Annotated in this window: 172 protein-coding genes and 2 pseudogenes; 82 read left to right on the top strand and 92 right to left on the bottom strand. The window is 73.8% G+C overall.

Annotated features, from left to right (window positions below; all coding sequences use genetic code 11):
- Nucleotides 1-595 precede the first annotated feature (595 nt).
- Complete coding sequence (locus tag FHX81_RS36835) at nucleotides 596-1,135, bottom strand: hypothetical protein (RefSeq protein WP_141983089.1); 540 nt, start codon at nucleotides 1,133-1,135, stop codon at nucleotides 596-598.
- Between the two features lie 415 nt (nucleotides 1,136-1,550).
- Here FHX81_RS36835 and FHX81_RS36830 point away from each other — a divergent pair, with 415 nt between their 5' ends.
- The 12 genes from FHX81_RS36830 to FHX81_RS36775 all read left to right on the top strand — a co-directional run bounded on the left by FHX81_RS36830 (nucleotide 1,551) and on the right by FHX81_RS36775 (nucleotide 11,077).
- Complete coding sequence (locus FHX81_RS36830; protein ID WP_141983088.1) at nucleotides 1,551-1,904, top strand: hypothetical protein; 354 nt, start codon at nucleotides 1,551-1,553, stop codon at nucleotides 1,902-1,904.
- A 35-nt stretch (nucleotides 1,905-1,939) separates the two neighbouring features.
- A complete protein-coding gene (locus FHX81_RS36825; protein WP_141983087.1) occupies nucleotides 1,940-2,365 on the top strand; it encodes a phage tail protein in 426 nt (141 codons plus the stop codon).
- Between the two features lie 13 nt (nucleotides 2,366-2,378).
- Nucleotides 2,379-3,080 carry a CIS tube protein gene (locus FHX81_RS36820; RefSeq protein ID WP_141983086.1) on the top strand — a complete coding sequence of 234 codons (702 nt, stop codon included), beginning with the start codon at nucleotides 2,379-2,381 and terminating at the stop codon, nucleotides 3,078-3,080.
- Nucleotides 3,077-4,852, top strand: a complete 1,776-nt coding sequence (locus FHX81_RS36815; protein ID WP_141983085.1) for a VgrG-related protein — start codon at nucleotides 3,077-3,079, stop codon at nucleotides 4,850-4,852. Before FHX81_RS36820 ends, FHX81_RS36815 begins: the two co-directional genes overlap by 4 nt.
- A 25-nt stretch (nucleotides 4,853-4,877) precedes the next feature.
- Nucleotides 4,878-5,183: a PAAR domain-containing protein gene (locus FHX81_RS36810; RefSeq protein ID WP_141983084.1), complete on the top strand. Its 306-nt coding sequence runs from the start codon at nucleotides 4,878-4,880 to the stop codon at nucleotides 5,181-5,183.
- Nucleotides 5,183-5,590 carry a GPW/gp25 family protein gene (locus tag FHX81_RS36805; protein ID WP_141983083.1) on the top strand — a complete coding sequence of 136 codons (408 nt, stop codon included), beginning with the start codon at nucleotides 5,183-5,185 and terminating at the stop codon, nucleotides 5,588-5,590. Before FHX81_RS36810 ends, FHX81_RS36805 begins: the two co-directional genes overlap by 1 nt.
- The gene (locus tag FHX81_RS36800) at nucleotides 5,590-7,524 is read left to right on the top strand and encodes a putative baseplate assembly protein (protein ID WP_141983082.1); all 1,935 of its coding nucleotides are present in this window, start codon (nucleotides 5,590-5,592) and stop codon (nucleotides 7,522-7,524) included. The genes FHX81_RS36805 and FHX81_RS36800 overlap by 1 nt, the downstream gene beginning before the upstream one ends.
- Nucleotides 7,521-8,069: a phage tail protein gene (locus FHX81_RS36795; protein WP_141983081.1), complete on the top strand. Its 549-nt coding sequence runs from the start codon at nucleotides 7,521-7,523 to the stop codon at nucleotides 8,067-8,069. Before FHX81_RS36800 ends, FHX81_RS36795 begins: the two co-directional genes overlap by 4 nt.
- Nucleotide 8,070: 1 nt before the next feature.
- A complete protein-coding gene (locus tag FHX81_RS36790) occupies nucleotides 8,071-8,958 on the top strand; it encodes a zinc ribbon domain-containing protein (protein ID WP_141983080.1) in 888 nt (295 codons plus the stop codon).
- Between the two features lie 31 nt (nucleotides 8,959-8,989).
- Nucleotides 8,990-10,081, top strand: a complete 1,092-nt coding sequence (locus tag FHX81_RS36785; RefSeq protein WP_141983079.1) for an NAD-dependent epimerase/dehydratase family protein — start codon at nucleotides 8,990-8,992, stop codon at nucleotides 10,079-10,081.
- 170 nt (nucleotides 10,082-10,251) lie between these two features.
- Nucleotides 10,252-10,872, top strand: coding sequence for a helix-turn-helix transcriptional regulator (locus FHX81_RS36780; protein ID WP_141983078.1), 621 nt, complete (start codon nucleotides 10,252-10,254; stop codon nucleotides 10,870-10,872).
- 1 nt (nucleotide 10,873) lies between these two features.
- Nucleotides 10,874-11,077, top strand: coding sequence for a hypothetical protein (locus FHX81_RS36775; RefSeq protein WP_141983077.1), 204 nt, complete (start codon nucleotides 10,874-10,876; stop codon nucleotides 11,075-11,077).
- A gap of 202 nt (nucleotides 11,078-11,279) precedes the next feature.
- Here FHX81_RS36775 and FHX81_RS36770 read toward each other — a convergent pair whose 3' ends face one another.
- The 5 genes from FHX81_RS36770 to FHX81_RS36750 form a co-directional block, all read right to left on the bottom strand.
- Nucleotides 11,280-14,729 carry an ATP-binding protein gene (locus FHX81_RS36770; protein WP_141983076.1) on the bottom strand — a complete coding sequence of 1,150 codons (3,450 nt, stop codon included), beginning with the start codon at nucleotides 14,727-14,729 and terminating at the stop codon, nucleotides 11,280-11,282.
- 135 nt (nucleotides 14,730-14,864) lie between these two features.
- Nucleotides 14,865-18,272 (bottom strand): ATP-binding protein, encoded by a 3,408-nt coding sequence (locus FHX81_RS36765; protein WP_141983075.1) that lies wholly within the window; start codon nucleotides 18,270-18,272, stop codon nucleotides 14,865-14,867.
- A 466-nt stretch (nucleotides 18,273-18,738) separates the two neighbouring features.
- A complete protein-coding gene (gene fxsT, locus FHX81_RS36760) occupies nucleotides 18,739-20,970 on the bottom strand; it encodes an FxSxx-COOH system tetratricopeptide repeat protein (protein ID WP_141983074.1) in 2,232 nt (743 codons plus the stop codon).
- A gap of 328 nt (nucleotides 20,971-21,298) precedes the next feature.
- Entirely contained in the window at nucleotides 21,299-22,660 is a 1,362-nt protein-coding gene (locus tag FHX81_RS36755) for a permease prefix domain 1-containing protein (RefSeq protein ID WP_141983073.1), read from the bottom strand.
- Nucleotides 22,657-23,025, bottom strand: coding sequence for a PadR family transcriptional regulator (locus tag FHX81_RS36750; RefSeq protein ID WP_141983072.1), 369 nt, complete (start codon nucleotides 23,023-23,025; stop codon nucleotides 22,657-22,659). Before FHX81_RS36750 ends, FHX81_RS36755 begins: the two co-directional genes overlap by 4 nt.
- Before the next feature lie 211 nt (nucleotides 23,026-23,236).
- On the opposite strand from FHX81_RS36750, the gene FHX81_RS36745 reads away from it, so the two are divergent.
- A complete protein-coding gene (locus FHX81_RS36745) occupies nucleotides 23,237-23,884 on the top strand; it encodes a response regulator transcription factor (protein WP_141984333.1) in 648 nt (215 codons plus the stop codon).
- Entirely contained in the window at nucleotides 23,881-25,152 is a 1,272-nt protein-coding gene (locus FHX81_RS36740; protein ID WP_141983071.1) for a sensor histidine kinase, read from the top strand. The genes FHX81_RS36745 and FHX81_RS36740 overlap by 4 nt, the downstream gene beginning before the upstream one ends.
- 143 nt (nucleotides 25,153-25,295) lie before the next feature.
- Here FHX81_RS36740 and FHX81_RS36735 read toward each other — a convergent pair whose 3' ends face one another.
- Nucleotides 25,296-26,792 carry an aromatic amino acid ammonia-lyase gene (locus tag FHX81_RS36735; RefSeq protein WP_211363665.1) on the bottom strand — a complete coding sequence of 499 codons (1,497 nt, stop codon included), beginning with the start codon at nucleotides 26,790-26,792 and terminating at the stop codon, nucleotides 25,296-25,298.
- A 63-nt stretch (nucleotides 26,793-26,855) separates the two neighbouring features.
- On the opposite strand from FHX81_RS36735, the gene FHX81_RS36730 reads away from it, so the two are divergent.
- From FHX81_RS36730 to FHX81_RS36705, 6 genes are read left to right on the top strand one after another with little or no spacing between them, the layout of a single operon-like run.
- Nucleotides 26,856-28,406, top strand: a complete 1,551-nt coding sequence (locus tag FHX81_RS36730; RefSeq protein ID WP_141983070.1) for an FAD-dependent oxidoreductase — start codon at nucleotides 26,856-26,858, stop codon at nucleotides 28,404-28,406.
- Nucleotides 28,393-29,841 (top strand): class I adenylate-forming enzyme family protein, encoded by a 1,449-nt coding sequence (locus tag FHX81_RS36725; RefSeq protein ID WP_211363664.1) that lies wholly within the window; start codon nucleotides 28,393-28,395, stop codon nucleotides 29,839-29,841. The genes FHX81_RS36730 and FHX81_RS36725 overlap by 14 nt, the downstream gene beginning before the upstream one ends.
- 12 nt (nucleotides 29,842-29,853) lie before the next feature.
- Nucleotides 29,854-31,431: an NAD(P)-binding domain-containing protein gene (locus tag FHX81_RS36720; RefSeq protein WP_141983069.1), complete on the top strand. Its 1,578-nt coding sequence runs from the start codon at nucleotides 29,854-29,856 to the stop codon at nucleotides 31,429-31,431.
- Nucleotides 31,428-32,507: an alpha-hydroxy acid oxidase gene (locus FHX81_RS36715; RefSeq protein ID WP_141983068.1), complete on the top strand. Its 1,080-nt coding sequence runs from the start codon at nucleotides 31,428-31,430 to the stop codon at nucleotides 32,505-32,507. The genes FHX81_RS36720 and FHX81_RS36715 overlap by 4 nt, the downstream gene beginning before the upstream one ends.
- A complete protein-coding gene (locus FHX81_RS36710) occupies nucleotides 32,498-33,883 on the top strand; it encodes a cytochrome P450 (RefSeq protein WP_141983067.1) in 1,386 nt (461 codons plus the stop codon). Before FHX81_RS36715 ends, FHX81_RS36710 begins: the two co-directional genes overlap by 10 nt.
- Complete coding sequence (locus tag FHX81_RS36705) at nucleotides 33,880-35,166, top strand: cation:proton antiporter (protein ID WP_141983066.1); 1,287 nt, start codon at nucleotides 33,880-33,882, stop codon at nucleotides 35,164-35,166. Before FHX81_RS36710 ends, FHX81_RS36705 begins: the two co-directional genes overlap by 4 nt.
- Nucleotides 35,167-35,186: 20 nt before the next feature.
- Here the strand turns inward: FHX81_RS36705 and folE are convergent, their stop codons facing one another.
- Entirely contained in the window at nucleotides 35,187-35,756 is a 570-nt protein-coding gene (folE, locus tag FHX81_RS36700) for a GTP cyclohydrolase I FolE (protein WP_141984330.1), read from the bottom strand.
- Nucleotides 35,757-35,818: 62 nt separating this feature from the next.
- The gene (locus tag FHX81_RS36695; RefSeq protein WP_141983065.1) at nucleotides 35,819-36,256 is read right to left on the bottom strand and encodes a hypothetical protein; all 438 of its coding nucleotides are present in this window, start codon (nucleotides 36,254-36,256) and stop codon (nucleotides 35,819-35,821) included.
- An 82-nt stretch (nucleotides 36,257-36,338) separates the two neighbouring features.
- On the opposite strand from FHX81_RS36695, the gene FHX81_RS36690 reads away from it, so the two are divergent.
- From FHX81_RS36690 to FHX81_RS36665, 6 genes are all read left to right on the top strand, one after another.
- Nucleotides 36,339-37,046: a helix-turn-helix transcriptional regulator gene (locus tag FHX81_RS36690; RefSeq protein ID WP_141983064.1), complete on the top strand. Its 708-nt coding sequence runs from the start codon at nucleotides 36,339-36,341 to the stop codon at nucleotides 37,044-37,046.
- Between the two features lie 128 nt (nucleotides 37,047-37,174).
- Entirely contained in the window at nucleotides 37,175-38,218 is a 1,044-nt protein-coding gene (locus FHX81_RS36685; protein ID WP_141983063.1) for a sigma-70 family RNA polymerase sigma factor, read from the top strand.
- Between the two features lie 62 nt (nucleotides 38,219-38,280).
- Nucleotides 38,281-38,838, top strand: a complete 558-nt coding sequence (locus FHX81_RS36680; RefSeq protein WP_141983062.1) for a PadR family transcriptional regulator — start codon at nucleotides 38,281-38,283, stop codon at nucleotides 38,836-38,838.
- A complete protein-coding gene (locus FHX81_RS36675) occupies nucleotides 38,835-39,449 on the top strand; it encodes a GyrI-like domain-containing protein (RefSeq protein WP_141983061.1) in 615 nt (204 codons plus the stop codon). Before FHX81_RS36680 ends, FHX81_RS36675 begins: the two co-directional genes overlap by 4 nt.
- 277 nt (nucleotides 39,450-39,726) lie before the next feature.
- Nucleotides 39,727-41,097 carry a glutamate decarboxylase gene (gad, locus tag FHX81_RS36670; protein WP_141983060.1) on the top strand — a complete coding sequence of 457 codons (1,371 nt, stop codon included), beginning with the start codon at nucleotides 39,727-39,729 and terminating at the stop codon, nucleotides 41,095-41,097.
- A 4-nt stretch (nucleotides 41,098-41,101) separates the two neighbouring features.
- On the top strand, nucleotides 41,102-42,280 hold the full coding sequence (locus FHX81_RS36665; RefSeq protein WP_141983059.1) for a cytochrome P450: 1,179 nt from the start codon (nucleotides 41,102-41,104) through the stop codon (nucleotides 42,278-42,280).
- A gap of 32 nt (nucleotides 42,281-42,312) precedes the next feature.
- Here the strand turns inward: FHX81_RS36665 and FHX81_RS36660 are convergent, their stop codons facing one another.
- Nucleotides 42,313-43,071: a class I SAM-dependent methyltransferase gene (locus FHX81_RS36660; RefSeq protein WP_141983058.1), complete on the bottom strand. Its 759-nt coding sequence runs from the start codon at nucleotides 43,069-43,071 to the stop codon at nucleotides 42,313-42,315.
- 98 nt (nucleotides 43,072-43,169) lie between these two features.
- On the opposite strand from FHX81_RS36660, the gene FHX81_RS36655 reads away from it, so the two are divergent.
- Nucleotides 43,170-44,534: a caspase family protein gene (locus FHX81_RS36655; protein ID WP_141983057.1), complete on the top strand. Its 1,365-nt coding sequence runs from the start codon at nucleotides 43,170-43,172 to the stop codon at nucleotides 44,532-44,534.
- On the opposite strand, the gene FHX81_RS36650 is transcribed toward FHX81_RS36655, so the two are convergent.
- The 4 genes from FHX81_RS36650 to FHX81_RS40970 form a co-directional block, all read right to left on the bottom strand.
- Entirely contained in the window at nucleotides 44,434-46,578 is a 2,145-nt protein-coding gene (locus FHX81_RS36650) for a hypothetical protein (protein ID WP_141983056.1), read from the bottom strand. The two genes, FHX81_RS36655 and FHX81_RS36650, sit on opposite strands and share 101 nt — an antisense overlap.
- Before the next feature lie 63 nt (nucleotides 46,579-46,641).
- On the bottom strand, nucleotides 46,642-47,274 hold the full coding sequence (locus FHX81_RS36645; protein WP_141983055.1) for a GNAT family N-acetyltransferase: 633 nt from the start codon (nucleotides 47,272-47,274) through the stop codon (nucleotides 46,642-46,644).
- 216 nt (nucleotides 47,275-47,490) lie between these two features.
- On the bottom strand, nucleotides 47,491-50,691 hold the full coding sequence (locus FHX81_RS36640) for a CHAT domain-containing protein (RefSeq protein ID WP_170232304.1): 3,201 nt from the start codon (nucleotides 50,689-50,691) through the stop codon (nucleotides 47,491-47,493).
- Nucleotides 50,688-50,885 carry a hypothetical protein gene (locus FHX81_RS40970; RefSeq protein ID WP_170232303.1) on the bottom strand — a complete coding sequence of 66 codons (198 nt, stop codon included), beginning with the start codon at nucleotides 50,883-50,885 and terminating at the stop codon, nucleotides 50,688-50,690. Before FHX81_RS40970 ends, FHX81_RS36640 begins: the two co-directional genes overlap by 4 nt.
- Before the next feature lie 109 nt (nucleotides 50,886-50,994).
- Here FHX81_RS40970 and FHX81_RS36635 point away from each other — a divergent pair, with 109 nt between their 5' ends.
- From FHX81_RS36635 to FHX81_RS42400, 6 genes are read left to right on the top strand one after another with little or no spacing between them, the layout of a single operon-like run.
- The gene (locus FHX81_RS36635) at nucleotides 50,995-52,257 is read left to right on the top strand and encodes an ATP-binding protein (RefSeq protein ID WP_141983053.1); all 1,263 of its coding nucleotides are present in this window, start codon (nucleotides 50,995-50,997) and stop codon (nucleotides 52,255-52,257) included.
- Nucleotides 52,254-52,652, top strand: a complete 399-nt coding sequence (locus tag FHX81_RS36630) for a roadblock/LC7 domain-containing protein (protein ID WP_141983052.1) — start codon at nucleotides 52,254-52,256, stop codon at nucleotides 52,650-52,652. The genes FHX81_RS36635 and FHX81_RS36630 overlap by 4 nt, the downstream gene beginning before the upstream one ends.
- A complete protein-coding gene (locus FHX81_RS36625; protein WP_141983051.1) occupies nucleotides 52,649-53,002 on the top strand; it encodes a DUF742 domain-containing protein in 354 nt (117 codons plus the stop codon). Before FHX81_RS36630 ends, FHX81_RS36625 begins: the two co-directional genes overlap by 4 nt.
- Entirely contained in the window at nucleotides 52,980-53,606 is a 627-nt protein-coding gene (locus FHX81_RS36620) for a GTP-binding protein (RefSeq protein ID WP_141983050.1), read from the top strand. Before FHX81_RS36625 ends, FHX81_RS36620 begins: the two co-directional genes overlap by 23 nt.
- 47 nt (nucleotides 53,607-53,653) lie before the next feature.
- The gene (locus FHX81_RS42405; RefSeq protein WP_246108147.1) at nucleotides 53,654-54,979 is read left to right on the top strand and encodes a cytochrome P450; all 1,326 of its coding nucleotides are present in this window, start codon (nucleotides 53,654-53,656) and stop codon (nucleotides 54,977-54,979) included.
- Nucleotides 54,916-56,076 carry a cytochrome P450 family protein gene (locus FHX81_RS42400; protein WP_425473903.1) on the top strand — a complete coding sequence of 387 codons (1,161 nt, stop codon included), beginning with the start codon at nucleotides 54,916-54,918 and terminating at the stop codon, nucleotides 56,074-56,076. Before FHX81_RS42405 ends, FHX81_RS42400 begins: the two co-directional genes overlap by 64 nt.
- A gap of 45 nt (nucleotides 56,077-56,121) precedes the next feature.
- Here the strand turns inward: FHX81_RS42400 and FHX81_RS36610 are convergent, their stop codons facing one another.
- The 3 genes from FHX81_RS36610 to FHX81_RS41505 all read right to left on the bottom strand — a co-directional run bounded on the left by FHX81_RS36610 (nucleotide 56,122) and on the right by FHX81_RS41505 (nucleotide 59,233).
- A complete protein-coding gene (locus FHX81_RS36610) occupies nucleotides 56,122-56,652 on the bottom strand; it encodes an SMI1/KNR4 family protein (protein WP_141983049.1) in 531 nt (176 codons plus the stop codon).
- A gap of 369 nt (nucleotides 56,653-57,021) precedes the next feature.
- Entirely contained in the window at nucleotides 57,022-58,842 is a 1,821-nt protein-coding gene (htpG, locus tag FHX81_RS36605; protein WP_246108341.1) for a molecular chaperone HtpG, read from the bottom strand.
- A gap of 220 nt (nucleotides 58,843-59,062) precedes the next feature.
- Nucleotides 59,063-59,233: a hypothetical protein gene (locus tag FHX81_RS41505; RefSeq protein WP_211363663.1), complete on the bottom strand. Its 171-nt coding sequence runs from the start codon at nucleotides 59,231-59,233 to the stop codon at nucleotides 59,063-59,065.
- Nucleotides 59,234-59,244: 11 nt separating this feature from the next.
- On the opposite strand from FHX81_RS41505, the gene FHX81_RS40965 reads away from it, so the two are divergent.
- Both FHX81_RS40965 and FHX81_RS36595 read left to right on the top strand, forming a co-directional pair.
- Nucleotides 59,245-59,556: a hypothetical protein gene (locus tag FHX81_RS40965; RefSeq protein WP_170231860.1), complete on the top strand. Its 312-nt coding sequence runs from the start codon at nucleotides 59,245-59,247 to the stop codon at nucleotides 59,554-59,556.
- 32 nt (nucleotides 59,557-59,588) lie between these two features.
- Nucleotides 59,589-60,176 carry a nitroreductase family protein gene (locus FHX81_RS36595; RefSeq protein ID WP_141984328.1) on the top strand — a complete coding sequence of 196 codons (588 nt, stop codon included), beginning with the start codon at nucleotides 59,589-59,591 and terminating at the stop codon, nucleotides 60,174-60,176.
- A gap of 49 nt (nucleotides 60,177-60,225) precedes the next feature.
- Here the strand turns inward: FHX81_RS36595 and FHX81_RS36590 are convergent, their stop codons facing one another.
- From FHX81_RS36590 to FHX81_RS36575, 4 genes are all read right to left on the bottom strand, one after another.
- Nucleotides 60,226-60,657, bottom strand: a complete 432-nt coding sequence (locus FHX81_RS36590) for a PPOX class F420-dependent oxidoreductase (protein WP_141983047.1) — start codon at nucleotides 60,655-60,657, stop codon at nucleotides 60,226-60,228.
- 73 nt (nucleotides 60,658-60,730) lie between these two features.
- A complete protein-coding gene (locus tag FHX81_RS36585) occupies nucleotides 60,731-61,834 on the bottom strand; it encodes a HEAT repeat domain-containing protein (protein ID WP_141983046.1) in 1,104 nt (367 codons plus the stop codon).
- Nucleotides 61,835-61,841: 7 nt separating this feature from the next.
- The gene (locus FHX81_RS36580; protein WP_141983045.1) at nucleotides 61,842-63,581 is read right to left on the bottom strand and encodes an ABC transporter permease subunit; all 1,740 of its coding nucleotides are present in this window, start codon (nucleotides 63,579-63,581) and stop codon (nucleotides 61,842-61,844) included.
- Entirely contained in the window at nucleotides 63,578-65,050 is a 1,473-nt protein-coding gene (locus FHX81_RS36575; protein WP_246108145.1) for an ABC transporter substrate-binding protein, read from the bottom strand. Before FHX81_RS36575 ends, FHX81_RS36580 begins: the two co-directional genes overlap by 4 nt.
- A gap of 145 nt (nucleotides 65,051-65,195) precedes the next feature.
- Between FHX81_RS36575 and FHX81_RS36570 the strand changes: the two genes are divergently transcribed.
- Entirely contained in the window at nucleotides 65,196-65,849 is a 654-nt protein-coding gene (locus FHX81_RS36570) for a pentapeptide repeat-containing protein (protein WP_141983044.1), read from the top strand.
- 18 nt (nucleotides 65,850-65,867) lie between these two features.
- Here FHX81_RS36570 and FHX81_RS36565 read toward each other — a convergent pair whose 3' ends face one another.
- The 4 genes from FHX81_RS36565 to FHX81_RS42395 all read right to left on the bottom strand — a co-directional run bounded on the left by FHX81_RS36565 (nucleotide 65,868) and on the right by FHX81_RS42395 (nucleotide 68,769).
- Nucleotides 65,868-66,281 (bottom strand): hypothetical protein, encoded by a 414-nt coding sequence (locus FHX81_RS36565; RefSeq protein ID WP_141983043.1) that lies wholly within the window; start codon nucleotides 66,279-66,281, stop codon nucleotides 65,868-65,870.
- Nucleotides 66,282-66,404: 123 nt separating this feature from the next.
- Complete coding sequence (locus FHX81_RS36560) at nucleotides 66,405-67,769, bottom strand: serine hydrolase domain-containing protein (protein ID WP_141983042.1); 1,365 nt, start codon at nucleotides 67,767-67,769, stop codon at nucleotides 66,405-66,407.
- A gap of 76 nt (nucleotides 67,770-67,845) precedes the next feature.
- Nucleotides 67,846-68,421 carry an LOG family protein gene (locus FHX81_RS36555; protein ID WP_141983041.1) on the bottom strand — a complete coding sequence of 192 codons (576 nt, stop codon included), beginning with the start codon at nucleotides 68,419-68,421 and terminating at the stop codon, nucleotides 67,846-67,848.
- A gap of 96 nt (nucleotides 68,422-68,517) precedes the next feature.
- Nucleotides 68,518-68,769, bottom strand: coding sequence for an SDR family oxidoreductase (locus tag FHX81_RS42395; protein WP_246108144.1), 252 nt, complete (start codon nucleotides 68,767-68,769; stop codon nucleotides 68,518-68,520).
- Nucleotides 68,770-69,165: 396 nt separating this feature from the next.
- On the opposite strand from FHX81_RS42395, the gene FHX81_RS36545 reads away from it, so the two are divergent.
- Nucleotides 69,166-69,642 carry an allene oxide cyclase barrel-like domain-containing protein gene (locus FHX81_RS36545; protein WP_141983039.1) on the top strand — a complete coding sequence of 159 codons (477 nt, stop codon included), beginning with the start codon at nucleotides 69,166-69,168 and terminating at the stop codon, nucleotides 69,640-69,642.
- A 35-nt stretch (nucleotides 69,643-69,677) separates the two neighbouring features.
- Here the strand turns inward: FHX81_RS36545 and FHX81_RS36540 are convergent, their stop codons facing one another.
- Entirely contained in the window at nucleotides 69,678-70,724 is a 1,047-nt protein-coding gene (locus tag FHX81_RS36540) for an ABC transporter substrate-binding protein (RefSeq protein WP_141983038.1), read from the bottom strand.
- 516 nt (nucleotides 70,725-71,240) lie between these two features.
- Between FHX81_RS36540 and FHX81_RS36535 the strand changes: the two genes are divergently transcribed.
- From FHX81_RS36535 to FHX81_RS36525, 4 genes and pseudogenes are all read left to right on the top strand, one after another.
- Nucleotides 71,241-73,235 (top strand): cellulase family glycosylhydrolase, encoded by a 1,995-nt coding sequence (locus tag FHX81_RS36535; RefSeq protein ID WP_246108143.1) that lies wholly within the window; start codon nucleotides 71,241-71,243, stop codon nucleotides 73,233-73,235.
- A 134-nt stretch (nucleotides 73,236-73,369) separates the two neighbouring features.
- Nucleotides 73,370-73,687 carry a hypothetical protein gene (locus FHX81_RS36530; RefSeq protein WP_141983037.1) on the top strand — a complete coding sequence of 106 codons (318 nt, stop codon included), beginning with the start codon at nucleotides 73,370-73,372 and terminating at the stop codon, nucleotides 73,685-73,687.
- A gap of 19 nt (nucleotides 73,688-73,706) precedes the next feature.
- Nucleotides 73,707-73,871 (top strand): annotated as a pseudogene (locus tag FHX81_RS43105) (rhamnogalacturonan lyase family protein); the annotation flags it as partial.
- A 73-nt stretch (nucleotides 73,872-73,944) separates the two neighbouring features.
- Complete coding sequence (locus FHX81_RS36525; RefSeq protein WP_141983036.1) at nucleotides 73,945-74,586, top strand: hypothetical protein; 642 nt, start codon at nucleotides 73,945-73,947, stop codon at nucleotides 74,584-74,586.
- A 5-nt stretch (nucleotides 74,587-74,591) separates the two neighbouring features.
- Here the strand turns inward: FHX81_RS36525 and FHX81_RS36520 are convergent, their stop codons facing one another.
- Nucleotides 74,592-76,901, bottom strand: coding sequence for a glycoside hydrolase family 95 protein (locus tag FHX81_RS36520; protein ID WP_246108142.1), 2,310 nt, complete (start codon nucleotides 76,899-76,901; stop codon nucleotides 74,592-74,594).
- A 206-nt stretch (nucleotides 76,902-77,107) separates the two neighbouring features.
- Between FHX81_RS36520 and FHX81_RS36515 the strand changes: the two genes are divergently transcribed.
- The 3 genes from FHX81_RS36515 to FHX81_RS36505 are packed head-to-tail and all read left to right on the top strand — an operon-like array spanning nucleotide 77,108 to nucleotide 80,684.
- A complete protein-coding gene (locus FHX81_RS36515; RefSeq protein WP_141983035.1) occupies nucleotides 77,108-77,611 on the top strand; it encodes a 2Fe-2S iron-sulfur cluster-binding protein in 504 nt (167 codons plus the stop codon).
- On the top strand, nucleotides 77,608-78,597 hold the full coding sequence (locus FHX81_RS36510) for an FAD binding domain-containing protein (protein WP_141983034.1): 990 nt from the start codon (nucleotides 77,608-77,610) through the stop codon (nucleotides 78,595-78,597). The genes FHX81_RS36515 and FHX81_RS36510 overlap by 4 nt, the downstream gene beginning before the upstream one ends.
- Nucleotides 78,594-80,684: a xanthine dehydrogenase family protein molybdopterin-binding subunit gene (locus FHX81_RS36505; protein WP_141983033.1), complete on the top strand. Its 2,091-nt coding sequence runs from the start codon at nucleotides 78,594-78,596 to the stop codon at nucleotides 80,682-80,684. Before FHX81_RS36510 ends, FHX81_RS36505 begins: the two co-directional genes overlap by 4 nt.
- A gap of 590 nt (nucleotides 80,685-81,274) precedes the next feature.
- Here the strand turns inward: FHX81_RS36505 and FHX81_RS36500 are convergent.
- A complete protein-coding gene (locus FHX81_RS36500; RefSeq protein WP_141983032.1) occupies nucleotides 81,275-82,957 on the bottom strand; it encodes a cholesterol oxidase substrate-binding domain-containing protein in 1,683 nt (560 codons plus the stop codon).
- Between the two features lie 144 nt (nucleotides 82,958-83,101).
- On the opposite strand from FHX81_RS36500, the gene FHX81_RS36495 reads away from it, so the two are divergent.
- Nucleotides 83,102-84,205, top strand: a complete 1,104-nt coding sequence (locus tag FHX81_RS36495) for a serine hydrolase domain-containing protein (protein WP_141983031.1) — start codon at nucleotides 83,102-83,104, stop codon at nucleotides 84,203-84,205.
- Here FHX81_RS36495 and FHX81_RS36490 read toward each other — a convergent pair.
- The 3 genes from FHX81_RS36490 to FHX81_RS36480 form a co-directional block, all read right to left on the bottom strand.
- Complete coding sequence (locus tag FHX81_RS36490) at nucleotides 84,192-85,391, bottom strand: cytochrome P450 family protein (RefSeq protein ID WP_141983030.1); 1,200 nt, start codon at nucleotides 85,389-85,391, stop codon at nucleotides 84,192-84,194. The two genes, FHX81_RS36495 and FHX81_RS36490, sit on opposite strands and share 14 nt — an antisense overlap.
- 384 nt (nucleotides 85,392-85,775) lie before the next feature.
- The gene (locus FHX81_RS36485; protein WP_170232302.1) at nucleotides 85,776-86,519 is read right to left on the bottom strand and encodes a carbonic anhydrase family protein; all 744 of its coding nucleotides are present in this window, start codon (nucleotides 86,517-86,519) and stop codon (nucleotides 85,776-85,778) included.
- 179 nt (nucleotides 86,520-86,698) lie between these two features.
- A complete protein-coding gene (locus FHX81_RS36480; protein WP_141983028.1) occupies nucleotides 86,699-88,009 on the bottom strand; it encodes an MFS transporter in 1,311 nt (436 codons plus the stop codon).
- 164 nt (nucleotides 88,010-88,173) lie between these two features.
- Here FHX81_RS36480 and FHX81_RS36475 point away from each other — a divergent pair, with 164 nt between their 5' ends.
- The gene (locus FHX81_RS36475) at nucleotides 88,174-88,467 is read left to right on the top strand and encodes a DUF3040 domain-containing protein (protein ID WP_141983027.1); all 294 of its coding nucleotides are present in this window, start codon (nucleotides 88,174-88,176) and stop codon (nucleotides 88,465-88,467) included.
- Between the two features lie 123 nt (nucleotides 88,468-88,590).
- A complete protein-coding gene (locus tag FHX81_RS36470) occupies nucleotides 88,591-89,823 on the top strand; it encodes a WXG100 family type VII secretion target (RefSeq protein WP_141983026.1) in 1,233 nt (410 codons plus the stop codon).
- A gap of 18 nt (nucleotides 89,824-89,841) precedes the next feature.
- Here FHX81_RS36470 and FHX81_RS36465 read toward each other — a convergent pair.
- A protein-coding gene (locus tag FHX81_RS36465) for an IS5 family transposase (protein ID WP_425473864.1) occupies nucleotides 89,842-90,707 on the bottom strand; the annotation gives its coding sequence in 2 pieces (ribosomal slippage) (nucleotides 89,842-90,336 and nucleotides 90,339-90,707; 864 coding nt in all).
- A gap of 107 nt (nucleotides 90,708-90,814) precedes the next feature.
- Here FHX81_RS36465 and FHX81_RS36460 point away from each other — a divergent pair.
- The 3 genes from FHX81_RS36460 to FHX81_RS43100 all read left to right on the top strand — a co-directional run bounded on the left by FHX81_RS36460 (nucleotide 90,815) and on the right by FHX81_RS43100 (nucleotide 94,485).
- Nucleotides 90,815-92,074, top strand: a complete 1,260-nt coding sequence (locus FHX81_RS36460; protein WP_425473873.1) for an IS701 family transposase — start codon at nucleotides 90,815-90,817, stop codon at nucleotides 92,072-92,074.
- A gap of 202 nt (nucleotides 92,075-92,276) precedes the next feature.
- Nucleotides 92,277-94,010 carry a hypothetical protein gene (locus tag FHX81_RS36455; RefSeq protein ID WP_141983025.1) on the top strand — a complete coding sequence of 578 codons (1,734 nt, stop codon included), beginning with the start codon at nucleotides 92,277-92,279 and terminating at the stop codon, nucleotides 94,008-94,010.
- Between the two features lie 127 nt (nucleotides 94,011-94,137).
- Complete coding sequence (locus tag FHX81_RS43100) at nucleotides 94,138-94,485, top strand: MFS transporter (protein WP_425473863.1); 348 nt, start codon at nucleotides 94,138-94,140, stop codon at nucleotides 94,483-94,485.
- Between the two features lie 228 nt (nucleotides 94,486-94,713).
- On the opposite strand, the gene FHX81_RS43095 is transcribed toward FHX81_RS43100, so the two are convergent.
- From FHX81_RS43095 to FHX81_RS36440, 3 genes are all read right to left on the bottom strand, one after another.
- Nucleotides 94,714-95,001 (bottom strand): hypothetical protein, encoded by a 288-nt coding sequence (locus FHX81_RS43095; RefSeq protein WP_425473862.1) that lies wholly within the window; start codon nucleotides 94,999-95,001, stop codon nucleotides 94,714-94,716.
- Between the two features lie 48 nt (nucleotides 95,002-95,049).
- Nucleotides 95,050-96,285, bottom strand: coding sequence for an MFS transporter (locus FHX81_RS36445; protein ID WP_170232301.1), 1,236 nt, complete (start codon nucleotides 96,283-96,285; stop codon nucleotides 95,050-95,052).
- 97 nt (nucleotides 96,286-96,382) lie between these two features.
- A complete protein-coding gene (locus FHX81_RS36440; RefSeq protein ID WP_141983023.1) occupies nucleotides 96,383-97,252 on the bottom strand; it encodes a universal stress protein in 870 nt (289 codons plus the stop codon).
- Nucleotides 97,253-97,381: 129 nt separating this feature from the next.
- Between FHX81_RS36440 and FHX81_RS36435 the strand changes: the two genes are divergently transcribed.
- Entirely contained in the window at nucleotides 97,382-98,380 is a 999-nt protein-coding gene (locus FHX81_RS36435; RefSeq protein WP_170232300.1) for a serine/threonine-protein kinase, read from the top strand.
- Nucleotides 98,381-99,257: 877 nt separating this feature from the next.
- Here FHX81_RS36435 and FHX81_RS36430 read toward each other — a convergent pair.
- A complete protein-coding gene (locus tag FHX81_RS36430; RefSeq protein WP_141983021.1) occupies nucleotides 99,258-99,752 on the bottom strand; it encodes a MarR family winged helix-turn-helix transcriptional regulator in 495 nt (164 codons plus the stop codon).
- 90 nt (nucleotides 99,753-99,842) lie between these two features.
- Between FHX81_RS36430 and FHX81_RS36425 the strand changes: the two genes are divergently transcribed.
- Together FHX81_RS36425 and FHX81_RS36420 are read left to right on the top strand one after the other, a co-directional pair.
- Nucleotides 99,843-100,388, top strand: coding sequence for a YceI family protein (locus FHX81_RS36425; protein WP_141983020.1), 546 nt, complete (start codon nucleotides 99,843-99,845; stop codon nucleotides 100,386-100,388).
- A 346-nt stretch (nucleotides 100,389-100,734) separates the two neighbouring features.
- Nucleotides 100,735-101,235, top strand: a complete 501-nt coding sequence (locus tag FHX81_RS36420; protein ID WP_141983019.1) for an ATP-binding protein — start codon at nucleotides 100,735-100,737, stop codon at nucleotides 101,233-101,235.
- A 43-nt stretch (nucleotides 101,236-101,278) separates the two neighbouring features.
- Here FHX81_RS36420 and FHX81_RS36415 read toward each other — a convergent pair whose 3' ends face one another.
- A complete protein-coding gene (locus FHX81_RS36415) occupies nucleotides 101,279-102,124 on the bottom strand; it encodes an EamA family transporter (RefSeq protein ID WP_141983018.1) in 846 nt (281 codons plus the stop codon).
- A gap of 215 nt (nucleotides 102,125-102,339) precedes the next feature.
- Between FHX81_RS36415 and FHX81_RS36410 the strand changes: the two genes are divergently transcribed.
- The 8 genes and pseudogenes from FHX81_RS36410 (at nucleotide 102,340) to FHX81_RS36375 (ending at nucleotide 133,819) form a co-directional block, all read left to right on the top strand.
- On the top strand, nucleotides 102,340-102,954 hold the full coding sequence (locus FHX81_RS36410) for a GTP pyrophosphokinase (protein WP_141983017.1): 615 nt from the start codon (nucleotides 102,340-102,342) through the stop codon (nucleotides 102,952-102,954).
- 532 nt (nucleotides 102,955-103,486) lie between these two features.
- Nucleotides 103,487-104,755 (top strand): serine hydrolase domain-containing protein, encoded by a 1,269-nt coding sequence (locus FHX81_RS36405; protein WP_141983016.1) that lies wholly within the window; start codon nucleotides 103,487-103,489, stop codon nucleotides 104,753-104,755.
- Between the two features lie 82 nt (nucleotides 104,756-104,837).
- A pseudogene (locus tag FHX81_RS36400) lies at nucleotides 104,838-112,493 on the top strand (amino acid adenylation domain-containing protein); the annotation flags it as partial.
- 6 nt (nucleotides 112,494-112,499) lie between these two features.
- Nucleotides 112,500-131,198, top strand: coding sequence for a non-ribosomal peptide synthase/polyketide synthase (locus FHX81_RS36395; RefSeq protein WP_141983014.1), 18,699 nt, complete (start codon nucleotides 112,500-112,502; stop codon nucleotides 131,196-131,198).
- On the top strand, nucleotides 131,195-132,412 hold the full coding sequence (locus tag FHX81_RS36390; protein ID WP_141983013.1) for an MFS transporter: 1,218 nt from the start codon (nucleotides 131,195-131,197) through the stop codon (nucleotides 132,410-132,412). Before FHX81_RS36395 ends, FHX81_RS36390 begins: the two co-directional genes overlap by 4 nt.
- Nucleotides 132,409-132,600, top strand: a complete 192-nt coding sequence (locus FHX81_RS36385; RefSeq protein ID WP_053721198.1) for an MbtH family protein — start codon at nucleotides 132,409-132,411, stop codon at nucleotides 132,598-132,600. Before FHX81_RS36390 ends, FHX81_RS36385 begins: the two co-directional genes overlap by 4 nt.
- A gap of 91 nt (nucleotides 132,601-132,691) precedes the next feature.
- On the top strand, nucleotides 132,692-133,333 hold the full coding sequence (locus FHX81_RS36380) for a class I SAM-dependent methyltransferase (RefSeq protein WP_141983012.1): 642 nt from the start codon (nucleotides 132,692-132,694) through the stop codon (nucleotides 133,331-133,333).
- A 12-nt stretch (nucleotides 133,334-133,345) separates the two neighbouring features.
- Nucleotides 133,346-133,819, top strand: coding sequence for a GNAT family N-acetyltransferase (locus tag FHX81_RS36375; RefSeq protein WP_141983011.1), 474 nt, complete (start codon nucleotides 133,346-133,348; stop codon nucleotides 133,817-133,819).
- Between the two features lie 9 nt (nucleotides 133,820-133,828).
- Here FHX81_RS36375 and FHX81_RS40960 read toward each other — a convergent pair whose 3' ends face one another.
- From FHX81_RS40960 to FHX81_RS36360, 3 genes are all read right to left on the bottom strand, one after another.
- Nucleotides 133,829-134,596, bottom strand: coding sequence for a hypothetical protein (locus tag FHX81_RS40960; RefSeq protein WP_170232298.1), 768 nt, complete (start codon nucleotides 134,594-134,596; stop codon nucleotides 133,829-133,831).
- Nucleotides 134,597-135,039: 443 nt separating this feature from the next.
- The gene (locus tag FHX81_RS36365) at nucleotides 135,040-135,531 is read right to left on the bottom strand and encodes a metallophosphoesterase family protein (RefSeq protein WP_141983010.1); all 492 of its coding nucleotides are present in this window, start codon (nucleotides 135,529-135,531) and stop codon (nucleotides 135,040-135,042) included.
- 25 nt (nucleotides 135,532-135,556) lie between these two features.
- Nucleotides 135,557-135,799, bottom strand: coding sequence for an acyl carrier protein (locus FHX81_RS36360; RefSeq protein WP_141983009.1), 243 nt, complete (start codon nucleotides 135,797-135,799; stop codon nucleotides 135,557-135,559).
- A 177-nt stretch (nucleotides 135,800-135,976) separates the two neighbouring features.
- On the opposite strand from FHX81_RS36360, the gene FHX81_RS36355 reads away from it, so the two are divergent.
- A complete protein-coding gene (locus FHX81_RS36355; protein WP_141983008.1) occupies nucleotides 135,977-137,146 on the top strand; it encodes a glycosyltransferase in 1,170 nt (389 codons plus the stop codon).
- Between the two features lie 213 nt (nucleotides 137,147-137,359).
- Here the strand turns inward: FHX81_RS36355 and FHX81_RS36350 are convergent, their stop codons facing one another.
- Complete coding sequence (locus FHX81_RS36350) at nucleotides 137,360-137,767, bottom strand: DUF6292 family protein (protein ID WP_141983007.1); 408 nt, start codon at nucleotides 137,765-137,767, stop codon at nucleotides 137,360-137,362.
- Nucleotides 137,768-137,777: 10 nt separating this feature from the next.
- Entirely contained in the window at nucleotides 137,778-138,221 is a 444-nt protein-coding gene (locus tag FHX81_RS36345) for a DUF4383 domain-containing protein (RefSeq protein WP_141983006.1), read from the bottom strand.
- A 35-nt stretch (nucleotides 138,222-138,256) separates the two neighbouring features.
- Between FHX81_RS36345 and FHX81_RS42390 the strand changes: the two genes are divergently transcribed.
- Nucleotides 138,257-138,610, top strand: coding sequence for a hypothetical protein (locus FHX81_RS42390; RefSeq protein ID WP_141983005.1), 354 nt, complete (start codon nucleotides 138,257-138,259; stop codon nucleotides 138,608-138,610).
- Between the two features lie 98 nt (nucleotides 138,611-138,708).
- Nucleotides 138,709-140,685 (top strand): FAD-dependent oxidoreductase, encoded by a 1,977-nt coding sequence (locus FHX81_RS42735; RefSeq protein WP_141983004.1) that lies wholly within the window; start codon nucleotides 138,709-138,711, stop codon nucleotides 140,683-140,685.
- Here the strand turns inward: FHX81_RS42735 and FHX81_RS36330 are convergent.
- Together FHX81_RS36330 and FHX81_RS36325 are read right to left on the bottom strand one after the other, a co-directional pair.
- On the bottom strand, nucleotides 140,676-141,830 hold the full coding sequence (locus tag FHX81_RS36330; protein ID WP_141983003.1) for a M23 family metallopeptidase: 1,155 nt from the start codon (nucleotides 141,828-141,830) through the stop codon (nucleotides 140,676-140,678). The two genes, FHX81_RS42735 and FHX81_RS36330, sit on opposite strands and share 10 nt — an antisense overlap.
- Nucleotides 141,831-141,918: 88 nt before the next feature.
- The gene (locus tag FHX81_RS36325) at nucleotides 141,919-142,476 is read right to left on the bottom strand and encodes an ArsR/SmtB family transcription factor (protein ID WP_141983002.1); all 558 of its coding nucleotides are present in this window, start codon (nucleotides 142,474-142,476) and stop codon (nucleotides 141,919-141,921) included.
- Between the two features lie 96 nt (nucleotides 142,477-142,572).
- Between FHX81_RS36325 and FHX81_RS36320 the strand changes: the two genes are divergently transcribed.
- Nucleotides 142,573-144,381 (top strand): S9 family peptidase, encoded by a 1,809-nt coding sequence (locus FHX81_RS36320; protein ID WP_141983001.1) that lies wholly within the window; start codon nucleotides 142,573-142,575, stop codon nucleotides 144,379-144,381.
- A 434-nt stretch (nucleotides 144,382-144,815) separates the two neighbouring features.
- Here the strand turns inward: FHX81_RS36320 and FHX81_RS36315 are convergent, their stop codons facing one another.
- From FHX81_RS36315 to FHX81_RS36305, 3 genes are all read right to left on the bottom strand, one after another.
- The gene (locus FHX81_RS36315; RefSeq protein WP_141983000.1) at nucleotides 144,816-145,817 is read right to left on the bottom strand and encodes a YdcF family protein; all 1,002 of its coding nucleotides are present in this window, start codon (nucleotides 145,815-145,817) and stop codon (nucleotides 144,816-144,818) included.
- 56 nt (nucleotides 145,818-145,873) lie between these two features.
- Nucleotides 145,874-147,109 carry a DUF4032 domain-containing protein gene (locus tag FHX81_RS36310; RefSeq protein ID WP_141982999.1) on the bottom strand — a complete coding sequence of 412 codons (1,236 nt, stop codon included), beginning with the start codon at nucleotides 147,107-147,109 and terminating at the stop codon, nucleotides 145,874-145,876.
- Nucleotides 147,110-147,246: 137 nt separating this feature from the next.
- Nucleotides 147,247-147,945 carry a Clp protease N-terminal domain-containing protein gene (locus FHX81_RS36305; protein ID WP_141982998.1) on the bottom strand — a complete coding sequence of 233 codons (699 nt, stop codon included), beginning with the start codon at nucleotides 147,943-147,945 and terminating at the stop codon, nucleotides 147,247-147,249.
- 158 nt (nucleotides 147,946-148,103) lie between these two features.
- On the opposite strand from FHX81_RS36305, the gene FHX81_RS36300 reads away from it, so the two are divergent.
- Together FHX81_RS36300 and FHX81_RS36295 are read left to right on the top strand one after the other, a co-directional pair.
- The gene (locus FHX81_RS36300; protein WP_141982997.1) at nucleotides 148,104-148,607 is read left to right on the top strand and encodes a SigE family RNA polymerase sigma factor; all 504 of its coding nucleotides are present in this window, start codon (nucleotides 148,104-148,106) and stop codon (nucleotides 148,605-148,607) included.
- A complete protein-coding gene (locus tag FHX81_RS36295) occupies nucleotides 148,604-149,686 on the top strand; it encodes an LCP family protein (protein WP_141982996.1) in 1,083 nt (360 codons plus the stop codon). Before FHX81_RS36300 ends, FHX81_RS36295 begins: the two co-directional genes overlap by 4 nt.
- Here the strand turns inward: FHX81_RS36295 and FHX81_RS36290 are convergent, their stop codons facing one another.
- The 10 genes from FHX81_RS36290 to sbnB form a co-directional block, all read right to left on the bottom strand.
- On the bottom strand, nucleotides 149,687-150,280 hold the full coding sequence (locus FHX81_RS36290) for a hypothetical protein (protein WP_141982995.1): 594 nt from the start codon (nucleotides 150,278-150,280) through the stop codon (nucleotides 149,687-149,689). It abuts the gene before it with no gap.
- An 83-nt stretch (nucleotides 150,281-150,363) separates the two neighbouring features.
- On the bottom strand, nucleotides 150,364-150,873 hold the full coding sequence (locus FHX81_RS36285; protein WP_211363660.1) for a flavin reductase family protein: 510 nt from the start codon (nucleotides 150,871-150,873) through the stop codon (nucleotides 150,364-150,366).
- Nucleotides 150,870-152,126: a cation:proton antiporter gene (locus FHX81_RS36280; protein WP_141982994.1), complete on the bottom strand. Its 1,257-nt coding sequence runs from the start codon at nucleotides 152,124-152,126 to the stop codon at nucleotides 150,870-150,872. The genes FHX81_RS36285 and FHX81_RS36280 overlap by 4 nt, the downstream gene beginning before the upstream one ends.
- 111 nt (nucleotides 152,127-152,237) lie before the next feature.
- The gene (locus tag FHX81_RS36275; RefSeq protein WP_141982993.1) at nucleotides 152,238-153,182 is read right to left on the bottom strand and encodes an ATP-binding cassette domain-containing protein; all 945 of its coding nucleotides are present in this window, start codon (nucleotides 153,180-153,182) and stop codon (nucleotides 152,238-152,240) included.
- Complete coding sequence (locus FHX81_RS36270) at nucleotides 153,182-153,406, bottom strand: MbtH family protein (protein ID WP_141982992.1); 225 nt, start codon at nucleotides 153,404-153,406, stop codon at nucleotides 153,182-153,184. Before FHX81_RS36270 ends, FHX81_RS36275 begins: the two co-directional genes overlap by 1 nt.
- A gap of 130 nt (nucleotides 153,407-153,536) precedes the next feature.
- Nucleotides 153,537-154,742: a cytochrome P450 gene (locus tag FHX81_RS36265; RefSeq protein ID WP_141982991.1), complete on the bottom strand. Its 1,206-nt coding sequence runs from the start codon at nucleotides 154,740-154,742 to the stop codon at nucleotides 153,537-153,539.
- 17 nt (nucleotides 154,743-154,759) lie between these two features.
- Entirely contained in the window at nucleotides 154,760-155,575 is an 816-nt protein-coding gene (locus FHX81_RS36260; protein WP_141982990.1) for an ABC transporter permease, read from the bottom strand.
- Complete coding sequence (locus FHX81_RS36255) at nucleotides 155,572-170,430, bottom strand: non-ribosomal peptide synthetase (RefSeq protein WP_141982989.1); 14,859 nt, start codon at nucleotides 170,428-170,430, stop codon at nucleotides 155,572-155,574. The genes FHX81_RS36260 and FHX81_RS36255 overlap by 4 nt, the downstream gene beginning before the upstream one ends.
- On the bottom strand, nucleotides 170,427-171,428 hold the full coding sequence (sbnA, locus tag FHX81_RS36250; RefSeq protein WP_141982988.1) for a 2,3-diaminopropionate biosynthesis protein SbnA: 1,002 nt from the start codon (nucleotides 171,426-171,428) through the stop codon (nucleotides 170,427-170,429). The genes FHX81_RS36255 and sbnA overlap by 4 nt, the downstream gene beginning before the upstream one ends.
- Before the next feature lie 36 nt (nucleotides 171,429-171,464).
- Nucleotides 171,465-172,487: a 2,3-diaminopropionate biosynthesis protein SbnB gene (gene sbnB, locus FHX81_RS36245; protein WP_141982987.1), complete on the bottom strand. Its 1,023-nt coding sequence runs from the start codon at nucleotides 172,485-172,487 to the stop codon at nucleotides 171,465-171,467.
- A 258-nt stretch (nucleotides 172,488-172,745) separates the two neighbouring features.
- Between sbnB and FHX81_RS36240 the strand changes: the two genes are divergently transcribed.
- The 3 genes from FHX81_RS36240 to FHX81_RS36230 all read left to right on the top strand — a co-directional run bounded on the left by FHX81_RS36240 (nucleotide 172,746) and on the right by FHX81_RS36230 (nucleotide 175,974).
- Nucleotides 172,746-174,338, top strand: a complete 1,593-nt coding sequence (locus FHX81_RS36240) for a tryptophan halogenase family protein (RefSeq protein ID WP_141982986.1) — start codon at nucleotides 172,746-172,748, stop codon at nucleotides 174,336-174,338.
- 97 nt (nucleotides 174,339-174,435) lie between these two features.
- Complete coding sequence (locus FHX81_RS36235) at nucleotides 174,436-175,350, top strand: Gfo/Idh/MocA family protein (RefSeq protein ID WP_170232297.1); 915 nt, start codon at nucleotides 174,436-174,438, stop codon at nucleotides 175,348-175,350.
- Between the two features lie 42 nt (nucleotides 175,351-175,392).
- Nucleotides 175,393-175,974, top strand: coding sequence for a P-loop NTPase family protein (locus FHX81_RS36230; RefSeq protein WP_141982984.1), 582 nt, complete (start codon nucleotides 175,393-175,395; stop codon nucleotides 175,972-175,974).
- Here FHX81_RS36230 and FHX81_RS36225 read toward each other — a convergent pair.
- From FHX81_RS36225 to FHX81_RS36190, 8 genes are all read right to left on the bottom strand, one after another.
- Nucleotides 175,916-177,103: an acyl-CoA dehydrogenase family protein gene (locus FHX81_RS36225; RefSeq protein ID WP_141982983.1), complete on the bottom strand. Its 1,188-nt coding sequence runs from the start codon at nucleotides 177,101-177,103 to the stop codon at nucleotides 175,916-175,918. The two genes, FHX81_RS36230 and FHX81_RS36225, sit on opposite strands and share 59 nt — an antisense overlap.
- On the bottom strand, nucleotides 177,100-178,044 hold the full coding sequence (locus FHX81_RS36220; protein ID WP_211363659.1) for a hypothetical protein: 945 nt from the start codon (nucleotides 178,042-178,044) through the stop codon (nucleotides 177,100-177,102). The genes FHX81_RS36225 and FHX81_RS36220 overlap by 4 nt, the downstream gene beginning before the upstream one ends.
- On the bottom strand, nucleotides 178,041-178,880 hold the full coding sequence (locus tag FHX81_RS36215) for a beta-ketoacyl-[acyl-carrier-protein] synthase family protein (RefSeq protein WP_141982982.1): 840 nt from the start codon (nucleotides 178,878-178,880) through the stop codon (nucleotides 178,041-178,043). Before FHX81_RS36215 ends, FHX81_RS36220 begins: the two co-directional genes overlap by 4 nt.
- A 2-nt stretch (nucleotides 178,881-178,882) precedes the next feature.
- A complete protein-coding gene (locus FHX81_RS36210) occupies nucleotides 178,883-179,155 on the bottom strand; it encodes an acyl carrier protein (protein WP_123742182.1) in 273 nt (90 codons plus the stop codon).
- Complete coding sequence (locus FHX81_RS36205; protein ID WP_141982981.1) at nucleotides 179,152-180,453, bottom strand: type III PLP-dependent enzyme; 1,302 nt, start codon at nucleotides 180,451-180,453, stop codon at nucleotides 179,152-179,154. Before FHX81_RS36205 ends, FHX81_RS36210 begins: the two co-directional genes overlap by 4 nt.
- Nucleotides 180,450-181,808 (bottom strand): preATP grasp domain-containing protein, encoded by a 1,359-nt coding sequence (locus FHX81_RS36200; RefSeq protein ID WP_141982980.1) that lies wholly within the window; start codon nucleotides 181,806-181,808, stop codon nucleotides 180,450-180,452. Before FHX81_RS36200 ends, FHX81_RS36205 begins: the two co-directional genes overlap by 4 nt.
- Nucleotide 181,809: 1 nt before the next feature.
- Complete coding sequence (locus FHX81_RS36195) at nucleotides 181,810-182,736, bottom strand: 3-oxoacyl-[acyl-carrier-protein] synthase III C-terminal domain-containing protein (RefSeq protein WP_141982979.1); 927 nt, start codon at nucleotides 182,734-182,736, stop codon at nucleotides 181,810-181,812.
- A gap of 324 nt (nucleotides 182,737-183,060) precedes the next feature.
- Nucleotides 183,061-184,095 (bottom strand): LysR family transcriptional regulator, encoded by a 1,035-nt coding sequence (locus FHX81_RS36190; RefSeq protein ID WP_141982978.1) that lies wholly within the window; start codon nucleotides 184,093-184,095, stop codon nucleotides 183,061-183,063.
- Between the two features lie 373 nt (nucleotides 184,096-184,468).
- Here FHX81_RS36190 and FHX81_RS36185 point away from each other — a divergent pair, with 373 nt between their 5' ends.
- Entirely contained in the window at nucleotides 184,469-185,260 is a 792-nt protein-coding gene (locus tag FHX81_RS36185) for an ABC transporter ATP-binding protein (protein WP_246108141.1), read from the top strand.
- A complete protein-coding gene (locus FHX81_RS36180) occupies nucleotides 185,260-187,698 on the top strand; it encodes an FtsX-like permease family protein (RefSeq protein WP_141982976.1) in 2,439 nt (812 codons plus the stop codon). Before FHX81_RS36185 ends, FHX81_RS36180 begins: the two co-directional genes overlap by 1 nt.
- Before the next feature lie 18 nt (nucleotides 187,699-187,716).
- Here FHX81_RS36180 and FHX81_RS36175 read toward each other — a convergent pair whose 3' ends face one another.
- Nucleotides 187,717-188,703, bottom strand: coding sequence for a Gfo/Idh/MocA family protein (locus FHX81_RS36175; protein ID WP_211363658.1), 987 nt, complete (start codon nucleotides 188,701-188,703; stop codon nucleotides 187,717-187,719).
- Nucleotides 188,704-189,099: 396 nt separating this feature from the next.
- Between FHX81_RS36175 and FHX81_RS36170 the strand changes: the two genes are divergently transcribed.
- A complete protein-coding gene (locus FHX81_RS36170) occupies nucleotides 189,100-192,198 on the top strand; it encodes an ATP-binding protein (RefSeq protein WP_141982975.1) in 3,099 nt (1,032 codons plus the stop codon).
- A gap of 100 nt (nucleotides 192,199-192,298) precedes the next feature.
- On the opposite strand, the gene FHX81_RS36165 is transcribed toward FHX81_RS36170, so the two are convergent.
- The 12 genes from FHX81_RS36165 to FHX81_RS36110 form a co-directional block, all read right to left on the bottom strand.
- Entirely contained in the window at nucleotides 192,299-192,997 is a 699-nt protein-coding gene (locus FHX81_RS36165; RefSeq protein ID WP_141982974.1) for a 2-hydroxychromene-2-carboxylate isomerase, read from the bottom strand.
- A gap of 1 nt (nucleotide 192,998) precedes the next feature.
- The gene (gene fabG, locus FHX81_RS36160) at nucleotides 192,999-193,733 is read right to left on the bottom strand and encodes a 3-oxoacyl-[acyl-carrier-protein] reductase (protein ID WP_141982973.1); all 735 of its coding nucleotides are present in this window, start codon (nucleotides 193,731-193,733) and stop codon (nucleotides 192,999-193,001) included.
- Nucleotides 193,730-194,182 carry a 3-hydroxyacyl-ACP dehydratase FabZ family protein gene (locus FHX81_RS36155; protein WP_141982972.1) on the bottom strand — a complete coding sequence of 151 codons (453 nt, stop codon included), beginning with the start codon at nucleotides 194,180-194,182 and terminating at the stop codon, nucleotides 193,730-193,732. Before FHX81_RS36155 ends, fabG begins: the two co-directional genes overlap by 4 nt.
- Nucleotides 194,179-194,463, bottom strand: a complete 285-nt coding sequence (locus FHX81_RS36150) for an ApeI family dehydratase (protein WP_141982971.1) — start codon at nucleotides 194,461-194,463, stop codon at nucleotides 194,179-194,181. Before FHX81_RS36150 ends, FHX81_RS36155 begins: the two co-directional genes overlap by 4 nt.
- Nucleotides 194,460-195,494: a beta-ketoacyl synthase N-terminal-like domain-containing protein gene (locus FHX81_RS36145; protein WP_211363657.1), complete on the bottom strand. Its 1,035-nt coding sequence runs from the start codon at nucleotides 195,492-195,494 to the stop codon at nucleotides 194,460-194,462. Before FHX81_RS36145 ends, FHX81_RS36150 begins: the two co-directional genes overlap by 4 nt.
- Nucleotides 195,491-196,453, bottom strand: a complete 963-nt coding sequence (locus tag FHX81_RS36140) for a thioesterase family protein (RefSeq protein ID WP_141982970.1) — start codon at nucleotides 196,451-196,453, stop codon at nucleotides 195,491-195,493. Before FHX81_RS36140 ends, FHX81_RS36145 begins: the two co-directional genes overlap by 4 nt.
- Nucleotides 196,450-197,154, bottom strand: coding sequence for an alpha/beta fold hydrolase (locus FHX81_RS36135; protein ID WP_141982969.1), 705 nt, complete (start codon nucleotides 197,152-197,154; stop codon nucleotides 196,450-196,452). The genes FHX81_RS36140 and FHX81_RS36135 overlap by 4 nt, the downstream gene beginning before the upstream one ends.
- Entirely contained in the window at nucleotides 197,154-198,386 is a 1,233-nt protein-coding gene (locus tag FHX81_RS36130; protein ID WP_141982968.1) for a beta-ketoacyl-[acyl-carrier-protein] synthase family protein, read from the bottom strand. The genes FHX81_RS36135 and FHX81_RS36130 overlap by 1 nt, the downstream gene beginning before the upstream one ends.
- Before the next feature lie 47 nt (nucleotides 198,387-198,433).
- Nucleotides 198,434-198,697 (bottom strand): acyl carrier protein, encoded by a 264-nt coding sequence (locus FHX81_RS36125; RefSeq protein WP_053716681.1) that lies wholly within the window; start codon nucleotides 198,695-198,697, stop codon nucleotides 198,434-198,436.
- Between the two features lie 101 nt (nucleotides 198,698-198,798).
- Nucleotides 198,799-199,563, bottom strand: coding sequence for an AfsR/SARP family transcriptional regulator (locus FHX81_RS36120; protein WP_141982967.1), 765 nt, complete (start codon nucleotides 199,561-199,563; stop codon nucleotides 198,799-198,801).
- Nucleotides 199,564-199,571: 8 nt separating this feature from the next.
- A complete protein-coding gene (locus tag FHX81_RS36115) occupies nucleotides 199,572-200,279 on the bottom strand; it encodes an AfsR/SARP family transcriptional regulator (RefSeq protein WP_246108140.1) in 708 nt (235 codons plus the stop codon).
- 299 nt (nucleotides 200,280-200,578) lie between these two features.
- Nucleotides 200,579-200,935, bottom strand: a complete 357-nt coding sequence (locus FHX81_RS36110; RefSeq protein ID WP_211363656.1) for an Lsr2 dimerization domain-containing protein — start codon at nucleotides 200,933-200,935, stop codon at nucleotides 200,579-200,581.
- 517 nt (nucleotides 200,936-201,452) lie between these two features.
- Between FHX81_RS36110 and FHX81_RS36105 the strand changes: the two genes are divergently transcribed.
- Complete coding sequence (locus FHX81_RS36105) at nucleotides 201,453-203,138, top strand: DEAD/DEAH box helicase (RefSeq protein WP_141982964.1); 1,686 nt, start codon at nucleotides 201,453-201,455, stop codon at nucleotides 203,136-203,138.
- Nucleotides 203,139-203,699: 561 nt separating this feature from the next.
- Here the strand turns inward: FHX81_RS36105 and FHX81_RS36095 are convergent.
- Nucleotides 203,700-204,980, bottom strand: a complete 1,281-nt coding sequence (locus FHX81_RS36095; protein WP_141982963.1) for a carboxylesterase family protein — start codon at nucleotides 204,978-204,980, stop codon at nucleotides 203,700-203,702.
- A 19-nt stretch (nucleotides 204,981-204,999) separates the two neighbouring features.
- Here FHX81_RS36095 and FHX81_RS36090 point away from each other — a divergent pair, with 19 nt between their 5' ends.
- The 3 genes from FHX81_RS36090 to FHX81_RS36080 are packed head-to-tail and all read left to right on the top strand — an operon-like array spanning nucleotide 205,000 to nucleotide 207,984.
- Nucleotides 205,000-206,430, top strand: a complete 1,431-nt coding sequence (locus tag FHX81_RS36090) for a pyridoxal phosphate-dependent decarboxylase family protein (protein ID WP_141982962.1) — start codon at nucleotides 205,000-205,002, stop codon at nucleotides 206,428-206,430.
- A gap of 34 nt (nucleotides 206,431-206,464) precedes the next feature.
- The gene (locus FHX81_RS36085) at nucleotides 206,465-207,409 is read left to right on the top strand and encodes a P1 family peptidase (protein WP_141982961.1); all 945 of its coding nucleotides are present in this window, start codon (nucleotides 206,465-206,467) and stop codon (nucleotides 207,407-207,409) included.
- A gap of 11 nt (nucleotides 207,410-207,420) precedes the next feature.
- Entirely contained in the window at nucleotides 207,421-207,984 is a 564-nt protein-coding gene (locus tag FHX81_RS36080; protein ID WP_246108139.1) for a DUF4865 family protein, read from the top strand.
- On the opposite strand, the gene FHX81_RS36075 is transcribed toward FHX81_RS36080, so the two are convergent.
- From FHX81_RS36075 to FHX81_RS36060, 4 genes are all read right to left on the bottom strand, one after another.
- Entirely contained in the window at nucleotides 207,962-211,240 is a 3,279-nt protein-coding gene (locus tag FHX81_RS36075; RefSeq protein WP_141982959.1) for a tetratricopeptide repeat protein, read from the bottom strand. The two genes, FHX81_RS36080 and FHX81_RS36075, sit on opposite strands and share 23 nt — an antisense overlap.
- A 115-nt stretch (nucleotides 211,241-211,355) precedes the next feature.
- Entirely contained in the window at nucleotides 211,356-212,681 is a 1,326-nt protein-coding gene (locus tag FHX81_RS36070; protein WP_141982958.1) for a GGDEF domain-containing protein, read from the bottom strand.
- Nucleotides 212,682-213,051: 370 nt separating this feature from the next.
- Entirely contained in the window at nucleotides 213,052-214,206 is a 1,155-nt protein-coding gene (locus FHX81_RS36065; protein ID WP_170232296.1) for an MFS transporter, read from the bottom strand.
- Nucleotides 214,207-214,208: 2 nt separating this feature from the next.
- Nucleotides 214,209-215,405 (bottom strand): MFS transporter, encoded by a 1,197-nt coding sequence (locus FHX81_RS36060; RefSeq protein ID WP_211363655.1) that lies wholly within the window; start codon nucleotides 215,403-215,405, stop codon nucleotides 214,209-214,211.
- Between the two features lie 97 nt (nucleotides 215,406-215,502).
- On the opposite strand from FHX81_RS36060, the gene FHX81_RS36055 reads away from it, so the two are divergent.
- The gene (locus FHX81_RS36055; protein WP_281291768.1) at nucleotides 215,503-216,447 is read left to right on the top strand and encodes an RNA polymerase subunit sigma-70; all 945 of its coding nucleotides are present in this window, start codon (nucleotides 215,503-215,505) and stop codon (nucleotides 216,445-216,447) included.
- 209 nt (nucleotides 216,448-216,656) lie between these two features.
- Here FHX81_RS36055 and FHX81_RS36050 read toward each other — a convergent pair whose 3' ends face one another.
- Both FHX81_RS36050 and FHX81_RS36045 read right to left on the bottom strand, forming a co-directional pair.
- Entirely contained in the window at nucleotides 216,657-217,283 is a 627-nt protein-coding gene (locus FHX81_RS36050; protein WP_141982955.1) for a DJ-1/PfpI family protein, read from the bottom strand.
- Between the two features lie 12 nt (nucleotides 217,284-217,295).
- A complete protein-coding gene (locus tag FHX81_RS36045; RefSeq protein ID WP_141982954.1) occupies nucleotides 217,296-218,288 on the bottom strand; it encodes a GlxA family transcriptional regulator in 993 nt (330 codons plus the stop codon).
- Nucleotides 218,289-218,368: 80 nt separating this feature from the next.
- Between FHX81_RS36045 and FHX81_RS36040 the strand changes: the two genes are divergently transcribed.
- Complete coding sequence (locus FHX81_RS36040) at nucleotides 218,369-219,118, top strand: aminotransferase class IV (protein WP_141982953.1); 750 nt, start codon at nucleotides 218,369-218,371, stop codon at nucleotides 219,116-219,118.
- Nucleotides 219,119-219,162: 44 nt separating this feature from the next.
- Entirely contained in the window at nucleotides 219,163-220,047 is an 885-nt protein-coding gene (locus tag FHX81_RS36035; RefSeq protein ID WP_141982952.1) for a hypothetical protein, read from the top strand.
- Here FHX81_RS36035 and FHX81_RS36030 read toward each other — a convergent pair whose 3' ends face one another.
- Together FHX81_RS36030 and FHX81_RS36025 are read right to left on the bottom strand one after the other, a co-directional pair.
- Entirely contained in the window at nucleotides 220,048-220,497 is a 450-nt protein-coding gene (locus tag FHX81_RS36030) for an Lrp/AsnC family transcriptional regulator (RefSeq protein ID WP_211363654.1), read from the bottom strand.
- The gene (locus tag FHX81_RS36025; RefSeq protein ID WP_141982951.1) at nucleotides 220,494-221,621 is read right to left on the bottom strand and encodes a M24 family metallopeptidase; all 1,128 of its coding nucleotides are present in this window, start codon (nucleotides 221,619-221,621) and stop codon (nucleotides 220,494-220,496) included. Before FHX81_RS36025 ends, FHX81_RS36030 begins: the two co-directional genes overlap by 4 nt.
- 405 nt (nucleotides 221,622-222,026) lie before the next feature.
- Between FHX81_RS36025 and FHX81_RS36020 the strand changes: the two genes are divergently transcribed.
- Nucleotides 222,027-222,968 carry a 5'-3' exonuclease gene (locus FHX81_RS36020; RefSeq protein ID WP_141984317.1) on the top strand — a complete coding sequence of 314 codons (942 nt, stop codon included), beginning with the start codon at nucleotides 222,027-222,029 and terminating at the stop codon, nucleotides 222,966-222,968.
- 380 nt (nucleotides 222,969-223,348) lie between these two features.
- On the opposite strand, the gene FHX81_RS36015 is transcribed toward FHX81_RS36020, so the two are convergent.
- From FHX81_RS36015 to FHX81_RS36005, 3 genes are all read right to left on the bottom strand, one after another.
- On the bottom strand, nucleotides 223,349-224,560 hold the full coding sequence (locus FHX81_RS36015) for a GNAT family N-acetyltransferase (RefSeq protein WP_170232295.1): 1,212 nt from the start codon (nucleotides 224,558-224,560) through the stop codon (nucleotides 223,349-223,351).
- Between the two features lie 114 nt (nucleotides 224,561-224,674).
- Nucleotides 224,675-225,358: a DUF4333 domain-containing protein gene (locus FHX81_RS36010; RefSeq protein ID WP_141982949.1), complete on the bottom strand. Its 684-nt coding sequence runs from the start codon at nucleotides 225,356-225,358 to the stop codon at nucleotides 224,675-224,677.
- A 132-nt stretch (nucleotides 225,359-225,490) separates the two neighbouring features.
- Nucleotides 225,491-228,256 (bottom strand): DEAD/DEAH box helicase, encoded by a 2,766-nt coding sequence (locus FHX81_RS36005; RefSeq protein WP_141982948.1) that lies wholly within the window; start codon nucleotides 228,254-228,256, stop codon nucleotides 225,491-225,493.
- A gap of 128 nt (nucleotides 228,257-228,384) precedes the next feature.
- Here FHX81_RS36005 and FHX81_RS36000 point away from each other — a divergent pair, with 128 nt between their 5' ends.
- A complete protein-coding gene (locus FHX81_RS36000) occupies nucleotides 228,385-228,870 on the top strand; it encodes a hypothetical protein (RefSeq protein ID WP_141982947.1) in 486 nt (161 codons plus the stop codon).
- On the opposite strand, the gene FHX81_RS35995 is transcribed toward FHX81_RS36000, so the two are convergent.
- Nucleotides 228,854-229,738 (bottom strand): diacylglycerol/lipid kinase family protein, encoded by an 885-nt coding sequence (locus tag FHX81_RS35995; RefSeq protein ID WP_141982946.1) that lies wholly within the window; start codon nucleotides 229,736-229,738, stop codon nucleotides 228,854-228,856. The two genes, FHX81_RS36000 and FHX81_RS35995, sit on opposite strands and share 17 nt — an antisense overlap.
- Before the next feature lie 38 nt (nucleotides 229,739-229,776).
- Nucleotides 229,777-230,679 (bottom strand): twin-arginine translocase subunit TatC, encoded by a 903-nt coding sequence (gene tatC / locus FHX81_RS35990; RefSeq protein ID WP_141984316.1) that lies wholly within the window; start codon nucleotides 230,677-230,679, stop codon nucleotides 229,777-229,779.
- Between the last annotated feature and the right edge of the window lie 7 nt (nucleotides 230,680-230,686).

Below are 230,686 nucleotides of genomic sequence, written 5' to 3'. Positions count from 1 at the left end.
GGTCGGCAGCCACAGCGGTGCCGGAGGCCGATCCCCGGGCAGCGACCACGCCCGTACCGGCGGTCGTTCAGCGGTCGGCAACCACAGCGGTGCCGGAGGCCGATCAGCGGACAGCGGCCACGACCGTGCCGGTGCTCGGTCGGCAGTTGGCGGCCACGCCGGAACCGACGGGCGGTCACCAGGCAGCGGCCATACCGGAGGCCGGTCACCAGGCAGCAGCCACAGCGGTACCGGACACCGGTCGTCAGGAAGCGGCTACAGAGGTACCGGCGGTCGTTCAGCGGGCAGCGGCCACAGCGATACCGGTGGTCGGTCGGCAATCAGCGGCCACGGCAGTACCGGAGGCCGGTCAGCGGGCAGCGGCCACAGCGGTTCCGGAGGCCGGTCAGCAGGCAGCGGCCACAGCGGTTCCGGTGGTCGGTCAGCAGGCAGCGGCGACAGCGGTACCGGAGGCCGGACACCAGGCAATGCCCTCGGCGGAACCGGCGGTCGTTCAGCGAGCGGCGGTAGCGGCGGCACCAGTGGTCCGTCGGCAGGCAGCGGGTACGGCAGTGCCGGCGGGCGGTCACCAGGCGGCAGCGGTGCCGGCGGTCGTTCAACGGTCGACCGCCGTGCCGATCCGGCCGGTGACCGAACAGCCGGTGGGCACCTCGGTGCCGCCGGTCGCCCGGCAGCCGGAGCCGGCACCGGTGGTCGCCACGTTGTCGGCGGCCGACCCGACGTTGCCGGTGGTCGGGAGGTCGATGGGAACGCAGCAGCCGGAGGCCGACCCGGTGCCGGCCGTCGAGGGGCAACCGGTGGTCGCCCAACGGTCGGTGGACACGTCGAGGCCGCCGGTTGCGGAGCAGCCGGCGGTCACCCCGGCGGCGGTCGGCCGGCAGCCGACGGGGCCAGTGGTCGCGCAGCGGTCGGTGGATACGCCGGGGGCGGCGGTCGCGGAGTCGTCAGCGGCCGGCCCGGTGCCGGTGGTGGTGCGGAGGGAGGCGGCCGGTCCGGTGCCCGTGCGGACCCTCGGCGCGCCGTTGACCGTGGCACGGCGGGAGGTGACGCCGTTGCGGCCGGTCGCCGTCGCGAGACCGCTGAACGCACCGGTGGTGCGGCGCCGGGCCGTGCCGGACACGGCACTCCAGCCCACAGCACCCGAGCCTCCGCACGACGTCCCGAAGAGCACCAACAGCCAAGGGAACGTCCCGCGTGTCCCACGGTCGGGACCGCTCCTGGGTGAACCACTCGCGCAGTTGCCGGCCACGGCCGTGATGCAGCGCGGGTCGACCGGACCCGTTCACGGTGCAGCCGACACCGTCCAGCGAAAGCCCAGGCCAGGACCACCGCCGCGCGAGCCGCTCACCCCACCCGCCCACACCGCACCGCAGTCCGCCGAGCAGCCGGATCTGCCGGTCGTCCCCCTGTCGCGCCCGCCCGTCCAACGCACCACCACCGCTCCTCTCATCCCTCAACGGCCACTGGTCTCCCCCACCACCACCGACCCCACTCCCACCACATCCCGAGCGGTTCCGGTCCGGTGGACGTCATCGGAAAGCGGAACCGACGTGCAGCGCGCTGTGGCTCGCCCGACGCCCCCGGTGGACCCGCCCGACGCGACGTCCGACCGGCCGATCGCCCCGGCCTACCCGCCGGTCGTGGTCGCGCCACCGGCACCCGTGCAGCGGACCCCGGCCCCGACCCAGATCACGACCCGACCCACCACCGCCCAACGAGCCCCGAACCACTCGACGAAGTCCAAGCAGCGCGGGAACACCGGCAAGCCCAAGCCACCCCAACCGGATCGCACCGACCTGGACGACCTCGCCCGTCGGCTGCTCGAACCGGTCGGCCGGCTCCTGCGCGCCGAGCTGCGCCAAGGCCGCGAACGCGCCGGCCTGCTGCACGACCGCCGCCGCTGACCGGCCACGTCCGGGCACACCACCAGGAGGAACCGATGTCCGACACGCTCTTCGCGACCAGCGTCTTCTTCCGGCTCTCGATAGCGGGCAACGACCTCGGCGCGTTCCACACCTGTGACGGCATGGGTGCGGAGATGGAGGTGGAGCAGTTCACCGAGGGCGGCAACAACGGGTTCGCCTGGCAGCTCCCGTCGCGGATCACGTGGTCCAACATCACGCTGACCCGGCCGGTCACGGCGGACACCGCCAAGGTCGTCAAGTGGCTCAACGAGGTCATCAAGAGGGTCGAGCGCAAGGACGGCGAGATCGTCGCCCTCACCCCCGACGGCGAGCGGATCGCGGGGTGGCAGGTGCAGGGCATCGTCCCGGTGCGGTGGCAGGGCCCGTCGTTCGACCCGTCGAGCTCCCAGGCCGCCGTGGAGACGTTGGAGATCGCCCACGAAGGCATCGACGCTTCCTGAGAGGAGGACCGCCATGGCGCGCAAGACCAGCCTCACCCGCGCCCAGCTCGTGATCATGGAGCCGCCGGCGCAGGCGGGCGCGAAGCCGGGGGCCCGGTTGGCCTCGGTGAAGTTCCAGTTCAACCCGAACGCGCTGGCGCTGACCAAGAACACCGAGTGGCGGCGCAACCCGTCGCGCATGGCGGGTGAGACGTCGACGCCGGAGTTCCTCGGCAGCGGGCCGCGCAGCCTGTCGGTGGACGTGTTCCTCGACGCCACGGCCACGCACGACAACTCGGTGGAGACCGGGGTGGAGCAGTTGCTCCTGGCCTGCGTGCCCACCAAGAAGAGCCTGGCCGCGAACAAGCCCGCGAGCCCGTGGGTGCGGTTCGAGTGGGGCACCTCGAAGACGACGTCGTTCGACGGCGTGATGACGAACCTGTCGGTGGACTACTCGCTGTTCGACGTGGACGGGCGGCCGCTGCGGGCCACGTGCTCGCTGTCGATCGAGGAGGCGGGTGACGACACGCCCGGCCAGAACCCGACGTCCGGGTCGCGGGAGGCGCGCCGGGTGCACCGGGTGGTGGCCGGTGACAGCCTGCCGCAGCTCGCGTGGCGCGAGTACGGCGACGCGACCGCCTGGCGGGTGATCGCCGAGGCGAACGACATCGACGACCCGATGCTGCTGGTGCCGGGCGCGGAGCTGCTGGTGCCCGCGGTGGAGGAGGTCCGGTGACGGGGGCGGTCGGCAAGTCGTTCCGGTCGTTCGCGGCCGACCCGGTCGTCAAGGCCGGTTCGCTGGCGAAGACCTGGGAGACGCGGCTGGTGAGCTGCGTGGTGGACGAGAACGTCGGGCTGCCCGACGTCGCCGTGCTGACCTACCGGGACGGCGACAACGAGCTGCTGAGGTCGGCGGACATCACGATCGGCACACCGCTGACGGTGTCCGTGGTGGCGGTCGAGTCCAAGGCGCAGGAGCAGTTGTTCGGCGGCGAGGTCACCGCGCTGGAGAAGGACAGCGACTCGACCGGGTCGTTCACCGTCATCCGGGCGATGAGCATGGCGCACCGGCTGTTCCGCGGTCGGCGGGTGGAGGCGTTCTGCAACCTCACGGCCGCCGAGGTGGTGCGCAAGGTCGCCCGGAACGCCGGGTTGACCGTCGGCCGCGTCCAGGTCTCGTCCGTCACGTACGCGCAGATCAGCCAGGCGGGTACGTCGGACTGGGACTTCCTGCAACGGCTGGCCCAGGAGCACGGCGTGTCCGTGCAGGTGGACGACACGGGCAAGCTGGAGCTGCTCAAGCCCGAGCCCGCGGCGGGCGCGCCGGGTGCGGGCACGCCCAGCCCGCTGGTGCTGCGGCACGGCGACCTGCTGTCCCTGCGCGCCTCCCTGACCAGCTCCGACCGGGTGGACAACGTCGAGGTGCGGGCGTGGGACGTGGTGACCAAGAAGGCGCTGGTCGCGGTCGAGCCCGCGGTGCGCAGCACGACCGTGGTGCCGGAGCTCAAACCTCCGGTCGCGGGGAAGCCCGCCACGATGCTGGTCGCGGACACGCCGTACGCGACCCGGGCCGAGACCGACGTCGTCGCGCAGTCGCTGGCCGCCGCGGTCAGCGCCGGGTACGCCGAGGTGGAGGCGGTCGTCAAGGGCCACCCGAAGCTGCGCGCGGGCGTGCCGATCTCGGTGACCAACGCCGGCAAGGCGTTCAACGGCGTCTACACCGCCACCTCGGTGCGGCACGTGCTGGACCCGCACGAGGGCTACCGCAGCACGGTCACGGTGAGCGGTTCGCCGGACCGGTCGCTGGCCGGGTTGGCCCTCGGCGGCACCGCGGCCGCCCGCACGCCGCGGATGCCGGGCCTGGCCACCGGGATCGTCACCGACATCCGTGAACCCGGCGCCGGCCAGCGCGGCTGGGTCCGGCTGAAGTTCCCGTGGCTGGACGACGTGTACGTCACCGACTGGGTCCGCACCGTGCAGTGGGGCGGCATCAACGGCGGCGGTGTGTTCAGCCCGGAGGTCAACGACGAGGTGCTGGTCGGCTTCGAGCAGGGCAGCCTCGACCGCCCGTACGTGATCGGCGGGCTGTACAACGGCGTCGACCGGCCGTCGCCGCACGACGTGCCGCTGGTGGACCCCACGAAGGGCGGGGTGAACCGCCGGTCGCTGGTGTCCCGCTCGGGCAACCGGCTCGAACTGCTGGACAGCCCCACGACGGCCGGCGTGCGCTTGCAGACCGGCGACAAGCGCGTGGACATCACGATGGACGAGAAGACCGGGAGCGTGGCCATCGAGGTCCGCACGCCGCAGGGCGCGCAGGTCCTCGGCTCCATCAGCATGACGCCCAGGGGGATCACGGTCGACGCGAGGAACGGCGACCTGGTGCTGAAGGGCCACACCGTGTCGGTCGAGGCCCGGACGTCGGTGTCCGTGCACGGCGCCACCGAGGCGTCCGTGGACGGCGGCGTCAAAGCCGTGCTCAAGGGCCGGATCGTCGAGATCAACTGACCCCACCACACCGAGGGAGACCAGCATGCCCCCCGCTGCCCGGCTGGGTGACAAGACGTCGCACGGCGGCTCCATCGGCACGCCGCCCGCCGCGGTGGCCGCCGCGGTGGCCACCGTCCTGATCGAGGGCAAGCCCGCCGCGGTGGGCGGCAGCCTGCACGTGTGCGTCGTGCCGAAGGACGCCGTCATGGGGCCGTTGAACGTCGTCAAGCCCCGCGTCGGCGGCCAGGTGCGCATCGGCGGGGTCGTCGCGGCCCGGGTCGGCGACACCACCACCTGCAACGCCAACGTCCTCAGCGGGGCGCTGACCGTCCACATCGGAGGCTTGTGATGAGCGGGAGCTTCATCGGGCGCGGCTGGGGCTTCCCGCTGCGCACCGGGCCCACCGGCGGCATCGGCATGGTCGACCGCGAGCAGGAGATCACCGAGGCGATCCGGCTCGTGCTGGGCACCGCGCCGGGTGAGCGGCCGATGCGCCCGGAGTTCGGCTGCGGCATCCACGAGCACGTGTTCGCGGCGGCCGACGACACCACGGCGGGCCACGTCGCCCGCGAGGTGCGGGCCGCGCTGGACCGGTGGGAACCGCGGATCGAGGTCGACGACGTGGTGGTGGCGTTCGACGCGGTCGAGGTCGGCACGCTCTACATCGACGTGCGCTACACCATCCGGTCCACCAACGACCGGCGCAACCTGGTCTTCCCCTTCTACACCATCCCGGACGAAGGGAGCGCGGAGTAGTGGCACTGCCCGCACCCAACCTGGACGACCGGCGGTTCCAGCAGCTCGTGGACGAGGCCAAGCGGTACGTCCAGCAGAGCTGTCCGGAGTGGACGGACCACAACGTGTCCGACCCCGGCGTCACGCTCATCGAGACGTTCGCGCAGATGGTGGACCAGCTCGTCTACCGGCTCAACCGGGTGCCCGAGCGCAACCACCTGGCGTTCCTCGACCTGTTGGGCATCACGCTGTTCCCGCCCACGGCCGCGTGCGCCGACGTCACGTTCCGGCTGTCCGCGCCCCAGCCGCAGGCGGTCGTGCTGCCCGTCGGCACCGAGGTCGCCACGGCCCGCACGGACAACACCGAGGCGGTCGTGTTCGCCACGACCGACGAGCTGGCCGTGGTGCCGTGCTCGGTGGGCCGGCTGGTGACGCGGGCCGCGTCGGGCGAGCACGCCGACCGCACCCGGGACCTGGAGGCGGGCCAGGACGTGCGCTGCTTCCAGGCCGCGCCCACGCCCGGTGACGCGACGCTGTTCGGGCTGACGGCCGCGGTGCCGCGCTGCGTGGTCGTGCTGCGGCTGGACAGCCGGGTGGAGGGCATCGGCGTGGACCCCCGGCAGCCGCCGCTGGTGTGGGAGGCGTGGACCGGGCAGGACTGGTCGCCGTGCGAGGTGGACGAGGACAGCACCGGCGGGTTGAACCGGCCCGGTGACGTGGTGCTGCACGTGCCCGCCGGGCACACCGAGTCCGCGGTGGCGGGCCACCGGGCGGGCTGGGTGCGCTGCCGGGTCACCGAGCCGGTGCGGGAGCAGCCGTTCTACTCGGAGTCGCCGACCGTGCGCCGGGCCGAGGCGTTCACCATCGGCGGCACGACCGCCGCCGAGCACGCCGAGACCGAGCACGACGTGCTGCTGGGCGAGACGGCGGGCGTGCCGGGCCAGCGGTTCACCGTGCCGCGCTCCCCCGTGCTGCTGGACGGCGACCCGGTGGTGGTGCGGGTGTCGGCGGGCGACGGGTGGCAGGACTGGGCCGTGGTGGACCACTTCGGCGCGTCGGGGCCGGACGACCGGCACGTCGTGCTGGACGCGGTGCGCGGCGAGTTCCAGTTCCCGCCCGCGGTGCGCGAGGCCGACGGGACGTTGCGCCGGTACGGCGCGGTGCCGCCCAAGGGCTCGGTGGTGCAGGTGCCCCGGTACCGGACGGGCGGCGGTCGGGCGGGCAACGTGGCACGCGGCACGATCTCGGTGCTGCGCAGCTCCGTGCCGTACGTGGCGTCGGTGCGGAACCGGGAGGCCGCGCGCGGCGGCGTCGACGGTGAGACGGTGGCCGAGGCGAAGGTGCGCGCGCCGCACCAGCTACGGGTGCAGGAGCGGGCCGTGACGGCCGAGGACCACGAGCACATCGCCAGGCTGGCCGCGCCGTCGCTGGCCCGGGTGCGGTGCCTGCCCGACGGGCCCGGCGCGGCGCGGGTGCTGGTGGTGCCCGACGCCGTCGCCGACCAGGGCGGCCGGCTGCGGTTCGAGCAGCTGGTGCCGACCGGGGAGGTGGTGGCGGCGGTGGCCGAACGGTTGGACGAGCGGCGGCTGCTCGGCACCCGGTTGGTCGTGGAGCCGCCGCGCTACCAGGGCGTCACGGTGGTCGCGCGGGTGGCCGCGCCGGGCGCGGAGGGCAACCGGGTGCGGGAGGACGCGTTGGACGCGCTCTACCGCCACCTCGACCCGCTGCGCGGCGGCACGGACGGCACCGGGTGGGAGTTCGGCCGCCCGGTCCAGTACGGCGAGGTGTTCGCGGTGCTCCAGGGCGTGGCCGGGGTGCGGCTGGTGGAGGAGATCCGGCTGTTCCCGGCCGACCCCATCACCGGTGTCCGGGGCGGGCCGGTGGACCGGGTCGAGGTGGCGGCCAACGCGCTGGTGTTCTCCTACCAGCACCAGATCGTGGTGGTGGGGTCGTGAGCCGCGCCGCGCTGCCCGAGCTGCCCAGCCGGTACCCGCTGGGCGCGATGCTGCCCGCCCTGTACGCGGCGGACGACTTCGCGCAGCGGTTCACCTCGGGGCTGGACGCGGTGCTGTCCGCGATCCTGTCCACGTTGGACAACCTGCCGGAGTACTTCGACGCCGACCTCACGCCCGCGGACTTCGTGGCGTGGCTGTCGTCCTGGGTGGCGGCGCACGCCGATCCCGCGTGGCCGGAGCCGTTGCGCCGCGAGGCGGTGCGCCGGGCCGTCGAGCTGCACCGGCTGCGCGGCACCGCGCGCGGCCTCGTGGCGCGGCTGGAGCTGTGCCTGGGGGTGCGGGCCGAGGTGGTCGACGGTCCGGGAGTGGCGTGGTCCACCCGGCCCGGCGCCGCCCTGCCCGGCCGGTCGGACGTCGTCGTGGTGCGGGTGCGGCCGGGCCGGTCCGGCGCGGTGGACCGGGCGCGGGTGGTGGCACTGGTCGAGGCGGCGTGCCCGCTGCACGTCAGGTGCGCCGTCGAAGTGCTGCCGGGGGACGGGGACTGACATGCGCCTGTGCACGCAGTGCGGCGCGCCGATGCGTGACGCCGATGACTTCTGCGGCAACTGCGGCACCTACCTGGGGTGGGCCGCGGACCCGTCGCCGCGGCCGGACGAGCCCGGTCCCGAGGGGCGGCCGGGCCCGGTGCCACCGGGTCGGCCGGAGGCGCGACGGCCGCTGCCGAGCGCGGTGGACGACGAGGTCGTGGTCGGCCCGCCGTGCCCGGCCTGTGGCGTGGCGAACCCGCCGGGACGGCGGTTCTGCCGGCGTTGCGCCACGCCGTTGACGCCCGGCGCGAACGGTGCGATCGGGCGGGCACGGCGGCGGTGGCCGCGGTGGCACGGCGACACCTCGCGCTGGCTGCGCAGGCTCACCGCGCTGCTCGCGGTCCTGGTGCTGCTCGTGCTCGCGATCCTGTTCTACCCGGCGGCCCTGGCGCTGGTCGAAGACGTGCGCGACAAGACGTCCACGCCGGTCGCGGTCGGCCCGAGCAGCAGCACCGCCACCGCCGAGGTGCCCGGCCACCCCGCCGCGGCGGCCGTGGACGGCCTGTCGAACCGGTACTGGGGGGCGAACGCCGTGGGCGACGCGGTCGAGTTCGGCTTCGCGTCACCGTTCCGGCTGCTGTCGGTGGTGGTGCACACCGGTGCGGGCGTGGAGGAGCGGGCGTTCACCGGGCAGGCGCGGGTCGCCGCGCTGGACATGGTGCTCACCACCGCCGACGGGACCAGCCGCACCGTGCCGCTGCCCCTGGCCGACCGGGTCGGCCCGCAGCGCGTCGACACGGCGGTGAGCGGTGTCGTGCGCGTGCGGCTGGTCGTGCGGGCCGTCGCCGGGCAGGGGCCGGGACGGCACATCGCGTTGGGCGAGGTGGAGTTCTTCCGCCGACCCTGAGTGTCCACAGCAGACAGAACGGGAGCGGCACATGGACGTGGTAGTGGTCACCGGATCGGCCGGTCTGGTCGGGGGCGAGGCCGTGCGGGCGTTCGCTTCGAGGTTCGACCTCGTCGTCGGGGTGGACAACGGGATGCGGCGCGACTTCTTCGGCCCCGCGGGTTCCGTCGCGGACAACCTGGCCGCGGTCGAGCGCATCCCCAACTACCGGCACCACCGGGTGGACGTGCGCGACCACGGCGCGCTCGCCGCCGTGATCGGCGAGTACGGCACCGACGTGCGGCTGGTCGTGCACACGGCCGGGCAGCCCAGCGACGAGTGGGCCACCGGGCAGCCCCTGGTCGACCTGGGCGTGAACGCGGTCGGCACGATGAACCTGCTGGAAGCGGTCCGGCGGCACGGCCCCGAGGCGGTGGTCGTGCTGACGTCCACCACCAAGGTGTACGGCGACGCGCCGGACGCGCTGCCGCTGGTCGAGACGGCGACGAGGTGGGAGATCGACCCCGCGCACCCGTACCACGAGCACGGCATCGACGAGTCGTTGCGGGCGGACGGCGGGCGGCGGACGTTCTTCGGGGTGTCGAAGCTGGCCGCCGACCTCGCCGCGCAGTCGTACGCCGGGCTGCTGGGGCTGCGGGTCGGCGTGTTCCGGTGCGGCAGCGTGACGGGCGCGGGGCACGCGGGCGTGGAGCTGGACGGCTTCCTGTCGCACCTGGTGCGCAGCGCCGTGCGCGGTGCGGCGTTCCCGGTGATCGGGCACGGGGGCAAGCAGGTGCGCGACGTGCTCGACGCGCGTGACCTCGTGGAGATGTTCTGGCACTACTACCTCGACCCCCGACCCGGCGAGGTGTACCTCGCCGGTGGGGGGCGGGAGCGCAGCGCGTCGATCCTGGAGCTGATCGCCCGGTACGAGTACCTGACCGGCCACGAGGTGCCGTTCGAGTACGTGCCCGAGCACCGGTTCGCGGACGTGCGGTGCTGGATCACCGACACCCGCAAGTTCCGCCGCGACTACGTCGACTGGCGGCCCGCGCACGACCTGGACGACATCGTGCGGTCGGTGCACGAGCGGTGGGTGGAGGTGGAGCGGTTCGGGCTGGACGGCTTCCCGGTGAACCCTTGACCGGCGGGCGTCGCGCGGTGGACAGTGCGGTGGACGGTTCGAGGGCGTTCTTCACGACGGTCTTCATCGCGTCCAGCGGGCGTGAAGAATCCTTGTAGAGGCGTTTCAGACCGCGTGAAGCCGCGGCTCGCAGACTCGGTGGTGCAAGCCCGAGACTGTGGGAGGCAGCGGTGGAGCGAGTCCGGGTCGTCGTCCAGGCGGCGGATCACCTGAGCATGACGGGTCTGATCACCTATTTCGGTTCGAGGCCCGACGTCGAGCTGCTGGAGGGCACGCCGCACGCCAGGCCCGACGTGGTCGTCATGGCGGTCAACCGGCTGGGCCCCGACGTCGTGGCCCGCCTGCGCCGCGCCGCCGCGCACGTCGGCGCGCCGGTGGTGCTGATCGTGGACGAGGTCGGCGAGTCCGACGTGCTGACGGCGGTGGAGTGCCGGATCGTGGCGATCCTGCCGCGGGCCGGGGTGAGTGAGCAGGTGGTGCTGCGCAGCGTCCTGTCGGCGGCGGCGGGTGGGGGCGTGATGCCGCCGGTGATGGTGGCGGAGCTGCTGCGGCACGTGCGGCGGTTGCAGGAGCAGGTGCTGGCCCCGGAGGGCGGGCCGGACCGGCTGTCCGCACGGGAGGCGAGCGTGCTGCGGTTGATGGCGGACGGGTTGGACACGGCCGAGATCGCGGGGCGGTTGGCGTACTCGGAGCGGACGATCAAGAACGTGTTCTACGGGATCACCGCGCGGCTGAACTTGCGCAACCGGCCGCACGCGGTCGCTTATGCGCTTCGGAAGGGGATGATCTGAGATGATCGAGCCGACGACGGTGGTCCGCCAGGACCGGGCCGCCCTGCGCCGGGTGGTCGACCTGGCACTGCGAGGCATCCGAGCCAAGGCCCACCCACCCCACGCGGGGGCCAGGGGTCAGCACGACGCGCGGTGGGTGATGTCCTCGGCCGGCGTGATCGACGCTCCGGCGGTCCACTGGGAGCACCAGCCCGCCCAGCCGTGACCATCGGCCGACGGAGATCACCCGAACGTGGCGCAGGCTTCGGGACCGTGCGACGGGGTGGCAGGGGTGCGGGTTCGCGAGCCGACCGCGAAGGGTCTCGCGAACGGCTCGCGCGCACCCGAACTGCCGACACTTGGCCCGCGCACGTCGTCAGGTCCGCGCTCACCGGGATCCAGCGGGTCCGGGTTCAACGGGTCCGGGTTCAACGGGTCCGGGGCACGCCCCGCGGATCGGCGACCCGGGCAGCGGTACGGCGGATGTCCCAGTGAGCGCCGAAGCCCCGGTACAGGGTGGTGGCCTCTTCGGCGACGGTGGTGGCGTCGCGCGGCCGGCCTTGGGCCGCCAGCAGCACGGCCTGGTCCTCCAGGGTCTGCGCCAGCTCGAACGTCCGCCCCACGGCCCGGTAGTGGCTGATGACCGGCACCAGGCCCTCCGGGTCCGACGCCAGCACGCTCCGGCACCGCCGGGCCGCCGCCGCGGCACGGGCCGCCTTGGTTTCTCTGGCCGCCTCGGCCTCGCACGCCTCGACGGCCTCACGCGCGGTGGTCGGGTCGTCGCACGCCAGGGCTTGCCGGACCAGTTCGGGGAGCCACTGGTGGCGCAGCATCATGTCCGCGTAGCGGGTGTCGAGGATCGCGCCCAGCACTTCCACCGCGCCTTCGTGATCACCCTCGCGGGCCGCCGCCATCGCCTGGGCCCCGATCAGGAAGTCGCAGTTCTCCCGGTACGCCTCGGTCACCAGCGGCAGGGTCAGGCCGGTGGTCAGGTGGTGGTCCAGGCGGGCGCCGTCGTCCCGGTGCGCGGCGATCAGCGCGACCACCCCGTGCAGCAGCACGGGCCCGCCCTCCCGCAGGCCGAACCCGGTGAACTCCGGGTCGGCCACGACCGCCTCCAACCGGGCCACGGCCTCGTCCCACCCGCCCAGCCAGAACTGGTGCACGGCGGCGGCCAGGTGCAGGCCCGCGACCGGGGTGCCGCGACCGGCCAGTTCGAACGCGTCGCGCAGCGCCGCCGTCGCGTCGTCCAGCCGGTCCAGGCACTGCAGCGTGAAGATGCGGTTGTCCAGCAGCAACAGCCGCAGATCGGTCAGGAGCACGTCGGTGCCGACCACGTCGAGCGCCTGGTCGAGGTAGGCCACGGCCCGCGGGTAGTCCCGGCGCACCGCCTCGACCTGCCACAGCACCTCCAGCGCCTGCCCGATGGCGAACGGGTCGGCGGCCCGCTCCCCCGCCTCGATCGCGGCCCGCGCGCTGGCCTCGGCGCCGTCCAGCTCACCGACACCCGCCCGCTGCACCAGCGCCAGCAACGACAGCAACCGGGCCCGCCACATGTCCGACAGCACCGGATCGGCCAGCGCCTCCCGCGACGCCGCCACCGCCTCCTCGGCCCGCGCGCCCCGGTAGGGCATGTACGCCAGCGTCCACCGCACCTCGGCGATCAGGTCCGGCGACCGCAACCGCGGCAACGCCCGGCGCGCGTGCTCCTCGGCCTCCGCGTCACGCCCGATCCGGAACAGCGCGCTGCTCAGGTGCGCCATCAACGTCGCGTCGCGCTCGTCGCGCGCCACCGACGACCCCAGGCACCGCTGCAGCAGCTCGACGGCCACCAACGGCGCGCGGTACACGAGCGCGGGTCCTTGGTCGACCAGCCAGTCGACGACCCACGGGCCGACGTCGCCGGACGCGGCCAGCAGTTGCTCGGCCACGTGGTCCACGGGCGCGCCGGACGCCGCGAGCGCTTGCGCGGCCTGCTGGTGCAGTGCGGTGCGCAGCGCGGTGGGCGTCCCCTCGTACAGCGCCTGGCGGATGAGCGGGTGCCGGAACGCCATGCGGGGTCCGGCGTCGCGCAGCACGCCCGCGGCGATGGCTTCCTCCAGCCGTGCGGCGAGGTCGAACACGGGTGTGCCGAGCACGACGGACAGGTCGCCCACCGCGAACTCGCCGCCGAGCAGGGCCGACCAGCGCAGCACTTCGCGGGTGGGGTCGGACAGGAAGTCGAGCCGGCCGGTCACCGCGGACACCAGCGACAGCGGCACGCGGTCCAGGGCGTGCACGGTGACGTCGGCGACCCCGGTGTCGACCTCGACGACCCGTTCGCGGACCAGGGCGTCGGCGACCTCGCGCACGTAGAGCGGGTTGCCGCCGGCGCGGGCGGCGATGCGGCGCAGGCCCGGTCCGGGCGAGGCGCCCACGAGGCGTCCGACCAGGCCCGCCACTTCGGTGTCGGCCAGGGGCGCGAGGTCGAGCACGGCGCCGCCGCCCGACTCGACGTCGCGGCGCAGCCGGGCGACCTCGGCCCGGTACGGCACCGGGCGGGCCGCGCCGACGAGCAGCAGCGGCAGTCGCCGGGCCGCGGTGGTGAGCCGGTGCCAGACCTGGGTGCTGGTCTCGTCGGACCACTGGAGGTCGTCCAGCGCGAACACCAGCGGCCCGTCCGCGCACAGCTGTTCCACCAGCGCCACCAGGCGGTCGACGGCGCCGAACACGGGGTCGGAGTCGGCGAAGATGGACCCGGCGGGTCGTTCCTGGCGCAACGCGCGCGCGGTCGCCGCCCGCCTGGGGTCCGGCGAGTGGGTGTCGACGGCCAGGCAGTCCAGGACGAGTCGCAGCGGGAAGCGGCTGCCCAGTTCGTCGGCCACCGCGTGGGCGATCCGGTGGCCGGCGCGGGCGGCCTGTTCGAGCAGCGCGGTGACGAGCGCCGACTTGCCGATGCCCATCTCGCCTTCGATCCACAGCAGCCGGCCCGTGCCGGTGGTGACGTCGTCGACGGCCCGGCGCACGGCGGCCAGCTCCACGTCCCGCCCGACCAGCTCGGTGTCCCGGCCGGGTTCGGCGTCGCGGGCCGGTGGGCCGGTCCGCGCGGTGACGACCGGTTCGCGGCCGGTGGCGGGTTCCGGGTCCGTGCCGCTGAGGATGTGCTCGTGGGCGGCCCGCAAGCGTCGTCCCGGTTCGACTTCCAGCTCCGCCACCAGGACCCGGCGGGCGTCGCGGAACACCTCCAGCGCCTCCGCGCTGCGCCCGGACCGGTGCAGGGCCAGCATCAGCAGCTCGCGCGGCCGTTCCCGCAACGGCTCCTCGGCGACGAGGGCGGCGAGCTCGGCCACGACCTCGGCGTGCGCGCCGGACGCCAGCGCGGCCTCGGCGCTGAGCTCCCGGGCGGTGGTGTGGGCCTCGCCGAGCCTGCGCCGCTGCGCGTCGGCGAACGGGCCGGTGAGCCCGGTCAGCGCCTCGCCGCGCCACAGCGACAGCGCCTCGTCCAGGGAGCGGCGGGCGGCGGCGGGGTCGCCGTCGGCGAGCAGGCGGCGGGCCCGGTCGCGCAACGCCTCGAACCCGGCGACGTCCAGGCCGCCGTCCACCAGCAGCCGGTAGCCGGAGCCGACGGACACCAGCACGCGGGACGGTGTGCCGCGCGACCGGTCCGGTTCCAGGGCTTTGCGCAGCGTGGAGACGTAGGTGTGGACGCTGCCCTCGGCGGTCGGTGGCGCGTCGCCGCCCCAGACCCCCGCGACCAGCTCGTCCCGGCCCACGCCGCCGGACCGCAGCGCGAGCATGGCGAACAGCGCGCGCGGGCGCGAGGAGCCCAGGTCCACCTCTCGCTCGCCCACCCAGGCGCGCACCGTGCCCAGCAGCTCGACCCGCAACCCGCCCGTCATCCCGCGCTCCGCCTCTCGTCCGACGCCCCGCCCGTGCACCACGCGACCCCGCCCCTCACCGCACCGATCCTCACCGCACCGACCGTCACCGCTCCGACCGTCACCGCACCGGCCGGCCACCGCCCCGACCGAACCTCACCGACCACCGGCCCACCCGAAGCCAGCTCCCCCACCCCGCATCCGGGCCCGCGCCCGGCGCACGTCGTGCACCGCTCCCAGGCGCTCGTAGCCGGCCACCGCCTCGTGGAACGCCGCCTCGCCCGCCTCCCGGTCGCCGCGCGCCACCAGCAGCACCGCCGCGTCCTCCAACGCCTGCGCCAGCTCCACCGGCCGCCCCACGAGCCGGTAGCGGGCCACCGCGTCGAGCACCGGTCCGGGGTCGTGCTCGACCAGTCCGCGGCACCGGGCGTGCGCGGCGGACGCCCGGGCCGGCACGCTTTCCGCCGCGGCTTCCTCGGCGCACCCGGCCAACGCCCGCGCCGCCACGTCCGACCGCCCGGCGAGCAGGGCGAGCCGCGCCAGGTCGGGCAGCCACTGGTGCCGCAGCACCAGGTGGCCGGGCGGTGGCGCGAGCAGCGGTTCCAGGACGGCGAACACCTCGTCGGGGCGTCCGGCGGCCTCGGCCAACACCGCCCGCGCGGCCAGCAGGAAGTCGCCGTGCTCCCGGTCGGACGGGGTGATGGGCGGCAGCTCGGCCGCCGCGCGCAGGTGCTCCTCGGCTTGCGGGGTCCGGCCGCGGCGGGCGGCGACCAGCGCGGCCACGCCGTGCAGGAGCAGCACCGGTCCCCGTTCGCGCAGCGCGAGGGCGGCGGCGCGGTCCGGGTCGTCGCGCAGCGCGTCGGCCTCGGCCGCCGCGCGGTCCCACCGGCCGCGCCAGTAGTGCTGCACGGCGGTGGCGGCGTGCGGGCCGGGGCCGGTCAGGTCGCGGGCGGCGCGCAGCACGTCCTCGGCCTCGTCCAGGCGGTCCAGGTTCTGCAGCGTGAACGCCCTGTTGTCCAGCAGCGCCGGTCTCAGCTCGCCGCGGTCGGGGCCCCACGAGACCAGGTCGAGCGCGTGATCGACCTGCCGCAGCGCTTCTTCGTGGTCCCGGCGGACCGTGCCGACCTGCCACAGCCCTTGCCGCGCGTGGGCGGCGGCGACGTCGTCGCGCGCGTCCTCGCCGCGGCGCAACGCGCGGCGCGCGGTCGCCTCGGCCGCGTCGACGTCCCCGAGGCCGTCGCGCTGCACCACGGCCAGCAGCGACTCCAGGCGGGCCCGCCACACCGGCGGCACGGTGTCGTCGCGCACCGCCGCGCGCAAGGCGGCCACGGCGTCGGTCGCCTGGCCGTCCCGATACTGGGCGTGGGCCAGGAGCCAGCGCATCCCGGCGGCCCGGTCGGGGTCGCGGGTGCGGGCCAGCACGTACCTCGCCGCGGCGTGCGGCCGGCGGCCGAGCCGGAACAGCAGCCGGGCCAGCAGGGCGGCCAGCCGTTCCCGGTGCTCGGCGTCCACTGCGGACTCGGAGACGACGGCGTCGAGCAGGCCGATGGCCCGGTCCGGTGCGGCGCGGGCGAGGGACGCGGCGTGCTCGACCAGCCAGTCGGCGGCCCACTCGTCCACCGCGCCGGGTGCGGCGGCCAGCTGGTCGACGACCAGGTCGACCGGTGCGCCGGCGGCGGCGAGCGCGCCCGCGGCCTGGCGGTGCAGCGCGGACCGGACGCCGGCGGGCACGGACCGGTAGAGCGCGTCGCGGACCACCGGGTGCCGGAACCTCAGCCGCGGTCCGCGGTCGTCCAGCACCCCGGCGGACGTCGCCTCCTCGACGGCGGCGACGAGGTCGGACGACGTGCGGCCCAACGCGGTCGCGGCGTCCCCGAGCGCGAACTCGCCGCCCAGCAACGCCGCCGAGCGCAGCACGTCCGAGGTGGCCGGGGACAGGAAGCCGAGCCGGCGCGTGAGCACCGACACCAGCGAGAAGGGGAGTTCCCGGTCGACGCACGGCGCGATCTCGGCCAGGCCGTCGACCACCCGCACGGCGTCCTCGCGCATCAAGGCGTCGACCACGTCCTTGGTGTAGAGGGGGTTCCCGGCGGCCAGGTCGACCAGGCCGCGCAGGGTGCGGCCGGGTGGCCGGCCCAGGAGGCCGATCAGCATCTGCGTGACCGACTCGTCGGACAGCGGTCGGAGGTCGAGCGCGTGACCGCCGGAGCCGGTGACCGCGCGGCGCACCTGCTCCACGTCGGCCCGCCGCGGCACCGGCCGGGCGGCGGCGACCAGGAGCAGCGGCGACCGGCGCACGACCCGCAGGAGGCGGTGCCACAGCAGCACGCTCGCCTCGTCCACCCAGTGCAGGTCGTCCACCACGATCACCAGCGGTGTCCCCGCGGCCAGCTCGTGGATCAGGCCGAGCAGCCGTTCGATCACCACCGGCACCGGGTCGCCGGACCCGTCGGCCGGGCCGCGCAACGCCTGCGCCAACGCGACCCGGCGCGGGTCGTCGGACGACTCGGTGACGTCGAGGCAGTCGAGCAGCACCCGCAGCGGCGTGCGCGGCCCGAACTCGTCGCCCGCCGCCCACGCCACCCGGCAGCCGGCGTCGACCGCGCCGGACAGCCCGGTGGCCAGCAGGGCGGACTTGCCGATGCCGGGCTCGCCACCCACCCACACCGCGCCGCCGCGACCGGCCACCAGGTCCGCCACGGCGGCGCGCAGCACATCGACCTCGTCGTCGCGGCCAACGAACACGGCGGGCCGGATCATCGGCGACGCGGCGACCCGCGGCGCGGGGACGTCGTCGGCCTTGTCCTCCAGCACCGCCCGGTGCGCCTGCCTGAGCGCGGCACCGGGCTCCATGCCCAGTTCCTCCACCAGCACGCGCCGCGCGTCGTGGTAGACCTCCAGCGCCTCGGCCTGCCGCCCGGCCCGGTGCAGCGCGGTGATCAGCAGGGCGCGCAGCCCTTCGCGCACCGGGTGCTCCCGCGTGAGGGCCGCGAGGTCGGCGATCACGTCCTCGTGCCGGCCGACGGTCAGCGCCAGCTCCGCCCGGCGTTCCGCGGTGGCCAGCCGCAGCTCGTGCAGCCGGGACCGCTGCGTGCGCGCGAACGGCCCGGACACCCCGGACAGCGCCTCGCCGCGCCACAGCGCGTGCGCCTGGTCCAGTTCGGCCAGCGCCAGCGCCGGGTCGCGGTCGGCCAGCTCGCGGGCCCGTTCCCGGTGGCGTTCGAACCGGTGCACGTCCACGCCGTCCACCGGCACCCGCAGGCAGTAGCCGGACCCGGCGGAGGTGAGCACCACGCCGGTGGACCGCTTGCGCCGGTCCGGTTCCAGCGCCTGGCGCAGGCCGGAGACGTAGGTGTGCAGGCCGGCGGCGGCCGTCGCGGGCGGCGAGTCGCCCCAGACGCCGTCGATCAGCTCGTCCTTCGACACGGTCTGGCCGACCCGCAGGGCGAGCAGGGCGAACACCGCGCGGCGACGTGCGGTGCCGAGGTCGACCTCCACCCCGTTGCGCCACGCCCGGACCGCGCCCAGCAGTTCCACCCGGACGGGGACGGGGTCACTCGTCACCGCGTCCGCCCGCGGCGGCCGGAATGCGTCGCCATTCGCGTGATTCCGGGTGAATGCGGGTCCGGTTCGCTCGCGGAGTGGTCGCGGGGAGCGCGTGGAGTCGTCACATCAGGAACGCACGTCCGCCGGCGGGGAAAAAGTTCACCATGCGAGACGCATTCCACCGGACGGGGAATGGAGTCCGCCGCGCCTTCGACCGCCGACATCGGACCACCAACCCCCTAATCCCTCCTGACCTGCGGACATCTGCCGACTCAGTGGACGGGCACGATCTCCATCCCCCAACATAACCACAGCGGCCTTCCCGAGGCGCCGGCCCGTGACGGTGAACACCGGGAAACCCGGTCGGGTCCGTCCGAGTTCCGCCGCGGGCCCTGTGCGCCAATGCGCGGACGTCGGAGCAATCGAATGGTCCACCTGGCCGAATTGCCGACCGCGCCGCTTCCGCCGCGTCTTTCGCAACATTTCAGGGGTGACTGATCGCGCGGCGCGCGCCGGCCAGGTTGTTCCGGTAGGACACCGTGTCCGGGTGGTCGGGTCCGAGGACGCGTTCGCAGCCGGCGACCGCGGCCTCGTACAGCGGGATCGCCCGTCGCGCGTCACCCGCGGACCAGTGGGTGGAGGCGAGGTTGTTGAGGGAGGCCAGGGTGTCCGGGTGGTCCGGCCCCAGCACCCGCCCGCGGTCGGCGAGGACTTTCTCGTGCAGTCGGATCGCCCGCCGCAAGCGGCCGGCCGACCGGTACGCGGTGGCGAGGTTGTTGAGGGCGACCAACGTGTCCGGGTGGTCCGGCCCGAGCACCCGCTCGCAGTCGGCTCGCACGGCTTCGAACAGGGTGATCGCGCGCTCGACGTCCCCCGCGGCCCGGTAGGCGCCGGCGAGGTCGACGCGGGCGGTCAACGTGCCCGGGTGGTGCGGCCCCAGCACCCGCAGGCAATCGGCGAGCGCCGCTTCGTACATCGGGATCGCGCGCGCCAGGTCGCCCGCGGCGTGGTGGGCGCCGGCGAGGTTGTTGCGGATCGTCAACGTGTTCGGGTGGTCCGGGCCCAGCAGCCGGCGGGCGTCGGCGAGGTTGGTCTCGTGCAGCGCGATCGCGCGGTCCAGGCCACCGGTGCCGCGGTGGACGTAGGCGACGTTGTTGCGGACGGTCAGCGTGTCCGGGTGGTCCGGGCCCAGCACGCGCTCGGTGTCGGCGAGGTTGGCTTCGTGCAGCCGGACGGCCTGCCGGTGGTCCCCCGCGGACCAGTGCGCGTAGGCCAGGTTGTTGCGGTACCTCAAGGTGCGCGGGTCGTCCGGCCCCAGTGCGCGTTCGGCGCTGCGGACGGCACGCGTGAGGTGCGCGACGGCGCTGGTCACGTCGCCGCGGGCAGTCAGGTACTTGCCGAACTCGTGCAGCAGCGCGCAGGTGTCGGCGGTGTCCGTGTCGTGGGTGGCGCGGTCGAGCAAGGCGCGGGCGTGCGGCAGGAGCACGTGGTAGTGGGACCAGTCGTCGGGGAGCCCGGGGTTCAGGTCGAGGACGGCGGCGTGCAGGGCGGCGGCGGCGGTGTCCCGGGCCACGTCGATCGACCGGGCCCGCCGGTGGGGGTCGTGCGGGTCGGGTGTGCGGGTGATGGTCTGGACGAGCCGGTGCACGGTCACGGTCGTGCCGGTGAGGGTGATCATGCTGTGCGCGGCCAGCCTGCCCAGCGCGTCCACCAGGTCCGGTTCGTCGGCGAGGCCGGCGAGCAGCGTGCGCGGCACCGCCTCGGGCGCCCACCACGCCAGCACCCGCAGCACGTGCCCGGCCAGGGGCGTGTCGGCGAGCCGGTCGAGGGTGACGCGCCAGACGCGGGCCGCGGTGCGCCGCTCGTCACCGCCCTCCGCGGTCGCGGAGAACATCCGCGCCGGGTACCGGGCGAGCAGGTCGAGGTAGGTGGCCGGGGTGACGCGGGCTTGGGCGAGGTAGGCGGCGGCCTGCTCGACGGCCAGCGGCAGCCACCCCAGTTCCGCGCACAGCGCGTCGGCGTCGGCGAGGTCGGCGTCGGGCCACTCCGCCCGCACCAACCCGGTCAGCAGCCGCACCGCCTCCGCCGGGTGCAGCGCGTCCAGCACCACGGTCTCGACGCCGCGCCAGCCCCGGCCGAGGCGGGACGTGATCAGCACCGTCCCGGTCCGCACCCGGGACAGCAGCCCGGCGGCGTCCGCGGGCGCGGTGAGGTTGTCCAGCACCAGCAGCCACTCGTCGTGGGTGGCCAGCCAGCGGGTGCCCAGCTCGACCCGCTCCTCCGGCGGCAGCCCCGCCGTCTCCGGCGCCACGGCCGCCGCCAGCCCCGCCAGCCCGGCGTCCAACGCCGCCGGCGAGTCGGCCGTCACCCACCACACGAACCCGAACGCCTCGGCGTGCGACGCGGCGAACCGGGCGGCCAGCGTGCTCTTCCCGACCCCGCCCAGCCCGTGCACCGCCACCACGGCGGCCCGGCCGGACCCGGCGACGGCCTCGGCGAGGCGTGCCAGCTCCCGGTCGCGGCCCACGAACAGGCCCGGCACGACCGGGATCCGGCCCGCGGACCGCGGCGCCGACACCGACTCCATCGCGGGCACGGCACGCCGCCGCGTCACGTGGACGGTGAGGTCCCGGCCCGCTTGCAGGACGTTCGCCCCGTCGGACGCCACCGCGGTCTGCTCCACCGGGCCGCGCGGGTCGTCATCACTGGAATCCACGCGGACACCGTGACCACACCGCGCGTCGGAGCGCAACGCACAACTGCGGGTCTCACCGGTGCCGGTCGCCGCACTCCACGTGCAGTTCCGCGCCCGTCCCGCGCCCCGTAGCGGCCCGACGCGACCTCGGCGCGGCAGTGCGTGCCGGGTGCCCCGGCGAGGTGGGCCGGGCCGTCCTCGACCGGCGCGCGCACGGACGTGCTCCCGACGTGCGGCGGGAAACCGAGGCGGTGGTGCGGCGGCACGAGGTCGAGCCGGCGGCCGGCCACCAGGCGACCGCGAGGTCCACGGCCGCGGCCCCGTCCACGGACAGCTGAGCGGATTCGCCTCAGAGGTAGCCGAACACCGGCGGGAACACCAGCACGACCACCCACGCCCACACCGCGTACACCGGCAGGTACGCGGTCTGCCAGCGCTCCAGCGCCGTGAACGGCGTGCGGCGGCGCAGCAGGCCCAGCATCAGCCACGCCGACCAGGCCAGGTTCACCAGCAGGATCACGTTCTCGCCCAGCGCCGCCGCCTTGTTCGGCGTGGTGCCGAATCCGGTGATGCGACCGGTGATCTCCCACAGCACCAGCACGTCGATGACCAGCGCGCTGACGACGAGGGCGAGTTGCAGCTTGTCGAACAGGCCGGGCGGCGCGAGCGGGTCGCGGGCCGACGCCGAGTACAGCAGCAGGCCCAGCACCACGACCAGCAGCAGGTCGAACAGGATCAGCGCCTCCCGCTCCACGTCGATCCCGCCGGTGGTGATCGCGAACGTGACCAGGAACGCCAGCAGCACCACCGTGAACAACGGCGTGAACAGGCGCGTCAGCACCGGGGCGATGTTCTCCACCACGCCCTGCTTGACCTCGACCAGCCACCCGGCCACCACCACCGCGGCCGCCGCGCCGCACGGCACCACCCACTGCGCGATCGCCGTCTCCGGTGACACGCCGATCGCCTCGAAGGTCCCGAACACGAACCCGACCAGCACACCGCCGCCCAGCGCGATGAGCACGTAGTAGATGAAGCACTCGCCCGTGAAGCGGATGAAGTCCATCCACCGGCGCGACGAGCGCGGGTCGTCCGACGCGTAGGCCAGGCCGACCGCGAACCACAGCGCGATGGGCAGGTGCAGGCTCGTCAGGACGATCGACTGCGACTCCACCGGCAGCGGGTAGGCGTTGGCGGCCACCGCGCCGAGCGCGAACAACGCCACCAGCACGCCGACCAGCCGGGCCGGCGCGCCACGCCGCCACGCCAGGAACCCCGCGAGCCACGGCAGCACGAGCAGGCCGGCGTTCAGCGGGTAGAAGCCGCTGCCCTCCGCCAGGCTCACGCCGAACAGCTCCGGCGCCCGCACCGACACCGCCGCGCCCAGCGCGCAGGCCACCATCACGGCCAGGTCCCGCCGCGACCGGGCCGCCGGGCCGTCCGATCCGCCGGTCAGCACGAGCTGCTTCCACAGCCGCTCCGAGTGCTCCCGGGCGAACTCGCGGGACAGCTCGTCCAGGCTGCCCATGCGCTTGACCGCCACCAGGAACGCCTCGTCGGCGTGCAGGCCGGCGGCCATCAGGTCGTCCACCGAGCCCCGCAGGTGGTCCTCGAGCTCGTCCACGTCGGCCTGGCGCAGCTCGCGGCGGCGCTGCACGTAGTGGCGCCACTCGGCGAACTGCGCCGTCAGCCCGCCCTGGTCGTCGGTCATGCGAAGCCTCCCAGCGGGAACGTGGCCAGCGGCCGGGGGTCCCCGGGCCAGATCTCCTTCAGCGCGCCCACGACCGCGTCCCACTGGCGGCGCTGCTCGGCCAGCTCGGCCAGCCCGCCGCGGGTGATCCGGTAGTACTTGCGCCGCCGCTCCCCCGCCACCGCGCGCCAGCTCGACTCGACGTGCCCGAGGCGTTCGAGGCGGTGCAGCAACGGGTAGAGCAGCCCCTCGGTCCAGTCCAGCTCGCCGTCGGACAGCTCGTTGATGCGCCGCAGGATGGCGTAGCCGTAGCTGTCCTCCTCGGCCAGGATGCCCAGCACCATCGGCGTCGCCGAAGCGGCCACGAGATCCTTGGCGACCTTCACCGGGCCCTCCCCCGACCACGTACCCTAGATGTGCAAGGCATAGTACTTCTAGGTATCGCGGAGGAGCAAACAGGGCGGAACGCGCCAGTTGGGACGCGGGCGGCGGAAGTCCGATGGGACGGCGCCGCCATCACGTTGACCCCACACCCCGAAGTGGGATTCTGGTCGCGTGCAGGGCAACTCCAGATCCTGGCCGGCCGACTGCTTCCGGTTGTTGCTGGTGGAGGACGACCGCGAGCTCGTGGAGTTGCTCGCCGCCGCGCTGCGCGGCGAGGGGTACACCGTGGACGTCGCGCTGGACGGCCAGCGGGGGCTGCACCTGGCGCTCACCCGCCCCTACGACGTCGTGGTCATCGACCGCGGCCTGCCCGTCCTCGACGGGCTCGACCTGCTGGTGCGGCTGCGGGCGAAGTCCGTGCGGGCGCGGGCGTTGATCCTCACCGCGCTGGGCACCGTCCACGACCGGATCGACGGGCTGGACGCGGGCGCGGACGACTACCTGGTCAAGCCGTTCGACCTGGACGAGCTGAGCGCGCGACTGCGGGCGCTGTGCCGGCGTTCGGCGGAACTGGCGGACGTGCTGCGGATCGGGGCCGGGCACCTCGACGTCGGGCAGCGGGAAGTGGTGCTGCCCGACGGCGGGCGCGTGCCGCTCACCGCGCGGGAGTTCACGCTCCTGCGCGTGCTCGCCAGCTACCCGGACACCGTCCACACGCGTGCTTCGCTGCGGCGCGTGGTGTTCCCGGACTCGTCCGCACCATCCATTGTGGACACCTACGTGTACTACCTGCGCGGCAAGATCGACCGTTCGGTGGTGCACACGGTGCAAGGGCTCGGTTATCGCTTGGGGGCGCTGTGAGTCGTTCATGGGCCGAGGCGGAACGCGCGGTCGTCCGGCGGGCGCGGCTGCGGGTCAGCGTGCTGGTGGCGCTCGCGATCACGCTGCTGGTCGCGTTCGTCGGCGGGATCGCCTACCTCGTGATGTCGCACGCGCAGGAGGCGCAGGCCAAGCGCGAGCTCTGGTACAACGCCACGTTCGGCGCGCCGTCGACGCCACCCGGGTGCACGTGGCTGTTCATCCTGGACGACGGCGAGCTGGACGACGGTCTGCTCCAGACGCCGTTGGGCTTCCCGCTGCACGAGGACATGCACGAGGTGCTGGCGTCGGGCGAAACGATCAAGCGCGACCTGGAGCTCAACGGCACCCGGTACCTCGTGCTGACCCAGCGGGGCGAGGGCGACCGGGTCGCGCAGGCCGTGTTCGACATGCGCTACCAGCTCGCCGACCGGCGGCACCTGCTGCTGGCGTTGGCGATCGCGGAGCTCGGCGGCCTGCTCGCGGCAGCCGTGCTGGGGTTGTGCGTCGGTCGCGGCACGGTCGCGCCGCTGGCGGAGGCGCTGGCCAGGCAGCGGCGGTTCGTCACCGACGCGAGCCACGAGCTGCGGACGCCGATCGCGCGGGCGTACACGCGGGCGCAGGTGCTGGCGCGCCGGGCCAGGGCCGCCGACCTGCCCGACGACCACCGCGACAGCCTCGACCAACTGGCCAGCACGATCCGCGGGCTCGGCGAGGTGGTGGACGACCTGTTGCTGTCGGCGCGGCTGAGCCGGCAGTCGGAGGGGCCGGCCGGTCGGCCGGTGGACCTGGCCTCGGTGGCGGAGGCCGCGGTGGAGACGGAGGAGGACCGGGCGGCCGAACGGCGGATCACGCTGACCGTGGAGCGGCCCGCGGGCCCGCTGGTCGTGGTCGGCGTCGAGACCGCGTTGCGGCGCGCGGTGGACGAGCTGCTGGCGAACGCGGTGCGGCACACGCCGGAAGGCGGCCGGATCGACGTGCGCCTCGGGTCCCGGGACGGACAGGTGGAGCTGACCGTCGCGGACACCGGCGAGGGCTTCGACCAGGTCGAGGCCGCCCGCCTCTTCGACCGCTTCCACCGGGGTCCGGGCGCTCCGGAACGGCGGTTCGGCCTGGGGCTGGCCCTGCTGCGCGAGATCGTGACCGGTCACGGCGGCACGGTGGAGGCTTCGGGCCACCCGGGTGAGGGCGCGCGGTTCACCCTGCGCCTCCCTGCCGCCGCCACCTCGACCACCGTCGCCGACGGCGCACTGACCACCGGCCGCCGGTGACTCACCGGCCACCCACCGCCCGCAGTGGCAACACCGGCGGCCACCGGGCCGACGCCGGCAGGGGGCGGGCCGCGGGACACAGGCAGTCGGGCCGCGGGGCGGCGAGCAGCGGCGGGCGGGGGCACGGGACCGTGGGCAGGCGGTCAGTACCGGCCCGCGGTGACCAGGTCGGCGGCCAGGCGCACGTCGCCGTCCAGCGGCCGGTCGGGGTCGACCGGGGCGATGGCGGCCGACAGGGCGTCGAGCAGCGCGGCGCAGTGGGGTGCGGTCGGGCGGCGGGCGCCCACGTGGACGGCTTGGCGCAGCCCCAGGGCCAGTGAGCCGCACAGCAGCCGCAGCAGGTCGGCCAGGTCGAGGGCGCGCAGCGCGGCCTGCGTGCCGAACGGCACGACGTCCTGGTTGTGCAGGTTCGTCGGCAGGCTCTGGGTGCTCGCGGGCACGGCGGCGCGGCGCAGTTCGGCGACGAACGCGGTCGTGGCCAGTTGCACGCCCTGCAACCCGTGCTGCCGTCCCGGTCCCGCCGCCAGCATCGGCGGCAGACCGGTGTTGCGGACCGGGTCGACCAGCAGGTCGAGCTGGCGTTCCGCGAGGTTGCCGACCGACGCCGTGACCACGGCCAGCAGGTCGGCGGCGTACGCGGCCGGCTGGCCGAAGAAGTTGCCGCCGTGCGCCACGAGGTCGTCGCCGGGGAAGAACAGCGGGTTGTCGCTCACGCCGCCCAGGTCGGCCGCGACCACCCCGTCGACGTAGCGCAACGCGTCCTCCGCCGCACCGAGCAGCTGCGGCGAGCACCGGATGCTGTACGGCTCCTGGAGTGCGCGCGCACCGGTCGGGACCGTGCCCGCCAGCCGGGACCGCATGCGGTCGGCGACGGAGGCCGCGCCCGGGTGGCCGTACGCCGCGATCAGCCGCGGGTCGAGGAACCCCGGATCACCACCCAGGACGTCCACGAGCAGGCACGTCAGGTCCTGCGCCGCCCGGTGCGAAGCGCGCACGCTCGCCAGCGCCAGGGTCAACGCGGCCGTCGTCACCGACGTGCCGTTGACCAGCGCCAACGCGTCCCGCCCGTCGAGGGTGAGCGGCGTGAGCCCGGCACGGCGCAACGCGTCACCCGCGGGCATCCGCTCGCCGTCCAGGTAGGCGTGCCCCCGGCCGCGCAGCGCCTGCGTCGCGTAGGCGAGCGGGATCAGGTCACCGCTCGCGCCGACCGAGCCGTACCGCGGTACCGCCGGCGCGAACGTCGTCGCGAACATCGCCGCCAACCCGTCCACCACGTGCCCGGACACCCCCGACAGCCCTTGGGCGACCGACCACGTCCGCACGAGCAGCGCGGCGCGGACGACGTCGACGGGCAGGTCCGGTCCCTGGCCCGCGCCGAGGTGTGCCAGGGTGTTGTCGCACTGGTCGGCCTCGTCGTCACGGCCCGCGAAGCCGATCAACGCGCCGAACCCGGTCTTCGCGCCGTAGACGGGCCGCTCGTCGTCGGCCAGCACGGTGCGCAGGTACTCGCGGCCCCGGTCGACCCGCTCCCGCGCGGCGGGGCCGACCAGCACGGACAGCGGTGCCGCCGCGCGGACGAGGTGGTCGCCGGTCAACGGCGCGGCCAGGTCCACCGGTGCATCGGTCACGGTCGTCGTCACGGCACCGACGGTAGGCAGCCGATCTCAGAGAGTTCTGAGATCCGGTGCGTAGCTTCCGAGCCCATGGCGCACGACTACCTGATCATCGGGGCCGGACCGGCCGGCCTGCAGCTCGCCGCCCTGCTGGAGCGCGACGGCCGCGACTACGCCGTCCTGGAACGCGGCACCGGGCCGGGCACGTTCTTCACCCGCTACCCCCGGCACCGCACCCTCATCTCCATCAACAAGGTCCACACCGGGCACGCCGACCCGGAACGACGGCTCCGGATGGACTGGAACTCGTTGCTGACCGACGACCCGGAGCTGCTGTTCACCCGCTACAGCGGCCGGTACTTCCCGGCCGCCGACGACCTGGTCCGCTACCTGGCCGACTTCGCCGCCGCCACCGGCGTCCGGGTCCACTACGACACCGAGGTCACCCGGATCTCCCGCGACGGCGACGGGTTCGCCGTGCTCGACGGGAGCGGGCACACCCGGCAGGCCGCACGGGTCGTGATGGCCACCGGGGTGTCGCAGCTCCACGTGCCGCCCATCCCCGGCATCGAGCACGCCGAGCGCTACGACACGTTCGACACCGACCCCGGGTCGTTCACCGACCAGCGGGTGCTGGTGATCGGCAAGGGCAACTCCGGGTTCGAGACCGCCGACGCCCTGGTGGAGCACGCGGCGGTCGTCCACGTGGCCGGGCCGCACTCGGTGCGGTTGGCGTGGCAGACGCACTACGTCGGGCACCTGCGCGCGGTGAACAACAACTTCCTCGACACCTACCAGCTCAAGTCGGGCAACGCCGTCCTCGACGGCACGGTGGAGCTGATCGAGCCCCGCCCCGGCGGCGGGTTCCGCGTCCTGTTCCGCTACGCGCGCACGGTCGAGGCGTTGCGGGAGCTGGCGTACGACCGGATCGTGGCGTGCACCGGGTTCCGGTTCGACGCCTCGGTGTTCGACGAGGGCTGCCGCCCGAAGCTGGTGATCGACGACCGGTTCCCCGAGCAGACGTCCGCGTTCGAGTCGACCACGGTGCCCGGCCTGTACTTCGCGGGCACCGTCACCCAGCAGCGCGACTTCAAGAAGTCCACCAGCGGGTTCATCCACGGCTTCCGCTACGGCGTCCGCGCCCTGCACCGCATCCTCGGCGCCCGCCACCACGGCACGCCGTGGCCGGCGACCGAGCTGGCCGCCTCCCCCGAGGCGATCAGCGACGCGCTGGTGGCCCGGGTGAACCGGTCGTCCGGGCTGTGGCAGCAGTTCGCGGTGATGGGCGACGTGGTGACCGTCTCCGACGGCGTCGCGCGCTACGAGGAGGAGGTGCCGGTCGCGTACCTCGCCGACGGCGGCCTCGGCCCGGCCGAGCACCGGTTCGTCGCCACGCTGGAGTACGGGCCCGACCACGACACCGTGGACCCGTTCGACATCACCGTCCCGCGCGTGGCGGAGAACGACGCCGCCAACGCGCACGACGCGAGCTACCTGCACCCGGTCGTGCGCCACTACCGCGACGGCGTGCTCGCCGGGACCCACCACCTGGCCGAGAACCTGGAGAACGAGTGGGACCTGCCCGCGGTGCACCAGCAGCCGCTGGCCGCGTTCGTGAAGGAGTGCCTTGCCGGCGCGTGACGCCGAGCCGTTCCCGCGCGCGGTGCTCGACGTCCTCGCCACCGCCGCGGACCGGCCGGTGTTCGAACACGGCTCGCGCGCGGTGACCGGCGCGGAGCTGCTCGACCTGGTCGCGCGGATCGCGGCCGGGCTGCGGCGGGCCGGGCTGGGCCCGGGTGACGGGATCGCGCTGCGGCTCGGCGTCACGCCGGAGGCGTTCGCCACGATCCTCGCCGCGCACGCGGTGGGCGGGCGGGTGCTCGGCGTGCGGCCCGGCCTGACCGACGACCAGGTGCGGCACCTGCTCGACCTCGACGTCGCGGCCGTGGTCACCCAGTCGGACGGGTCGGACGGGCTCACCGTCGACGCGCTGAGCCGGACCCGGGCGGCCGGTCCGCCGGTGTGCGCGGGCCGGCCCGGTGACGTGGCCAGGCTGCTGCACACCAGCGGCAGCACGGGCGAGCCCAAGGCGTGCGCCCAGACCTACGCCGCGATGACGGCCGCGTGGACCGCGCGACCGGACGCGTGGCCGCCCGCGATCCGGGAGCTGGCGTCCCGGCTGGACCGCTACCTGGTGTTCGGGACGCTGTCGAGCCAGGTGATGTTCGAGTACGCCGTGCTGGCCCTCACCGCGGGCGGCACGGTGGTCGTCGCCGACCGGCCCGCGCTGCCCGACGCGATCACCCGCCACCGGGCCTCGGCGAGCGTGGTCACGGTGCCGCGGCTGGCGAAGCTCGTCGCCGCGCAGCGCCGCGACCCGGCCGACCTGTCGTCGTTGCGGGCGCTGCTGGTGTCCGGGTCGCCGCTGACCGCCGACCGGCACCGCGAGGCGCTGGACGTGCTCGGACCGGTGGTGTTCCACGGCTACGGCCAGACCGAGACGGGCACCATCTCGCTGGCGACCCCGGCCGACCCGCCCGGCACGGTCGGCGTGCCGCCGGCGTCGGTGCTGGTCGAGGTCCGCGACGCGGACGGCACGCCGGTGCCGGCCGGCGTGGACGGCGAGCTGTTCGTCCGCACCCCGGCCCAGGCGGAGGGGTACTGGGCCGACCCGGAGCGGTCGGCCGAGGTCTTCACCGGCGGCTGGGTGCGCACCCGCGACCTGGGCCGGCTCGACGCCGCCGGCCACCTGACGCTGACCGGGCGGACCCGGGACGTGGTCATCGTCAACGCCACCCCGCACTACGCGGGCCCGATCGAACGCGTCATCGCCGAGCACCCGGACATCGCCGAGGCCTACGTGGTGGCCGTGCCGGACGACGACACCGGTGAGGCGGTGCACGCGTTCGTCGTGCCCGCCGGCGGCCGGTCGCCCGACCCGGCCGCGCTGCGCGAGTGGGTGACCGCCCGGCTGGGCGCGGCGTGCGCGCCGACGCGCGTGACCCCGATCGCCGCGCCGCCGCTCGCGCCCAGCGGCAAGCCGGACAAGCGCCTGCTGTCCCACTCCCCGAAGTAGAGGAGAACTGTCGTGTCCAGCGAGGTTTCCACGGACTGTCTCGTGCTCGGCGCCGGCCCGGCGGGGTTGCAGGCGTCGTACCTGCTCTCCCGCGCCGGTCGGGACCACCTCGTGCTCGAGGCCGGTGACGCGCCCGGCGCGTTCTTCACCCGCTTCCCCCGCCACCGCACCCTGATCTCCATCAACAAGCCCGTCACCGGGTGGGACGACCCGGAGCTGAACCTGCGCACCGACTGGAACTCGCTGCTGTCCGACGACCCGGCGCTGCTGTTCACCGGCTACACGCCCCGCTACTTCCCGCACGCCGACGACCTGCTGCGCTACCTGGGCGACTTCGCCGCGAAGAACGACCTGCCGATCCGCTACGGCACGTCGGTGGTGGAGGTGACCCGGCCGGACGACTTCGTGCTGCGCGACCGGCGCGGCGACACCTACCGGGCACGGCGGCTCATCGTGGCCACCGGGGTGTCCCGGCCGTACGTGCCGCCGATCGACGGGGTGGAGCTGGCCGAGCGGTACGACGAGGTCTCCGTGGACCCGGCCGACTTCACCGGCCGCAAGGTGCTGATCATCGGGCGCGGCAACTCGGCGTTCGAGACCGCCGACAACCTGGTCGAGACCGCGGCGGTCATCCACGTGGTCGGGCCGGGGTCGCTGAAGCTGGCGTGGCAGACGCACTTCGTCGGCCACCTGCGCGCGGTGAACAACAACTTCCTCGACACCTACCAGCTCAAGTCGCAGAACGCGGTGCTGGACGGGCGGGTCGTGGACATCCGGCGCGACGGCGACGGCTACCTCGTGCGGGTGGCGTTCGCGCGCGTCGCGGAACGGGTCAAGGAGATCCGCTACGACCGGGTGATCCTCGCGACGGGCTTCCGGTTCGACGCGTCGATCTTCGCGCCCGACTGCCGGCCGCGGCTGACGATCAACGACCGGTTCCCCGAGCAGACCGCCGCGTGGGAGTCGGTGAACGTGCCCGACCTGTTCTTCGCGGGCACCATCACGCAGGCCCGGGACTTCAAGAAGTCGACCAGCGGGTTCATCCACGGCTTCCGGTACGGGGTGCGGGCGCTGCACCACGTCCTGGAGCACCGCTACCACGGGGTGGCGTGGCCGAGCCGCGACCTCGCGCCCACCCCCGAGGCGGTGACCGACGCCGTCATCGAACGGGTCAACCGCACGTCCGCGTTGTGGCAGCTGTTCGCGTTCATGGCCGACGCCGTGCTGGTCGGACCGGACGGCGCGCTCCGCCTGGTCGAGGAGGTGCCGGTGGACCACCTGCACGAGGCGGTGGCGCGAGGCGACTTCGGCGACGTCGGGTCCTACCTGACCGTGACGCTGGAGTACGGCGCCGACCACGACAAGGTCAACCCGTTCGACATCACCGCGGGCCGGGTGTCCCAGGAGGACACCAGCGGGCTGGACGGCCGCTACCTGCACCCGGTGGTCCGGCACTTCCGCGCCGGAACGCTGCTCGGCGAGCACCACCTCACCGAGAACCTGGAGAACGAGTGGGACAGCGAGGACGTGCACCGGGCGCCGCTGCTGGCGTTCCTGCGCGCCCGGCTCGCCGCGGCGGGTCCGGCGTGAACACCGGGCTCGCCGAGCTGCGCGAGAAGGCCCGCGCGGTGCTCGACCCCGTGCACTACGACTACTACGCGGGCGGTGTCGGCGACGAAGTCGTGCTCGGGGAGAACGAGGCCGCGTTCCGCCGCCTGGCCCTGCTGCCGCGGGTGTTGCGCGGCCGGGCGACCCGGGACCTGACCGTCGACCTGCCCGGCGGCCGGCTGCGCCTGCCGGTGCTGGTCGCGCCGACCGCGTTCCACCGGCTGGCCCACCCGGAGGGCGAGGTGGCCACGGCGCGTGCCGCCGCGGCGGCGGGGACGGTGCTCGTGTCGGGAGTGGCGTCGACGGTGGCGATCGGTGACGTGGTCGCGGCGGCGCGGTCGGTGGACGCGACCGCGTCGGTGTGGTTCCAGCTCTACCCGCAGCCCGACGAGGCCGTGACCGCGTGCCTGGTCGAACGGGCCGAACGCGCGGGCTGCACGGCGCTGGTCGTCACGGTGGACTCGCCGGTGTTCGGCCGGCACCGCCGCGACGCCGAGCACGGCTTCCACGACCTGCCGGCGGGGCTCGCGACGGAGAACATGCGGGACCTCCCCGGCGGCGTGCGGGACATCGTGATGTCACCGGAGGTGTCGTGGGACCACCTGGACCGGCTGCGGGAGACGACGTCGCTGCCGTTGTGGCTCAAGGGGGTGCTCCACCCGCGTGACGCGGTGCTGGCGGTGGAGCACGGGGTCGCCGGAGTCGTGGTGTCCAACCACGGCGGCCGCCAGTCCGACCTCGCGCCCGCCGCGGTGGAGGCGCTGCCCGCGGTGGTCGACGCGGTCGCGGGCCGGGTGCCGGTGGTCCTGGACGGGGGTGTGCGCGGCGGCGGTGACGTCGCCGTGGCGCTCGCGCTCGGCGCGGCGGCCGTCGGCGTCGGCCGGCCCGTGCTGTGGGGGTTGGCCGCGGACGGTGCCGCGGGGGTGGGCCGCGTGCTCGACCTGCTGCGGGACGAGTTCGACCACGTGCTCGCGCTGTGCGGCGGCCGTGACCCGGCCGACCTCACCCGCGACCTCGTCGTCACGCGCGGGAGGGGGGTGTCCGCGCGGTGTGGCTGACCGGGGTGCTCGCCGCCGCGGCGGTGCTGACCGCGCCGAAGTGGCTGCCCGCGCGGGTCGTGGCGCTGCGCGGCAAGGTGTTCGAGAAGGTCAACGGGGACCGCGCGATCACGTTCCCCAACGCCGACGTCGGACCGGACCGGTTCGAGGAGGTCTACGGGCACCCGGCGGCGAACGGCCGCAGCCGGGGCGCGGGCCTGTCGGATTTGTTCTGGTACTGGTTGTCTCCCGGCCCGGAGGTGCACCAGGAGCACCTGGAGGCCGGTCCGCGCTACGACGACGTGGCCCGCACGACCCGCGCGCTGCTGTCCGGGCCGGGCGACGTGCTGTCCGAGGCCGCGGCCCGCTGCACCAATCGGGTGCTCGACGAGGTGGTCACCGGACCGGTCACGCTCGTGCGGCTGCGCGACCTGATGATGCCGGTGTGGGCGGAGTACTTCCACGAGCTGGTGTTCGACGAGCCGTGCCCGCGCGCGGCGCGTGACCTGATCGTGGGCCACGCCGACGACGTGGTGCGGTCGCTGAAGTGCGTCAGCCTGCGGCACCCCGCCCGGCGGGCCCGGTTGACCCGCTACCTGGCCCGGCGCGTCGCGGCGGGCGACGTGCGGCGACCGCTGCCCGCGAGCCTGTCGCCCACCGAGCAGGTGCACTACCTCCAGGGCACGTTCTTCAACACGGCCGTCGTGCAGATGTCCGAGGCCATGGCGCACCTGCTGCTCGCGCTGGCGCAACACCCGCACGTGGCGGCACGGCTCGCGCGCGACGAGCGCTACTTCGCCCACGTGCTGGACGAGACCATGCGGATGTACCCGCTGTTCGGCATCGCGCACCGCATCACCACCGCCGACATCGAGCTGGACGGGCGCACCACGCTGCCCGCCGGGTCGGTGCTGTGCTTCAGCTACCCCGACTACCACGCCACCGGCTCACCGCGGCCGGACGTGTTCGACCCGGACCGCTGGGAGCACCCGGACTCCCGTGCGGCGCACCACATCCCGTTCGGCGTCGCCGCCAACCGGCCGTGCCCGGCGTGGCGGCTGTCCCCGCTGGCGCTGCGCGCGGCGACCCGCGAGGTGCTGCGGCGCGTGACGCCGCACTCGACGGTCACGCACACCCGATCGCTGCCGAGCGGCGGCCCGTGCCTGCTGGTCCGCGCGGGCGAGTCGCCGCGCGGGCTGGGCGCGCTCGGCGCGTTCCTGCGGGTGCGGGACCGGTGGGAGGACGTGTGGCGCAGCGTCGTCCAGCTCGTGCTGGGCACGGTCATGGTCCTGCACGCACACCGGTTGCGCCTGGCCGGGCGCTACTTCGACACGCACGACACCGAGGGCCGTCCGGTGCGGCGCGAGCCGCCTTCCACCCAGGAGATCACCGAGTGAACCAGATCCAGTTCGCGTTGAAGGTGTTCGCCGCGCTCGCGGTCGTGCTGGCCGCGACGACGCTGTGCGGGCGCCTCGCCATGGCGGTCAAGCAGCCCAGGGTGGTCGGCGAGATGGTCGCCGGCGTCCTGCTCGGGCCCGCCCTGCTGGGCGCGGTCGCGCCGGGCGTGCAGGCCCAGGTCTTCCCCGCCGACGTCAAGGACACCCTGTACGTGCTCAGCACGATCGGGTTGACGTTCTACATGTTCCTGGTCGGGTCCTCGCTCGACCACGGCCTGGCCGCCGGGCGGAACATGCGGCGGGCGTCGGCGCTCGCGGTGTCGGGCATCCTGCCGACGTTCGCGCTGGGCGCGGGCGCGGCGGCGCTGTTCTTCGGGTCGCTGAGCCCGGACGGCGCGACCCGGTGGGAGTTCATGCTGTTCGTCGGCGGCGCGCTGTCGATCACCGCGTTCCCCATGCTGGCGCGGATCCTGCAGGAGCGCGGCATCGCGAACACGCCGATCGGCGGCCTCACCCTGGTCGCGGCGGCGATCGACGACGCGGCGGCGTGGGTGATCCTGGCGGTGATCATCGCGGTCGCGGCGGCGGGCAGCCCGTTCGACGCGGCGGGCACGGTGGCGGGCGCGGCGGTGTTCGCGCTGCTGATGCTCACGGTGGGGCGCTCGCTGTTCGCCAAGCTGGGCGCGCGGGTCGAGCGCGAGGGCCGGATGAGCCGCGACGTGATGGCGCTCGTGCTGCTGGTCGTGCTCGTGGCCGGCTGGTTCACCGACTACATCGGCGTGTTCTCGGTGTTCGGCGGGTTCGTCACCGGCTTGGCCATGCCGCAGTCGTCGATCGTGCGGCGGGAGCTGGAGACGCGGCTCACCGACCTGAACTCGATCCTGCTGCTGCCGGTGTTCTTCGCGTTCAGCGGGCTGAACACGCAGGTGTCCGGCTTCGGTGCGGGCGGCGGGCTGTGGTGGCCGCTCGCGGTGATCATGGCGGTGGCGTTCGCCGGGAAGTACCTGGGCTGCGCGGCGGTGGTGCGCGCCCAGGGCTTCTCGTGGCGCTACGCGTCGGCGGTCGGTGGGCTGATGAACGCGCGCGGCCTGATGATCCTGATCTTCATCAACATCGGGCTCGCGCACGGCCTGGTGACACCGGAGCTGTTCGCGATCCTCGTCGCCGTCGCGATCGTGACCACCGCCGCCGCGATGCCGATCTACCGCGCTTCCCTGCCCGAGAGCCTGGAGCGCGGCGCGACCGACCTCGCACCTCCGCCGGTGGCCGCGCGGAAGACCTGAGCGCGGCCGGGACGGGCCGACTACGCCCGGACGCCGGTGAGGGCGAAGAACTCCTGCCGGGTCCGGGCGTCGTCGCGCAACGCGCCGAGCATCGCGGACGTGACCGTGCGCGAGCCGGCCGCCCGCACGCCGCGCAGCGACAGGCACAGGTGCTCGGCCTCCACGACCACGCCGACGCCGCGCGGTGCCAGGTGCTCCAGCAGCCAGCCCGCGACCTGCTTGGTCAGCCGTTCCTGCACCTGCAGGTCGCGGGCGAACAGCTCGACCACGCGGGCGAGCTTCGACAGGCCGAGGATGCGCTCCCCCGGCAGGTAACCCACGTGCGCGACCCCCTGGAACGGCAGCATGTGGTGCTCGCACAGCGACTGCACCGGGATGCCGCGGGCCAGCACCAGCTCGTCGTAACCCTCCTCGTTCGGGAACGTGGTCAGGTCGAACTCGCGCGGGGTCAGCATCTCGGCGTAGGCGTGGGCGACCCGGCGCGGCGTGTCGGCCAGGTGCTCCGACGCCGGGTCCTTGCCCAGCGCGACGAGCAGGTCGGCCACCGCCCGCCGGGCCGCTTCGACGTCCACGCCGGGGCGCCCGTGCACCGGGTGCGGCCGCCGGTGCGAGCCCGCGGGCGGGTCGAACGAGGGTTGGCGCGCGAGGGTGGTCACCGCGCCCGCCCACCGCGGGCCGGGGCGTACCGCACCGCCAGGCGGGCCAGCGCGAGCGCGGCGACGAGCAGGCCGAAGTCGCGCAGCGCCACGTCGTAGTACCCCGGCAGGGTCAGCAGGTCGACGATGATCCCGGCCAGCCACGCCGCGACCAGGGGACCGCCGAACCGGGGCGCCACCGCGACCAGGACGCCCGCGACGACCTCCACCACGCCGACGGCGTACATGGCCTGCTGCGCGGTACCGGGCAGGACGCCGTCGAGCCACGGCGCCAGGTACCTCGGCCAGTCCACGAGCACACCGGCGAACTTGTCGAGCCCGAACAGCACCGGCGCGACCGTGAACACGGTGCGCAGGAGCAGGAACGCCTGGTGGGCGGGGTCGGATCGCAACACGCGACCGGTCGGCGGTACGCCGGACACCTCGGTGGCCATGACTCTCACTCCTTCTATCGACAACTTCGGCTAACCTTAGAAGCCAGGCTCAAATTTCGTCAACAGAAGTAGGTTTTAGAAGATGGGTGACGCCAGCCAGCCCGAGGCGCACATCTCGGCCGTCGCGGCGCTCGACGAGCCGACCCGCCGCCGGCTGTACGACTTCGTGGTGCGCCGACCCGCGCCGGTGAGCCGGGACGAGGCCGCCGAGGCCGTGGGCGCGGCACGCACCACGGTCGCGTTCCACCTCGACCGGCTCGTCGCCGAGGGACTGCTGGAAGTCGTCCACGAGCGCCGCACCGGCCGCACCGGCCCCGGCGCGGGCCGGCCCGCCAAGCTGTACCGGCGCTCCGCCGAGCAGATCGCCGTGTCGCTGCCCGACCGGCGCTACGAACTGGCCGGCCTGCTGCTCGCCGACGCCCTGACCGAGGCCGAGACCTCCGGCGAGCCACCACGCGCCGTGCTGCACCGCCGAGCCCGCGACCTGGGGCGGAACCTCGGCGAGACGGCCCGTGCCGACGCGCCCGCCGATCAGGACGGCGGGCCCGCCGTGGTGGAGGCGCTGGAGAGCTTCGGCTTCGAGCCGCGCGCCACCGGGCCCGGCACGTCCATCGTGCTGGGCAACTGCCCGTTCCACACCCTGGCCCGGCAGCACACCGAGCTCGTCTGCGGCATGAACCTCTGCCTGCTCGACGGCCTGCTCGACGGCCTGGCCGCCACCGACCTGACCGCCCGCCTCGCCCCCTCGGCGGGTCACTGCTGCGTGCGGTTCGACCCGGCCGACCGCTGACCGCTGACCGCTGACCGCTGACCGGCACGATCCCCGGGCGTCGACCACGGCCGGGGCGTCGTCGCCGTGGCGGATACTCGTGGGCGGGCCGACGGCCCACCGGAAGGGCGCGTCGGAGGAGGAGTCACATGTCAGGGAACCCGCCGGCCGCCGACCCCACCGCGTCGTCCCGGGTCGGCCCCCCGGAGCGGGAACTGGTGGCGTCGGCGCGCGCCGGTGACGGCGAGGCGTTCCGCGCGGTGGTCGAGCCGTACCGCCGCGAGTTGCACGTGCACTGCTACCGCATGCTGGGCTCGGTGCAGGACGCCGAGGACGTGGTGCAGGAGACGTTGCTGGCGGCGTGGCGCGGGATCGGCGGGTACGAGGAGCGCGCGTCGGTGCGGACGTGGCTGTACCGGATCGCCACCAACCGCTGCCTCAACGCCTTGCGCGCGGTGTCCCGGCGGGCCCCGGCAGACCAGCCGGACGTCGCGTTCCCCGAGCCGTCGCACCACCGGGCCGAACCGCTGCGGCTGGAGCCCTGCCCCGACGCCCTGCTCGACGACGTCGTCGACCGCGGGCCCGGCCCGGAGGCGCGGTACGAGCAGCGGGAGTCGGTGTCACTGGCCTTCCTGGCCGCGGTGCAGGGGCTGCCCGCGCAGCAGCGGGCCGTGCTGGTGCTGCGCGACGTGCTGCAGTTCCGCGCGGCCGAGGTCGCGGACATGCTGGGCACCACCGAGAACGGCGTCGCCGGCGCCTTGAAGCGGGCGCGGGCGGCGGTGGCGGGCGACCTGCCGGGCCGCGACCGCGCGCCGCTGCCGGGGTCGCCGCGGGAACGGCGGGTCGTGGCCGACTTCACCCGCGCGTTCCAGGCCGGCGACGTGGCCGCGATCGTGGCGATGCTGACCGACGACGTGCGGCTGTCCATGCCGCCGCTGCCCCAGGAGTACCACGGCCCGGACGCCGTCGGGCACTTCCTGGCCTCGGTCGCGCTGCGCGACGACCGGCGGCACGTGCTGGTCCCGACCCGGGCCAACGGGCAGCCCGCGTACGGCCTCTACGTGCGCGATCCCGGGACATCGGTACCGCACCCGCACGGCATGCTCGTGCTGACCCTGGCCGGCGACCGCATCGCCGCCCTGACCCGCTTCCACGACAACGCGCTGCTGCCCGCGTTCGGCCTCGACGCCTGATCGCCCCGCGGTGCCGACCGTCCACGGCGGACGGCCACTTATTCTAGTACTAGAGTAAGTGCATGGACCTGACACCCGCGGAGCTGACCCTCCTCGGCCTGCTGGTGGAGCGGCCCCGGCACGGCTACGAGTTGGAAGAGGTGATCACCGCCCGCGGTTCGCGGGAGTGGACCGAGATCGGGTTCAGCTCCATCTACTACCTGCTGGCCAAGCTGCGCGACCGGGGCCTGGTCGAGGAGGTCGGCGAGCCGAACGCGCGGCGGGGCAGGGCGCGCAAGGTCTTCGGCCCCACGGCGGACGGGCGCCGGGCGTGCGCGCGGGCCGCCGAAGCGGCGGTGGCCGAACTGCGGCCGGTGTTCCCGCCCGTGCTCGTCGGGCTGGCCAACGAACCCGCCATCCCGCCGGACCGGCTGCGCGCCGCGCTCCACCGGCGGGCCGACGCCGTCGCCGCCAAGATCACCGAGCTCCGCGCGGCCGCCGCCGCCCAACCGCACGCGCCCCGCTTCGCCCGCGCGATCTTCGACTTCTCGCTGGCCCAACTGGAAGCCGAACAGCGCTGGCTGTCCGCCTACCGGGCCGAAGTGACCACGACACCCGACCAGGAGGACGGCAGGCCGTGAGCGCCGACCGCTACGACGTCAAGCGGGAGCTCAAGCGGCTCTACGCGCCCAAGAACACCGACTGGGCGCTCGTCGACGTGCCCGAACAGCAGTTCCTCGCCGTCGACGGCCGCGGCGACCCCAACACCAGCCCCGACTACGCCCGCGCCGTCGAGGCGCTCTACACCGTCGCCTACGCGATCAAGTTCACGAGCAAGCGCGCGGGGCGCGACCTCGTCGTGGCGCCGCTGGAAGGGCTGTGGTGGGCCGACGACCCGGAGGTGTTCACCACCCGGGCCAAGGACTCCTGGCACTGGCGGATGCTCATCAGCCAACCCGACTGGATCACCGAGGAGGCCATCGAGGAGGCCAAGCGGGTCGCGTCGGCCAAGAAGGATCTGCCGACCGTCGCCGACGTCCACCGGCACGTCCTGCACGAGGGCACCAGCGCCCAGGTCCTGCACATCGGGCCATACGACGACGAAGGACCGGTGTTGGCCAGGTTGCACGGCGAGTGGCTGCGGACCAACGGCCTGCGGATGACCGGGCCGCACCACGAGGTCTACGTCGGCGACCCGCGCCGGACCGAGCCCGCGAGGCTCCGGACCGTGCTGCGCCAACCCGTCCGGTGACTCCGCGTGCGCCAGCCTGCCGCGCCGAGGTGTCGCCGAAATGACGTAATGCCGCACCGGCGATCTCACGTTCCGCCGCCGAAAACGGCTTCGTGCGCTCGTTCGTGCCGCAATTCCGGGTGATCAGGAGTGCGACTTCGCCCTGCGCGCGGCGGAAATCACGACGCGCTCGACTCGAACAGGTGACACCCACTCCACCTGAACAGGGCTAACCGTTGCCGCGATTCCCGCGATAGACCTCTTGGTGTTCCTCGGCATCCCGCAGAATGAGGTCACCATGAGTTTGCAGCGCGTCATCACCGATGAGCGCGACGTGCAGGTCGCTCCCGTTTTCGCGCAGCGGATCGACGAGGACGTCATCCCCAAGGGCAGGCTGCCGGAGAACCCGATCCCCGCGGGCGTCGCGGCGGGCATCGTGCACTCGCGGCTGCTGCTCGACGGCCGGGCCGCCCTCAACCTGGCCACGTTCTGCACCACGTCCGCCGAACCGGAGCTGGAGCGGATCTACGCCGACACGGCCGCGATCAACCTCATGAACCGCGAGGAGTACCCGGCCAGCTCCGACATCGAGCAGGAGTGCATCAACGCGCTGGCCGGCCTGTGGCACGAGGACGACGGCCGGTTCATCGGCTGTTCCACCAGCGGCAGCTCGGAAGCGGCCATGCTCGCCGGGCTGGCCATGCTGCGCCGCTGGCGCGAGCGCGGCGGCACGGGCACGCCGAACATGGTGTTCGGCGCCCACGTCCACGTCTGCTGGCCGAAGTTCTGCAACTTCTGGGACGTGGAGGCCCGCGTGGTGCCGCTGGAGGAGGGCCGCACGACCCTCGACCCGGAGCTCACCGCCGAGGCGGTGGACGGCAACACGATCGGCGTCGTCGCGGTGCTCGGCAGCACCCAGGACGGGCGCTACGACCCGGTCGCGGAGATCGCCGCCGCGCTCGACGCGGTGGCGGCCGACCGGGGCGTGGACGTGCCGCTGCACGTCGACGCGGCCAGCGGCGGGTTCGTCGCGCCGTTCCTCGACGTGGACGTCGCCTGGGACTTCGCGCTGCCCCGGGTGGTGTCGATCAACGCGTCCGGCCACAAGTTCGGCCTCGTCTACCCGGGGTCGGGGTGGTGCCTGTGGCGCGACCCCGAGTACCTGCCCGAGTCGCTGGTCTTCGACTGCAACGTGCTCGGCGGCCACCACCCGACGTTCACGCTGAACTTCTCCCGGCCGGCGTCCGGCGTGATCGCGCAGTACTACCAGTTCCTGCGCAACGGGATGGCCGGCTACCGGATGATCGCGCAGCGGTGCCAGGAGGTGGCGCGGCACGTCGCCAAGGGCATCGAGGCCGTCGGGCCGTTCGACATCGTCGGTGACGGCGAGGACCTGCCGGTGGTGGCGTTCCGCCTGCGCGACCCGAAGGCCGTCGGCTTCACCGTGTACCACCTGTCCGAGGCGCTCAAGGGCGACGGCTGGCACGTGCCCGCGTACAGCCTGCCACCCAACCTGGAGCACGTGCACGTGCTGCGCGTGGTGTGCCGGCAGGGGTTCACGCTCGACCTCGCGGCGAAGTTCCTGGAGAGCCTGGCCAGGCACACCGAGAAGCTGGGCAGCCACCCGTTCCCGCTGCCCGAGGCGACCGCCCCGTCGTTCACGGACTGACGCCGTGGTCACGATCCGGGAGCTGGAGACCGACCCCTACCCCGCGTACGCGCGGCTGCGCCGGGACGAGCCGGTCGGCTGGGTGCCGGAGGCGCGCCAGTGGCTGGTCACCCGCTGGAGTGACGTCCGCACCGTGCTGACCGACACCGAGCGGTTCACCACGGACCAGCCGTCGTCGCCGCTGCACGCGCTGTGCGGCGGCGCGCCCATGCTGTTCCGGGAGGGGCCGTCGCACCGGGACGTGCGGGAGGCGTTCCGGCACGACTACGACCCCCACCGGGTGACCGACTACGTCGACACCACCGCCCGACCGATCGCGCACCGCGTGGCCGACGACCTCGCCCCGACCGGCGGCGCCGACCTGGCCGCGGACTACTTCGAGCCGGTCACCGCGATCGCCATGGCCGCGCACCTCGGCGCCGGGCCCGAGGGGGCGGACGAGTTGCGGCGGTGGGGGCAGGTGCTCACCGACGTGGCGAACAACTTCGGCCGCGACCCGGCGGTGGACGCCCGGGCGGCCGGGGTGATGGCCGACGACGCGGCGGTGACCGCGCTGGTCGGCAGGCTGCGCGAGCACCCCGACCGGTCGGTGATCTCGCACCTGCTGCACGCCAACCGGCGCGGCCGGGACGCGCGGCCGGACGCCGACGTGCTGCCGGTGCTCAAGCACCTCGGGTTGAGCGTGATCGAGCCGGGGTGGTTGGCGGCCTGGACGCTGGTGGCGTTGTGGTCCGAGCCGGACCAGCTCGCCGCCGTCCGCGCCGACCGGGCGCTGCTCGGCGCGGCGGTGTACGAGGCGTTGCGGTGGAGCGGGCCGGTCGGCGTGCTGGGCAGGCGCACGACCCGGGACGTGACGCTGGGCGGCCGGGACATCCCGGCGGACAGCCAGATCGCCGCCGCCATCGCCTCGGCCAACCGGGACGAGGACGAGTTCACCGACCCCGACCGGTTCGACCTGCACCGCGACGTCCGCACGCACCTGGGCTTCGGCGTCGGCCCGCACGGCTGCCCGGCGCACCCGCTGGTCACCGCCGCGGCGCGGACCGCGCTGGACGTGCTGCTGGAGCGGATGCCCAACGTGCGGCCGGCACCGGGCACGCGGGCCGCACCCCGCGGCTGGAAGCTGCGCCTGACCGGCCCGCTGCACGCCGTGTGGGACGTGGCGGCCCGGAAGGTGTCCTGATCGGTGTGCGCGCGTGCGGCGGTGTTCCGCTCTCAGAGCCGCCGCACGCGCAGCACACCCGTCCACATCGGGAGCGTGAACTCGCCACGTCCGGTCCGGGGGTCGCTCGTGAGGAAGACCCTGATCCGGTCGAGCACCGCCCGCCGGTCGCGGGCGGGCAGGACCAGCACGCCGGCCCGCGTCGCGAGCGTCGACACGAGTGACTCGGCGGTCCGCCGCTGCCCGTGCGGGAACTCGGCGTGCTCCGGCGCGCCGAACCGGGCCGGCGGGCCACCCGGCAGGTGCGGGTCGGCCGTCGCCGCACGCCACCCGGTCACCGTGTCACGCGGCCCGACGACGACGGCCCCGGCGACCCGCCCGAGTTCGGCGACCCACTCGACGTGGTCGTCCAGGACGTTCCACAGGCCGGCCAGGACGCCGCCGGGCGCGAGGACCCTGGCGATCTCCGGTCCCGCGACCGCCATGTCGAACCAGTGCATCGCGTTCCCGGCCACCACGGCGTCCACCGACCCGTCCGGCAGCGGGATCGCCTCGGCGCTGCCCCGCAGCGCGCGGACGGACGGCAGCGCCCGGCGCAGCTCGGTCAGCATGGCCGGGTCCGGTTCGACCGCGACGACGTCGAGCCCCAGTGCCACCAGCGAGGCGGTCAGCTTGCCCGTGCCCGCCCCGAGGTCGAGCACCCGCGGACCGGGCGCGGACGCCACCGCCCACCGCGGCGCCGCTCGTGCGTAGTCCGGCCGGTGCTCGGCATACGCCGCGGCCGCCGTGCCGAACGACTTCCGCTCCTCCATCGCGTTCCCCTTTCCCGATCCGGTCTACCAGGCGGGGACGGGCTGACCGACCGCTTCACGGCGGACGACCGGGCCCGGGGCGGGGCTAGGGTCGCGGTATGGGTGGGGGTGACGCGTCACGCGCGATCCTCGTCGGCTGCGCCCGCTACGCCGCGCTGCCCGACCTCCCGGCGGCCGACCGCGGCGTCCAGGCGTTGCGGTCCGCTTTGATCGGACCCGGGTCGGGTTGGCCGACGTCACGCGTGGCGGTGGTGAGCGATCCGGCTGGGGCCGTGCAGGTGGCGCGGCTGGTGGAAGGGCTGCTCCGGGACGACGCGGACGCCCTGGTCTTCTACTACGTCGGGCACGCGCGGCTGTCCGACGACGGGGACGTGCGGCTCGCCGTGGCCGACAGCGACGCCGACGACGAGTCCACCTGGCTGCGGGCCCGGGACGTGCTGCGAGCGGTCGACGCGCACGCCGCCCGCACGAAGCTGGTCGTGCTGGACCTCTGCTTCGCCGAGATCCCGCCGGACGTGTCCGACGTCGACGAACTGGCCGACCGCGTCGAGCGCGCCACCGGCGGGGCGCTGGTGTTCTGCCTGGCCAGCCGGGAGGGTGTCTACGACGACCGCGCGGGCGGCCTGACCTACCTGGCGCACGCCCTGGTCCGGTCCGCGCGCGACCGGCTCGACCCGGCCGAGGCCGCCCGGGAGGTGGCGCGCCTGGCCCCGCCCGCCGGCCGACTGCGCCCGCTACCGGCCGGCCGTCCCGAACCCGTGCCGCGGAACGAGGACGAGCCGGCCGCGCCGAGACGTCCCGACCCCCGCGAAGACCACGAGCCGGTCACCTTCCGCGTCTCGATCCCCCGTTCGGTCCGCGTGGTCGAGGTGGTGGGCAGGGCGGCGGTCGTGGGGATCGGGCCGTGGTTCGGGCAGGCGCTCGGCGGCAACGGCGTCACGACCGTCCTGTTCACGCTGGTCGCGTGGTCGGTGCTGGGGGCCGAGGTCCACGTGGCCTGGTGGAGGCGGGTGGAGGTCGGCCGGACCGCGCTGGTCCTCGGCCGCGGGCCGGACCTGGCCGCACGCCTGGGGTTCGAGGCGAAACCCCTCTCGGTGGACTGGGCCCGCGCCGGGTTCGAACGGGTGGTCGTCGGGCGGGTTCGCGGGCTGACCCGGGTGACGCTGCACGTGTCGCCGGAAGCCGCCGGGCGGGTGTGGGACGACGTGCCGTTCACCGGGTTCGGCGGCTACCGCCACGGGATCGCCTCGGACCGGGAGCGCGGTTTCGCGTGGCCGCTGGGTGACGTGCACGCCCCGGTCGACGAGGTGGCGTCGGCGTTCCGGGCGGCCGTGCCGGCGGGCGTCGCCGTGGACGTGGTGCTCACCGTCGAGCCGCGCTACCACCGCGCCCGGCGCTGGGTGCTGGTGACGTACCTGCTGGTGTTCGGCGGCGTGCTCGCCGGTCTCGCCTTCGCCGGGTGAGGACCCGCCCCGGCACGGCGGCCAACCGCACCACGACGCACACGGCCCCGTACCCCGCACCGGTGAGCAGGACGACCACCGCGGAGAACGCCAGGCCCGCGGCGAACCCCGCGGGCACGGCCGCGACCCGCACGGCGACCTGCTCCGGCCACGCGGCACGGCCGAGGTCCAGGTCGAACGCCGCCGCCAGCCCCACCACCGCGCCCAGCCCCGCCATCAGGCCCCACATCCGGGTCCACAACTGCCGCCGTGCCACCCGCCACGCGGCCCCGACCCGCCCGGCGCGCAACCCGCCCGCCCGGGCGAACGGGTGCGCCGCGGGCGGTGGGCCGAACCCGGAGTCCTGCGCCACGACCGCCGCCTTCACCGCGTTCAGCACCTGCGCGGTGCGCTCGGCGTGCCCCGGGAAGTCCAACTCCGCCGACCCGGCCCGCAGGGTGGCGAAGTCCGCCGTCACGGTGGTCGCCGCCAGGTCCGGGTAGGCCAGCACGGCCAGGCCGCCCCGGTAGCGGACGTGCGCGGCGCGGTCGGTGAACCACACCCGCGCGTCGCCGAAGTCCGACCGGGAGTCCAGCACGGCGATCACCGGGTCGCCCCCGACCTCGGCGTCACGCAGCCGCAGGTCGGGCGCGACGCGCAAGGTCACCGGGAACGGTCCGGGCAGTGACGCGGGCAGTTCCAGCAGGGCGTCGCGGATCGCGGTGGCGCGATGTTCCAGGAAGGTGTCGGACCGCGCCGCCGCGCGGCTCAGCGCGTAGACCGGCGTGCCGTCCACCCACAGCTGCACGTCGTCACCGACCACGAGCCGCGCCGGCGGTCCGTCGCGGCCGAGCCGGAACGCGTGCCCGGTCCGATGGCCGTCGACCAGCACGACCGGCTGCCCCGTCGTGGCCGGGCGGTACTCGACCACGTGCCGCCGCTGCCCGTCGTCCACCCGCACGACGAAGTCGACGCCCCCGGTGCGGACCCGGTCGGCCCGCCACCGACCGCCGCCGATCCGCACCGGCGGGACCGCGACCGGTGCGGCGACCGGGGCCGCCGGGCGGTGCCGGCGCGGCCACCACCGCGGCCGCGTCCGCCGCCGCACGGTGTCCGCCCACCGCCCCGGCCGTCGCACGCCGGCCCGTTCGTAGACCTCCACCAGCGAGCGCGAGAACACGCTCGCCACCCAGTTGCGCACGCTGCCCGGGGCGTCCCGCCCGTCGAGGTGCCGCAGCCGGGGCGTCCAGTCCGGCTCGAACCAGACGGCCGCCCGCGTGTAGGCGTGCGCGCCCGCCGGGACCGGCGAGGTCCGGGGCCGGAACTCGGGCAGCCCCTTCGGGAACACGTCGCCGGTCGACTCGCGGAAGGACTCGTACTGCGCGGCGTCCCGGCACACGACGACCACCACGCGGTCCGCCGGCACCCCGGCCACCACCCGTTCGGCCTCCCACCGCAGGCTGGGCCCCGGACCGGCGGCCAGCAGCACCAGCCGAGCCCGTTCCAGGCCCGCCAGCACCTGGTCACGCCACGCCTCGTCGGCGGAGAAGTGCCGCGGCGCGCCGGCCGGCGGCAGCACGTCCCCGGGCCGGCCGAGCGCGACCATCCGCCCGAACGGGGCCAGCGCCGCGGCGAGCTGCTCCTCTTCGGTGCGCGTCGTCCCCCAGAGGTCCAGGACGTGCCGGCCGCGTTGCTGCGCGGCGAACCCCTCATCGTCCACAAAGGACCGCAGGAACAGCACCACGTCACCCGACAGCCCGTCCAGCGACGGCAGCACCTCCACCGCGTGCCGCCGCCCGCGCACCACCGCGCGCCGCCCGAGCGCCAGCAGCGCCACGCCGCCGACACCGCACAGGACCGGGCGCAGCGCCGGGTACGGCCCGGACCCGGCACCGCCCTGCGCCACCACCAGCAGCACCAACCCGAGCACGAACGCGGGCCACCCGAACACCCGCAGCAGCACGGCCCGCGCGGGTGACTGCCGCACCCGCGTCGCCGGGCGCGGCGCGGGCCGGTCCCGCAGCTCGACCAAGCGCACCCCCGTCCGCGCCGCGTGCGGTGACACCCCGAACCCGCGATGCTATCGACCCGGACGCCGTCACCGCGCCGGTTCGGGACGCGGTCCGGTTCAGGTCGCGGCGGGCTCCGGGAGGTGCGCCGCGACGACGTCCGAGTCGACCCGCCACCCGAGCGACTCGTACAGGTGACGCCCCTCGGCCGTGCTGACCAGGACCGCGACGTCGGCGCCCAGGTCCGCCGCGTGCGCGCCGATCGTGCTCATCACGTGCCGCCCCAAGCCGAGCCGCCGGTGCGCGCGCGCCGTCTCGACCTGGTCCACCACCGCCGCGCCGCCGTGCACCGCGAACCGGCCCCGCGCGGCCCGGTCACCGCCCGGCGCGTCCACCACCACGTCCGCGAACCCGCGCTCGGGCACGACCCGGCTCCGGTACCCGTCCGGCGCGGACGTCACCACACCGCCCCCGAGCGCGCAGCTCATCAAGAACTCCGGCCCGCCCACCACCCACTCCGGACCGAGCAGCGGCACCACGTCCGCCCGCGGCGCGCAGACCTTCAACCAGGTACCCGGATCGGTGGCCGCCACCACCCGAGCGCGCACCGACGCCGCGCCCGCCAGCACGAACCGCACGCGGTGCCCCGGCGCGCCCACGTCGATCCGGAACCCGTCGGGCTCCGCCACCGGTTCCGGCGCGTCGCGGCACAACGCCCAGCCCCACACCCATTCCCGCACGCGTTCGTCCACGAGACCAGCACCTTAGCCGCGCCGGGCACGCGGACGGGACGTCCCGGTGGCTCGACCGGTGCGCCCGCGGCGCCTCCCGGGTCGGCCACGCCACCGCGCCGGACGGCCCCGCCGACGTGCCGGTCCGCGCGGTGACCACGGCGACGGGCACGCCGTCAAGATCGCCGACACCCTTCGCGCGAACCGGCGACCCCACTGGTCCGACCCGGGTGACCGTCACTCCCCCGACCCCACGCACAGGAACGGCCGGCGCAGCGGGTCGACCGCGACGATCCCCGCCAGCGCCCTCCCCGGCGGCTCGCCCGCGGCCAGGGCGGTGTGCAGCTCCCGCATCACCGCCACCGTGGTCTGCGCGGCGACCCGCGCGACCGCAACCACCACGGTCCGCACCCCGGCGACGAGCAGCCCGTTGGCGAACCCGAGCGCCACCTCCCCCGGCACCCGTTCGCCGGACCCCGGCAGCACGACCAGGTCCGGCGGCTCCTCCAGCTCGCCGAACTCGTGCGCGAGCAGCGCGCCGTCGGCCAGCACGACCCGGGAGAACACGAAGTTCTCCGGCTCGTGCTCCCGTCGCGCCACCAGGTGCAGGAAACGCGCGCCGTCGGCACGTCCGAGCACGGCCCGCACCTCCGGCGCCACGACCTCGGCGCGCGGGTGCAGGTCCGCCAGCTCGGCGAGGTCGGCGCGGTCCGCCGCCATGCCCGGCCCGACCACGAACACGCCCCGGTCCGACGTCCGCGTGCCGTCCCGGCGCCGGGCGGCCGACCACGCGCCGACCGACGGGGCCACCACCAGCGGCCGGCCGTGCAGCGACGGCAGCGCGGACCACGGCACGCCCGCGAGCGGTTCGGCGGGCACCACCACCAGGTCGCGGCCACCGATCAGCCGCAGCAGCGGCCGCACCACGTGCCGGTCCAGCTCCGCCGCCGAGCCGCCGGCCTGCGCCGACGTCAGCCCGACCACCCGGTCGGACAGGTCCACCACCGCCGAGGCCGAGTCCAGGTCCGCCCGCAGCAACCGGGCGTGCTCGATCGCACCGGCCAGGTCCAGGTCCACCACGGACACGCGCCCGTCCACGACGACCGTGGCGATCAGCCGCTCCGACGTCGCCGCGAACCCGACCAGGGCCCGCGCGCCGAGCTGGTCGGCCACCGCGTCGAGCCGCACGCCCCGGTCGCCGCCGGTGAGCCCCTGCCGCTGCGGCCGGAACTGCTCGGCGATCTCGAACACCCCGCCGGGGTCGTGGTCGCGCAGCGCGATCCGCAGCGCCAGGGCGCGCAGGGCGCGTCCGTACACCGTGCTCGCGGGCGCGACGCCGATCCCCGCGGGCCGGCCCTCGGACCGGCCGACCTCCGCGTACCCCTCGGCGGCCAGCGCGATCGCCACCTCCGGCTCGCCGAACTCCTCGATCAGCTCGGCCTCGCACAGCACGTGGAGCAGCCGCTGGTCGGTCGGCGTGCCCAGGGTCGGTGGTGCGACCTGCCCGAGCAGCGCGTCGGCCCGGTCGAGCTGCCCGGCCGCCACCGCCAGCCGCACGCCGAGCAGCCGCGCGTGGTCGGCCTCGTCGCGCATGCCCAGCCCGTCCAGCCGGGCCGCGGTGGACAGCGCCTTGTCGATCATCCGGTTGGGTGAGGCGTTCGGGGCGTCGAGCGCGCTGGTGCACACCGCCGCCAGGTAGGTCAGCGAGCAGAGCGCCGCCGCCTTCGGGTCCTCGCGCTTCTCGAACACCCGCTGCGCGGCGCGGGCCAGCCGGATCGCCCGCGACGGGTCGCCGCACGCCAGCGCGGCGACCGCGGTCAACCGGTCCGCCTCGGCCAGCTCCCCCGTCATGCCCGCCACCCGCAGGTGGTCGCCGAGCAGCGGCAACGACCGCAGGGCGCCGGCGTGCAGCCCGGCCGCGACCTTGGCCTCCTCCTCGTCCAGCCTGATCCGGTACGAGTAGCGGCGCCGGCTCTCCGGGAACACCGGGGCGGCGGCCGCGAAGTGCCGCAGCGCCACGGGCAGGTCACCGGCGGCACGGGTCAGCACACCCAGGTCGTGCGCGAGGTGGCCGACCTCCTCGGCGTCGACACCGCGGCCGCGCGCGTGGTCCAGGACGGCCTCCAGGTTGAGCCGCTCGGTGGCGAACCACGCCCGGTCGGGCTTGAGGCCGCCGGTCGGCGCGGCCACCGCGCGCCGGTGGCTCTGCCTGCCGCCGGTCACCGCCTTCACGGCGTGCGCGGTCAGCCGCCGGTAGTGCTCGAACAGCCGGGCGGACGACCGTTCCGCCTCGGCGGCGGCGAAGTGCTCGGCCGCCAGGTCCCGCGCGTAGGCGGCGAGCAGGTCGTGCGTGCGCAACCGCCCGTCCGCGACCTCCGCCACGAGGTGCACCCGCAGCAGGTCGTCGACCGCCCGCCGCACCTCGGGCGCGGGCAGGTCGGCCAACGCGGCGAGCGCGGGCACGTCGTACTCGCGGCCCGGGTGCAGCCCGAGGAACCGGAACACCAGGCGGCAGCGCTCGTCCAGGGTCTTGAGCGACCACGAGAACACCGTGCGGATGCTGTGGTCGTCGTCCGCCACGCCGAGCAGGCGGCGCTCGTCGGCCAGCTCCTCGGCGATGTCGGCCAGCGGCGTCCGCTCCCGAACCGCCGCGATCTCCGCGGTGATGCCCAGCGCCAGGGGCAGGCTCGCGCAACTGCGCACCAACGCCCTGGCCGCGCCGGGCTCGTCGTCCACCCTCGGCCCGACCGTCGCCCGCAGCAGCCGCAACGCGTCGTCCAGCGGCAGCAGGTCCAGGTCGACGCCGTGCGCGCCGTAGCGCACCCGCAGGGTCGACATGCGGTCCCGGCTGGTGACGACCACGAAGCACGACGGGCCGCCGGGCAGCAGGGGCAGCACCTGGTCGACCCGGCCCGCGTTGTCCAGCACCACGAGCACCCGCCGGTCGGCGAGCAGCGTGCGGTAGCGGGCCGCTCGCTCGCCGCCGTCGCTGGGGATGTCCGAGACGCCCAGGGCGCGCAGGAAGCCGGCCAGCACGTCGTCGGGCGTCAGCGGCGGCTCGCGGTCGTAGCCGCGCAGGTTGACGTAGAGCTGCCCGTCGGGGAACTCGTCGGCCACGCCGTGCGCCCAGTGCACGGCCAGGGCGGTCTTCCCGACCCCCGCCGTGCCGGACACGGCGGAGATCACCACGCCGGACGTGCCGCCGCGCAGCCGGGCGTCCAGCTCGGCGAGCTCGCGCTCGCGGCCGGTGAAGGTGCCGACCGACAGCGGGAGCTGCCGGGGTCGCCGCACGGGCGGGGAGGTGGAGACGTGCACGCCGCCGTGGATGTGCCGCGACTGCACGACGACCTCGCTGGTCCCGGAAACCGCGTTCGAGTGCCCGGCCACGTCGTCCCCGTCCACCACCACGACCTCCGCGACCTCACCGAAGGCGCTCACGGTAGCCGCTCGGCGGACAACGCCGCCGCGATAGGGCGGCGTGATCGCGCGAATTCGCCCGAACGCAATACCGGATCGATCAGCGAATATGCGTTGACCTGCGAATTCCAACCATTCCGCACACCGGTTCCCGGGCCGCCCGCACTGTCCACAGTGGACATATGGTAATGGTTTTCCGCCAACGGTTGCTCCATTGGAGGGAGACTGCGGCAACCACTTGGCGTCCGTCGAAGTACCGTGATAAAGATCAGAGCCCGGCTCGGCGCACCGGCATCCGGCAGCTCGCCCGCACCAGAGGAATTGATGGACCGACAAACACTCGCGGTGGCGTTCTGGTTCTTGCTCGCCATCGTGCTGATCACGCTGTTCCTGCTGGTTCGCCAACAACGGACCACCCGCGCGTTACGGGTGCGGGCCGACCGGGCCGAAGAGCGGGCGCGGGCCCTGGCCGAGGAGGAGCGGCACCTGGTCGAGGCGCGGCTGCCCGCCCTGGCCGAGTCGCTGGGCCACCGGCCCGTCGAGGTGCCCGGTCCGAAGCGTCCGGACGCGGCCGAGGGCCACGAGCAGGTGCTCGCGCTGTTCGCCGACTCCGTCCGGCAGGCCACCGAGCGGGGCGAGCAGTCGGCCCGCGCCACGCTCAAGTCGATGATGCGCGCGGTGCAGAGCCTGTCCAACGAGCAGCAGGTCGCGATCTCGGCCATGCAGGAGCGGCACGACGACCCCGACGTGCTCGCCGGCCTGATGCGCGTCGACCACATGAACTCCCAGCTCAACCGCCGCGCCCAGGCCACCGCGGTGCTCTGCGGCTCCTGGCCCGGTCAGCAGCGGTCGGCCTCGCCGCTGACCGACGTGGTGCGCGGCGCCACCTCCCGCATCCGGGACTACCTGCGGATCAACCTGCCCGCCGAGTCCGACGTCGCGGTGGTCAGCCGCGCGGTCGAGCCGGTCGTGCTGGCCGTGGCGGAACTGCTCGACAACGCCGCCCGGCACTCGCCGCCCAACACCAGCGTCGAGGTCAACTTCCAGCAGGCGCACAACGGCATGGTCGTGATGGTCGACGACGGCGGCGTCGGCATGACCGTCGAGGAGCTCGACCGCGCGGCCCGGCTGCTGGCCGGTCACGGCGCGAGCGACATCAACCGGCTCGGCGACCCGCCGCAGGTCGGTTTCGCGGTCATCGGCGTGCTGGCCGAGCGCTACGGCTTCCGGGTCTCGGTGGACACCCGCTCGCCGTACGGCGGTGTGCGCGCGGTGGTCTTCCTGCCGACGGAGCTGCTCACCCGGGTGAGCAAGCCGACCATGCCCGACAACGCCGTCGCGCTGCCGCCCGAGCAGCGCCGGCCACCGACCGCGGTGGTGGACGACGCCGTGCTGGGTCGCACCCCCGGCGGCCTGCCCCGGAGACGGCGGACGCAGCCCGCCGACCAGGGCGCGCCGCCGTCGGCCGCCCCCGTCCCCACGCCGACCGACCAGCGGATCGCGACCGGGCTGGCCGCCTGGAAGCGCGGGACCGAGTCGGGCCGCGCCACCACGCCGCCCGTCGCTGAAGGGAACACCCAGGCATGAACACTTTGGGTTGGATGCTCGACGACGCCCTGAAGATGCCGGAGACGCGGCACGCCGTCCTGCTGTCGGCCGACGGGCTGCTGATGGCGCACTCCGCCGGCATCGGCCGCGACGACGCCGAACGGCACGCCGCCGCCATGTCGGCGTTGCAGTCGCTGGCCCGGGCCACCGCCGAGTTCTGCGGCCAGACCAGCGCCCAGTGGCGGCAGACGGTCAGCGAGTTCGCCGAGGGCTACGTCTTCCTGGCCGCCGCCGGGCCCGGCGCGTACCTCGCCGTCTCGGCGACCGACCGGGTGGACATGGAGGCGGTCTCGTTCCGCATCCAGGAACTGGTCCAGCGGCTGGGCAAGGAACTCACCAGCCCGCCGCGACAGGGCGCGGGCAGCCCGGCGTGAGCGGCGACAGGCGCCTGCAGGGCCTGGTGCGGCCGTACGTGGTGACCGGCGGTCGCGCCCACGCCAGCCGCAACACCTTCGACGCCGTCACGGTCGTGATCGCCACCCGCGAGCAGGTGTCCGGGTTGTCGCCGGAGAAGAAGCGGCTGATGGAGCTGTGCCGCGGCGGCGCGCTGTCGGTGGCCGAGATCGCCGCGCACCTCTCGCTGCCGATCAGCGTGACCAAGGTGCTGCTGTCCGACCTGGTCGACAGCGGCCACATCGCCACCCACGCCGCGGTGTCGCACACCGCGCGCCCCGACGTGAAGCTGCTGAAGGACGTGCTCGATGGCCTCCGCGCTCGCCTCTGACCGACCGGCCCCGGACCGGCCGGCTCCGCACGGCGTCTACCTGCGCGACACCGTGCGGACGGCGGTGAAACTGTTGATCGTCGGCCCGTTCGCGGTCGGCAAGACCACTTTCGTCGGCACGCTGTCGGAAATCCGCCCGCTGCGCACCGAGGAGACGATGACGCAGGCGGGCGCCCTGGTCGACGACCTGGCCGGCGTCGACGGCAAGAGCACCACCACGGTGGCGCTGGACTTCGGCCGGCTGACGTTGAGCGACGAGCTGGTGCTGTACCTGTTCGGCGCGCCCGGCCAGCAGCGGTTCACCCGGGTCTGGAAGGACATCGCCCACGGCTCGCTGGGCGCGCTCGTGCTGGTCGACACCCGTCGCCTGGAGCAGTCCTTCGAGGTCATGAGCCTGCTGGAGGAGCTGCGCATCCCGTACGCGGTGGCGGTCAACTCCTTCGACGGCGCGCCCGCGTTCCCCGCCGAGGAGCTGCGCGACGCGCTGGACCTGCTGCCCGCGACCCCGCTGATGTCGTGCGACGCCCGTGACGTGACGTCGTCCACGCAGGCGCTCGTCACCCTCGTCGAGTACCTGTTGACCCGCAACCAGGAGACCGAGTGACCTCGCAAGCCGCCCCCGGGCAGGCATGTCCCGCACACCAGGGCCGGATGCCCCTGTACGGCCCCGAGTTCGCCGCCGACCCGGCCGCGACCTACCAGGCCCTGCGCGAGCACGGGCCGGTCGCACCGGTCGAGCTGGCGCCCGGTGTGCCCGCCAGCCTCGTCGTGGGCTACTCGGCCGCGCTGGACGTGCTGCGCAACCCCAGCGCGTTCCCGCGCGACCCGCGGCAGTGGCAGGCGAAGATGCCGCCGGACTGCCCGGTGCTGCCGATGATGATGTACCGGCCCAACTGCCTGTTCACCGACGGCGCCCAGCACGCGCGGCTGCGCGCCGTGGTCACCGACAGCCTCGCCCGGGTCGACGCGAACGCGCTGCGCGCCCACGTCGAGCGGACCGCGGACCGGCTGATCGCGCGGTTCGCCCGCGACGGCGAGGCCGACCTGCTCGGCGCGTACGCGCAGCTGCTGCCGCTGATGATGTTCAACCACCTCTACGGCTGCCCGCCGGAGCTGGGCGACCGGCTGGTGGTCGCCATGCGCGACATCTTCGACCTGGTCGAGCCGGAGAAGGCCAACGCCGAGCTGACCCGGTGCATGCTGGAGCTGGTCGCGCTCAAGCGGCAGCGGCCCGGCCAGGACATGCCGTCGTGGATGATGGCCCACCCCGCCCGGCTGACCGACGAGGAGCTGATCCACCAGCTCATCGTGCTCATGGGCGCGGGCACCGAGCCCGAGAAGAACCTGATCGCCAACGGCATCCGGCTGCTGCTGGCCGACGACCGGTTCGCGGGCACCCTCTCCGGCGGCAGCCTGCCGGTCGAGGAGGCGCTGGACGAGGTGCTGTGGACCGACCCGCCGATGGCGAACTACTCGGCGAGCTACCCGGTCGAGGACACGGACTTCGCCGGGGTCCGGCTGCCCGCCGCCGAACCGGTGGTGATCAGCTTCTCGGCCGCCAACAACGACCCCGCGCTGGCCGGCCAGCAGCGCTCGGGCAACCGCGCCCACCTCGCCTGGAGCGCGGGCGTGCACTCCTGCCCGGCGCAGCAGCCCGCGCGGCTGATCGCGTCGGTGGCCATGGAGAAGATCCTCGACGCCCTGCCCGACATGCGGCTGGCCGTCCCCGTCGACCAGCTGGTCTGGCGACCCGGCCCGTTCCACCGCGCGCTCACCGCGCTCCCCGTGCGTTTCACCCCGGTAGCCGTGCCCGTCCACCCCGACGAGTCACCTGGAGAAACCCGTTGGAACGACCAGCCGACCCCATCGTCCTCGACCCCACCGGCCGTGACGTCCACGCCGAGTCCGCGGCCATCGCCGCCCGCGGTCCGGCGACCCTGGTGGAGCTCCCTGGCCAGGTTGTGGCGTGGTCGGTGACCCGCCAGGACACCCTGCGCGACCTGCTCGGCGATCCGCGGGTCTCCAAGGACGCCCGGCAGCACTGGCCCGAGTACACCAGCGGCCGGATCTCCGCGGACTGGCCCCTGCACCTGTGGGTGTCGGTGCAGAACATGTTCACCGCCTACGGGACCGACCACCGGCGGTTGCGCTCGCTGGTGTCCAAGGCGTTCACGGCCCGCCGCGTGGCGGCGATGAGACCGTGGATCGAGGAGATCGCCCACCGGCTGCTGGACGGGCTCGACGGGCCCGACGCGGCACGGCAGCCGGTGGACCTGCGGGAGCGGTACGCCTACCCGATCCCGATCGAGGTCATCTGCCAGCTGTTCGGCGTGCCCGCGGCGGCGCGGGCGGAGTTGCGGGGCGTCGTCGACGGCGTCTTCGACACCACGATCACCGCCGAGGCGGCCCAGGCGAACGCCGTGCGGCTGTACGGCATCATGCACGAGCTGGTCGCGGCGAAGCGGGAGGACCCCGGTGACGACCTGACCAGCGGCCTGATCGCGGTGCGCGAGGACGACGGCTCGAAGCTGGAGGAGGCCGAGCTGGTCGACACCCTGATCCTGGTGATCTCCGCGGGCTACGAGACCACGGTGAACCTGCTGGACCAGGCGATCACGGCGCTGCTGACCCACCCGGAGCAACTGGCCGCGGTACGGGCGGACACCAGCGGCTGGTCGGACGTGATCGAGGAGACCCTGCGCTGGCAGGCCCCGATCGCGAACCTGCCCCTGCGCTACGCGGTGGAGGACGTCGAGCTCGGCGACGGCGTGGTCATCGCCAAGGGTGACGCGATCCTGGCGGCGTACGCCGCGGCGGGCCGGGACAAGGCGGTCCACGGCGAGACCGCCGACCGGTTCGACATCACCAGGGCCGACAAGACCCACCTGGCGTTCGGGTACGGCGTGCACTACTGCCTGGGTTCCCCGTTGGCGCGCATGGAGGCCGAGATCGCCCTGCCTGCCCTGTTCGCCCGGTTCCCGGAGATGCGCCTGGCCGTGCCGCCGCACGAGCTGGAGCCGAGCCACTCGTTCATCTCCAACGGACACGCGTCCCTGCCGGTGACGCTGAGGTAGCGGTTCGGCCCGGGGGCGCGTCGCGGTGGTGCCGCGCTCCCGGTGTCAGAACGGCTCGAAGGTCCGCTCGGTGTCGGCCAGGTCCCAGCCGAGCACGTTGCGCTCGCTGCGGCTGGTCGCGAGTTCCCGCATCACCGCCGTCATCGACCGCCTGGTCCGGGTCCGGTACGAGCTCCGGCTCAGGTGCACGACGTGCCACTCGTCCGGATCGGCGGTCCACGGCAACCAGCACAGCGACCCGCCCGCGACGTCACCCGCGAAGGGGATCAGGCCTCCCGGCTCGGGGAACGGCGGGTAGCCGCCCTCCTCCTCCCACAGGCTCCGCACACCGATCAGCATCGAGTCGGCGTCGCTCCTGAACGCCGCCGACCATCTCCGGTCCTGCACCGGGTTGAGGATCCGGACCACGTCCCGGAACACCCCGGACGGGAACCGGGACATGAACTCCTTGTAGTCGGCCGGGAGAGCGGTGCCCACCCACCCCTCCACCGCGGCCCAGTCGAGCTCGGGCGAGACCGACCCCGCCCACCCCAACGCACCCGCCGTCCGATCGACGACGTCCTTCGCCCCGGCCATCGCAAAGCCCCCCTCGACGATGGGCGGGACGCTAGCAGCGCCCACCGACAGTCGGAGCGGCCCCGGCTGCGGGTTCCGGACCGCGTGGGCCGGTCGGTCGTGTCGCCCGCGCCGGGGAGTGGGAGCACCCGTTGCCGCACCGCGGCGATGCGGTTGGTCGGCGCAGCCGCGGGCGTGCGCGACGTCGGTCCAGCGGGAGGTCGTGGTCAGCGGGGACGCCGCGCGGTGCGGCCGGGCCACGCGGTTGCCGGACGCCGGGCACGACGTGACGCCGCGGCCGGCGCCTCGGGTGGGTGCAGGACTTCGTCCGGGCGGGCTCCCGGCGGTGACCGGGAGCCCGCCCGGGTCACGACCTCACAGGGTCGGACCTCACAGGGCCCGCTCCAGGTGCTCGGACATCAGCCGGACGAAGCGGGACGGGTCGGGCAGGTCGCCGCCTTCGGCCAGCAGCGCCATGCCGTGCAGCAGTTCGGCCGACTCGGCGAGCGACGCGTCGTCGCCGCCCCGGTCGGCGAACGCCCGGTGCAGGCCCGACACCAGGGCGTGGTCCGGGTTCAGCTCCAGGATCCGCTTGACCGGCGGCAGCTCCTGCCCCATCGCCCGGTACATCTTCTCCAGGGTCGGGGTCAGGTCGTGGGCGTCGCCGACGACGCACGCGGGCGAGGTGGTCAGGCGCGAGGACAGCCGCACCTCCTTGACCTTGTCGGTCAGGGTGGTCGTCATCCACGCCAGGAAGTCGGCGAAGTCCTTCTGCCGCTCCCCGGCCTGCGCCTTCTCCTCCTCCGTCTCCAGGTCGACCTGCCCCTTGGCGATCGACTGGAAGACCTTGTCCTTGAACCCGGGCACCGCGTCGACCCACATCTCGTCGATCGGGTCGGTGAGGATCAGCACCTCGAAGCCCTTGGCCCGCAGCGCTTCCAGGTGCGGCGAGTTCTCCACGGTGGCCCGCGAGTCGCCGGTCATGTAGTAGATGTGCTGCTGGTCGTCCTTCATCCGCTCGACGTACTGCGCGAGCGTGGTCGGCTGCTCCGGGTCGGCCGTGGAGGCGAACGAGGCGATGTCGAGGATGGCGTCGCGGTTGTCGGGGTCGCTGAGCAGGCCCTCCTTGACCGCGGTGCCGAACTCGCGCCAGAACGTCGCGTACGACTCCGGCTTGTCGGCCATCAGGCCCTTGACGGTCGACAGCACCTTCTTCACCAGCCGGCGGCGCACGAGCTGGATCTGGCGGTCCTGCTGGAGCAGTTCGCGCGACACGTTCAGCGAGAGGTCCTGGGCGTCCACCACGCCCTTGACGAACCGGAGGTACTCCGGCATCAGCTCTTCGCAGTCCTCCATGATGAAGACCCGCTTGACGTAGAGCTGCACGCCCCGCTTGCGCTCGCGCAGGAACAGGTCCAGCGGCGCCTGCGACGGGATGAACAGCAGCGCCTGGTACTCGAAGACGCCCTCGCCGTGCATCCGGATGGTCTCGAGCGGTTTGTTCCAGTCGTGGCTGACGTGCCGGTAGAACTCGGCGTACTCGTCCTCGGTGACCTCCGAGGCGGGCCGCGCCCACAGCGCCTTGCGCGAGTTGATCGTGGTCGGCTCGCCGCCGTCCTCCTTCGCCATCCGGATCGGCCAGGTGATGAAGTCGGCGTACCGCTTGACGATCTCGGTGATCTTCGCGGTGGAGGTGTAGTCGGCCAGGTGGTCCTCGGGGTCGGCCGGCTTGAGGTGGAGGGTGACGGAGGTGCCCTGCGGCGCGTCCTCGACGTCCTCGATCGTGTAAGTGCCCTCGCCGGTGGACTCCCACCGGACGCCCTCCGCGCGCGGGTGCCTGGTCACCAGCGTGACCTTGTCGGCGACCATGAACGAGGAGTAGAAGCCGATGCCGAACTGGCCGATGAGGTCCTGCGAGGCGGCGGCGTCCTGGGACTCCTTCAGCTTCTGCAGGAACTCGGCCGTGCCGGACTTCGCGATCGTGCCGATGAGCCCGATCACGTCCTCGCGGGTCATGCCGATGCCGTTGTCGCGGATCGTGAGCGTGCGCGCCCCCCGGTCCACCTCGATGGCGACGTGGAGGTCCGACGTGTCCGCGACCAGGTCCTTGTCGCGGAACGTCTCCAGCCTGAGCTTGTCCAGCGCGTCCGAGGCGTTGGACACCAGCTCGCGCAGGAACGTGTCCTTGTTCGAGTAGACCGAGTGGATCATCAGCCGCAGGAGCTGACGCGCCTCCGACTGGAACTCGAGCGTCTCCACGTTCGTCCTTTCTCTTCCGACCGTTCTCGACCCGTCATCGTATCGAGTGCCGGGCGCGGCGGGCGCACGGCCGAAACCGGTCGATCGGTCGGGGTCGCGATCCCTGTCGTTCACGTCGGATCCCGGCGACGGCGACGGAGGGGGCTGTGCGCACGGCTCACCCACGCACGGCCTACCCGCGCACGCCGCACCTGCCGTGGTCGCCGGGCACGTCGCCGGACGACGTGCGGGTCGCCGACCTCGACGGGCTGCGCGGCCGTGAGGTGGTGGTCACCGAGAAGCCCGACGGGCTGCACGCGCGGTCGCCCGACTCGGCGCACCACCCGTCCCGGTCGTGGGTCAAGGGGCTCCAGGGTGCGGTGGGTCGAGGAGCCCGCCGCCGACCCCGGACCGGCGCCGGACGCCGTGGCCGGCCGCGTCACGCGCGCGTTGTCCGACGTGCTGGACGTGGTGCACGTCGTCGGCCCGGTGCGGGGCCGGGTGCGGGCGCTGCTCGCCGGCCTGGAGGCGGCGGGGACGCCGGACGCGGTGCGGTTCGCGATCGGGTTGGGCCGCCGTCCGGTGTCTGCCGCCGTGCTCGACGATGTGGTTGCCTCGTGGCGGAGCGGGCTGCGCGGTGTCGACGTCGTCCGGGTGGGCGACGGGGACGTGCCGACCCTGCGCTGAGCCCGGTGTCGGTCGAGGAGACGGGGTTTTCCGTGGAGTTCCAGGACGTGGTGCGCCGCCGGCGGATGGTGCGCGAGTTCACCGACGAGCCGGTGCCGGACGAGGCCGTGCGGCGGATCCTGCGCAACGCGCTGCGCGGCCCGTCGGCCGGGTACTCGCAGGGGCAGGCGTTCCTGGTGCTGCGGGGCGAGGAGACGGTCGGGTTCTACGACTCGCTGCGCCACCTGTGGACCTACGACACGGTGAAGACCGCGCCGGTGGTCGTGGTCGCGTTCGCGGTGAAGGACGCCTACCTGGACCGGTACGCCGAGCCGGACAAGGGGTGGACCGACCGCAGCGAGGACCGCTGGCCCGTGCCGTTCTGGTACGTCGACACGGGCATGGCGGTGCTGCTGGTCCTGCAGACCGCGGTGGACGAAGGGCTCGGCGCGGTGTACTTCGGCATCGGCGCGGACGACTTCGGCCCGGTTCGCGAGCGGTACGGCGTGCCCGACAGCCACGTGCCGGTCGGCGCGATCGCGATCGGGCACGGCGCCGGGGACGAGGTCGCGGAAGGCGCGTCACCCCGGTCGCGCGAGCGCCGGCCGTTCGAGGAGGCCGTGCGCTTCGGGCGCTGGTAGGCGAGCGGGCCGTGCGGTTCCCGGGAGGTCCGGGAACCGCACCCGCACATCAGTTCACCTTCTGCCCGTACACCTTCTCGACCTCGATGGTGAGCAGCACCCGCCGGTCGGACACCATCACCGACCGGTACTCCTCCCAGTCGGGGTGCTCGCCCGCGGCGGCGCGGTAGTACTCCACCAGCGCCTCGACCTCCGGCCCGTGCGGGTCGTCGCCGGGACCGGTGATCGTCACCGTCCCCTCGACCGTGGCCCACTCCCAGCCGTCCGCGCTGGTGACCTCCAACGCCACCCGCGGGTCGCGGCGCAGGTTCGCCACCTTGGCCGTCCCCTCGGTGGTCGACACCCGGATGACGCCGGCGTCCCGGTCGTAGGCGGGCATGATCGGGGAGAGCTGCGGCCGGCCGTCGGCCTTGATCGTCGCGAGCACGCCGATCCTGGCCTGCGCGAGCAGCGGGTGCGGGTCGAATCCTGTGTCGGTCATGCCGGCACCAACCCCCGACCGGCGGCCGCGTATTCCGGCTCACCGCCACCCTTCGGGGTGAACTCCCGCCCGGTCAGGCCAGGAGCGCGCGCAGCCCGTCCCGGTCGGAGGGCAGACCGGCGCGGCGGAACCAGAGCACCGGGTTGGACACCCCTTCCCAGCACTCGTCGTTGTCCACGACCGCCGCGAGGAACCGCCGCTGCGCCCCGGTGAGGGCCCGCTCCGGGTCGAAGCCGCCGGGGAACGCCCGGACCAGCAACGGTCCCCAGTCGCGGTCGACGGTGTAGGAGTTGGTCATCCGGGCGACCGCCACCGCGGCGTCGACCACCTCCTCGAACGCGGTGGTGCGCCGCAGCAACGCCTCGACCAGCGCGAACCGGACCCGGCCGTCGAGCTGTGGCGGGTTCTCCGGGAACCACGAGTCCGCGGCACGCGGATCGCGCAGCGCCGACCGGACCTCGTCCAGCGCGGCCCGGTCGCCGTCGAGCGCTTCGCCGAGCGCCGCGCAGGCGCGGACCCCGGGGTGGTCGTCGGCCAGCAACGACGGTGCGACCACGCCCCAGCTCCCGGCGGTCAGCGCGACGCCCGCGCGTTCCACCGGTGTGGCGTGCCGCGCCGCGGCGACCAGGCGACCGGCCAGGGCGCCGCGCCGGTCGGCCAGGTCGGGCGCCGACACCAGGTGGGTCACCGCGCCGATCGCGGCCTGGCGCACGGCGGTGTCACCGTCGTCGAGGAACGGCACGACGCGGGCGTACAGCTCGGGTCGGACGGCCCGGCACGCCTCGACCGCTCGCACCCAGCCGTCGTCCTCCTCGTCGTACTCGTCCTCGTCCTCGTCCTCGTACGCGGCCGAGGCGGCGACGTCGCCCAACCACTCCAGCAGGGAAGCCCGCAGCGGGCGTTCGCGCTCGTCCCACGGAAGGGCGCTCTCGCACCGGATCAGCACGCGCGGGTCGTCCAGGACGCCCGCCACGAACAGGGCGACCGGCGCGGTGGCCGAGCAGATCGTCCCCTGGTGCAGGATCACCGCGTCGAGGTAGGCGAGCACGTCACCGCACACGTCCGCGTCCTCGCTGAGCAGCCCCACCAGGCGTTCCGGGACATCGCCCGCCGAGTCGTAGGCGTGCGAGAGGGAGTCCCAATCGGTGTCTTCGAGGACGGCACGGGGTGAGCGCATGCCGAGATCATGCCGGAGACCTCGGTCGGGACGTGCGGCCCCGGCGGCGGCTGGCGGCCGTGGACAGCGACACCGCCAGCGTCGCCAGGAGCAGCAGCATCGCGGTCGGGGCGAGGGCGGCCCAGGGGGCGCGTTCCAGGTAGGGCAGGGATTCGGCCAGCATCAGGCCCCACTCCGGCGCGGGTGGCGGGGTGCCCAGGCCCAGGAAGCCCAGTGCGGCCAGCGCCAGCGCGATGCCCGGCAGGCGCAGGACGGCGTGCCGGGCGACCGGGCCCGCCACGGCGGGCAGCACGTGCCGGGTCAGCACCCACGTCGGGCCGGCGCCCAGGGCGCGCAGCGCGGCGACGTGCGCGGCCGCGCGGTTCTCCCGCACCAGCGCCGCGGCGTGGGCGGCCAACGGCGGCCAGGAGACCAGGCCCACCGCGACGGACGCGCCCACCGGGCCGGGGCCGGCGGTCGCCGCGACCAGGATGCCCGCGATCACCGGCGGCACGGCGTTGGCGGTCTCCGCGACGCCCTCCGCCAGGCCCGGCAGGAATCCGAGGACCAGCGCCACCGCGAACGAGCACGCGCACACGAGCACCGTGACGGTCAGCGTGGTCGCGGCACCGTGCCCCACCCGGGCCAGGACGTCACGCCCCAGCGCGTCCGTGCCCAGCGGGTGCGCCCAGCTCGGCGGCGAGAGCCGGGCGGCCGGGTGCACCCGCAGCGGGTCGCCGGGCAGCCCCCAGCCGACGAGGACCGCGGGCACGGCCGCGCTGACGGCGACGACCACGCGGTGGGCCCGACCGGCGGGCACCGTCACGGGCGGCGGCGCCGGCAGTGCTGCGGCACGCAGCGCCGGCCCGAGCATCCACCGCCGGGCAACGGCCACGAGCGCACCGCCCACCGAGCCCAGCAGCACGAGGACGAGCACCGACCCCTGCAACAGCGGCAGGTCCTGCGCCTCGGCCGCGCCCAGCGCCGTCCGGCCCAGACCCGGCACGGCGAACACCACCTCGACCGCGACAGCTCCCCCGGTCAACCCCACCGCGACCAGCCCGAACTGCGGCAGCACGGCCGGCAGCGCACGCCGTGCCGCGGCTCGGCCGAGGACGCCCGGAGAACAGCCCCACGACCGCCACAGCGACACCCAGCGCTCCTCGAACACGGCGGGCACCGCGTCGTCCACCAACCGGCCCAGGATGCCGCCCGCCGGCAGGCCCAGCGCCAACGCGGGCAGCACCAGGTGTTGCGGCCCCTGCCAGCCGTACGGCGGGAACCAGCCCAGCCACACCGACAACACCACCAGCAGCACCGTCGCCACCAGGAACTCCGGCAACGCGGCGAGCACGGCCGCCGAAGCGCCGGTGCGCGCACCGGCCGTCCCCCGCGCGCCGCGCACGAACGCCGTCGCCGACAACGCGCAGGCCGACACCAGCGCCACCACCAGCGCCGCGCCCATCAACGCCAACGACACGCCCGACGCGGCCAGCACCGCGGGCAGCACCTCGCCGCCCCCGACCCACGACCGGCCCAGGTCGCCCCGCACCGCGCCGCCCAGCCAGTCGCCGAACAGCGACACCGGCCCGGCGTCCAGGCCCAGCTCGCGGCGGACCGCGCCCAGCGCCTCCGCCGTCGGCTCCTGCTCGGCGGACCGGGCCCGCAGCACCGACAGCGCCGGGTCGCGCCCGGACAGCCACGGCAGCAGCCCGATCACCGCGACGACCGCGGCGAGCCCGCCCGCGCGGGAGACGAGCGCGATCACCGCAGCCGGGTGGCGGACGTGATCAGCGTGCGCTCGCGCGGGTCCTTGGCCGAGTCGACCACCGACGTCGCGTCGCCCTGGATCACGCGTTCGTGCAGCATCGGGATCGCCGCGTCGGTCCGCAGCACGGCCGCCTCGGCGGCCAGGATCGCGGCCCGCCGCTGATCGCCCGCCTCGGTCGCGGCGGCGGCCCGCACGGCCGCGTCCACGTCGCCGTCGCAGAGCCGGGCGAGGTTGAACGAGCCCGCGCAGGTGAAGTCCGACTGCACGTACGCCACCGGGTCGCCCGAGTCCAGCACGGTCGCCCGGGACAGGATGAACGCGTCGAACTTCCCGGCCAGCGCGTCCTGCTCGATGTGCGCGTACTCGCGGACGACCTGCGTCACGGTGAACCCGGCGTCCTCGAGCTGCTGCTGGAGCACGGACGCGACCTCGGGCAGCTCGGCGCGGTCGGAGAACGTGGCCAGCGTGATCGCCGCGCCACCCGGGTCGGTGGCCGGCGCGCGTCCGGTGAGCGGCGTGCGTCCGGCGGCCGCCCACGGCAGCGCGGGCCCGAGCAGCCCTTGCGCGACGTCGGCGCGGCCCTCGTAGACGCCGCGCACGATCTCACCCGCGTCGATCGCCTCCCGTGCGGCGGCCCGCAGGCCCCGGTCCTGGAACGGCCCGGACCGCGTGTTCAGGTACAGGGTGTTGGTGCGCGGCATCGGCACCTCGGTGACGGTGGCCGGGTCGAGCAGGGCGGCCTGCGAGACGGGCACCGCCTCGGCGATGTGCGCCTCCCCGGCGCGGATGGCGGCGGCGCGGGCGGTGCCGTCGGGGACGAACGACACGTCGATGCCGTCGGCGGCGGCCTTCGGACCCCAGTAGCCGTCGTAGCGGTCCAGCGTGGCGGTGGTCGTGCCGTCGACCGCGACCAGCTCGAACGGCCCGGTGCCGGTGCCGACGGGGTCGACCTTGCCGTCCGGGCGGTAGGCGCTCTCGGCGAGGATCGCCAACTGCGGTGACGACAGCCGTTGCGGCACCAGGGGGTCGGGCGTGCCGGTGGTGACGAGGACGGCGTCGCCCCGGGCCGTGGCGGTCAGCTCGACGCCGTCGAGGATGCGTGGCTTGGGCGAGGCGGCGGTGGCGCGGGTGAGGGTGTTCGCGACGGACGCGGCGGTCAGCGCGGTGCCGTCGTGGAACGTGACGCCCCCGCGGACGGTGAACTCCCAGGCGTGGTCGTCCACCCGCCGCCACCCGGTGGCCAGGCCGGGTCGCGCGTTGCCGTCCGCGTCCAGGGTGACCAGCGTCTCCGCGGTGGACCAGCGCGAGAGCTTGAACGCGTCGTCGCTGAACGGGGTCAGGCCGGAGCGCGGCGGTTGCAGCATCGCGAGCTTGATCCGGCCACCGGGCTGCTCCGCGGCCGGTGCGGCGAAGCACCCGGTCAGCGACAGGGCACAGACGGCGATCAAGGTGATGCGGTGGCGCACGGGACACGTCCAAGCGGTCGGTGACAGAGCCCGGCGAACCTAACAAAACGATAATCGTTCCCAGTAGTGGTTGTGGTGACCGCCACCCCGGCCGGGCACGCCGTTGCCCGGCCGGCACCGCCCGACCACCGACTACGATCCGCCCATGCGCGAACCCCGGGCGCTCGCCGACCTGCCCTACGCCGCCTACCTCGAAGACCACGACGGGCGCGACCTGGCGGCGGGCGGCGACTACAACGTCGTCCACATCGCCGACCGGGAGTTCCCGAACGTCCTGGCGGGCAACGCGCGGTTCAGCGAGTCGGCGCTGTCGGGCGTCCGGTTCACCGACGGCTCGCTGCGGCGGGCGCGGTTCACCGACGTGTGGCTGCACGGCGCGCAGGTCATCGGCACCGACCTGGCCGAGTCCGGGTGGCTCGACGCGGAGGTGGTGAACAGCGCGTTCGCCGGGGCGGCGATGTTCGAGGCCGCGCTGAGCCGGGTCACGTTCTCCGGCTGCAAGCTGGTCTCGGTCAACCTGCGCGGCGCCGTGCTGCGCGACGTCGCGTTCGTCGACTGCGTCCTGCGCGACGTGGACTTCTCCGAAGCCGCGCTGACCACGGTCACGTTCCCCGGCTCGACGCTGGTGGACCTCCGGTTCGAGGGCGCGACCCTGAAGAAGGTGGACCTGCGCGAAGCGGCCGAGCTGGGCATCCGGTCCGGCCTCACCTCGTTGCGCGGCGCGACCGTCACACCCACCCAGGCGCTGGACCTCGCGCCCGCGTTCGCCCAGGCGCTCGGCCTCACCGTCAAGGACTGACCACCGCCCGTTCGGCGGTCACTTCTCCTGGTGGTAGAAGCACACCACGCTGCTGATCGCGAAGTTGTCGTACTCGTTGCCCGGCTTGGGGTCCTTGAGCTTGAGCGCCCGCACGCGGAAGGTGTTCTTGCCGTTGTTGAGCAGGTGACCGGCGAAGGCCGTGTGCTGGGAGTACCAGTGGTTCGCGGCTTCCGCCTGCAACTTCGGGTCGGACCAGTGAGTGGCGGTGATGCGCCCGATGTACTGGTCGTTGATCAGGATCTCCGGGTCGTACTCGGACAGGGCGGTGAGCCCCCGGACTCGGAGCGCGATCACCGCCGGCTTGCCCGAGTAGACACCGGACGTGTCGAAGTCAACCGAGAACTCGTGCGCTCCGTCGCCGATGTCGACGAACCCCTTCACGATCACCTCGAAGTCCGCGAGCACGGTCATGTTCTCCCACCTTCCGTCGTGGAGCCCGGTCGAGTGCAGGAGCGACGGATCGGAGCCGTGATACGCCCGGCACGGTCGTTCACCCGATCGTGGGGGCACCCGGAGCACGGGCCGGCCTCCGGCTCAGGTGGCGTCCCGCCGGCTCCTGGGCGCGGCCCGCATGCTGAAGTGCAGGTACGGCGAGCCGTCCGGCAGCGTGTAGAAGACCACCGGCGACCACGGCTCGTGCTCGTTGCGCCGGGCGGCGAACAGGCCCTCCTCCACCGGCACGAGCACCGCCTCGGTCACCGCGTTGATCGCGGCCAGTTCGCCGGTGCTCTCGCCGCGCAGGCGCAGCAGGCCGTCCCGCTCGCTCACCTCGACGTCGTAGCCCTCGCGCACGTACGAGCCGACGTACCGGGAGAGGTCCACCTCGGGCGGCTCGGCGGGCGGCTCGAAGGTGGGCACGACGACGCCCGCGTGCTCGCCCAACAACTCGGCGAACAGCCGCTGGGAGACCTCGGCGGGCACGCCGCCGTTGGTGAGCAGCACGGCCGCCACCCCGGCGCCGGGCACGACCCGCAGGAACGCCTTCTGCCCGACGGTCGCGCCGTCGTGCCCGATGACCGGACCGCCGGGCCAGTCGTAGGTGATCCACCCCAGGCCCCAGCACATCCGCGCCGCGTGGCCCGCGGGCAGCTGCACGAACGGCCGGTGCATCGCGGCCACGTGCTCGGCGGGCAGCACCACCGTGCCGTCCGGCGCCCGGCCCCCGTCGAGGTGCAGGCGGGCGAAGCGGAGGACGTCCGCGGCGGTGGCGTTGATCGTGCCGGCCGGTCCGGCGGAGCGGGCGAGGCCCCACACGGGCGCGGGCACCGGCTCCTCGCCGGGTTCGCCGAGGTGGCCCAACGCCGAGCGGAACCTCAGCACGTCCTCGGGCAGGGTCACGGTGCGGTGCGCGCCGATCGGGTCGAGCAGGCGCTCGCGCAGGGCGACGTCCCACACCTGGCCGGTCAGCACCTCGACGATCCGGCCGAGCACGGTGAACCCGCTGTTGCAGTAGGACATCGTGGCGCCCGGCGGGTGGTTCTGGCCGAGCCCCGCGCACGCCGCGACGTAGGCGGCCACGCAGTCGTCGCCGCGCCCGGTGTCGTGGAAGAAGTCGCCGTCGATGCCGCTGGTGTGCGACAGCAGTTGGCGCGGCGTCACGGTCTTGGTGGCCACCTCGTCGGCCACGGCGAACTCGGGCAGCACGGTGACCACCGGCGCGTCCAGGTCCAGTACGCCCTCGGCGACCAGCTGCATGACCAGCGTGGCGGTGTAGAGCTTGGTGATCGAGCCGATCTGGAACAGCGAGTCGGTGGTGGCCTCGACGCCGGTGCCGCGGTGCAGCACCCCGGTCGCGCACTCGTGCACCTCGCCGTCCACCAGGACGGCCAGTGAGGCGCCGGGCACCAGGTGCTCCTCGCACAGCTCCGAAAGCCTTCGCTGCCAGTGGTTGATGTCCATCGCCGGCTCCCCCCGGGTGGCGCGAAACTTTGCGAAAACAGTTCGCATTGACCCACACCGTACCGATTCCCGTGATCTATGGCAGGGGTTTGTCGTCGGTCCACCGGTAATCCGGGGTCCGGTACTCCCGGATGCGTACGAGCAACCGGTCCAAGTCGTCGTCCACCAGAAGCATGTCCCGGTACGGCGGTTTCAGGAACCCTTCCTCGACCATGTGGTCGACCATCGCGACCAGGTGGCCGAAATAGCCGTCGACGTCCAGCAGCGCCACCGGTTTCGCGTGCAGGCCGAGCTGGGCCCACGTCCACACCTCGAACAGCTCTTCCAGCGTGCCCGCGCCGCCCGGCAGCGCCACGAACGCGTCGGACAGCTCGGCCATCAACGCCTTGCGCTCGTGCATGGACGACACCACGCGCAGTTCCGTGAGATTCCCGTGCGCCACCTCCCAGTCGAGGAGGGCGCGCGGGATCACCCCGATGACCGAACCGCCCGCGGCCAGCGCGCCGTCGGCCAGCGCGCCCATCGTGCCGACCCGGCCGCCGCCGTAGACGACCCCGATGCCCTGTCCGGCCAGCGTGCGGCCGACCCGCCGGGCCGCTTCGACGTGCCGCACCCGTCCGCTGGAGGAACCGCAGAACACGCACACCCGCATGAGCACACGGTAGGTCGACCGCAGCCCGGGGACACCCTCGCTGCGGAGCGGGACGAGCAGGCGTCCCGCTCCGGTTCGGAGGCGGCCGGGAACGGGTCACGCCACGTCGGCGGGTGTGCCGGCGCGGCCGTCGGCGGGGTCGCCGACCAGCTTCCGGCGTCGTTCCTCCGACAGCGTGCCGCCGAAGGACCCGGTCTCCTCGGTGACGCCCGGCGGCACCACGTTGACCGTGGTGCCGCGCCCGCCCGGCGCGAGCGCCAGGTCGGCGGCCCACGCCTCGACCGCCGCCTTCGCCGCGCCGTCGCTGCCCGACCCGCGCCGGGCCGCGATGGAGCCGAGGGTGACCACCCTGCCGTCGTCGGCCGGCCCTCCGGGCGCGAGACCGCGGGGGCCGCGTTGCCGCCCGCGTTGTTCAGCAGCACGTCCACGACCTCCAGCCCCCCGCTTGACCAATTCGGCGCGACCACCTTGCCGATACCGGTCCCGCCACCGGTCACGACCGCTGTTCTCGTCATGCGCGGTCCACATCAACCGAATCAATCGTGGGCGACAGGCTTCCCGGCCCGATCACGGTTCACATTCATGACCCGATTCACAGGTGTGATCAGGCCTCGTTCGAGTGAGGTCAGGTCGCACGGTCGATGCTCATTGTTCAGTCGAACGTGGAGTTGACCGACCGCGTGCACCGGCACCGAACTATGTTCCGACGCCGAAGGCGTTTTCCACCGCACCGGAGGTGTCGTCGTGCAGGTCAACCCGTGGCTGGTCGTCGCGCTCGTGGGCGTTCTCGTGGGAGCGGACCAGGTGCGCGCCGAGGGACCGACCGCCGAGGCGACCGTGGAGGTGCTGACCGCGCGGACGCTGATGTCCGCGCCCGCCGCACCCGCCGTCGGCCTCGGCTTCGTCAGCGGCGGCACCCTGCTCCAGCCCGACGGCACCACCCGGATCGGCGAGGGCTATTCGCACTGCGGCGTGATCGCCGTGTCCGCGGCGGTGCCGCCGGAGGTGACCGCGCACTGCACGTCCGCGTTCCGGCTGCCCGACGGCGAGATCCACTTCTCCGGCCTGCGCCAGTACAAGTCGATCGAGTCCGGCTTCGAGGACACGACCGTGGCGATCACGGGCGGCACCGGCACCTACGCCACCGCGCGCGGCGAGGGCAAGGTGGCGCGGGCGAACTCGCGGGCCGTCGGCTACCGGTTCACCTTCGCGATCAGCTGACCCGGTCGACGGACACCGCCCACCCGCGCGATCAGCTAGTCGACCGCCAGATCACCCGACACCGGCACGAGCGGCGAGCGGCGGTTGTCCACCACGGCGAGCTCCGGGCGCGGGCCGTTGCGCCACTGGCCGCCCGCCAACGGGACGACGGCCACGCCGGGCGCGGGACCGGCGGTCCAGTCGAGCACGCCGGCGATCGTGGCCAACCGGGTGGACGCCAGCACGTCGGCGACCGCGCCCGGCCCGTCCGCCTCGCTCACCGCGTGCACGGCCACCTCGAACAACGCGTGCGCCGGCCCGAGCGGTTGCAGCCACGGGGACCCGGTGGCCCCCTCGTACGCGCGAGCCAGGTCGCGCGGTGTCCGCCCGTCCCGACCGACGTGCTCGTGCGCCGGCGTCCACGACACGATCGTGGCGACCCGGTCCAGGCCGTGCCGGGCCACGCCGAACGGGTAGGTGAGCCACCGCGAGCACGTGACCAGCCGGGGTCGCCGGGCACGGACCACGGCGGCCAGGTCGGCGGCGGTCGCGGCGCCGGTCACCACCTCCAGGTCGCCGACGGCGGGCACGACGCCGCCGGCCTCCCGGTACGGCAGGTCGACCAGGTGGTGCCCGCGCGCGGCGGCGACCGGGGCGAACCAGCGCCGCAGCGCGACACCTTGCGGACCGTCGTTCCACACGCAGCCGACGGTCCGCGCCGGGCCCAGCCGCTCCCAGAGGTCGGCGAACACGGCCGCGATGTCGTCCAGCCCCCAGCAGAAGTGGAACGCCGGGCCCGGTCGCCGACCGGCGTCGAACACCTGCCACGGCAACGTCGTGGACACGCACGGCACGCCGTGCGCGGCGCAGGCGTCCACCACCGCGGGCAGCGTCGCCGTGCCGCCCAGCGTGACCACGACCCGCACGCCCGCCTCCACCAGCGACCGGGTCGCCGCACGGGCGCCCTCGGGCGTCGAACCGCTGTCGCGCACCACCACCTCGGCGGGCCACGGCAGGCCGGTGGCGACGTACTCGAGCGGCGCGCCGAGCGGCGCGAGGCGTCCGGTCGTCGCGAGGACGACGCCGATCCCGGGGCGTGCCACGGCGGCACCCTAGCGACCGCAGCGACGCCACCATCGGGTGATCCCCCGGCCGGTCGGGCACCCCGCCACCGACGGCGTCCGCGATCGACGAAGGGGCTCGTCGACCAACCACCGTCGAATTCATTCGACGGATCCGTCGAACGCCGACCGGGTCCCCCGTCGAATGCGGTCGACTTCCGGGGACGATTTCGAAATGGCCGCGATCGCCGCCCAGTCGATTACCGTCGAAACCCTTGCGTCACCGATCCGTTACCGCCAACATCATGGCGAGGCAGCGCTGGAACACGCCGCCGCGCCCGGTCCGACGGTCGTGGCGTGCGGGTGCGCCGTGCGGCGACCGGCGCATCTGGATTCCCACTGCGGCCGGCCTCGTCGCCCGCGTGCGTTCGGTTCCCACCCCTCCCGCTGCCGCATGCGATTACGAGGAGCGTCATGGCCGATATGCGCGACAAGCTGAGAAAAATCCGTTGGCGGGTTGGCCTGCTGGCCACCGGAATGGCCTCGTTGCTCGCGGGCATGGGTGTTGTCGCGGTGACCGACGCCCAGGCCGCGGCGGGGTGCCGGGTGGCGTACTCGGTGCCCAGCCAGTGGCAGGGCGGCTTCACCGGCAACGTCGCCATCACCAACCTGGGCGACCCGATCACCGGCGGGTGGCGGCTCACGTGGGCGTTCCCGTCCGGCCAGACCGTCAGCCAGGCGTGGAACGCGACCGTGACGGCGTCCGGCGGCCAGGTCACCGCCACCAACGTCGGCTACAACCCGAACATCGCCACCGGCGCGACGGTCTCGTTCGGCTTCAACGGCTCGTGGACGGGTTCGAACACCGCGCCCACGTCGTTCGCGCTCAACGGCGTCACCTGCACCGGTAACACCACGACCACCACGACGACGACCACCACGACCACGACTCCGCCGGCGGGCGACGCCATGGCGAGGGTCGCGGAGATGCAGCCGGGTTGGAACCTGGGCAACTCGCTCGACGCGGTCGGCACCGACGAGACCGCCTGGGGCAACCCGCGGATCACCGAGGCGCTGCTGGACAACGTCCGGGCCCAGGGCTTCAAGAGCATCCGCATCCCGGTCACGTGGAGCGCGCACCAGGGCGGCGCGCCGAGCTACACCATCGACGCGGCCTACCTGGCGCGCGTCAAGGAGGTCGTGGGCTGGGCGCTGGCCGACGGGTTCTACGTGATGATCAACATCCACCACGACTCGTGGCAGTGGATCAACGCCATGCCGACGGACCGGACGACCGTGCTGGCCCGCTACAACGCGGCGTGGACGCAGATCGCCACCGCGTTCCGGGACGCCTCGCCGAAGCTCATGCTGGAGAGCGTCAACGAGCCCCAGTTCGCCAACAGCTCGGGTGACGCGCAGAACGCCCAGCTCCTGCACGAGCTGAACACGTCGTTCCACCGGATCGTGCGCGGCTCGGGCGGCAACAACGCCACCCGCCTGCTGGTGCTGCCGACCCTGCACACGTCGTCGGAGCAGGCGCGAGTGGACGAGCTCGTGGCCACCTTCACCACGCTCAACGACCCGAACCTCATCGCGACGTTCCACTTCTACGGCTACTGGCCGTTCAGCGTGAACGTGGCGGGTGGGACCAAGTTCGACGCCACCGTGCAGAAGGACCTGACCGACTCGTTCGACCGCGTGGCCAACGCGTTCGTGGCGCGCGGCATCCCGGTCATCCTCGGCGAGTACGGACTGCTGGGCTTCGACCGGCACACGGGCACCATCCAGCAGGGCGAGAAGCTGAAGTTCTTCGAGTTCCTGGGCCACTACGCCCGCGCGAAGAAGATCACCACCATGCTGTGGGACAACGGTCAGCACTTCGGCCGCACCTCGTTCCAGTGGAGCGACCCGGAGCTGATCGCGCAGATCAAGTCGAGCTGGACGACCCGGTCCGGCACGGCGTCGTCGGACCAGGTGTTCAGCGCCAAGTCCGCGGCCGTCACCGACAAGGCGCTGACGCTCAACCTGAACGGCACGTCGTTCGTCGGGTTGCGCCACGGCACCGCCGACCTGGTCAACGGCACGGACTACACCGTCAGCGGCGACCAGCTCACCATCAAGGCGGCGACGATCACCCGGTTGAGCGGGTCGCGGGCGTACGGCACGAACGCGACGCTGTCGGCCCGGTTCTCGGCGGGCGTGCCGTGGCGGATCAACCTGGTCACCTACGACACGCCGGTGCTGTCGAACGCGACCGGGACGACGAGCGCGTTCGCCATCCCGACGCAGTTCCGCGGCGACCAGGTGGCCACGATGGAGGCCAAGTACGCGGACGGCAGCAACGCCGGCCCGCACAACTGGACCTCCTTCAAGGAGTTCGACGTCACGTTCGCGCCGGACTACACCGCCGGCACCACCGTGCTGAAGCCGGAGTTCTTCGCCGAGGTCACGGACGGCTCGCGGGTGACGCTCACGTTCCACTACTGGAGCGGGGCCAAGCTGACCTACTACGTCACCAAGTCGGGCACGTCGGTCACGGGCACCACCGCCTGACCCCTCCCGCACGGCCGCCGGCGGCCCGGAGCACCCACGCTCCGGGCCGCCGGTCCGTCCGGGTCACCGGGTGCCGCGCGGTGCGCGTAGTGCTACTCATGCGCCGGGACGGGACCGCCGGTCAGACTGGCCGGGTGAACGACGTGGAGCATCGGAAACGGCCCGGCGCGGCCTTCGCCGGGTTCGTGGTGCCGGCCGTGCTGCTGGTCGCGGTGGTGGCCGCGTACCGGACCGGGTACTTCGCGGACGCGGGCTGGCGCGGCGGGGAGTACGCGTACGCGTTCATCGGGGTCGCGGTCGGCGCGATCGTGCTGGGCAGCGCGCTGAAGTTCCTCCGGCCGCCGTGGAACTCGGTCGGCACCGGCTTCCTGCTGGCGGGCCTGGTCGGCTTCGGGGCCGTCGTGGCGGTCTTCGTGCTGGTCCTCGTCGCCCTCTCGCGGTGGCAGACCTAGTCGGAAGTCGAAGTCGTCGATGTTGCCCGCGTCGAACGTCGTGGGCGGCCTCCACACCACGCGGCTCGGGCACGGTGACGCGCCGCACGTGGGCGACTTCGTGCCGGACCGGGCGGGCCTGGAGGTGTTCGACATCCACGAGAGCGGCACCACCGGGTTCGGCAGGGCCGACGGCCGCGACGCCCGGACCCTCCACCGCTCGATCACTCATCACCACGAGGAGCGGTACGAGGGTCACGGCAGGTGGACGCGGAGCCATGACCCTGTCCAGGGCGGGCGAACGCGACTCCGACGACGTCTACCACGAGGTGCCCCTGGCCGAGGTGGAGCGGTTCACCCGCCGGATCGACGCCGAGCGGCCCGGGGAACCACCTCCGCCGTCGTCACGGGAGAGGTACGAGGACGGCGGCTTCGCGGTGTTCCGGCACGCGGCCGACATGGTCGACCCGCGGTCCGCGGTCGCGGTGGCGGTGGCGGACGAGCTGTCGCCGGACCACCGCTACGCGGTGCCGCCGGCCCGGGTCGAGCGGGAGGGGCCGGCGTGGCAGCCCACCGACCGGCTCGGGCGGCTGGAGCCCGACTGGTGGGTGCAGGAGTTCGGGGAGCGCCGTTCCCGCAGTTCCCGCTACGTCGCCGTGAAGGTGGGGAGAGCGCGCAGGTTCGACGACCAGGTCCACGACTACCAGGCGGTCTTCCGCGACGACGACGTCTACGACCTCGACAACTGCCTCTTCCTGGCCAAGCGCTCGCCCAACCAGGACGAGCTGTGGACGTCGGAGGGCCGGCGGCCGACCTACGACATGCTGCTCGAGTACACCACGCTCCCGATCTTTGACGACGAGTTCCGGCGGCCGGCGGCGCGCCACTGGGACGACCGGACCGCCGGCCCTGGACGCTGAGGCCTTCACCGGGCCGTGGCCACGTAGCGGTGGCCGGCGTGAGCGGTGAAGGTGGTCGAGTCGCCGTCGCGGTGGTGCGGGACCGGCGTGCCCGTCCGGGCGTCGACGAGCCGGAAGTCCCCGCCGAACAGGGTGCCGCGCACGGTGAGGGGGCCGTCCCGGCCGGTGGTCAGGGCGATCTCGCGGGCCGCGCCGTCGGACCACGTCGCGTCGACCGTGACGTCACCGCGGGCACGGAGCCCGGTGTACGACCCGTCGGGCCACTCCCCCGGCAGCGCCGGCAGCACGTGCACCACGCCGTCGTGGCTCTGGAGCAGCATTTCGGCCACGCCGGCGGTCGCGCCGAAGTTGCCGTCGAGCTGGAACGGCGGGTGGGTGTCCCACAGGTTCGGCAGGGTGCTGCCGACGAGCTGCTCGGCCAGCATGCGGTGCGCGTGGTCGCCGTCGAGCAGCCGCGCCCAGAAGTTGATCTTCCAGGCCTTGCTCCACCCGGTGCCGCCGTCGCCCCGCGCGGTGAGCGAGGTCCTCGCGGCGGCGGCGAGTTCCGGTGTCGTGCGCGGGCTGATCCCGGTGCCGGGGAACAGGGCGAACAGGTGCGACACGTGCCGGTGGGTGTTCGCCGGGTCGTCCCGGTCCTCCTTCCACTCCTGGAGCTGGCCCCAGGAGCCGATCCGGGTGCCGGGGTCGATCCGCTCGAGCGCCTGGCGCACCTCGGCGCCGAACGCGGCGTCGCCCACCTCGTCGGCGGTGGCGGCGACGTGGGCGAACAACTGGCGGACGATCTGCTGCGACAGGGCCGCGCCGGCGGAGAAGTCGCCGTGCTCGGGCGAGTAGGAGGGCGTGACGACGAGCGTGCCGTCACGCGGGTCGACCACCAGCGCGTCGAGCCAGAACTCGGCGAGTTCCCTCATCACCGGGTAGGCGCGTTCGCGCAGGAACTCCTCGTCCCGGGTGAACAGGTAGTGCTCGAAGTAGTGGTGCGCCAGCCACGCGCCGGCTTCGGGGAACCAGAACGCGGTCGCCCAGTCGTGCACACCGGTGAAGCCGAACGGGTTGGTCTCGTTGTTGACGACCCAGCCGCGGTTGCCGTGCAGCTCGCGGGCCGTGACGGCGCCCGGTTCGCGCAGGGCGTCCACGAAGTCGAACAGCGGACCGGTGGTCTCGGCGAGGTTCGTCGTCTCGGCGGGCCAGTAGTTCATCTGCAGGTTGATGTTGACGTGGTAGTCGCCGCTCCACGGTGGCGCGACCGAGTCGTTCCACACGCCCTGGAGGTTGGCGGGCAGCGTGCCGGGGCGGGACGAGGCGATCAGCAGGTAGCGGCCGTACTGGAAGTAGAGGGCTTCCAGCGCGCGGCGGAACGGCGGCGGGGCGGTGGGGTAGCCGCGCAGGAGGTCGTCGGTGGGCACGTCCACCAGCTGCGGGCCGATGTCCAGGCGCACGCGGTCGAACAACGCGCGGTGGTCGCGCAGGTGGGCGTCGAGCAGCCGGTGCCAGCCCTGCGCGGAGGCGGCGTCGACGGTCCGCCGGACGCGGTCGTGCGGGTCCGGGCCGCGGTAGGTCGGGTGGTCCGGGGCGTAGTCGGTGCCCGCGGCGAACACCAGCACCACGTTGTCGGCACCGGCCACGGTGATCGTGCCGTCTTCGTGGTCGGTGCGCGTGCCGCCCTCGTTGAGCAGGCGGAGGTGGGATTCGAAGCGCATCCCGTTGTCGTGCAACGTCCCGGTGAGAATGGAACGGCCGCCGTGAGCCGTGCACAGCTGCGTTCGGTTGTCCGGCGCGGTGATCGAGGCGGTGAAGCCGATCCGGCCGGGGCGGTCCGCGGACAGCCGGGCCACGAGCACGCCGTCGACCGCGCTCGCGAAGTACTCCCGCGTGTACCGCGCACCGTCCGCTTCGTACGCCACCGACGCGACCGCGCGGGACAGGTCCAGGTCCCGGCGGTAGGCGGTGACCTCGGCGGGTGGATCGGTGAGCGCCAGGACCAGTTCACCGAACGGCTGGTAAGCGCCGAACCCGCGGCGCGCCTGCCCCAGCGCTGCGGCGACCGTCTCCGGCGCCACCCACCGGTCCCGCTCGACCAGTTGGCGGACGCCGTCGAGCGCCCCCGGCCGCGGGCTGGTCCAGTTGCCGAAGTCGTACCCCTGGGACGACCCGGGCCCGCCGGTCCACAGGGTCTTCTCGTTGAGCCGCACCCGCTCCCGCGCCACCCCGCCGAACACGCCGCCGCCCAGCGCGCCGTTGCCGATGGGCAGCGACCGGGTCTCCCAGTCGTCCGCCGGCTCGTCGTACCAGAGCACGAGCCCTCGCTGATCCACCTCAGCCACCCCAAGACGTCCGATCTATGACCGCGACTTAGCGGTCCGGTTGCCCGGTCTGCGGGTAAGGGTAGTGCATACATCGGATGACCACGACTCCAGGTCGTGTGCCGTCGGCACGCCGCGCCGATGTCCCCTATCCGGTGGATTGGCCCGCCCCGCCGCGGGAAGTCCAAGGGGAACGCCGAGTCGGAGGAGCCGGGACCGTGGACGGTGAGATCGGGCTGCGCGTGGACGGGCGGCGCAGGCGGTTGCTGGTGGACACCAGGACGACCCTGTTGGACGCGCTCCGCGACGGTGTCGGGGCCACCGCGCCCAAGAAGGGGTGTGACCACGGCCAGTGCGGCGCCTGCACGGTCCTGCTGGACGGCCGGCGGGTGATCACCTGCCTGGCGCTCGCCGTGGCGCACGACGGCGCGGACGTCACGACCGCCGAGGGGCTCGCGGACGGCGGGCGGTTGCACCCGGTGCAGGAGGCGTTCCTCGAACGGGACGCCCTGCAGTGCGGTTTCTGCACGCCCGGTCAGGTGTGCTCGGCGGTCGGCGTGCTGGACGAGGTGGCGGCCGGGCACCCGAGCGCGGTCACGGAGGACCTGAACGGGCCGGTGGAGCCGACCGACGCCGAGATCCGCGAGCGGATGAGCGGGAACCTGTGCCGGTGCGGCGCGTACGTCGCCATCGTGGCCGCGGTGCGGGACGGTGCGCGGTGATGCCGTTCGACTACCGGCGCGCGCCCGACCCCGAGGCCGCCGTCGCCGCCGCGACCGGGTCGGCGGAGGTCGCGTTCCTGGCCGGCGGCACGAACCTGGTCGACCACCTGAAGCTCGGCGTCGCCGCGCCCGGGGTCCTGGTCGACATCACCCGGCTGCCGCTGGACACCGTCGACGCGCTGCCGGACGGCGGCCTGCGGATCGGGGCGACCGTGCGCAACGCCGACCTGGCCGCGCACCCCGCGGTCCGGCGGGACTACCCGGTGCTGGCGCGGGCGTTGCTGTCCGGCGCGTCCGGGCAGATCCGCAACCTCGCCACCACCGGCGGGAACCTGCTGCAACGGACCCGGTGCGTGTACTTCCGGGACCCGTCCACGCCGTGCAACAAGCGCGAGCCGGGCACGGGCTGCTCGGCGATCGGCGGCTACACGCGCCACCACGCGATCCTGGGCGCGTCCGCGCACTGCGTGGCCACGCACCCGTCGGACATGGCGGTGGCGATGGCGGCGCTCGACGCGCAGGTGGCCGTGCTCGGCGCGGCGGGGCGGCGGGTGGTCCCGCTGGTCGGGCTGCACCGGTCACCCGGCGACGAGCCGCACCGCGACACCGTGCTGGCACCCGGCGACCTGATCACGTCGGTGGACCTGCCCCCGCCGCCACCGGGCGCCCGCTCGGTGTACCGGAAGGTGCGCGACCGGGCGTCGTTCGCGTTCGCGCTGGTGTCCGTCGCGGCCGTGCTGCGGGTCGAGGGCGGTGTCGTGCGGGACGTGCGGATCGCGTTGGGCGGTGTGGCGCACCGGCCGTGGCGGGCGCGGCGGGCCGAGGACGTCCTGGTCGGCGCGCGGGCCGACGACGAGGTGTTCCGGCGGGCGGTCGACGCGGAGCTGGCGGGTGCCGCGCCGTTGGGGGGCAACCGTTTCAAGGTGCCGCTGACCCGCGAGCTGGTCGTGTCCGCGTTGCGCGGGCTGAGCCGGGAGGAGCGATGACGGGCCTGCCCCCGCGCGTGGTCGGCCGGTCGCCGCGACGGGTCGACGGTCCGGCCAAGGTGACCGGGACCGCGCGGTACGCGGGTGACCAGCACGTGGTGGACCCCGCGCACGTGCACCTGGTGCAAGCCGAAGCCGCCCGGGGCGTGCTGTCCGGAGTGGACGTCGACGCCGCCGTGGCGCTGGACGGCGTGCTCGCCGTCCTGACGCCGGACAGCGCACCGCGCCTGGCGTCCACGGAGGACGCCGAGCTGGCCGCGTTCCAGTCGCACGACGTGGCCTTCCGCGGCCAGGTCGTCGCGGCCGTCGTCGCACGCACCCGGGAGACCGCCCGTGAGGCGGCTGCCCTGGTCCGCGTCACGATCGACCAGCGGCCGCACGACGTGCACCTGAGCGCGGACCGGGACGACCTGTACGCGCCGGAGCAGGTGAACGGGGGCGCGGAGACCGACACCTGGCGGGGAGACCCGGGCACGGCGCTCGCGCACTCGCCGTTCACGCTCGACCAGACCTACACCACCGCCTGGTACAACAACAACCCGATGGAGCCGCACACCACCACGGCCCTGTGGCTGGACGGCGACCTGGTGCTCTACGACTCGACGCAGGGCGTGCACACCACGCGTGCGGCGGCGGCGGAAGTGCTCGGCCTGGCACCGGAACACGTGCACGTGATCTGCCCGCACGTCGGCGGCGGCTTCGGCTCCAAGGGCACACCGCACGTGCACACGATCATCGCCGCGATGGCCGCACGGGCCGTGCCGGGCACACCGGTCAAGCTCGCGCTCACCCGGCAGCAGATGTTCTCCCTGGTCGGCTACCGCACGCCCACCGTCCAGCGGGTCCGCCTGGGCTGCGACGCGGACGGGGTGCTGGCCGCGGTCGCGCTCGACGCGGTCTCGCAGACCTCCCGCGTCAAGGAGTTCGCCGAGCAGACCTGCCTGCCCACCCGGATGATGTACGCCGCGCCGAACCGCCGCACGACCCACCGGCTGGCCGCGTTGGACGTCCCGGTCCCGGCGTGGATGCGGGCGCCCGGCGAGTGCCCCGGCATGTTCGGGCCCGAGGTGGCGGTGGACGAGCTCGCGCACGCGTGCGGCGTCGACCCGGTGGAGTTCCGAATCCGCAACGAGCCGGACGTGGAGCCGGAGTCGGGCAAGCCGTTCTCCAGCCGCAACCTGGTCGCGTGCCTGCGCGAGGGTGCGCGCCGCTTCGGCTGGGCGGACCGCGACCCGACGCCGCGCGCCCGCGAGGAGGCGGGGTGGCTCGTCGGCACGGGCGTGGCGGCGTCGACCTACCCGGTGAGCCGGATGCCGGGGTCGGTCGCCGAGGTCCGCTGGACGGGTCCGGGCCGCTACCTGGTCCGGATCGGCGCGGCCGACCTCGGCACCGGCGCCTGGACGTCCTTGGCGCAGATCGCCGCCGACGCGCTGGGCGTTGACTTCAACGACGTCGAACTGCGCATCGGCGACACCGCGCTGCCCCCGGCGTCGGTGGCGGGCGGGTCGTCCGGCACCACGTCCTGGGGCTCGACGATCGTGGCCGCGGTCGAGGCGTTCCGGGAGGAGTTCGGCGACGACCCCGCCGAGGGTGCGCGGGCCCGTGCCGGGATGCCGGACAACCCGGCGGACGGGACGTACGCGATGCACGCGTTCGGTGCGCAGTTCGCCGAGGTCCGGGTGCACCGGGACACCGGCGAGGTGCGGGTGCCGCGGCTGCTCGGCGTGTTCGCGGTCGGCCGGGTGGTGAACCCGCGCCTGGCCCGCTCGCAGCTCGTGGGCGGCATGACCATGGGGCTGTCCATGGCGCTGCACGAGCACAGCGTCGTGGACGAGCGGTTCGGGCACGTCGTCAACCACGACTTCGCCGAGTACCACATCGCCACCAACGCCGACGTCCCGCACGTGGAGGCGCACTGGGTCGAGGAGCACGACCCGCACACCAACCCCATGGGCACCAAGGGCGTCGGCGAGATCGGCATCGTCGGCACCGCCGCCGCCATCGCCAACGCGGCGCACCACGCGACCGGCGTCCGCGTCCGCGACCTGCCGCTGACGCTGGACCGCTTCCTCGACCCACCGCCCTGAGCGCCCGTTTCCGGGCTACCGCCGTCGGGTGAGCCGGCGGCTGCCGATGCGGGTCATCGACCGACGGACCGCGGCTTCGTGGTGGTGGGGGTAGGCGTTCGTGGTCGCGGACGCAGCGGCGGCGTCCGGTGGTCCAGGCCGACGTCCGCTCCACCACCCGTCTCCTGGGCGGCACGGTGACGTATTGCGGATGGAGGCGTCGGACCATCTCGACCCCGGGCGGAGGGGCGCGGGCCCAGTCGAGCAGGGTGCGGGTGCAGCGCCGGACAGGCTGGTGGGACCGGGCGGGGCGGCACCGCTGCACCACTTGGCGGTCGATCCGGTTCCCACCCGGCACGGCCGCCGCCGTCCCGCCGACCCCCGCGACCATCGAGCCCACCGCGGCGGCGAGCGCAATCCCCCTCCCGATCACCAACGTGTCCTCCCTGTCGACGTCGATGACATCGAGGATGCCCCTCCCGCGCCACCGCGCCATCGGCCTGATGCCGCAGGGACCGGGTGTTCGCCGAGGTGGGACAGAGGGCGCTTCCGACGTGCCGGACGGCGCACCGACGACGTCACCGACCCGGGTCGAGGCCGTCGGCCGGCCGTCAGGGCAGCAGCACGTCCAGGAACGGGTTGCTGAACACCCGGTGCGGGTCGAGGGCGTTCAGGGTGGCGCGGGCGGCGTCCCAGCTCGGGTTCGGGCCCTGGCGGTAGGAATCCGGCACGGTGGAGGTGAGCACGGTGTGGTCGGACCAGGCCGCCTCGTCGGTGTAGGCCCAGCCCTTGGACCACTCGGCCCGGGTGGACGCGTAGGAGCCGGTGTAGTGGGTGAAGAAGAACTGCTCCAGCTCGCGGTAGAACGCCGCCGCGCCGGGGGCGGTCGGGAAGGTCAGCACGTCGAACCACACCGCCACGTCCCACTCGGGGTGGTCCTCGCGCGGCCGCACGGCCGACAGCGCGGGGGTCCGCGCGCCGGGCACGCCGACGTGCGCCGGGTCGTCCAGCCCGCCGACGCGGATCTCCACCTGGCCGGTGACCGGGAACAGCCCTCGGTTCTTGTAGGCCAGCAGCAGGGTCTCGTAGAACGCGGCGAAGTCGCTGACCACGCGCTGCACCTCGGCGCGGCTGGTCAGCACCGCGTAGCCGTTCGCCGTCTCGCGCAGGGTGGTCGGTTTGACGTACAGCAGCAGGTTCTTCGACGCGCCCCACAGGTCGGTGGTGAGCGTGGCGGTCAGCCCGGTCGCCGCGGTCGTGTACTGGAGCTGCCCGAACGTCGGGGTGAGCGCCCACGCGCCGGTGATGAGCAGGTCGGCGAGGTCGGAGACCGGCTCGGGCACGTTGTCGGAGAACACGTAGTTGTACGGCGTGACGACGTGCCGGGAGGTCGGCGGCTTGGTCGGCGCGACGCTCCACGCCTTGAGCCACGGGTGGTCGGTGAAGGCGAACCAGATCGCCTCGACCCGACCGGTCTGGTCGAGGAAGCTCGCGAACGTGCGGGTCGCGCCGCTGCCGGGCGGCGCGAACAGCTCACCGGCCGGGATGTCGACCCGGCTGACGCAGCGCAGGTTCTGGTTGGCGCCGACCCGCAACGTCACCTCGGTCACGAACGCGCGGCCCACGTGCGTCAGCAGCGCGGCGCACTCGGGCTCGTCGCGCTGGAACGTGCGCAGCCGGTACTCGCCGCCGTCCCACACGACCGCGGTCAGCGACAGGATCAGGTTGCTCAGCGAGCCGTAGGTGTGGCCCGGCGGCCGCGTCTCGCCCACCGCGGGGACGGACGTGCCGTGGCCGTTGATCGCGAGCACGCCCCCGACGGTCAAGTCGCCCGGCGCGGGGGTGTTGGTCACGCCCAGTCCCGCGTCCTCCAGGAACGCCAGCAGGGCGTCCATCGACGCGCCGGTCTGCGCCCGCACCGCGCCGGGCAGCACGGTCATCGCCGTGAGGTGCTCGGTGGTGTCGACCAGCACGACGCGGTCCGCGCCGGTGGTGTCGGCGGTGACCGTGAGCGGCGCCCAGCCGTGCCGGAAACCCCGCGGCCGCAACGCGAACCCCTGGCCGTGCGCCCAGTTCGCGAGGAGCACCACGTCGGCCGGGGTGCGCGGCGCGCACGTCCACAGGTCGTCGGTGCGGATCTCCCCCGCCCAGTTCCGGTAGGCCTGCCGGTACAGGTCGATCCCCGCCGGGAACGCGGGCGGCGGGTCGGCCGTCACCTGGCCCGGCAGGAGCGCGCCGACGGGTAACCAGGCGGCGGCTCCGAGGAAGCCGCGGCGGGAGAAGGCGGGGCTCATGACCCGACCCTAAGTCGACCTCGCACGGCATCGCGCGCCGGCGAGGTGAGGTTGCGCCGAACAGCGCAGCCGGGGCGTCCCGGTTGGCGGGGTCGGGCAAGAACGCGGTCGCCGGGCGCCCGCCGCCCGCGTTACGTTCCGTCGGTGGCGGAGATCCGTGGCACGTGCGACGAGCGGTTCGGCAGGGTGCGCGACACGTTCGCGGCGTCGTTGGCGCAGGACGACGTGGGCGCTTCGGTCGCCGTGTACGTCGACGGCGAGCCGGTGGTCGACCTCTGGGGCGGTCACGTCGACGCGACCCGCACCACGCCGTGGGAACGCGACACGATCGTCAACGTCTGGTCCACCACCAAGACGATGGTGGCGTTGTGCGCGCTGATCCTCGCCGACCGGGGCGTGCTCGACCTGGACGCGCCGGTGGCCGACTACTGGCCGGAGTTCGCGGCGGCGGGCAAGGGCGGTGTGCGGGTGCGGCACGTGCTCGGTTACACGGCCGGCCTGCCGACGTGGGCCGAGCCGATCACCGTGCCGGAGCTGTTCGACCGCGAGGGCGTGACGGCGCGGCTCGCCGCGCAGCCCGCCCGGTGGGCGCCGGGCGCGGTCGGCTGCTACCACCCGTTGACGCAGGGCTTCCTGATCGGCGAGGTGGTCCGCCGGGTCACCGGCCGGACCCTGGGCGCGTTCTTCGCCGAGGAGGTGGCCGGGCCGTTGGGCGCGGACTTCCACATCGGCCTGCCGGTCGAGCACGACCACCGCGTGGCGCCGGTGCTCCCGCCCCCGGGCGGTTCGGGCAGTGCCGCGCCGGGGTTGCCGGGCGAGGAGCCCAACCCGGCCATCGTGGTGCAGGACGCGAACCGCGCGGCGTGGCGTCGGGCGGAGATCCCGTCGGCGGGCGGCCACGGCAACGCGCGTTCGGTGGGCCTGGTGCAGTCGGTGCTGGCGTCCGGCGGCGCGGTCGGCGGCGTGCGGCTGCTGTCGGCTGCCGGGTGCCTGCGCGTGCTGGAGGAGCAGTTCCGGGGCGTGGACCACTACCTGGGCGTGCCGATCCGGTACGGCATCGGGTACCGGATCGAGGGGCGGACGTGCTCGTGGGGCGGGTGGGGCGGTTCTGTGGTGGTGGTTGACCTGAACACCCGCATGACGGTGGCGTACGTGATGAACCAGATGCTCGAGCAGGGCGCGTTGGGTGACAACCGCGGCCTCGGGATCGTGCTGGCCGCCTACCACGGGCTGGCTACCGCAGCCTGACCGGGAGCGTGCGGTGGCCGTTGGAGATGAACGAGCGGACCGGTTCCAGCTCGTCGGCGGGCACCGCGAGCGCGAGGGCGGGGAACCGGCCGAACAGCGCGGGCAACGCCACCTCGGCCTCGATGCGGGCCAGTGGCGCGCCCAGGCAGTAGTGCACGCCGTGGCCGAAGGACAGGTGCGTCTTGTCCGCGCGCGTGAGGTCGAACTCCCCCGCCGTGTCGCCGTGCAGGGCGGGGTCGCGGCCGGCGGCGGCGAAGCCCGCGAGGATCGCGTCGCCGCGCCGGATCGTGACGCCGTCCAGGTCCAGGTCCTCGACGGCGTAGCGCAGCGGCAGGTTCGCCACCGGTGCCTGCCACCGCAACGACTCCTCGATCACGTCGGTCCAGGTGCGCTCGCCGGAGGTGACCAGGCGGAGCTGGTCGGGGTGGGTGAGCAGCGCGGTGACGGCCTGGTCGAGCAGGTTGACCGTGGTCTCGTGGCCGGCGGCGATCATCATGATCAGGGTGTCGACGAGTTCCGCCTCGCTCAGCCTGGCGTCGTCCTCGTCGCGGGCGGCGATCAGGCCGCTGGTCAGGTCGTCGCCCGGCGCGACCCGCTTGGCGGCGACCAGGTCGTTCAGGATCTCGTAGAGCCGGCCCTGGTTCGTGATCGCCTCCTCCGGCGTGGTCGTGGTGACGAACAGGCTGTCCACGATCCGGTGCAGCTCGGGCCGGGCGTCGTCGGGCACGCCCATCAGCCGGCAGATGACCTCGATCGGCAGCGGGTAGGCGAACCCGGCGCGCACGTCCACCACGTCCGGTCCGGCGGCGAGCCGGTCGACGAGGTCGGCCACGATCCGCTCCACGTCCGGCCGCAGCGCCTCGGCGCGGCGGGCGGTGAAGCCCTTGGAGATCAACCGGCGCAGCCTGCGGTGCTCGTCGCCGTAGGAGGTGAACATGTTGTGCGCCGCGACCCACAGGTACAGCGGCCAGTCCGGCGAGATGCCCGCGAGGCCGGGCCAGTGCCGGCGGGCGTCCTTGGAGACGCGCGGGTCGGAGAGCAGGCGGCGCAACCGGTCCAGGTCGCCGACCACCCACGCTTCCACCCCGCCCGGCAGCGCCACCCGGGTCGCCGGGCCGCGGGCGCGCAACGCCGCCGCTTCCGCCTGGACGTCCCGACCGGTCGGGTCCAGCACGTGGATCGCCATGCACTCATCGTTACCGCATGATCACGTTGTGTACAAGACCTGTGCAGGTTGCGCCTCGGACGTGTCATCGCGCACAGGGCCCGTGCGGGCGCGGTCGATGCCCTGGGTTCCCGGCGCATGGCACCGGTGTGGACCTCCCCGGGCGATCGGACGCCCGACGGACCGCAGGGCGTCCACCGGAACGCGACCTTCGCGGCCGGAACCAGGCCGCGGGCCGGGGAGCGGGCGACCGCGCGCGCCGTCGACGGAGAGCCGCGCCAGCCGGGAACCCGATCGGCAGAACGCCCGCACCGTGCTGGACCGTTCCGGTCAGGGTCGTCCGGGACAGCGCCGCGCTTCCTCGGTCACCGGCGGGGTGGGTGATCACCCGCCCCACCGGACCGGTCACAGGTGCGGCAGCTCGACGCGGACCGCGCGGCCGTTCAGCGGCTGCACGGGACGCGCGTTGCCCGCGTAGAACGTGCTCCGGAAGCGGGTCACGGTCGCCTGGGTGACCGTCTTCTCGCCCATCAGGAACCACTGCACGCCCTCGGTGAACGGCGCGGTGGTGAGGGAGCCCTGGTAGCGGGCCGTGGCGCGGTTGACCGGCAGCAGCGTGTTCAGGTCGATGTCGGGCAGGTGCACCTCCTCGCCGCACTCGGGCGCGAGGCGTGCCAGCACGGTGTCCACGGTGGACGCGGCACCGACGCGCAGCGGCACGCCGATCACCAGCAGGGCGCCCGCGGCGCTGCGGTGCACCAGGTGCATCTCCAGCGGGTCGGCGCGGCCGGCGAACCGGTGCTCCGACGGCGTGTGGAAGTGGAACTGCACGAGGTCGTAGCGGACGCCCGACAGCGTGACGTGCCCGGCGCCGGGCTCGACCTCGAACTCCTCGGTCTCCTCGTGGTCGCGCGCGGTGCAGCCGTCGGCCGCGGCGGCGTCCTTGCGGACGTAGTGCAGGTCCCCGGCGACGTGGTGGCCGTAGGAGATCTCCAGCCTCGGCAGGCGCGGGTCGACGCGGAGGGCCGACGGCGTGATGTCGATCGGGCTCTGCAGCGGCACCTGCGACTCGGCCGGCGAGGAGCCGGCGGTCAACAACGCGCCGAGGACGACGGGGACGGTCAGGGCGACGAAGCCTTTTCTTGCCACGAGGTGCAGCCCTTCGAAGAGCGGGACCCTGGCAGGGTGACCCGCCGGGGTGGACCCCTCAATTTCACCCGTTCAAGTGTCCCTTCCAAGGACTACAAAGCACCCGAATGGTCCAGACAGGACATAACTGTCTGTGCCCTTGATCACACGTCGTGTCACGGTCCGGGACGAGTCGGCCGTCACCCGCGCTCGCGCGGCTTGGCGCCCAGGGCGAGGGCGAGCAGCGCGCCGCCGACCATGCACGCGCCGACGAGCCACATGCCGGCGCGCTGGGTGCCGGTGAGGTCGCGGAGCCACCCGGTGATGTAGGGGGCGGCGAACCCGCTGGTGTTGCCCAGCGAGTTGATCAACGCGATGCCGCCCGCCGCCGCGGTGCCGGTGAGGAAGGTCGACGGCAGCGCCCAGAACGTCGGCAGCGCGCAGCACACGCCGACCGCGCACACCGTGACCGCGACCATCGCCGCGTAGGGGTTGCCCAGGTAGAGCGCGACCGGGATGGCGCACCCGCCGACGAGCATCGGCAGCGCCACGTGCCACTTGCGCTCGTTCGTGCGGTCGCCGTGACGCGCCCAGAACACCATCACCGCCGCCGCGACGACGTACGGGACGGCGGTCACCAGCCCGGCTTCCAGCACGGAAAGCTTCGTGCCGAACTGCCGGCCGAAGCCCGCGATGATGGTCGGCAGGAAGAACCCCAGCGCGTACAGGCCGTAGGCGATGGCGAAGTACACGAACGCCAGCCCGAGGATGCGCGGGTGGGCCAGCGCCTTGCGCAGCGGCCAGTGGTGCGCGGCCTCCGTGCCGCGGCGCTCGGCTTCGAGCTCGTCGGCGAGCCAGCGGCGCTCGTCCTCGGCGAGCCAGGTGGCCTGTTCCGGCCGGTCGGTCAGGTAGAACCAGGTGACGAACGCGAGCAGGATCGCCGGCACGCCCTCGACCAGGAACATGAACCGCCAGCCGGACAGCCCGAACACGCCGTCGCCGTGCGCGATGAGCAGGCTCGACACGGTGGACCCGATGGCCGAGGAGACGGGGACCGCGGCCATGAACAGCGCGACCGCCTTCGCGCGTTGCGCGGCCGGGAACCAGTAGGTCAGGTAGAGGATGATGCCGGGGAAGAAACCGGCTTCGGCGACACCGAGCAGGAACCGCAGGACCACCAGCGCGGTCGCGTTGGGCACGAAGGCCATCGCCGTGGCCACCACGCCCCACGTGATCATGATGCGGGCCATCCAGCGGCGGGCGCCGAACCGGTGCAGCGCGAGGTTGCTCGGCACCTCGAGGATCAGGTAGCCGAGGAAGAAGATGCCGGAGGCGAACCCGAAGGCGGTCGCGCCGAGCCCGAGCTCGTCGTTCATCCCGTTCGGGCCGGCGAACCCGATGTTGACGCGGTCCAGGTAGTTGACGAAGTACAGCAGGCCCAGGAACGGCAGGATGCGGACGGCGACCTTGGCGAGCACGCGGTCACCCGCGGTGGTTGACCCCTTCGGCATGATCGGATCCAAGTCCCGGCGCGGGCGGCCCGTCAACTCCGCGGCGACCGGCGGGCGCGTTCTCACCGATTGCCGGACGGCTCCGATTTCATAGCGTTCCGGTCTCGTTCGGGTCACACTGGGAAGGCGAGAGCACGGGCACCCGACGCGGAGGTGGAGTGGGCATGGGACTGACGGACCAGGAAGCACGTGCGCTGGCGCAGATCGAGCGGCACCTGAACGACGACGACCCCCGTTTCGTCGCGCGTCTCGCCCGCGCCCGTTCGTGGTTGCGCATCCCGCGGCGGGTGCTGCTCGCGGTGGCGTTGTGCCTGACCTACGCGGTGGGTCTGGTGACGCTGATCGCCGGGGTGACCGCGTCGTCGGCGCTGTGGTCGGTGGTGCTGATCGCGGTGGGCTCCGCGATCACCGCCGCGATCCCGACCGTCGTGGGGGTGCGGGCCTGGCGTCGGCGCTGACCCGCGGGCGCGGAGCCGTGCCGGGGCTTGATCGTTAGCCCAACGTTGGCGCGGCGTTGGCGGCGATCACTTGACTGCGTCGAGTCAGTCGTCCCGGCACGCGCTCCGAGGAAGGTCCGGCTCATGGCAACAGGCGCCCCCGCGCAGACGATGCTCAGGAAAGCCGTGGTCAGGGCTGATGTCGACCAGCGCATCCAGGTGATCGGCCAGGAGGCGCAGGCCGAGCCGGAGTCGGTGGTGGGCCGGCCGACCGGTGGCCGGGTGCCCGCGGACCCGTTCGCGAGCCTGCGGGGTGTGGCGGGGTGGGCGGTCGACCACGTGGCGTTCCTGCGGGAGCCGATCGACCGGTTGGAGAACGACCCGGGGAGCGTGCAGGCGACGGTCGACGCGCTCCGGGCGGCGGCGGAGCGGATGCGGGAGCTGGCGCGGGGGCAGCGGGAGGTGCTGGCGCGACCGGAGGGGTGGACCGGCACGGCCGCGGACGCGTACCGGGCGAGCATGGACAAGCTCGGCGAGGAGCTGGGTTCGCTGGCCGAGGCGGTGGCCGTGAAGGGTGTGGTCGTCGAGAACACCGGTGCGATGGTGCAGGCGTTGCGCGAGGCCGTGCTGCACACGGTGGGGCAGTACTCCGATTCGCTGGTGCCCGGTGCGATCCAGGCTTATGTGTTCGCGCCGGTGACGTTCGGGGCGTCGATCGCGGTGTTCCTGGGGTCGGTGGTGGGGAGCGCGACGCAGCTCGGGTCGAGCATCGCGGCGAAGGTGGACGACTTGAACGCGGCGTTGACGCGTCAGGTGGACCGGGTGAAGCAGCTCGACGGCATTTCCGACGACATCGGGCGGGAGTGGGAGCGGTTCGAGTCCGCCGCGGGCGGGGAGACGGCCGCGATGACGGCGCGCACCGCTTCGAGGCCGCTGGTGCCGGAGCGTGGGACCGAGGCGTTGCGGCCGATGCACGCGCTTGCCCGGGAACACGAGGCGTTGCGGCCGATGCAGGCGACCGCACGGGAATTCGAGGCTGTGCAGCCGACGCGGGCCGTTGCACGGGAATACGAAGCCTTGCAGCCGATGCGGGCTGTCGCGGCGGAACACGAGACCTGGCAACCGATGCGGGTCGCCGCGGAGGAGCCGGTCCAGGCGCGTCACGCCGTCCGCGCCGAGCCGATGGTGCAGGCGATGCGCGTGGAGGCGCCCGTCCACCACGAGGCGCAGCCGATGATGCGCGCCACCGAACCCGTCACCGCGTACCGCCTCGCCGAACACCGGGTCGCCGAACACGGGGTCGCCGAGCCGTTGCAGGCGCGCGCCGTGACCGCCACCCACGAGGCGACCGTCCGCCGGGTCGAGGCGACCGACTAGGCGCTGTCCTGTAATTCGTCATCGCAGCCAGAGGACGATGGCGGCGATGGTGAGTTCGGCCTGGTAGTAGGCGGCTCGTTTGGCGTAGCGGGTGGCCAGGCCGCGGAACTGCTTGAGCCGGTTGAAGCAGCGTTCGACCACGTTGCGCTGTCTGTAGCGCTCGGCGTCGAAAACCGGTGGCCGCCCACCGCGTGAGCCCAGGGCCGCGCGGCGGGCGACCTGGTCCTTGCGTTCCGGACAGGTGAACGCGATGCGACGGGCGCGCAGGGCGAGTCTGGTCGACTTGTGCGAGTAGGCCTTGTCCGCGATGACCACGTCGGGCCGGACGCGCGGGTGGCCGGGGCCGGACCGGGCGACGCGGATGCCGTCCAACAGCGGCAGCAATCGCGGGTTGTCCCCGGCCTGGCCGGGTGTGATCAGGATGCGCATCGGCAGGCCGCGTCCGTCGACCGCGATGTGGATCTTGGTGCTCAGTCCGCCCCGGGACCGCCCGAGGCCTTCCCCGTCGACGGCGAGGGCCTCGACCCCGGCGGTGCATCCCCCTTTTTCCGGGCACCGGCGGCGTGCTGGTGGGCCCGGACGACACTGGAGTCGACACTGATGATCCACTCCAGCTCGCCGACCGAGTCGTCCTTCACGATCACCCGGTCCAGGATGCGCTGCCAGGTGCCGTCCGCGGTCCACAGGCGCAGCCGCTCGTGCGCGGTCTTCCACGGCCCGTAGCGCTCGGGCAGGTCCCGCCACGGAGCGCCGGTACGCAGCTTCCACAGGATCGCGTTGATCACCTGACGGTGATCCCGCCACCTACGCCCACGCCCCGACACCGGTAACAGCGGCTCGATCGCCGCCCACGCACGATCGGTCAGCTCACCACGCCCCACCATGCACCAGAACTACCAGACACCCTGATCACCGGCTTACAGGACACCGCCTAGTAGGGCTTTGTTAGGTCGAGTGATGGGATGTGTGGGCGGTGTGGTTTCCTGCGGTGGTGACGCCGGAGGAGATGGCCGAGGTGCGGCCGGTCATCGAAGGGTTCGCCGCGGAGGTGTTCGGCGGGTTCGCCCGGCGTGACCAGCGCGGCAAGGGTGAGCTGTATCTGCGTGGGCTGCTGTTGGACGGCAGGCGCAAGTCGATGCAGCCCATGGCCGAGCGCCTCGGTGTGGACCATCAGCAGTTGCAGCAGTTCGTCACCACCTCGACCTGGGACCACGTCGAGGTCCGGCGCAGGTTGGCGGTGTGGGCGGCGGGGTTCGTCGACCCGGACGCGTTGGCCGTGGACGACACCGGGTTCCCCAAGGACGGGACCTCCTCGCCCGGGGTGGCGCGGATGTACTGCGGGGCGTTGGGCAAGCGGGGCAACTGCCAGGTCGGGGTCAGCGTGCACGCGGTCACCGACTGGACCTCGGCCGCGGTGGACTGGCGGCTGTTCCTGCCCGAGTCCTGGGACGACACCAAGGCCGACGACGAGCGGACAGCCGCGGAGATCGCCCGCAAGCGGGCCCGCTGCGCGATCCCCGACCAAGTGCGGCACCGGGAGAAGTGGCGCCTGGCCCTGGACATGATCGACGAGCTGCTGGACTGGGGCATGCCGCGGCGGCCGGTGGTGGCCGACTCGGCCTACGGCGACAACACCGCCTTCCGCCAGGGGCTGACCGACCGCGGTCTGACCTACGCGGTGGCGGTCTCGGCCTCCACCAGCCTGCATCCCGGCTCGACGGCCCCGGTCCCGCCGAGCTGGTCGGGCATCGGCCGCCCGCCGACGAAGACGACCTACCCGGACAAGCCCGTCACCGCCAAGACCCTGGTCACCGAAGCCGGGCGTTCGGCGGGGCGGTTCGTGGTCTGGCGCCACGGCTCCCGCAGGAGCGCGGGCAACCCGACCGCGACCATGCGCTCCCGCTTCCTTGCGCTGCGGGTGCGCCCGGCCAACCGCAACATCCCCCGCGCCCCCGACGGCAGCCTGCCCGAATGCTGGCTACTGGCTGAATGGCCCACCGGAGAACCCGAACCCACCGACTACTGGCTGTCCACCCTGCCCGTCGACATCCGCCTGCGCGACCTAGTCAAGCTGGCCAAAATGCGCTGGCGCATCGAACACGACTACCGCGAACTCAAGGACGGCCTCGGCCTGGACCACTTCGAGGGCCGCTCCTGGATCGGCTGGCACCGCCACGTCACGCTGGCCTCGGTCGCGCAGGCAATCTGCACCCGGCTGCGCCGCACCCCAAAAGCCCCTGCGCAGGTCTGACCCTCTACGCCGTCCTGCGCGAACTCCAAGCCTTACTCGCGGCCTGGACAGGCGTCTGCCACACCTGCCGACAACCCGTCCAGGCCACGACCACACCACAGCAACCGCAGGTCAACAGCACCTAACAAAGCCCTACTAGGCCGCGAGCGGTCGTCGAACGCCTCCCTCCTCGTCCATCCCTGCCGTTCCGCGGAGAAACGCCATGGTCACCAACCTGACACCGACCACCATCAGCACGCCGCCTCCCGGCGGCGGCTCGGGCTTCACGATGGACGAGTCCGCGATCGACTCGCTCCAGCAGCAGGCCGAGAACCTGCGCACCGGCTACCAGGAGGTGTCGTCGACGCTGTCCGGCCAGACCCTGGCGGGCAACGCCTTCGGCACCGTCGGGACGTTCGCCGTGGAAGCGTTCAACGCCTCGCACGGCAAGTCGGTCGAGCTGGCGGGCAAGGCCGCCTCGACGTTGGGGCTCGTCGGCGAAGGCCTCAAGGCCACCGCGCGGACCCACCTGGAAGCCGACCGCGCCAACGGCGAGCAGTTCACCTCCTTCGACTCCGCCGAGATCACCGACGGCCCCCAAGGAGCTCCGTCGGGCGGCCCCACCGGCACCCCGGCTCCACAGGGCCCACCGGTCACCCCGACCGAGCAGCTCCCCGGTGCGTCCGGAGGCGGAAACCCCTCCGGGCCCGCGGGTCCGCCGCCGGAGACCTCCGGCACCACCACGGGCCAGAGCAGCACCCCGCCGCCGCCCACCACCCGACCCGCGCCGGTCCCCGACTTCCCGGAAGTCCCCGATCCCCAAGCGGCGACCCCCACCGGCTCCACGAGCGGCGGCGGCTCCGGAACCCCCGGCGGCTCCCCCACCACACCCCCGGCAACCACACCGCCCACCGGCACGACCCCTCCGCCGATGCCACCCATCCCCGAGGCACCGAAAGACCTCTTCAAGCAACCCGGCATCCCCGACCCCGGCACGAGCGGCACGACCCCGCCACCGACCCCGTCCGTCGCCGAAGTGCCCGAGGAGATGTTCGACCAACCCGGCACGCCGGACCTCGGCACGAGCGGCGGGGCGGGCGGCTCGTCCGGCGGCGGCTCCGCGACCTCACCGTCCGCCGGCACGACCCCGCCACCCGCCCCACCGATCCCCGAAGTCCCCAAAGACCTCTTCAAGCAGCCGGGCATCCCCGACCTCGGCACGGGCGGCTCGTCCGGCGGCAGCTCCGCGACCTCACCGTCCGCCGGCACGACCCCGCCACCCACCCCACCGATCCCCGAAGTCCCCAAAGACCTCTTCAAGCAGCCGGGCATGCCGGAGCCCGGCACGGGTCTGCCGTCGACCGGCGGCGAGGCCGACACGCCACCGCGTTCGAACGCCCCCGGTCTCGACCACGATGACCGCAAGCCCGGTGAGTCGGACGATCGCAACCCCACGGGTGAGGCACGTCCCGGCCACGACGTGCCGCGCGAAGTCCGGCACGAGCGTGACGAGCACGGCTTCCCCATCACCTCGGTGGACGGCAAGCCCTGCCTCGACCTGCGCGACCTCCCGGCCGAGGAGGGCGAGCGGTGGCGGGAGAACATCCGCGACATCCTCGCCACCAAGGGCGAGGGGTCCTTCTTCTGGGCCGGCGACACCATCGACACCGAAGGTCGACGCCACAACCTCATGGACCTGGCCGAGTTCATGACGAACCTCGACGGCCGCCCCGGGACGACCGACCGGTCACCGGAACTGTCGGACACCGTCACGGCCGGCCCGGCCCGCAGCGCCAACGGCGACGTCTACGTCCTCCTGGGCCCCAACCGCGCCGACGACGGCCCGGTCGACCTGGCGGACTTCCCGACGCTGCAGGGCAACCCGCGCATCGAGCGGGTGTTCGCGATCGACGCCGTCACCGGCCGCGAAACCCAGGTCCACCCGAAGGTCGTCTGATCGCGCGGGGCGCGGGAGGCCCGTCCTCCCGCGCCCGGGACTCCGTGGTGGCACCATCACGTCACACCGGACCGAGCCGTCGTGATTCCGCCAGACGTGGCACGGCCCCGCCTGGTGGGCTGGGCCCATGATCGGAGCGCAGGGGAACTGGCCCGCCGTCCTCGCCGTGACGGCGGGGATCTTCTCGATCGTGACGACCGAGATCCTGCCGATCGGCCTGCTGACGCCGATCGGCGCGGAGTTCGGCGTCTCGACCGGGACGGCCGGGTTGATGATGACGGCACCGGGGCTGCTGGCCGCCGTCGCCGCGCCGGTGGTGACGGTGGCGACCGGGCGGGTCGACCGGCGGGCGATGGCGTGCGGATCGGTGCTCGTGTTGGCCGTGGCGGACTTCCTCGCGGCGGTGGCGTCCGCGTACTGGGTGGTCGTGGTGTCACGGGTGGTGGTGGGGTTCGTCATCGGGGCGTTCTGGTAGGTCGGGGAGCGGTTGGCGGCACGGCTGGTGCGGCCGGAACGGGCCGGGTTGGCGACGGCCGTGGTCTTCGCGGCCGTGCCGCCGGGGTCGGTGCTGGGTGTGGTGACGGTCGGTGTTGTCGGCCGTGCACGTCACGCGGGCGTCGGTGCTGCGGGACGTGCTGCGCGTCGCCGGTGTCCGGTCAGGGTTGTTGGTCACGTTCCTGGTGGTGCTCGCGCACTTCGGCACCTACACGTACGTCACGGTGTTCCTGCTCGTGTGCGGCGCGGCGGGCGTGGCGACGGCGCTGTTGCCGGTGGTCGGGCGGTGGGACGCGGGCGCGCTCGTGCTGCTGGTGGTGTGGGGGCTCGCATACGGCGCGGTGCCGGTGTGCTCGCAGACGTGGATCGCCTCCGCCGTACCGCGCGCGCCGGAGGCGGCGGCCGTGGTGTTCACGTCGTCGTTCCAGGCGACGCTGTCGATCGGGGCGCTGGTCGGCGGTGTCGTCGTGGACGCGACGTCGACGTCCACCGTCATGCCGTCGGCCGGTGCGGTGGCGGTGCTCGTCTGGTGGTGGCGTGCCGGTCAGAGCGGCACGCGGTCGAAGTCCGGTGACACCAGCGACGCGCGCAGGTGGTCGCGGCGCAGCACGGTCAGGACCGCCATCAGCGTCGCGACCAGCGCGAAGCCCGACGCGACCGTGAGCGCCGCCAGCGGCCCCGCCGCGCTGACGACCGCCCCCGCCACCACGATGCCCACCGCGCCCGAGCACGCGGTGATCGCACCGACGGTGGCGAACACCCGGCCCCGGACCGCGTCGGACGTCCTGGCCTGCACCAGGCCGTTCAGCGTCACGCTCTGCACGGAGCCGCACGCGCCGGCCACCAGCCACGCGACCGCGTTGACCACGAGGTGCGGCAGCTGCGCGGGCGCGGCCAGCGCCAACGCCAGCACCAGGTTGCCACCGGCGAAGGCCAGGACCAGCGCCCGCGGTGTGGTGAACCGGCGGGTCAGGTTCGGGCCGAGCAGCAGGCCGGCGGTCCAGCAGGCGAGCACCGCGCTGTAGGTGAACGGGGTGCCGCCGATCGGGCCGAGCACCAGGAACACCTCGTTGACCAGCGCGATCGCCACCGCCACCCCGACCACGGCCTGCGCGACCACGCGGGCGAGCAGCAACCGGTCGCTGCGCAGCAGCACCCACCCGCTCCACTGGCCGCTCGACGCGGCGCCGACGTCGTCCTGCCGCGGGTCGCGGTCCACCCGCAGCCACAGCACCACCAGCGCCAGGTGGGCGAACGCGCACACCGCGTCCAGCATCACGGCCCACTCGACGCCCGGACCGGCCGCGAGCACGCCGCCGAGCACGATGCCCGCGACGGCCGCGGTGTTCTGCGCCGACGACATCGCCGCGTGCCCGCCCGCCGCGCCGTCCTCCCCGGTCGCGACCGGAACCAGCGCGGACGCGCAGGTGCGCACGACCCCGCCGGCCACGCCCAGCACCGCCACCAGCCCGTACAGCACGGCCGGCCGCTCGTGCCCGAACAGCAGCCCGATCAGCAGCAGCACCTGCGCGAACACCGCCACGCTGAGCAGCAGGCGGTGCGGGAACCGGTCGGCGGCCCACCCGGCGACGGGCGCGCCCAGCACCGCGCCGAGCGCGACGGCCACGAACAACCCGGCCACGGCGAACGCGCCGGAACCGGCCAGCGCGGTGGTGAACCCGATCAGCGTGAGCTGCGCGCCCAGGCCCGCCACGCCGGACCCGACCACCAGCACCGCCAGGTCGCGGTTACCCCGCAGACCGCCGAGCACTGCGACCATTCCGCTCCCCCGCCGCGTCGCCGGTACGGACCGAGGCGTCCACCTCGCGGTGCCGATCATGCCCGAAGATCACCTCGGCCGGCGTGCGCGGCGCGGATCAGTCCGCCGAACGGTCCGGTCGGACGACCACCAGCGGGCACGACGCGTGGTGGACCAGCGCCTGGCTGGTGGAGCCGAGGAGCAGGCCCGCGAAGCCGCCGCGACCCCGACTGCCGACCACGAGGAGCTGAGCGCCGCGCGAGGCGTCGATCAGGGCTTTCGTCGCCCGCTCGCGCACCACCCGCCGGTCGACCACCACGTCCGGGTATTCCTCCTGCCAGCCTGCCAGCCGCTGCGCCAGCAACTGCCGCTGCTGCTCCTCCACCTCGGCCCAGTGCACGCGGACCTTGTCGGCGTAGGGGGTGCCCGCGAGCAACGGCGTCCACGCGAGCAGCGCGGTCAGCGGGGCGCCCCGCACCGACGCCGCCTCGAACGCCTGCCCGATCGCCGCCTCCCCCGCAGGCGAGCCGTCCACGCCGAGCACGACCGGGCCGGTGGCCGGGTACGGGCCGCGGACGACGACCAGCGGGCTCCGGCCGTGCGTGGCCACCGCCACCGCCACCGACCCCACGACCAGGCCGAGGAACCCACCCAACCCCCGCGACCCGAGCACGACCAGCCGGGCACCCTCGGAGGCGGCGATCATCGCGGCGGCAGGTTGGGCGGCCACCACGGACGTGCGCACGTCCGGCACGAGGTCGCGCACGCTCGCCGCCGCCGTCTCCAGCCACTGCCTGCCCTGCTCCTCGAACGCCTCGCGCACCTGGCCGCTGCTCACCACGACGTCCGGGTAGCCCCGCTCGGGCACCAGGTAGGCGTGCACGAGCGCGAGCGGCACGCGGTGCCGCGCGGCTTCCTCCGCCGCCCACCGCACGGCCGTCAGCGCCGACTGCGAACCATCCACTCCGACCACGATCGGGTCACTCATCCCACGTTCCCTCCGGCAGACGTCGGCGACACCCACACCCTCCGTCGCCCCGCGTTCGGCCGCATGTCGACGCACCCTTCCGATGTCGTGCCCCACCACGCGGAACCCGGGCCGGATACGATCCCGGTCGTGGACCCCGCCGACGACCTGCTGGCCTGGGCGCCGCCGCCGCAGCCCGGTCCGAGCGGCGCGGCTGGGCCGGTCACCCTGCCCGGTTACAGCGACTTCCGGCTCGTCGCGCACGGCGGCGAGGGCACCGTGTACCGGGCCACGCAGGTCGGGCTGGGCCGTGACGTCGCGGTGAAGGTGCTGGACGTGACCGACCAGGACACGGTCAGCCGGTTCCACCGCGAGCTGGAGATCACCGTCCGGCTCGGCCGTCAGCACCCGCACATCGTGACCGTGCTGGACACCGGCGTGATCGCGGGCCGGCCGTGCATCGTGATGGAGTACTACGACCTGGGGTCGCTGCACGACCGGTTGCGGCAGCGCGGGCCGTTGCCGGTGCACGAGGTGGTCGCGGCCGGGATCGCGGTGGCCGACGCGCTGGCGTTCGCGCACGGGCAGGGCATCCTGCACCGGGACGTGAAGCCGCAGAACATCCTGGTGCTGCCGACGTCGTACGTGCTGGCCGACTTCGGCATCGCGCGCGGCGCGGACGCGGCGCACACCGCGTCGTTGGGCATGGTGAGCTACCGGCACGCCGCGCCGCAGATGGTCGACGGTCGACCGCCCGCCGCGGCCGACGACCTGTGGTCGTTGGGCTCGACGCTGTTCACCCTGCTGGACGGGCAGCCGCCGTTCGCGTCGGACAACCCCGGCGAGGACACGATGCTCTCCTACCTGGGCCGGGTGCGCGAGGCGTCGCCGCGGTCGTTGCTGCGCCGGGACGTGCCGGTGGAGCTGGTGGCGATCATCCTGCGGTGCCTGCGCAAGGAGCGGGAGGAGCGGTTCCCGGACGCGGCGGCGCTGCGCGCGGCGCTGGCGTCGGTGCCGGCGTCGCACGCCAGGTCCACTGTGGACCCCGATCACACGGTGGCGGTGCGGCGGGAGGCGCCCGAGGGTCGTCCGGAAGCCCCCGAACGCTTCCCGGAGGGTCGCCGCCGAACGTCTTCGTGCTCGTGGTGAGGTCGCGGCCGGTGCCGTCGCGCACCACCACGCCGCCCTCCAACCCGAGCAGCGTCACGCCGCGCTCGTGCGGCACCAACGCCGTGCGGGGACCCGCGCCGGCGACCGCCTTGTTCGACCGCTCCACGAACTCCAGCTCGTCGGCGGACCACTCCAACGCGTGCAGGTTGCCGCCGTGGTCGACCGCCCACAGCACGCCGTCGTCATCCGCCACCACGTCGGCCAGCGGCTGCCCCGCCGACCACGGCGACCCGATGTCGACCAGCGTCACCGGGTCGGCGTTGTGCACCGAGCCCGCGGCGCGGTCGACCACGAACACCATGTCCCCCGCGATGAGCACCTTCGCCGACGGACCGGGGGGCGCCTGGCGGCGACCGGAGGACAGCAGGGTAGCGAGGTCGATCACCGTGATCTGGCCCGTGCGGCGGTCGAGCACGATCAGCTTGTCGTCGGACTGCGCGATCTCCAGCTGCGCGTCCGCGCCGCTGACCTGCAAGCGGGTCTGCGGCTTCCCGGAGCTCGGGTTGACCTGCACGACCTCGCCGCGCTGGTCGTCGTTCAACCACGTGAGGCCGTCGGAGACCTCGACGGCGGTGCGCGAGATGCCGTCGCCGAGAGCGGCGCCGACCAGCAACAAGAGCCCTAACGCGGCGGCGCTGACACTGGCCGACTCACGCCGGCCCGCGCCGATGGCCCGACGCGCGATCCTGCCCGGCTTCGCTCCCACGGCCCGGATGCTAACGGCCCCGCATGACGATTTTGCGACAACCGGTGATCCTGCTCCGCTCGGCGCACGACCGCTGCGCCGGATACGTCCACATCGGACTCGACCTCCCCCGGACGTGGGATGTTCCCCCGTGCGGGCCGAAGGGCGGACCTACAGGTCGGCGAACTCCTCGCGGCGCACCTTCGCGCACTCCGCGGTCAGCCCGGCGTCCACGGCCCGGCTGATCTCCGCCAGCGACCGGAGCTGCTCCGGCGTCAACACGTCGAACAGGTGCTCGCGCACGGCCGTCACATGCCCGGCCGCCGCCTGCCCCAACACCCGGAAACCGACGTCGGTGAGCGCCGCGATGGAACCTCGGCGGTCCGAAGGGCAGGCGCGGCGTTCCACCCAACCCTCCTTCTCCAAGCGGGCCACGGCGTGCGAGAGTCTGGACCGTGACGAGTGGCACACCGACGCCAGCTCACTCATCCGCAGCGCGCGCTCCGGGGCCTCCGAGAGGGCGACCAGGATCTCGTAGTACGCCATGGGCATGCCGGAATCGCGCTGCAACTGCCGGTCCAGGTGCTCGGTGAACTTGGTCACGGCGGTCATGAAGGCACGCCACACCTGCTGCTCTTCGGCGCTCAGCCACCGCACGTCGCTCATGCCCCCATCATACGTCCGTTGTTGAACCTTCAACCAGGATGCGCTATGTTCTGTTGAGAGTTCAACCAGACCAACCGAGAAGGACCATCCATGACCTCGCAGACTGTGCAGATCCCCGGCTACCTCGCGGGCACGTGGGCGATCGACCCGGTGCACTCGGACATCTCCTTCGTGGTCCGCCACCTCGGCGTGTCCAAGGTCCGCGGCCACTTCGGCACCTTCGAGGGCACCATCGTCACCGCCGAGAACCCGCTGGAGTCCACGGTCACCGCGAAGATCGACGCGGGTTCGGTCAACACCCGCAACGACCAGCGCGACGCCCACGTCCGCGGCGAGGACTTCCTGGACGTCGAGAAGTTCCCCGAGCTCACCTTCACCTCCACCGGCGTGCGCGCGCACGGCGAGGGCTTCATCGTCGACGGCGAGCTGACCCTGCACGGCGTGACCAAGGCCGTGGAGCTGGAGCTGGAGATCAACGGCTTCGGCGACGGGTTCGACGGCTCGAAGGTCGTCGGCTTCTCCGCCTCGACCGAGATCAACCGCCGCGACTTCGGCGTGACCGGTGGCCCGGCCGGCGCCGTCGTCGGCGACAAGATCACCATCCTGCTGGAGATCGAGGCCGCCAAGCAGGCCTGACCCCGCTCCACCGAAGGGCCCGCCGAGGATGTCGGCGGGCCCTTCGCGCTGCTCAGAGCCCCTACGCTGCGTAGGTCAAGTCCCTGGCCGGGCGAACCGGGGCCGTCATTCCATTTCGCAGCGGCGTTCGGTAGTTTCGTCCGCGCCGGCGCAACCTGCCTGAACCGCGCACCGTCTCCACCCGTAGTAGGTCGTGAAGCCAGGGTTTTGCTTCGGTCAGCACTGAAGCTGTAGAACTCGATGCGGACACAGTCCGCTCACGGTCGTAGACCGCGTGGGTGACATCGGACGCACTCATGGCACCATCTGGCGCAGCACGCGCCGGACGCAGGCGAGGAGGATCGGTGTGAACGCCCAGACCGAACAGGTCGACGACCTTCGACTCGTCGCGCTGCCCACCGCGGTGAACGTGGCGGACATGTTCGTGCGCTTCTCGCTCGGCGAGTGGCGGCTGCGGGCGATGCAGGACGAGGCCGCGCAGACCGTCCGCCGCCTGGTCGGCGCCGCGGTCGAGGTGGCCGACCGGCGCGCGCCCGGTTTCCTGCTGGTGCGCCTGCGCCTGACCGGCACGTACCTCGTGGTCGAGGTCGAGGGCACCCGGGTGGCGCTGCCGCCGGAGCTGGCCGGGACCCGCGCGGGCCTGGTCGACCTCACCGCGGGCGGCCACCTGGCGTGGTGCGAGCTGGCGCTGCCGTCCGGCATGAACGCCTCCGCCGTGCCGCTGCCGCGCCGCGAACCCCGCCGCTCCCCCGCCGCCGAGGCGCTGGGCGACGAGCCGGACGTGGACCCCGAGGTCATCCAGCGCATCCTCTACGGCCTGGGCGGCGGCGCTCACCAACCCGACTAGGCACCGGTCGGCCGGCGTCCGGTGTGGACGCCGGCCGACCCGGTCACCGCCGGGCGAGCACGACCAGCGCAACCGCCAGCACGGCCATCCCGCACCACGACGCGAACGGCAGCCGTTCGCCCAGCGCGACCACGCCCAGCACCGCCGCCACGGCGGGCTCGGCGAGGGTCAGCGTGGTCGCCGCCGCCGCGCCCGTGTGCCGCAGCCCGCGGGCGAACAGCAGGTAGGCGGCGAACGTGGTGAACACCGCGAGGTGCGCGGTCACCGCCGCCCCGGACGGGCTCGCCACCCACGTGACGCCGAGTGCGAGCAGGACCGGCAGCGTCAGGGCCGACGCGCCGCCGAACACCACGCCCACCACGGCGCGGGACGGGTGCCCGCGGCCGATCAGGTGCGCGCAGACGACCGAGTACACGGCGTACGACAGGCCGGCGACCAGCGCCAACCCCACCCCGGGCAGGTCGACGTGCGCGTCGCCGTCACCGAGCACGAGGGCCGTGCAGCCGACGACCGCGGCCGACGTGGGCAGGGGCCGGGACCGCAGCCCGAGCACGATCGGCGCGGCGGCCAGCGCGACGGTGGTGCCCACCGCCACGCCCGTGCGGGCGACCGCCGGGTAGAACGCGAGCACGTAGCCCGCCACGGTCACGGCGCCGAGCAGCAGCAGCCGCCAGTCGGCGGTCCGCAGCACGGCGCGCGTGCCCCCGGACGTGACGAAGAGCAGGACGCCGCCGACCACGAGGCCCGCCGCGCCGACGGCCGGGGTCGGTGCGGCGGCGGGCGCGAGTGAGCTGACGGTGCCGGTGGTGCCCCACAGGACGCACGCGGCCAGGATCGGCAGCGGTCCGCGGGAGGAACGAGCGCGTGTTTGCACGGCAAGGGTCGACACGGGGTCTCCGTTCGCGAGACGAGGGGAAGAGGACGCGAACGGGCGCACCGCGGGACCGGACCGGACCGCCGCGGCGGTCGGGGTCGGATCAGGCAGGCGTGCAGGAGTGCGTCAGCGGGTGCGCCCGGTCAGGCGCACGGCGGCGGGAGGACCACGTGCCAGTGGGTGTTCACGCCCGGCATCCTAGCGCCGGCACGCCCGGTATCGTGGGGATCATGGACATCGGCGTCGCGGATGACCTGCTGCGGCGGTCCCTCGTGGTCTACAAGTTCGCGGTCGACGAGCTGATGACGAAGCTGCGGATCCTCAGCGAGGAGTTCGACCTCGTCCACCGGCACGACCCGATCGAGCACGTGACGCACCGGGTGAAGCGGCCCGACGCGATCCTGGACAAGCTGCGGCGCAAGGGGCTGCCGGCGGACCTGGCGCTGGCGGCCGAGCACCTGGACGACGTGGCGGGCGTGCGGGTGGTGTGCCCGTTCGTGTCCGATGTGTACCGGGTGCGGGACATGCTGGCCCGGCAGAACGACGTGGAGATCCTGCGCACCAAGGACTACGTGGCCGCGCCGAAGCCCAACGGGTACCGCAGCCTGCACCTGATCGTGCGCATCCCGGTGTTCCTGTCCGACCGCGTGGAGCACGTCAAGGTCGAGGTGCAGCTGCGGACCATCGCGATGGACTTCTGGGCCACGTTGGAGCACAAGCTGTACTACAAGTACGACGACCAGGTGCCCGTCGGGTTCGTCGAGGAGCTGACCGCCACCGCCGCGATCGCGGCCGAGCTGGACGCCCGGATGGAAGCCCTGCACCACGAGGTCCAGCGGGACTAGCCGCCTCCCCCTCCCCGTGCCGCGCGGTGACGCCGCCGTGCCGGCGCGTGCCCGTGCGCGCCCGAACGTTCGACTCGGCGCTCCTGAGCGTGGGACTCACGCGTGCCGAACGCGGGGCTCACGCGTTCTGGAGGTTGGACTCGCGGTTACGGGCGGGTAGCGTCAAACGAGGCCGGCGGACAAAGGTTACGGGCGCCCGGCAAAATCATCGAAATCCCGCCGACCGGACCACGAAGACATTTCATGCTCTCTTCACGGGACAGCCTACGACCGCCCGCAAGGGCGTTGACACGCGACTGCGAATAACCCTCGCGTACTGGGGATCTTTACGAAACGATCCGGTCCAAACCAGCCGATCGAGTGAATCCCGGAAGTCACACTTCTAACACGGGGTTACACTTCCCTCAAAATAGGGAATGCCCATTCGGTGAATGCTCCGTTCGGCGGTCGCGACGATCTCCCGGCGACCGTCAACGTTGGGCCCGCAGCCACGGCCTCATATCCACCGCGGCTCATTCTCAGAGGATCACGCATGGACACCGACCTGATCTCCACTCGATTAGCCGCGCTGACCCGCGGGCACCAGGTGCCCGGTGCGCAGCTCGCCGTGCACCACGCGGGACGCACGTGGACGCACGAGGTGGGCCTGACCGCCGACGCGGCCGTGCCCATCGGCTCGATCACCAAGACGTTCACCGCGACCGTGGCCATGGCCCTGGTCTCCGACGGGGACCTGGAGCTGGACGCGCCGCTGTCCGACCACCTGCCCGGGGTGGCCGACGAGTTGACGCTGCGCCACCTGCTCAGCCACACCGGCGGGCTGCCGTCGGACCCGGAGGACGTGCGCACCACGTCCCTGCGCCACCACGTGCGGCAGGCGCTGCGCGAACTGCACCCGCTGCACGAGCCCGGCGCCGGCTTCTCCTACTCCAACATCGGGTACTGCCTGGTCGGCCACCTCATCGAGGTGAGCACCGGCATGACCTGGGCGGAGGCGGTGGAAGCGGTCCTGCTGCGCCCGCTCGGGGTGCGCGCCAGGTTCACCACGAGCCCGGACACCGACGTGGTCGCGGGCCACGCGGTCAACGCCGCCACGGGGCGGGTCGTGCCGGTGGCGCAGTCGCTGGCCCCGGTCGAGGCGCCCGCCGGCGCCCTGGCCGCGAGCGCGACCGACCTGGTCGCGTTCGGCCGGATGCTCGGCGGCGCCCCGCCGCACCTGATGGGGCCCGACGAGCTGGCCCTGATGCGGGAACCCGTCCGACACGCCGAGCCGTTCGGCATGGCCGACGGCTGGGGCCTGGGGCTGGCGCTGTACCAGCGCGACGGCGTCCGCTGGGTCGGCCACGACGGCACCGCCGACGGCACGTCGTGCCACCTGCGGATCAACCCGGCCGACGGCACCGCGGTCGCCCTGACGACCACCGCGAGCAGCGGCTTCGCGCTGTGGCGCGAGCTCGTGCCCGAATTGGTCGCGGCCGGGCTGCCGGTGGCCGATTACGACGGAATGCGCGGCCTGCACCACCCCATCGCACCGCCGCCGGACTGCACCGGGAGGTTCCGCAACGGCGACGTCGAATACGCCGTGCGGGCCGTGGACCGGGAGCGGCTGGCCCTGACGGTGGACGGCGAGCCGTTCGCGGACCTGTCCCTGTTCGACGGGCTGGTGTTCGCGATGCGCGATTCCGACACCGGCGACACCAACCAGACCGGGCGTTTCCTGCGCGACCCGGGCGACGGCGGGATCAGGTGGATCCAGATCGGCGGTCGACTGGCCCGCAGGCAGGTCGCGAAAATGGCCTGAAAATCACGTTTGAACCTCTGCGGAACGGGTAAGCCGCGCCCCCTGAGCCAGAAAGGCACCTCTCGCGATGACGCACGCCCGCACACTGCCGGAATTGATCGCCGCGCAGGCGCTGCGCAGTCCGGACGCACCCGCGGTGATATCCGCCGACGGTGTGGTCGACCACCGGGAACTCGACGAGCGCGCGAACCGGCTCGCGCACCTTCTCCTCGCCAAGGGGGCGCGGCGGGAGCGGGTCGTGGCGGTCGCCATGCCGCGCTCGGTGGACAACGTGGTGGCCCGGCTCGCGGTGCTCAAGACGGGCGCCGCGTACCTGCCGATCGACCCGGACTACCCGGCCGACCGGATCGCGTTCATGGTCGCCGACGCCGAGCCGCTGCTCGTGCTCGACCACGTGCCGGACGTCGCCGACCGGCCCGGCACCGCGCCGGACGTCGCGATCCACCCGGAGGACCCGGCCTACGTGATCTACACGTCCGGGTCGACCGGCCGGCCGAAGGGCGTGGTGGTGCCGCACCGGGGCTTACCGGCGTTCTCCGCCGCCGAGATCGACCACTTCGACGTGCGCCCCGGCGACCGGGTCCTCCAGTTCTCCTCCCCCAGCTTCGACGCCTCGGTGCTGGAGCTGTGCATGGCCCTGCCCGCGGGCGCGGCGCTCGTCGTGCCACCGCCCGGTCCGCTGCTGGGCGACCAGCTCGCCGAGGTGATCGAGGCGTTCGGCGTCACGCACGCCCTGATCCCGCCGGTCGCGCTGGCGACCATGCCCGACGCGGCGCTGCCCGCGTTCCGCACGCTGATCGTCGGCGGCGACGCGTGCCCGCCGGACCTGGTGGCGAAGTGGGCACCCGGCCGGCGGATGATCAACGCCTACGGCCCCACCGAGTCCACCGTGGTCACGTCGTGGAGCGAGCCGCTGGAGCCCGGCGGCACGCCGCCGATCGGCCGGCCGATCCCCGGCACGGAGGTCCGCGTGCTGGACGGGGACCTGCGGCCGGGCGCCGAGGGCGAGCTGTACGTCACCGGCGTCGGCCTGGCCCGCGGCTACCTGGGCCGGCCGGGGCTGACCGCGCAGCGGTTCGTGGCCGACCCGTTCGGGCCGCCCGGCTCCCGGATGTACCGCACCGGCGACGTGGTGCGCACCCGCGCCGACGGCCACCTGGAGTTCGTCGGCCGCGCCGACCACCAGGTGAAGATCCGCGGCTTCCGGGTCGAGCCCGGCGAGATCGAGTCGGTGCTGCGCGGGCAGCCGGGCGTCGAGCACGCCGTCGTCGTCGCCCGCGGCGAACCGAAGCGGCTCGTCGCTTACGTGGTCGGTGAGACCGCAGGGCTGCGCGAGCGCCTGGCCGGCACGCTGCCCGACTACCTCGTGCCGTCCGCCTTCGTGGCGCTGGAGGCGTTCCCCCTCACGCCCAACGGGAAGCTGGACCGCGACGCGCTGCCCGAGCCGGTGGTCGGCGACGCCGTGCCGGAGGACCACGTCGAGCCGCGCACGCCCGCCGAGCAGCGGGTCGCCGAGGTGTGGTCGGAGGTGCTGGGCGTGCCCCGGGTCGGCGCGCACGACGACTTCTTCGCCCTGGGCGGTGACTCGATCCTGGCCGTGCGGGCGCTGTCGCGGCTGGGCGGCCTGCCGGTGCGCGCGATGTTCGACCACCGCACGGTCGCCGCGCTCGCCGCCGCCCTGCCCGACCGGGACAGCGCGCCGATCCCGCGCGTGCCGCGGGTCACGCCGCTGCCGCTGTCGTCGGCGCAGCGCCGGCTGTTCTCGCTCGACGGCACCGCCGAGCAGAACACCGCCGTGGGTGTCCGGCTGACCGGGCCGCTGGACGTGCCGCGGCTGGAGCGGGCGCTGGACGCGCTGGCCTGCCGGCACGACGCGCTGCGCACCACGTTCGACGTGGTGGGCGACGAGCCGGTGCAGGTCGTCGCGCCGCACGGCACCATCCCGCTGCGCGTCCTGCCCGCCCGCGACGGCGGGCCCGGCGCCGCCGACCTGGGCCTGGACGAGCCGTTCGACCTGCGGCACGGGCCGTTGTCCCGGGCCGTGCTCGGTCCGCTCGGGCCGGACGAGCACCTGCTCGTGCTGGTGCAGCACCACATCGTCACCGACGGCTGGTCGGTGCAGGTGCTGCTGGAGGAGCTGGCCGAGCTGTACGCGGGCGGGCAGCCCGGGGAGCCCGCCGTGCAGTACCCGGACTTCACCGTGTGGGACCGGGCCAGGCCCGAGGGCGACCCGGCGTACTGGCGGGCCCGGCTGGACGGTGTCGAGGCGCTCGACCTGCCCACCGACCGGCCCCGGCCGCCGCTGCGCACGACCTCCGGCGCGGTGCTGCGCCGCCCGCTGCCCGCCGACCTGGTCCGCAGGCTGGCGGGCGTGGGCCGGGCGCACGACGCCACCTTGTTCATGACGCTCACCGCCGCCGTGCAGGTGCTGCTGTCGGCGCGCGCCCGGCAGCGGGACGTCGCGGTCGGCACGGTGAGCTCCGGCCGCGACCGCGCCGACCTGGAACGCGCGGTCGGGTTCTTCGTCCGCACGCTCGTGCTGCGCTCCTGGGTGGACCCGGAGCTGCCGTTCACCGCGTTCCTGGACCAGGTGCGGGACACCGCGCTGGAGGCGTTCGCGCACGACGACGTGCCGTTCGACCGGGTGGTGGAGGAGCTGCGGCCCGACCCGGACCCCGGCCGCACGCCGCTCGTGCAGGCCGTGGTGGCGCTGCACCAGCCGCTGCTGCGCGACCCGGCGTTCGGCGAACTGACCGCCGCCGAGCACGACCTGCCCCGACCGGTGGCCCGGTTCGACCTGGTGGTGGAGTTCTGGCCGCGCGGCGACGACCTGGCGCTGACCGTCGAGTACAACACCGACCTGTTCGACGCGGCCACGATCGAGTCGCTGAGCGACGACCTGGAAGCCCTGCTGCGCCTGGTGGTGGAGGACCCGGACCGCCCGCTGCGCGGCCTGGCGCGGCTCGACTTCGCGCCCGACGACGCGGTGCGGGTCCGCGGGTTCCGGGTCGACCTCGCCGAGGTCGAGCGGGCGATCCGGCGGCACCACGAGGTGACCGACGCGGTCGTCAAGGCCGTCGACCGGCGGCTCGTCGCCTACGTGACGCCCCCGGTGAACGCCGCCGCGCTGCAGGGGTTCCTCGGCCAGGTGCTGCCCGCGCACGCCGTGCCCACGACGGTCGTCGGCCTGGACCACCTCGACCGCGACGCCCTGCCCGAACCGCCCGAGGAACGCACCGAGGTCCGTTACGTGGCACCGCGCACGCCCGTGGAGGCCGTCCTGGCGGACGTGTTCGCCGAGGTGCTGGGCGCGGCCCGGGTGGGTGTGCGGGACAACTTCTTCGCGCTCGGCGGCGACTCGATCCTGGGCATCCAGGTGGTCACCCGCGCCCGCCGCGCGGGGCTCGTGCTGACCTCGCGGGACATCTTCGCGCACCAGACCATCGCCGCCATCGCGCCGCACGTCACCCGTGACCTGCCGCCCGCCGCGGACCAGGGCCCGGTCACCGGCGACGCGCCGCTCACCCCGATCCAGCGCTGGTTCTTCGACAGCCACACCGTGCGGCCCGAGCACTTCGACCAGTCCGTCGTCGTGGACCTCGACGTCGACCTCGACGTGCCCGCGCTGCGCACCGCCCTGGCCGCGCTGGTCGGGCACCACGACGCGCTGCGCGCCCGGTTCGAGGGCGACCGGCAGGTGGTCGGCCCCGTCGCGGACACCGACCCGTCGGCGCTGGAGCACTTCGACCTCGCCCGCGGGCCGCTGCTGCGGGCCGAGGTGCTCGCCGGCGGCTCGGTCCGCCTGACCGCGCACCACCTCGTGGTCGACGGCGTGTCGTGGCGCGTGCTGGTCGAGGACCTGACCACCGCCTACCGCCAGGCTTGTGTCGGGCAGGCCGTCCACCTCGGGCGCAAGACCACGTCGTTCCGCGACTGGGCGACCCGGCTCGCCGACCACGCCCGGCACGGCTTCGACGCCGAGCTCGACCACTGGACGGCGGTGGCCGCCACGCCGACCGACATCCCCGTGGACCGGACCGGCCCGAACACGGTCGGCTCCCAGCGGGAGGTCACCGTGCGGCTCACCGCCCGGGAGACCGACGCGGTGCTGCGCGACGTGCCCGGCGTGTACCGCACGCAGGTCAACGACGTGCTGCTGGCCGCGCTGGGCCGGGTGCTGGCCGACTGGACCGGTCGGCCGCGGGTGCTGGTCGACCTCGAGGGCCACGGCCGGGAGGAGCTGTTCGCCGACGTCGACCTGTCCCGCACGGTCGGCTGGTTCACCACCGTCTTCCCGGTCGCCCTCGACGTGCCCGCCGGTGACTGGGGCACGACGCTGAAGTCGGTGAAGGAGCAGCTGCGGGCCGTGCCGGGACGCGGCATCGGGTACGGCGCGCTGCGGCACCTCGCCCGCACCGCGCCCGCCTGCGACCCCCGGGTGTCGTTCAACTACCTGGGCCGGTTCGACGCCGACCAGCGCGACCTGGAGCTGTCCGCCGACCCGCGCGCGCCCCGGCCGCACCTGCTGGACGTGGTCGGCCAGGTCCGCGGCGACCGGCTGGAGTTCACCTTCCACTACAGCGAGCACGCCCACGACGCGGACACCGTCACGCGCCTGGCCGACGGGTTCACCGCCGCGCTGCGCGGCATCGTGGCCCACTGCGCCGAGCCGGGCGCGGGCGGTCGCACGCCGTCGGACTTCCCGCTGGCCGACCTGGCCCAGGCCGAGGTGGACCGGATCACCGGCGAGGACGCCTACCCGCTCACGCCGATGCAGGCGGGCATGGTGTTCCACGGCCTGGGCGACAAAGGCGTGTACTTCCAGCAGACGACGTTCGTGGTCGACGGCGTCACGGACCCGGCCGCGTTCGCCGCCGCCTGGCAGAGGGTGGTCGACCGGACGCCGGTGCTGCGCAGCAGCGTGCTGTGGGAGGGCGTGCGGCAGCCGTTGCAGGTGGTGCACGAGCACGTCCGCGTGCCGTTCACGTTCCTGGACTGGAGCCACCTCGACGCCGACGTCCGCGCCGTGCGGCTGCGCGAGCTGCTGGCCGAGGACCGGGCCGAGGGCATCGACCTGGCCGTGCCGCCGCTGATGCGGGTCGCCATCGCGCGCCTGTCGCCCACGAGCGTGCAGGTGCTGTGGACGTTCCACCACGTGCTGCTCGACGGCTGGAGCGTCTTCCACGTGCTGTCCGACGTGCTCGGCGCGGGCGAGCCCGAGGAGCGTCGGCCGTTCCGCGACTACGTGGCGTGGCTCGCCGAGCAGGACGAGGCCGCGGCGGAGGCGCACTGGCGGCGCGTGCTGGGCGACTTCGACTCGCCCACGCCGCTGCCCGCCGACCGCCCGGCCGACCACGGCACGTCGTCGCGGCGGATGCCGGTGGAGCTGACCGCCGAGGAGTCCGAGGCGCTGTACGGGTTCGCCCGCCGGCACCGCGTCACGCCGAGCGCGATCGTGCAGGGCGCGTGGGCGCTGCTGCTGGCCCGCTCCAGCGGACGGCGGGACGTGTGCTTCGGCGCGACGGTGTCCGGCCGGCCCGCCGAGCTGCCCGGCGTCGACTCGATCACCGGCATCTTCATCAACACCCTGCCCGTGCGCGTCCGGGTCGACGGCGCCACGCCCGTCGCGGAGTGGCTGCGCGGGGTGCAGGACGCGCAGGTGGAGTCGCGGCGGTTCGAGCACGTGCCGCTCAACGACATCCAGGGCTGGAGCGGCGTCGAGCGCGGCACCGCCCTGTTCGACAGCGTCGTCGTGTTCGAGAACTACCCGGCCGACGTCGCCGAGGGCATGGGCCTGCGCGAGCTGTCGGCGGAAGAGACCACGAGCTTCCCCCTCAGCGCCACCGTCTACCCCGAGGAACGGCTCGGCGTGCTGCTGGGCTACGAGCCCGCGATGTTCGAGCGCGACACCGTGGCCCGGCTCGGTGAACGGCTGCGGCGGCTGCTGGTCGGCCTGGTCGCCGACCCCGACCGGCCGGTGGCCGACGTGCCGTGGCTGTCCGACGCCGAGGTCCGGCAGGTGCTGGTCGACTGGAACGGCACCGCGGTCGGCGAGCCGACCGCCACCATCCCGGAGCTGTTCGCCGCGCAGGCGGCCCGCACGCCCGACGCGGTCGCGGTGACGTGCGAGGGCGCGCACCTGACCTACCGCGAGCTGGACGAGCGGACCAACCGGCTCGCGCACCACCTGGTGGGGCTCGGCGCGGGACCGGAGCGGATCGTCGCCCTGCGGTTCCCGCGCTCGCTGGACCAGGTGGTCGCGGTGCTGGCGGTGCTCAAGTCCGGCGCGGCCTACCTGCCGCTGGACGCCGCCTACCCCGAGGACCGGATCGCGGCCACCGTCGCCGACGCCCGCCCGGTCGCCGTGCTGTCGGAGATCCCCGACCTGACCGGCCTGCCCGCGACCGCGCCGACCACCGCCCCGCGCCCCGACAACGCCGCGTACGTGATCTACACGTCCGGCTCCACCGGCCGGCCCAAGGGGGTGGTGATCCCGCACGGCAACGTGGTGCGGCTGTTCTCGGCCACCGACCACTGGTTCCGGCTCGGCCCCGACGACGTGGTGTCGATGTTCCACAGCTACGCCTTCGACGTCTCGGTGTTCGAGCTGTGGGCGGCCCTGCTGCACGGCGGCCGGCTGGTGGTCGTGCCGCACGCGGTGTCCCGCTCGCCGCGCGACTTCGCCCGGCTGCTCGTCGACGAGGGCGTGACGATCCTGAGCCAGACGCCGTCGGCGTTCTACCAACTCATCCCGGAGAAACCGACGGGGCTGCGACTGCGCTGCGTCATCTTCGCCGGCGAGGCGTTGGAGATGGGCAAGCTGGCGGGCTGGGACGGTCCCGGCGCGTTGATCAACATGTACGGCATCACCGAGACCACCGTGCACGTCACCTACACCGAGGCCGACGGCAGCATCGGCGTGGCCATGCCGGACCTGCGGATCTACGTGCTGGACGAGGACCTCAACCCCGTGCCGCCGCACGTGCCCGGCGAGATGTACGTGGCCGGGCCCGGCCTGGCCCGCGGCTACCTCGACCGGCCCGGCCTGACCGCGTCGCGGTTCGTGGCGAACCCGTTCGGCCCAGCCGGTTCCCGCATGTACCGCAGTGGCGACCTCGCCCGTTGGGAGGACGGCGTGCTGCACTACCTGGGCCGTGCGGACCAGCAGGTGAAGATCCGCGGGTTCCGGGTCGAACTCGGCGAGGTGGAATCGGTCCTCGCCGCGCATCCTGCGGTCGCCCAGGTCGTTGTACTGGCTAACGAACACCGCTTGGTGGCGTACTACGTGCCGGACAAGCCGACTACGGCGACGGAGCTGCGCGACCACACGGCCAAGGTCCTGCCCGACCACATGGTTCCCGCGGCGTTCGTCGCACTGGAAAGCCTGCCGTTGACCGTGAACGGCAAGCTCGACCGCGTCGCGCTCCCCGCGCCCGAGCGCGACGCGGTCACGTCCGGCGAGTACGTCGCGCCCCGGACGGAGACCGAAGAGGCCATCGCGGCCATCTGGGCCGACGTGCTGGACGTCGGCCAGGTCGGCGTGCAGGACAGCTTCTTCACCCTCGGCGGCGACTCGATCCGCAGCCTGCACATCACGTCCCGGACCAAGGCGGCCTTCGGCGTCGACCTGTCACCGCGCGACGTCCTCACCGCGCGCACCGTCTCCGCCCTGGCCGACCTGGTCGAGGAACTGGTGCTCGCGGATCTCGAAGCTCTCGCTGCCGACACGGAGGCGTGACCCGTCATGACCACGTCCAAGAACGACCGCATCTCCGCGTTGCCGGAGCACCTCCGGGAGAAGCTGCGCGCGCGGCTGGCCGGCCGCGCCGCGCCGCGGGCCGACGTGATCCCGCCCGCGCCGCGCGACGAGCCGCTGCCGCTGTCGGCGGGCCAGCAGCGGCTGTGGTTCCTGGCCCAGTTCCAGCCCGGCAGCACCGAGTACACCAGCGCGACCGCGCTGCGGCTCACCGGCGCGCTGGACGTGCCGCGGCTGACCGACGCCGTGCGCGGGCTGGTGCGCCGGCACGAGTCGCTGCGCACCACCTTCGACCAGGTCGACGGCCGCCCGGTGCAGGTCGTGCACGACGACGTCGAGCTCGACCTGGAAGCCGTCGACGACCTGCGCGAGGTGCTGGACGAGCCGTTCGACCTGCGGCGCGGCCCGCTGTTCCGGGCCGCCCTGCGCACCGAGTCCGCCGACGCGCACGTGCTGCTGCTGGCCTCGCACCACATCGTGGTGGACGGCTGGTCGCTCGGCCTGCTGGCGGACGAGCTGGGCGCGCTGTACCGGGGCGAGACCCTGCCCGAGCCCTCGTTGCAGTACGCCGACTACGCCGTCTGGCAGCGCGGCCGGCCGGTGGACACCGGGTTCTGGGTCGACCGGCTGGCCGGCGTCGTGCCGCTGGACCTGCCCACCGACCGGCCGCGGCCCGCGGAGCGCACGTCGGCGGGCGCGACGCACGAGTTCACCGTGCCCGCCCGGCTGGCGGGCGACCTGGCCGAGCTGGCCCGGGTGAACGAGACCACCCTGTTCACCACGCTGGTCGCCGCGTGCCAACTGCTGCTGGCCCGCTACACCGGGCAGGACGACATCGCGGTCGGCACGGTCACCAGCGGGCGCAACCGGCCCGAGCTGGCCGGGCTGGTCGGCTTCCTGGTCGGCACCGTGGTACTGCGGTCCACCGTGGACACCTCGCGGTCGTTCACCGAGTTCCTGGCGGAGGTCAACCGCACCGCGCTGGACGCGTTCGCGCACGACGACGTGCCGTTCGACCGGGTGGTGGAAGCGGTGGGCGCGACCCGCGACCCGAGCCGCACCCCGCTGTTCGACGTGATGGTCGTCCTGCAGAACGCGGGCCGCGCGCTGCCCGAGCTGCCCGGCCTGCGGGTCGAGGAGCACCCGCTCAGCCGCGAGCTGGCCAACTTCGACCTGAGCGTCGACTTCACCCGGACCGACGACGGCCTGCACGGCCTGGTCGAGTACAGCACCGAGCTGTTCGACGCGGCCACGGTCGACCGGATGGCGCGGCACCTGCTCGCGCTGCTGGCGGGCATCACCGCCGACCCGCACCGGGCGATGGCCGAGCTGCCGCTGCTGCTCGGCGACGAGCCCGACGGCCGCGGCCGGGCGCTCGCCGTGCCGGACACCACGTTCCCGGCGCTGTTCGAGGCGCAGGCCCGCCGCACGCCGGACGCGACCGCGCTGGTGTGCGGTGACACCCGGCTCACCTTCGCCGAGGTCGACGCGCGGGCGAACCGGCTCGCGCACCACCTGCTGCGCGAGGGCGTCGGGCCGGAGCAGGTCGTCGCCCTGTCGGTGCCGCGCGGCACCGACTCGGTGGTCGGCATCCTGGGCATCCTGAAGGCGGGCGCGGTGTACCTGCCGGTCGACCCGGGGCTGCCCGAGGCCCGCCGGCGCTACCTGCTGGAGGACTCCGGCGCCGTGCTCGTGCTCGACGCCCCGGTCGACGGCTCGGACCTGCCCGACACGCGGCCGGACGTGGCCCTGCGGTCCGACCTCGCGGCCTACGTCATCTACACCTCCGGCTCGACCGGCAAGCCCAAGGGCGTCGTGGTCGAGCACCGGCAGCTCGTGAACCTCCTGCACAACCACCGGGACGACTTCGCCCGCGAGCACATGAGGGTCGCGGTGTCGGCCGTGTTCTCGTTCGACACGTCGTGGGAGGGCCCGCTGCTCATGGCCGACGGCCACGAGCTGCACGTGCTCACCGACGAGGTGCGGCTGGAGCCCACCGCGCTGGTGCGGTACGTGCGCGAGCACCGGATCGACTTCCTCGACCTCACCCCGTCCTACGTGCGGCAGCTCCTGCCCGTCGGGCTGCTCGACGGCGAGCACCGGCCCCGCGTGCTCATGCTCGGCGGCGAGGCCCTGGGCCCGGCGCTGTGGCGCGAGCTGGCCCAAGCCGACGTGGCCGCGCACAACTTCTACGGGCCGACCGAGACCACGGTGGACGCGCTGTCCTGCCTGGTCGCGGGCGACCGCCCGACGATCGGCCGTCCGCTGGCCAACCTGACCGCCCGGGTGCTGGACGACGACCTGCGGCCGCTGCCGGTGGGCGTGCCCGGTGAGCTGTTCATCGCCGGGCCGCAGGTGGCCCGCGGCTACCTCGGCCGACCCGGTCTGACCGCCGAGCGGTTCCCGGCCGACCCGTTCGGCCGGCCCGGCGAGCGCATGTACCGCACCGGCGACCGGGTGCGGTGGTCCGCCGACGGCACGGTCGAGTACCTGGGCCGCACCGACGACCAGGTCAAGATCCGCGGCTTCCGCATCGAGCCGGGCGAGGTCGAGGCCGCCCTCGCCACCCACCCGGACGTCACCGCGGCCGCTGTCGTCGCCCGCACCGACAACGGGCACACCCGGCTGGTCGCGTACGTGGTGACGACCGGAGCCGCCGACCTGCGGGCGCACCTGCGCGAGACGTTGCCCGACTACGCGATCCCGTCGGCGTTCGTCGAGCTGGACCAGCTGCCGCTGACGCCCAACGGCAAGCTGGACCGGGCCGCGCTGCCCGCGCCGCAGGCGGTCGCCGGCGGCGACTTCGTCGCCCCCCGCACGCCGGTGGAGGCGGAGCTGGCCCGGATCTGGGCCGAGGTGCTGGGGGCCGAGCGGATCGGCGTCGAGGACAACTTCTTCGCCGTGGGCGGCGACTCGATCCTGTCGATCCAGCTGGTGTCCCGGGCCCGCCAGGCCGGGCTGCACCTGACCTCGCGGGACGTGTTCCGGCACCAGACCGTGGCCGAGCTGGCGCTGGTGGTGTCGCGGGCCGACCGGACCGCGGTCGAGCCGGTGTTCACCGGGCCGGCGCCGCTCACGCCGATCCAGCGGTGGTTCTTCACCGAGTACGGCCCGCTGCCGCACTTCACCATGTCGCTGCTGGTCGAGCTGGAGCCCGGGGCGGACGCCGAGGCGTTGCGCGCCGCCGTGCGGACCGTCGTCGGTCACCACGACGCGCTGCGGCTGCGGTTCCGCGAGGTCGACGGGCGGTGGGTCCAGGAGGTCGCGGACACCGTCGCGGACACCGAGGTCGACGTGTTCCGGGTGGCGGCCGACGCCGACGTGGAGGCCGTCGCGCGGGACGCGCAACGCGGCCTGGACCTCGGCGCGGGGCCGGTGCTGCGCGCGGTGTTCCTCCCCGGCGCGCGGCCGAAGCTGCTGCTGACCGTGCACCACCTGGTGATGGACGGCGTGTCGTGGCGGGTCCTGCTCGGTGACCTGGAGCAGGCCTACCGGGGCGAGCCGCTGGAACCGGTCGGCACGTCGTTCACGCAGTGGGCGCACCGGCTGGACGAGCACGTGCGGTCCGGCGCGCTGGACGGCGCGCGGGAGCACTGGGAGTCGCTGCCAGAGCCGGAGGCGCTGCCGGTCGACCGGGACGGCGCGAACACCGCCGGGTCGGCGCGCGTGGTGTCGGTGCGGCTGGACCGGGCGACCACGGACGCGGTGCTGACGGCCGTGCCGCCGGTGTACCGCACGCAGGTCAACGACGTGCTGCTCAGCGCGCTCGGCAAGGCGTTGGCGGAGTGGACCGGGCGGCACGAGGTCGGCGTCACGCTGGAGGGCCACGGCCGCGAGGAACTGCTGCCGGGCGTGGACCTGACCCGCACGGTCGGCTGGTTCACCACGCAGTTCCCGGTGGTGCTGCCGGTCGGCGACGAGTGGGGCCGGACGCTGAAGTCGGTCAAGGAGGCGCTGCGCGCGCTCCCGCACCGCGGGCTGAGCTTCGGGGCGCTGGACGTCGGGAGACCGGGCGGCGGTCCGCTGCCGCAGGTCTCGTTCAACTACCACGGCCGGTTCGACGTGGCCGACGGCGGTTTCTACCGGGCCCGGCGCGACGCGGTCGGCGAGGACGTGCCGCCCGGCGCGCCGCGCACCCACCTGATCGAGGTGACCGGGCTGGTCGAGCGCGGCGAGCTGGAGCTGAGCTGGCAGTACTCCGAGCACGTGCACGACGAGGACACCGTGCGGCGGCTGGCCGAGCGGACGCTGGAGGCGTTGCGGGAGATCGTGGCGCACTGCGCGCGGCCCGGCGTCGGGGGCCGCACGCCGTCGGACTTCCCGCTCGCCCGCCTCACCCAGGAGCAGGTCGACGCGCTCGCCGGGCCGGACGTGGAGGACGTCCTCCCGCTCACGCCGTTGCAGGCCGGCATGGTGTTCCACAGCCTGGTCGAGCCCGGCACGTACGTCGACCGGATGCGGCTGGTGCTCGACGGCGTGCGCGACCCGGAGGCGTTGCGCCAGGCCTGGCAGCGGGTCGTGGACCGCACGCCCGTGCTGCGGTCGAGCGTGGCGTGGGACGGGCTCGCCGAGCCGGTGCAGGTCGTGCACCGGCACGTGGAGCTGCCCGGCGGGCCGGTGGACGCGCCGTTCGACCTCGGTGTCGCACCCCTGCTGCGGGTCGCCGTGACACCGTTGGGCGAGGACCGGGTCGAGCTGGTCTGGTCGTCGCACCACGTGATCCTGGACGGCTGGAGCACCGCGCAGGTGTTCGGCGAGGTGCTGGAGCAGTACCGGGCGATCACCACCGGCACACCCGCCCGGCTGCCCGCGCGGCGGCCGTTCCGCGACTACCTGCGCTGGCTGGCCGAGCAGGACAAGGGCGCGGCCGAGGCGCACTGGCGGACCGTGCTGTCCGACGTGGACGGACCGACACCGCTGCCGTTCGACCGCGCGCCCACGCGGGCGCACCGGTCGGAGGCGTCGGCGTCGGTGAAGTCCTCGCTGGACCTCGGTGACGCCGTGCAGCGCGCCGGCCTGACCGTCAACACGGTCGTGCAGGGCGCGTGGGCGTTGCTGCTGGCCCGCGCGAGCGGCGAGACCGACGTGGTGTTCGGCAGCACGGTGTCCGGCCGCCCGGCCGAGCTGCCCGGTGTCGAGTCGATGATCGGCATGCTGATCAACACCGTGCCGACCCGGGCGGTCGTGGACGGCACGGCCGAGGTGGGCGCGTGGCTGCGCGACTTCCAGGCGGCGCAGAGCGAGTCGCGGCGGTTCGAGCACACGTCGCTGGCCGAGATCCAGTCGTGGGTCGGGACGAGGCTGTTCGACTCCGTCGTGGTGTTCGAGAACTACCCGTACGAGCGGGACGGTGCCGGGCCGCGCGTGGTCGAGGTCGACGCGGTCGACAACACCACGCTGCCGTTGACGTTGAGCGCGTCGGTGACCGACCGGCTCGACCTCGACCTGGCCTACGACCCCGAGCTGTTCGACACCGCCACCGCCGAGCGGCTGGCCGGGTGGCTGCGCGCGCTGGTCCGGGCCATCGCGGCCGACCCGACCACGCGCGTCGCGGACCTGCCGTGGCTGACCGACGCCGAACGGCACCAAGTCCTGTTGGAGTGGAACCGCACCGGGCGGGACGCGCCCCGGGGGCTGTTCCCGGAGGTGTTCGCCGACCAGGCCCGCCGCACGCCGGGTGCGACCGCGCTGGTGTTCCACGACCGCGCCGGCGACCGCACCGCGTACACGTTCGCCGAGCTGGACGCCCGTACGAACCGGCTGGCGCACCACCTGCTCGCCCGCGGCGCGGGCCCGGAGCGCGCGGTCGCCGTCGTGCTGCCCCGCTCGGCCGACCTGGTGGTGGCCGTGCTCGCCGTGCTCAAGGCGGGCGCGGTGTACCTGCCGATCGACCCGGAGCTGCCCGCCGAGCGCATCGACTTCCTGCTGCGCGACGCGAGACCGGCGTCGGTGCTCGACACCGTGCCGGACCTGACCGGGTTGCCGGACACCCCGCCCGAGGTGGCGGTGCGCCCCGAGCAGGCCGCCTACCTGATCCACACGTCCGGGTCGACCGGCACGCCGAAGGGCGTCGTGGTCGAGCACCGGCAACTGGCGAACCTGTACCACGCCAACGAAGCCGCCCTGATGGGCGAACCGACCCGGTTCGCGGTCACCGCCACGTTCTCGTTCGACACGTCGTGGGAAGGCCTGCTGTTCCTGGCCGCGGGCAACGAGCTGCACGTCATCGACGAGGAGCTGCGGCTCGACCCGCCCGCGCTGGTCCGGTACATCACCGAGCACGGCATCGGCACGGTCGACCTCACCCCGTCCTACGCGCGGCAGCTGGTGCGGGCGGGGCTGCTGGAGTCCGGGCTGCGCGTGATCATGCTCGGCGGCGAGGCGGTGGACGCGGCGCTGTGGCGCGAGGTCGCCGCCTCCCCCGTGCGGGGTTTCAACCAGTACGGCCCCACCGAGGTCACGGTCGACGCGGTGGCCACGCCGGTGGTCGGCGACCGGCCGGTCATCGGGCGGCCGCTGGCCAACCTGTCGGCGTACGTGCTCGACGCCGACCTGCGGCCGGTGCCGCCCGGCGTGCCCGGCGAGCTGTTCCTGGGCGGCCCGCAGGTGGCGCGCGGGTACCTGGGCCGGCCCGGCCTGACCGCGCAGCGGTTCCAGGCCGACCCGTTCGGGCCGCCCGGCGCCCGCATGTACCGCACCGGTGACCGCGTGCGGTGGTTGCCCGACGGGACGTTGGAGTACCTGGGCCGGGCCGACGACCAGGTCAAGCTGCGCGGGTTCCGGATCGAGCCCGGCGAGGTCGAAGCGGCCCTGCTGGACGTGCCCGGCGTGCGGGAGTCCGCCGTGGTGGTCCGGGACAACCGGCTGATCGGGTACGTCACCGGCACGCCGGAGACCGACGCCCGGGACGCCCTGGCCCGCGTGCTGCCCGACTACCTGGTGCCGTCGGCCGTCGTCGTGCTCGACGACCTGCCGCTGTCGCCCAGCGGCAAGCTCGACCGGCGGGCGCTGCCCGAGCCCGACCTGACCGGCGGGTTCGTCGCGCCGCGCACCGACGCCGAGCGCGTGGTGGCCGACGTGCTGGCCGACGTCCTCGGGCTGGACCGGGTCGGCGCGCTCGACGACTTCTTCCGCCTCGGCGGCGACTCGATCCTCAGCATCCGCGTGACCTCGCGGTTGCGCGCGGCGTTCGGCGTGCAGTTGTCGCCGCGCGCGGTGTTCGAACACCCCACGGTGTCCGGCCTCGCCTCCGCCATCAGCACCGGGGCGGGTTCCGGCCAGGATGCGGTGGACGCCATCCCGGTGATCCCGCGCGATGGCGTCCACCCTCCGCTCACCCACCCGCAGTCGCCCGCGCAGCGGCGGCTGTGGTTCCTCGACCAGTTCGAGCCCGGCGGCACGGAGTACGTCACGCCCACCGCGCTGCGCCTGCGCGGACCGCTCGACCTGGACGCGCTGCGCCGCGCCCTCGACGGCCTGGTGGCCCGGCACGAGTCGCTGCGCACGACGTTCGACGACGGCGTGCAGCTCGTGCACGCGCCGTACGAGGTGCCGCTCGCGGTCGAGGACAGCGCGTGGGAGGCGGTGCTGCGGGAAGAGGTCGGCACACCGTTCGACCTGCGCGAGGGGCCGCTGCTGCGGACCAGGCTGGTGCGGGTGTCGCCCGACGAGCACGTGCTCGTGCTGACGCTGCACCACATCGTCACCGACGGCTGGTCGACCGGGGTGCTGGCCCGCGACCTCGGCGCGCTGTACGCGGGCGAGGAGCTGCCGCCGCTCGCCGCGCAGTACGTGGACTACACGGCGTGGCTGCCGGAGCCCGAAGTCGGCTACTGGGCCGAGCGCCTGGCCGGCGTGGCGCCGCTGGAGCTGCCGACCGACCGCCCGCGCCCGGCGGTCCGCGGCACGGCGGGCGCGAAGCACGGGTTCACCGTGCCGGCGCCGGTCGCCGAGGCGCTCGCGGCGTTGACCGCCGAGCACGGCGACACGCTGTTCACCACGTTGCTGACGGCCACGAAGGTGCTGCTGGCCCGCTACACCGGGCAGGACGACATCGCGGTCGGCACGGCGGTGTCCGGGCGCGGCCGGGCCGAGCTGGACGACGTGGTCGGCTTGTTCGTCAACACCGTCGTGCTGCGGTCCGCGGTGGACCTGCGGCGCTCGTTCACCGAGGTGCTGGCCGCCGTGCGGGACACCGTGCGGGACGGCTTCGCGCACCAGGACGTGCCGTTCGAGCGGGTGGTGGAGGCGGTCAACCCGGACCGCGACCCGAGCCGCAACCCGGTGTTCGACGCCATGGTGCTGATGCAGAACTTCGGGGCCGACGTGCCCGTCCTGCCCGGACTGGACGTGGCGGAGGTGGGCCTGCCGCTGCTGACCTCGCTGTGCGACGTCACGTTCGAGTTCGGCGAGGAGGACGGCGAGCTGCGCGGCGCGGTCGAGTACAGCACCGACCTGTTCGACGCCGGCACGATCGACCGGATGGCCCGGCACCTGGTCGCCCTGCTGGAGGGCGTCACCGCGGCACCGGACCGGCCGCTGGTCGAGGTGCCGTTGCTGCTGGGCGACGAGCCGGACGGCCACGGCGTGCGGCTGGAGGTCCCGGAGGTCACGTTCGCCGAGGCGTTCGAGGCGCGGGCTCGGCTCACGCCCGACGCGGGCGCGGTGGTGTGCGGCGGCACGCGGCTCACGTTCGCCGAGGCCGACGCGCGGGCCAACCGGCTCGCGCACCACCTGCTGGCACACGGCGCGGGCCCGGAGCGGGTGGTCGCGGTGACGCTGCCGCGCTCGGCCGACTCCGTGGTGGCGATCCTGGCCGTGCACAAGGCGGGCGCGGTGTACCTGCCGGTGGACCGGGACCTGCCGCCCGAGCGGATCGACTTCCTGCTCCGCGACGCCCGCCCGGCGCTGGTGCTGGACGAGGTGCCCGACCTGTCCGCCTGCCTCGGCACGCGACCGGACGTGGTCGTGCGGCCGGACCAGGCCGCCTACGTCATCTACACGTCCGGCTCGACCGGCGTGCCCAAGGGCGTCGTGGTCGAGCACCGGCAACTGACCAACCTGATGCACAACCACCACCGGGCGTTCGAAGGCGAGCCGCCCATGCGGGTCGCGCTGACCGCCGTGTTCTCGTTCGACACGTCGTGGGAAGAGCTGCTGTTCATGGCCGCCGGCCACGAGCTGCACGTGCTGACCGACGACGTCCGGCTCGAGTCGCACGGGCTGGTCGAGCACGTCCGGGAGCACCGGATCGACCTGCTCGACCTGACCCCGTCACACGCCGCGCAGCTCCTCCCGCTCGGGCTGCTCGACGGCGAGCACGCGCCGAGGCACCTGCTGCTCGGCGGCGAAGCGCTGCCGGGGCCGCTGTGGCGGGCCCTGGTCGAGTCCGGGGTCACCGCGCACAACTTCTACGGCCCCACCGAGGTGACGGTGGACGCGGTGTCCACCGTCGTCACCGGCGACCGCCCGCTGATCGGGCGCCCGCTGGGCAACCTCGTCGCGCACGTGCTGGACGAGGACCTGCGGCCGGTGCCGGTCGGCGTGCCGGGTGAGCTGTTCCTCGCCGGCGCGCAGGTGTCCCGCGGCTACCACGACCGCCCGGGGCTGACCGCGCAGCGGTTCCTCCCGGACCCGTTCGGCGAGCCGGGCGCGCGCATGTACCGCACCGGCGACCGCGTGCGGTGGATCGGCGATCGACTGGAGTACCTGGGCCGCAACGACGACCAGGTGAAGATCCGCGGCTTCCGCGTCGAGCTCGGCGAGGTGGAGGCGGCGCTGCTGCGGCACCCGGAGGTGGTGCAGGCCGCCGTGGTGGTCCGCGAGCACCACGGCCACCGGCGGCTCGTCGCCTACACCGTCGGCACGGCCGACGACCTGACCGGCTGGCTCAGGCAGCGGCTGCCCGACTACCTGGTGCCGTCGGCGTTCGTGGCGCTGGAGGCGTTGCCGGTGACGCCGGCGGGCAAGGTGGACCGGCGGGCGCTGCCCGCGCCGACCTTCACCGAGGCCGGGTACGTGGCGCCGGAGCCCGGTGTCGCGGCCGTGCTCGCCGACATCTGGGCCGAGGTGCTCGGCGTCGACCGGGTCGGCGCGCGGGACAACTTCTTCGCCCTGGGCGGCGACTCGATCCTGAGCATGCAGGTCGTGTCGCGGGCGCGGCAGGCCGGGCTGAAGCTCACGTCCAAGGACGTGTTCCTGCGCCAGACCGTCGCCGACCTCGCCCTCGCCGTCACCGACGACACCCCGGCGGCGCACCGGACCGTGACCGGGCCCGCGCCGCTGACCCCCATCCAGCGCTGGTTCTTCGCCGAGCACGGCCCGCTGGCGCACTTCACCATGTCCGTCGTGGTGGAGCTCGGCGACGTCGAGCCGGCCGCGGTGCGCGACGCCGTGCGGGCCGTGGTCGCGCACCACGACGCCCTGCGGCTGCGGTTCACTCAGGTCGACGGCGTCTGGTGGCAGGAGGTGGCGCAGGCGGAGACCGCCGAGGTGTTCCGGGTCGCCTCGGGCGACCTCGCCGCCGAAGCGCACCTGGCCCGCACGAGCCTGGACCTGCGGCACGGCCCGTTGCTGCGCGCGGTGCTGTTCGACGACGGCAGGCTGTTCGTCACCGCCCACCACCTGGTGGTGGACGCGGTGTCGTGGCGGATCGTGCTGGAGGACCTGGAGCACGCGCTCGCCGGCCGCGACCTCGGGCCGAGGAGCACCGCGTTCACCGACTGGGCGCACCGGCTCGACCGGCACGTGCGCGAGGGCCGGTTCGACCACGCCCTGCCGCACTGGGCCGCCGTTCCGGTGGAGGAGCCCGTGCCGACGTCGGCGGGCAGCGCGCGGACGGTGTCGGTGCGGCTGGGCCGCGCCGACACCGACGCCCTGCTGCACGCCGTGCCCGACGCCTACCGCACGCAGGTCAACGACGTGCTGCTGACCGCGCTGACCTCGGCGTTCGCCGGGCGGGCGCTGGTGGCGCTGGAGGGCCACGGCCGGGAGGAGATCCTCGACGGCGTGGACCTGTCCCGCACGGTCGGCTGGTTCACCGCGCAGTTCCCGGTCGCGCTGGAGCTGCCGGGGGACGGCGATTGGGGTGCCGCGCTGAAGTCGGTCAAGGAGCAGTTGCGCGCCATCCCGGACAAGGGGCTGGGCTACGAAGCCCTCAAGTACTCCGACCGCGGCGTCACGGGCGCGTTGCCGCGCGTGTGCTTCAACTACCTGGGCCGGTACGACGACGAAGGCCCCGACGTCGACCACGGCCGTGAGGTGCCCGACGACGCCACCCGGCCGAACCTGCTCGACATCACCGCCGCCGTGTCGGCGGGCGAGCTGGTGCTGGAGTGGGAGTACTCGACCGAGGCGCACGACGAGGTCGCGGTGCGGGCGCTGGCCGACCGGATGACCGACGCGCTGCGCGGGATCGTCGCGTACTGCGCCCGCCCCGACGCCTGGGGCCGCACGCCGTCGGACTTCCCGCTGGCACGGCTCACCGCCGAGCAGGTGGACCGGATCGCCGACCGGGACGTCGAGGACGTCTACCCGCTCACGCCGTTGCAGGCGGGCATGGTGTTCCACAGCCTGATGGACGACGGCACGGCTTACGTCAACCAGGTGCGGGTGCGACTGTCCGGTGTGGACGACCCGGGGCGGTTCGCGCGGGCGTGGCAGCGGGTGGTCGACCGGACGCCCGTCCTGCGCACCGAGGTCGTGTGGGAGGGCTTGGACGAGCCGGTGCAGGTGGTGCGGCGCGGCGTGACCGTGCCGGTGACCTTCGCCGACGTCACCGACGAGCTGGTGGCGGCCGACGCCGCCGCGGGCGTCGACCTGACCACCGCGCCCCTGATGCGGCTGGCGGTCGGGCGCGCGTCGGACACCGAGGTCGACCTGCTGTGGACCTCGCACCACCTGCTGCTCGACGGCTGGAGCACGGCGCAGGTGTTCGGCGAGGTGCTGGCCGAGTACGCGGGCGGCCCGGCCCCGGCGCGGCGGCCGTTCCGCGACTACCTGGCCTGGCTCGCCGAGGTCGACCAGGCGGCCGCGGAGGCCTACTGGCGGGGCGTGGTGTCCGGGTTCGAGACGCCCACCCCGCTGCCGTTCGACCGGCCGCCCGCCGAGGCGCACCGCGCCGAGTCGTCCGCGCAGGTCGTGCTGGACCTGCCCGCCGACCGGCTGGACGCGGTCGCCCGCGCGCACGGCCTCACGGTGAACACGCTGGTGCAGGGCGCGTGGGCGCTGCTGCTGGCCCGCACCTCGGGGCAGCGGGACGTGGTGTTCGGCAGCACGGTGTCCGGCCGCCCGGCCGAGCTGCCCGGCGTCGAGACGATCGTCGGCATGTTCATCAACACCGTGCCCACCAGGGTGTCCGTGGAGTCCGACGCCGAGGTGGTCGACTGGCTGCGCCGGGTGCAGGACTCGCAGACCGAGGCGCGGCAGTACGAGCACGTGTCGTTGGCGCAGGTGCAGAACTGGGCCGGCGGGCGGCTGTTCGACAGCCTGCTGGCGTTCGAGAACTACCCGGTGGAGAAGGACGCGCCGGACGGCGCGCCCGGCATCGGCGAGGTGGACGGCCTGGACACCACGTCGTACCCCCTCGCGGTCCGCGCGCACGTGGACGAGGCGTTGCACGTGGAGCTGACCTACGACCCGCGGCTGTTCGACGCGGGCACGATCGCCACGCTCGGCGACCGGTTGGCCCGGCTGCTCGACGCGATCGGCGCGGACCCCCGCCGGCGGGTGTTCGAGCTGCCGTGGCTGTCCGACGAGGACCGCGACCGGGTGCTGGTGACGTGGAACGGCACGTCGTCCGGCGCGGTGGTCGAGGACACCGTCCCGTCGCTGTTCGCCGCCCAGGCGGCGCGCACGCCGGACGCGGTGGCGGTCACGTGCGGGGGCGGGAGCCTCACCTACCGCGAGCTGGACGAGCGGTCCAACCGGTTGGCGCACCACCTGGTCGCGCGAGGCGCGGGACCGGAGTCGCTGGTGGCGTTGCGGTTCCCGCGCTCGCCGGACCTCGTGGTGGCGGTGCTGGGCGTGCTGAAGGCGGGCGCGGCCTACCTGCCGCTGGACCTGTCGTACCCGGCGGACCGGGTCGCGCACATGATCGAGGACGCCCGGCCCGCGGTGACGCTGGAGGCGCTGCCCGACCTGTCCGGGATGCCGGCGCACGCGCCGGACGTGCCGCTGCGGCCGGAGAACACCGCGTACGTGATCTACACCTCCGGTTCGACGGGCCGCCCCAAGGGCGTCGTGGTGCCGCACTCGAACGTGGTGCGGCTGTTCACCGCGACCGACCACTGGTTCGGCTTCGGGCCGGACGACGTGTGGACGTTGTTCCACAGCTACGCGTTCGACTTCTCGGTGTGGGAGCTGTGGGGCCCGCTGCTGCGCGGCGGCCGGCTGGTCGTGGTGCCGCACGAGGTGTCGCGGTCGCCGCGCGAGTTCGCCCGCCTGGTGGCCGACGAGGGCGTCACGGTGCTCAACCAGACGCCGTCGGCGTTCTACCAGCTGCTGGAGGAGGCGCCCGACCTCGACGTCCGGTACGTGATCTTCGGCGGCGAGGCGCTGGACGTGCGCAAGCTGTCCGCGTGGCGCGGCACCGGCGCGTTGGTCAACATGTACGGGATCACCGAGACCACCGTCCACGTGACGTGGACGCACGCCGACGGCTCGATCGGCGTGCCCATCCCCGACCTGCGCGTCTACGTGCTGGACGACGAGCTGCAACCGGTCGCGCCCGGCGTGGTCGGCGAGATGTTCGTGGCCGGTCCCGGCGTGGCGCGCGGCTACCTCGGCCGGCCCGGCCTGACCGCGCAGCGGTTCCCCGCCGACCCGTTCGGCGCGCCCGGTACGCGGATGTACCGCACCGGCGACCTGGCGCGGTGGGTGGACGGCCGGCTGGAGTACTTCGGCCGCGCGGACCAGCAGGTGAAGATCCGCGGGTTCCGCATCGAGCTGGGCGAGATCGAGGCGGTGCTCGCCGCGCACGACGCCGTGGCGCAGGTCGCGGTGATCGTGCGGGAGGACCGGCTGGTCGCCTACTACGTGCCCGCCGGGGCGGCCGACGCCGCGGGGCTGCGCGAGCACGTCGAGCGGTCGCTGCCCGATTACATGGTGCCGACCGCGTACGTGGCGCTGGAGCGGTTGCCGCTCAACGCCAACGGCAAGCTGGACCGGGCGGCGCTGCCCGCGCCGGAGCGCGAGGCGTCGGCGGCGGGCGGGTTCGTCGCGCCGCGCACCGAGGCCGAACGGCTCGTGGCGCGGGTGTGGGCGGACGTGCTCGGGCTGGCCGAGGTGGGCGCCGAGGACAACTTCTTCACCCTCGGCGGCGACTCGATCTCCAGCATCCGGGTGGTGTCGCGGCTGCGGTCGTCGTTCGACGTCTCGCCGCGCGACCTGTTCGACCACCCGACCGTGGCGGCGCTCGCGGCCCGGCTGTCCGGGTCCTCGCCCGGGGGATCGGACGCCGGGGACGGCGCGATCACGCGGGTCGACGGTGACGGGCCGCTGTCGTTCGCGCAGCAGCGGCTGTGGTTCCTGGACCAGTTCCAGCCCGGCGGCACGGAGTACGTGACGCCGCTGGCCGTGCGGCTGCGCGGCGCGCTGGACGTGCCGCGGCTGGAGCGGGCGCTGACCGCTCTGGTCGAGCGGCACGAGGCGTTGCGGACCACGTTCCCGGCGGTGGACGGGCTGCCGGTGGCGGTGGTGCGGCCGGCCGCGGACGTGGCGCTGCCGGTGGTCGACGCGCTGCCCGTGCCGGAGCCGTTCGACCTGGCCGAGGGTCCGCTGTTCCGGCCGGCGCTGGTGCGGTGCGGCCCCGACGACCACGTGCTGGCGCTGACGATGCACCACATCGTCACCGACGGCTGGTCCGGCGGGGTGCTGATGTCCGACCTGGCCGCGCTGTACGGCGGCGAGGAGCTGCCGCCGCTGCCCATCCGGTACGGCGACTTCGCCGCCTGGCAGCGCGAGCGGCCGCTGGACGCGCAGCTCGAGTACTGGCGCGACCAGCTCGCCGCGGTGCCCGCGCTGGAGCTGCCGACCGACCGGCCCCGGCCGCCCGTGCAGACGACGGCGGGCGCGCAGGCGGAGTTCGCGGTGCCGCCCGCGGTGGCGCGGCGGCTCCGGGAGCTGGCCCGGGCCGTGGACGGCACGCTGTTCATGGCGTTGGTGGCCGCCTGCGAGGTGCTGCTGCACCGGTGGTCCGGGCAGGACGACTTCGCGGTCGGCACGGTGGCGTCCGGGCGGGACCGGCCGGAGACGCAGGACCTGGTCGGGTTCTTCGTCAACACGGTCGCGCTGCGGGCGCGGATCGAGCCGTCGGCGACGTTCCCGGAGTTCCTGGCCCGCACCCGCGCGACCGTGCTGGACGCGTTCGCGCACCAGGACGTGCCGTTCGAGCGGGTGGTCGACGCGGTGCAGCCCGACCGCGACACCAGTCGCACGCCGCTGTTCCAGGCCGTGGTGGCGCTGCAGAACGCGCCGCAGGCGCCGGGCTTCCCCGGCGTGGTCGCGCAGGACGTGGCGCAGCCGACGGTGAGCAGCAGCTTCGACGTGACGCTGGAGTTCACCGAGACCGACGACGGCGGGCTGCACGGGTCGGTCGAGTACAACACCGACCTGTTCGACGCGGGCACGGTCGAGCGGCTGGTCGCGCACCTGGGCGAGCTGCTGGCCGGCATCGCGGCCGACGCCGACCGCCCGCTGTGGGCGCTGCCCGTGCTGCCCGAGGCGGAGCGGGAGCTGCTGGCGGCGTGGGGCGACACCGGACCGGCCGCCACCGGACCCGGGTTCGTGGAGCTGGTGGAGGCGCAGGTCGCGCGCACGCCGGACGCGGTGGCGCTCACCGGCGCGGCGGACGTGACCTACGCCGAGCTGAACGCCCGCGCGAACCGGTTGGCGCACCACCTGGTCGGGCTGGGCGCGGGACCGGAGCGGATCGTCGCGCTGCGGCTGCCCCGCTCGGCCGACCTGCTGGTGGCGGAACTCGCGGTGCTCAAGGCGGGCGCGGCGTTCCTGCCGGTCGACCCGGAGTACCCGGCCGAGCGGATCGCTTTCATGCTCGACGACGCCCGGCCGCTGGTCGTGCTGGACGGCCCGGTGGACGTGTCCGGGCAGCCCGACACGAATCCCGGTGTGGCGGTGCGGCCGGAGCACCCGGCGTACGTGATCTACACGTCCGGGTCGACCGGCCGGCCGAAGGGCGTGGTGGTGTCGCACGCCGGGCTGGCCACGTTCTCGGCGGCCGAGGTCGCGCACTTCGGGGTGTCGCCGGGCGACCGGGTGCTGGAGTTCTCCTCCCCCAGCTTCGACGCCTCGGTGCTGGAGCTGTGCATGGCGTGGCCCGCGGGCGCGGCGCTCGTCGTGCCACCGCCCGGTCCGCTGCTGGGCGACCAGCTCGCCGAGGTGATCGAGGCGTTCGGCGTCACGCACGCCCTGATCCCGCCGGTCGCGCTGGCGACCATGCCCGACGCGGCGCTGCCCGCGTTCCGCACGCTGATCGTCGGCGGCGACGCGTGCTCGGCGGACCTCGTGCGCCGGTGGGCACCCGGCCGGCGGATGATCAACGCCTACGGCCCCACCGAGTCCACCGTGGTCACGTCGTGGAGCGAGCCGCTGGAGCCCGGCGGCACGCCGCCGATCGGCCGGCCGATCCCCGGGACGCGGGTGCACGTGCTCGACGCCGAGCTGCGGCCCGTGCCGATCGGGGTGCCGGGCGAGCTGTACGTCGCCGGTGTCGGCCTGGCCCGCGGCTACCTGGACCGGCCGGGGCTGACCGCGTCGCGGTTCCTGGCCGACCCGTTCGGGCCGGCGGGGTCGCGCATGTACCGCACCGGCGACGTGGTGCGGTGGACCTCGCGGGGTGTGCTGGAGTTCGTCGGCCGGGCCGACGAGCAGGTGAAGATCCGCGGCTTCCGGATCGAGCTCGGCGAGATCGAGACGGCCCTGCTGGCGCACCCCGACGTGCGCGAGGCGGTCGTGGTGGCGCGGGCGGACGCGCGGGGCCACAAGCGGCTCGTCGCCTACGTCGTCGGCGAGGTGGCGAAGCTGCGGGAGTTCCTGGGCGAGTCGCTGCCGGACTACCTGGTGCCGTCGGCGTTCGTGCCGGTGGACGCGCTGCCGATCAGCCCCAACGGCAAGGTGGACCGGGCGCGGCTGCCCGAGCCGGACTTCGGCGCGCTGGTCGGCGCCGGGTACGTCGCGCCGTCCGGACCGGTGCAGGAAGCGCTGGCGGCGGTGTGGGCGGACGTGCTCAACGTGCCGAAGGTCGGCGCGGAGGACAACTTCTTCACCCTCGGCGGCGACTCGATCCTGAGCATGCAGGTCGTGGCGCGGGCGCGGCAGGCCGGGTACCGGTTCGGCACCCGCGACCTGTTCGTGCACCAGACCGTCGCCTCGCTCGCGCCGCACGTCACGGTCGAGGTCGTGTCGACGGCCGACCGGGCGGCGGTGGTGGGCGACGTGCCGCTGACCCCGATCCAGCACTGGTTCCTCACCTCCGGGCGGCGCGGCCCGCACCACTTCAACCAGTCGCACCTGGTGGAGCTGGACCCGGCGGTGGACGTGGCCGCGCTGCGGCGGGCGTTGGGCGTGCTGATGGCGCACCACGACGCCTTGCGGCTGCGGTTCACGCGGGTCGACGGCGGGTGGCGGCAGCACAACGACCCCGTGTCCGACGTCGACGTGCTGACCGTCGTGGACGGCGCGGACCGGTTGGAGGAGGTCGCCGACGAGGTGCACGCCTCGTTCGACCTGGCGACCGGGCCGCTGTTCAAGGCGGTGCTGTTCCGCGCGTCCGGGGACGACCGGCCGCTGCTGCTGCTCGTCGCGCACCACCTGGTGGTCGACGGGGTGTCGTGGCGGATCCTGCTGGACGACCTGGACACCGCGTACCGGGGCGGGGACCTGGGCGCCAAGACCACCTCGTTCCAGGAGTGGTCGCGGCGGCTGGAGGCCCACGTGCTCGGCGGCGCGCTGGACGACGAGGTCGAGCACTGGCGGCAGTCGTTCCCGCCGTTCCCGACGCCGAGCGGCACGCCGGAAGCGGTGACCGTGGAGCTGTCCGAGCCGGACACCGAGGCGTTGCTGCGCGGCGCGCCCGCCGCCTACCGGACCCGGATCAACGACGTGCTGCTGGCCGCGCTGGCGTGGGCGCTGTCCCGGTGGACGGGGTCGCCGCGGGTCGCGGTCGACCTGGAGGGCCACGGGCGCGAGGACGTGCTCGACGTGGACCTCTCCCGGACCGTCGGCTGGTTCACCACCGTGTTCCCGGTGACGCTGGAGGTGCCGGACGGCGGGTGGCGCGACCGGGTGAAGGCGGTGCGGCGGCAGTTGCGGGCCGTGCCGGGCAACGGGTTCGGGTACGGGGCGCTGCGGCAGCACGGCCTGGTGCCCGACGGCGGGCGGCCCGCGGTGTCGTTCAACTACCTGGGCCAGTTCGACATGGGCCCGTCCTCCGGGGGAGCGGACGAGCCGACCGGCCTCTACCGGGCGGTGCGGCCGTCGGTCGGCGCGGACCACGACCCGGCCGACGCCGGCGACCACGCGCTCGACGTGGTCGGCGAGGCCGGGAAGACGTTGGGCTTCACCTTCTACTACCACCCGTCCACGCACCCGGAGGCGGAGGTCGGGGCGGTGGCGGCCGACTTCGCCGCCGCGTTGCGGGCGATCGCCGCGGACTGCCGGGGTGCGCTGTGACGACGTCGTTGGCCCGCAACCGGAACTACACGCTGCTGTGGGGCGGCCAGGCGCTGGCCGAGGTGGGGTTCAGCGCCTCCATGCTGGCCCTGCCGCTGCTGGTGCTGTTCCTGACCGACTCGCCCGTGCTGTCCGGCCTGGTGCTGACCGTGGACGCCACGGCGCAGCTCCTGGTCGGGCTGCCGGCCGGCGCGCTGGTCGACCGGTGGGACCGCCGCCGGATCATGCTGTGCTGCGAGGCCGCCCAGGTGCTCACCCTGGGCGGGCTCGTGGCCGCGGTGCTGGCCGACGCGGTCACCGTCCCGCACGTCATGGCGGTCGCCGCGGTGCTCGGCGTGTGCCGGGCGCTGTTCGAACCGGCCGAGGACGCGTGCCTGCCCCGGCTCGTGCCGGACTCGCAACTGGCCACCGCGGTGGCGATGAACAGCGCGCGGTCGTCGTTGGGGCAGATGGCGGGGACGGCGCTGGGCGGCGTGCTGCTGGCCGTGGCGCGCTGGCTGCCGTTCCTGGTGGACATGCTCACGCACGTGGTGGCGTTCGTGGCGCTGCTGTTCCTGCGGGTGCCGCCGTCCGCGCCGGTCGAGTCCCACCCGCACCTGCTGCGCTCGATCGGCGAGGGCCTGCGGTGGGTGTGGAGCCGGCGCGAGATCCGGGTGACGGCCCTGTGCGCGGTGGTGCTGAACCTGTTCTTCACCGCGTTCTACGTGGTCGTCATCGTCCTGGTGGAGGACCGGGGCGCGTCGGGGGCCGAGATCGGCGTGATGGCGGCGATGCTCGGCGTCGGTGGGGTGCTCGGCGCCCTGGCCGCGCCCCGGCTGCACCACGCGCTCGGCCCGCACCGGTCGATCGCGTCGGTGTTCTGGGTGCTCGCGGTGCTGGTGCCGTGCGCCCTGCTGGTGGAGTCGCCCTACCTGCTCGGGGTGCTGTTCGCGCTGATGAGCTTCCTGGCGCCGACGGCCAACACCACCATCGGCACCCACCAGTTGTTGCTCACGCCCGACGAGCTGCGCGGGAGGCTCAGCGGCGTGATGGGTGTCGTCGTCGGCGGCGCGGGCGCGGTCGGCCCGCTGGTCGGCGGCGTGCTGACCCAAGCGCTGTCGGCGCGCACCGCCGTGCTCGTGTGCGCGGCGGGCATTGCGTTGATCACGGTTTTCGTCACGGTGAGCCCGACTCTGCGCGGGTACGCGAAGTCACAAGAGGAGAAGAAGGCATGAGGGACGACATCACCTACCAGGTCCTGGTCAACGACGAGGGCCAGTACTCGCTGTGGCCCGCGCACCACGACGTGCCCGCCGGCTGGCGGTTCGAGGGCACCAAGGGCACCAAGGACGAGTGCTCGGCGCACGTCGACGAGGTGTGGACGGACATGCGGCCGGCGTCGTTGCGGGCGGCGATGGACTGAGGCCGGCCGTGCGCGGCCCGCGGGCGTGCTCCCGCGGGCCGCGCGGCGGGGTCGGGTGGCGGTTCGGCGGCCTGCCGCTACCGTCACGGTCGTGAGCGCACCCGACTGGCTGGCCGACACCAGGACCTCCTACGACACGGTGGCGGAGAGCTACACCGACCTCACCCGCGAATCGTTGGCGAAGCTGCCGCTGCTGCGCGGTGTCCTGGCGCTGTTCGCCGAGGCGGCCCGCGAGGTCGGCGGCCCGGTGGCCGACGTCGGCTGCGGTCCCGGGCACATCACGGCCCACCTGCGCGGGCTGGGGCTGGACGCGTTCGGCGTGGACCTGTCGCCCCGGATGGTGGACATCGCCCGCCGCGACCACCCCGGCGCGCGGTTCGAGGTCGGCTCGATGACCGACCTGCCCCTGGCCGACGGCTCGGTGGGCGCCGTGCTGGCGTTCTACTCGGTCATCCACGTCCCCGACGCCGAGGTGCCGGCGGTGCTCGCGCACTTCCGGCGCGTGCTGCGGCCCGGCGGCGTGGTCCTGCTCGGCTTCCACGTCGGCGACCGGGACCACCTCAAGACCGAGGGGTACGGCGGCCACCCGATGTCGCTGCACGTCCACCGCCGCCCGGTGGAGCGGGTGGCGGGGTGGCTGCGGGACGCGGGCTTCACGATCGCGGCGCAGGTCCTGCTCGACCCCGACGACGAGGTGCCGGGCGGGGTGCTCGTCGCCCGCACCCCGGCCTGATCGGGGGTCGGCGTGCCCGAGCTCATCGCACCCACCACCCGCCTGCACACCGCGTGGCTGGCCGCGCGCGCCGACTGGGGTCCGGGCGTCCACGAGGACGGTTTCGGGCTGCGGCCGGAGGACGAGGTCGACTCGCCGGAGGGGTTCGCCGCCTGGGTGGCCCGGCTGACCGCCGAGCCCGGGTCGGTGTGCCGGTGGATCGTGGAGGACGGGCAGGTGCTCGGCGGGATCGCGCTGCGGCACGGTCCCGAGGACTACGTGCGCGTGTTCGGCCACATCGGCTACGGCGTCCGACCGTCCGCGCGGCGACGCGGCCTGGCCACGTGGGCGTTGGGCCGGATGGTGGCCGAGGCGCGGGACCTGGAGCAGGTGCTGGTGGTCTGCGAGGACGGCAACACGGCCTCCATGAGGACGATCGAGCGCAACGGCGGAGTGTTCGACGGCATGTACGGCACCCTGCGCCGGTACCTGATCAAGACCCGCTGACCGGCCCGGTCAGCCGCGCGCCGCGGGCACACCCCGGTGCGGGCCCTCGAGCAGGCGCTCGACGCGGGCGGCGTCGTCGGTGCGGCGCTGCGCGTGGAACGGGTCCAGGGCTTCGCGCCACACCGCGCGGGCGGCGTCGTGCTCGTCGAGCGCCGCGTGCGGGTGGCCGGGCTTCTCCGAGGTCGTCGCCGCGGTGCCGGTGTTGCCCAGCTCGCGGAACAGGGCCGGCGCCTGCCGGTGGTGCCCGACGGCCTGCCGGTGGTCGCCCGTGCGGTGCTCGATGCAGCCCGGGCTGTCCGGGGTGTCCGCCACGCCGCGCGGGTCGTCGTGCCTGCGGTGCGGGGCCGGCGCGTCCCGGCAGTGCGCCCGGGCCGTGTCGTGCTCGCCGAGGCGGGCCGCGCACCAGCCGACGTCGTTGAGCGCGGACGCCACCCGGACCGGCTGGTCGAGACCGCGGAAGAAGCCCAGCGCGCGGGTCGCGTGCAGCAGCGCCCGGCGGTCGTCGCCCCGGCGTTCGCAGGCACGCGCCGGGGTCTGGTGCGTGAGGGCCTGCTCGGCCGGGTCGCGGTGGTGCTCGGCCGGGGCGAGGGCCCGGTGCAGGTGCTCGGCGGCCTCGTCGTGACGGCCCGGGTCGGTGCGGGCGACGCCGGGGAACCGGTGCGCGCGGACGCGGGCGGCCGGGTCGGGCAGGTGGCGGCGGCGTCGAGCGCGGCCCGCCGCACGACGAGCCGGTCGCGAGGGTGCGCCCGCCGGGCCTGGAACGTGATCAGCGCCCACGCCACCTGCCACACGGTGTGGTGCCGGTGGCGCCCGGCGGCCGTCCGCCGGGCGGCCGGCAGGCCGGCGTGCTCGGTGTCGAGCCGGGCCGGCGCCGCCGCCACGTCGGGCAGCGGGAGCGGCCGCGCGCCGGCGGTGGGAGCCCGAGCGGTCGGCGTCGGGGGTCGAGCAGGCGGGCGGCCGGCAGCCGGGACAGGTAGCCGAGCGGCGTCGCCCTGGCCCGCGCGGGCGGCGTCCCGCCCCGGACGCGCCCGACCAGCCGGTCCACCGACCACCCGGCCCGCGTCCACCGCGAGCGCCGCCGGCACGCACCGCTGCCGGTCCGGCCCGAGCCCGACCTCGCGACCCGCGTGCGACACGGCCGCTTTCCCCGGCAAGCGGACTTCCGGCACAGCCACCCCCCCACGGTCACCCCGAAGGTGCCGCAAAGGAGGTGCGCTTGTTCACGTCACCGGCACGATCCGCGCGGACCGCAGCTCCCCGTCCTCGACGTCGAGCAGGCCGACGGTGCCCCGCGGTTGGCGGCGGCGGTCGGTGGGCGAGCCCGGGTTGAACACGCGCACGCCGTCGCCGGTGACGTCCATGGGGATGTGGGAATGGCCGAACACCACCAGGTCCGCCCCGGGGAACCGGCGGCGCATCCGCGCGGTGCGGCCGGTCGCCTGGCCGCTGTCGTGGATCATCGCCACGCGCAGCCCGGCGAGGTCGAGCTCGACGGTGTCGGGCGCGCCCCACGCGACCACGTCCGGCCCGTCGTTGTTGCCGCGCACGGCGGTCACCGGCGCGTACTGCACCAGTTCGTCCAGCACGGACGCCACGCAGACGTCACCCGCGTGCAGGATGACGTCCGCGTGGCGCAGGTGTTCCGCCACGGCGGGAGGACACGACTTCCACCGCCGCGGCGCGTGGGTGTCGGACAGCACGACTACCCGCATGGTGCGCGACCCACCGCTCGCGCGCTCAGGTCAGGGCCGGTCCGGAGTCGCTGCTGCCGGACAGCTCCTTCAGGAATTCGTGGCACTGCTTGGCGCGGGCGGAGTCCTCCTCCATCACGCGGCGGAAGAAGGCGGCGATCTCCTGCTTGCCCGCGTTCTCCGCGTCCCGGACGTACTGGCCGTAGTCGTGGCCCGCCTTGAGCGCGTGGTACTGCACGGAGATCAGGTCGTAGCTGACGTCGTCGAAGCCGGTCTCCCCGGTGGCCATGGTCCCTCCTCGGTCGTGGGTCGGTCGCCCTGTGCCATACCCGGCAGCGGCGCCGTCAACCACCCGGGGCGTGGTCGCTCCGAGTGGCAGGGCCCCCGGGTTGCTTGTAGCGTTCGACGCGGGTTGAGACGACAGCCTCGGACTGGCGCGAGCCTTTCGCGGGCTGGAGGAACACCCATGAGGATCTCGGTCGTCTCGGCGCACGCGAGCCCGCTGCCCGTGCTCGGCGATGCCGAGGAGGGCGGCCAGGACGTCCACGTCGCCGACCTGGCGGCGGCCCTCGTCACCGCGGGTCACGACGTGGTGGTGCACACCAGGCGCGACTCCCCCCGCGCGCCCGCGGTGGTGCGCTCCCGGCACGGTTACGACGTGGTGCACGTCCCGGCGGGGCCGCCGAGCCCGGTCCACCCGGACGACCTGCTGCCGCACCTGGACGAGTTCACCCGGTTCCTGCGCGCGCAGTGGCGGGCCGACCGGCCGGACGTCGTGCACGCCCACTACTGGACGTCGGGGGTGGCATCGGTGCTGGCCGCCAACGGGCTGGACCTGCCGGTGGTGCAGACGTTCCACTCGTTGGGCGCGGTGGCTCAGCAGGCGGGCGACGAAGGCGTGCCGGAGGCGCGGCTGTCCACCGAGCGGCTGATCGGGCGGGAGGCGAGCCGGGTCGTGGCGCAGTCGACGGACGAGAGGGCGCAGCTGGTCGGGCTGGGCGTGGCGCGGACGCGGGTCGCGGTCGTGCCGCCGGGCGTGGACGTGCGGCGGTTCAAGCCGGACGGCCCCACCCTCAACCGCACGCTGCCGCACCGCCTGGTCTCCCCCTCGGCCGGCGCGGACGACGTGATCACGGCTCTGCGGTCGGTGTGGGACACGGAGCTGGTGGTCGTGGGCGGTCGGGCGGAGGACGTGCGCGGGCTGCGCGAGCACGCGCGGGCCTGCGGCGTCGGCGACCGGGTCCGCCTGGTCGGCCGCGTGCCGCGGGTGGCGATGCCGGCGCTGCTGAGGTCGTCCGACGTGGTGGTCTGCGCCGGGGCGGACGGTGCCGTCACGCCGTTGGAGGCGATGGCGTGCGGCGTGCCGGTGGTGGCCGCGACCGTCGGCGGCGCGACGGACACGGTCGTGGACGGCGTCACGGGCCTGCTGGTGCCGCCGGACGACCCGCGCACCCTGGCCCGCGTGCTGCGCCCCCTGCTGGCCGACGAGGCCCGCCGTGACGCTTACGGCATCGCCGCCGCGGACCGCGTCGAGGCGAGGTACAGCACGGCCCGCATCGCGACCGAGACGGTCCGGGTGTACCAGCAGGCGGCCGGTCTGCCGCAGGCGGTGGAGGCCTCGGCGCACGAGGTGTGACGGCCCCGACCGACCCCGCACACCGGGGTGTGCGGGGTCGGTCGGGGCCGGTGGCGGCACTGTCGGCGCGCGAGGGCGGGTTCGCGTGACGGGACCGGGCGGCGTGCGAGGGCATTCCGGTCATCCGGCAGGCGCGGAGACGGTCGGTCGGCTGTCCTGTGGGCGCGCGGCGAGCCGCTGGACAGGTCGTCCGGCAGGCGCGCGGGCGGCCGGTCAGGTCGTCCGGTAGGTGCGCAGGCGGTCGGTCAGATCGTCCGGGGTGCCGTAGGCGCGCAGGCGGATCGGGCGCGGGTCGCCCGGGTGGGTGCCGTGCCGGAGCGCCGCCACGTAGGCGGCCACGTCGAGGGCCGGTGGCAGCACGTCGCCGCCCCGGTAGGTGATCACCACCGGCGGCTCGCCGGGCGCGGGGCGCACGGCGGCGGCCCAGCCGTACTCCTCGTCCCACAGCAGCACGACCTCCCGGCCCGGGAACGTGGGCAGGGCGCCGGTCACCGGCACGTACGCCGTCGCCGGCGGGCCGGGGTCGGCGTGCCACCGGCTCGCCGACCCCAGTTCCACCGCCACGGCCCGCACGTACCGGTGCAGGCCGCTCGTCGGCGTGTCCTCGAAACGGTGGTCCACCGCGCTCAGGTCACCTCGCCCGCCGCGCGGTGCGGCCCAGCGCGAAGCCGAGCGCGATCATGCCGAGGCCCAGCAGCAGGTGCAGCCAGTTGTCGGCGGTGTTCACCGGCACGAAGTTCGCCGCGCTGTCGTGGTCGATGATCAAGCCGTACAGCCACAGGACCAGGTAGACGACGCCGCCCGCGACGAGGTACAGGAACGCGTTGCGCGCGGTCTTCGCCATCACCAGGCCGGCCACGCCGAAGGCCAGGTGCACGATGTTGTGCAGGATGGACACGGCGAACACGCCGAGCAGCTTGGCCTGGGACTCGTGCCCCGCGAACTGCAGCGTGTCGTAGTCGGTGGTGATCCCGGGGATGAACCCGGCGATGCCGACCAACAGGAACACCGCCCCCACGACCGTCGCGGCCAGTTGGACCGGGGTGCGTGCCGTCGCTGTGTCGGGTCTGGACATGTCGACTCCAGTCGCCTCGGGAGAACCCTCTTCGGTTGGGCATCGACTACCCGGCGTGCGCGGGGGCAAACGACTCCTCCGCCCGGCGGTCGAACCGGGCCGGCCAGGTGGCGGTCACCGCGGTGTGCTCCCCCGCTCTCCGGCGCGGCCCGGCGAGCACGTCGTCGGTGGTGGCGACCGCGCTCGCGTTCGTCGCCCGAATCACCGGCCCGCGCCACCCCGACGCGGGCGCCGGGCTGACCGGGCTGCTCGACCCGGTCGCGGGAGTCCCGGCGGGCGCGTCGCTGTCCGCGCGCCCGGCGCCGGTCCTGTCGGGCGTGCTGCTCTGGCAGGCCCACCCGCCTGGCGCACCACCGCCCCCGACCCGCGAGCACTGCGCCGCGACCTGAGCGATACCAGCGGAGAGTTCTCGACGTCATCCGGACGGGCGGTCACACCACACGATCCGGGACTATCCGGCCTACCGGGACGACAGCACAATCGAGCCATGCCCGGACCATCCGGCTCGAACGGGTTACCCGGCGTCCTCGTCGTCGGCGCCGGGATCGCCGGGCTGGCGGCGGCCCGGGCGCTGCGCGAGCGAGGTCACGCCGTCACCGTCCTGGAGGCGCGCGACCGCGTCGGCGGGCGGATCCGGACCGACGAGCACGGGGTCGACCTGGGCGCGCACTGGATCCACGGCACGGACGGCAACCCGATCACCGAGCTGGTCGAGGACCTCGGCATCCCGTACAGCTACGTGGGCGGCGACAGCGCGTACACCGGCGGCTTCGACAGCCTGGACCTGTTCGGCGCCGACCACCGGCCCGCCGGCCACCGCCGCAAGAGCCACACCCTGCACCTCGCCGACGACGTGCTGCACGAGGTCGAGCACCGGGCCGAGGCCGCGCGCCGGGGACGGCTCCCGGACCTGCCGCTCGGCGACGCCATCCGCGAGGTCCTCGCCGAGCGCCGACTGCCGCCCGAGGACGAGCAGGCGGTCCGCTACCACCTCAACGTGATCCTGCGCGAGGACGTCGCCGAGGACGTCGACAAGCTGTCGCTGCAGTCCTGGGAGGACGGCTACCTGGTCTACGGCTACGGCGACAGCGTCCTGCACGAGGGCTACCAGGCGGTCGCCGACGCCCTCGCCGACGGGCTCGACGTCCGGCTGCGGCACGTCGTCACGCGGGTCGACACCCGGGCCTCGCCGATCCGGGTCACCACCGACCGGGGCGGGTTCGAGGCGGACAAGGTGCTGGTGACCGTGCCGCTCGGCGTGCTCAAGGCGGGCGCGGTGGAGTTCGAGCCGGCGTTGCCCGAGGCCAAGCGGTCGGCGATCGCGCGGTTGGGCTTCGGCACCCTCAACAAGATCGCCCTGCACTACCGGGAGCCGTTCTGGCCGAAGGACCAGTACGTCTTCGGCTACCTGTGCCGCGACACCGACCGCCACCCCACCGTCGTCATCAGCATGTGGAAGTCGCACGGCAAGCCGGTGCTGGTGATGCTGCTCGGCGCGTCCCTCGGCCGTGAGGCCGAGACCTGGTCCGACGAGGAGGCCACCGCCTACGCGACCACCGTCGTCGCCGACCTGTTCGGCGACGACGCGCCCGCGCCCGATTTCGTCACCCGCACCGCGTGGTCCGCCGACCCGTTCGCCCGCGGCACGTACACCTGCATCGGCGTCGGCTCCTCGGCCCGCGACATCGGCGTCCTCGCCGAACCGGTGGCCGACCGGCTGTTCTTCGCGGGCGAGGGCACCAACCCCTACCACTGGGGCTGCGTGCACAGCGCCTACGAATCGGGTCTGCGCGAAGCCGCGCGGATCAGCGGGGACCCCGGCCTCTACACCCCGCCCAGCGCCGGGAGGTCACGCCGCCGGGCGCGCACCACCGACCGCGTGCTGCGGTTCGCGCGCATGCGGATGACCCACATCACCGAGCCGGAGCTGGCCGAGCGGGTGGCGTGCCTGCGGGACGGCGCCGATCCGTACGGGGTGCGGCTGTTCGCCGAACTGGCCGACGCCGAACTGGAGACGCTGGCGTCGATGTTCGACGAGATCCCGTTCACCGCGGGCGACGCGATCTGCCGGGAGGACGACGCCGCGCACGGCGTGTTCCTCGTGGCGCGGGGCGAGGTCGAAGTCGACTTCGGCGGCATCTACGACCGCGCGGTGCTCGGGCCCGGCGGGCTGGTCGGCCACCACGACCTGTTCTTCCACGCCCGCACCACGTCCGTCACCGCCCTCAGCGACGAGGTGGTCGTGTACTACCTGGACCACTACCGGTACCAGAGCTTCCTCTACGCCTACCCGGAGGTGATGATGCTGATGATGTCGGACCTCGTCACCCGGTGGGAGCGGCTGGAAACCGCGGTGGGCTACGCGACCCTGCCCACCGCGCGAGCGGGTGGGACGGGATCGGCCGCGGTCGGGCCCGCACGTCCCGGCGGCGGGAGCGCGGGCCCGCCGGCGCGTCAGCAGTAGCCGTTCACCGGGCCGCTGAGGCCGGTCCACATGAACGCGTCGGTCACCCACGTGCCGTCCGACAGCCGGTTCCACAGGTTCGTCGCGCCCCACCGGCCGGTGTGCGAGGTGCCGTTGGCGGAACAGGACACCGTGACCGTGGCCCCGTCGGCGACGCTGCCCGCCAGGGCGTACCCCGTGCCGGGGCCGGTGCGCTTGTTGACCGTGCCGCCGCCGTTGGCGTCGATCACGCCCTGGGTGAAGCCGAGCGCGCCGTAGTTGTGGACGGAACCGCCGGCGTGCACGCGGGTGCTGCCGTGCAGCGCCGATCCCTGGTAGGCCGACGCGCCGTTCTGCGGCACCCACTTGCCGACGTTGTGCTCGGCGATGCCGACGTAGGCGTTGTTCTGCCGCAGCCCGAAGTGGACGTGCCGGCCGGACGCCGACCCGCCGCACGTGACGTCCGTGCCGGTGTTGCCGAGGAACGTGCCCTGGCTGACCGCGGCCCCGTTGACGTTGATGTTGTTCCACAGGTGGTAGTAGTCGGTGGCGTAGCCGCGGTCGTGGATGACGCGGATCCAGCCGGTGCACATCGTGTACGCGGTGCCGGCGCGGGCGGCGAGCACGCGCTGGTCGCCGCCCGCGAGGTCGAGCGAGCTCCACGGCGCGGCGGCACCGGACCACCCGTGCGGTCCGCCCGCCATCCCCCACGTCTGCCCGACGGCGAACGGCAGGGCCATGCCGGTGCGCAGGTCGCCACCGGCGGTGGTCGACACCCGGCCGCCGTCCTGCCGGACGAGCAGGGCGCGTTCCCCCTCGCCGACGACCGGGGCGCGGCCGGCCAGTTCGGCGAACCGGGGTTCGCCCTCCAGCGCCACGCTCCACCCGCCGTCGGCGTGGTGGGCGACGAACAGCCAGCCGTCGGGGAGGTGCGGCGACCCGGGCCGGGTCGTCAGCACCGCGGTGCCGAACGCCCAATCGCCGTGCCGCCGCGCGGGTGTCACCACGGTGGCGCGGTCCGCGGCGACCACCCCGGTCGCGCGCTGGTGGACCTCGGCCACCACCGCCGAGGTGAGATCACCGGGTGCGGCGGCGGCCGGCGCGGCGACGATCGCGGTGGACAACACCGCGGCGAGGGTGGCCGCGGCTCGGGTTCGAACGGTCATGACGCCTCCGCAGGGAAGAGGTGCAAGACCACCAGTATCGCGAGCCGGGTCGGAAAATCACCCTCTAGATGGGCGATAAGCAGCAAATTCACGTACCTTCGGGCCGGTCGGCGGAGGACGGGCGGGCGACCAGCGACCACAGGTAGCTCAACGGCTCGCCGTCCGGCTCGTCCCGCTCGAGGAACTCGCCGATCACCGCCTGCACCCGGGCGTTCAGCTCCGCCTGCGACGCCGCACCGAGCCGCAGCACGCCCCGGGCGCTCTCCCGACCGGCGTCCGGACCCGCCTCCAGCACCTCGGCCCGGTGCGCGGCGAGCACCGCCAGGTCCACCCGGTGCGCCAGGCCCTCGCCCTCGACGTCGACCAGGCCGAGCCGCCACGTCCGGCCGGTCGCCCGGTACGGCCGCTCCAACGCGCCGCGCGTGCCGCTGCGCACCGGGTCGGCGGCCAGGAACCCGTGGCGCACCAACGCCCGCACGTGCCGCAGCACGGTCGCGGGCGCGACGCCGAGCCGGTCCGACAGCTCCTTGTTCGTCAACGCCCGGTCCCAGCACAACCGCAGGATGCGCCAGCGCAACGGGTGCGCGAGCGCCTTCAGCTCCTCGACCGTCGCGTCACGGGCGGGGTGATCGGGTGGGGCCGGCACGCGGGAGAGGCTAGCCCACCCGGCCTTGCCGCGCCCCGGGTGATTTGGTTGACTGCAACTGATTGCACTTAATGAAATCACTCAGGGGGCGAGCGGGTGGACTGGACCGACTTCGAGTGGGTGGCCGGGGCGGAACCGAGCCCCGACGGCACGGGCCTGGTGTACCTCGGCGACGCCTCCGGCCGCTGGCAGCCGTGGGTGCTGACACCCGGCGGGACCCCGCGCCACGTGGAGGTGCCGGGTTCGGTCGGCCGGTGCGTGTGGCGGCCGGACGGCGGGCGCCTGCTCGTGCTCACCGACCCCGACGGCGGCGAGGACCACCGGCTGGCCGAGGTCGACCCCGACACCGGGGACGTGCGGTGGCTGGTCGCCGAGGAGGGCGTGCGGTGCGAGATCGGCACGCCCTACGGCAGCGACGGCCGGCCGTACAGCCCGGACTCCACACTGCTGGCCTACGCGAGCAACGCCCGTGACCGCGAGGTGTTCGACGTGCGGGTGCGCGACCTGCGCACCGGTGACGAGCGGATCGTGCTGCGCGGCGACGACCGCTACCTGCCCATCGCCTTCTCCCCCGACGCACGGCTGCTGCTCGTGCTGCGGCTGCACCAGAACACCGAGCAGGACCTGTTCACGTGCGACCTCGCCACCGGCGACGTGCGGCTGCTCACCCCGCACGACGGCCCGGCGAAGCACCACCCGGTCGCGTGGCTGCCCGACTCGTCCGGCGTGTACCTGTGCACGACCAGCGGTCGCGACTTCCTGGGCCTCGCCGCGTTGTCCCTGGACGGCGTGCTGACGTGGGTCGACACCCCGGAGGCCGACGTGGAGGGCGCGGCGCTGAGCCCGGACGGCACGCGGCTCGCGTGGGGCGTCAACGAAGGCGGCTACACCCGGCTGCGGTGGAGGGACGTGGACGGCGGCCCGCCGCGGGACGTCACCGCGCTGCCCCGCGGCGTCGCGGTCACCGAGTTCGGCCTCGACGGCTACGCCCTTCGGTTCACCGCGGCGGGCGACCTGCTGGTGCAGCACGGCCGGCCGGACGCGGCGACCGACCTGTACCTGGTGGACCTGGACCGTGACGTGGCCACGCGGCTCACCGACTGCGGTGCGCGGCTGCCGGGCCCGATCGTGCCGCCGACCGTCGTCCACGCGACCGGCGCCGACGGCGGGACCGTGCCGTGCCTGCTGTACCGGCCGCCGTCGGCGAGCGCGGACCGGAGGGCGCCGGTGGTCGTGACCGTCCACGGTGGACCGGAGTTCCAGGCGAAGCCGCTGTTCGACCCGTTGGTGCAGACCCTGCTCGCCCACGGGATCGGTGTGCTCGCGCCGAACGTCCGCGGTTCGTCCGGCTACGGTCTGCGCTACCAGCGGCTGATCTACCGCGACTGGGGCGGCGGTGACCTGGCCGACCTGGAGGCGTCCGCCCGGCTGCTCGACGACGTGCCGTGGGCCGACCCGTCCCGGCTGGGCGTGCACGGCGCGTCGTACGGCGGGTTCGCCGCGTTGACGTGCCTGACCCGGCTGCCGCACCGGTGGCGGGCCGGGGTGAGCGAGTGCGGCCCCTCGGACCTGCTCAGCGACATCCGGACGTTCCCGCCGACCTGGCGCAAGCGGGCCGTCGACTGGATCGGCGACCCGGACGACCCGGACGACGTGGCCGTCCTCACCGAGCGCAGCCCGCTCGGCAACGCGCACCGGCTCACCGCGCCGGTGCTGATCCTGCACGGCGAGAACGACACCAGGGTGGACCCGGCGGAGTCCGAGCGGATGTACCGAAGACTGCGCGACCTGGGCAAACCGGCTCGGCTCGTCCTGCACCCCGGTGTCGGGCACGAGTGGACCCGGGCGGGGCTCGCCGACACGATCGGCCTGATCGTGTCCTGGTTCGCCGACCACCTCCGCTGACGACCGCCCAGGCGACGCGCAGGAACCGCGGTCGTCGTGGACGGCATGACGCCCATCCACGCCCGGGGACTCGCCTTCGACCCGGCCACGCTGACCCGCCGGCGGGCCCTCGCGCCGTACGCGGGCGCGGCGGTGTACCCGTCGCACTGCGCCATGCGCGGCAAGTGCTCGCTGTGCTCGGAGGGCGTGACGGGCGAGAACCACCGGCGTCGTCCCCGCCGCGCACCCGGGCCGGCACGAGGATCACCACGTCCCGGCTCGTCCTGTCGGAACAGGTGCGCAGGACCGTCTACGGCACCGCTGGGTACGTCCGGAGCGTGCGCGACACGGCCCGGACCTCGCTGGAGGACGACACCGTGTCCGCGACGGCCACGACGAGCAACCGGCCGACGTCACCGGCGACGTCGCCACCGGCCACACCGCCGGGCTCACCGTCAGGGCGTGAGGGTCAGCAGCAGGTGCAGGCCGACCAGCAGGCCGCACGTGACGGTGTGCACCACGGGGTTCTGGGCGAGCAGCGCGGCGAACTCGCGCAGGAACGCGCTGGGCAGGAAGTACCACGCCGTGGGCGCGCCGATGATCTGCATGCGCAGCCGCAGCCGGCGGGCCAGCACGGCGGCGCGGAAGACGTGGAAGTTGTTGGTCACCGCGACCGCGCGGCCGGTCCAGCCGCGGTCGGTCAGCAGCCGCGCGCTGTACTCCAGGTTCTGCGCGGTCGTCCTGGCGCGGTCCTCCAGGACGATCGCCTCGTCCGGCACGTCGCGGCGCAGCAGGTAGTCCCGCATCGCCACCGCCTCGGACACCGCTTCGTCCGACCCTTGACCGCCCGAGACGACGAGCAGCGGCGTGCGGCCCGCGGCGACCTCACGCCGGTACAGGTGCAGCCCGCGGTCCAGGCGGGACGCCAGCAGCGGCGGCACGCGGTCGCCGATCAGGCCCGCGCCGAGCACCACCACCGCGTCGAACCCGGTGCGGCGACCGATGCTGCCGTACACGATCGAGTAGAGCAGCAGGCTGACGAACAGGAACGCGACGTAGGCCGCGACGATCAGCAGCGACCCGATCACCGCGTCCACCGCCGGCCCGGTGCGGGCGGTGGCGAACCCGAAGGCCGCCACGACCCCGAAGATCGCGAGGCCGGCGAGCAGCGAGAGCAGGTTCGCCAGGCGGAAGCCCTCGCGGCGCAGCATCAGCACGCCGTTGGCGATCAACGCGACCGGCAGCACGAACCCCAGCCCGAGCAGCACGACCACGACCGCGTACCCGAAGACCGCGGCCGACCACCCACCCCGCACCGAGGCCCGGAACGCCAGCCACAGCACCACGAACACCAGCGTCACGCCAAGCCACACGGCGTTGCCGAGCCGCCGCCGGTCGCGGACCACCCCGACCACGAGGAACAACGCGGTCACCAGCGCCGCGATCCCGAAGATCATGGCGGTCAATCTAGGCGGCCGGCCCGGACGGCACCGAACGGCGTCCGGCCACGACGTCAGACGAAGTCGTCCTCGTCCGGGAGTTCCGCCTCCCGCTCCGACGCCGCCCGGTCCGGCAGCACGGTGGCGAGGTAGGAGCGCAACGCCGCGGTGGTGCCGACGTCGCGGCCCGCGTTCTCGGACAGGAACCACCGGTGCACCAGGACCTCGTGGAACAGCTCCGCCGGCGCCAGCACGCCCAGCAGGTCCGGCGGCACGGCGGCGACGACCGGGTCGTAGACCTCGTTGCGCCACAGGTGACCGGCGGTCGTCTCGGGAACGGGGGCGCCGTCGCGCTGCTCCAGGTAGGCGCGGAACGAGCGCAGGTCGTTGAGCAGCCGCCGGGCCTGTCCCTCCTGCACCTCCAGGCCGGTGAGCTTGAACAGCTCGCGCCGGCTCTGGCCGATCTCGGCCACCCGGATGTCGACCCGCAGCCGCGCGCCGCTCTCGGAGGTGACCAGTTCGACCTCGCCGACGTCGAAGCCGAGGTCGTTGAGCCGGCGCAGGCGTTCGGCGACGCGGTAGCGCTGCTCGTCCAGCCGGAAGAACTCCTCGCGGGTCACCTCGTCCCACAGCGCCGCGTACCGCCGCGGCACGCTGTCGGCCACCTCGACCGGGTCGATGTCGGGCGGCAGCAGGCCGCCCGCCTCCAGGTCCATCAGCTCGCCGCCGATGCGCTCCCGCGCCAGGTCGACGTCGTAGGTGCGCTGACCGGCGGACAGCTGCGGGTGGCGTTCGACGGTCTCCGCGTCGACCAGGTACGCGGCCAGGTTGCCCGCGTCGAGCCGGAACAGCGTGTTCGACAGCGAGCAGTCGCCCCAGAACGTGCCGGACAGGTGCAGCCGCACGAGCAGTTCGACGAGGGTGTCCACCAGGCGGTCCGCGGAGTGCTCGCCGCGCGGGCTGGAGAACAGGTAGCGGTAGGACATCGAGTGCTCGAGGTAGCGGGTCACCAGGATGGCCTGCTGGTCGTCCGGCCGGTCGACGCACAGCCCGAGCACCGACACCGACGGCATGCCCTCGCGCTCCAGCTCGCCCAGCACCGCGTACTCGTGCCGGGCCAGCGACTCGGCGATCTCCTTGAGCGCGTACACGCGGCCCTCGCTGGCCACGAACCGCACGACGTGCCGCGAGATGCCCCGCTGCGGCACGGTCAGCAGGAGCTTCTCGTCCCACTCCTCCAACGGCCGGGACCACGGCAGGGTGAGCAGTCCACCGGCCTCGCTGGCGGGTGGGCGGAACAGGAATCGCATGTGCTCCCCGTGGCTGGTGCGCGGACGACGCCGAAACTACCTCGTCGCGGCGCCCTCCAGCCACGGGATGTGGGCTGGTCGTCACGATCAAGAAGGTGCGGGCCGCGGCCGACCCCCCAGCGACCGCGGCCCGCGGCTCACGCGTTCTCCAGGCGCTCGATCCGCTCGATCACCGGCTGGAGCTCGCGCCGGACGACGGCGGCGATCAGCGCGGACGGGTCGGGCTGCGCGGCCGTCGCCGCCTGGATGTGCGCGAGCCCGCTCAACGCCGCCACCACGGCCTGCCGCGTCGCGCGCGGCTCGACACCGAGACCGCGCAGCACCTCGCCCGCCACGCCGTCCGGCTCCGCGACCAGGCCGATCAGCAGGTGCTCGCAGCCGACGTAGTCGTGGCCGAGCGTGAGCGCCTCCGTGACGGCCAGCTCCAGCGCGGCGGCCGCGGCCGGGCCGTACGCGACGGGCGCCTCCGCGCCGGACCGCTCGGGGAGCCCGATCCGCGCGGGGTCGACGTCCATCGCCCGCAGCACCCGCAGCGCGAGGTTGCCACCCTCGGCCAGCACACCGGCCAGCAGGTGCTCGGTGTCGACGGTCGCCGAACCGTCCTCGCGGGCGCGGTCGGCGGCCAGTCGCAACGCGGCGCGCACCCGGTCGGTGAACCTCGACCGGCGGGCCGCCACCTCCTCGGACGCCGGGTCGTCGAACCGGATCGCCCGGATCGTGCCGATCCGCCGCACGGCCTGCTCCAGCGCGCGCTGGCACACGGCCGACACCGGCACACCGGCCTCCTTGACCTGCTCGGCCAGGTCGTCCGGCAGGTACACGTTGATCTTCGGCATCGGGTCCACCCCCGTGAGTTGAATAACCCCTTATATGCTCCTATTTGGGGTTATAAGCGTACATGACACAGGTCACACCCGACTGGTGCAACATGGCGCGTCCCCCCGAGGGTTTCCCGACCGCAACGTGACACCGACGAGCGGCAGAAGGGGGCGACGTGCCGGCCGACTACGACCAGTTCGTCACCGATCGCCTTGATCGACTACTGCGGTACGCCACCGCGCTGACGTGCGACAAGCACCTCGCCCAGGACATCGTCCAGGACGTGCTGCTGCGCGCCCGGCAGAAGTGGGCGCGGATCGGGGCGGTGGACGTGCCCCACCTCTACGTCAAGCGGATGGTGACCAACGAGTACCTGTCGTGGCGGCGACGCCGGGCGGCGCGGGACGTCTCCGCCACCCACGTCGCGCTCGACGACCTCGCGCCCGCGGTCGCCGACCCGGCCGTCCGCCACGCCGAGCGGGACGCCATGCGCGTCCGGATCGCCGTGCTGCCGCGCAAGCAGCGCGCCGCGCTGGTGCTGCGCTACTACGAGGACAGCACCGACGCCGAGATCGCCGAGGTCCTGGGCTGCGCCGAAGGCACGGTGCGCAGCCACATCTCCCGCGCGCTGCAGACGTTGCGGGTCAACGAGAACGCGCCGTCGGAGGTGCTGCGATGACCGACACCAGGCAAGAGGCCCTCATCCGCGAGGCGATCGCGGCCGAGGCGGACCAGGCCGTCGACCACCGGACCGTGCTGGCCGCCCTGCACGGCAAGCGCTCGCGGCGACGGCCGATCGCGCTGTTCGCCGCGGCCACGCTGACCGCCGCCGCGGCGGCCGTCGCGGTGGTCGTGCCGCTGGCGGTGGACCGCGACGCGGCGCCGACCGGCGTCGACCCGGCCGCGCCGCCCGCCACCACGGCCGCGCGAACCGTGCTGCTGATCGGCCTGGACGGCGCGGCGCACACCGACTCCGTCGTGCTGGCGCGGGTGGGCGCGGACGGCGCGGTCAGCGCGGCGTCGCTGCCCCGGGACTCGGTCGTCGACATCCCCGGCGCGGGCCAGGGCAAGCTGAACTCGGCCTACGCGCGGGCCCACGCCGCCGCGCGCGCCGAGGGGCGCGACGCCGCCGCGGCGGGCGTGGACGCGCTGAAGCGGACCGTCGAGGCGCTGACCGGCGTGGCGGTCGACCACTACGCGGCGGTCGAGATGAGCGCGTTCGGCGCGCTGTCCCAGGCCGTCGGCGGGGTGCCGGTGTGCCTCAGGCACCGGGTGGAGGACGAGCTGTCCGGCGTCGACCTGCCCGCCGGGCCGCAGACGCTCGTCGGCGACCAGGCGCTGGCGTTCCTGCGGCAGCGCCACGGGCTCCCCCACGGCGACCTGGACCGGATCGCGCGGCAGCAGGCGTTCCTGCGCGCCCTGGCGGCCAAGGTCGTCGCGGCCGACCCCGCGACGCTGCCCGAACTGGCCGGGGTGGCGGCGACCCACCTGCGCGTCGACCCGGGCTGGAACCTGGCGGAGTTCGCCGCGCGGCTCACCCCGAGCGTGCGGACCGCGATCATCCCGCTCGGTGGGCCCGTCGACACCGAGCAGGGTCAAGGCCTCTCGGTCGACCCGGCGGCGGTGCGGGCGTTCCTGGCGGGGTTCTTCGCCGAAGGCGCCACCGGCACGCCCACCGGCGGCTTCTCGATCCCGCTCCCGGCCACGGAGACGCAGGCACCCGGCAGGCAGCCGTCCGGGCACGACTGCGTCAACTAGCTACAGCGGCAGCGGATCGGTGATCTGCAGGCCGGCGTCCACGCTCGCCACCAGGAGTTCCGCCTGGTGGGGCGAGTGGACGCCGGCCCAGCTGCGCAGCGGGCCGAGGAAGTCGACCAGGTCGCGCTGGGCGGCGCGCAGCATCGCGGGCAACGCGGTCCCGGGTACGTCGACGTGCGGTCCCCCGCGGCCCTCCCCCACCCACACGCGGATCACGTCCTCGGCGACGCGCTCGACCCACGGTGAAGGCGGGTGGCCGAGGACGACCGGAGCGCGGTGCACCGCGTCCACCCACGTGCGCCACTCGAACAGGTCACTGCCGCCGGGTTCGGCGCGCACGCCGTCACCGCCGTCGAGCAGCAGGCCGCCGCGCCCGTACAGGACGTCGAACCCGATCAGCTCGTGCACGGCCGCCGCCGCGGTCCGCGCGTCCTTGCCGCCGCTGTCCAGGTACAACGTGCACAGCACGGTGCCGACGTCGTCCGGGCCCGCCGCGCCGTCGAGGTGCAGCCAGCCGCCGTCGCCGCGGGACACCGGCCACAGGTCGAAGTTCTCCGGTGCGTAGCTGGTGATGACTGGCGAGAACCGGGCCACGTTCCCGAGGCTAGTGGCGAAGCGCCCCGGCGGCAGGGGCCGCCGGGGCGATCGTGGTTCTCCAACTGCCGGTAGGGCTGGCCCTACCCCTGGTCGGCCCGCCACACCTGGTACTCGCGCATCCCGTAGAGCAACGGCAGGTGACCGTGCTCCTGCGCGACCCGGACCGCCTGGCCGAACACCACGGTGTGGTCGCCGACGGCCTCGGTCCGGCTGACCGCGCAGTCGGCCACCGCGTGCGCGTCCCGCACGAGGTGGGGGCCACCCGCGTGCGGCGGCAGGCGCCACGGGATCAGGTCGAAGCGGTCGGGCGCGCCGGAGGCGAACAGCTCGGCCACCGGCCGGGCGTCGCCGTGCAGGAAGTTCACCGCGAACGCGCCGCGGGCCAGCACCGCGTCCAGGGTGGGGCTGCCGTTGCGCAGGCAGACCAGCAGCGTCGGGGGCGACAGCGTGACGCTGCACACCGACGAGACCGTCATGCCGCGCGGCGAGCCGTCCTCGCCGGTCGTGGTGATCACCGCGACACCGGTCGGGAAGTGCGACATCAGGGTGCGGAACTCCGCGATCTCGATCGTGGGCAGCGACTGGGTCATGGCGTGCTCCCGGGCAACTCGGGGACCGGCACGGGCTTCGGGGCGCGGGTGCGGGTGCGCTCGATGAGGGACAGCAGCGGGCCGGTCATGCCGGTGGTCACCAGCGCCATCACCACCAGCGCCAGGAACAGCCGCACCGACAGCAGCCCGGCGCTGTAGCCGGCCTGCAGCACGACGATCTCGGTCAGGCCGCGGGTGTTGACCAGCACGCCGACCGTCACCGACGTGCGCCGGTCCTGGCCCGCCAGCCGGCCGCCGAGGTAGCCGCCGCCGACCTTGCCGAGCACGGCGAGCCCGATGGCGAGGACGATGGCGACCCACGGCACCGCGCCGCGCGGCGCTGAGGCCACGCCCATGCCCGCCACCACGAAGAACACCGGCACCAGCAGCCGGCCGAACGCCATGACCGGGCGCACGGCCGCGGCCCACGCGCCGCCGGGGATGGCCAGGCCCACCACGAACGCGCCGAACACGGCGGTCAGGCCCCAGTGCTCGAACTGGAACGCGGCCAGCAGCGCCAACGCGGCGATGGCGGCGCCGGTGGCGCGGGGGAACCGCTCGGCGGCCGACAGGGGGCCCCGCCCGCGCAGCAGGATGCGCCCGACGGCGGTCGTCGTGACGCCGAGGGCGATGAGGATCAAGGACACCACGATGCCGCCGTTGATGCCGACGGCGACCACGAGCAGCACCCACGCCGCCGAGTCGGTGACCACGGCGGCGGCCATGGCGAGCCGGCCCGCCGGGCTGTCCGCCATGCCGCGGTCCTCCAGCACGCGGGCCAGCACGGGCACGGCGGTGACGCTCAGCGCGACCGCGACCATCAGCACCAGGGCGGGCACCGGCGCGTCACCGCGCACGTCCGGGTCGGCCACCCACACCACCCACGCGGCCATCACCAGGCCGGTCAGCAGGGCGGGCAGGAACGAGCCGGCGGTCACCCAGCCGATCGCGCGGGCGCCCAGGCCGGAGCCGCCGTGGCGCAGGTCGTAGGCCACGCCGACGAGGAACAGCACCAGGCCGACCTCGCCGATCACCTTGAGGGGGCTCACCACGTCGGTGGGCAGCACCGCGGTGAGGGCCGGCGTCCCGCCGACCGCGAGCACGGCGGGCACGACCAGGATGCCCGCCACGATCTCGCCGATCACCTCGGGCTGGCGGGCGGCGCGTGCCGCGAGCCGGCCCACGTGCGCCGCGACCAGCACGACCGCCAGGACGGCGACCACGTGCCCCGCGCGCAACAGGACGTCGGTCATGGCCGCGCCCCCGGTGACCCGAAGGCGTCGTCGTGCCTGGTCATCGACAGCGCGCGGCTGCCCGCGAAGTTGGGGATGCGCAGGTGCACGGCCAGATCCCTTCTACCGGTGTCAGTTCTGGGGTTGGTGCCCGACGAGGTTGAAGAAGACGTCGTCGAGGGTCGGGCGGCGCAGCGCGAAGTCCGCGACGTCGACCCCCGCGTCCCGGAGGGCGACGGCGGCGGCGGCGATGCCGTCCATGCCGTCGCGCAGTTGCAGCTTCACCAGGCCCTTGGTCGGGTCGGTGGTCGGCTCGTCCACGGCCAGCGGCGCGAGCACGCCCACCGCGGCCGGCACCCGGTCGGGCAGCGCGACGGCCACCTCCAGCCACTCCTGGCCGACCTTGCGCTTGAGCTCGTCCGGCGTGCCGTCGGCGATCACCCGGCCGGCCGCGATGACCACGATCTGGTCGGCCAGGTAGTCGGCCTCCTCCAGGTACTGGGTGGTCAGCAGCACGGTCATGCCGTCGGCGACCAGGCCGCGCACGGTGTTCCACAGCGACTGCCTGCTGGCCGGGTCGAGCCCGGTGGTCGGCTCGTCCAGGAACAGCACCTGCGGGTGGCCGACCAGGCAGCTGGCCAGGTCGAGCCGGCGGCGCATGCCGCCCGAGTAGGTGCCCACCGGCCGGTCGCCCGCGCCGACGAGGTCGAAGCGCTCCAGCAGCTCCTGCGCGCGGCGGCGCGCGCCCGCGCCACCGAGGTGCAGCAGCCTGCCCAGCAGCACCAGGTTCTCCCGGCCGGTCAGCAGCTCGTCCACGGCCGCGTTCTGCCCGGCCAGGCCGATCCGGCGGCGCACCTCGCGCGGTTGGGCGACCACGTCGAACCCGGCGACCCTGGCCTGCCCGCCGTCCGGCACGAGCAGCGTGGCCAGGGCGCGGACCGCGGTGGTCTTGCCCGCGCCGTTCGGGCCGAGCAGCCCGAGCACCGAACCCGTGCGGACGGACAGGTCGACGCCGCGCAGCGCCTCGGTCTTGTCGTAGGTCTTTCGCAGCCCGGTGACTTCGATGGCGAGGTCCATCAGCTCGCCCTGCTCTCACCGGCGGCGGACTCGCGCAGGCTGCGGGGGCGCATGTCGGTCCAGTTGTCCTCCACGTAGGACAGGGCGGCTTCGCGGGTCGACTCGTCGAGCGCGACGGCCCACCCCGCGGGGACCTCGGCGAACGAGGGCCACAGGCAGTGCTGGCCCTCGTCGTTCACCAGCACGAGGAACCTGCCGTCCTGGTCGTCGAAGGGGTTCGTCATTCGGTTCTCCGTACCCTCGGGCGGATGGGGGACCCCAGTTGCTCCATGCTTTCGGCCCGCGCTGACCGGGCGCTGACGGATCGGTGATGCCGTGACGACTCCCGCCGATCCCGGTGCCACCGCGTGAGGTTCACGCCGGCGACAGCCGCACGGGCAGGCTGCTGTAGCCGTACACGAAGTTGGAGTACAGGCGGGTCGGCGGTCCTTCGACGTGGATCTCCGACACCAGGTCGCGCAGCCCTTCCAGCACCGACGACACGTGCGCCCGGCCCAGGTAGGCGCCGAGGCAGAAGTGCGGACCGAAGCCGAACGCGATGTGCCGGTTGGGCGTGCGGCCCAGGTCGAACCGCGCCGGGTCGTCGAACACGTCCTCGTCGAAGTTCGCCGAGCTGTTCCACATGGTGACCACGTCGCCGTCGCGGATCAGCTGCCCGCCCAGCTCGACGTCGGCCACCGCGCGGCGGCCGAAGTGCATCGCGGGCGTGGTCCAGCGCAGGACTTCCTCGGTCGCGGAGGCGATGGACACGTCGCCGTTCTTGAGCGCCCGCCACTGCCCGGTGTTCTCCGCGAGCGCCAGGATCGCGCCGATGGACGACATCCGGCTCGACTCGTCCGCGCCCAGGATCAGGCTGTAGGAGTTGAACACCACCTCGTCCTCGGGCAGCGGACGCCCGTCCACCAGGCCGTTGGCCAACGCGCTGAGCACGTCGTCGCCGGGGTTGCGGCGGCGCTGGTCGGCCAGCTCGGTGAAGTAGAGCAGGATCTCGTTGCGGGCCAGCCACTCGTCCATCTGGCTGTCCTCGGAGCTGATCCGGCTGAGCGTGCGGTTGTTCCAGTCGACGAGCTTCGGCCGGTCCGCGGCGGGCACGTCCATCAGGTCGCCGATCGTGTTGATCGGGATGTGGTCGGCCACGTCGGTGGCGAAGTCGCACGACCCCCGCTCGATCACCTCCGCCAGCAACGCCCGGGTGCGCGCCTTGACCTGCTCGGCCACGGACTCCAGGAACCGCGGCGAGAAGGACTTGAGCATCAGGTTGCGCACCGCGCGGTGGTGCTCTCCGTCGCTGACGGCGAGCATCTTGCCCGACGCGGAGTCGTGGCCCTGCAACAACGTGGTGAGCACGTTGCCGCGCTCGGAGGTGAGGTTCTTGTTGTCCTTGTAGGCGGCGACGCAGTCGGCGTGGCGGGTCACCACCCAGAAGCCGGGGTTGTCGCCGCGCGGCTCGTTCCAGTGCACCGGGCTCTCGGCGCGCAGCCGGCGCCACAGCCCGGGCAGGTCGACGTCGAGGAACGTCTGCGGGTCGGCGAGGTCGAGGGTGGCCGGATCGGCGATCATCGCGCGGTGCCGTCCCTTCAGGAGTTGCGGTAGCGGCGGACGCTCAGCACGGACGTGACCAGGAACAGCAGCCCCAGCGACACGAGGATCACCAGGCTCGGGTTCTCGGCCGGGAACCCGCTGCCCGACGGCGCGCCGTTGCCCCACAGGTCCCGGCAGGCGCTGATCACCGAGCTGACCGGGTTCCACTGGGCGATGGGCTGGATCCAGCCGGGCAGCTTGTCCACCGACAGGAAGCCGGTGGACAGGAACGAGAACACGACGGCGACCAGGCCGCCGACCGACTCGATGGTCTCCAGGTTGCTCATCGCCATGCCCAGCAGCACGCCCAGCCACAGCACGGTGAAGGTGAACACCGCGACCAGGCCGAACCCGGCCAGCGTGGGCAGCACGCCGTTGTGCGGCCGCCAGCCGAACAGCAGCCCGAACGCCACCACGATCACCAGGCCGATCATGCTGATCAGCAGGTCGGCGATGACGTGCCCGATGAGCACCGCCGACCGCGAGATCGGCAGCGACCGGAACCGGTCGACCAGCCCGCCCTGCACGTCCAGCGCCACCGCGATCGCGGTCGGGCCGACGGCGGCCAGCGCGCCCTGCATGACCACGCCCGCGAAGATGAACTCGATGTAGTTGGTGCTGCCCGGGATCTGGATGGCGCTGGAGAACAGGTACCCCAGCGCCACCATGGTGATCAGCGGGTTGAGCGTGATGCCGATCAGCCGGCCGGGGTTGCGGCGCAGCCGCCGCAACCGCCTGCCCGCGATGGCCAGCACCTCGGTCACGGACGCCAGCGGCGGTGCCGCCGACGGCGGGATGTCCAACGTGGTCACGGTCGTGCCTCCCCGGAGTGGTTGCCCTGCACCCGGCGGAGCTCGTCCGCGACCGCCGCGCCGATCAGCGCCTGCGGTTCGGGGTGCATCATGTACTCGTGCCCGCACGGGACGCGGTGCACGCGGACCTGTCCGTCCACGTGGGACGTCCAGGCGTCGGCCAGCTCGGTGATCTCGTCCTCGGTCCGGTCGGCGGTGGCGGAGAACAGCACCAGGTCGCCGCGCAGGGTGGACGGCGTGAAGCCCTCCATGATCCGGCCGTGGTTGCGCACCACGGCGAGCATGGCCAGCAACCGCTCCTCGCCCAGCTCCGCCAGCGGGTGCCGGTCGCGGCGCAGCACCTCGACCACGTCACCCGGCTCGAGCGCGCGGCCGGCGAACTCGCGCCGGTCGTGCCCGATCTGCTCCATCACGCGCAGCAGCAGCTCGTCCGGGGCGAGGTCTTCGTCCTCCGTGCCGGGTCGGTGCGGGTACCCGTCGAGGTTGGCGACCAGGGCCACCTCGTCGCCCTCGGCCTGCAGCCGCACGGCCATCTCGTGCGCCAGCACGCCGCCGAACGACCAGCCGAGCAGGTGGTACGGACCCTCGGGCTGGACCGCCTTCACGTGGCCGACGTACAGCGCGGCCACCTCCTCGATCGACTCCGGCAGCGGCGCGAGCTGCCCCACGCTGGGCGACTGGATGCCGTAGATCGGCACGTCCGGGTCGACGGCGCGGGCCAGGCCGACGTAGGGCAGGCTCGACCCCAGCCCGCTGTGCAGCACGAACAGCGGCGGCCTGGACCCCGACGGCCGGATCGGCAGCACGACCGCGAACGGGTCGAGCGGGTCGTCGCCGTGCTCCAGCGCGCGGACCTCGTCGAACACCCGGGCCACCGCCGAGGCGCCCGCCGACGGCGCGTCCCGCACCTCGGCGACCGACGCGAGCCCGGCCGCGGTCTTGTGCACGAAGACGTCCGCGATGGTGAACCGCAGCCCGGCCTTGCGCGCCCGGCTCACCACGCCGGTGGCCAGCAGCGAGTGCCCGCCCAGCTCGAAGAAGTCGTCGTCCACCCGCACCGACGGCACGCCGAGCACGTCGGCGAACACGTCGCACAGCAGCCGTTCGGCGGCCGTGGCGGGCTCCCGCGACGGCGTCCGGTCGGCGAAGTCCGGCGCGGGCAGCGCCGCCCGGTCCACCTTCCCGTTGGTGTTGAGCGGGAACCGCTCCAGCGCCACCAGCGCGGACGGGACCATGTAGTCCGGCAGGGACTCGCCGATCCGGCGGCGCACGACCGCCGGTTCGGGCACTTCCGCGCCCGCCACCGGCACCAGGTACCCGACGAGCCTGCCCCGGGACGCCACGACGACCGCGTCCGCGACCTCCGGCACGGCCCGCAGCGCCGCCTCGACCTCGCCCAGCTCGATCCGAAACCCGCGCACCTTGACCTGGTGGTCGCGGCGGCCCAGGAACTCGATCTCGCCCTCGGCGTCCCACCGGACCACGTCGCCGGTGCGGTACATCCGCTCGCCCGGCCCGGCGAACGGGTCGGCCGGGAACCGGTCCGCGGTCAGCGCGGTGCGGCCCAGGTAGCCGCGCGCCAGGCCGTCGCCGCCGATGTAGAGCTCGCCCGGCACGCCGACCGGCACCGGCCGCAGCGCGTGGTCGAGCACGTACACCTTGGTGTTGGCGATCGGCTTGCCGATGGTCGGCCTGCCGCCGTCCACCGCGGCCACCGTGGACCAGATCGTGGTCTCCGTCGGCCCGTACACGTTGCGCACGTCGTGCGCGTGCTCGTGCAGCGAGGCGGCCAGCGACTCGCTCAGCGCCTCGCCGCCGGTGAGCACCACGCGCAGCCGGCGCAGCGCGGCCGGGTCGTGCTCGACCAGCGCCTGCCACAGGCTCGGCGTGGCCTGCATGACGGTGGTGCGGGTGTCGACCACGGCCGCGCCGAGCGCCACCGGGTCGCGCACCACGTCGCGGTCGGCCACGACGAGCGTGGCGCCGGAGACCAGCGGCACGAAGATCTCCAGGATGGAGATGTCGAAGCCGAACGTGGTCACCGCGAGCAGCCGGTCGTCCCGGCTCATCGCCAGGCGCAGCCGCATGTCCGCGATCAGGTTGCGCAGCGCCCGGTGCGGCACAACGACGCCCTTGGGCTTGCCGGTCGAGCCGGACGTGTAGATCACGTAGGCCGGGTGCTCGGGCCGCAGCGGCGCGAGCCGGTCCCGGTCGGTCAGCTCGCCCGCGCCGCCGCGACCCCGCAGCACCTTCTCCACCTCGGGCGCGTCGAGGAGCAGCCGCGGCGTGCCGTCGTCGGGCAGGCCGGCGGCACCGGTGGTGACGACCAGGACCGGCGAGGCGTCCGCCAGCGTGAGCCGAACGCGGTCGGCCGGGTGGTCGGGGTCGACCGGCAGGAACGCGGCGCCGGACTTGAGCACCGCCAGCGCCGCCACGACCAGGTCGGCCGACCGGGGCACGGCGATGGCCACGATCTTCTCCGGGCCCGCGCCGCGCCGGATCAGCTCCCGCGCCAGCCGGTTGGACCGCGCGCCGAGCTGCCGGTAGGTCAGCTCGCCGCCGGGGCCCGCCAGCGCGGTGACGCCGGGGATCTGCTTGGTGCGGTCGGCCACCAGGTCCGGCACCAGCGCGCGGTCGAACCGGCGCGCGGTGTCGTTCCACTCGATCAGGATCCGGTGCCGCTCGGCCGGGCTGAGCACGTCCACGTCGCTCAGCGGCGCGTCCGGGTCGGCCACCACGGCGGTGAGCACCCGGACGAGCCGCTGGGCGATCGAGTCCGCGGTCGCGCGGCGGAACAGGTCCGTGCGGTAGGCCAGCACGCCGTCCATGCCCGCGGGCACGCCGTCGACGTGCCGTTCCACCAGGTCGAACGTGAGGTCGAACTTGGACCGCTCGGCCTTCATCGGCTCCACGGCGGCCTGCACGCCCGGCAGCGCCTCGGTGGCGTCGTCGTCGTTCTGGAACGCCAGCATCACCTGGAACAGCGGGTGGCGGGCCAGCGACCGGGTCGGGTTCAGCGCCTCCACCAGGTACTCGAACGGCAGGTCCTGGTGGGCGTAGGCGGCCAGGTCGGTCTCCCGGACCCGGCGCACCAGCTCGCGGAACGTCGGGTCGCCACCGGTGTCGGTGCGCAGCACGAGCGTGTTGACGAAGAAGCCGACCATGTCGTGCAGCGCCTCGTCGGTGCGGCCCGCGATGGGGCTGCCCAGCGGGATGTCGGTGCCCGCGCCGAGCTTGGTCAGCAGCGCCGACACCGCCGCCTGCATGAGCATGAACACGCTGGCACCGGTCTCGCGGGACAGCGCCAGCAGGCCCGCGTGCAGCTCGGGCGGCACGGCGAACTGGCGCACGTCGCCCTCGTGGTCGCTGACCGGGGGCCGGGGGAAGTCCGCGGGCAGGTCCAGTTCCTCGGGCAGGTCGGCCAACGCGCGCGTCCAGTAGGCCAACTGCTCGGCCAGCACGCTCTTCGGGTCGTGCTCGTCGCCCAGCCACTCCCGCTGCCACACCGCGTAGTCCGCGTACTGGGCGGGCAGCGGCTGCCACGACGGCGCTTCGCCCGTGCGGCGGGCCGCGTAGGCGGTGGCGAGGTCGCGGGCCAGCGGCGCGGTGGACCAGCCGTCGAACGCGATGTGGTGGAACACCAGCAGCAGCACGTGCTCCCGCTCCCCCACCTCGTACAGCCGGGCCCGCAGGGCGGGTTCCGCGCCGAGGTCGAAGCCCCGGTCCACCTCCGCGGCGAGCGTGGCCGGCAGGTCGTCCGCGCGACCGGTGACCAGCGCGCCGGGCCGGGCGGGCAGCACCCGCTGGTACGGCACGCCGTCCACGTCGGGGAAGACGGTGCGCAGGATCTCGTTGCGCGCCACCACGTCGTCCACCGCCGCGGCGAGCGCCGGCACGTCCAGCGCGCCGGTCAGCCGCACCGCGAGCGGGATGTTGTACGTGCCGGTGGAGCCCTCTTCGAGCTGGTTGAGGAACCACAGCCGGCGTTGCGCGAACGACAGCGGCAGGCCCTCGTCGCCGGAGCGCTCGACCGGGCGCAGCGCGGGCCGGGCCCGGTCCGCGCCCACGACCAGCCTGGCCAGGCCCGCGACCGTGCGCGCCTCGAACAGCGCCCGCACCGGCAGCTCCACGCCCAGCACCGTGCGGACCCGGCTGACGACCCGGGTGGCCAGCAGCGAGTGGCCGCCGAGCTCGAAGAAGTCGTCCTCCACGCCGACCTCGGCGGTGCCGAGCACCTCGCCGAACACGCCGGACAGGATCTCCTCGACCGGCGTGGCCGGGCCGCGGCCCCTGGCGCCCGCCGCCAGGTCCGGCTCGGGCAGCGCCTTGCGGTCGACCTTCCCGTTCGGCGTCAGCGGCAGCGCGTCGAGCACGACCATCGCGGCCGGGACCATGTAGTCGGGCAACGAGCCGCCCAACGCCTCCCGCACGGCCGCGACGTCCAGCACCGCGCCGGGCGCGGCGACGAGGTACCCGATGAGCCGCTTGTGGCCGCCCTGGTCGCCGCCGACCGCCACGGCCGCGTCGCCCACCTCGGGCACGGCGCGCAACGCCGCCTCGACCTCGCCCAGCTCGATGCGGTGGCCCCGGACCTTGACCTGGTGGTCGCGGCGCTCCAGGAACTCGAGCTGCCCGTCCGGCCGCAGCACCACGCGGTCGCCCGTGCGGTACATGCGGGTACCGGGCTCGCCGAAGGGGTCGCCGAGGAACGTGACCGCCGTCTTGGCCCGGTCGCCGAGGTAGCCGCGCCCGACGCCGATGCCGCCGACGTACAGCTCACCGGCGACCCCGGCGGGCACCGGGCGCAGGTCGTCGCCCAGCACGTACAGCCGGGTGTTGCGGACCGGGCGGCCGATCGGCACGCGCGCGCCGCCCAACGGGTCGCCGTGCCGGATGACGGCGTGCGTGACGTCGTCGGAGCACTCGGTCGGCCCGTAGGCGTTGACCAGCGGGATGTCCGGGTAGCGGGCGAACCAGCGGTGGCACAGGTCCGGCGGCAGCGCCTCGCCGGTGACCACCAGCCACCGCAGGCCGGGCAGCGCGGGCGTCTCCTCGGTGATGTCCCACGCGTCCAGCGCCGCGCGCAGCAGCGACGGCACGACTTCGAGGATCGTCACGCCCTCGTCCGGGACGGTGGCGAACAACGCGTTCGGGTCCACGGCGGTGTCGCGGCCGGTGACCCGGACCTGCCCGCCCGCCATCAGCGCGGTCAGCATCTGCCACACCGAGATGTCGAACGTGACCGGCGCGTTGTGCACGATCTTGTCCGAAGAGGACACTTCGAGGTCGTCCACCTTGCACCACAGGTGGTTCACCATGCCCCGGCGGTGCACCATCGCACCCTTCGGCTTGCCGGTCGAGCCGGACGTGAAGATCACGTACGCGAGGTCGTCGGGCGCGCCGAGGGCCGGGGCGAGCTCGGCGTCCACCGCGCCGTCGAGCACGACGACCTCGACGTCGCCGGCGACCTCGCGGGCCAGCTCCAGGTGCGCCTCGTCCACCGCGAGCCGCCGCGCGCCGCAGTCGGCCAGCAGCGCGGCGACGCGGGCGACCGGCGCCTGCACGTCCAGCGGCACGTACGCGCCGCCCGCGCCCAGCACGCCGAGCACGGCGGTGACGAACCCGACGCCCGGCGCGGCCAGCACGGCGGTCAGCCCGTCGCCGACCCGCCGGGAGAGCGCGCTCGCCCGCCCGACCAGCTCGGCGTAGGTGACGCCGCCGCGGTCGTCGGTCACGGCCACCGCGTCCGGCCGCTCCAGCGCGAGCCGGCGCACGCGCTCGACCACGCCCTCGTACGCCTGCGGCCGGACCGGACCGGTGCCGGCGGCCAGCACGTGCGCCCGCTCGGCCTCGTCCAGCACGTCGAACCGGCTCAGCGGCGCGGTCGGGTCGGTCACCACCGTGCGCAGGAACGCGACCAGCCGTTGCGCGAGCCGACGCGCCGAGGCCTCGGTGAACAGCTCGGTGCTGTACTCCAGCACGCCGTGCATCCCGGCCGGGACGCCCTCGGCGTAGCGCTCCTCCAGCAGCACGGTGAAGTCGAACTTCGCCCGCTGCGACCGCACCGGCTCGACGCGCCCGGTCAGCCCCGGCAGGTGCAGCGGGATGTCGTCACTGCTGTTGAGCGCGAGCATGACCTGGAACAGCGGCTGCTTGTTCAGCGACCGCTCCGGGTTGAGCTTGTCGACCAGGTGCTCGAACGGCACGTCCTGGTGCTGGTAGGCGGCCAGGTTCGTGTCGCGGACGCGGTGCAGCAGCTCGGCGAACGTCGGGTCGCCGCCGGTGTCGGTGCGCAGCACCAGCGTGTTGACGAAGAACCCGATCAGCGCGCCCAGCTCGTCGTCCGTGCGGCCGGCGGTGGGCGTGCCCAGCGGGATGTCCGTGCCCGCGCCGAGCTTGGTCAGCAACGCCGACAGGGCGGCCTGGAACACCATGAACACGCTCGCGCCCGTCTCCCGGGCCAGCGCGACCACCCGGTGGTACAGCTCGGCGTCCACCTCGAACCGCAGCTCGTCGCCGTCGTAGGTGCTCACGGCGGGCCGGGGGAAGTCGGTGGGCAGCTCCAGCTCCTCCGGCACGCCGGCCAGAGCCTGCGTCCAGTAGGCGAGCTGGCGGGACAGCAGGCTCCCGGTGTCGGTCTCGTCGCCGAGCAGGTCCTGCTGCCACAACGCGTAGTCCGCGTACTGCACCGCGAGCGGCGACCAGTCCGGCCGGGTGCCCGCCACGCGGGCCCGGTAGGCCGTGGCGAGGTCCTCGACCAGCGGTGCGATCGACCAGCCGTCGAACGCGATGTGGTGGAACACCAGCAGCAGCACGTGCTCCGACGGCCCCACGCCGAACAGGCGCGCCCGCACCACCGGTTCGGTGGCGAGGTCGAAGCCGCGGTCGGCCTCGGCGGTGAGCACGTCGGACAGCTCCGCCTCCGGCAGCCGGGTCAGCGGCAGCTCCGGGTAGTCGGCGGGCACGTCGACCACCCGCTGGTAGGGCGTGCCCTCGACGTCGGGGAACACCGACCGCAGGATCTCGTGCCGCTGCACGAGGTCGCGCAGCGCGCCCCGCAACGCGGGCAGGTCCAGGTCGCCGGACAGCCGCACGGCCATCGGCACGTTGTAGGTGCCGGTCGTGCCGTCCTCGAACCGGTCCAGGAACCACAGCCGGCGCTGCGCGAACGACAGCGGGATGCGCTCGTCGCGGGCGTAGGGCCGCAGCGGCGGGCGGGCGTCGGACGCACCGCCGACCTGCTCGGCCACGCCCGCGACCGTGCGGGCCTCGAACAGCGCCCGGATCGGCAGCTCGACGCCCAGCGCGGCCCGGGCCCGGCTGATCACCTTGGTGGCCAGCAGCGAGTGCCCGCCCAGGGCGAAGAAGTCGTCGTCGATGCCGACCTGCGGCAGTTGCAGCACGTCGGCGAAGACGCCGCAGAGGATCTCCTCGATCGGGTTGCGCGGGCCGCGACCGCGGGTCTGGCCCGCGAAGTCGGGCGCGGGCAGCGCCTTGCGGTCCAGCTTGCCCTGCGTGGTCAGCGGCAGCTCGTCCAGCACGACGATCGCGGACGGCACCATGTACTCGGGCAGCGCCTCGACCAGCCGCTCGCGCAGGCCGGCCGGCACGGTCTTCCCGTCGTCGGTGACGAGGTAGGCCACCAGCTTCCGGTCGCCCTCCTCGTCCTCCCTGACCACGGCGACGGCCAGGTTCACGTCGTCGTGCGCGAGGAGCGCCGACTCGATCTCGCCCAGCTCGATCCGGAACCCGCGCAGCTGCACCTGGTCGTCGGCCCGGCCCAGGTAGTCCAGTTGGCCGTCCGGGTGCCACTTCACCAGGTCGCCGGTGCGGTACATGCGGTCGCCCGGACCGCCGAACGGGTCGGCCACGAACCGCTCCGCGGTCAGGCCGGGCCGGTTGAGGTAGCCGCGGGCGAGGCCCCCGCTGACGTACAGCTCGCCCGTGACGCCGACGGGCACGGGCTGGAGCAGCGGGTCCAGCACGTACACGCGGTGCGCCGCGGTGGGCCTGCCGATCGGGGGACGTCCACCGGGTGACAGCGGCCCGCCGACGGTCGCGGCCAGCACCGACTCCGTCGGCCCGTAGCCGTTGAACATGCGGTGCGTGACCGACCAGCGCGCCACCACCTCGGGCGGGCACGCCTCGCCGGCCACGACCATGGTCAGGTCGGCGGGCAGCACCGTGCCCTCGGGCATGCCGCCCGCCACCACCGGCGGCAGCGCGGCCAGGTTCACGCCCTGGTCGTTGATCAGGTCGATCAGCGCCCGGCCGGGTCCGCGCGCGTCGTCGCCCGCGACCACGACCGTGCCGCCGCCGCACAGCGCCAGACCCATCTCCCACACCGTGGCGTCGAAGCTGTAGGAGGCGAACTGGAGGACCCGGGTGTCGGGGGTGACCCGGAACTTGTCGATCAGGCTGAGCACCATGGCGACGAACCCGGCGTGGTCGACCACGACGCCCTTGGGCTTGCCGGTGGACCCGGACGTGTGGATGACGTAGGCCGGGTGGTGCGGGCGCAGCGGCGCGACGCGGTGGTCGTCGGTGAGGTCGCCGTCGGGGTAGCCGGACAGGTCGACCGCGTCGATGGCGACCACCTCGACGTCCACGTCCAGCGTGGCCGCGACGTCCACGGTGGACAGCAGCAGGCTCGGCGTGGCGTCGGTGATGAGGTAGTCGACGCGGTCGGCCGGGTACTTGGCGTCGATCGGCAGGTAGGCCGCGCCTGCCTTGAGCACCGCCAGGACGGCGACCAGCATCTCCAGCGAGCGCGGCATGGCCAGCGCGACCACGCCCTCCGGCCCGGCGCCGCGGGCCACGAGCATCCGGGCGAGCCGGTTCGCGCGGGCGTTCAGCTCGGCGTAGGTCAGGCGTTCGCCGCCGAACACGGCCGCGGTCGAGTCGGGCGCGGCGGACGCGCGCGCCTCGAACAGGTCGGTGACCACGACGTCGGGGACGGGCTGGATCGTGCCGCCCCACTCGTGCAGCACGCGGGCGCGTTCGTCGGGGGCCAGCAGGTCGATCCGGCCCACGCGGACGTCCGGGTCCTCGACCAGCGTGCGCAGCAGGCGCGTGAAGCGGTCGACCACGGACCGGATGTGGTCCTCGCCGAAGATGTCGGAGCGGTACTGGGCCAGCAGCCGCACCTCCCGGCCCGGGTAGACCGAGAGCGCGAACGGGTACTCGGCGACCAGCCTGCCCTCCGCGCCGGTCAGCCGGACGCCGGGGATGATCCCGGACAGGTCGTCGGTGTCCATCGGGTAGTTGTGGAAGCTGACCACGGTGTCGAACAGCTCGCCGACCCCGGTCAGCTGCTGCACCTCGGCCAGGCCGAGGAAGTGGTGCGGCGCCAGGTCGAACTGCTCGTCCTGCACGCGGGCCAGCAGGTCCGACACCGGGGCCGCCGGGTCCAGCCGCACCCGCACCGGCAGCGTGTTGAGGAACAGGCCGACCATCGACTCCATGCCCGGCAGGTCCACCGGTCGGCCCGAGTGCACCGCGCCGAACACCACGTCGTGCCGCCCGGTGAGGCGGCCGAGCAGGATCGCCCACGCGCCCTGCATGACGGTGTTCAGCGTCAGGCCGCGGGCCCGCGCCCAGTTCGACAGGGTGCGGGTGAAGTCCTCCGGCAGGTCCACGACCAGCGACGCGGGCGGCTCGGTGACGCGGGCCCGTTCGGCCGGGCCGATCCGGGTCGCCTCGTCGACGCCGTCCAGCGCGGTCCGCCACGCCTCGCGCGCCGCCTGCTCGTCCTGCCGCGCCAACCACTCCAGGTAGCCGCGCGAGGGCGCGACCGGCGGCAGGGCGGTCGGGTCGGCGCCGTTGGCGGTGAGGGTGAACAGCTCCCGGGCGAAGATCGGCATCGACCAGCCGTCCACCAGGATGTGGTGCACGGCCCAGATCAGCCGGAACCGGTCGTCGGCCAGCCGCACGGCGGTGAACCGCAGCAGCGGCGGGTCGGCCATGTCGAACCGGCGCACCCAGTCGGCGTCGGTCAGCCGCGCCAGCTCGCGCGCCGCGTCGTCCGGGTCCATGCCGGTGAGGTCGACCTCCTCCCACGGCAGGGCCGCCGACACCGGGACGACCTGCACCGCGTCGCCGGACGGGCGGGAGTGGAACGACGCGCGCAGGTTCGGGTGCCGGCGCAGCAGCGCCTCGGCCGCGGCGCGGAACGCCCCGACGTCCAGCGCGCCCTCGACGTCCACGACGACCTGCAGGGTGTAGACGTCCGCCCCGTCGCGGTCGAACTCGGCCTGGAACAGCAGGCCCTTCTGCAACGGCGACAGCGGCAGCACGTCCAGCACCGAGCCGGTCTCGCGCTCGAGGTCGGCGATCTCCGGCTCGGTCAGGTCGACCAGGTCGAAGTCGGACGGGCTGTGGCCGCCCGCGCCGGGCAGCGCGGCGTGCTCGACGAACGCCTCCAGCGCGCGGAACCACGTGCGCGCGACGTCCTCGACGTCGGAGTCGGACAGCAGGCCGTCGGCCCACAGCCAGTCGGCGACCAGGGTCGGCCCGTGCGGGCCGTCCTCCGTCACCGGCGTGACGGCGAGGACGTGCCGCAGCGGCATGTCCGGGTGCACGCCCGTGCCGATGGCCGTGGCCGCGTCCAGCGACCACTCGCCGCCGTCACCCGCGGTGACGCGACCCAGGTAGTTGAACCCGATCTGCGGCGTGCCGAACCGGGCCAGCGCGCCGACGGTCTGCGGGTTGAGGTAGCGCAGCAGGCCGAAGCCGATGCCGTGGTCGGGCAGGGCCCGCAACTGCTCCTTGACCCGCTTGATGGCCGCGCCCGCGCTCGCGCCGCCCGCCCACAGGTCGGCGCGGTCCAGCTCGCCCGGGTCGACCCGCAGCGGGAACACGCTGGTGAACCAGCCCGCCGTGCGGGACAGGTCCAGCTCGTCGGCGACCTGCTCGCGGCCGTGGCCCTCGACCTCGACCAGCACCGCCGGGTCGGCCGCGCCGAGCCGCCTGCGCCGCCAGTCGGCGACCGCGACCGCGAGGCCCGCCAGCAGCACGTCGTTGATCTCGGCGTGGAACGCGGCGGGCACCCTGGTCAGCAGGGCGGCCGTCGGCTCGGTCGGCAGCACGAGCCGCAGCGACCGCGCCGTGCCGTACGTGTCCCGGGCGGGGTCGAGCGGGCGGCTGCCCAGCGGCACGTCGCCGCGCTGGAGCTGGTCGGCCCACAGCGGCAGCTCGGTGACCCGGGCGCCGGCGCGGGCGTGCTCGGCGAGCACCTTCGACCAGCGCCGGTAGGACGTGCCCACGGGCTGCAACGGCGTGCCGGCCAGCGCGTCGGCCAGGTCGGGCACGATGATCCGCCACGTGACGCCGTCCACCACGAGGTGGTGGACCACGAGCACCAGCCGCGCCTCGACGCCGGAGTCCACCAGCACCGCCTGGAGCACGCGACCCTCTTCGGGCGCGAGCGCGGCGCGGGCGCGGGCGACCTCCTCGGCCACGGCCTCGTCCAGGTCGTCGGTCTCGGCGAGCTGGGCGCGGCGCACGAGCTTGGTGGCGCGGATCGCGCCGACCGGCAGCACTTCCATGGACCACAGGCCCGGCAGGGGCACGGACAGCTTGGCGCGCAGCGCGTCGTGGTGGTCGAGCACGGCCTGCACCGCGCCGGCCAGCTTCACCGCGTCCAGCCCGGTGGGCACGTGCAGCACGACGTACTGGCTGTACTGGCGGGTGACGTCGGTCAGCTCGGACAGGTCCTCGCGGAGCTGGTGCGCGATGGGCGTCAGCTCGATCTCGCCGACACCGTCGTCCGCGGCGACCTGCACGCCGTTCGCGTCGGCCGCCATCGCGGCGATCGCGGCCGGCGTGCGGTGCTTGAGCACGTCGCGCGAGGTGAACACGACCCCGGCCCGGCGGGCCCGGCTGACCACCTGGATCGAGCTGATGCTGTCGCCGCCCAGGGTGAAGAAGTCGTCGTCGGGGCCGACGTCGCGCAGGCCGAGCACCTCGGCCACGACCTCGCACAGCACGCGTTCGCGCGGGGTGCGCGGCGCGCGTCCCCGCACCCCGGCGGTCGGGTCGGGCTCGGGCAGCGCCTTGCGGTCGACCTTGCCGTGCGGCGTCAGCGGCAGCTCCGGCAGCTCCACGAACGCCGACGGCACCAGGTGCTCGGGCAGCACCTCGCCGAGCCGGGCCCGCAGGTCGCCCAGCGGCCGGCCGTTCGACGCCACGACGTACCCGACGAGCCGCTTGCCGCCGGAGGCGTCCGGCGCGACCCGCACGGCGGCGTCGGCGATGCCGGACAGGCCGCGCAGGGTCGTCTCGATCTCGCCCAGCTCGATCCGGTGGCCGCGCACCTTGACCTGGTGGTCACGCCGCTCCAGGAACTCCAGCTGACCGTCCTCGCGGCGCACCACGCGGTCACCGGTGCGGTACATGCGGCCGCCCGAGAACGGGTCGGCCATGAAGGCGGCCGCGGTGCGCTTCGGGTCGCCCAGGTAGCCGCGGCCGACACCGACACCGCCGACGTACAGCTCACCGGGCACGCCGGTGGGCACCGGGCCCAGGTCGTCGCCCAGCACGTACAGGATCGTGTTGCGGACCGCGCGGCCGATCGGCACGCGCGTGGTGCCCGCCGCGTCCTCGACCGTGACGAACGCGTGCGTGACGTCGTCCGAGCACTCCGTCGGGCCGTAGGCGTTGACCAGCGGCACGGTCGGGAAGCGGGCGAACCAGCGCAGGCACAGGTCCGGCGGCAACGCCTCCCCGGTCACCACGAGGTGCCGCAGCGACGGCAGCTTCGGCCGCGCCTCGACCACGTCCCACGCGTCCAGCGCGGCCCGCAGCAACGACGGAACCAGCTCCAGCACGCTGATCCGCTCGTCGGCGACCAGGCCGAACAGCTGGTCCGGGTCGGCCGCGGTCTCCCGGCCGACGACCCGCACCCGGCCGCCCGCCACCAGCGGCGCGAGCATCTGCCACACCGAGATGTCGAACGTCAGCGGCGCGTTCTGCACCACGCTGTCGCGGTCGGTCAGGCCCAGGTCCTCGACCTTGGCCAGCAGGTGGTTCACCATGCCGCGCCGGTGCACCATCGCGCCCTTGGGCTTGCCCGTCGAGCCGGACGTGAAGATCACGTACGCCAGGTCGTCCGGTCCGCCGAGCACGGGCGCGAGGTCGGTGTCCTCCGCGCCGTCCAGCACGACGGCCTCGACGCCGATCTCCCGCGCCAGCGCGCGGTGCGCCGGGTCGACCACGAGTCGCGTGATCCCGTTGTCGCGCACCAGCTCCGCGGTGCGGACGGCGGGCGCGCGCGTGTCCAACGGGACGTACGCGGCACCGGCGCCGAGCACGCCGAGCACCGCCGAGACGAACCCCGCGCCGGGCGCGGCCAGCACACCGACCAGGTCGGCCCCGACCAACGCGCGGGACAACGCGCGGGACAACGCGCTCGCCCGTGCGACGAGCGAGGAGTACGTGACGTCGAAGTCGTCCTCCACCACCGCGACGGCGTGCGGGCGCAGCGCGGCGAACGAGCGCACCTGCTCCACCACGTCGGTGAACGCGTCGGGCCGGGTCGCACCGGTCGTCGCACCCAGCCACGCGGACCGCTCGGCCGGGTCCAGCACCTCCAGCCGCGCCAACGGCTCGTCGTCGTCCGCGCGGGCGAACCGCTCCAGGAACGCGGTGAAGCGGGCCAGGTGCGCCCGCGCCTCCTCGTCGGTGTACAGCTCGGGGTTGCCGTTGAGGTGGACCTCGAGCCCGCCGTCGGGGGCGTCCACCACGGTCAGCATCAGGTCTTCGATGAGGCCGGTCGACAGGTTGTTGACCTCGACCTCGCACCCGCCCAGCGCGAACGTCGTCTGCTGCGGCAGGATGTTGACGAACGGGCCGAACGGCCGCCGGTCGTCGGTCGCGAGCCCCATGCCCCGGCGGATCCGGCTCACCCGGTGCCGCTGGTGCTTGAGCGCCTTGGCCAGCTCGCGCGACGTGCGGCGCAGCAGGTCCGACCGGGTCTCGCGCGGGCGCACGGGCACCCGCAGCGGCAGGTAGTTCGCCACCATGCCGGGCACCGCGCGCATCGTCGCGCCCATCCGGGCGGTCGCGGGCAGGGTCAGCAGCACGTCGCCCACCCCGGTCAGCCGCTGGGTGTAGACGGCGACCGCGGACAGCACCACGGCCGGCCAGGTGGACGCCGACCGGCTCGCCAGCTCGCGCAGCGCCCGCGCGGTGTCCTTCGACAGCACGTCGGTGCGGCGCAGGAAGCCCCGCACCTCGGGGCCGGACGCGGCGCGGGTGGACAGGCTCACCAGGTCCGGCGTGTCCTCGAACGCGGCGGCCCAGAAGTCCTTGTCCTTCACCGCCGCCGCGGACTCCTCGTAAGCCCGCTCGCCCTCCAGCAGTGCGCTCAGCGGCGGGATCGGCGTCCCGTCCACCCCGGCATACAGCTCGGCCAGCCGACGCCAGAACACCACCTGGCTGTACCCGTCGCACAGCAGGTGGTGGATGCGCATGTAGAAGAAGTGCCGGTCCTCGGCCACCCTGATCACGGCGAGCCGGAACAGCGGGAACTCGTCCAGCGAGAACGGCGTGGCCAGGTCGGCGCGCATCCAGTCGGCCGCCTCGTCGGCGGTCAGCGCGAGCTCGACCAGCGGCAGCTCCGGCAGCGGCGTCACGACCTGCCGCGGCGCGCCGTCCACCTCCACGTACCGGGTCCGGGTGCACTCGGCCTCGTCGACCAGGCCCCGGGCGGCGGCGATCAGGGCGGGCACGTCGAGCGGGCCGCGGATGTCGAGGTAGCCCGCCGAGTTGTAAGCGACGCCCCGCCCGTTGAGCTTCTCGTCGAACCAGATCTCGGCCTGTCCGGCGGAGAGGGGCAGGTCCACCGCTTCGGTCATGGCATTCTCCTCGCAAGCGTCGCGGGATCGGCCGCGGCGAGCTGGTCGCCGAGCAGGTCCGCGCCGTAGATGTCCGCGATCCACTGGTCGTGGTAGACGGTGTCCAGGTAGCGGTCGCCCAGGTCCGGCGCGATCGCGACCGCGGTCACGTCGCCGTCGGGCCGGTGGCGCGCGAGCCAGTCGGTGGCGCCGGACAGCACCGTGCCGGTCGAGCCGCCGAACAGGAACCCGTGCCGCAGCAGCGTCCGGCAGGCGCGCACGGTGTCCCTCTCCGCCACGTGCAGCACCTCGTCCACGTAGGACTCGTCCAGCAGCGGCGGGCGGACGCTGGTGCCCAGGCCCGGCACCATCCGGGGCTGGGCGGGCGTGCCGAAGGTGACCGAGCCGACCGCGTCCACCGCGACGATCCGCACCGACGGCTTGGTCTCCTTGAAGTACCGGGCGCAGCCCATCAGCGTGCCGGTGCTGCCCGCGCCGATGAACACCACGTCGACCTCGGGGAAGCTCTTGAGGATCTCCGGGCCGGTGCTCTGGTAGTGCGCCACCCAGTTCGCCGGGTTGGCGTACTGGTTGAGCCACACGTGGTTCTCGTTCTCGCACAGCTCCCGCACGTGGCGGATGCGGGCGCCGAGGTACCCGGTCTCCGGGTCGGGCTCGGTGATGATGTGCACCTGCGCGCCCAACGCCTCCATCAGCTGCCTGGTGGCGAGGTTGCAGCGCGCGTCGGTGACGCACAGGAACCGGTAGCCGCGGCTCGCCGCCACCAGGGCCAGCGCCACCCCGAGGTTGCCCGACGAGCTCTCCACCAGCGTGGCGCCCTCGCGCAGCGTGCCGGCGCGCACCGCCGCCGACACCATCTCGTTGGCGGCCTTGAGCTTGATGGACCCGGCGAAGTTGAACCCTTCGCACTTGAGGTACAGCGGGTGGCCCGAGAGCCCCCGGAGGTCGACGTAGAGGTCGTCCACGTTGAACTCCTGGGGCGTCGATATCACTGGCATGCGCCGACTCCTAGGCGAGGGGCACGGTCAGGCGGCTCAGCGCTTGCCGTAGCGGTCGAGGTCGAAGAAGAAGTCCGGGACCACGGCCAGCTCGCCCGCCCGCGACACCTCGTCGTAGACGTGCTTGCCGACCGCCAGGTCCAGCACGCCGAGGCCGAACGGGGAGAACACCAGCGGCCGGTCCGCCGGTGGCGTCACCGCGCCGGTCATGACGTCGTGCAACGTGCCGGACAGGAAGTCGCGGTTGCCGGTGAGCTGCTCGGCCAGGTGCGGCGACGTGTTCGCCTTCAGGCAGTGCTCCACGTCGTCCACCAGGTTGGTGGACGCGAGGATCACCTCGGGCGACAGGTCGCGCAGCGACACGTGCAGCACCAGCGGGTTGTGGTCGAACCACGTCGGGTCGGAGACGTGCGGCGTGCCCGCGACGGTGGCGAACACGACCAGGTCGCTCGACCGGATCAGGCTCTCCGCGCTGTCGTGGACCCGCACCACGCCGTCACCCGCGGACTCGGCGTACTCGCGGAAGCCGGCGGCGGAGTCGGCGCTCAGGTCGTGCACGCCGACCTCGTCGAAGCTCCACCCCGTCGCGGTCAGGTAGGTGTGGATGTAGCGGGCGATCAGGCCGGTGCCGACGAACCCGACCCGCGTCGGCCGGTTGCGGCCGCGGCTGAGCCAGTCCGCGGCCAGGGCGGCGGACGCGGCGGTGCGCACCGCGCTGACGATGGAGCTCTCCAGGCAGGCGATCGGGTAGCCGGTCTCGCGGTCGTTGAGGATCAGCACGGCGGACGCGCGCGGCAGGCCCGCGGCGACGTTCGCGGGGAAGCTGGAGATCCACTTGACCCCGTGCACGCCGATGTCGCCGCCGAGCGACGCGGGCAGCGCGATGATCCGCGACGAGGGATCTTCGGGGAACCGCAGGAAATAGGACGGAGGATTGACCGAGTCGCCTTCGCCGTGCCACCGGTAGGCGGCCTCGATCAGTTCGAGAACGTGCTTCTCCCGCCCTCGCAATACCTGGTTCACCTGAGCGCCGGAAATCACCGCGAAGGCAGGTGCCACGTTACCGTCCCTTTCTCGTGCAGGTCCCCGAGCAGCGCCGACCCGATCGGGCGGCGATCACCACCACATCGTGGCGAACACGGCTGACAACCCGCTGACACGCGGCTGACGGCATCGGATATAGACGTTCTATAGCTATTTGCGTTCAGGTTGTCCCACACGAATATTCCGGGCAATCGCCCTTCGAACACCGGCAGCACTGCGGCGAACGTCGGTTCCGCGACCTTTGTCGTGATCATGACGGGAGGACAAACCTCGATGGAAGATCGTAGGATCAAGAAGGTCGTGGTGCTCGGTGGCGGCACCGCGGGCTGGATGGCCGCGGCGTACCTCGGCAAGGCGCTGGGCCCCGGTGTGACCATCACCGTGCTGGAGGCGCCCTCGATCCCCAAGATCGGCGTGGGCGAGGCGACCGTCCCCAACCTGCACAAGACGTTCTTCGAGTTCCTCGGCATCGCCGAAGAGGACTGGATGCGCGAGTGCAACGCCAGCTACAAGATGGGCATCAAGTTCACCAACTGGCGCACCCCGGGCCGCGGTGAGGCGGACCCGCGCCCGTACGGCGACGGGACCGACCACTACTACCACCTGTTCGGCCTGCTGCCCAACCACGAGAACCAGCCGCTGTCGCACTACTGGGCGCACAAGAAGCTCACCGGCCAGACCGACGAGCCGTTCGACTACGCCTGCTACCGCGAGCCCCCGATCCTGGACGCGAAGCTGTCGCCGCGGTTCATGGACGGCACGAAGTGGACCAACTACGCGTGGCACTTCGACACCAACCTGATCTCGCCGTTCCTGCGCAAGTGGTCGATCGAGAACCAGAACGCGATCCACATCCAGGACCTGATGACCGAGGCGGTCATCGACCAGCGCGGTCACGTCTCGGCGCTCAAGACCGAGGGCGGGCTCACCATCGAGGGTGACCTGTTCATCGACTGCTCGGGCTTCCGCGGCCTGCTCATCAACCAGGCGATGAAGGAACCGTTCCTGGACATGAGCGACCACCTGCTCAACGACAGCGCGGTGGCGACGCAGGTGCCGCACGACGACGCGGCCAACGGCGTGGAGCCGTACACGTCCTCGATCGCGATGTCGAGCGGGTGGGCGTGGAAGATCCCGATGCTGGGCCGCTTCGGCACCGGCTACGTCTTCTCCAGCCGCTTCCAGACGCGGGACGACGCGACGCTGGAGTTCTGCACCATGTGGGGGCTCGACCCGGAGACGGCGAACCTCAACCAGATCAAGTTCCGCGTCGGCCGCAACCGCCGCGCGTGGGTGAAGAACGTCGTCTCGATCGGCCTGGCCTCCTGCTTCCTGGAGCCGCTGGAGTCGACCGGCATCTACTTCGTCTACGCGGCGCTGTACCAGCTGGCGAAGTACTTCCCGGACAAGAACTTCGACTCGATCCTGCAGGACCGCTTCAACGCGGAGATCGAGACGATGTTCGACGACTCGCGCGACTTCGTGCAGGGCCACTTCAGCTTCGCGCCGCGCAACGACACCGCGTTCTGGCAGGCGTGCAAGGAGCTGCGGCTGGCGGACGACTTCCAGGAGAAGGTCCGCATGTACAAGGCGGGCCTGGCGGTGAACATGCCGATCACCGACGAGTCGACCTACTACGCGAACTTCGACGCGGAGTTCCGCAACTTCTGGAACAACTCGAACTACTACTGCATCTTCGCCGGGCTGGACTACCTGCCCGACCACAGCCTGCCCGCGCTGGCCGCGCGCCAGGACGTGCTGGACTCGGCGGAGCCGGTGTTCGCCCAGATCAAGCAGACCCAGAAGGAGCTGCTGACCACGCTGCCCAGCACCTACGAGTACCTCAAGCAGCTGCACGGCAAGTAGGACTTCCCTCCCCCCGGGAAAGAGACGAGCCCACCGGTCCCCCGGCCCGGTGGGCTCGTCGCCGTGTGCCGGGACGTCCTTCGTGGATACTCGGGGTGTGGTGACGACACGAGTGGCGTTGGCGGGGGTGGGCACGATCGCCCGCACGCATCTGGAAGTGCTGGCGGAGCGGTCCGATGTGGACCTGGTGTGCACGGTCGACCCGAACGCGGGTCCGCCCGCGTTCCGCGGCGCCACGCCCGCGCACTACCCCGACCTCGCCGCCGCGCTGTCGTCGCACCGGCCGGACCTGGTGGTGGTCGCGACGCCGGCGGACTCGCACGCCGACCTCGCCGTGACGGCCCTGACGGGCTCGGCCGCCCGCGTGCTGGTGGAGAAACCGATGGTGCTGGACCCGGCGTCGCTGGACCGGTTGGGCGCGGCGGGAGGCGACCGGTTGTTCGCCGCGCACCACTTCGCGTTCTCGCCGGAGGTGGTGTGGGCCGCCGACCTGCTCGCGGCGCACCCGTCGTGGGGACCGGTCACCGGGATCACGTCGGCGTTCTACGACCCGTACGCGCTCAAGGGCGAGCGGGCGTTCATGTCGTACGTCTCGGCGTGGGCGGACTCGGGGATCAACCAGCTCACCGTGCTGTCCCGGCTGGTGGAGGTCACCGGGGTGACGTCGCTGCTGGACGAGGGCGACACCTGCTGGGCCACCGCGTCGTTCCGGTCGCGGGGTGCGGAGGGCACGGCCAGGTTGCACACCAGTTGGCGCACCGGGGCGAGCAGCAAGTCCAGCGCGGTGACGTGCGGCGACGTGGAGGTGTGGCTGGACCACACGGCGATGACGGGGTTCGCGTACCGGGGCGGCGAGCTGCTGGCCACGCACGGCGGCGACGGCCGGACCCCGCGCAAGGTCGCGCACTACCGGCCGCTGTACGCGAGCCTGCTGTCCGACCGGCCGGACCCGGTCCTGGGCTTCGCCACCGCCGCGGCCCTCACCCGCCTGCACGCCGGCGCGGGCCGCTGATTCCCGGTGGACGCGACCGCGGCGGTGTGGTCGAGTGGGGTGGTGGATCAGCCATCCGTGCGCCGGATCGTCGTCCTCGGGGTGAGCGGCGCGGGCAAGTCGACGGTGGCGCGGCGGCTGGCCCGGGTGGTCGGCAGCCCGCACGTCGAGCTCGACGCCCTCCAGCACGGCCCGGGCTGGAGCACGCCGCCGGACGACGAGTTCCGGGCCCGGCTGGCGGCGGCCACCGAGGGGCCCGCCTGGGTGGTCGACGGCAACCTGGCCAAGCTGACCGCGGACGTGCTGTGGCACCGGGCCGACCTGATCGTGTGGCTGGACCTGCCGTTGCGGGTGGTGCTGCCGCGGCTGGCGTGGCGCAGCGCGGTCCGGATCGCGCGCCGGACCGAGCTGTGGAACGGCAACCGGGAGACGCCCGCGTTCCTCGTCGGCCGGAACTCGGTGCTGGTGTGGGCGGTGAAGGCCCGGCGCAGGCACCTCGCCGAGTACCCCGGCCTGCTGGCGCGGGCCGGGGTACCGTGGGTGCGGCTGCGGTCGACCGCCGCGGTGGCGCGGTGGTCCGCGGGGTTCAGCGCGGTGAGCCGACGCCCACCCGGAACGGGTCGTCCCGGTCCAGCTTCCCGGTGAACAGGCCCTGGAACAGGTTCAGCTTCTGCATGTTCGACGTGCCCTCGATGAACTCCAGCCCGCGCGCGTCGCGGACCAGCTTGTCCAGCTGCGGGTGGTCGAACCGGGCGCCGACGCCGAAGAACTCGCAGGCCGAGCGGGTCGCGTCGAGCGCGAGCTGGGACGCGCGCGCCTTCGCCGCCGACGCCAGGTAGCCGTCGGAGGTGCGGGCGTCGACCGCGCGGGCGGCCAGGTGCACGAGCGCGCGTGCCGCCGTGATCCGCCGGCCCAGCTCGTCGAGCCGGTCGCGCTCGTCGCGGCGCAACGTCGTGCGGTTGTCGCGGACGTACTCGTGCGCCGCCCGCGCGATGCCCAGCGCGATCGCCGCGACACCGGGGCGGAGCAGGTTGAACGTCTGCACGAACGCCCACATGCCGCGCCGCGACGGCGAGAGGTGCCGCCCGACGAAGCGCGACGCGGGCACGTGCACGTCGTCGAGCTCGACGGCGCTGATCCGCGCGCCGCGCAGGCCGATGCTGTCCAGCGCGGTCGCCGAGAACCCCGGTGCCGGCGTCTCCACCAGCACCGCGTTGATGCCGAGCGGGCCGGAGCCGACGCGGGCGAACACGACGCCGAGCTGTGCCCGGCAGGCGTTGCCGACGTACCGCTTCGCGCCGGAGAGCACCGCGCCCCCGTCGACCGGCGTCAACGTCGACGTGAGGCCACCCGCGTCGGAGCCGCGGTCGGGTTCGGTGAGCGCGAAGAACGTCCACAGCGGCTCGGCGAGCATCCGGCCGTAGAACCACTCCTTCTGCTCGTGGTCGGCGAGCAGGTCGACCAGCACCCCGGCCAGCAGCGGGCCGGGCGAGGCGACCAGCATGCCGACGTCGGCGCAGGCCAACTCCTCCATGATGATCGCCCGTTCGAGCGCCAACGTGCCGTAGAACCGGTTGCCCGCGATGGGGATGGGCACGTTCCCGTACTCCGGCGGGATGCCCATCGTCGACAGGTACCGCACGGCGGGCAGGTCGAAGTGCTCGCGGATCAGCTCGGGGTCGCGGTCGAGCGCGAGCCCGAGCCGGCGGAAGTCCGCACCCCACTCGCGCACCTGGTCGCGCAGCGCCACGAGCCGCGCGTCCAGCCCGCTCACCACCCACCACCCGCGAACCGCTCGCCCCCGGGCGGACCGGTGTCCGCGGTGCGACCGGCGACCGGCCCCGCGTCCGCGGCACGACCCGCGATCCGCCCGTCATCGGGAGCCCACCCGGCGTCGGCGGCGCGTCCCGCGACCCACCCGGCGTCGGCGGCCGGGCCCGTGTCGGTGGCCGGCCCGGCGTCGGCGGTCGGGGCGGGGACGTAGGCCTCGGCCAGCAGCTCCGACAGGTGCGCGACCTGCCCCGGGCCGCCGACCAGGTACCCGCTCGCGCCCAGCAGGTTCACCAGCCACCGGTCGGCGGCGGTGATGCGGGCGTGCAGGTGGGACACGATCACGGCGGGCAGCCGGCCCGCGTCGACGCCCGTCAGGACCGCCCGCACCTCCAGGTGCTCGATCAGCCCGTCGGCGACGGTCGACTTCACCATCTGCTGCTGGAGCAGCGTGGTGCTGCCGGTGCGCCGGCCGTTCAGGTAGCGCATGCACGTCTCGCGCAGCGCCTCCGACAGCCCGAGCCGCAGCCACACCAGTCCCAGGGCCCAGGCGGACCGCTGGTCGGACGTGGCGGGGTCGGTCTCGGCGTCCGCTTCTCTCAACCGAGGTACGAGAACACTGTTTCCGTACATTTCCGAGCCGACTTCACCCGATCGTGTTCCCAAGCCACGCAGCAGCACGACCGCGCCGCCCGGCAGGTCAACCGCATCCACAGTGGACTCGTCCAGTGCCGACCGCGCCACCACGACGCCGTCCAGCCACACCCGGTCCGCCGACGCCGCGACCTCCTGCGGCACGACCGCGTGCCCACCCGGTCCGGCCGGCAGCAGACCCGGCACGACCAGCGAACCCAGCACCGTCAACGCCGGCGCCGGCCCTTCGTCCCGCGCCGTCAGGTGGCACCGCGACAACGCCTCCGCGCCCAACCGCACCGACGTCGTCACCGGACCTCACCCACCGCGGCCAGACCCAGGTCACCGGTCACCGGGTCGTGCTCCACGAGCACCACGCGCCCCAGCGAGTCGGCCAGCCCCTCCCACAGCGCCGTGCACGGGTACCCGACCGGCGCGGTCCGCACGGTCCCGCCGCGCCGCACCAGCTCCGGGTCGATCCCCGCGCCCGCGACCACGGCCACCCGCTCGTCCGGACCCACCAGCGACGCCAACCCGGCGGCCACCGCGTCCGGCAGCTCGGTGACCGACACCCCGGGCGTGTGCACCAGCGACACCGGCGCACCCCCGGCTTCCAGCAGCAACGCCACCCCGGCGTCACCGGCCGGCCGGTCGGCCACCTCGTACGCGCCCAAGTCGTAAGGCAACGTGGCCTGGTCGGCGATCACCACCAACGCCCGCGTGTAACCGTGCCGCGCCGCGTAGTCCGACGCGATCCGCAACGCCGCGAACGGCGCGCACCGGCCGACGTCGGACACCGAGAACGACAGCGGCGCGCCCGGCACCGCCTCGGCCAGGTACGTGGCCGCGGCGAGCCGGCAGTCCAGGTCCGGTGTCGCGTGGGCGACGATCGCCAGCTCCACCGGGCCCAACGGCTCCAGCTCGGCGTGCAGCGACCGGGTCAGCGCGGTGAACGTGGTGCCGGGCGCGGCGAGCGCGTCCGGCCGCACGGCGACCCCGTAGAGCGAGGTCAGGTCGGTGAAGTGGCGCAACGAGAACTCGTCGTCGAGCGCGCGGTCGGGGGTGGCGCGGGTCCGCACGACCCGCGACAGCCCCAACGTCCGCGCGTCCGCCGGACGGGACAACGTGGGCGCGGTGGTCCGGTACACGGCTAGCGGTCCATTTCCGCGGCGACGAAGTCGGCCAGCGAGCGGACCGTCTCGAAGTGCGCCATCTCCAGGTTGTCGGTGTCGAACTCGACCTCCAGCGCCTCCTCCAGCTGCATCAGCAGCTCGAAGACGCCGGTCGAGTCGAGCCCGAGCTCGTCGAACAGCCGGGACTGCTCGGTCAGCTCCGGCAGGTCGTAGTCCAGCACCTGGGCCAGGACGGCGGTGATGGCGCCGACGATCCGCTCGCGGGGGGCGACGGTGGTGGATTCGCTCATGATGCGGTTCCTTCGGTGAGAGCCGTGGCGGCGGCGCGGTCGGGGAGGTGTTGGTGGCGCAGCAGGTCCTCGGTCTCGTCGCGGGAGCGCACCAGGTGCGCGCGGCCGCCGTGGACGAGCACTTCCGCCGGGTAGCCGTGGCTGAGGAACAGCACCGGCGAGGCGGTCGGGCCGTACGCGCCGGAGCGCAGCACGCCGACGAGGTCGCCGGGTCGCACGGGCGGCAGCTCGACCTTCTTGCCGAGGGTGTCGTTGGGTGTGCACAGCGGCCCGGTGACGTGCCAGCTCTCGGTGGCGGGCTCGTCGACCCGGTTGAGCACCCGCATGGGGAAGTTGCGCTTGACGAACGACCCGATGCCCACCGCCGCCATGTGGTGGTTGGTGCCGCCGTCGGCCACCGCGAACCGCTCCCCCATGGACTCCTTCACGTAGCGCACGCGCACGACGTACGTGCCGGACGTGGCGGTGAGGTAGCGGCCGAGCTCCATCACCAGCCGGGTGCCGGGGTGCCGGTCGGCGAACTCCGCGATGATCGGGTTGACGCGGGCGGCGAGCAGCGCGAGGTCGAGGTCGCGCTCGCCGTCGAAGTAGGCCACGCCGAGGCCGCCGCCGACGTCGACCAGCTCCAGCGGGATGCCGAGGTGGTCGGCGAGCCGGTCGGCCAGCTCGAAGATCCGCTCGGTGTTCTCGGCGACCGCCTCCTCGGACAGGATGCGGGTGCCCATGTAGACCTGCACGCCCAGGAACCGGACGTTCGGGTGCCGGGCCACGAGGTCGTCGGCGGCGAACAGCTGCGGCTCGTCGATGCCGAACTGGCGCGGCTTGCCGCCCATGGTGAGGCCGGAGCCCTTGACCGAGAAGCTCGGGTTGACGCGCAGCGCGACGGGCGCGCGCACTCCCCGCAGCCCGGCGAACTCGTCGATCAGCGCGAGCTCGCCGAACGACTCGCACACGATCGCGTAGACGCCCTCGTCCAGGCACGCGGCCAGCTCGTCGGCGCTCTTGCCCGGTCCGAGGAAGATGATGTCGGCCGGGTCGACGCCCGCGCGGCGCGCGGTGACCAGCTCGGCCATCGAGGACACCTCGGCGCGCGCGCCCCGGCCGTGCAGCACGGACAGCACGCCGATGTTGGGGTTCGACTTGAGCGAGAAGAAGAACTCCAGCCGGGGGTGCAGCAGCTCCTTGAGCCCGTCCACCCGCGCTTCCAGCTCGTCGCCGTCGTAGAGGTACAGCGGTGTGCCGTACCGCTCGGCGATCTCGGTGATCCCGATGCCCTGGACCTCGAACTCAGCGGTCACGGTCGCGCCTCCAGTCGGGCGGTGATGTCGTCGTCCACGGCGCGCAGCTGCTCGTCCGACGACGCCACGAGCAGGCCGTAGAGCCGCCCGTCGAACGCCGAGTCGGCGCGGTGGCCCGCGTTGACCGTGGCGAAGTTGTTGACCAGCAGGCCGGTGCCGCCGGCCCGGTCGAGCAGCAGGCCGCGCAGCAGCTCGCGGACCTCGGCGAACGGCAGCCTGCGGCTCAGCCGCACGGGGTAGTGCCGCGCCAGCGCGACCTGCCCGGTGCCGACGAACCGCTCCTGCACGCGGGCCTGGTATGTGGACATGTTGTTGCGGGCGTTGATCTCGACGACGGGGTACAGGCCGTCGTCGGGGTCGACCATCGCGTCCACGCCGACCACGCCGAAGTAGCCGTCCGCGGCGAGCTTCTTGCCCAGCCGGTGCGCGGTCTCGACGAGTTCGGCGACCTGGCCGTCGGACAGCCTCGCGGGCATGCGGTGTCCTTTGTGGACTCCGCCTTCGGTGTGCAGCTCCTTGACGAAGTCGAACCGCACGTCGCCGTCGCGGGCCACGGTGAACTGGTAGTTGAGGTCGGCGCGCTTGGCGACCCACTCCTCCACCACGAACGCGAGCCGCGGCCGGCCGGACTTGGCGACCTGCTTGGCGACCATGCCGAGCAGGCGGTCCATCCGGCGCTCGCCCTCCAGCACCGCGATGCCCTTGCCGGAGACGCCCAGCGCCTCCTTCACCACGACCTTGCGGCCTTCGGCGACCAGCGGGCGGGCCCGGTCGAACGCCTCGCGCAGCTCGTCCACCGTCTCGCAGGCCCACCCGGTGGGCTGGCGCAGTCCCAGCTCGTCGGCGGCGCGTCGGCTGTAGACCTTGCTGTTGACGGTCTTGCACGTCGCGGCGTCCGGCGCGGCCAGGGCCATGCCGGTGCGTTCGGCGAGGTCGACTTCGAGGTCGGACACGCCGTGCGCGGTCAGCCGCACGCCCCGCTCGGCGAGACCGGCCAGCGTCCTCAGCATCGCGGGGTCGGCCAGGGCGTCGGCGGTGACCGTGCGGCGCGGGTCGGAGTCGGCGACGACGTGCACGGTCGGCAGGTCGATGCCCAGGTCGGTGAGGTAGGCCAGGTAGACGGGGTCGGGTGCGGCCTTGAGCACCACGTGGTCGCCGCCGCCCGCGAGCAGGAGCGCGAACTCGTCCATGTGGTTGACCACGGCCGCGCCGCTCTCGGCCGAGAGCCGGGGCAGCGTGTGCTCGCCCAGCGCCCACCGCTCCTCGACCTCGAAGTTGCCGAGGAACGCGAGCGAGGCGTCCGGCGTGCCGAGCAGCGCCGTCTTGAGCCTGCGGGTGAAGTCCGGTTCGTCCATGTCAGTGCTCCAGGACCATCGCGGCGAACGTCTGACCGAGGCCGGCGGCCGTCATCAGGTACTTGTCGCCGGGCTTGAGCAAGCCGAGCTCGGTCACCGTCTGGTAGTTGATGAACGGGTCGGCGCAGAAGCAGTGGCCGGTGGCGCCGAGGTTGTCCAGGAAGAACCGGTCGTTGGGCAGGCCCAGGTTCTTCGCCGCGACCGTCCACGAGACGCGGTTGACGTTGTGCGGCAGCACCAGGTCGATGTCGGAGACGCCGATGCCCGCTTCCTCGGTGGCCGCGCCGACGACCTCGGCCAGCGCGTCCTGGTAGATGCGGCGGGCGTCCTTGGCGATCTCCGGGGTCAGGTCGATCACGCCGTCGTCGCGGCCGTGGATGCGGCTGGCGTAGCCGCGCACGTGGTCGCGGTCGCCGTCGGCGGCCACCAGGATCGCGGCCATGCCCTCGCCCATGATCGACGTGTCGCGGACCCACTGGGTGAACGGCGTGAACGTCTTGTCGCCCGCGAGGATCAGGGCCAGCGCGTCGGGGTCGCCGTCGGCGGCCAGCAGCGTGCCGGCGACGTCCATGGCGAGCAGCCCGGTGGCGCAGCCGTGGTCGGCGACGGCGAGTGTCTTGGCGTGCCGGAGGTCGAGCGCCTCGCGGACCTCGTGCAGGGGGTTGACGGGGTAGGGCGCGGTGGTGCGCATGCCCTTGGCGCGGATGAGGTAGCGGACCCGCTCTTCCTGGCCGCGCAGCCCGTCGAGCTTCTCGGCGGCCGCGATGAGCAGCTGCGCCTCGGAGAGGTCGGACTTGCAGATCCGGTCCAGGCCGTAGAGCCGGGTGAACCGGCGCACCTGCTGGTCGTCGAGGCCGAGCGGCTCCTGCAGGTCCGCGACGGCCACCGTCTCGGGCAGGTGACTCGACACCGCCACCAACGCCGTCATGTGCGTCCTCCTCGCTCGCCCTGGTCCGTTGCCGGATCAAGGTTCGCAAGGCCCACTGACACCGTGCTGACACTCCACTGACCGCGTGAGTCGAACGCTCAGGTCCCGTGTGTCGAACCTCCAGGCCTCGTGAGTCCTACGTTCAGGACCCCTGAATTCAACGCTCGGGTACCCGACGTCCGGACCTGAGCGTTGAACTCGGGGGTCGCGAACGTAGGACTCTCGGGGCCTGGAGGTTCGACACACGGGGCCTGGAGGTTCGACACACGCGAAGGAGGCCACCTCGACGGTGGTCGAGGTGGCCCTTCATCCCCAGTGGACGCGTCAGGTGGCGGCGGTGCGGGACGCCGGGCCCGGCTGCTGGTCGCCGGCCGAGTCGCGCGGCCACCAGCGGCTCGGGCGCGGCAGGAACGCGGCCAGCTCCGGGAAGTCGGTCGGCCGCTCGGTCATCCAGTTCCAGTAGCGCGGGATCGTGCGGGCGTACTCGCAGTAGTACCGGCGCAGCGCGTCGATCAGCTGCCGCAGCGTGTTCGGGTGGATCGACCCCGGCCGCCACACGAGCAGGAGCCTGCTGCGCAACGGCTCGGTCATCGCCACCAGGCTCACGTCCGACGTGGACCCGGTCGGCGTGGCGAGCGCCGCGGCCCCCGCGTCACGCACCCAGCTCATCGCCTCGGCGTGCCCGCCCGCGTAGTGCATGACCTCCGGCGTGGGATGGTCGAGCTTGCGGAACAGGTGCTCCTCGACGACGTGGAACCAGTGCCCCGGCACGTGGTGCACCCAGCTCAGCGACAGCATGTGCCTTCGGCTCACCGTAGTCCTGCGCGCCAGCGCGTGGTCGCGGGGCAGCGCCAGCCAGATCGGCTCGCGCACGATGATCTCCTTGGCCAGCGACGGGTCCAGCTCCCGCACCCCGTCCACCGCCTCCGGGCTGGGCACGAGCGCCGCCGTGAGCTCGCCGCGGCTGACCGCGTCCACGCCCAGGGCCGGGTCCAGGGTCACGGTCTGCACCTCGACCGAGGGCAGCGACGACTGCAGCGCCCGCCGCAGCGTCACGGGCGTCCATTCGGCGTTGCCGATCCGCAGAATTCCGGACGACAGCGAGGACGCCTCCGCGACCACCGCGTCGGCCCGGGTGGCGAGATCGGCCAGCATCGGGATTAATCGTTCTCCGAGCGGCGTCGGAGTAATCCCGAAGGCCGAACGCACGAACAGATCGCCGCCAACCGCCTTCTCGATCCGTCTCAATTGGGCGGTGAGGCTCGGTTGGGGCAGGGACAGCTTCGCCGCGGCCTTCGAGATGCTGCCGGCCTCGGCGAGGGTGGTGACCACCCTGGCGTGACGTATCTCCAGGTGCATGCATCCAACCCCTTCGCGTCGTTACTCGGGGTCCACTAACTCCGGCGGGTTCGGGGATTTCCCGCCCCCGCCTCGTTCGTGCCGGGCGGCCGTGTCAACGTACCTCACGGATGAACGCGAGTGGAGGAGTTCACGCGACCGCCAACTATTCGTTGAGTTCTCAACAGAAATTATGGAAACGGTGGCTACGATCTCCCACACATACCTACTCCGAAGTCGGTTACGCGTTGTCTCCGCACCGATGCGGAGAGGAACTCCACCGGCAGGCCCGACGGGCGATGCGGGGGACAGCACCAGTGCCGCCCGCGTGATCACGTCCGTATGGTCTGCGGCGCGTGCACACACCGATAGGTCCCACGTGGGGAGCAAGAACGTGAATCTATCTCCGATTCAAGGCGTGGATGACGTCGTCCGACTGCATTCCGTCCGCAAGGTTTACGGCAACGAGCGGAACGGCGTAGTGGCCCTTGACGGAGTCACGCTCGGCATCGCGCGTGGCACCTTCACCGCGGTGATGGGGCCTTCCGGTTCCGGCAAGAGCACCGCGCTGCACTGCGCGGCCGGCCTCGACCGGCCCACGTCGGGCTCGGTCCTGCTCGACGGGCAGGAGATCACCGGCCTGAGCGAGCGCGAGCTGACCCGGTTGCGCCGCGAGCGCATCGGCTTCGTCTTCCAGTCCTTCAACCTGCTGCCCGCGCTGACCGTGGTGGAGAACGTCGGCCTGCCCCTGCGCCTGGCGGGCCGCCGGCCGAAGCGGTCCCAGGTGGACGCCGTCATCGCCCGGGTCGGGCTGGCCGAACGCCGCCACCACCGGCCCGGCGAGCTGTCCGGCGGCCAGCAGCAGCGGGTGGCCATCGCCCGCGCGCTGATCACCGAGCCCGCCGTGATCTTCGGCGACGAGCCGACCGGCGCGCTCGACACCCGCACCGCGCTGGAAGTCCTCGCCCTGCTGCGCCAGGCCGTGCGCGACGTCGGCCAGACCGTGGTGATCGTGACGCACGACCCGGTGGCCGCCGCGCACGCCGACCGCGTCGTCTTCCTCGCCGACGGCCGGATCGCCGGCGAGCTCGTGTCACCCACCGCGCACGCGGTCAGCGAGCGGATGACCCAGCTCGGCGCCTGGGCCGACGTGCCCGCGGGCGACCTGACCGGCGGGGTGCGATGATGCTGCGCCTCGCCCTGCGCACCCTGCGCCACCGGATCGGCGGTTTCGCCGCCTCGTTCATCGCGCTGTTCCTCGGTGCGGCGATCGTGATGGCCTGCGGCGGCCTGATGGAGACCGGCATCCGCGACGCCGTGCCGCCGCAACGGCTCGCGGCCGCGCCGCTGGTCGTCACCGGCGACCCGTCCTACCTGGAACGCTCCCCGGTCGACGCCGCGCTGGCGGCGAAGGCCGCGGACGTGGACGGTGTCGCCGAGGTCGTCCCCGACGTGGCGTTCCCGGTGACCCTGCCCGACGGCGCGGAGGCGACCGGCCACACGTGGTCCGGCGCACGGCTCGCGCCGTACTCGGTGGACTCGGGCCGTGCGCCTCAGGGTCCGGGCGAGGTCGTGGTGGACGCGAACTCCGGGGTCGGCCTCGGCGGCACGGTCGCGTTGCGGATCGGCTCGAAGACCGCCGACTACCGAGTGGTGGGCGTCGCGAAGGCCCCGGTCGACGCGAAGGCGGTGTTCTTCGCCGACGACGAGGCACGGCGGCTGTACGCCAAGCCCGGCAAGGTGGACCTGATCGGCGTGCTGCTCGAACCGGGCGCGACGGCCGACGGCGTGCGCGACGCGCTCACGGCCGCCGTCGCCGACCGGGACGTCGCCGTGCTCGCGGGTGACGAGCGCGGGCGCGCCGAGTTCCCGGACACGCAGGGCGGCGGCGAGGCGATCATCACGCTGTCCGCGGTCTTCGGCGGTCTGGCGATCATGGTCGCGATGTTCGTCGTGGCGGGCACGCTCGGCCTGTCCGTGCAGCAGCGGCACCGCGAGATGGCGTTGCTGCGGGCCATCGGCACGACGCCGGGCCAGCTGCGCCGGCTGGTGCTGGGCGAGACGGCGTTCGTGGCGGTGCTCGCGACGGCGCTCGGCTGGCCGGTGAGCGGGTACCTCGGCGAGTGGCTGCTGGGGCAGCTGGCCGGCGCGGGCGTCGCGCCGCGGCAGATGGCGTACCGGCAGGGTTGGGTGCCCGTGGTCGCCGGGGTCGGCATCTCACTGCTCAGCGCCCTGGTCGCGGCGTTCGTCGCGGGCCGCGGCGCGGCGGTGGCCCGGCCGACCGAGGCGTTGACGGCGGCCAGCCTGCAGACGCGCTGGTTCAGCGTGCCGCGGCTGGTGTTCGCGTTGCTGTGCCTGGGCGGCGGCACGGCGTTGAGCATTATCACCGCGCTGGTCATGGACGGTCCCGTGGCGGCGAGCACGGCCGGTCCGACGGCGATGCTGTGGGCGTCGGGCATCGCCCTGCTCTCCCCCGGCGCGGCCCGGGTGCTGATCGCGGTCCTGCGGTGGCCCGTGCGCGCGTTCTCCGGCCTGTCCGGCTACCTCGCGGTGCTCAACACCCGGGCACGGCGGGTCCGCGTGGCCGGCGCCATCACGCCCGTCATGCTCGCCACGGGCCTGGCCACCGCGTTGATCTACCTCCAGACCACGCAGGCGGGTGCGGCGTCCGGGGCGTTCGCGGAGAGCCTGCGGGCCGACGCCGTGGTGACCAGCTCGACCGGTGGCGTGCCGCTGGAGGTGGTGGACGAGATCCGCGCGCTGCCGGGGGTGGAGGCGGCGTCGGCGGTGGTCGACACCGAGGCGTACTTCCCCCACCACGGTGACGGCGACGACGAGATCACCGTGCTCGGTGTGACGCCCGACGGTGTCACGCGCACGATGGGCGTGGACGTCACCTCCGGGTCGTTGGACGACCTGCGCGGCGAGTCGGTGGCGTTGCCGACCGGGTGGGCCGAGGAGCTGGGCGCGGCCGTCGGCGACTCCGTCCGGATGAGGCTCGGCGACGGCGCGGAGGTCGACCTGGAGGTCGCGGCCGTGCACACGGGCTCGTTCGACGCGGCGCTGATGCCCGCGGAGCTGGTCGTCGCGCACACCACCGGCGGGCAGGCGTCCCAGGTCCTGGTGAAGGGCCCGGAGTCGGCGCTGGCGCCGTTGGCCGAACGGCACCCGGAACTGGAGGTGGCCGACCGCGAACAGGCGCTGGCCGCGGGCGGCGGCGGCGAGCAGACGGGTGCGTGGGTGAACTACCTGCTGGTCGGCATGATCCTGGCGTACACGGTGATCTCGCTGGTGAACACGCTGGTCATCGCGACCGGTGAACGGCGGCGCGAGTTCGCGCTGCAACGGCTCATCGGCGCCACGCACGGGCAGATCCTGCGCATGGTCGGCATGGAGTCGGTGGTGATCTCGTTGGGCGGCGTCCTCCTGGGCGCGATCGTGTCCCTGGTGACGCTCGTGCCGTTCGCCATCGCGTTGAACGGCACCTACTGGCCGCAGGGCCCGATCGGCATCTACCTGGTCGTGGTGGGGTCGGCGACCGGGCTCACGCTGCTGTCCACCGTGCTGTCCACGGCGTACGTGCTGCGCACTCCCCCGGTGGAAGCCGCGGCGGCGCTGGACTGAGTCCTCACGGCAGCCGTGTCACGGCCGGCGTCGGAGGTCCACTTCGACGCCGGCCGCGGCCGACCGCACCAGCGCCTCGCCGACCCGGGCGGTGCGCGCGGAGTGGGCGAGCGACACCAGCGGCGGGACCTTGTCCCGCACGGCCGCGGCGAACGCGGCGGCCTGGTGCTCGTAGGCGTCGGAGGCCGGCACGACCTCCTCGCGCACGCCGTCCAGCGTGACGACCGTGATCAGGCCTTCCTCGTCGGACCGGGTCCACGCGTTGCGCACCGAGAGCGAACCGCGCGTGCCCTGGAACTCGTAGGCGGCGCGCGGCCCGTACTCGAGGCTGTAGTCCAGCACGGCCGAGCGGCCGTCGCCGAAGTCGAGCACCGCCACCGCGCTCAGGTCGACCTCGCGCGAGTGGAACCGCGCCCGCACGGCGCGGGGCGCGGCGTCGAACGCCCACAGCGGCACGTCGAACGCGTAGCAGCCGACGTCCCACGTCGCGCCGCCGCCGAGCGCCGGGTCGAACCGGATGTTGCCCGCCGCGGCGGTCGGGTACGCGAACGCCGACCGCACCACCCGCAGTTCGCCGATCTCACCGGAGGCCAGCAGTGCGGCGGCACGCCGCTGCTGCGGGTGGAAGCGGTACATGTACGCCTCCACGACCACGAGGTCGGCGGCGGCGCGTTCGACGCGCACGCAGTCCTCTTCGGACAGCGCCATCGGCTTCTCCACCAGTACGTGCTTGCCCACGTCCAACGCGCGCAACGTCCACGGCACGTGCTGCGTGTTGGGCAGGGCGATGTACACGGCGTCGACGTCCGGGTCCGCCAGCAGGGCGTCGTACCCGTCGTGCACGCGTGCCCCGAACGGCCGCGCCACCTCTTCGGCCGCCGCCCGCCTGCCCTCCCGGCTCGCCACGGCCACCACCGCGTTGCCCGCGGTCCGGTGGATCGCGGGCAGCACCCTGCCGGCGATGTGGGCCGTGGCCCCGAGAACACCCCAACGCAACGGCTGCACCGCAACAGCTTAACCGCTTCATCACGGGTCCCGCGCCCGGCGGGCGGCCACCGGCTCCCGCCGGGCACGGGTACCGGCCCCGCGCCACCGGGCCGTGGCGCGGGGCCGGCCGTTCCCCGCCGCGGTCCCTGCCACCGCGACGGGGTCGCCCACCCCGTGCTGCGCCATCCGGGCGCAGTCACCGCGTCAGGGGCGCAACCGGGCGGCGACCGGGTCGCGGTCGCCACCGCGGCTTCGCCAATCGGTCACGGGAACGGCTCGCTGGGTGGATCCTGGGCGTCGTGGCGAAGTCTGGGCCGGGGGCGGCCGGAGCCGCCGGCCACGTCGAAGAACCGAACGGATCCCCCGTCGGCGGCTACCCCGACCGGACGACGGACGGCCCGCGGGAGGGCGGACATGGTCGAGGCGGAACCCCACGACGAGCACCTGAGACGGCAGCTGCGCACCTTGCAACGCGTGGTCGGCGCGCCCTCGGACGGGGTGCTGGCCCGGCGCAGCGGTGTCTCCGCCGCCACGTTCTCCGAGGTGATGTCGGGCAAACGGCGGCCGCGGGCCGAGTTCGTGGCCAAGGTCGTCAACGGGTGCGTGGTGACCGCGCGCGCCGGCGGACACGCGCCACTGGACGTGCGGCGCGTCCTGCACGCGCTGCGCCTGCCCGGCCACACGGCCGCCGACGCGGGCATCCTGGACCGCGACGACGACCTGGCCCGTTGCTCGGCCGTGCTGGACGCGGTCCGGGCGCGGGAAGGCGCCACCGTCGTGGTCGAAGGGCCCGCCGGGATCGGCAAGTCCGAGCTCGTCGCCCGGGTGTGCGCGGAAGCCGCCGTGCGCGGTGTCGTGCCGCTCGCGGCCCGGGGCAGCCAGCGGGACCAGACGATGGCGTTCGGCGCGGTCCGGTCCTTGCTGACGCGCTGGGTCACCGGTCGCACCGACCGCGAGCGGCAGGCCCTGTTCGCGGGCGCGGCGGAGTTCGCGCGCGTGCCGCTCGGCGTGCCGCGGGCCGGTCGGCGCGGCCCCGACTCGATGATCGGCCTGACCGAGGCGCTGTACTGGCTCCTCGTGAACGCGACCTCCCTCGTGGGCGGTGGCCGTGCGGAGGAAGGGCTGTTGCTGGCGGTCGACGACGCGCACTGGCTCGACGACGAGTCGTTGGCGTGGCTGGACTTCCTCGGCGGGCGGCTCACCGGGCTGCCGGTCGTGGTGCTGCTGGCGCACCGGCCCCACGAACGGCACGCGGCGACGTTGGCCCGCATCGCGTTGCGCGCCACGGAGGTCGTGCGCCCGCGCGCGCTCGGGTCCGACGCCGTGCGCGCGCTCATCGACCGCGCCCTGCCCTCCCCCGGCGCCGCGGACGAGCGGTTCTGCGCGGCGTTCCTCGACCGCAGCGGCGGCAACCCGTTCTACCTGCGACGGATGCTGGACGTCGCCCGGGAACGCGGCCTGAGTCCCACCGCGTCCCACGCCGAGGAGGTCGGCACGCTCACACCGCACCACGTCGTGCTGCACCTCAACGAACGCCTCGACGGGCTCGGCCCCGACGCCCGCCGGTTGGCGCAGGCCATCGCGGTGCTCGGCCCGGGCGGCTCGCTCGACCACGCCGCCCGGCTCGCCTCGCTGACCCCCGACGCGGCGAAGCGCGAGTACGACCGGCTGTGCCGCGCGGCGATCCTCACGCCCGGTCCGACCGTCGACTTCCAACACCCGATCATCCGCAGCGCGGTGTACGACGCCGTGGACCCGTCACGGCGCAGCGACGCCCACCTCGCCGCCGCCCGGCTCCTGCACGACCTGGGCGCCGCGCCCGACCTGATCGCCGCGCACCTGCTCGACGTGCACGCCGCCGGCGACCCGTGGGTGGTCGACCGGATGAGCGCGGCGGCCGAGGCCGCGTGGGCGTCCGGGCTGTCCGCGACGGCCGCGCGGTACCTCAGGCGCGCGGTCGAGGAGCCGCCGCCGCCGCGACTGCGGGCGCGCCTGCGGCTGCGCCACGGCCAGGCGTTGGCCCTGGGGCAGGTCGCGGCGGCGTTGCCCGAGCTGCACGCCGCCTACGAGCTGGCCACCGACGACGCCTCGCGCGTGGAAGCCGCCGTGGCGCTGGCCAAGACCCACGGCTACGCCCACCAGCTCGGTCGGGGCGTGCGCCTGCTCGACACCGCGATCGACCGCTGCGCGGAGGAGGGCCCGAGGCAGCGGGCGTTGGCCGAGCAGCTGCTGTGGGCCGCGTGGTGGGCCGACGACCCGCTGCGGGCCGACCGGATGCGCCTGCTCGACCGGATCGCGCCGCCGTTGAGCGGCGGGACCTACGTGGAGCGGCTGCTGATCACGCTGCACGCGTGGAGCCTCGTGCTGCGCGGCCGGCCGCGGACCGAGAGCCTCGCCGCGATCCGCCGCGTCACCGCGAGCGGCGTGGTGTTCGCCGACGTGGACAAGGGCATGGAGGTCGCCACCATCACCGCGTTCACGCTCCAGTACTCCGGTGAGCCGGCCGTCGCGCGGGAGTTGTTCGACCGGGCCGTCGAGGAGTTCGAGCGCGACGGCTGGCGCGGCGCGCACCTCGCCTTCGCCCACGCCAACCGGGGCCGGTCCGCGCTGGAGTGCGGCCGGGTGACCGACGCCGTGGCCGACGCCGGGATCGCCCTGCGCCTGGCGCGCCGCAGCGGTGCCGGGACACCCGCGGAGTGGTTCGCCACCGGCACCCTGGTCGAGGCGCTCCTGGCCCGCGGCGACGTCGCGCGGGCCGGCGTGGTGGGGCGGCGCGGCGACTACCTCGACGGCAGGCCGGACGCCGTGATCCTGCCCGAACCGGGGATCGCGATCGGCGCGCTGCTCCGGGCCGAGGGCCACCACGGCCGGGCGGTCGGCGTGCTGCGCGACGTGGGCCGCCGCCTGGACGCCGCGCCCGTGACCAACCCGGCGGTGTTCCCGTGGCGCGGTGAGCTGGCCCTGGCCCTGCGCCCCTCCGCGCCGGCCGAGGCGCGGGAGGTCGCCGACACCGCACGCCAGCAGGCCGACCGGTCGGGCGACCCCGTCGCGCGGGGGCAGGCGTTGCGCGTCCTGGCGGCCGTGACCGACGATCCCGAGCCCCTGGTGGAATCGGTCCGCCTGCTGTGCGACGGACCGAACCGCGGGCACTACCTGCGATCCCTGGCCGACCTGGGTCGGGCCCGGCTCCGCTCGGGGCACACCGCCGACGCCCGCCGCACGCTGACCGAAGCCCTCTCGCTGGCGGACGAGTGCGGCGCGCTCGCCCTGCGCGAGGTCATCGCGCGCCACCTGGCGGCCACCGGCGTCACGCCCGCCGCCCCACCGCGCGGCAACGCCCTCCCGCCGCACCTGGCCCGGGTGGCCCGGTTGACCGCCGACGGCCGTTCGGAGGCCGAGATCGCCCACGGCATGGTGCTCACCCTGGACGAGGTGCGGACCCTCGTGCGCGAGGCGCACACCAGACTGGCCACCACCACCCGCGCCGAACTCCGCAGCGCCCTCCCCCGCTGACCCGCGTGTCGAACCCTCAGGTCCCGAGAGTCGAACCCTCAGGTCCCGAGAGTCCTACGCTCAGGACCCCCGAATTCAACGCTCGGGACACCTCACGAGATCACCCGCAGCCGCCCGCGTGCCCCTCGTCGGACGAACGCCCCACCCCCACCGCACTCGACGACGCGGGCAGCGCCGCCGCCGGCGTGAGCTTCGACCGCACGTGCGCCACGAAGTCCGGCAACCGGTCCACGCCCCAGAACCGGGTGAACCGGTGCACGAAGAACGGCACGCCGAACGCACCGTCCTCGCACACGTCCATGAGCAGCTCCACGCCCCGCGCCCGCAGCTCCGGGTCGTCGCTCGCCCCCGCGACCTCGGCCGGGTTCAGCCCCAGCTCCGCCGCGATCTGCCCGACCGTCTCCCGGGAGCAGATGTCCCGCCCCTGCTCCCACCGCGCCCGGTACGCCGCCGCGACGTACTCCCGGCCCAGACCGGAGCCCGACGCCACCAGGTACCCCAGGTGCGGGATCTCCCAGACCGGCTCGCGGTCCACCGGCCACTCCAGCGCCAACCCGCGCGCCGCCGCCAACCGGGCCACGTCCTGCAGGATGTAGAAGTGCTTCGCGCGCGACATCGCCGCGTACGGGAACTGCTCGCCGCGTTCCGCCAACGCCCGCTCGTTGCGCGGGTCGGGCTCCCAGAACGGCGCCCACTCGACCGCGTCCGCCACGTCCGGGTACAGCCCGAGCAGGTCGTGGTGGGCCAACCACGAGTACGGGCTGCGCAGCGAGAAGTAGAACCGGGGTCCGCGCGCCACCTCAGATCACCAGCCCGCCGTCGACCCCGAACACCTGGCCCGTCACGTAGGAAGCCCGGTCCGACGCCAGGAACGACACCAGGTCGGCCACCTCCTCCGGCCGGCCGAACCGCCCCAGCGGGATCTGCGCCGCCATGCGGGCCGCGAAGTCGGGGCCGAGCCCCGAGACCATGTCGGTCTCGATGAACCCCGGCGCCACCGCGTTGACCCGGATGCCGTACTTGCCGACCTCCTTGGCCAACGCCTTGCTGAACCCGATGATCCCGGCCTTGGACGCCGAGTAGTTCGTCTGCGCCGCGTTGCCGTACACCCCGGCCACCGACGACAGCGTCACGACCGAGCCCGCCTTGCGCTTCATCATCGCGAACACCGCGGCCTTGGCCACGTGGAACGTGCCGTCGAGGTTGACCCGCAGCACCCGCTGCCAGTCGTCGGACTTCAGCAGCACCAACGGGTTGTCGCGCACGATCCCCGCGCACGACACCACGGCGTGCAGCGGCCCGAGCGCGCGCTCGGCGTCCTTGACGAACCGGTCCACCTCGGCCTTCTCCGCCACGTCCACCTGCGCGGTGAACACGGCCGCGCCGGCCGCGACGGCCTCCTTCTCCACCACCTCGGCGGCGTCGCGGTTCGACTGGTAGCAGAACGCCACGTCGAACCCGTCCCGCGCGAGCCGGGTCACCACCCGGTGCCCGATGCCCCGCGACCCGCCGGTCACCAGCGCCACGCGCCTCATGCCAGTTCCTCCGCCCTGCGCCGTGCCATCGTGAACGAGCCGATCTCCAGCACCTTGCGCCCGGCGACCAGGCTGTGGCCCGCGAGGATCGCCGCGTCGGACACCTCCCGGACCAGCCGGACGTGGTGCTCCACCACGTCACCGGGCACCACGTCGCCGTGCACGACGACGTCGCGGATGCCGCTGATCAGCTCGACCTTGTCGGCCAGCACGTCCGGGTTCGGGTTCTCCCACCGGGTCAGCAGCACCGCGGACTGCGCCCACGACTCCATCAGCAGGCCCAGCGGGTACGCGTCGGCGGCGTCGGGGTCCGCGTAGCACGGCTCACGGCCGCTGACCGCCTTCAGCGTCACGATGCCGCTCCCGGGTTCCACCTCGGACACCCGGTCCACCAGCAGCACCGGGAACCGGTGCGGGATGATCCGCCGGATGCCCGCGAGGCCGGTCACGACGCCACCAGCCGCAGCTTGAACTCCGCCACCGCGCCCGCGCCGGTGGACACCTTCGCCGCGCACCGCACGTGGTCCTCCTCCGGGGTCAGGTCCGCCTCGACGGTCACCGTGTCGCCGGGGAACACCGGCCGCAGGAACTTCGCCCGGTCCAGCCCGACGACCCGGTGCCCGGGCAGCGTCGCCAGCACGTGGTCGAGCACGAACAGCCCCGGCATGATCGGGAAGCCCGGGTAGTGCCCGGCGAACACGGGGTCCGCCGGGTCCGCGTGGAACGTCATGGCAGGTCCAGCACGACGCAGCCGACCGTGCCGTCACGCTCGACGCCGGTCACCAGGGCGACGCCGGACCGGCCGGACGCGACCGCCGCCGCGAGCTGGAAGCTCGCCACCGCCGCCGACGTGTCCCCCACCAGCGGCACGCACCGCAGCCACTCGGGCGTGCGGCCCAACGCCTCCGCCACGGCCTGCTCCTCGGCACCGTCGGTGGACACGAACACCACGTCCGTCGGGTCCACGCCGGCCTCCGCGACCGCGGTCCGCACGCACTCGCGCAACGCCTCCGCCGCGCCGTCGGGCTCGAAGAACCCGCGGAACCGGGTCGTCACGACGCGGGCCAGCACCGGCCGTCCGGCCCGGGTCGACTCGCGTTCCAGCAGGACCACCGCGCCGCCCTCGCCGAGCGGGCCGGCCGCGCCCTCGCTGCCGCGCCACTCCAGCCACGCGCGCTGCTCGGAGTACTCCTCCGCCGCGCCGACCAGCACCCGGTCCGCGTGGCCGCCGCGCAGCAGCCGTGCCGCGTAGCTCAACGCCAGCAGCCCGGTCAGCGCGCCGCCCGCGATGGTGGTGTTGGGACCCTTGATCTTGTGCCAGATGGCGCTCTGCCCCGCCGCGCGGTTCATCACCGTGTTGGGGAACAGCGCCGGGTCGACGTGGTAGGGCTTCTCGCCGGTCAACCCGTCGCGGGTGAAGTCCATGATGGACTGCACGCTGCCGGAGCCCGTGCCCAGCACGACGCCGACCCGGTCGGGCTGGTCCAGCAACGCCGGTCCGCACTCCTCCAGCAGCCGGCCGACGGTGCTGACGGCCAGCGCCGTGACGCGGTCCATGGTGCGGGTGCCCTTCTTGCCCAGCGCGCCCGCCGCGCTGAAGTCCGGCACCAGCGCCGCCTGCTCGAACGGGCCGCCGGGGGCGGGGGCGAGCGCCGGGACGCCCGCCCGCACGCCACCGGCGAACGCCTCCGCGCCCATCCCGAACGGCGACACCGCCGACCACGCCGAGATGACCAGCGTGTCCACCAGGGAGGCGGTCACGAGGCACCACGCCCGCTCAGCGACCCCGCCTTGCCGGTGATGGCGCCGATGAGGCGGTCGTCGAAGTCGACCAGGCTCCAGTCCTTGCGGTTCTCGATCACGGCCCAGCCGTGCGTGATGCGGCCCGTCGCGGTCGGCACCAGCTCGCCGTCGCGCAGCACGTAGCAGTCCATCCGGGCGGTGAAGGTGTACCGCTTGAAGACCTCCTCCACGGTGAACACCGTGTAGAGCGTCTCCTCCATGTTCGCCTCGCCCAGGAACGTGATGCGGGACTTCGGCACGACCGGGATCCAGTTCTGCTCGTCCAGCAGCGTCTTGATCGACGCGCCGCGGTCCTCCACGAACAGGTCGAGGATCTCCTCCATCTGGCGGAGGTAGCCCGACATCTGCACGCGCTCGGTGAAGTGGCAGTAGAAGTAGGGGATCCGCCAGGCCCACGCGAAGGCGTTCCTGCCGGCCGTGAGCACGTCCAGCGGATCGGCGTCGCCGACCGCGATCGGCTCCAGGGCACCGACCTTGTCCAGCACGGCCGCGCCGGGCGTGCCGATCTCCTCGACCACGTGCGGCCGCAGCTCGGTCGGCACGGGCTCGGCGTCGAAGCCGTGCGGGTCGAGCCGGAACGACACCGCCACCTTCGACTTGACCGCCTTCACCGTCTTGCCGTCCCGTTCCACGGTCAGCTCCACGACGAGCCGCAACGGCCCCTCGCCGTCCACCCGCTTCACCGTGGCCCGCGCGAGGTCGTCGATGTGGAACGCGGTGAGGATCTTGGTGTCCAGGTCGGTGATGTCGGTGCACAGCCCGAACCGCTCGTAGAGCGCGCCCGCCGGGAACCCGCTCTGCCGCAGGTGGTCCAGCACCGCTTCCTCGACCATGTAGTTGACGTGCTTGAAGCCGATCCAGGTGCAGATGTTCGAGCCCTCGTAGCGGGGCCGCAGCGAGACGGTCGTGGTGGTCACGTCAGCTCCAGGTGTTCGTCGAAGAAGTCGCGGACCAGGGCCGCGAGGCGGTCGGGCTGTTCGATCATCGGGAAGTGGCCGCACCCGTCCAGCAGCTCGAACCGGCCGCGGGGCAGGCCCTTGGCCAGGGCGCGGCCGTCGTCGGGTCGGGCGGCGATGTCGTCCACGCCGCTCACCACGAGCACCGGCGCGTCGACCCGGGACAGGTCCAGGAACGGGGTGCGCAGGTAGGTCTGGAACCACCGGGTCCAGCCGTACGGGCCGACCTGGTCGCGCAGCGCCCGGGCCAGCCACTGCCGCTTGGCCTCGGGGAAGCGGGCGGTCTCGCCGACGCGCAGCGCCTCGGTGAACGTGCGGTGGAAGTCGTTGAGGTAGTAGGAGATCGTGGGCCAGTCGAAGTCGGCGGGTTCGGGCCGGTAGAACGGGCACACCAGCACCGTGGGCCGGGGCGGCACGCGGCCGTCGGCGTAGCACTCCAGCAGCAGGTTCGCGCCGAGCGAGTGCGCCACCACGACGTCGTGCCGGTCCGACACGACGTCCACCACGATGCGGGCGGGGTCGGGCTCGTGGCTCCACGCCGGGTCGGCCATCCCGTGCCACGGCAGTTCCGGCGCGGTGGCGGCGAAGCGGGGCGGCAGGTCCAGCGCGTCCCAGACCGCCGCCTTGCCCGCCAGGCCGTGCAGGAACAGGACCTCCACCATCACACCGCGTCCCGGTACCGGCCCAGGATCAGCACGGAGTTGTTGCCCGCGAACGCCAGCGCGTTGTTCTGCACCACGTCCAGCGCGGCGGGCCGCGCCCGGTTGGGCACGCAGTCCAGCCCCACCTCGGGGTCGGTCTCGGTGTGGTTGATGGTGGGCGGGATGAAGCCCTCGGTGATGGCCAGCGCGCACGCGGCGGACGCCAGCGCCGACGCCGCGCCCATCGAGTGGCCGAGCATCGACTTGATCGACACGGTGGGCGGCGGCACGTCGAACACCTGCCGGATCGCGCCGGACTCGGTGACGTCGTTGGCCTTGGTGCCGGTGCCGTGCGCGGAGATGAAGTCGACGTCCTCGGGCTTGACGCCCGCGTTGCGGTGCGCCAGCTCGATGCACCGGGCCAGGCTGTCCCGGTCCGGCGCGACGGGGTGGTTGGCGTCGCAGTTGAGGCCGTAGCCGAGCACCTCGGCGTAGATGCGGGCGCCGCGGGCCAGCGCGGACTCCAGCGACTCCAGCACCAGGATGCCGCCGCCCTCGCCGGTGAGGATGCCCTTGCGGTCCTTGTCGAACGGCGCGCACACCTCGGGCGCGATCGTGCCCAGGCGGTAGAACCCGGTGAACGTCTTGCGGCACACCGCGTCCGCGCCGCCGACCAGCGCGACCTCCACCTCGCCCTCGCGGATGGCGTCGAAGCCGTTGCCGATGGCGTAGTTGCCCGCGGCGCACGCGGTGGGGATGGTCACCGCCTCCACGTCGGTCAGCGCCAGCTCGCGCACGATGCTGGACGACAGCCGGCCCGCCGTGGAGCGGCGCGCCACGACCGGGTCCCACGACCCGGGGCCGTGCTCGATCTGCTGCGCCACGAGGTTGTCCAGGTCGCGGGACTCGGCGTCGGTCGTGCCGACGGACACCAACGACCGCTTGCCGCGCAGCTCGTCCAGCGTGAGGCCCGCGTCGGCGACGGCCATCCGCGCCGCGGCGGCGGAGAACTGCCCGGCCCGGCCGAGTTCGCCGGGGTCCACCCGCTCCAGCCACGCGGCCGGGTCGAAGTCGGTGACCTCGGCGCCGTTGGCGTGGCTGAAGCCGGTGGTGTCGAACGAGGTGATGGGCTTGATCCCGCTGCGGCCCTCGCGCAGGCCCGCCAGGAACCCGGTGACGCCGATGCCGATGCTGGTGACCACGCCCAGACCCGTGATCACCACCCGGCGCGGCTGCCGCCCTCCGTCGTGCATCGTGTCCTCCAAGTCCGGTGCCGGACCGCTCGCGGGTGGCGAACCGGTTACTTGGCGGCCTGTGCTTCGGCGACGACCGCGATGACGCCCTCGAGGTTGACCATCCGGGTCAGCTCGGCCTGGTCGATCTCCACGCCGAACGTGCGCTCCAACGCGGACAGGATCTCGATGGCACCGAGCGAGTCGGCGTCGTGGTCCTCCTTGAAAAGGCTCGTGTCGGTCATCTCCTCGGCGTCGATCTCGAGGATTTCCGACACGATCTCCTTGATCTTCGCCTTGCCGTCCGCGTCGATCTGCACCGAGCTGGTCACTGCGCACCTCCGGGAACACGGGTTTCTGCCTACCGGTTCCCAGAATGCTTTTCGGGGCTATATCCGGCCTATGCGGCGGGCTATACGGCCTCCCGCCCGCGCTACACCGCGACGCGGCGCGGGGAGGCCAGCACGGGGTCCGCGGTGAGGATCGCCAGGTGCACCTCGCGCAGCAGCGAGCCGGGGTCGATGCCCAGCTCGTCGGCGAGCATGCGGCGGCCCTCCTCGTACAGCACGAGCGCGTCGGCCTGCCGGTCGCAGCGGTAGAACGTGGTCATGAGCTGGGCGCGGAACCGTTCCTGCAACGGGTGCTGGTGCACGAGCCTGGTCAGCTCGGGCAGCAGTTGGGCGTGCCGGCCCAGCGCCAGGTCGGCCTCGATGCGGCTCTCCAGCGCGGCGATCCGCGCCTCCTCCAGCCGCGGCGCCTCGGCGTCCGCCAGGTGCTCCGACACCCCCGTCAACGCCGAGCCGCGCCACTGCCGCAACGCCGAGCGCAGCAGCCGCGCCGCCTCCTCGTACTGGCCCGCGGCGAGCGCCGACTGGCCCCGCGCCGCGTCCTGCTCGAACTCGCGCAAGTCGAACGCGCACTCGGTGAGCCGCAATTCGTAGCCACGCGAGCGGCGGGTGATGCCGACCTCCCGGCGCAGCGTTTTGCGCAATCGCGAGACGTAGGTGTAGATCTGCGCGTTGAACGTGGCGGGCGGGTGGTCGCCCCACAGGAAATCGCTCATCTGGGTGTCGGAGACCGCGCCGTTGTCGGCGAGGAGCAGCGCGGTGAGCACGGTGCGCGGTTTCGACCCGTCCAGCGGCACCTCCTGCCCGTCGTAGAGCACTTCGACCGGCCCCAAGACCCGGAACTCCAGCACTTCGCCTCCTACAGCAGTACCTGGTCGTGGACGAGGATCGCCTGGTAGAGCCGTCGCATCGCGCGGCCGGGCTCCAACCCGAGCTCGCTCGCCAGGCGCCTGCGCGTGTGGTGGAAGACGTCCAGCGCCTCCGTCTGCCTGCCGTTGCGGTACAGCGCCACCATCAGCTGCTCGCTGAACCGCTCCCGCTCCGGGTACTCGGCCGCGAGCTGCTTGAGCTCGGACACGACGCCGCGGTCCTCGCCGTTGGCGAGCTTGGCGGCGATGAGGTCCTCGCGGGCGCTGAGCCTGCGCTCGTCGAGCCGGGCGGCCTCGATGCGGAACCGCAGGCCGTCGCTCACGTCGAACAGCGCCGGGCCGTGCCACAGCCGCAGCGCCCGTTCCAGCAGGTCGATCGCCTCGCCGGGCCGGTGCGGCACGAGGGCGGAACCGCGGTCGGCCAGGTCGCGGAACAGGTGCGCGTCGACCGCTCCGCCGGGCAGGTCGAGGACGTAGCCGCTGCTCACCGTGCGGACCAGGCAGTCGCCCGGCACGTCGGCGAACTGCTCCAGCAGTTTGCGCAGCCGCACCACATTCGCCTGGAGCGCGTTGCGGGCGTTTCCCATCTGTTTACCCGCCCACAATTCCTCGACCAGTTGGTCGAACGGAACGGGGGTGCCCGGCGAAAGCGCCAGCAGCGCGAGCAGGGTGCGCACCTGACGAGCGGCGACACCCATCCGACGATCCTCACGTGCGAGGGCGACAGCACCGAGAATCTGCACCTGCATGGTCACGACCCCCAGTCTCTAGACGACGCAGAGCGCGCTGTAGCCGGCCGCCGAACCCGAAATCTCCCGACTAAAGCGTTTGACATGTTGCCCAGCCCGCCTCGATGGGGGGAAATATCATTTGGACCACCGGGAACGTGCCGTCGCGGTATGCCGCCGATCGGGCCAGCCCCGGACTCCGCCTGCTGTTACCGTCTTCATCGAACTTGGGCCCGTCGGCGGTGACGGCTACGGCGCGTCACCGCCGCCTAGTGCTTCGGGTGGTCGAGGATCACACGCGCGCCGTCGGACCGCCGGCGGGGCGGGTGCGCCCGGTCGTAGGCGTCCAGCACGATCGCGGACAGCCGGCCGCGGTCGGAGATCCGGTAGCCGTGCTCGCGCGCCCACCGCCGCACGATCCGCGCCAAGTGCGCGTCGACGCTGCGTACCGGCACCGGAGCGGTGCCGGGGACCCGTCGCGCGGCGCGCACGAACCGGTCGAGGGCGGCCCGCAGCCGGGCCGCGTTGGCCGCGCCGAGGCGGATCTCGAACCACACGCCGTCGAGGCCGAAGGACACCGCCCGGACGTCGTGCCCGGTGTGCCCGTCCAAGTCGTCCACCGCCACGCGTACCACTCCCCCAGGCCGGACACTCACGCTCGGTGTCGATCCCGCGGCACGCTACCGGGGAGTTGACCTTGGTGGGGACGCGGATCGCGAAGTATAGGAGAGGTATAGCGGACGGCCCCAGTGTTGACTTCGGGTGAATCCCCGGTTCCGTTCGCCGTCCACCCGGTCCGCCGGGGTCCGCCGACCGGTCGCGGCGCACTCCCGGACCGCCGGCTTGAAAATAGTTCACGTCGCCGGATGGGCGTGATTTCCGATTTGTCCGCCACGAGCCGGACCGCCGTGACACCGTCGGTCAACCGTGTATCAACCACTGCGGAAGCCCGGACGACGGCACTGAAGCGACACAGCGTTACCGCGAAACGCCGGCGTGGGCTGCACACTTTTTCGCCACTCCGGCCGCCGAATGCGCCCGGCCGCGACCCACCGGTTCCGCACCGCCGGACCGCGCCCCGCCACGGGCGCGGCCGACCCCCCTCACCGAGCGGTTCAGGGGCGATCAGCGAGACTTGACGGTATGAACGACGAGCCCGACGACCGGACCAGCTTCGCCGACCTCGGGTTGCGCCCCGAACTGCTCCGGGCGCTGTCCGGCCTCGGCTACGAGGAGCCCACCCCCATCCAGCGGGAAGCCATCCCGCCGCTGACCGCGGGCCGTGACCTGCTCGGACAGGCCGCGACCGGCACCGGCAAGACGGCGGCGTTCGCGCTGCCCGTGCTGGAGCGCATGGCGGGCGGCGAGCGCGGCCAACGGGCCCCGTTCGCGCTGGTGCTGGTGCCGACGCGGGAACTGGCGGTGCAGGTCTCCGAAGCGGTGCACCGCTACGGGCGGGAGCTGGGCGCGCGGGTGCTGCCGATCTACGGCGGCCAGCCCATCGGACGGCAGCTGCGCGTGCTGGAGCAGGGCGTGGACGTCGTCGTGGCCACGCCGGGCCGCGCGGTCGACCACCTCAACCGGGGCACGTTGAAGCTGGAGCACCTGGAAGTCGTCGTGCTGGACGAGGCCGACGAGATGCTGGACATGGGCTTCGCCGAGGACCTGGACACGATCCTGGCCGAGACGCCCGCCGAGCGGCAGACCGTGCTGTTCTCCGCGACCATGCCCGGCCGCATCGACCGGCTGGCCCGGCAGCACCTGTCCGACCCGGTGCGCATCACGATCGGCCGCGAGCAGGCCGAGCCGGGCGAGGCGCCGCGCGTGCGGCAGAGCGCGTACGTCGTGCCGCGCGCGCACAAGCCCGCCGCGCTGGGCCGGGTGCTGGACGTCGAGGCGCCGACCGCGGCGATCGTGTTCTGCCGCACCCGCGACGAGGTCGACCAGCTCACCGAGACGTTGAACGGGCGCGGTTACCGGGCCGAGTCGCTGCACGGCGGCATCAGCCAGGAGCAGCGCGACCGGGTGATGGCGCGGCTGCGCAACGGCACGGCCGACCTGCTGGTGGCCACCGACGTGGCGGCCCGCGGCCTGGACATCGAGCAGCTCACGCACGTGGTGAACTACAACGTGCCGTCCGCGCCGGAGTCCTACGTGCACCGCATCGGCCGGATCGGGCGCGCGGGCCGCGAGGGCGTGGCGATCACCCTGGCCGAGCCGCGCGAGCACGGCATGCTCAAGACCATCGAGCGCGTCACCAAGCAGCGCATCCACATGGAGAAGGTCCCCACGATCGCGGACCTGCGGGCGCGCCGGCTGGAGCTGACCCGCGCCGCGCTGCACGAGAGCCTGCTGGAGGACGACCTGGAGAGCTTCCGGGTCGTGGTGGAGACGCTGACCGACCAGTTCGACGTCATGGAGGTGGCGCTGGCGGCGGTCAAGCTCGCGCACGAGGCCACCGGCGCGGCGGCGGACGAGGAGGAGATCCCCGAGTACGTGCCGCGGTCGGGCGCCGGAGGGGAGCGCCGGGGCCGCGAGGGCGGCGACCGCGGTGCGCCGCGCCGCCCGCGCCGCCCGTCCGCGGGCATGACCAGGCTGTTCGTCGGCGCGGGCCGCAGCTCGGGCATCCGGCCGCAGGACCTGGTCGGCGCGATCGCGGGCGAGGCGCGGCTCAACGGCCGCGACATCGGCGCGATCGAGATCGCCGACCGGTTCTCGCTGGTGGAGGTGCCGGACTCGGCGGCGCAGCAGGTCATCGCGTCGCTGCGGGGCGCGACCATCAAGGGGCGCAAGGTCACGGTGCGGCGGGAGCGCGACGACCCGCGCTGACCACGATCCGGGGACAGGCCTCCGGCGGTTCGTCCGTTCGCCTACGAACCGGAATGGTTCGTAGGCGAACTGCAGATCGCTGGGGAGCGTGCTCGGGACGGGTCGTGTGGTCGTGGTGGGCGGCGGGTGCGGCGGCGCCGCCGTCTGCCGCACGGCCGCGGCATGAGCACGCGCAACAACCGCCCCTGCTGCCGGGTCAGGCCGGACTCGCGGGCCGGGTCGGCGCAGACGGCGTCCGCCGGGAACGTGGCGCGCACCCGCGCGGTGACGATGCCCACCCGTTCACCCACAGCCTTCGCCACGCGCGCCGCGATACTCGTTCGTACCGCGAACCACTCACCGGAAGCGACTCGCCCGATGACCCGCGGGGTTCCACCGGGTCGAGGCGCCGCACCCGGCCCGCACGCCCGCGCCGCCGGTGTGGACCGGCTCGGTGGGGCCGAAGTCGTCGGCGGTCACCGCCAGGCTCGCCGTTCGTGTACGTCCCGGTACGCGAGCCGCTGACCGACGCCGCGCTCGGGACGTGGGCGCACGAGATGGTGCCCGCGGTGCGTGAAGCGGTCAGCCGACGGGCTGCACGGGGTGGTCGACGGGCGCGGAGAGGTCCACGCCGCGCCACGGCTCGCGCCGGGTCTCCACCTCGTCGCCCCAGTACCGCACGCCGGTCCAGCCCGGGTCGCCGGTGGTGCAGAAGTCCACCCAGGCCCGGAGCATCCGGCGGGACAGCGCGCGCTCGTCGTCACCGGCCGCCCCGCCGATCAAGAAGTCGGCGCCCTCGAGATTGCCGAACGAGAACGGCACGTCCGCGGTGTGCCAGGCGGGCGGCCGGGTGAACCGCGCCAGGAACGCCCGGCCGTGCGCCTCGGCGATCCGGGTGGTGGGCTCGGCGAACACGAAGTCGCCCGCGAGCCGCACGGCGGCGTCCCCGAAGTGCTCGTACGCGGCCACGACGTGGTCCGGGACGCCCCACTCGCGGCCGAACCCGCGCAGGTCGGCGGGCGGCCGGAACGTGCCCACCGCGTCGAACAGCGCGTACTCGACGTCCGTGTGGCACAGCAGGGCGTCGACCTCGGGGGCCACCGGCGGCAGCGCGTCGGCGACCGGCCCGAACAGCACGGGATCGTGGCTCAACGGCCCGGTGCGCTGCGCGGCGGCGAGCGCGTCGGCCGACGCCACCGCCGACTCGGGCGTCGCGGTGTCGATCCACTCCGCGACCCGTCGGGCGAACCCCGGCGTGTAGCACCGGTTCGGCACGCTGTGCGCGATGACCCGCCGCACCGGCTCCCACGCCGCCAGGAACAACGCCGACCCGGCGCCGGCCGACTGACCGCCGACGGTGATGGTGCCGGGATCACCGCCGAACACCGCGATGTTGTCCCGCACCCAGCGCAGCGCGGCCCGCTGGTCGAGCAACCCCCGGTTGTCCGGGTGGCCGGCCACGTGCCCGAACCCCTCGAACCCGAGCCGGTAGTTGCACGTCACCACGACCAGCCCGGCGCGGGCCAGGGCGGTCCCGTCGTAGTCGGGCTGCGCCGAGGAGCCGAAGGTGTAGGCGCCGCCGTGGACGTAGAACAGCACCGGCCACGGACCGTCCGAAGTGGACGGCGTCCACACGTTGAGGCTCAGCACGTCCTCGTCGCCGGGCCGCCACACGGGCGCGCCGGGCAGCCGCGCCGACTGCGGCGCGATCGGGCCGAACTCCCGGCAGTCACCCGCGAAGTCGGTCGGCACGGGTGCGGCGAACCGCCGCGCGCCGAACGGCGGCTCCGCGTACCGGATGCCGAGGAAGGCGTCCACCCCGGCGTCCACCGCCCGGCCCTGGAACTGTCCACGTCGTGTCATCTGCGCCTACCCTGCCATGATGGGTGATCCGCTGAACGCGCGCGAGGACGCCGCCGAGGCGTTGGGGATGGTGGCGCGGGCCGCCGGGCCGTACCTCGACGCGCTGCCGCACCTGCCGGTGCGCGACGCCACGCACGCCCACCTGGTCGACGACCTGGACGGGCCGCTGCCCGACACCGGTGACGGGACCATCGCCGCCGTCGCGGACCTGCTGCGGATCGGGACGCGGGCCGCGACGCACTCGTCCGGGCCCCGGTTCTTCCACTTCGTGGTCGGCGGCGCGACCCCGGCCGCGCAGGCGGCGGACTGGGTGACGTCGTTGCTGGACCAGGCCACCGGCCTGTGGCTGACCTCCCCGCTGGCCGCGCGGGCCGAGACGGTGGTGCTGCGGTGGTTGAAGGAGCTGCTCGGGCTGCCCGCCTCGCACGGCGGGGTGCTGACGCCGAGCGCGACGGCGGCGAACCTGACCGGGCTGGCGTGCGCGCGGCACTGGTGGGCAGGCCGGCACGGGGTGGACGTGGCCGCGGCCGGCCTGGCCGGGCTGCCGCCCATGCCGGTGTTCTCCAGCGGTTACGTGCACCCGAGCAGCCGCAAGGCGCTGCAACTGCTGGGGTTGGGCCGGGACGTCGTGCGGGCGCTGAGCCGTGACGACGCGGGCCGGCTGGACGTCGACGCGCTCGACCGCGAGCTGGCCTCGTCGGGGCCGGCCGTGCTGATCGGCAACGCGGGCGAGGTCAACGGCGGCGACTTCGACCCCTTGGACGAGCTGGCGGACCTGGCCGAGCGCCACGGGGCGTGGCTGCACGTGGACGGCGCGTTCGGCCTGTTCGCCGCCGTGTCCCCGCGCACCGCCGGGCTGGTGCGGGGCGTGGAGCGGGCCGACTCGGTGGCCGCGGACGCCCACAAGTGGCTCAACGTGCCGTACGACAGCGGCATGGCCTTCGTGCGGGACCCGGCGGCCCTCGAAGGCGCCTTCGGCGGCTGGCACACCGCCTACCTGCCCGACCCGGACGACGAGCTCGTCAACTACAACACGCGGGGCCCGGAATCCTCCCGCCGCGCCCGCGCGTTCCCCCTCTGGGCCACCCTGCGCGCCTACGGCCGCGCCGGCCACCGCGCCATGGTCGAACGCCACCAGGACCTGGCCCTGCGCCTGGGCCGCCGCATCGAGGAGTCCCCCGACCTGGAACTGCTGGCCCCGATCACCGTCTTCATCGTCTGCTTCCGCTACCGCCCACCGGGCGTGCCCGAATCCGAGCTGGACGACCTCAACCGCGAGCTGGGCGAGGCGCTGATCGACGACGGCCGGGTCTACGCGGGCACCACGGTCTACCGGGGCAAGGTCGCACTGCGCCCGGCGATCGTCAACTGGCGCACCACGGAGGAGGACGTCGACCTGCTGGCCTCCGTCGTCCGCGAGCTGGGTGGCCGCCTGCTCACGACCGACTGATCACGCCGGGTCGGACCGGTCGTACCATCGGGGCGTGCGGAACGCGATCACCGATGTGCCGGGTGTGCTGGTCGGGCACGCCACGCGGATCGGTGGCGGCGCGTTGACCGGTGTCACGGCGGTGCTGTTCCCGGCCGGGTCGGTGTCCACCGTGGACGTCCGCGGTGGTGCGCCGGCGACGCGGGACACCGCCGCGCTCGACCCGCGCTACGGCGGGCGCGAGGTGCGCGGTGTCGTGTTGGCCGGTGGCAGTGCGTACGGGTTGGCGGCGGCGGACGGGGCGGCGCGCGAGGTGGGGTCGTTCGTGCCCGCCGCCGCGTTGTTCGACCTCGGGCGCGGTGGTGACTTCTCGGCCCGCCCGGGGGCGGAGGAGGGGGCCGAGGCGGTGCGGAACGCGGGCGTCGAGGTGGCCCAGGGCAACGTCGGCGCGGGCACGGGTGCGCTCAACGCCACGCTGAAAGGCGGCCTGGGCACGGCGAGCGCCGTGCTGCCCGGTGGCGTCGCGGTCGGCGCGGTCGCGGCGCTCAACGCGGTCGGCCCGTCGGTCGACGTCGACACCGGCCTGCCGTTCGCCACGCACCTCGGGCTGCCCGGCGAGTTCCCGACCTACCAGGGCGACGACCTGGCCGCGGCCCGGGTCGAGGGCCACGCGCCGCCGTTCAACACGGTCATCGGCGCGGTCGCCACGAACGCCCGCCTGCCGCACCTGTTCGCCCTGGCCAACGCCGCGCAGGACGGTCTCGCGGCCGCCGTCCGACCGGCGCACGGCCTGACCGACGGCGACACGGTGTTCGCCACCTCGACCGGCACCCACGACGCGGGCGACGTCGACCTACTGCTCGCCGCCGCCCGCGCGGTGTTCGCCCGGGCTCTGGTCCACGGCCTGCTCCGGGCCGAGTCGGTCACCACGCCGTGGGGCCGGCTCCCGGCGTACCGGGAGCTCTACCCGCGCACCGCCGCCACCTACCGGGGGAACTGACCATGCACGCGATGCACTACGAGATCACCCTGCCCGCCGACTACGACATGGACGTCATCCGCACCAGGGTCGCCACGCGCGGCTCGGCGCTGGACGGGTTCCCCGGCCTGGGTCTGAAGGCCTACTGCGTGCGGGAACGCGGTGTGGACGGGTCGCCGGTGAACCAGTACGCCCCGTTCTACCTGTGGCGCACCGTCGAGGGCATGAACAGCTTCCTGTGGGGTCCGGGGTTCCGGGGCATCGTCACCGACTTCGGCCGACCCACCGTGCAGCACTGGACCGGTCTCGCCTTCGAACGCGGCACCGCCGCCGACCCCACCGAGGCGACCAAGCGCACCTGGCGGCTGCCCGCGTCCGGCGACCCGGCCGAGGCGATCGACCAGGCCCTCGCCGAGCTCACGTCCCTCAAGGGCGACCCGGCGCTGCACAGCACCGCGCTGGCGATCGACCCCCGGAACTGGGAGCTGGTGCACTTCAGCCTGTGGAGCGCGGCGCCGGACGCGGAGGTCCGCTTCCGGGTGCTGCACCTGTCCCGGCCGGAGCTCACCGACCTCAGCGCGGGCCGCCACTGGTAGTCCGCGACCGGCCCGGCCCGGGGTCGCGGGCCCGGTCGGCGTAGGGCACGGACACGTAGCCGACCAGGTCGAGCACGCCGCCGCTGGTGCGGTCCAGCTCGCGGGCGAACGCGCGGATGTGCGCGTCGACGCGGTCCATCAGCCACGCCAGCAGCACGACCACCACGTCCGCGAGCAGACCCACCTGGAACGGCATGTCCTCGCGCCGGCCCGCGGTGACCGCGCTGGCGAAGTCGGTCATGCCCCGCTGGGTCAGCTCCAGCGGCCCGGTCTCGATCGCCCGCTTCATCGAGTCGACCACCAGCGGCAGCACCGACGCCCACACCTCGCGCGGCGCGACCTCGCAGATCAGGCCGCCGCTCAGCGCCGCGGTCCACAACGCCTCCGGGTCCCGGGCCCGGACCGCGCCGACGGCGAGGTGCGGCAGCAGCTCCGCGCCGCGCTCCCACGCTCCGGTGGCGACGAGCTTCGACACCGCGTGCCGGTAGTGCCCCAACGCCGGCCCGTGCTCGCCGCGCGCGGTCAGCACGCCGCCCAGGTCGTCGTGGAACGACGCCACCTCGGCCGCCGCGCCGACCTGCTCGGCGCGGGCCAGGCCGACGGCGGCGTAGTGCTGCGCGGTCTCCAGGTCGCCCCGGTCCCGGTGGCACGCGCCGAGCCGGCGCAGCGCGGCCAGCTCCTGCCGGTCGTCACCCAGGGCGCGGAACAGCTCCACGGCACGCGACCCGGCCTCGATCGCCTCGGCCGACTCGCCCCGCTCCCGGCGGCGGTCGCACTCGGCGAGCGCGAACGCGGCCTGCCGGGCCCGGTCGCCCAGCTCCTCGGCCAGGTCGTGGCCCTCGACCGCGTAGCGCAGGGCGGTGTCGGGGTCGGGGTCGCCGAGGTCGGCGAGCACGGTGATCGACTCCAGCCGCCCCGGTCCGTCCCGGCGGGCGCGGTGGTCGTCGTACGCCAACCGCGCCGCCTGGCCGGCTTCGTCGGTTCTGCCTTCGCGCATCAGCAGCCTCGCCATCCGCAGCAGGACGTCCGCTCGGTCGCGGCACGCGTCGCCCAAGCCCACACACCGTTCGAAGTCCGCGAGCGCGGCCCCGTATTCCCCGCGCCGCTCGAACCGGGCGCCGGTCAGCTCGAACCTGGTCGCCCACCGGGCTTCCAGCTCGTCGTCGGGCAGGTCGAGCCCGGTCAGCACGGCGTCGACCCGCTCGACCAGCACGGCGGCCCGCTCGTCGTCGTCCTCGAGCTCCAGCTCGGCCAGCAGCACGTCCGCGTAGGACGGGCTGTCGGTGACCTCGCCGGTCTCGGCGACCTCGCGCAGCGCCGTGAGCTCCCGGTGCAGCACGGGTGCGAGCGGGTCGGCGCGGTCGCGGGCGGCGGCGGCCAGCAGCTCGCACCCGGTCAGCGCGGCCTCGGCGTCGGTGGTGGACCGGTCGCGCCACTCGTCCAGCCTGCCGTTGACCGTGCCGACGTACAGGTAGGACCGCTCGATGCCGCCGGGCGTGCCGGTGTTGACGATGGCGCGGGCGGCGGGTGTCTCCTCGGCGGTGAGCCGTCGCACGACGGTGCGGGCGAACCCGGCGGCGAGGTTGGGCGGGATGGTCCACAGGGTGCCGATGTAGCCGCGCGCGCCGGCGCGGACGAACTCGCGGCCCAGCCGCGTCCACGAGCGGCACGAGTTGTTGAACACGATCGGCCGGTGCCGCAGCGTCACGGGCAGGTCGTCGTCGGGCAGCGTGTCGTCGCCCAGCGCGATCGCGTCGTCGGCGTCGTGGCAGTTGAAGAACACCAGCTCGACCGGCAGGTCCGCGACGAGGTCGCGCAGCACCCTCGGCGAGGCGTCCTGCCGGGACAGCACGATCGGGTGCGTGTGGTGGCCGAGCGACGCGGTCGTCTCCGGGGCCTCGCGGAACGCGCCGGCGTCGACCACCACGCTGAACGCGCCGGGCTCGCGCGCCACGCCCGCCCGGTGCAGCTCGGTGAGCACGACCAGCGTCGGGTCGGCCACCACGTGCCCGATCGGCTTGCGCGCCCAGCTCACGTCCCCGGTGTGCACGAACGAGTACGGCAGGCCGGTGGTGAACGCGGTCAGCCGGCGGTCCCCGACCCGGTCGACGGCCTCGGCGGGGACCTGCGCGGTGACCACGGCCTCGACCGCCGCGTACGGGTCGTGCCCGCCGGAGGACAGGTACCGCCACAGCGCCTCGACGAACCCGATGCCCTTCACCGCGTCGCCGATCGCACCGGCGGCCGCGGTGACCCGCTCCTGCTCCTCGGCCACCACCGCGCGCACCTCGGCCAGGTCCGGCTCCGGCGTGATCACCAGCCGCGCGCCGCGGTGGTGCGCGTACACCGCGGCCACCAGGTCGTCCACCCCGCCGGTGCGTTCGACCAGCACGGCCTCGTCGCCGTCGTCCGGGTCGTGCTCGTCGAACGGCACGGGCGGCGCGCCGTCGTCCACGCGCAGCGCCGCGCCCGTGCGCAGGGCGGTGAACAGCGCGGCGACGAAGTCGGCGTCCGGCGCGACGTCCAGGGTGCGCTCCGGTTCGCCGCCGCGCAGCACCTCCCACGCCTTGGCGGTCAGCCCGACGGGGTCCTCGCACGGCAGGTGCAGGCGTTCGGGCAGGTCCGGGACCACGTCGGCGTCCGGCCCGGCGTCCCCGGGATCGGCGAGGAACACCGCGCGGCGCACTCCCGTGGCGGCGAGCAGGGAGGTCAGCAGCCGGTCGTGCCGGTGCGAGGAGGAGTCCGGGGGCCGCAGCGCGACGACGGGGGTGACGCGGTCCGCGGGCAGGCACGACACCACGACCGCGGCCTCGCGCACCTGGTCCGGCCGGCACACCACGACCGTGTCGCCGACCGGGAACACGGGCTCGCTGATCACCGTGACGTCCAGGTCGGACCGGCCCGCGGGCAGCCGCACGACCACCCCGCCGTCCTCGACCTCGCACGGCGCGGAACCGGACACGAGCAGCGTCACCGCGTCCGGCAGGGCGAACGACACCCCGTCGGCGGTGGCGGTGGCGGGCGCGGCCACGGCGAGCCGCCAGCGGGCGGGCGCGGGCAGGTCGAACCGCTGCCGCAGCACCGCGCGCACGTGCCCGTCCCGGGTCTCCTCGACCAGCAGGTCGCGCGCACCCGCCTCGGCGGTCAGCTCCTCGCCCGCGTCGACGGGCGCTTTGCCGTGCACGTCGAGCAGGACGGCACGCAGCAGCCCCGCTTCGAAGCGGAAGCGGATTCCGTGCGGAGCACCGAGGTCCACTGGCTCACGACCCTTGCAAGCGAGGAGTGTCCACCGGGTGGAAGGAGGTGGCGGGCAGAAACTACGCCACCGGAGGGCTCGACCTGTAGCAGATCCGCCGGGGTAGTCGCGGTTGTTACACCCCGGGGCGTTCGGAGCGGGCTGCGGGCGTCCACCGGGCGTGGCGGTGCCCGCCCGCCGTCCGCACCCGGTCGCGGCCGAGCCGCTTGGCCTCGTACAGCGCCGAGTCGGCCGCCGCGAGCAGCCCGGACACGGTGTCCTCGGCGACCTCGGGCCACACCGCGATGCCGATGCTGACGGTGAGCCCGCCGACCACGTCGCCGTCGCCGACGTCCACGAGCACCCGGTGCACCTCCGAGCGCATCCGCTCGGCGACGGCCACGGCCTCCTCGTGGTCGACGCCGGGCAGCAGCACGGCGAACTCCTCGCCGCCGAAGCGGCCGACCGCGTCGCCGCGCCGGACCGCGCTCTCCAGGGCCGACGCGATGCGCCGCAGCACCAGGTCGCCGGCCTGGTGGCCGTGGGTGTCGTTGACGTCCTTGAAGTGGTCGACGTCGATCATGAACAGGCCGACCCGCGCGCCGGGCGGCTGCCGGCGGGTGCGCTCCAGCTCCAGCGTGGCCTGCAGGTGCCAGGCCTCGGCGTTGAGCAGGCCGGTCTTGGTGTCGGTGCGGGCGGCCAGCTCCAACTGGTGGATGAGCACGGTGCGGTGCAGGGCGACGGCGGCGGCGACCATCGGCAGCGCGAACCCCGGCCACCACGCCACGGCGAGGGCGACGAACCCGCCCAGCGCGAGCTGGCCCGCTTCGAGCAGGTTGTCCCCGGCGCTGCCGAGTGCGTCGCGCACCGAGCGCGGCCGGACGGTCAGCAGGATCACCCCGGCCACCAGGGCGGTGTTGACCAGCCACTGCGCCGCACCCGCGCCGACCAGGCCGACGAGGTCGAGCGGGCCGTCGGGCTGCCCGAGCCGCAGGTGCCCGCGCAGGCCGGTGAGGTCCGCCACGGTGCTCGCGGCGAGCGTGGCCAGCACCATCATCGACGTGGTGAACACGTTGCGGTGCGGTGGGCGTGAGGCGTCCCAGCGGCCGACGACCCACCAGCGGTGCGCGTACATCAGCACGACGAGCGCGACGGCGAGCGCGGGCGGCAGCACCAGCGCGCCGGCGAGGATCCAGATGCTGCACAGGTCGACGTGCGGCAGGTGGCTGTGGTCGCGGCGGACGCGCTCGATCCAGCGGGAGCTGTGCAGGTGCAGCGCGGCGCAGCCGAGCAGGACGGCGAACGGGGTCCACGAGTCGGCGGGCACGGGCCACCCGGTGGCGGCGGTGAGCGCGAGGACGGCCAGCAGATCCACCGACAGCACGTACACCAGGGCGGGCCGCGGCAGGGACCATAGTGACCAGCGTCGATCGCCCGACGACGTCGAACGCGCTCTGCCCATGGTTCCTCACGACCGTCTGCCCCGGACCGTCACGGCGTCCGGACGGAGGGTCACAGTAATGGTGACCTGTGTCGATGTCAGCCGCTACCGGGGTGACGCGACCCACTGGAGGTGAGCGCGGTGCGCGACAAGATCTGGTGAAACCGCAGGTGGGTGAGGTGACGAGACGGGAGTGGGGTGTGGTTGTGCGCGACAGGACCTGGTGATCCCCCGGGTGCCCACCGGTTCCGGCCGACCGCGAGCCACGTCGAGGGGAGGTGCGCCGCCATGCGCGACAAGATCTGGTGAAGACGGGAACCCCTGACGGACGTCAACGCCCTGGAGCACGTGCGGGCCGCGGTGAGCACTGCCACTCCCGCGGCCGGCGCGGTCAGTCGACGCGCGCCCGGAGCAGCCACAGGCACGCCGTCGCGGCGCCGAGGCCGCTGAGCACGAGCGTGGCGCGCAGGCCGACGGCGTCGCCGAGCAGCCCGCCCACCAGCGCGCCCGCGGGCGCGGTGCCCCAGACGGCCGTGCGGATGGTCGCGTTGACCCGGCCGTGCAGCGCGGCGGGCGTCGCCTCGTACCGCACCGGCACCTGGTGCACGTTGTAGACCTGGAGCGCGAACCACATCACCGCCACCGCGCCGACCACGAGCACGTCCACCGCGACCAGCGCCTGTCCCACGCCGGTCACCAGGACGGCGACGACCATCGTCCGGCGCCGGCCCCACCGCTCGCCCGACCGGGCCGCGACGAGCGCGCCGAGCAGCCCGCCGACCGCGCCGACGGACAACGTCAACCCGGCCCGTGCCGCGGACAGCCCCAGCGCCGAGACCAGGTGCAGGAGCACCACGACGGTGAAGGCGTTGAACCAGAAGACCTGGGTGGCGGTGCACAACGTGACCCGCCGCAGCCCCTGGTGCCCGAACACGGCCCGCACGCCGTCACCCACGCCCGCGCCGGCCTGCGGCCGTTCCACGACCCGCACCCACAGAAGCGTCACGGCCGCGACGAGGAAGCTGACCGCGTCGACCACCAACGCGCCCGCCGCCGTGACCACCCCGACCAGCCACCCGCCCAGGGCGGGGCCCGCGACCTGCGCCGTGGCCTGTCCCACCTCCACCGCGCCCTGGGCCCGCGTCCGCTGTTCGGCGGGCACCACCATCGGCACGAGCGCCAGCCCGGCGACGTCCCCGAACACCGCGAACGTCCCCGCCACCGCCGCCACCGCGGCCAGCGACGCCACCGTCAGCGCACCGAGCCCCGCCGCCACCGGCACGACCGCCAGGCACACCGCCTGCCCGACCGCGCACACCGCGGCCACCACCCGCCGCGGCAACCGGTCCACCCACACCCCCGCCGGCAACCCGAACACGAGGTACGGCACCCGCCCGCACGCCGCCACCACCCCGACCTCGAACGCCCCCGCGCCCAACGTCAGCGCCGCCACCAGCGGCACCGCCACGGCGGTCACCTGCGACCCGACGAGCGACACCGCCTGCCCCGCCCACAGCAGCAGGAACGACCGGTTGCGCCGCAGCACCGTCAGGCGACCGCGGCGGGGGCGACGCGGGACCACGCGGTGGTGGCGGTGAGCGCCAGGACGGTGCCGGCGATGCCCGCGACGGCGATCGCGGTGGTCGCGGAGCCCGTCGCGGAGGCCAGCAGGCCGCCCGCGGCCACGCCGAGGCCCTGCGCGGCGACCAGGCCGCTGCGGGCGAAGCCCAACGCCTGGCCGCGCTGCTCGTCGGGCACCAGGCGGACGAACGTCGCGCCCGCCGTCACCTGGTACGCGCTGAACACGCCGCTCAGCGCCAGCAGCGCCACCGCGCCCACGAGGTCCGGCGCGAACAGGTACCCGACCAGCGGCAACGCGGTGGCGACGGCCAGCAGGCCGAGCAGCCGCACGCGCGTGGACGCGGGCAGGAACCGCAGCAGCACGGTGCCCAGCACCATGCCGGCCGGGTCGGCGGCCAGCAGCAGGCCGACGCCCGCCGCGCCCGCCCCGACCTCGGCCGAGAACGGCGCGGCCAGCCCTTCCGGCACCACGGTGAACAGCGCCAACCACCCCAGCCCCACCAGCAGCCGCAGCCTCCGGTCCCGCCACACCAGCGCGGCGCCGGCCCTGATCCGCACGTGGGCGGCGGGCACGAACGCCGGAGCGGGCCGTTGCCGCAGGCCGAACCGCAGCAGCAGCGCCGACAGCGCGAACGTCGCCGCGTCCGCGAGCAGCGCACCGGACGTGCCCAGCCACGCGACGACCAGCCCGCCGCCGACGAAACCGAGCAGCAGCCCCGCCTGGTGGGTGATCAGGTGCACGGACTGCCCGGCCTCGTACTCCTCCCCCAGCACGGTGGGCAGCAGGGCGCCCTGGGCGGCGGCGAACGGCGGCTCGGCCAGTTGCGCGACCACCAGCAACGCGGCGACCAGGGGCAGCGGCACGCCCGGCACGGCCATCACGGCCAGCAGCACGGCCCGCACCGCGTCGGCGACCACCATCACGGTCCGCCGCGGGTACCGGTCGGCCAGACCGGTCAGCAGCACGCCCGACACCAGCGCGGGCAGCATCGTCAACGCGTAGGTCAGCGCCGTCCACGCGGCCGACCCGGTGCGCTGGAACACCAGCACCGACAACGCCACCCGGGCCAGCTGGTCGCCGACGGTCGACAGCACCGCCGCCGACCACAGCACCCGGAACTCCGGCACCGCGAACACCGCGCGGAACCCCGTGCCCCCGACCAAGTGCTCCCCCGATCCGAGCGACCGATGAGTTTCCCGGGCCGACCGCGTCTCAAGTTGTGCGGCGTGCGACCGGCACGTCACCGTACAAGCCCGGAGGGTGACCATGAGCGAGGTTGCGCGGATGACGGTGGACTTCACGCGGGAGGCCGAACGGCACCGGCACGAGCTGCGGGTGCACTGCTACCGGCTGCTGGGCTCGTTCGACGAGGCCGAGGACCTGGTGCAGGAGACGTTCCTCAAGGCGTGGCGGGCCCGCGACACGTTCGAAGGGCGTTCGTCGTTCCGCGCGTGGCTGTACCGGATCGCGACGAACGCGTGCCTCGACGTGATCGGCCGGCGTCCCGCGCGGGCCACCACCGACGAGATGCCGGTGGCGGACGTGCCGTGGTTGCAGCCGTTCCCGGACGCCCTGCTGGACGCCGAACCGGACGCGGAGGTGGTGGCGCGGGAGACCATCGAACTGGCGTTCCTGGCCGCGGTGCAGCACCTGCCCGCCAAGCAGCGGGCGGTGCTGGTGCTGCGGGACGTGCTGGGCTGGCCGGCGAGCGAGACGGCGGCGTTGCTGGAGGAGACCGTGCCCGCGGTGAACAGCGCGCTGCAACGCGCCCGCGTCACCATGCGCAAGCACCTGCCGCAACGGCGGACCGACTGGTCGGGCGAACCGAACCCGCGCGAGAAGGCCGTGGTCCGCAAGCTGGTCGAGGCCACCGAGAGCTGCGACGTGGCGCTGATGGCGTCGGTGCTGCGCGAGGACGTCACGTGGACGATGCCGCCGCAGCCCGAGTGGCACCGGGGCCGGGACACCGTGATCGACATCTGGGCGCCGGTCATGGTCGGCCCGGAGGCGTTCGGCGAGTGGAAGGTGCTGGTGACGTGGGCGAACCGGCAGCCCGCGCTGGCCAACTACGCCCGCAGGCCCGGCGAGGAGCACTTCAAGCCGGTGGCGCTGGACGTGCTGCGCGTGGAGGGCGACGAGATCGCGGAGGTCGTCACGTTCCCGTCGGACCGGTTCCCGCTCTTCGGCCTGCCCGCGACGCTGTGACCTTCGACGTCCGGCTGGTCACCGTGGCCGACGAGCGGCCCTACGACCCCGGCGAGTGGCGTGACGCGCTCGTGGTCGTGCTCAGCGGCACGCTCGACCTGGACGGCGAGCTGTTCGCGGAGGGCTCGGTGCTGGCGTTGGCCGGCCTGCCGCTGCGGGTCCTGCGCCGGCACGGCGGGCAGCCCGCCGTGCTGGTCGCGGTGAGCCGGTCAGCGCCCGGCGAACACGCCCCGGGCGAAGGCGACGAGGTCGGCGGCCGGTTCCCCGGGCACCTCGACCTCGTGGGGAGGCTCGGGGTCGTACTCGATGAACAGCTGGGTGAACCGGGCCCGCTCGTCGCCCCACAGCAGGCCGACGAGGGTGAGCGCCAGGTCGATCCCGGCGGACACCCCGGCGCCGGTGACGACGGTCCCGTCGACGACCACCCGGTCGGTGCGCACCACCGCGCCGAGGGCGGCCAGCTCGTCGCGCAGCGCCCAGTGCGTGGTCGCGGGCCGGCCGGCGAGGATGCCCGCCTGCGCCAGCAGCGTCGACCCGCTGCACACCGACGTGGTCCAGGTCGCGGTCGGGTGCACCGCCCGCAGCCACGCCGCCACCACCCCGTCCGCCAGCGCCTCCGCCCAGCCACCGCCGCCGGGCACGACGATCACGTCCGCGCGGTCCAGCTCGGCGAACGTCGTCGTCGGCACGACCGCCAGCCCCGCGTCGGTGGTGACCGGGTCGGGCGAGGCGGCGACGAAGTGCGCGGTCACCTCCGGCTGGTGGGCCAGCACCTCGTACGGCCCGACCAGGTCGAGCGCGGTCATCCTCGGGTAGAGCACGAAAGCCACGTCCACGTCGATCCCCTCCTATGCCGCACCGGTGGTGCGGAACCTGTCGCGGTACCCACCCGGCGTCACGCCGAGCACCCGCAGGAAAGCCCGGCGCAGCGTCTCCGCGGAGCCGAACCCGGTGCGCCTGGCCACGACGTCCAGCCCTTCGTCGCCGGACTCCAGCACCGTCGCCGCCGCTTCCACGCGCACCCGCTCGACGAACCGGGCGGGTGAGACGCCGACGCGGCGCGGGAACACCCGGGCGAAGTGGCGCGGGCTCATCGCGGCGCGGCGGGCCATCTCCTCGACCGTCCAGCCCGCGGCCGGGTCGTCGGTGATCGCGTCGAGCACGGCCCGCAGTCCCGGCTCCCGCACGGGCGGCACCCGCGACCGCACGCTGAACTGCGACTGGCCGCCGGGGCGTTGCAGGAACACCACCATCCAGCGGGCGACCAGCCGGGCCAGCGCGGCGTCGTGGTCCTGTTCCACCAGGGCCAGCGCGAGGTCGATGCCCGCGGTGACGCCGGCGGACGTGACCAGCCGCCCGTGCCGCACGTAGATCGCGTCCGGCACCACGTCCACCGACGGGTGCCGCGCGGCCAGCCGGTCGCAGTACGCCCAGTGCGTGGTGGCGCGGGCGCCGTCCAGCAGCCCGGCCTCGGCCAGCACGAACGCGCCCGTGCACACGCTGGCCACCCGGCGCGCGCCGGTCGCTACGCGCCGCAGGTGGTGGCGCAGTTCGTCGTCGCGGGCCGCGTCGGCGAACGTGAAGCCGCCGACGACCAGGACCGTGTCCACCCCGCCGGACACGTCCCGCAGGTCCTCGGCCTCCACCCGCAGCCCGCCCGTCACCTCGAACCCGCCACCGACAGCCGCCAACCGCACCCGGTAGCCGTCGGGCGTCCCGTGACCCGCACGGGCCGGGTCGGTCGTGCGCGCCCGGTTCGCGCCGTCGAACACGTCCGCCGGGCCCGCGATGTCGGTCAGCGCCGCACCGTCGTACCCGACCACCAGCACCTCTCGTTCCACACCGCCCACCCTCTCCCCTCGCCGACGGGGGCGGCAACGACCGGCGACCCTCGATTCCGGCCACGCTACGGTCGGCGACCGTGCTGAGGATCGAGATCGACGGCGGGCCGCCGACCACCGAGCGGCTGGCGGCCGGGCTGCTGGCCAACTACGGGCACTTCACCGCGATGCAGGTCCGCGACCGCCGGGTGAAGGGCTTGGACCTGCACCTGCGGCGGCTGGACCGGGCCAACCGCGAGCTGTACGGCACGGGCCTGGCGGGCGAGCACGTCCGGGCCCTCATCGCCCACGCGCTGGGCGACGTGCGTGACGCGGCCGTGCGGGTCGTCGTGTTCGGTGTCGCCGAGCCGTCGGTGCTGGTCGCGGTGCGCCCGCCGACCACGCCCCCGACGACGCCGCAGCGCCTGGTGCCGGTCGCCTACACGCGCCCGTTGCCGCACGTGAAGCACCTCGGCGGGTTCGGTCAGCTCCACCACGGCAAGCGCGCCGGACAGGCCGGTTTCGACGACGCGCTGCTCACGTCCGACGGCGTGGTGGTGGAGGGCGCGATCGCCAACATCGGGTTCTTCGACCGCGACGGCGGCGTGGTGTGGCCGCGGGCGGACTGGCTGCACGGCATCACGATGCAACTGCTGGAACGGGAACTGCCGTCACGCCGGGAGGTGGTGCGGTCGGTCGACGTGGGCCGCTACCGCGGCGCGTTCCTGGCGAACTCGATCGGCCTGGTGGGCGTGTCCCGGATCGACGACGTCGAGTACCCGGCGGACGACCCGGCGCTCGACCGCGTCCGGGCCGCCTACGACGCGATCCCCGCCGACCCCGTCGAGTAGAGCCACCGATCCCGTCCGACCCGTCCGCGTGAGAGCGTGGACGGGTGATCGACTACCGGGTGCCGTTGCAGATCGCCGTGCTGTGGATCGCGGTGGGCGTGACCGCGACGGCCGTGGGCTGGCTGGTGCTGTTCGGGTTCCTGGTCGAGAGCGCCGGGCTGGTCGGCGTCGGCATGCTCGGCCCGTTCGTCGTGGTGTACCTGGTCGGCACGCTCATCCCGGCCGGCAGCCCGTGGACGGCCACGCCGCTGCGCCGGGTCGGTTGGGCGGCGCTGGTGACCGTGCTCGGGCTGGTCGGGATCGTGTTCCACCACGCGGTGGTCGAGGCGAGCACGCCCGCCGAGCCGCCGACGTGGCTCGTGCTGCCCGCCGTCGGGATACCGTTCGCGCTGGTCGCGGCGATGCTGGCGCACGGCCTGGTGGTGCGGCTGGCGGCCGTCGCGGTGACCGTCGCCGCGGTGGCCTTCGGCCTGTGGTTCCCCACGACGATGCCCGCCGACGACACCGCGTCCCGGATCCGGAACGCCGGGCCTCCCGGTGGCGTGCTGCTGGTCGCCACGCCGGAGGGGTACCACCACCCGTCGTTGCGCATCGAGGACGACCGGGCGATCTACCGGTTCACGCCGGTGGACCCGGCCGTCCGGCCGGGCGCGGTCCCGCGGCTGGTCGTCCGGCCCGCGACCGTCGAGGGCACGGAGCCGGTGCACCGGGTCGACGGCGCCGAGCACGTGGTCGTGCGGCGGATCGGCGACGTGGAGGCGGTGGCGGTCGTGTCCGACGCGGCGGACGTGGCGGTCGCGCGCGAGTGGGTGCGGTCCGTGCGGCCCGCGACCGACGAGGAGGTCGAACTCCTCCTGCCGGCCGCGCCCGGCCGCCGCGACCGCGACGTGCTGCGCCCGTTCGCGGACGCGTGGGCGCGGTTGTTCTGATCAGACCGCGGGCGGCCGGTCCTCGTACGGGGTGGACAGCACCACCGTGGTGCGAGTGGACACGTTCGCCACCTCGCGGATCTGCCGCAGCAGCTCCTCCAGCCCGTGCGGCGACGCGACCCGCACCCGCAGCACGTACGACGCGTCGCCGGCCACGGAGTAGCACGCCTCGATCTGCGGCAGGTGCTCCAGCCGTTTCGGGTAGTCGTCGGGAGCAGCCGGGTCGATCGGGGTCAGCGAGATGAACGCGGTCAGCGGCAGGCCGATCTCGTCGCCGTCCAGCCGCGCCGCGTAGCCGCGCACCACACCGCGCTGCTCCAGCCGCCGCACCCGCTGGTGCACCGCCGACACGCTCAGCCCCACCCGTTCGGCGAGGTCGGTGAAACTGCACCGGCCGTCGGCGGCCAGTTCGCGCAGGATCGCCCGGTCTGTCGGCTCCAGGTTCGTCACGCGGGCAACACCACCAGCTCGTGCGGTCGGTTGTTGACGCTCTCCACGCCGTCGGCGGTCACGATCACGATGTCCTCGATCCGCGCGCCCCAGCGGCCGGGCAGGTAGATGCCGGGTTCGACGCTGAACGCCATGCCCGGCTCCACCGGCAGGTCGTTGCCCTTGACGATGTAGGGGTCCTCGTGCACGTCCAGCCCGATGCCGTGGCCCGTGCGGTGCACGAAGTACTCGCCGAAACCCGCGTCGGCGATGATGTCGCGGGCCGCCGCGTCGACCGCTTCGCACGGGACACCGGGCCGCACCGCCTCGACGGCGGCCCGCTGCGCGTCCCGCAGGACCGCGTAGGTCTCCCACACGTCCGCGTCACGCGGCTCGCCGAGCACGTAGTTGCGCGTGGAGTCGGAGTTGTAGCCCTCCGCGACCGGGCCGCCGATGTCGACCACCACCACGTCGCCCGCCTCGATCACGCGGTCGGACAGGTCGTGGTGCGGCGACGCGCCGTTCGGGCCGGAGCCGACGATGACGAACTCGGCCAGCACGTGGCCCTCGGCGACGATCGCCGCGGCGATGTCCGCACCCACCTCGGCCTCCGTGCGGCCCGGGCGCAGCCACTCGGCCATGCGCGCGTGGACCCGGTCGATCGCCGCACCCGCCTTGCGCAGCGCGGCCACCTCGGCGGCGTCCTTGCGCATCCGCAACTCCCGCACCACGGGCCCGGCCAGCACCTGGTCCCCACCCACGACATCGCGCAACCGCAACGTGTGCAACGCGGGCATCATGTCCGACACCGCGGTCCGGCTCCCCTTCACCGCCCGCTTGACCAGCGCGTACGGATCCTCGCCGTCGACCCACGTGGCCACGTCGACCCCGAGCGCGTCGGTGGGCACGTCGACGTAGCCGGGCTGCTCCAACTTGGGCACCACCAACACGGGCGTCCCACCGACCGGCACCACCAGACAGGTCAACCGCTCGAACGACGTCCCACCGGCACCGAGGAGGTAGCGCAGATCCGAACCGGGCGCGATGAGCAACGCGTCAACGCCCGCGGTGGAGGCGGCAGCGGCGGCGCGGTCGAGACGCGCCCGCAACGCGTCCACGTCCACGGGCCCAACTTGGGTCGACATGGGAGGAAGCCTAGTGGTGCGAACCCCGTCGCACGCCACAAGCCACCGCACCCCGACCTTCACCCATCCGAGCCTGCCCCCATCCCCACCAGCACTTTCCCTCCCCTGTCTTTCCCCAACGGGTGAACCTTCAGAACTCCAATCGAAAAAACACCGTTATCGAACCTCTCGAACGTCGGTTGGAACAACGAGGCCGCCGGCAACCACCCCCACACCCGAAACCCGAACCCCACCCACCTCCACTCCGCGACACCTGCCACGGGAGTCGGCGCCGGGCCCCGGACACCGGAACCCGCCACCGGAACCTGGCACCGGACCCCACCCCGGGGAGCCACCGCCGGGAGTTGTCCACAGGACCACAGCGGGCGACCCGCGGTGTCGGAGGTCTCTGGCAAGCTGTCCCAGGTGAGCAACCCGCTGGTCCTGATGGACGCCGCCAGCCTCTACTTCCGGGCGTTCTACGCGCTGCCCGAGTCGATGACCGCCCCGGACGGCACACCGGTCAACGCGGTGCGCGGGTTCGTCGACACGATCGCGAAGGTCATCACCGACCGGAAGGCGAGCCGCCTGGTCGCCTGCCTGGACGCCGACTGGCGCCCGGAGTTCCGCGTCGCCGCCCTGCCGTCGTACAAGGCACACCGCGTCGCCGAGGGCGCCGTCGACGGCGAGGAGGAGGTGCCCGACACCCTCACCCCGCAGGTGCCGATCATCCTCGACGTGCTGGACGCCGTGGGCATCGCCACCGCCGAGGCGGCCGGCTACGAAGCCGACGACGTCATCGGCACCCTCGCCGCCCGCGAGGCCACCGACCCGGTCGAAGTCATCACCGGCGACCGCGACCTGTTCCAGGTCGTGCGCGAGGAACCGACGCCGGTCCGCGTCCTGTACCTCGGTCGCGGCTGGGCGAAGGCGGAGCTGCTCGGACCGCAGGAGTTGGCCGCCAAGTACGCGCTACCGGTGCAGGACGCCGGGCGCGCGTACGCCGGGATGGCCGTGCTGCGCGGCGACCCGTCCGACGGCCTGCCCGGCGTCGCCGGCATCGGCGAGAAGACCGCGGCGAAGCTGATCAGCGAGTTCGGCTCGCTGCAAGCCGTCCTCGACGCGGTCCACGACGGCCGCGACCGCAAACTCACCACCCGCGCCCGCACCGCCCTGCTCAACGCCCAGGACTACCTGGCCGTCGCACCGACCGTCGTCAACGTGGCCACCGACGCCGACATCGTCATGGACCGCCCGGACCTCGTGCCCGCCACCCCGGCCGACCCGGACCGCGTCGCCGAACTGACCCGCCGCTGGGGCCTGGGCAGCTCGCTGCCGCGCCTGCTGTCCGCGTTGGAACGCCGCTGAGTCGGCCTCCGCGAAGCGATCAGCGACGAGTACGCGCGACCGCCGACCGCCGAGTGTGACGCCCGGCGCCCGGTGGCGGGCGTTCACGTGAGTCGATCACTGGTGATGACCATCGACAGTGGACGGTCGGCGGCGCGTCACCGGTCGCGGAAGTCGTTGGCGGATCGGATGGCCGGAGTGCGTCGATCACGAGCAGGTGGTCGACGGTGACTTCGTGCTCGCGCGAAACGAGCTGGTGCGTGGGATGCGACGGCGGTGCGGCGGGTTGGGCCGGCTACGTCCGTGAGCACCATCGAGTGAGCACCATCGAGTGAGCAACGATCGGGCAGGCGCAGTGGAGTGACGAGCGATCGGCGGTGAGCGGTTGGAAGGGTGAGCGGTTAGAAGAAGGTGCCGCTATACGGCACCTCGGACACCGCGAACAGGGCGTCGGCGCGAGCCGGGGCGGTGGGGTCCACGACGTCCAGGCGGCGCGTGGCGGCGAGCGTCGAGAACGACACGTCGCCCAGGTAGGTGGAGGCGAGCACGTCGACGTCCAGCACCAGCTCGGGGTCGTCGTCGACCCGCGTCGCGCCGTCCGCCGTCACCCGGTACGCCCCCGCGTTCTCCGGCAGGTAAGCGTCACGCACCCCGATCACCACCGGCTCACCCGACCGGTACGTTCGGGCCGACAGCGCGGCCGGCACGTCCACCAGGCGCAGCCACGTCTCGTCGACCTCCTCGACGACCCGGCACGCCCGCCGGTCACCCAGCAGCCACTCCACGGGCTCGTCCACCGGCCGCCCGGACGCCGCCACCCGATCCACCAGGTCGATCCCGAGCACGAACAGCCACAGGTCGGCCCACGCCTCGGCGTCGCGCGCCCACAGGTCACCGACCGTCAGCGTGGTCGGCTTGTCGTCGCTCGAGTCGTGCTCACCCGGCGCGACCTTGAACATCACGTAACCGTCGGCCTCACCGGATGTGCCGTAGCGCACCGCGATCTTCAGGTTCTCCTCGCCCGCCACCCGCCGCACGGTCAGGCCCCACCACGCGGGCCACCGGGCGATCGTGCCCGCACGACCCGGCGACAGCTCGTCGAACAACCCGCGCGCGACCCGCTCCCCCGCCTCGCCCTCGACCAGCCGCACCCGGCCGACCGGGCGCGTGCGGGGCGCGGCCGTGCGCCGGTCGATGCGCAGGAACCGGTACCGGGTGGCGACGCCGTACCCGTAGCGGCCGTAGATCGCGGTCTCGGACGCGCGCAGGGTCGCGGCCACGTCACCCGCGGACCGCAACGCCCGCAGTTGTGCCCGTTGCAGCGCGCTCAACACCCCGCGACGCGTCCAGTCCGCCCGCACACCGACCCGGCTCACGGCCGCGTGCGGCACGACGCCGCCACCCGGCACGGCCAGGCGGGACGGGAACGACTGGACGGTGCCGATCAGCTCGCCGTCGGCGAACGCGCCGAACGTGCGGCCGGGCTCGTACGACTCCCGCGCGAACTTCCACTGGTCGTCCGGCGCGGGCGTGTAGTGCAGCGTGCCGCGGAACAGGCTGTGGGCGGTCCGGTACTCGGAGTCGTCCAGCACGCGGACGTCGTGGTCGGTCACCTCCGCATGGTGCCCCACAACTCGCTCGCTTCGCTAACGAGTTTCCCCTCACAACGCCCGAGGCCACCCCCGCAACCAGCGCGGGAGTGGCCTCGGGCTCGACGGGCGGGGCGATCAGCCGGCGGGCTGGCCGACCTCGTACTCGCCGTCCTCGGTCTTCACGGTGATCTTGACCGTCTTGTCCTTGCCGCCGACCTTCACCTTGCACTCGAAGGTCGTGTTCGGCTTGACCTCCTGCTCGGCCGGGCAGGTCGCGCCCTCGACGTCGGAGATCTTGTAGTCGTCCTTCAGCACGCCGACGACACCGTTCTGCACGGCGGTCTGGTCGAACACCTTCGTGTTGAAGAACCCCGGCGCGACGAAGCCGGTGATGCCGACGGCCGCGACCACCAGCACGACGAGCGCCACCACGACCCACAGCACGGCGCCGGACTTCTTGGCGGGCGGCTGCTGGCCGTACTGACCCGGCTGCCCGTACTGGCCCGGCTGCTGCCCGTACTGGCCCGGCTGCCCGAACTGGCCGGGCTGCCCGTACTGGCCCTGCTGCGGCTGGCCGTACGGGTTGGACTGCGGGTTGTTCGGGTCGTACCCGGCGGGGTACTGCTGGGTGTACGGCTGCTGGGGCTGCTGCTGGCCCCACTGCTGCTGCGACGGGTCCGGCTGCCCGTAGGGGTTGGGCTGCTGAGCGGGGAAACCACCCGACGGCGTGCCGGGGTACCCACCACCGTAGGGCTGTTGCTGCTGGCCCCACTGCGGCTGCGGGTCGTTCCCTCCGGACGGTCCGTACGGACTGGTCATGCTCGGCCTCCGACGGTCGGTCTGGACAAGGTCTGGAACGGTCTTCGACGATCTGCGCAAGCCGTGCGAGGCTTGCGGGCGCGATCAAACCACAGCCACCCGCACGGTACCCACCCGCCCCGCAAAGCTTTGTCAAACGGTGGCCATCGCCACCACCCCGCGGCGCAGCGCGTCGACCGCCTTCCGGGCGGCGGCGCCGACCGGATCGCCCCCGCCGACGACGTCGCGGATCTGGTCCAGGAAGTCGATCACCTGCCGGCACCACCGGACGAAGTCGCCCGCGCCGAGCTCGGCGCCGTTCTCCTCCGCCGCCGACAGCACCTTCTCCAACGACTCGCCACGCGCCCACCGGTACACCGCCCACGCGAAGCCGGGGTCGGGTTGGCGGGTGCGGTCGAGCCGGTGGCGGCGTTCGTCGTCCTCCAGCTCGGCCCACAGGCGCGCGGTCGCGGTCAGCGCGTCGGACACCTTGCCCGGTGGCAGCCGGGCTTCCAGCGGGCCGTCCCGGCGGGCCTCGTAGACCAGCGCGGACACGACGGCGGCCAGTTCGGCCGGGTCGAGGTCGCGCCACACGCCGTGCCGCAGGCATTCGGCGGCCAGCAGGTCGGATTCGCTGTAGAGCCTGGTCAGCCGCTTGCCGTGCTCGGTGACCTCCTCGCCGGGCCCGTTCTCCTCGGCGTGCAGGTAGCCGCGTTCGCGCAGCAGGCCGCGGATGCGGTCGAACTCGCGCGCCAACGAGTGGGTGGTGGCGGCGACCTTGCGCTCGAGCTGCTCGGTCTCGGCGAGCAGCCGGTGGTAGCGCTCGCCCCAGCGGGCGTGCTCCTCGCGCTTCTCGCAGCCGTGGCACGGGTGCGCGCGCAACGCCCGCCGCAGGGTGGCCAGTTCGGCGTCGTCGTCGGCGGTGGACCGGCGTTTGCGCATCGCGGGGGCGACGATGCCGGTGGCGCGCAACGACGCTGCCAGGTCGCGCCGCGACTTCGGCGACCGGGTGTCGACCTGCTTGGGCAGCCGCATCTTGCCCAGCACCTCGACCGGCATGGGGAAGTCCGCGGACGACAACCGGCCGGCCCACCGGTCCTCGGTCACGACGAACGGGCGCGGCTCGCCCAGGGGCTCCAGGCCGGGGTCGATCACCACGGCCAGGCCGGACCGCCGCCCGGACGGCACCGCGATCACGTCGCCCTTGCGGAGCCGTTCCAGCGACTGGGCCGCCTCGGCGCGCTTGGCGGAGGTGTTCTGCCGGGCCAGCGCCTTCTCCCGGTCGGCGACGCGGCGGCGCAGGGACGCGTACTCGGTGAAGTCACCGAGGTGGCACGTCATCGCCTCGGCGTAGCCGCCCAGCGCCTCGCGGTTGCGCTCGATGCGCCGGGCCAGGCCGACGACCGACCGGTCTGCCTGGAACTGGGCGAACGACTGCTCCAGGATCTCCCGGGCCGCGGCCGCGCCGAGCTGGTTCACCAGGTTGACGGCCATGTTGTAGCCGGGCCGGAACGACGATCGCAGCGGGTAGGTGCGGGTCGAGGCGAGGCCGCCGACGGCCTTCGGGTCGACGCCGGGCTGCCACACCACGACGGCGTGACCCTCCACGTCGATGCCGCGCCGCCCGGCGCGGCCGGTGAGCTGGGTGTACTCGCCGGGTGTCAGGTCGACGTGCGCCTCGCCGTTGTACTTGACCAGCTTCTCCAGCACGACGGTGCGGGCGGGCATGTTGATGCCGAGCGCCAGCGTCTCGGTGGCGAACACGACCTTCACCAGGCCGCGGACGAACAGCTCCTCCACGGTCTCCTTGAACGCGGGCAGCAGGCCGGCGTGGTGGCTGGCGATGCCGCGTTCCAGCGCTTCGCGCCACTCCCAGTAGCCCAGCACCATCAGGTCGCCCTGCGGCAGGTCCTTGGTCTTCTCCTCGATGACCTCGCGGATCTGCTCGACCTCGTCGGGGGAGTTGAGCCGCAGGCCGGCCCGCACGCACTGGGTGACGGCCGCGTCGCAGCCCGCGCGGCTGAACACGAAGTCGATGGCGGGCAGCAGGCCGGCGCCGTCGAGCCGCTGCACGATGTCGACCCGGGACGGCGGTTTGAAGCCGGAGCCGCGCGGCGGGCGGCCGCGTTGGTCCTTGTTGTTGCGGTTGCGGCTCCACGGCACGTGGAAGCGGGAGAGGTCGTCGGTGTGCCGCAGCAGTTGCGGGTTGATGCGGGCGTGCCCGTCGGCGCCTTCGCCGGCGAACAGGTCCATCATCCGGCCGCCGGCGAGCATGTGCTGCCACAGCGGCACGGGCCGGTGCTCGTCGACCACGACGGTGGTGTCGCCGCGCACCTCGACCAGCCACTCGCCGAACTCCTCGGCGTTGCTGACGGTGGCGGACAGGCCGACCAGCCGCACGGACTCGGGCAGGTGCAGGATCACCTCCTCCCACACCGGGCCGCGGAACCGGTCGGCCAGGTAGTGGATCTCGTCCATCACCACGTAGGCCAGGGTGCTGAGGGTGGAGGAGCCCGCGTACAGCATGTTGCGCAGGACCTCGGTGGTCATCACGACGATCGGCGCGTCGCCGTTGACCGAGGTGTCGCCGGTGAGCAGGCCGACCTTGTTCGCGCCGTAGCGCGCGACCAGGTCGGCGTACTTCTGGTTCGACAGCGCCTTGATCGGCGTCGTGTAGAAGCACTTGCTGCCCTCGGACAGGGCCAGGTGCACGGCGAACTCGCCGACGACGGTCTTGCCGGCGCCGGTGGGGGCGCAGACCAGCACGCCGTGCCCGTCCTCCAGCGCCTCGCAGGCGCGTTGCTGGAACGGGTCGAGTTCGAACGAGATGACCCCCAGGAAGTCGGCCAGCTTGGGCCGGGAGGAGCGGCGGCGGAAGTCCGCGTACGAGTCGGCCGGAGACCGCGAAGTGCTTGACACCTGTCCAGGCTGTCATACGGGACCGACAAAATCGCTTCAGATCCGGACCGGAACCCGCAACGGGACTTTTGGTCAGCACTGAAGTTATCAAGACCACGAAGGTGGATCGTGCGGCACACTCGTCAGACGTGGAAGCGATCCCGTTGGCGGAAGGCGACCTCAGGTGGGTGTTCCCCGACCTGGTCGAGGTCGACCCGGTGCTCGCGGTGCTGCGACAGGCCGCCACCCGGGTCGAGCGGCTGGCCGGCCACCTGGGCAGACCGGGCGCGGGCCTGGTGTTCGACCACCTGCCCGGCGCGCCCTACGCGGGGTTGTCGGCCCTCGCCGAGTTCGAGGAGGTGGCGTTCCGGGTGCACGTCGCCCTGCCCCGGGATCCGCACCGCAACGTGCCGCGGTCGCCGCCGCCGTGGCAGGTGGAGGGTGAGATCTCGGTGCGCTGCGACGCGATCCGGGACTGCGGCCGGCACGAGATCGAGACGGTCGAGTCCGCGCACGGCACGCCGCTGGACGCGGCCAACGGGGTGCTGAGCGTGGCCGGGTGGCTCTTCGACCGGGGCACGGCGGAGCCGCACGGCTCGTGGCGCAGGCGGGACGTGCTCAGCCGCCACCGGTGACGGCGGTGAGGGCGCCGGGCACGCACGTGGTCGTCAACGGCACCGCGCTCAGCCGCTCGCCGTCGGCGTAGGCCACCCAGGACGGCCCGGACAGCCGCGCGGAGCGGGCGCGGAGGGTGCGCACGGCCGGGTGGTCCACGTGCCGCCCGGTGCGCAGCGTGGGCAGCATCCGCAGCAGCGTGCGGCGGGGTGCGGCGCGCACCACGGTCAGGTCGAACAGGCCGTCGGTGACCGACGCGTCCGGGCACACCGGGATGCCGCCGCCGTAGCTGGTGGTGTTGCCGACGGCGACCAGCAGGGCGTCCAGTTCCAGCACCTCGTCCTCGGTCTCCACGACCAGCCGGCGCGGCGTCAGCGCCGCCAGCTCGGCCAGGATCGCCAGGTCGTAGCGGCGCGGTCCGGCGGGCCAGCGCATGGCGTTGGCGCGTTCGTTGACGGCGGAGTCGAAGCCCGCGCACAGCACGGTGGCGAACCACGGGCCGCCTGCCACGCGGCCGAGGTCGAACCGGGCGCGCGTGCCCTCGCGCAACGCGGCCACGACGTCGTCCACCGAGGTGGTGCCCAGTGCGGCGGCCAGGTCGTTGCCGGTGCCGGCGGGCACCACGGCCAGGGCGGTGGAGGACTCCGCGCACGCCTGCACGGCCAGGTGCGCGCCCCCGTCGCCGCCGAGCACCACGAGCACGTCGACCCCGTCGGCGACGGCTCGGCGCGCGGCTTCGGCGGTGCCCTCGGCGGTGGGTGCGACGTGCAGGTCGAGGCGGTCGACCGCGCCGCGCAGCCGGTGCGCGACCGTGCCCGCCATGCGCGCGGCCCTGCCCTTGCCCGAGGCGGGGCACACCAGCAGGGCCGCCCGCAGTGACGTCGACATGGTCGCGAAGCCTACAAAGACTTCACTCGATCCAGTGATCAGGTCACGTCGTCGTAGCGGACCCGGCCGGGCGCCGGGTCGGGCGTGGGCACCGGATCGGGTGACGGTTCCTCGACCGCCGACGGCGTGTAGTCGAACGGCGCGGCGACGTCGTCCGGGATGTCGTCCAGGCCCTCGGCCTTGCGCCGGCGCGCGACCCGCTTGTCGTGCACCCGGGCGATCTGGATCGCCAGCTCGAACAGCAGCACGAGCGCCACCGCCAGCGCGACCATGGAGATCGGGTCGGTGCCCGGTGTGGCGATCGCGGCGAAGATGAACAGCGTGAACACGATGCCGCGCCGCCACTTGTTCAGCTTCTCGTAGCTGACCACGCCGACCTGGTTGAGCATCACCACGATGAGCGGCAGCTCGAAGCTCACGCCGAAGATCAGCAGCAACGCCATCACGAAGCTGACGTACTCGCCCGCCGTCAACGCCGTGATGAACTGGTCGTCGCCGAAACCGACCAGCACCGCCAGGCCCTGCGGCACGACGTAGAACGCGAGCGTGGCGCCCGCGACGAACAGCACCGACGCGCACGCCACGAAGACGACGGCGACCCGCCGCTCCTTGGCGTACAGGCCCGGCGAGATGAACCGCCACAGCTGGTAGAGCCACAGCGGCGAGGTCAGCGCCATGCCCGCGCCCGCGCCGACCTTGAGCCGGATCATGAAGACCTCGAACGGCTTGGTCTGCAGCAGCTGGCAGCCCCGGCCCTCCTGGGTGAGCCGCTGCGTCTCCGGGATGCCGCAGTAGGGCTGGACGACGATGTCGCCCAGGTCCGGCAGCCCGAAGAACCGCACCTCCCACCAGATGAAGCCGAAGATCGCGCCCAGCGCGATGAACAGCAGCGCCAGCCCCAGCCGGTGCCGGAGGTCGTAGAGGTGGTCCTTCAACGACATGGTGCCG

Source organism: Saccharothrix saharensis, from assembly GCF_006716745.1.
Lineage (GTDB): Bacteria > Actinomycetota > Actinomycetes > Mycobacteriales > Pseudonocardiaceae > Actinosynnema > Actinosynnema saharense.
The sequence above is the reverse complement of the archived record's forward strand: the minus strand, read 5'-3'. Positions and strand labels throughout refer to the sequence as shown.

Coding starts and splice junctions, on each gene's coding strand:
- FHX81_RS36105 (WP_141982964.1), top strand. CDS start 201,453: ATGAACGACGAGCCCGACGACCGGACCAGCTTCGCCGACCTCGGGTTG.
- FHX81_RS36610 (WP_141983049.1), bottom strand. CDS start 56,652: ATGGCCGGGGCGAAGGACGTCGTCGATCGGACGGCGGGTGCGTTGGGG.
- FHX81_RS36785 (WP_141983079.1), top strand. CDS start 8,990: ATGGACGTGGTAGTGGTCACCGGATCGGCCGGTCTGGTCGGGGGCGAG.
- FHX81_RS36345 (WP_141983006.1), bottom strand. CDS start 138,221: ATGTCCAGACCCGACACAGCGACGGCACGCACCCCGGTCCAACTGGCC.
- FHX81_RS36825 (WP_141983087.1), top strand. CDS start 1,940: ATGTCCGACACGCTCTTCGCGACCAGCGTCTTCTTCCGGCTCTCGATA.
- FHX81_RS36405 (WP_141983016.1), top strand. CDS start 103,487: ATGGACACCGACCTGATCTCCACTCGATTAGCCGCGCTGACCCGCGGG.
- FHX81_RS36080 (WP_246108139.1), top strand. CDS start 207,421: ATGCACTACGAGATCACCCTGCCCGCCGACTACGACATGGACGTCATC.
- FHX81_RS36470 (WP_141983026.1), top strand. CDS start 88,591: ATGGCAACAGGCGCCCCCGCGCAGACGATGCTCAGGAAAGCCGTGGTC.
- FHX81_RS36680 (WP_141983062.1), top strand. CDS start 38,281: ATGGACCTGACACCCGCGGAGCTGACCCTCCTCGGCCTGCTGGTGGAG.
- FHX81_RS36620 (WP_141983050.1), top strand. CDS start 52,980: ATGGCCTCCGCGCTCGCCTCTGACCGACCGGCCCCGGACCGGCCGGCT.
- FHX81_RS36775 (WP_141983077.1), top strand. CDS start 10,874: ATGATCGAGCCGACGACGGTGGTCCGCCAGGACCGGGCCGCCCTGCGC.
- FHX81_RS36755 (WP_141983073.1), bottom strand. CDS start 22,660: ATGACCGACGACCAGGGCGGGCTGACGGCGCAGTTCGCCGAGTGGCGC.
- FHX81_RS36365 (WP_141983010.1), bottom strand. CDS start 135,531: ATGCGGGTAGTCGTGCTGTCCGACACCCACGCGCCGCGGCGGTGGAAG.
- FHX81_RS36555 (WP_141983041.1), bottom strand. CDS start 68,421: ATGCGGGTGTGCGTGTTCTGCGGTTCCTCCAGCGGACGGGTGCGGCAC.
- FHX81_RS36505 (WP_141983033.1), top strand. CDS start 78,594: ATGACGGGCCTGCCCCCGCGCGTGGTCGGCCGGTCGCCGCGACGGGTC.
- FHX81_RS42405 (WP_246108147.1), top strand. CDS start 53,654: ATGCCCCTGTACGGCCCCGAGTTCGCCGCCGACCCGGCCGCGACCTAC.
- FHX81_RS36240 (WP_141982986.1), top strand. CDS start 172,746: ATGGAAGATCGTAGGATCAAGAAGGTCGTGGTGCTCGGTGGCGGCACC.
- FHX81_RS36135 (WP_141982969.1), bottom strand. CDS start 197,154: ATGGTGGAGGTCCTGTTCCTGCACGGCCTGGCGGGCAAGGCGGCGGTC.
- FHX81_RS36025 (WP_141982951.1), bottom strand. CDS start 221,621: ATGTCGACCCAAGTTGGGCCCGTGGACGTGGACGCGTTGCGGGCGCGT.
- FHX81_RS40970 (WP_170232303.1), bottom strand. CDS start 50,885: ATGGAGCAACCGTTGGCGGAAAACCATTACCATATGTCCACTGTGGAC.
- FHX81_RS36170 (WP_141982975.1), top strand. CDS start 189,100: ATGGTCGAGGCGGAACCCCACGACGAGCACCTGAGACGGCAGCTGCGC.
- FHX81_RS36190 (WP_141982978.1), bottom strand. CDS start 184,095: ATGCACCTGGAGATACGTCACGCCAGGGTGGTCACCACCCTCGCCGAG.
- FHX81_RS36695 (WP_141983065.1), bottom strand. CDS start 36,256: ATGGCCACCGAGGTGTCCGGCGTACCGCCGACCGGTCGCGTGTTGCGA.
- FHX81_RS36635 (WP_141983053.1), top strand. CDS start 50,995: ATGGACCGACAAACACTCGCGGTGGCGTTCTGGTTCTTGCTCGCCATC.
- htpG (WP_246108341.1), bottom strand. CDS start 58,842: ATGATCCACTCGGTCTACTCGAACAAGGACACGTTCCTGCGCGAGCTG.
- FHX81_RS36430 (WP_141983021.1), bottom strand. CDS start 99,752: ATGAGCGACGTGCGGTGGCTGAGCGCCGAAGAGCAGCAGGTGTGGCGT.
- FHX81_RS36010 (WP_141982949.1), bottom strand. CDS start 225,358: ATGACCAGTCCGTACGGACCGTCCGGAGGGAACGACCCGCAGCCGCAG.
- FHX81_RS36535 (WP_246108143.1), top strand. CDS start 71,241: ATGGGTGTTGTCGCGGTGACCGACGCCCAGGCCGCGGCGGGGTGCCGG.
- FHX81_RS36690 (WP_141983064.1), top strand. CDS start 36,339: ATGGGTGACGCCAGCCAGCCCGAGGCGCACATCTCGGCCGTCGCGGCG.
- FHX81_RS36385 (WP_053721198.1), top strand. CDS start 132,409: ATGAGGGACGACATCACCTACCAGGTCCTGGTCAACGACGAGGGCCAG.
- FHX81_RS36355 (WP_141983008.1), top strand. CDS start 135,977: ATGAGGATCTCGGTCGTCTCGGCGCACGCGAGCCCGCTGCCCGTGCTC.
- FHX81_RS36630 (WP_141983052.1), top strand. CDS start 52,254: ATGAACACTTTGGGTTGGATGCTCGACGACGCCCTGAAGATGCCGGAG.
- FHX81_RS36685 (WP_141983063.1), top strand. CDS start 37,175: ATGTCAGGGAACCCGCCGGCCGCCGACCCCACCGCGTCGTCCCGGGTC.
- FHX81_RS36330 (WP_141983003.1), bottom strand. CDS start 141,830: ATGACCGTTCGAACCCGAGCCGCGGCCACCCTCGCCGCGGTGTTGTCC.
- FHX81_RS43100 (WP_425473863.1), top strand. CDS start 94,138: ATGATCGGAGCGCAGGGGAACTGGCCCGCCGTCCTCGCCGTGACGGCG.
- FHX81_RS36490 (WP_141983030.1), bottom strand. CDS start 85,391: ATGGCGATCCACGTGCTGGACCCGACCGGTCGGGACGTCCAGGCGGAA.
- FHX81_RS36440 (WP_141983023.1), bottom strand. CDS start 97,252: ATGAGTGACCCGATCGTGGTCGGAGTGGATGGTTCGCAGTCGGCGCTG.
- FHX81_RS36275 (WP_141982993.1), bottom strand. CDS start 153,182: ATGGACCTCGCCATCGAAGTCACCGGGCTGCGAAAGACCTACGACAAG.
- FHX81_RS36090 (WP_141982962.1), top strand. CDS start 205,000: ATGGGTGATCCGCTGAACGCGCGCGAGGACGCCGCCGAGGCGTTGGGG.
- FHX81_RS36180 (WP_141982976.1), top strand. CDS start 185,260: ATGCTGCGCCTCGCCCTGCGCACCCTGCGCCACCGGATCGGCGGTTTC.
- FHX81_RS36810 (WP_141983084.1), top strand. CDS start 4,878: ATGCCCCCCGCTGCCCGGCTGGGTGACAAGACGTCGCACGGCGGCTCC.
- FHX81_RS36285 (WP_211363660.1), bottom strand. CDS start 150,873: ATGACCCAGTCGCTGCCCACGATCGAGATCGCGGAGTTCCGCACCCTG.
- FHX81_RS36480 (WP_141983028.1), bottom strand. CDS start 88,009: ATGCCGAAGGGGTCAACCACCGCGGGTGACCGCGTGCTCGCCAAGGTC.
- FHX81_RS36305 (WP_141982998.1), bottom strand. CDS start 147,945: ATGCCGAAGATCAACGTGTACCTGCCGGACGACCTGGCCGAGCAGGTC.
- tatC (WP_141984316.1), bottom strand. CDS start 230,679: ATGTCGTTGAAGGACCACCTCTACGACCTCCGGCACCGGCTGGGGCTG.
- FHX81_RS36095 (WP_141982963.1), bottom strand. CDS start 204,980: ATGACACGACGTGGACAGTTCCAGGGCCGGGCGGTGGACGCCGGGGTG.
- FHX81_RS36115 (WP_246108140.1), bottom strand. CDS start 200,279: ATGGGTGTCGCCGCTCGTCAGGTGCGCACCCTGCTCGCGCTGCTGGCG.
- FHX81_RS36295 (WP_141982996.1), top strand. CDS start 148,604: ATGACCGACACCAGGCAAGAGGCCCTCATCCGCGAGGCGATCGCGGCC.
- FHX81_RS36255 (WP_141982989.1), bottom strand. CDS start 170,430: ATGACCGAAGCGGTGGACCTGCCCCTCTCCGCCGGACAGGCCGAGATC.
- FHX81_RS36660 (WP_141983058.1), bottom strand. CDS start 43,071: ATGGAGGAGCGGAAGTCGTTCGGCACGGCGGCCGCGGCGTATGCCGAG.
- FHX81_RS36790 (WP_141983080.1), top strand. CDS start 8,071: ATGCGCCTGTGCACGCAGTGCGGCGCGCCGATGCGTGACGCCGATGAC.
- FHX81_RS36395 (WP_141983014.1), top strand. CDS start 112,500: ATGACCACGTCCAAGAACGACCGCATCTCCGCGTTGCCGGAGCACCTC.
- FHX81_RS36150 (WP_141982971.1), bottom strand. CDS start 194,463: ATGACGTTCCACGCGGACCCGGCGGACCCCGTGTTCGCCGGGCACTAC.
- gad (WP_141983060.1), top strand. CDS start 39,727: ATGAGTTTGCAGCGCGTCATCACCGATGAGCGCGACGTGCAGGTCGCT.
- FHX81_RS36210 (WP_123742182.1), bottom strand. CDS start 179,155: ATGAGCGAATCCACCACCGTCGCCCCCCGCGAGCGGATCGTCGGCGCC.
- FHX81_RS36070 (WP_141982958.1), bottom strand. CDS start 212,681: ATGGGCAGAGCGCGTTCGACGTCGTCGGGCGATCGACGCTGGTCACTA.
- FHX81_RS36200 (WP_141982980.1), bottom strand. CDS start 181,808: ATGGACGAACCGGACTTCACCCGCAGGCTCAAGACGGCGCTGCTCGGC.
- FHX81_RS36410 (WP_141983017.1), top strand. CDS start 102,340: ATGGACATCGGCGTCGCGGATGACCTGCTGCGGCGGTCCCTCGTGGTC.
- FHX81_RS36195 (WP_141982979.1), bottom strand. CDS start 182,736: ATGACGGCGTTGGTGGCGGTGTCGAGTCACCTGCCCGAGACGGTGGCC.
- FHX81_RS36270 (WP_141982992.1), bottom strand. CDS start 153,406: ATGACGAACCCCTTCGACGACCAGGACGGCAGGTTCCTCGTGCTGGTG.
- FHX81_RS36525 (WP_141983036.1), top strand. CDS start 73,945: ATGACCCTGTCCAGGGCGGGCGAACGCGACTCCGACGACGTCTACCAC.
- FHX81_RS36360 (WP_141983009.1), bottom strand. CDS start 135,799: ATGGCCACCGGGGAGACCGGCTTCGACGACGTCAGCTACGACCTGATC.
- FHX81_RS36770 (WP_141983076.1), bottom strand. CDS start 14,729: ATGACGGGCGGGTTGCGGGTCGAGCTGCTGGGCACGGTGCGCGCCTGG.
- FHX81_RS36565 (WP_141983043.1), bottom strand. CDS start 66,281: ATGACCGTGCTCGCGGACTTCGAGGTGATCGTGAAGGGGTTCGTCGAC.
- FHX81_RS36315 (WP_141983000.1), bottom strand. CDS start 145,817: ATGATCTTCGGGATCGCGGCGCTGGTGACCGCGTTGTTCCTCGTGGTC.
- FHX81_RS36820 (WP_141983086.1), top strand. CDS start 2,379: ATGGCGCGCAAGACCAGCCTCACCCGCGCCCAGCTCGTGATCATGGAG.
- FHX81_RS36560 (WP_141983042.1), bottom strand. CDS start 67,769: ATGGACATCAACCACTGGCAGCGAAGGCTTTCGGAGCTGTGCGAGGAG.
- FHX81_RS36130 (WP_141982968.1), bottom strand. CDS start 198,386: ATGCACGACGGAGGGCGGCAGCCGCGCCGGGTGGTGATCACGGGTCTG.
- FHX81_RS36265 (WP_141982991.1), bottom strand. CDS start 154,742: ATGATCGCCGATCCGGCCACCCTCGACCTCGCCGACCCGCAGACGTTC.
- FHX81_RS36310 (WP_141982999.1), bottom strand. CDS start 147,109: ATGCGATTCCTGTTCCGCCCACCCGCCAGCGAGGCCGGTGGACTGCTC.
- sbnA (WP_141982988.1), bottom strand. CDS start 171,428: ATGCCAGTGATATCGACGCCCCAGGAGTTCAACGTGGACGACCTCTAC.
- FHX81_RS43095 (WP_425473862.1), bottom strand. CDS start 95,001: ATGACGGTGGACGTCGACGTCGCGTCCACGACGACACCGCCGACCAGC.
- FHX81_RS36590 (WP_141983047.1), bottom strand. CDS start 60,657: ATGACCGACACAGGATTCGACCCGCACCCGCTGCTCGCGCAGGCCAGG.
- FHX81_RS36280 (WP_141982994.1), bottom strand. CDS start 152,126: ATGACCGACGTCCTGTTGCGCGCGGGGCACGTGGTCGCCGTCCTGGCG.
- FHX81_RS36425 (WP_141983020.1), top strand. CDS start 99,843: ATGACCTCGCAGACTGTGCAGATCCCCGGCTACCTCGCGGGCACGTGG.
- FHX81_RS42735 (WP_141983004.1), top strand. CDS start 138,709: ATGCCCGGACCATCCGGCTCGAACGGGTTACCCGGCGTCCTCGTCGTC.
- FHX81_RS36445 (WP_170232301.1), bottom strand. CDS start 96,285: ATGGTCGCAGTGCTCGGCGGTCTGCGGGGTAACCGCGACCTGGCGGTG.
- FHX81_RS36570 (WP_141983044.1), top strand. CDS start 65,196: ATGCGCGAACCCCGGGCGCTCGCCGACCTGCCCTACGCCGCCTACCTC.
- FHX81_RS36655 (WP_141983057.1), top strand. CDS start 43,170: ATGGGTGGGGGTGACGCGTCACGCGCGATCCTCGTCGGCTGCGCCCGC.
- fabG (WP_141982973.1), bottom strand. CDS start 193,733: ATGAGGCGCGTGGCGCTGGTGACCGGCGGGTCGCGGGGCATCGGGCAC.
- FHX81_RS36805 (WP_141983083.1), top strand. CDS start 5,183: ATGAGCGGGAGCTTCATCGGGCGCGGCTGGGGCTTCCCGCTGCGCACC.
- FHX81_RS36585 (WP_141983046.1), bottom strand. CDS start 61,834: ATGCGCTCACCCCGTGCCGTCCTCGAAGACACCGATTGGGACTCCCTC.
- FHX81_RS36730 (WP_141983070.1), top strand. CDS start 26,856: ATGGCGCACGACTACCTGATCATCGGGGCCGGACCGGCCGGCCTGCAG.
- FHX81_RS36500 (WP_141983032.1), bottom strand. CDS start 82,957: ATGAGCCCCGCCTTCTCCCGCCGCGGCTTCCTCGGAGCCGCCGCCTGG.
- FHX81_RS36475 (WP_141983027.1), top strand. CDS start 88,174: ATGGGACTGACGGACCAGGAAGCACGTGCGCTGGCGCAGATCGAGCGG.
- FHX81_RS35995 (WP_141982946.1), bottom strand. CDS start 229,738: ATGTCGACGTCACTGCGGGCGGCCCTGCTGGTGTGCCCCGCCTCGGGC.
- FHX81_RS36455 (WP_141983025.1), top strand. CDS start 92,277: ATGGTCACCAACCTGACACCGACCACCATCAGCACGCCGCCTCCCGGC.